The following is a 182,970-nucleotide window of genomic DNA, read 5'->3' as shown; positions in this document are numbered from 1 at the left end:
CGTCGGGAGCATGTCGTCGTTGAGCCACGTCCCTCACGTGCCTCATCGAGCCTTACGAGTCTGAGCTGCTGAAACACTTGACAACCCTAGATAACCGTCGTGCCCATGGCGTATTCAGAAGTGGACATGCCCGCGTCGTCCGCACGACCGGTCAGCGCCGACCGCAGACGAAACCAGATGATCCTCATGACAACCTCCTGTTTGATTCGGATTCTTGACGTGATCTCAGAGATGATCCGTGGGTTCTTTCGGCGCCTGGTTGTGAGCCGAGTTGCCGGAGTTTCCCCTGTGACTTCAGGTGGAGGAGAGAAGGCCGGAGGCCATTCCGATCACCACCGGGGCCACTCCGACCGCGAGAAACGCGGGGAGGAAACAAAGCCCCACCGGAGCGGTGACGAGGACCGCCGCCCGCTGCGCCCGGGCACCCGCCTGCCGGGCCCGGTCCTCGCGCAGGGCCGTCGCGAGCCGGGAGACCGGCTCCGCGGCCGGAGCCCCCGTCCGGGCGGCCCGCTCCAGGCATTCCGCGAGCGCCCGGGCGCCCGGTATCTGCGCCAACCTCCCCCACGCGGCGCCCGGTTCTCCACCGAGCCGCAGCTCCGCCCCGGCCAGCGCCAGCCGCTCGCCGACCGGACCTCCCAGCGATTCGCCGACCACCTCGGCCGCCTCCACGGGCGCCGCCCCCGCCGCCAGGCAGGCGGCCAACAGATCGGCCGCGAACGGCAGCTGGCGCTCCGCCTCCCGCGGATCCACCCCGGCCGGCGGCCGCGCCCGCCGCAGCCAGCGCCACACCCCGATCGCCGCCCCGCAGCCGGCCAGCACCCCCGGCCACCCGCCGACCAGTACCCAGGCCGCCAACAGCGCCCCCACCGGCCCGGCCCACGCCGTCGCCACCACCCGCATCCCGGACCCGAACACCGGCGCCCGACGCTCCGCCGGCGCCGACAGCAGCACCGCCATCCTGCGCCGGGCCGCCCGCGCCCGGACCCGGGCCGCCACCGCCGAAGCCGTGCACAGCGCCGCCACCGCGAGGCACAGCGCCATCCCCAGCCTGTGGATCACGAACTCGCCCATCACCGCTCCCCCGCCCGTACGATCCGCCTGCACCACAGCAGCCCCAGCGCCTCCAGCACCCCGCCCGCCAACAGGCAGCCCCACCCGACCGGGGTGTGCAGCAGCACGCGCAGCGGATCCGCCCCGAGTCCGGTACCGATCAGCAGGCCGACGAGCGGCAGCAGGGCCAGGACCACCGTCGTCGACCTGGCTCCCGCCAACTGGGCCCGCAGGGACTCCTGTCGGTCCCGCTCGGCCCGCAACGCCCCTTCCAGCCGGTCCAGTCCGGCGGCGAGCCCCGCACCCCCGTCCACCGAGATCGACCAGCAGGCGGCCATCCCGGCCAGCCCTTCCGCGCCGGGCTCCCGCGCTGCTTGCCGCAACGCCGCGGGGACGTCGCCGCCGAACGCGGCGGCGGCCAGTACCGCCGCCTCCGCCGGGCCCGGACCGCCCGGGCCCGCTGCCGTCCGCCGCATCGCCGCCGTCAGCGCCTGTCCGGGCTGGGCCCCCGCCCGCAGCTCGCCCACCGCCGCCCCGCACAGCGCGATCACTCCCTCGGTCCGGGCGCCCCGCTCGCGCTCCCGCCGACGGACCCGCAGCCACCTCCGCACCAGCGGCACCGCCCCCGCGCCCGCCACCAGCGGGATCACCGACCCACCGAGCAGCGCGACCACGAGCCCGATCCCGAGGCAGGACCACTCCCGCCACCGCTCGGCCCTCACCCGTACCGCGACCACCAGGCGCTCCCCGTGCAGCGGCCCGCGGGGCACCACGGACCCGCCCCCGGCCAGCACCACCCGGGCCCGCCGGGACACCCTGTCTCCCCCGGCCAGCGCCCAGGCGGCCGTCCCCGCGCAGAGCACCCCGGCGAACAGCGGCACCGGCACCGCGCCCACGCCGTTCACCGCGCACCCCGCAGCAGCGGACGCAGCCGCTCCCAGCCCCGCTCCCGAGCAAAACCCCGGGCGGACCAGCGCAGCGCCGGTACGGTGACCACCAGCCCGGCGGCGTCGCGCTCCAGCACGTGCACCTCGGCCACCCGGCGGCGCCCGGCCCGGTCCCGGACCAGGTGGACCACCAGGGTCAGGGCGGCCGCCAGCTGGCTGTGCAGAGCGGCCCGGTCCAGCCCGGCGGAGGTCCCGAGGGCCTCCAGCCGGGCCGGCACGTGCGCGGCGGCGTTCGCATGGACCGTCCCGCACCCGCCTTCGTGGCCCGTGTTCAAAGCCGCCAGGAGGTCGGCCACTTCGGCGCCCCGGACCTCGCCGACGACCAGCCGGTCCGGCCGCATCCGCAGCGCCTGGCGGACCAGGTCCGCCAGGGTGACCAGGCCCGCCCCCTCCTGGTTGGCCGGCCGGGTCTCCAGGCGCACCACGTGCGGATGGTCGGGGCGCAGCTCGGCCGAATCCTCGGCCAGGACGATCCGCTCGCCGGGGCCGACCAGCCCCAGCAGGGCGCTGAGCAGGGTGGTCTTGCCGGTGCCGGTCCCGCCGGAGACGAGGAACGACAGCCGGGCCTCGACCATGTCCCCGAGGAGGCGCTGCCCGCCGGGCGGGAGCGTGCCCGCCTCGACCAGCTCGTCCAGCGTGAACGCCCTCGGCCGCACCACCCGCAGCGACAGGCAGGCCGAGCCGACCGCCACCGGCGGCAGCACGGCGTGCAGGCGGGTGCCGTCGGGCATCCTGGCGTCCACCCAGGGCCGGGCGTCGTCCAGGCGCCGGCCCGCGACGGCGGCCAGCCGCTGGGCGAGCCTGCGCACGGCATCGACGTCGGCGAAGGTCACCCCGGTCAGCTCCAGCCCGCCGCCACGGTCCACCCACACCCGGTCCGGGGCGGCCACCAGGACATCGGTGACCTCCGGGTCGGCGAGCAGCGCCTCCAGCGGGCCGGCCCCGACCAGTTCCGACCGTAACTCCGCGGCCACCCCCAGCACTTCCGCATCACCCAGCAGCCGGCCCTGTTCCCGCAGGGCCGCCGCCACCCGGGCCGGGGTCGGCTCCGCCCCGCTCTCGGCGAGCCGCCGCCGCACCGCGTCCAGGAGCACGGCGCTCATACCGCCACCCCCTGGACGGGGCCGAGCGCCCGCCGCCAGAAGCCGTCGCAGAACCGGGCCAGCGCTCCCCGGCCCTGCCCGCCCGGCGGTTCGCCCTCGGCGACCCGCCCCGGGAGCCCCACCTCGACCGGCACCTCCCCGGCCAGCGGCACCCCCAGCAGCCCGGCCACGGCTTCGGCGTCGAGCCCGCCCGGACAGCGGCCCCGTACGACCACGCGGACATCCCGGGCCACCATCCGCACCCCGGCCGCGACCCGCCCCGCGGCGGCCACCGCCCGCAACTCGCCCGGCACCACCATCAGCACCAGGTCGAGCTGGGCCAGCGCCTCGGCCACGGCTTCGTCCACCCGCCGGGGCAGGTCGACCACCACCACCCCGCCCCGGCGGCGCGCGGCGGCCAGCACCGAGCGCATCGCGGCGGGCGGCACCGCCACCCGGTCCCCGCGGTCCCAGCTGAGCACCCGCAGTGCGTGCAGCTCCGGCAGGGACTCCTCCAGCGCTCCGGCGCCCACCCGGCCCCGCGAGCCCGCGAAGTCCGGCCAGCGCAGCCCCTCGGCGCTCTCGCCGCCGAGCAATACGTCCATTCCGCCGCCGAGCGGGTCACCGTCGATGAGGATGGTCCGCTCCCCGGCGCGGGCCGCCCGCAGGGCGAGGGCGCAGGCGAGGGTGGAGGCCCCGGCCCCGCCGCTGCCGCCGATCACCCCGACGGCGAGGGCGGGTTTTCCGGCGCCCTCCACCACATCGGCGATGCGGTCGACGAGCCGGCTCTCGGCATCGGGGAGCCGGAGCACCTCCTCGGCGCCGATCTCCACCGCCCGCTGCCACACGAGGGGGTCGTCGAGGTCCCGGCCGACGAGCAGCACGCCGGCCCGGCGCGGGGCTCCGCGCACCCGGCGGGCGGCATCGTCCCCGACGAGCACGAGCGGCGCGGACTCCCATCCGCTCCCCCCGCCCGTCTCCAGGGCGGCTCCGGAGCCGCTTTCGCCCCTCCCGGCACCACCGCCACCACCGCCTCCGCTTTGCTCGGGCACCGCATGGTGCACATGCGGTTCGGCGCCGGCCGCCGCGCACAGCCGCAGCAGATCGTCGAGCAGCAGCGGATCCTCGGTGATGATCAGCGGCCGCCCGCCACCAGGGGCTGCCCCACCAGGAGCGCCCAATGGCCTGATTCCGCCTGCTTCCGCGCGCTCGTGCACTTCACACGACTTCGATCCAGCCACGATCTCCGCCCCCTTCTCACTGCAAATCCCAGCACCGCGGACTTCGCGGCTGGAATCACCGTGGGGGCATCCCGAAAAAGACGTGGATCTTGCTCCAAAACTGTGGACAACTCACACCCTGTGAATAACTCCATCACCCCAACAGGTGAGTTCCAGAGCGCGGCGGAACCACTACGCAGCGTCACGAGTTTGGAGGGGAGAGGGCCTTCGCCGCGCAGGGCCCGCCGAGGAAGGAGGGCCGCGGGAATGGTCACTTGGGACCGAAGGCAGGGACGCAAACCGCGTCCGGACATGCGACGACCCCCGCCGGGGGGGAGAGCGGGGGTCGTCCCCACGGTCCGACTCGGGGGGGGAGGAGCCAGACCGGGTTAGCACGGTCGCGAACGATCCGTGACTTCCATGGTGTACCCGAGAGCCTTCTTAGGCAAACCCACGCGCCACACCTTACGCCGAATGGTGGGCGCATATGCTCGGGGCGTGGAAATCCAGCCCTTGCCGCACTCGTCGCCCCGCACCGCCGCCTTCTTCGACCTGGACAAGACGGTCATTGCGAAGTCGAGCACTCTGACGTTCAGCAAGTCCTTCTACCAGGGCGGCCTCATCAACCGCCGAGCCGTGCTGCGCACCGCCTACACGCAGTTCATCTACCTGGTCGGCGGAGCCGACCACGATCAGATGGAACGGATGCGTGAGTACCTCTCCTCCCTCTGCAAGGGGTGGAACGTCCAGCAGGTGCGGGAGATCGTCGCCGAGACCCTGCACGACCTGATCGACCCGCTGATCTACGACGAGGCCGCGTCCCTGATCGAGGCGCACCACACGGCCGGCCGCGACGTGGTGATCGTCTCGACCTCCGGCGCGGAAGTCGTCGAGCCGATCGGCGAGATGCTCGGCGCGGACCGGGTCGTCGCCACGCGCATGGTCATCGGCGAGGACGGCTGCTTCACGGGCGAGATCGGGTACTACGCGTACGGGCCGACCAAGGCCGAGGCGGTGCGCGAGCTCGCGGAGTCCGAGGGGTACGACCTGGCGCGGTGCTACGCGTACAGCGACTCGGTGACGGACATTCCGATGCTGGAGGCGGTCGGACACCCGCACGCCGTCAACCCCGACCGGGCGCTGCGGCGGGAGGCGGTGGCGCGGGAGTGGCCGGTGCTGGTGTTCAACCGGCCGGTGCGCTTGAAGCAGCGGCTGCCGGGACTGTCGATGCCGCCGCGGCCGGCGCTGGTGGCCGCGGCGGCGGTGGGTGCGGCCGCCGCCACCGCCGGGCTGGTCTGGTACGCCAGCCGGCGACGGGCGAGCGCATTGGCCGCCGCGGCTTCCGCCTGACCGGTCGGGGGGGGCTCCGCCCCCGGTCCCCCGTGCCTCGGAGACCCGGCGGACCGCCTCTCCGGACCGCCCCGACCTGCGAAATCAGGGGCTGTCCGGTTCGCCCCGCCGTGTCCTGGAAAGTAAAAAAAGTGGGCAGGGGTTCCACTTGTCAGCGAAGCGGAGTACAAAGGAGTCAACGGCCCGCGAGACCAAAGAACATCCGAGAGGATCATCTTTAAAACGCAGTAAGGCCCACGGACCGAAGCATGAACGCCGAGCACCCACGCGACGTCGACCCGTCGATTACGGGCCAGCCGCACCAGGTGACGGGCAAAGATCCCGGCCTGATGGGCAACCATCGAGGACGCTTGGTAACTGGGCGCGAGTGCCAGCGGCGACACCAAAGCAAGACGGTGTCGCCGCAACCACGTTTCGCCCCGACCCCGCCTCGCGTGAACCCCGCCTCGCGTGAACCCCGCCTCGCGTGAACGCCGCTTCGCCCCGACCCCGCGTCGCCGCGCCCCCGCGATCAGGGCCTTACGCCGCGCCCCGCTGCAGCGCCTCGCAGACCGCCGTCGACTCGCGGACACCGAGCTCGATCGCGCGGCCGCAATGCGCGATCCAGGCGGCCATCCCCTCCGCGGTCCCCGAGAGGTAGCCCTGGAACGCCGTCAGGTACGCGTCCCGGCCCTGCTCCGCGTGCCCGACCTCCGCCGGACAGATCGCCTTCGGGTCCAAACCGCTGTTGATCAGCACGATCCGCTCCGCCGTCCGCGCGACCAGCCCGTTGTACGAGCCGAACGGACGCAGCGCCAGCAGCTCGCCGTGCACCACCGCCGACGTGATCAGCGCCGGGGCCGAGCCGCCCGCGATGATCAGCCGGGACAGGCCGTCGAGCCGCCCCGCCACCTCCTGCGCACTCGGCAGCGGCGCGGTCACGAAGGGCTCGTCGACCGGCTCGCCCGCCAGCCGCGGGCGGCCCACCACATCGCCCTCCGCCGTCGACCCCGACGCCACCAGGTGCAGGCGCGCCAGCACCCGCAGCGGCGACTGCCGCCAGATGCTCAGCAGCTGCCCGGCCTCCGCCGTCAGGCGCAGCGCCGCGCCCACCGTGCGCGCCTCGGCCTCCGCCCCGAAGTCGGTGCGGCGGCGCACCTCCTCCAGCGCCCAGTCCGCCCCGGACAGCGCCGCGCTCCCGCGCGCACCGCGCAGCGCGGCCTCGGAGGTGATCTCCCCGCTGCGCCGGCGCATGACCCGGTGCCCGTAGACCCGGTCCACGGCCTTGCGTACGGAATCCACGGATTCGGCGACGCCCGGGAGGGAGCCCAGGGCGGCCATCGGGTCAGAAGCGCTACTCATAAGTAGGGAGCCTACGCACTGCGGGCGCCCGGCACCGACCCCTCCTTGGAGTGGTCTTCTTCACGTACCGGCACCACGGAAAGCGACAACACCACTACGCTTGGTGAACATGAAGATCGCTTTCGTGGGAAAGGGCGGCAGCGGCAAGACGACCCTGTCCTCCCTCTTCATCCGCCACCTCGCAGCCAATGAAGCCCCTGTCGTCGCGGTGGACGCCGACATCAACCAGCACCTCGGCGCCGCGCTCGGACTCGGCGAGGAAGAGGCCTCCGCGCTGCCCGCGCTGGGCGCGCACCTGCCCCTGATCAAGGAGTACCTGCGGGGCTCCAATCCGCGCATCGACTCCGCCGACACCATGATCAAGACCACCCCGCCCGGCGCCGGATCGCGCCTGCTGCGGGTCACCGAGGACAACCCGGTGTACGAGGCCTGCGCGCGCACGCTGCTGCTCGACGGGGAGCCCGTGCGGCTGATGGCCACCGGCCCGTTCACCGAGTCGGACCTGGGGGTCGCCTGCTACCACTCCAAGGTCGGCGCGGTGGAACTCTGCCTCAACCACCTGGTCGACGGCCCGGACGAGTACGTCGTCGTCGACATGACGGCCGGCTCCGACTCCTTCGCCTCGGGCATGTTCACCCGCTTCGACATGACCTTCCTGGTCGCGGAGCCCACCCGCAAGGGCATCTCCGTGTACCGCCAGTACAAGGAGTACGCGCGGGACTTCGGGATCGCGCTCAAGGTCATCGGCAACAAGGTGCAGGGCACGGACGACATCGAATTCCTCCAGGACGAGGTCGGCGAGGACCTGCTCGTCACCGTCGGCCACTCCGACTGGGTGCGGGCGATGGAGAAGGGCCGCCCGGCGGCGTTCGAACTGCTGGAGGCGACCAACCGGCTCGCCCTCCAAGCCCTCCAGGACGCGGCCGACGACTCCTACGCCGGCCGCGACTGGGAGCGGTACACCGCGCAGATGGTCCACTTCCACCTGCGGAACGCCGAGAGCTGGGGCAACGCCAAGACCGGGGCCGACCTGGCTGCCCAGATCGACCCCGATTTCGTCCTGCGGGAGAGCCCGGAGTTCCCTACTCCTCTCCCGACTCCTCTTCGGCCGGCTCCGCAGCCGGCTTGACCGCGGGGGCGGCCGGCTTGGCCGGCGGCCCCGCCGTCAGGAACTTCGTCCAGCCCTCCTTGGGCGCCTCGCCGACGTCGAGGCCGCGCATCCACTCCAGGGCCTTCGGGTCCTGGGCGTCCAGCCAGTCGACCAGCTCGCGGAACGGCACGCAGCGGACCTCCTTCTGCGTGCACATCGACTCGATGGAGTCCTCGACGGCCTTCATGTACGTGCCGCCGTTCCAGGACTCGAAGTGGTTGCCGATGATCAGCGGCGCGCGGTTGCCCGCGTAGACCCGGTCGAAGGCCTGCTGGAGGCCCTCGCGCATCTGCTCGCCCCAGTACGCGTGCTGCGAGGGGTCGCCCTGGGTGGTCGTACCGGACTGGTTGACCAGGTAGTTGTAGTCCATGCTCAGCGTGTCGAAGGCGCGGCCCGGCATGGGCACCAGCTGGAGCGGGACGTCCCACAGCCCGTCCGTCTTCTTCGGCCAGATCTGCTTGCTGATCCCGCTGGAGTCGTAGCGGAAGCCCATGTCCTTCGCGGCCAGCATGAAGTTCTTCTGGCCTTCGAGGCAGGGGGTGCGGGCGCCGATGAGCTCCTTGTCGTAGTCGAACGGGAGCGGGTCCATGCTCTTGAGGTCCGGCGTGTTGGTCTTCCAGCCCTTGACGAACGACTTGGCCTGGTTGATCTCGCTCTTCCACTCCGGCACGGACCAGGTCCCGACGCCGCCGTCGGGGCCGCAGAAGTGTCCGTTGAAGTGGGTGCCGATCTCGTTGCCTTCGAGCCAGGCCCCGCGGACCTGGGCGGCCGTGTCCTTGATGCCCTGGAGATCGCCGAAGCCGATGTCCGAGCGGCCGGACTCGTGCTGCGGGGCCGTATAGAGGGAACGTTTCTCCTCAGGAAGCATGTAGACGCCGCTGAGGAAGTACGTCATCCGGGCGTTGTACTTCTTGCCGACCTCGCGGAAGTGCGAGAAGAGCTTCTGGCTGTCCTCTCCCGCCCCGTCCCACGAGAACACCACGAACTGCGGCGGCTTCTCACCGGGCTTCAGCTTCTGCGGCTTCCGCACGTTCGGCTGCGCACCCGTGTACGCGGTCGAGCCGTCGCCGATGAGCCGGTTCACGCTGCCGGGGGCGGCCTCCGGGGGCGGGCCCTTCTTGGCGTTCGGCCCGCCGGCGGGTTTGGCGGGTCCCGAGGTGCTGCACCCGGCGACGCCCAGCACCAGCGCCGTGGCGACCAGGCCGCCGGCGATCTTCTTCGTGGCGGCGATCATCCGTCCACCTCTCCTCGCAGTTCCATCGCGGGTCTTCCGTGCCGCAACGTCCCATGCGGTCCGCCGTGAAGATGATGTGACAAGCCGTACAAAATGCTTAATCACCCCTGAGTGCTAATTCCTAGTCCATTTGCTCCCATTCCCTATCGCGATCCTTTACTCTCCATTACCTTTCATTTACTGAGTGTTGAGACTCCCGCCGCTTCACCCCTCCGCAGAGGAGACGGGACCTATGACAGCCACCTCCCCCCAGGTCGACCGCGCGCCCGGCAAGGGCAACCGAGCCGATCTCCATGCCGACCTGTCCGCATCCCTGACCGTGTTCCTGATCGCCCTGCCGCTCTCCCTCGGCATCGCGCTCGCCACCGGCGCCCCGCTCCAGGCGGGCCTGGTGGCCGCGGCCGTCGGCGGGATCGTGGCCGGGCGCCTGGGCGGCACCCCCCTCCTGGTGAGCGGACCCGCCACCGGACTGACCGTCGTCACCGCCGAGTTGATCCAGCACTACGGATGGCGCACCACCTGCGCCATCACCGTGCTCGCCGGCTGCTGTCAGCTCGGGCTCGCCGCGCTGCGCACCGCGCGCTCCGCGCTCATGGTCAGCCCGGCCATCGTCCACGGCATGCTCGCGGGCGTCGGCGTCACGATCGCGCTGGCCCAGCTGCACATCGTCCTCGGCGGCACCCCGCAGAGTTCCGCCGTCGCCAATGTCCTGGGCCTCCCCGGCCAGTTGGCGAACCTGCACCCGGCCGCGCTCGGCGTCAGCGTCCTGACCCTGGTCGTCCTGCTCGGCTGGCCGCGGCTGCCCGGGCGGGTCGGGCTCGCGCTGCGCAAGGTGCCGGCCGCGCTGGCCGCCGTCGCCACGGCCACGGCGTTCGCCTCGCTGACCGGGCTCACCCTGCCCCGGGTGGACCTGCCGTCCTGGCGCAGCCACGCCCTGCCCGAGCTGCCCGAGGGCCCCGTTCTCGGGATCATGGCGGCGGTCCTGACGGTCACCCTGGTCGGCAGTGTGGAATCCCTGCTGTCCGCGGTCGCCACGGACAAGCTGATCGCCTCCCAGCGGCGTACGGGCAAGCGTCCGCCGCGCGCCGACCTCGACCGCGAACTGCGCGGCCAGGGCGCGGCGAACGTGCTCTCCGGCCTGCTGGGCGGACTGCCGATCGCGGGCGGTGCCGTCCGCAGCGTGGCCAACGTCAAGTCCGGGGCCGTCAGCCGCCGGTCGGTCATGCTGCACGGGCTGTGGATCCTGCTCGCCGCCGCCCTCCTCGTCCCGGTCCTCGACCTGATCCCGCTCGCCGCGCTGGCCGCCCTGGTGATGGCGCTGGGCGTGCAGATGGTGAACGCGACGCATCTGCGGACGGTCACCCGGCACCGCGAGATCGCGGTCTACGTGACGACGATCGCGGCCGTGGTGCTCGGCGGGGTCCTGGAGGGGGTCGCCATCGGCATCGCGGTGGCCGTCGCGATCGCGCTGCACCGGCTGGCCCGGACCCGGATCACCGTGGAAGTCCAGGACGGGGTCCACCGGGTGTGGGCGCGCGGGCAGTTGACCTTCCTCGCGGTGCCGAGGCTGAGCCGGGTGCTGAACCAGATCCCGCCCGGCGGACGCGTGGTGGTGGAGCTGGACGGCTCGTTCATGGACCACGCGGCGTACGAGACCCTCCAGGACTGGCAGCACGCCCATCTGGTGCACGGGGGCTCGCTGGAGGTCACCGGCCGCTCCATCGCCCGGATGGCCGGGGCGGGCCGCACCGCCGACCGGACCCACGCGGCGCACGAGTCCCACCCCGCACACTCGGCCCATTCGGCGCACTCGGCCCACTCAGCACACACGGCCCATCGCGCCGATCAGCGCTCCCACCGCGGGACCCATCGCGGCGGGCACCAGTGCTGCCGCCCCTGGACCCCGTGGATGAACCACTGCGACCACCGCCCGGCGGCCGAGCCCACGATCCCCGCCGCGGCCGCGGCTCCCGACGCGATGGAGGCCATCGATGCGTCGGTCCCGGCCCCGCCCCCGGCCCCGCGCCGCCGCGGAGCCGGCCAACTGGCCAGCGGGATCAGCGCCTTCCAGCGGGACACCGCGCCGCACGTCCGCGAGGAACTGGCCCGGTTGGCCCGGGAGGGGCAGCGGCCCTCGCAGCTCTTCCTGACCTGCGCCGACTCCCGCCTGGTGACCAGCATGATCACGGCCAGCGGCCCCGGCGACCTGTTCACGGTCCGCAACGTCGGCAACCTGGTCCCCCTGCCGGGCGCCGAATCCACGGACGACTCGGTCGCGGCGGCCATCGAGTACGCGGTGGACGTGCTCAAGGTGGACAGCATCACGGTGTGCGGGCACTCGGGCTGCGGGGCCATGCAGGCACTGCTGAACTCCGCGCCCGGGGCCCCGATGACCCCGCTGCGCCGGTGGCTGCGGCACGGGCTGCCCAGCCTGGAGCGGATGGCCAGCCGCCACCACGCCTGGGCCCGGATCGCGGGCCGGCTCCCGGCCGACGCGGTGGAGCAGCTGTGCCTGACCAACGTGGTGCAGCAGCTGGAGCACCTGCGGGCGCACGAATCGGTGGCCCGCAGGCTCGCGGAGGGCACGCTGGAGCTGCACGGGATGTACTTCCACGTGGGCGAAGCCCAGGCGTACCTGCTGTCGGAGGGCGAGGACTTCTTCGACTGCCGGGTCTTCGACAGCGTCGGACACCAGGCCGCGGAGCACGCGGGGCAGCACGCCTGAAAGATGACCGGATGACCGGATGACCGGATGATGACCGAATCGCCGTCGTCGGCAGATCCGGATCATGGACGCGGACGAACCGGTAACCTCCGGTATCCGTGTCACACAGTGGCCCCTTCCCGCACCCTGCAGCGGGAGGGGGCCACTCTGCACGTCCGCCCGACCGTGATATAGGTCTAAACCAATTTTCGGCTACCCCTTGTCACCAGGGCCGCTGACTGATGAGCTATGCCCGGGGACACAACGGACACCCTGGGAAAGGGAGATGTCGTGAGCAACGAAAGCCTGGCCAACCTGTTGAAGGAGGAGCGCCGATTCGCTCCTCCCGCCGACCTGGCCGCCGCCGCCAACGTGACAGGGGCTGCGTACGCACAGGCCGACGCGGACCGGCTGGGTTTCTGGGCCGAGCAGGCCCGCCGCCTGACCTGGGACACCGAGCCGACCGAGACGCTCGACTGGACCAACCCGCCCTTCGCCAAGTGGTTCGCGGACGGCAAGCTGAACGTGGCGTACAACTGCGTGGACCGGCACGTCGAGGCCGGCAACGGCGACCGCGTCGCGATCCACTTCGAGGGCGAGCCCGGCGACAGCCGCGCGATCACCTACGCCGAGCTCAAGGACGAGGTCTCGAAGGCCGCCAACGCCCTGACCGAGCTGGGCGTCCAGGCCGGCGACCGCGTCGCGGTCTACCTGCCGATGATCCCCGAGGCCGTCGTCGCGATGCTCGCGTGCGCCCGCGTCGGCGCCGCCCACTCGGTGGTCTTCGGCGGCTTCTCCGCCGACGCCGTGGCCTCCCGCATCCAGGACGCCGACGCCAAGCTGGTCATCACCGCCGACGGCGGCTACCGCCGCGGCAAGCCCAGCGCCCTCAAGCCCGCCATCGACGAGGCCGTCGCCAAGTGCCCGCAGGTCGAGCACGTGCTCGTCGTACGGCGCACCGGCCAGGACACCGCGTTCACCGAGGGCCGTGACGTCTGGTGGGACGAGATCGTCGGACGCCAGTCCGCCGAGCACACCCCGCAGGCCTTCGACGCCGAACACCCGCTGTTCATCCTGTACACCTCGGGGACCACGGGTAAGCCCAAGGGCATCCTGCACACCTCCGGCGGCTACCTCACGCAGGCCGCGTACACCCACCACGCCGTCTTCGACCTCAAGCCGGAGACCGACGTCTACTGGTGCACCGCCGACATCGGCTGGGTGACCGGGCACTCGTACATCGTCTACGGGCCCCTCGCCAACGGCGCCACCCAGGTCATGTACGAGGGCACGCCGGACACCCCGCACCAGGGCCGGTTCTGGGAGGTCGTGCAGAAGTACGGCGTCACCATCCTGTACACCGCCCCCACGGCGATCCGCACGTTCATGAAGTGGGGCGACGACATCCCCGCGAAGTTCGACCTGTCGAGCCTGCGCGTGCTGGGCTCGGTCGGCGAGCCGATCAACCCCGAGGCCTGGATCTGGTACCGCAAGCACATCGGCGGCGACCGCTGCCCGATCGTGGACACGTGGTGGCAGACCGAGACCGGCGCGATGATGATCTCCCCGCTGCCCGGCGTCACCGAGACCAAGCCGGGCTCCGCCCAGCGCGCCCTGCCGGGCATCGGAGCCACCGTCGTCGACGACGAGGGCCACGAGGTCCCGAACGGCGGAGGCGGCTACCTGGTCCTCACCGAGCCGTGGCCGTCGATGCTGCGCACCATCTGGGGCGACGACCAGCGGTTCATCGACACCTACTGGTCCCGCTTCGAGGGCCGCTACTTCGCCGGCGACGGCGCCAAGAAGGACGACGACGGCGACATCTGGCTGCTGGGCCGCGTCGACGACGTGATGCTGGTGTCCGGCCACAACATCTCGACCACCGAGGTGGAGTCGGCGCTCGTCTCGCACCCGTCGGTCGCCGAGGCGGCCGTGGTCGGCGCCAAGGACGAGACCACCGGCCAGGCCATCGTGGCCTTCGTGATCCTGCGCGGCAGCGCCTCCGAGACCGACACCCTGGTCGGCGAGCTCCGCAACCACGTGGGCGCCACGCTGGGCCCGATCGCCAAGCCGAAGCGGATCGTTCCCGTCCAGGAGCTGCCGAAGACCCGTTCGGGCAAGATCATGCGGCGCCTGCTGCGCGATGTCGCCGAGGACCGTGCGGTCGGCGACGTCACGACCCTGGCCGACTCCTCGGTCATGGACCTGATCCAGAACAAGCTGCCGTCCGCCGCCAGCGAGGACTGATCACGGGCCGCACCGACCCGCGGACCGAGTGAGAAGGGGCATCCGGCGCGTCGCGCTGGATGCCCCTTTCGCGCATAAAGTGAAGATCGCCGGATACGTTCTCGCGCGACCCTGTAAAGTACGAGAAGCGTAAAGAATGCAAGTCCACAGGGTGCGCCGGGAAGTCTGGTCGGCAATGTGCTTCGCCATGCCGTCCAACCCACCCGGAGGTGTCCCCCGTGGCCGCGCCCAGCCCCACCGACCGCCACGGCCGCAAGTTCCTCGGCAGGCTCTCCCTGCCCGAGCGGCGCTTCGTGGCCGACGCCCTGCGCGCCGAGACCGTCGGCGGCGTGCTCCTGCTCGTGGCCGCCATCGCCGCCCTGATGTGGGCGAACATCCCCGCCCTCTCCGCCAGCTACGCGGACGTCAGTAACTTCCACATCGGCCCCGCCTCCCTCGGCCTGGACCTCTCGCTCCAGCACTGGGCGGCCGACGGACTGCTGGCGATCTTCTTCTTCGTCGCCGGCATCGAGCTCAAGCGCGAGCTGGTCGCGGGAGACCTGCGCGACCCGAAGGCGGCCGCCCTCCCGGTGATCGCCGCCGTCTGCGGCATGGCCGTGCCCGCGCTGGTCTACGTACTGGTCAACGCGGCCGGCGGCGGCTCGATGGACGGCTGGGCGGTCCCGACCGCCACCGACATCGCCTTCGCCCTCGCCGTCCTGGCCGTCATCGGCACCTCGCTGCCGTCCGCCCTGCGCGCCTTCCTGCTGACCCTCGCCGTCGTCGACGACCTCTTCGCCATCATGATCATCGCGGTGTTCTTCACCAGCGAGATCGACTTCCTGGCCCTCGGCGGCGCGGTCCTCGGCCTGGTCGTCTTCTGGCTCCTGCTCCGCAAGGGCGTCCGCGGCTGGTACGTGTACGTCCCGCTCGCCCTGGTCATCTGGGGCCTGATGTACAACAGCGGCGTCCACGCCACCATCGCCGGCGTCGCCATGGGCCTGATGCTCCGCTGCTCCCGCAAGGAGGGCGAGGACACCTCCCCCGGCGAGCACATCGAGCACCTCGTACGGCCCATTTCGGCGGGCCTCGCCGTCCCGCTCTTCGCACTGTTCTCGGCCGGGGTCTCCCTCTCCGACGACGCCATCGCCCAGGTCTTCACCCGGCCCGAGACCCTCGGTGTCGTCCTCGGCCTGGTCGTCGGCAAGGCCGTCGGCATCTTCGGCGGCACCTGGCTGGCAGCCCGCTTCACTCGCGCTTCGCTCAACGAGGACTTGGCCTGGCCGGACGTGTTCGCCGTGGCCTCCCTCGCCGGCATCGGCTTCACCGTCTCGCTCCTCATCGGCGAACTCGCCTTCACCGACGACCCGACGCTCACCGGCGAGGTGAAGGCCGCCGTCCTGTTCGGCTCCCTCATCGCCGCCGTCCTCGCGAGCGTCCTGCTCAAGCTGCGCAACCGCAAGTACCGGGCCCTCACCGAGGACGAGGAGCGCGACGAGGACCTCGACGGCATCCCGGACATCTACGAGCAGGACAAGCCGGAGTACCACCTGCGGATGGCGAAGATCTACGAGGCGAAGGCCGCGGAGCACCGCCGCAGGGCCGACGCGGCCACGACCGCCGCGCTCGAAGCGGCCACCGGGTCCAGCGCCGAGCGCGACCGTCCGGCATGATCTGAACTGACGCCGTGACGGGCGCGGTACGGGCGCAGGACAGGCGCCGCCGCGCGCGGCGTCGACAGCAGACGACGGCAGATGACAGAGGGAGAGAGCGATGAGCGCAGTGGACCAAGGGGCGCAAGGAGCCGAGCGCACACTCGGCCAGCTGGTCGCCTCGGCCACCGCCGAGATGTCCGCCCTGGTGCACGACGAGATCGCCCTCGCCAAGGCGGAGATCCGCCAGGACGTCAAGCGCGTGGGCATCGGTGGCAGCGCCATCGGCATCGCGGGGGTGTTCGCCCTGTTCTCCCTGCCCGTGCTGAGCTTCGCCGCGGCGTACGGGATCCACAACCTCGGGCTCGGGCTCGCCTGGTCGTTCCTCATCGTCGGCGTGGCGTTCCTGGTGCTCGCGGGGCTGCTGGCGCTGATCGCCGTCTCGAAGTTCAAGAAGGTCAAGCCGCCGGAGAAGACCATCGCCTCGGTCAAGCAGACCGCGGCGGTCGTCAGTACGGTCAAGCCGCATCCTCGGCCGGTGAGTGACCAGGCCGTGGGTGTGGCACGCTCGTCCTCATGACAGCGCCCTCACCGGACTCCAGCACTCCGCCCACCGCCGCGACGGCGGTCAGGATCGACGTGCCCGGCGGGCGAGCGGTGACCCACCGGGACGTCGCGGCCAACGGGGCCCGGTTCCACGTCGCCGAGATGGGCGACGGGCCGCTGGTGCTGCTGCTGCACGGCTTCCCGCAGTTCTGGTGGACGTGGCGGCACCAGCTGACCGCGCTCGCCGACGCCGGGTACCGGGCGGTCGCGATGGACCTGCGCGGGGTGGGCGGCAGTGACCGCACCCCGCGCGGCTACGACCCCGCGAACCTGGCGCTCGACATCACCGGGGTCGTACGGTCCCTCGGCGAGCCCGACGCCGCCCTCGTGGGGCACGACCTGGGCGGCTACCTCGCCTGGACCGCGGCCGTGATGCGGCCCAAGCTGGTGCGCCGGCTCGTGGTCTCCTCGATGCCGCATCCGCGGCGCTGGCGCTCGGCGATGCTGTCCGACTTCGGTCAGACCCGGGCGAGTTCGCACATCTGGGGCTTCCAGCGGCCGTTCGTCCCGGAGCGGCAGCTCGTGGCCGACGACGGGGCGCTCGTGGGCGAGCTGATCCGGGACTGGTCCGGTCCGCTGCCGCCCGCGCAGGAGGACCTCGACGTGTACCGGCGGGCGATGTGCATCCCCTCCACCGCGCACTGCTCGATCGAGCCGTACCGCTGGATGATGCGGTCGATGGCCCGGCCGGACGGGCTCCAGTTCAACCGCCGGATGAAGCGGCCCGTGCGCGTACCGACCCTCCACCTGCACGGCTCGCTCGACCCGGTGATGCGGACCCGCAGCGCGGCCGGATCCGGTGAGTACGTCGAAGCCCCGTACCGGTGGCGGCTGTTCGACGGCCTCGGGCACTTCCCCCACGAGGAGGACCCCGCGGCCTTCTCGACCGAGCTGGTGAACTGGCTGAAGGACCCCGAGCCGGACCGCTGACCCGACGGGATCCCAGCTGACCAACCATCAGTGCGATCGTCTTACGAACATTCAATTGCCCGGCGCATAGGCCAATTGGCCGCCCCGGGCGGGATTACCGACCTTGGGGCCCGGGCACAGCTCGTTGTATGGGCTGGACGCACGACTACGGTCACACCGCACGCGAACGCCGCCCGGCAGCGACGCCGGGCACGCACGGGGGGACGGGCCGCGACGGCCACGACCCCCGCCTCGGGATTCCGCGCATCCTGCGCCGCCGGGCCCGGTGGGTCTCGGCGCGCCTGCGGCATCCACGGACGTAGCCGGAGCCGCGCCCCGTTCCGTACGGATCAGAGGGCTCCGTACGGATCAGAGGGCGCAGCCCTGGCTGTCGACCCGCCGGTCGGAGGCCTTCCCGATCCGGATGTCGTCGCGGACCTCGTCCGCCGTCAGCGCGTACCCGGTGTTCGGGTCGTCGAGCGACTTCGCGAAGACGACCCCGTACACCTTGCCGTCGGGCGTCAGCAGCGGCCCGCCGGAGTTGCCCTGGCGGACGGTCGCGTAGAGCGAGTAGACGTCGCGGCGGACGGTGCCGCGGTGGTAGATGTCCGGGCCGTTGGCGTTGATCCGGCCGCGGACGCGCGCGGCGCGGACGTCGTACGCGCCGTTCTCCGGGAAGCCGGCGACGATCGCGTCGCTGCCGCTCGCCGCGTCCTTGTCGGTGAACTCCAGCGCGGGGGCCTTCAGCTTGGGCACGTCCAGGACGGCGATGTCGCGCTCCCAGTCGTAGAGCACGACCTTGCCGTCGTAGAGCTTGCCCTCGCCGCCGATCTGCACGGTCGGCTCGCCGACCCCGCCGACGACGTGCGCGTTGGTCATCACCTTGCCGGGCGCGAAGACGAAACCGGTGCCCTCCAGGACCTTGCTGCAGCTCGGCGCGGTACCGACGACCTTCACGATCGAGCGCTTGGCCGCCTCGGCGACGGGGCTGCGGGCCAGCGCCGGGTCGGGCGCCTTCACCTCGGTGATCGGCTCGTTCGAGAACGGGCTGAAGACCTGCGGGAAGCCGCTGCGCGCGAGGGTGGAGCTGAAGTCCGAGAACCAGGTGTTGGCCTGTGCGGGCAACACCCGCGAGACGCCCAGCAGCACCTTGGAGTTGCGCACTTCCTTGCCCAGGGTGGGAAGTGAGGTCCCGGCGAGGGCCGAGCCGATCAGCCACGCCACCAGCAGCATCGCGACGACGTTGACCAGGGCGCCGCCGGTCGCGTCGAGCGCGCGCGCGGGCGACCACGTGATGTGGCGGCGCAGGCGGTTGCCCAGATGGGTGGTGAAGGCCTGCCCGATCGAAGCGCAGACGATGATCACTACGACGGCGATGACCACGACCGTGGTCGAGACCTGGGTGCCGTTGTCGGTCACCCGGTCCCATATCAGCGGGAGCAGGGACACGGCGATGAGACCACCGCCGAGGAAGCCGATCACCGACAGGATGCCGACGACGAACCCCTGGCGGTAGCCGACGATCGCGAACCACACGGCGGCGACCAGCAACAGGATGTCCAGCACGTTCACGAGGGTCACCGTCTCATGCGCGCCAGTCGAGCGGGACCTGCCTCGATCGGTCCCAGGGGCGCTCCCATCCTGCGAAATGCAGGATCCGGTCGATCACTCCGGCGGTAAAACCCCAGACCAGAGCCGATTCGACGGTGAAAGCAGGGCCCAGGTGGCCCTTCGGGTGGACGGCCATGACCCGATGATCGGGATCCGTGAGATCGGCCACGGGAACCGTGAAGACGCGGGCGGTCTCGGCCGGGTCCACGGCGCCGACGGGGCTGGGGTCGCGCCACCAGCCGAGGACCGGGGTCACGACGAACTCGCTGACCGGGATGTACAGGCGCGGCAGGACGCCGAAGAGCTGGACGCCGGAGGGGTCGAGCCCGGTCTCCTCCTCGGCCTCGCGCAGGGCGGCGCGCAGCGGGCCGGTGGTGTGCGGATCGCCGTCCTCGGGGTCGAGGGCGCCGCCGGGGAAGGAGGGCTGGCCGGCGTGCGAACGCAGGGTCCCGGCGCGCTCCATGAGCAGCAGCTCGGGGCCGCGGGGGCCCTCGCCGAAGAGGACCAGCACGGCGGACTGACGGCCGCGGCCGTCCTCGGGCGGCAGGAACCGGCTGAGCTGGGTCGGCCGGACCGTCGCCGCTGCCTCGACGACGGGATCGAGCCACCGGGGCAGGCCCTGGCTGCTCACGCGCAGAGCGCCCGGGTCCTCGTACGGGGTCTCGAACCGGGCCCCGTACGGGGCCTCCTGCGGGGCCTCGTACGGGGCCTGCGGCTCGCCCTGCTGCGGCGGCGCGGCCGCCTGGGCCACCCCGCTCTCGTCCCGCGCTCCGCGCGTCATAGGCACCCCTGCTCCCTGCCGTCGCCGACACCGTCGCCGTCCCGATACGGGGACAACGCAGCCCCGGGCCGGATTCGTTCCGCCGCGGGCCGCCCTGTGGCGGCGCCCCGCGGCCGTACCGCGTCTTCTGTGCTGCGTGCTGCGTGTTCGCCCTGCGTACTGCACGTTCTGTGCTGCCTGTGCTGCCTGTGCTGCCTGTGCTGTGTGTGCTGTGCGTGCTGCCCTGTGCGCCGCCTGCCGGCCGCCGCGTGCCCCGCGGCCGGCACGCTCAGGCGCCGGCCGGGGCCGCTCCCGTCGCCCCCGGCGACGGGGCCGGGAGGCCCGGGTAGTCCGGCGGCGGGCTCAGCCGCTGGCCGGGCTGGCCGCCCTTCTCGTACTTGAGCAGTTTCTTCGCCTTCTCCGGGTCGGTCTCGCCCTCCCCGTACGCCGGGCACAGCGGGGCGATCGGGCAGGCGCCGCAGGCGGGCTTGCGGGAGTGGCAGATCCGGCGGCCGTGGAACACGACGCGGTGCGAGAGCATCGTCCACTCGCCCTTCGGGAAGATCGCGCAGATCTCCGCCTCGACCTTCTCCGGATCCTCCTGCTCGGTCCACTTCCAGCGGCGCACCAGCCGGCCGAAGTGGGTGTCCACGGTGATCCCCGGGACTCCGAACGCATTGCCGAGGACCACGTTGGCGGTTTTGCGGCCGACACCGGGCAGCGTCACCAGGTCCTCGATCCGGCCCGGAACGTTCCCCCCGAAGTTGTCCACCAGGGCCTGCGAGAGACCGAGGAGGGAGCGCGCCTTCGCCCGGAAGAACCCGGTCGGCCGGATGATCTCCTCCAGATCCTCGGGCACGGCCGCCGCCATGTCCTCGGGCGCCGGGTAGGCGGCGAAGAGGGCCGGGGTCGTCTGGTTCACGCGCAGATCGGTGGTCTGCGCGGAGAGGACCGTGGCGACCAGCAGCTCGAAAGGGTTCCGGAAGTCGAGCTCGGGGTGGGCGTACGGATAGATCTCGGCCAGCTCCCGGTTGATGCGGCGGGCCCGGCGCACCATCGCCAGATGCGATTCCGGTTTCTTGGCCGAACCTTTGCCCTGGGGGCCCGGCAGGGCCGTCCGGGGCTTCCCCGGCGCCTTCTCGGGGGCTTGTTCGCCCACAGCTGAATTGGGGCCGCCCGTCACTCCCGCGGACCCCTTGGCCTGTGCTCTCACCGGCTTGTTGGACACCCGGCCAGCCTAAGGCCGGGCGCTGACACCCGCCTGGACCTCAGGTAACACCACCCTGATTGGTCTCTCACCGCACAGCACACGCGTACGTCCGGCATCCTTGGTAGTGATTGATCGCACTGTTTGAGCCGTCCGGCAAAATAGGGGACCAGGTCCCCCTGAGCTGGTCGACATAGGAGAGAGACTCGTGGACGACGTTCTGCGGCGCGCCCCGCTCTTCGCGGCGCTCGATGATGAGCAGGCCGCGGAGCTCCGCGCCTCCATGGGCGAGGTGACCCTCGCACGCGGTGACGCCCTGTTCCACGAGGGCGACCCCGGTGACCGGCTGTATGTCGTGACCGAGGGCAAGGTGAAGCTCCACCGCACCTCCCCCGACGGCCGCGAGAACATGCTGGCCGTCCTCGGTCCCGGTGAGCTGATCGGCGAGCTGTCGCTGTTCGACCCGGGCCCGCGCACCGCCACCGCCACCGCCCTGACCGAGGTCAAGCTGCTCGGCCTCGGCCACGGCGACCTGCAGCCCTGGCTCAACGCCCGGCCCGAGGTCGCGACCGCGCTGCTGCGCGCGGTGGCCCGGCGCCTGCGCAAGACCAACGACCAGATGTCCGACCTGGTCTTCTCCGACGTGCCGGGCCGTGTGGCCCGCGCCCTCCTGGACCTGTCGCGCCGCTTCGGCGTGCAGTCCGAGGAAGGCATCCACGTCGTGCACGACCTCACGCAGGAAGAGCTGGCCCAGCTGGTCGGCGCCTCCCGCGAGACGGTCAACAAGGCCCTCGCGGACTTCGCGGGCCGCGGCTGGCTCCGCCTGGAGGCCCGCGCCGTGATCCTGCTGGACGTGGAGCGGCTGGCGAAGCGCTCGCGCTGACCGCCGCGCAGCGGATGTGCGTGGAGGGGTCCTGCCCGGTCGGGCGGGCCCCTTCGGCATATGCGGCGCCCGCCTCTGCCGTGGCCGTCCTCCGTGCGCCCGCCTCCCGGCGCGGCGCTCAGACGTCCGTCAGGGCCTCGACCGCCTGCTTCGCCTCCAGCAGGTCGGCCCCCGTGACGCGCCGGTAGACCCGGATGGCCTCGATCGTGCGGCCGTCGCGCACGAGCGCCCGTACCTCTTCCAGCCCGGCCGGCTCCGGCTCCTCGATGCCGAAGTGGTCCAGGAGCAGGCCCAGGCGCCGCTCCAGCCGCTCCGAGCGCCGTTCCAGGGCCTTCATGCGCAGGGACACCGTCGAGGTGATCCACGCGGCCGTGGCGATCAGCGCGAGCAGCAGGAACAGCGTGGTCATTCGGGGCCCCCCGGGATCAGTCCGTGATCTTGAAGGTACTCCAGCTGCGCCCGTACGGACCATTCCGCGGCCGGCCACAGCGAGCGGTCCACGTCCGCGTAGACGTGGGCGACGACCGCCTCGGGCGTCGTGTACCCGTCCTCGACGGCGGTCTCCACCTGGGCGAGCCGGTGCGCGCGGTGGGCCAGGTAGAACTCCACCGCGCCCTGGGCGTCGTCCAGGACCGGGCCGTGGCCCGGAAGCACCGTGTGCACGCCGTCGTCGACCGTCAGCGAGCGCAGCCGGCGCAGCGAGTCGAGGTAGTCGCCGAGGCGGCCGTCGGGGTGGGCCACGACGGTGGTGCCGCGGCCGAGGATCGTGTCGCCGGTCAGCACGGCGCGGTCGGCGGGCAGGTGGAAGCAGAGCGAGTCGGCGGTGTGGCCCGGTGTCGGGACCACCCGCAGCTCCAGGCCCCCGGTACGGATCACGTCCCCGGCGCCGAGCCCCTCGTCGCCGAGGCGCAGGGCGGGGTCCAGGGCGCGGACCTTGGTACGGGTGAGTTCGGCGAACCGGCCCGCGCCCTCGGCGTGGTCGGGGTGGCCGTGGGTGAGGAGGGTCAGCGCGATCCGCTTGCCGGCCCGCTCGGCGGTCTCGACGACCGCGCGCAGGTGCGCCTCGTCCAGCGGGCCGGGGTCGATGACGACGGCTTCCGCGGAGTCGGGCTCCGATACGAGCCAGGTGTTCGTGCCGTCCAGGGTCATCGCGGAGGCGTTGGGGGCCAGGATGTTGACCGCGCGGGCGGTGGCGGGCCCCGAGGCAACGACTCCCCGGGGCTGTCCGGGCAGGGCGCTCGCACTGGTCACGGGGTGCCTCCGGGGCGGACGTGCTTGGTGAACTCGTCGTGGCCGGGCCAGCTGAGCACCAGCTCGCCGTTCTCCAGCGTGGCCTGCGCCAGTACGGGCGTCAGGTCCTGGTCGGCCGCCGCGGCCAGGGCGCCCGCGGCGCTCCCGTACGGCTCCAGCGAGCGCAGCGTGGAAATGGTGGGCGGCATCATCAGCAGCTCGCCCCTGTCGTAGCCGGCGGCGGCGTCCGCGGGGCGGATCCAGACGGTCCGGTCGGCCTCGGTGGAGGCGTTGCGGGTGCGCTGGCCCTCCGGGAGGGCGGCGACGAAGAACCAGGTGTCGTACCGGCGGGGCTCGAACTCGGGGGTGATCCAGCGGGCCCAGGCGCCGAGCAGGTCGGAGCGCAGCAGCAGGCCGCGGCGGTCGAGGAACTCGGCGAAGGAGAGCTCGCGGGCCACGAGGGCTGCCCGGTCGGCCTCCCAGTCGTCGCCGGTGGTGTCGCCGACGACGGTGTCGGGTGACTCGCCGGCGAGCAGGACCCCGGCCTCCTCGAAGGTCTCGCGGACGGCGCCGCAGACGATCGCCTGGGCGGTACGGGGGTCGGTGGCGAGGCGTGCGGCCCATTCGTCCCGGTCCGGCCCGGCCCAGCCGACGAGGTGGTCCTCGTCGCGGGGGTCGACCCCGCCGCCGGGGTAGGCGTACGCGCCGCCCGCGAAGGCCATGGAGGTCTTGCGGCGCAGCATGTGCACGGCGGGTCCGGCGGGGGTGTCGCGGAGCAGCATGACGGTGGCGGCGCGGCGCGGTTCCACCGGGACGAGGGAGCCGTCCATGAGCGCGCGGATCCGGTCGGGCCACTCCGGCGGGTACCACTGGCCTCCGGCGGGGGGCTGCTGCTGACCGTGCTGACCATTCGGCATGTCGGGATGCTACGGGTATCCGGCCCGATGTTCGAGGGCCCACCGGGGGTGGGCCGGGTTCACCGGGCAGCCCGGAGGCCCGACGCGAACGGCCCCGGCGGCCCGACGCGAACGGCCCCGGCGGCCCGACGCGAACGGCGGCGGAGGCCCGACGCCAACGGCCCCGGCGGGCCGCCGGACGGAGTCCGGCGCAGCGGCGCGAGGCCGGTGGGGCCCGCCAGGGCCGGGAGGAGCGAGGGGCGCGTCAGGAAGACGAGACCTCGACCTGGAGCTCGACCTCGACCGGGGCGTCCAGCGGGAGGACCGCCACGCCGACCGCGCTGCGGGCGTGGACGCCCTTGTCGCCGAGCACCTCGCCCAGCAGCTCGCTCGCGCCGTTCAGCACGCCCGGCTGACCCGTGAAGTCCGGGGCCGAGGCCACGAAACCGACGACCTTCACGACGCGCTCGATCTTGTCGAGGTCGCCGATCACGGACTTGACCGCGGCCAGGGCGTTCAGCGCGCAGACCGCGGCCAGCTTCTTGGCCTCCTCCGCGGAGACCTCAGCCCCGACCTTGCCGGTGGTCGGCAGGCTGCCGCCGACCATCGGGAGCTGCCCCGCGGTGAACACGTACGCGCCCGACCGCACGGCCGGCTGATAGGCCGCCAGCGGCGGGACGACGTCCGGCAGGGTCAGGCCGAGCTCGGCGAGCTTGGCCTCGACGGCGCCGCTCATGCCTTCTCCCGCTTGAGGTAGGCCACGAGCTGCTCGGGGTTGTTGGGGCCGGGCACGACCTGGACGAGCTCCCAGCCGTCCTCGCCCCAGGTGTCCAGGATCTGCTTGGTGGCGTGGACCAGCAGCGGGACAGTCGCGTATTCGAACTTCTTGGTCATGGGGGCGAGCGTAACGCGTGAGACCGAGGGCTCATGCGCGGCCCGAGGGGCGAGTGGTTAGGCTCAGACGCTGTGAGCAGGCTCCAGGTGGTCAGCGGCAAGGGCGGAACCGGAAAGACCACGGTCGCCGCGGCACTCGCGCTCGCCCTCGCGCGCGAGGGCAGACGCACGCTGCTGGTCGAGGTCGAGGGCAGGCAGGGGATCGCGCAGCTCTTCGGTGCGGAGGCGCTCCCGTACGAGGAGCGCAAGATCGCCGTCGCCTCGGGCGGCGGGGAGGTCTTCGCGCTGGCCATCGACGCCGAGCGGGCGCTCCTGGACTACCTCCAGATGTTCTACAAGCTGGGCTCCGCCGGCCGTGCCCTGAAGAAGCTGGGCGCCATCGACTTCGCGACGACCATCGCGCCGGGGCTGCGGGACGTGCTGCTGACCGGCAAGGCGTGCGAGGCGGTCCGGCGCAAGGACAAGGCCGGGCGCTACGTCTACGACCACGTGATCATGGACGCCCCGCCGACCGGGCGGATCACCCGCTTCCTGAACGTCAACGACGAGGTGGCGGGGCTGGCCCGGTTCGGCCCGATCCACAACCAGGCGCAGGCCGTCATGAAGGTGCTCAAGTCCCCGGAGACCGCCGTCCACCTGGTCACGCTGCTGGAGGAGATGCCCGTCCAGGAGACCGCCGACGGGATCGCCGAGCTGAAGGAGGCCGGACTGCCCGTGGGGCGGGTCGTCGTCAACATGGTGCGGCCGCACCATCTGGACGAGGACACGCTGCGCGCCGCCGCCTCCGAGCGCCGGGCGGACGTGGCCAGGGCGCTGTCGCGGGCGGGCCTGGGCGGAGCGCGCCGCGGCGGGGTCGCGGAGCGGCTGGTGGACCCGCTGCTCGCGCAGGCCGCCGAGCACGCGAGCCGGGTGGAGCTGGAGCGCGCGCAGCGCACCGTACTGGAGCAGCTGGACGTGGCGACGTACGAACTCCCCCTGCTCGGCGCGGGAATGGATCTGGCCGGGCTCTACGAGCTGGCCGCGGAACTGCGGAAGCAGGCGGGCGAGGAATGACCGAGGCCACGACGGGAACGAAGACGGGCGCCCGCATGGACGCCGCCCCGCGACTGCCCGTGGACCGGCTGCTGGACGACCCCGGGACGCGGATCGTCGTCTGCTGCGGCGCGGGCGGGGTCGGCAAGACCACGACGGCCGCGGCCCTGGGCGTACGGGCGGCGGAGCGCGGGCGGAAGGTGGTCGTGCTGACCATCGACCCGGCGCGGCGGCTCGCGCAGTCGATGGGGATCGACTCGCTGGACAACACCCCGCGCCGGGTGAAGGGGGTCGACGGGGCGGACGGCGGCGAACTGCACGCCATGATGCTGGACATGAAGCGGACCTTCGACGAGATCGTCGAGGGGCACGCGGACGCCGAGCGGGCCGAGGCGATCCTCGCCAACCCCTTCTACCAGTCGCTGTCGGCCGGCTTCGCGGGCACGCAGGAGTACATGGCGATGGAGAAGCTGGGCCAGCTGCGGGCCCGCGACGACTGGGACCTGATCGTCGTGGACACCCCTCCGAGCCGGTCCGCGCTGGACTTCCTCGACGCGCCGAAGCGGCTCGGGTCCTTCCTGGACGGGAAGTTCATCCGGGTGCTGATGGCTCCGGCGAAGGTGGGCGGCCGGGCGGGGATGAAGTTCCTCAACGTCGGCATGTCGCTGATGACCGGCACGCTGAGCAAGCTGATGGGCGCCTCGCTGCTGAAGGACGTACAGACGTTCGTGGCGGCGATGGACACGATGTTCGGGGGCTTTCGCACCCGCGCGGACGCGACGTTCCGGCTGCTCCAGGCTCCGGGTACGGCCTTCCTGGTGGTCGCGGCGCCCGAGCCGGACGCGCTGCGGGAGGCGGCGTACTTCGTGGAGCGGCTGGCCGCGGAGAACATGCCGCTGGCCGGGCTCGTACTGAACCGGGTGCACGGCAGCGGGGCCGATCAGCTGTCCGCGGAGCGGGCGTTGGCCGCCGCAGAGAATCTTGAAGAAGGCGGCATTGTCGATCAGGAGTCCGGGAATGCTGGACTTCGTGACTCGGCCGCGCAGGCCGACGCGGCGGACACCGGGGCCCGGGACGGCGGCGCGGACACCGAGGTGAACGCCGACGTGAACGCCGACGTGAACGCCGGCGCGGACGCGGACGCCGAAGTGGACGAGATCACCGCTGGACTGCTGCGTCTGCACGCCGAGCGGATGCAGGTGATCGCGCGTGAACAGCGCACACGCGATCGTTTCACCTCACTGCACCCCGAGGTGGCGGTGGCCGAGGTGGCCGCCCTGCCCGGCGATGTGCACGACCTCGCCGGGCTACGGGCCATCGGAGAGCGACTCGCGGCCGGGGTGCCGGCCGGAGCGTAGGCGTTCGTACGGCGGATGCCTACGACGGATGCCTGCGTACGAGCGGTGCCTCCGGGTGCGGAAGCGGTCCTCCGGGTATGGAGGCTGTCGTACGCGGGACCGCGCGAGAAGCCTGCGGCCTACCCGGCTGCCGCGTACGTCTCGTACGCGACGTCGAGGTCCGCGATGTCCGCGTCGACATCCACGGTGAGGATGCCCGTACTGCGCTCGTACTCCGTGCGAGCGGTTTCGAGCAGCCGTCGCCACGAGGTGACGGTGGGACGCCGGCGCAACAGTGCGCGGCGCTCCCGCTCGGTCATTCCGCCCCATACTCCGAACTCGACACGATTGTCGAGCGCGTCGGCCAGGCACTCGGTCCGCACCGGACATCCGGTGCACACCGCCTTGGCCCTGTTCTGTGCCGCTCCTTGAACGAACAGTTCATCCGGATCGGTAGTGCGGCAGGCTGCCTGCGCACTCCAGTCGGTAACCCAGCCCATCCCGGCGCCGTCCTCTCCCGAATCGAGGCTCCCCCACGGCGGTAGCGGCATATTCACCGCTGCCAGTTGAGGACGTTACGGAAGGTGGGCACGGCGCAACACCCCCGACGGGCCCAATCTTGAATGGTCCGAACGGACTATGGGTAAGCGGCAGATCACCCGACGGAGTGATCCGGCGACATGCCCGACCATTCCGGCAATTCGGATGGAATCGGCGGACCACGGACGGGCGACCGTCAGGAGGACGGGCGAGATTCGGACATAAGTCCACCCCATTCGGGAAGGGTGAAAATCAAGCCGAGGGGTTGATGTCGCACCGCACTGCTGTGACAGTTGGGGCCAGCTTAGGCCAAGGCATTCGCGCGTGTCCGGCGAATGAGAACGTAGGCTGCCCTCTATGGGAAAGAAGCGCTCGGGCGCCGGGCTCACGGGGCCGCAGCAGGCCGCCAAGTTCCTCGGGGTGTCCGTTCTCTCCGGAGTTGTGCTGGCCGGCATCGCGATCCCGGGCGCAGGCGCCCTGGGGCTCGCCGCCAAGGGAACGGTCGAGGGATTCGACGAGATCCCGGCCAATCTCAAGACGCCGCCGCTGAGCCAGCGCACGACGATTCTGGACGCCGAGGGTGGCTTGATCGCCACGGTCTATTCACGGGACCGGCAGGTGGTGCCGCTGACGGCCATCTCCCCGTACATGCAGAAGGCGATCGTCGCGATCGAGGACTCGCGTTTCTACGAGCACGGCGCGATCGACGCGAAGGGCATCCTGCGCGCGGTCAACCGCAACGCGCAGGAGGGCGGAGCCTCACAGGGCGCCTCCACGCTCACGCAGCAGTACGTGAAGAACGTGTTCGTCGAAGAGGCCGGCGATGACGAGACCAAGGTGCGCGAGGCGCAGGAGAAGAGCCTCGGCCGCAAGGTCCGCGAGCTGAAGTACGCGATCCAGGTCGAGGAGGAACTCGGGAAGAAGAAGATCCTTGAGAACTACCTCAACATCACGTACTTCGGCCAGCAGGCATACGGAATCGAATCCGCCGCCCAGCGCTACTTCAGCAAGCCGGCCAAGGACCTGACCCTGGACGAGTCGGCGCTGCTGGCGGGCGTCGTGCAGTCGCCGAGCCGGTTCGACCCGGTGAACGACGCGCAGGAGGCGATGAAGCGCCGGAACGTCGTCCTCCAGCGGATGGCCGACATGAAGGACGTCTCGCAGGCCGAGGCGGACGAGGCGAAGAAGAAGCCGGTGACCCTGAAGGTGACCCGGCCGAAGAACGGCTGCATCACCGCGGTCAAGGGCGCGGGCTTCTTCTGTGACTACGTGCGCAACACGTTCCTGACCGACCCGGTGTTCGGCAAGACCCGCGAGGAGCGGGCCAAGCTCTGGAACCAGGGCGGCCTGACGGTGCGGACGACGCTGGACCCGCAGTCGCAGGAGTCCGTCAACGAGTCGATCAAGGACCACGTCAACCAGGACGACAAGGTCGCCACGGCCGTCACCCTGGTGCAGCCGGGCACGGGCCGGGTCCTCGGGATGGGGCAGTCCAAGCCGTACGGCTTCGGGAAGAACGAGACGCAGATCAACTTCTCGGTCGACAAGCGGATGGGCGGCTCGAACTTCGGCTTCCCGACCGGTTCGACCTTCAAGCCGTTCGTCGCGGCCGCGGCCCTGGAGAAGGGCGTTCCCGCGGGCAAGACGTACGCGTCCCCGCACGACATGGAGTACCCGAGCCCGGTGGAGACCTGCGGCGACAAGCCCTGGGTCAACACCTCGCACGACCGGGTGGAGAACGAGTCGGAGTCCGAGCGCGGCCCGTACGGCATGCAGGAGGCGATGGCGAAGTCGGTCAACACCTACTTCGTGGAGATGATCTCCGACAACGCGCTCGGGCTCTGCCCCGTGACCGAGATGACGACGAAGCTCGGCGTGATCCCGGCCGACGGGACGAAGCTGCCCGAGGTCCCGGCGATCGCGCTCGGCACCGAGGGCATGTCCCCGCTGACCATGGCGAACGCGTACGCGACCTTCGCCAACCGCGGCGTGTACTGCACCCCCGTCGCCCTGGAGTCCATCACGGACGCGCACGGCAAGGCGCTGGCCGTGCCGAAGTCGCAGTGCGACCGCGTGATGAGCGAGAAGACCGCCGACACCGTCAACACGCTGCTGCTCGGCGTGATCGACTCCGGTACGGGTACGGCAGCGGGTCTGACCGACCGGCAGAACGCGGGCAAGACCGGCACCACCGACAGCCGCTACAACGCCTGGTTCGTCGGGTACACGCCGAACATGGCGGGTGCGACCTGGGTCGGCTCGGGCGGCGCCAAGCAGGTGTCGATGGAGAACATCACCATCGGCGGCCAGTACTACGACAAGGTCTACGGCGGCGGGCTGCCCGGCCCGATCTGGAAGCAGGCGGTCTCGGGGGCGCTGGACGGCCGGGAGGCGCCGAGCTTCGTCACGGTCGGCCTCGGCCCGGACACCGGCGCCCCGACCGGCGGCGGCCGGCCCACCAACCCGACCCCGAACAAGCCGGGGAAGCCCGGCAAGCCGGGTGGCGACAACAAGCCCGGAGGCCGCCCCGGCGGCCAGACGGCGGGAGCCACGGGCGGTCAGACGGGCGGCGCCACGGGCGGCAACACCCCGACCGACCCGTTCCCGGGCGGCATCATCGGCGGCCTGGAGGACTAGCGGGCGGCACGTGACGAGAGAGGGCCCCGCCCGCGCGATGCGCGGACGGGGCCCTCTGCGTACCTCTGCGTACCCTCTGCGTGGTCCTCTTACGCGAGGTGCTTCTTGACGGCGGCGGCGACGCGGCCGCCCTCCGCCAGACCGGCCACCTTCGGGTTCACGATCTTCATGACGGCGCCCATGGCCCGCGGCCCCTCGGTACCCGCGGCCCTGGCCTCCTCGACGGCCTCCGCCACGAGTCCGTCGAGTTCGTCGTCGCTGAGCTGCTTGGGCAGGTAGGTGTCGAGGAACTCGCCCTCCGCCGTCTCGCGCGCGGACTGCTCGGGACGACCGCCCTGCGCGAAGGCCTCCGCGGCCTCGCGGCGCTTCTTCGCCTCCTTGGCGATCACCTTGAGGACCTCGTCGTCGGAGAGCACGCGCGCCTCCTTGCCCGCGACCTCCTCCTTGGTGATGGCGGAGAGGGTCAGGCGCAGCGTGGACGAGTGCAGCTCGTCGCGCGCCCTGATGGCGGTGGTGAGGTCTTCCTGGAGCTTGGCCTTGAGCGTGGTCATGACTTGAGTCTGCCAGGTGGACGGGCGGTGGCGCCCGCAGGTTTTCCGCGTCTGCGACGATGGGGCCATGCGTGCGCGTTACGGAGTACCCCTGAAGGTCACGGCGTCGATCGCGGCGGCGGGGGCCGCCGGTGTGGCCTATGCCGCCGGTTTCGAGGCGCGGTCGTTCCGGCTGCGCCGGATCACCGTGCCGGTGCTCCCCGCCGGGATGCGGCCGCTTCGGGTGCTCCAGGTCTCCGACATCCACATGGTCGGCGGGCAGCACAAGAAGCGCGCCTGGCTCCAGTCGCTGGCCGGCCTGCGGCCCGACTTCGTGGTGAACACGGGCGACAACCTCTCCGACACGGAGGGCGTCCCCGAGGTACTGGACGCCCTGGGCCCGCTGATGTCCTTCCCCGGGGTCTACGTCTTCGGGTCGAACGACTACTACGGGCCGCGGCTGCGCAATCCCGGGCGCTACCTGATCGAGAAGGTCCAGGGGCGGCACGGGCTGAACGGCAACAAGCCGGTGGTCGGCGCCGTGCACAACCCGTGGGAGGAGATGCGGGACGCCTTCGACGCGGCGGGCTGGGTCAACCTCACCAACACGCGCGGCCGCCTGAAACTGCCCGGCCTGGAGCTGGCCTTCACCGGGCTCGACGACCCGCACATCAAGCGGGACCGGTACGAGCGGGTCGCGGGCGGGCCGGAGGCGGACGCCGACTTCTCGATGGCCGTCGTGCACGCCCCGTACCTGCGGGTCCTGGAGTCCTTCACGGCCGACCGGTACCCGCTGATCCTGGCGGGGCACACGCACGGCGGACAGCTGTGCATCCCCTTCTACGGGGCGCTGGTCACCAACTGCGACCTGGACACGAAGCGGGTGAAGGGGCTCTCCACGCACGAGGCGGACGGGCACCGCGCGTACCTGCACGTCTCGGCGGGCTGCGGCACGAACCGCTACACCCCGGTCCGCTTCGCCTGCCCCCCGGAAGCCACCCTGCTGACGCTGACCCCGAAGGCGTAGGCCCCCGGGCGGCCCCCTCGCGAAAACCGGATTTCGTCTCCGGCCGAGGGTCCGCTAAAGTAATCGATGTCGCCAGGACAGCAGCTGCTGCAAGGCGGCGATCGGGGTGTAGCGCAGCTTGGCAGCGCGCTTCGTTCGGGACGAAGAGGTCGTGGGTTCAAATCCCGCCACCCCGACTTCGTAAGACCAGGTCAGGGGCCTGATCCACTCAGTGGATCAGGCCCCTGTTTGGCGTTTGTCCCTGTCTTGGGAGCCAACGGGGAGCCGACCTCCGAATCCGGCTCCCCGCATCCAGGCCTGCGTGTCGGTGCCTGCCGCTACCGTCGCTGAAGACAGTTCCCTCTCGACCGTGAGTGGTGAGCAAGACATGGCAGACCGAGTGGGCGAGGACGGCACAGATCCTCGCAAGGTGTTCGTGATCCACGGACGAAACGAGCTCGCTCGCAAGGGGCTCTTCGAGTTTCTGCGCGCCATCGGCCTCGATCCAATCGAGTGGTCCGAGGCCATTCAGATGACCGGCAAGGGGTCCCCGTACATCGGCGAGGTCCTCGACACGGCGTTCAGCAGTGCACAAGCAGTGGTCGTCCTGCAGACGCCCGATGACGTCACCTACCTCCACGAGAGTCTGACGTACGCCGGCGATCCCGAGTGCAACCCACAGATGCAGCCCCGGCCGAATGTCCTGTTCGAGGCAGGGATGGCCATGGGCCGCGACGAGAACCGCACCGTGATCGTGGAACTCGGGCAGGTGAAGGTCTTCAGTGACATTCACGGCAGACACGTGATCCGCCTCGACGGCTCCGTGCGCAAGCGGCAGGACCTCGCGACGCGCCTACAGACTGCCGGGTGTGCCGTGCGACTGACCGGTACAGATTGGCACGACGCGGGCGACCTCACCCCTCCTGTCACCCCGGGCGGCGGGCTCCCCCTGGGCCGGAAACTACCGTCGTCACAGGCAGCGGGTACGCCCCGGCTCAGCGCTCGGTACGTCGACAACGGCCCCAAGAAGATGGGGGCCGTACAGATCACCAATCACGGCCCCGGCGATGTCTACGACCTAGACGTGAGAGCTGACGAAGGGGAAGGGCTCATCACTCGCAGCCAGGGCGACTTCCCTGTCCCCAAGCTGCCAGCCGGGAAGTCTGTTCGGTTGCTCACCTCTCGCTCCCTGGGGTGGTCGGGAGCAAGTTCGTACTTCAACGTCGTCCTGTCGGGCAAGACCGTCGACGGTGTGGCGATCGAGGTCGAAGAGTTCGTGGATGGGGCGTGACGTGGAGATTCCAATGCGCCTGCCTCTCGACAACGACGGCTTCTTGCGCCGGGAATGCCCGCACTGCGTTGATCAGTTCAAGTGGCACCACGGTCCAGCGAATGAGGAGGCCGAGCAGCAGCCGTCGCCAACGACCTACTACTGCCCTCTGTGCGGGCAGCCGGCTGGACCGGACTCCTGGTGGACACGGGAACAGATCGACTACGCCAAGGGCGTGATGGCTCCACCCGCAGCACGGATGGTGGACCAGGAGCTGAAGGCCACCCTCAAGCAGATACGGAGCAAGTACGTGAAGGTCGATCTCCGGGGCAGTGTGGACACTCCAGAGACACCTTCGCCACTTGTCGAGCCCGATGACATGGTCATCGTGACCTCCCCTTGCCACTCGTACGAGCCGGTGAAGGTACCCGAGGACACGTCGGGCCCCTATCACTGCCTCGTATGCGGTCAAGCCTTCGCCGTCTGATCCCAGGCGGTACAAGCAGAAGTTGCGGTAGCCATCGGCGCCCGATCCTACGGTGATTTCGTACGTTGGGGCACCGGCATCGCCCAGGACCCGACTTCGGACTCGGCCCCACCCCATCCCTGATCTGCCGGAAGCAACTGCCCCGGGGCACAACCCGCACGTAGGCTCGGGGCGGTCGGCGCGGGAGCGCCTGGCTGACGGACTGGAGCAGGGGGACAGCGTGGATCATCTCTTCACCGTCGAAGGGGCCTCGGCCACGCCCGTCCCACCGACCACGCTCGCAGCGGAAGGACTCCTCGAACGACAGCACCTCCAGGAGTGGGTGATCGCGCACCCTCAGGTCCTCGGAGAATCGGTGCTCGTCATCACCGCCGAGTTCGACCGGTGGGCCGACACGGACGGGGTGCCGGCGCGAGACCGACTGGACGTCCTGGGCCTGGATGCCACCGGGCGCCTCGTGGTGGTCGAGCTGAAGCGAGGAACCGCCGACCGGGACGTACACCTCCAGGCGATCACCTACGCCGCCCTGGTGTCCCGCTTCGACCTCGACACCTTGGCCCAGGCACACCGCGACTTCCTGAAGGGCAGGGGCCAGAGCCTCGACCTCGACGAGTGCCGCCAGCGGCTCTTGGACCACGTGGACGGAGACTGGAGTCCGGAGCTGCTCCAGCGCCCTCGGCAGGTGATCATCGCGGCTAGCTTCCCCAAGCAGGTCACCCACACCGTCGTGTGGCTGTCCGAGATGAACCTCGACATCGACCTCATCGAGGTCGGCCTCTGGAAGGTCCAGGGGCAGCTCGTCGCCGGGTTCACCAAGGTCTATCCCACCCCGGAGGTCGAGGAGTTCACACTCGCTCCGGCCCGGATCGAAGCCAAGGCCGCAGCTCAGAAGCTGGAGGAACGCTCACGCGCCCGCAACGCGGTGCACATCCTCGTCGACGCCGGACTACTGCCGGACGGGGCACGACTGCGGCTGGTACCGAGACACGGCGCACCGGAATCCATCCGCAAGGACATCCAGGCCTGGGTGGATGAGGACAGCAGACGCGCGAGCGTCACATGGAGCAACAACACCACCGAGCCGCTGACCTGGGAAGCCGACGGCAAGCCGTACACACCGACCGGGCTCGCCAACCACATCTTCACCAGCGTGACGGACCGCAAGGCCGACGGCATACAGGGCACCACCTGGTGGGACGTCGATGCCAAACCCGTCCCGGACACCGTCGACCCCGACGAGTGGGCCGCGCTGGCGGGCAGCCACCTCGCGGACCTGGCCAAGCAGCTCAGCGGTACCCGCAGGGACTGGTCGAGTCTGCACGCTCTCCTGGAAGCCATCCCGTCCGGGCGATGGACGACCTACGGGGACGTGGCGACTGTGATCGAGAGCCATGCCGTCCCGGTCGGCACTCACCTGGCAACCTGCGGCAAGTGCCCCAACGCCTGGCGGGTGCTCACCACGTCGGGGGCCGTTAGCTCCGGCTTCCAGTGGCCCGACCCGGCGCGCACAGAAACTCCCGCAGATGTCCTCGGCACCGAGGGCATCCACTTCGAGGCGGGCGCCGCCTCTCGGGAAGCACGCCTGCCGCTGGACGACCTCCGGCGTCTCCTGCGCAACTGACGTGCTGCCGGGCGCGGCACGCGCCCCGTCCGGCTATCGTGCGGCCGATCGAGCTCGCAGAAGCGTGTCTAGCGCACGCACCGGGGACCTCGCGGTCATCGACAGGCGGGTATCGAGCACTGCCTCCCACTGCTGGGTGAGGCCCGCGAGCAGGCGCTGGCGCATGCCCGAGGTCACGTGGGCGTAGCGGGCGGAGACCGAGCCGTCGATGTGGCCCATGCGCTCGTCCATGAGGACCTTCTCCGTGCCGAGGTCCTCCATGTGGGTGCGGTGGGAGTGGCGTAGGCCGTGCGGGGTGAGGCCCCTGGCGATGTCCGTCCAGCAGGCGTCGGCGCGACCCTGGGCGTTGCGACCCCGGACCGGTATGCCCGGGAACGGGTCGCCGAGGAGCGGAACGGGACGGGGCTCCTGCGGCGCCTTCTTCGGGTACCAGCCCGTCGTCGCCGGGTGGAAGAGCCAGGTGGCGAAGCCGTTGCGGCGCCAGTGGGCGGCGTGTTCCGAGGGCGCACCGCCGCGTACGAAGCCCAGCTCGGCGATGGCGAGTTCGACGCGGGTACGGGTGGCCTCGCGCACGCGGTCGGGGTGGTTCAGGACGTTGGACACCGTGCCCGTGGAGACGCCGGCGCGGCGGGCTACGTCGACCAGCTTCGCGCCCTGGTGGCCTCCGGTGCGGGCGGTGCCCTGGCCTTGGAAGACGTACGTCCTGCCATGGCACGGGCACGGCTTGGGCTTGGTCCGGGCGACGTGGTCGGCCACGAGGGCCGCGAGCCAGTCGGGGGTGTCGATGGTGCGGTAGCTGTCGTCCTTGGGCGGGCAGCGGACCATCACACCCGAGTCGAGCTCGTACAGCTGCCACTCGACACGGACCGAGCCCCTACGGGCGAACTCGGTCTCCAGGCCGACAATTTCGCCCCAGCGCATGCCGGTGTACGCCTTGAGGATCACCGCGACGAACTCGTCGTCCCGGCCGGAGAGCAGGGCGGCCCGCTCGGCAATCAGGAGTGCGCCGAGCGCGTCCGTGACGACCTTTTCCGGACCGCGGTCGGCGGAGCGGCCGGCCCGCTTGCCCCTCCCCCGGCGCTTGGCGGCGGGGTTCGCGTCGATGAGCCCCTCGTCCACGGCGTCGGCGAGGATGAGGTGGAGCGTGGCCCGCCAGGTCTTCACGCTGGAGGCGGCGTAGGAGGCCCGTTCCTTCTTCTCCCACAGCGCGACGTCGGTGCGGAGGATGCCGGCGAGGGCCTTGTCCTCGAAGTCGGGGAGCAGGTGCTCCTCGATGTGGCGGCGGTAGTTCTGCATGGTGGACGCGGCCAGGTCTTGGGCGTCGTACCAGCGACTCGCGTACTCGCCGAACGTCTCCTGGCCCAGTGACGGGTCACGTACGTCGCCGCGCCGGAAGCCGATCTCCGCTTCTCGATCGTCGCGGTCGCGATCGAGGGAGGTGGCGGTCTTCGGGGGCGGCGCGGACGGGGCATTGACACCGTCGATCCACATCCACACCGGTGAACTCGGTCGCGTGCCGGGAGGTGAGCGAAGACTCGGCCCGGAACACCGGCCCGATCTCGAAGACCCGGTCGATGCCGCCATCTGTTTGTAGAACTGCGGCGACTGAGCCAGGTACGCCGACCGGTCGAAGTACCCGAGCTTGAATCAGCCCGTGGCAGGCTCAGCAGGCAAGGTCGACAGTAGAGGCAGCATAGCCGCCCTCAAGAAGTTGAGATTCGTCGTCCTCCACCTGCAGAACGCCAGCGTCGAAGAGATTGGAGGTCAGTGCCTCGGTCAGAGGCGGAGGTACGGCGTTTCCAATGATGATCTGAACCTCGGTGCGAGTCAGCTCGTAGCGGGGCTTAACCCTCTCATCGACGAACTTGAAATAGTCCGGAAAGCCCTGGATACGCGCGGCCTCGTGAGCGGTCAGACATCGAGGGACACCAGGATGGACAAACCGCCCGCGCCCCATCGTCGCGAAACCGCTGGTAATGGTCTGAGACGGCCGATCCCACCACAACCGGCCATACATTGACGTGTAATTGTGATCGCCCCGGTGACACTCGGGTCGCTCTTCGTTCGGCAGATTATACTCGTCGTTCTCAAAAAGATACTTCATACGCCGCTGGTTATCCGCGTTGGGTACCGCAGCTTCATCGAAGAATGACTTCGGGTGAACGTCGAGCAGGTCGCCGATAGCCCAATGCAGATCACGGGGCGCACCAATGTGGTTTTCGATCTGCAGCAGGTCAGCAGCCGAAAAGCCAAAAGGCAGCGCATCTTTGTGGACGGCCAGCAGTATATGGCGCTTGCGTGTCTGGGCGACCCCAAGCTTGAGTAGGTCGATACGACTGGTGGCGACATCGTATCCAAGCTTCTTAAGGTGAACTATGGTGCGGGAGACCACCTGCTGCTTGTCGTTGACAACAGCCAGCACGTTCTCGATGACAACTGCACGGGGCCGCAGAACCTCTGCTGCGCGGGCCATACGCAGGTACAGTCGATTCTTGGGATCATCCCGGCGAGTGTGATTGTTGAGATTGCTGTGCCCCTGACAGGGCGGCCCGCCGATCAGGAGCCCCACCTCACCCGCTAGGGAAAGAGTATCGGCCTCCTGAACGGTCAATGGCGCGCCAAGGTCGCCGTCGAAGTAGGACTCAACAGTTCCCTCTTGCACGTTAGCCTTGGGAAAATTGGCCTTGAAGACCTTGGTGGGAGCTGCCTCGAAGTCAACTGCAAGACGAACATCAAGCGAGACGTCATGCTTGTGGGCTGCCTGGGCAATACCGAGGGTGAGGCCACCGCAGCCAGCGAAGAGGTCCACGACTCGCAGGGAGCTGGCGCCCTCCTCAAACTTTGGCCGCCGCTTGGCCCGCAAGGGGTACCGCTCACCCACGTGTGACCCCCATCTGCGCTTGCTTGTAGAACCGGTGGAACGAGCGGTCATGGTACTCGATCAAGGGTGGGCACGTGTGGTAGACCGATACCTGCTCAGGTCGAACTCGTGATGCCGTGCTGCTGATCAGGGGGCTGTTGGCCAGGCCGGTTTCGGCGAGGTAGCCGTCTGTGAGGTCACCGCCATCCTGGATGTGGCGTAGGCCACTTCGAATGCGCCGGATGAGCAGTTCGGGCGTGGAGAAGGCGGGGTGGAGAGCCAGCTACGTCGAAGCATTGGCCAGATCCCTTCGACGGGGTTGAGGTCGGGTGTGTAGGCGGCACGCAGTAGACGGTCGGCCAGTCCCGAACCTCGGTCCATTCCCGCAGGCCAGCGGCTTTGTGAACGTTGAGGTTGTCCCAGACGAGGACGATCGGGCCACCGAGCAGCTGGTGGGCGGCGGTCAGCAGATCGCGACAGTCGCGCCAGGAGAAGCTCTTGCAGCCGTCGCGCCGGCCGTCGTCCCGGCGCGGCCGGTAGATCATCCGAGACAGGCGGCCAGGCTTGTAGCAGGTCAGCGCGGCGATGGATATTCGCCTGCGGGAACGGCCACCGACCCTCACCACCAGGTCCGGCCGCGCTCGAACCCCGCCTCCTCCTGCGACGGCGTCCTGGAGAATCCGGCCTCGCCCTTGAAGACGAGCCAAGCTCCGCTCACGGCCGGAAACCTTCCGTGTAGGGCCACACCTCCTTGACCCAGCTGGCCACCGCCTCGTCCTCGCGCTCCATCGTGCGTCGGACCGGGACCCGGCAGAACCAGCCATAGCTCAACAGAAGATTCCGAACGCCCTTGATCGTGCAGGCCAGGTGGAAGCGTCGGCCGATCACGGTCTTCACACGGCTCAGGGTCCAGCGCTGGCCCTCCCAACCATGCGCGGCCGACCCCTTACTCGCTCCGCCTCCAACTGAACGAAGCGTTTCTCGTCTCAGCCTCGGAAGCGACCCCAAGGCCCACGGACCGCACTCGTCCCACATCTGCTGCCGCCGCTGTGCCGACCGGACACTTGAGATCCCCGACACAGCCACACGCTAGCGAACCAGACAAACTTCAGCTCCCAGGATTCGTATTTGATCTACCGTCAGGGGAGCTGACAGCTAGAATTTCGCAGCGCTCCCGGTTCGGTCGACGAAGGACAGCAGGCATGCCGCTCGAGGTCAACAAACACGTCCAACGGATGCATCGTTACCAGCCGTTCGACGTCGATACCTCTGAGATGATCTACGAGCTGCAGGAAGACTGGACCCAGTCACTGTTCCCCGTCGTGACTCTGACCTACCTGCTTAAGGCCATCGAGCGACCGGCCACGAAGACGATCGTCCTCACGGGGGACGCCGGGCATGGCAAGACAAGCCTGTGCGCCAGTCTTCTGGCCAATCTGCAGGTCGACACCGAGCCAGTCACACCAGACGTGCGCAAGGCAGTTTTCCGCGAGCTGTCCGAGGCCGGCGACGCCAGCCGCCCTATCGGGCGGACCCGTGGCGGACGCCCGCTGTACATCCTCAGAGATCTCAGCGAGCTCAGCCTGCAGGCGGGCGCTCACAAGCTCGTGGAGCTGCTTGACCCTCCGGACGAGGGCGTCGCGATCCTCTGCGCGAACGAGGGCCAGCTACGCAAGTGCGTCGCCAAAGACGACAATCTCGACAAAGACGGCACCGGGCGCGCCAGAATTTTGGTGGAGACCCTCACGGCAGGCATTGCCCGCGGGCAGGTCAGCGACCCCACTGGCTCAGTCACTGTTATCAACCTCAACTATCAGTCCGTGGCCGCCGACAGTACTATCGGCGGGCTCGTACCGTGGGTGCTGAAGCAGTGGACGACGCAGTGGTCGCGGTGGAAGTCCTGTGAGACCTGTGATGCTCAGAATGTCTGCCCAATCCTGGCCAACCGCAAGGAGCTAAGCGATCCCGCCCAAGGGCCTCAGCGCCGGGCTGCGATCCGGGATGTATTTGCGGCGGCTGAACGCACCGGGGCTGTAATTACGACCCGTCAGGCACTGTCAGTGATCAGCTACATGCTCACCGGCGGGCTGTCTTGCGAGGACGTCCACGCCAAGTATCAGTGGTCACACTCGAACAGATCGTGGCAAGCCCCTCACTTGTACCATCAAGCGCTCTTCGGTGACCGGTTGACCCAGCAACAGCGTCATCTGGTTCCTGCCTTTTTCGCGCTACGAAAGCTGGACCCGGGCAAAGTCTCCCGCCGCCAGGTTGACGACCGACTGGACCCGGATGCAGCTGGCGTCTTCCCTCCCGCGGACACGAGCAGCTACCTGCAGAGGGTCCGTACGACTCGGGACGTCCAGAAGCAGGCCGAACAATTGCGAGGCCTGTACACGTTCCTACGGCGAGCTGACTTCTTCAACAGCGGCGACAATAAGGACCGGTTCGCCCGTATGGGCCTGCAGGCCGGCGACGACTTCGTCGGCGTCCAGGACAAGGACCGGGATCGGGCAGATACCAGGGTGCGAGACCGCTTCCTGAAGGGCTTGGAGGCAGTCCAGGGCATCTACCGGGCGGGGAGCAACCCTGACTTCTTCATACTCGACCCCGCCTTCTTCACCCACCGCGCCCGCGCGGCTGTGATCTCCCGGCGAGTGCCCAGCAAGGGCGTCGAGGTCGTCGACCAGGTCACCCAGTGGCAAGAAGCAGGCCGCACGGGCCTTGCCCCCGAGATGCAGAACGCCGTCGAGTGGCTCAACCGGTCCATCTACATCCGTATCCCAGCCATTACCCCTGACCAGGACGCAGTCTCGGTGGAAGCGAGCCTTCTGCGCTTCGAGCTGCTGAACCGGTGGGCTGCAGGGCTGCGTAGCGATGTCCAGCACGAGGCAGAAATCCGCGGCCTTAGCGGGTCCCTGGCAGAGCTGGCCGACTCGTTGAACAAGGACGACGAGATCCAGGTACTGGTGGGCAACGTCATGAGAAAGCTCATGATCGACGTCGGCGACAAGATCAAATCGGTGCGTGCGTGATGGCTGATCGTTCCAAGGCAGAGGTCGTCCTTCGTCTCTTCGGGGTGAATCTCGAACAGCAAGGCCGCGGTTTCTACGTCCCTCTTGAGATGCTCGCGATAGCCCGCGGCGTCTACCTGGCACATCAGGAGGACCCGGAGGAGTTCGCAGGACTCCTGGACAACGGCGCCAGCACGGCCTACAAGAGGACCTCGCACGACCTGGCCCGGCGGATCGCGACCAAAGCCCGCATCGTCGAGGGCGACGAGGCACTCAGCAAGGCCGTCGATCTGGACTCTCCCGAAACAATGGAAACGCTCCACGCGCTGTTCTCGTCCCTGCTGGTCGAGATCCCTGGGCGTCGCAACCAGCCCAGTTGGTTCGGCGCGCACATCTATCCGTTCGTCGGTGAACTCATCCATTACGACGCAGTCGAACGACGAATCAAGCAACTCGATGCCATCTCCAAGAAGAGCCCCAAAAAGCGCAAGCAGGCCGATATGGTCTCTGCTGGCATCAATGCTCCGAGTATCGAGCGTTACCTCTTCCGCGATGGTGGAGGATGGGCCTACAAAGTCCTACGCAGCGACCCTGACCCTGACCGCAAAGAAGCGACCCAACAGGGCCTTGCCGACCTCGTACAGGACAGCGGCACCCCGCTGGGAAATCTTGCCAAAGCCCTCAGCGCGCACGACTTCGACTACGACGAAGTGCCGGTGGAGGGCTCAGACGCAGGAATCAAGCTGTACGAAGATCTCAGCCCGTGGCCCGATCTGCTGAGGGATGGGACCCGCAACATCGTCACTCGAATTGCAACGGTACCCAGGGCCAAGCGCACCGAGAGCCTCATGCACTGGGTCCCCTACTGCTTGGCGCGCCACCAGCTGCACCTCGCACGCAGGAAGCTCGGCGCTACCGATGGCGAGTCGCTCCTGTTGGACTTCGGCAACGACGCAACTCCGCTGCGTAGAGAGTCGCAGAAGAACCTCACTAACTTCCGCAACGACATCGTCAACGCGATCAACGTCCAGGCTCGGGAGATGATCACCGAAGCCGAAGGCGAAGGCGACGAGGCCAGAAAGCGCCGCTACGAAAGATTCACCAAGGAGACGGGCAAGGCGGTCGACTCGCCCCGAGCATTCTTCAGTGGGACCCTCGCCGCTGTGGGAGCCCTGAACGCAACGGGCGGGCGCCGGCACTTCACCATGAAGCCCCCGATGCTTGAGGGTCTGGTATCTGCCACCGTCCCGCAGGGGACGGAGATGGAGTTCGACCAGTTCTGCTCGCTGCTGTACGAGAAGTACAGGCTCGTGGTGGAGAACAAAGTCGCGGCTGCGAGCCCGTTGGCCTACGAGGTCGATCCGTCGTTCCTTGATCACAACGGCAAGGCGTTCCGCGAAAAGCTGGCCGCCATCGGTCTGCTCACTCAGTATTCAGATGCGACCAGCATGGTTCGAGGGGAGCCCCGGTGACCGACATCAGCATCCGAGCGCTCGGTCGGTTCGTCGCCGACGAAGCGCTGCGCAAGGTCACCGAGATCAGTGGGGCCCGTGCCAGCCTGCGAGTCAGCGGTTTCGATCAGCCGACCGTGGCCGAGGCCCTCCGCCGCACGGCCCAGAGGCTGTCGGGGTCACCGGACCATCAGATTGTCGTCAAGGTTGGCACCTCGGAGCCAATCGAAGGCGTACCTGCTGATTACCTGCTGGAACCGCAGGATCAGCTGACCAAGTGGCGGAATTCGGGACAGGGTACGGCAGTGTTGCTCTTTGAGTGGGGGCAGTCTCCGGATGCCCAGGGGCTGGCGGCCATGAACGCTCTTGACGATGCCACGATCCTGGGCGACCACCACAACGCCTCCGGCGAGCGCGGATTCGATAGGTTCATGGCAGAAGCGTGGCGGGAGGTGGGTGGCATTGGCGACGTTCCAGCCCTGATGACCACTTCTCTGTCCGAGATCTGGCGTGCCATCACCGATGAGGAGCGCCGGTCCTTGCACCGCTGGGCGGCCTTCCTGGTCGAAACCGCGCAGAAGATTGCAGCAAGTCAGGTCCACACGTCAGACGTGGTCTATCCCGAGATCTCTGCTGCCCTGCCCACTCTTGACCTCTTTCCGGACCAAGGACTCTTCAGCAAGCCCGCAGCGCTGCCGGCCCGGATCAAGAAGAACGTCTCGGTCAGTGCCTTCAAGCAGCCGACCGGCAAGGAGATCACCGAGGAAGACCTGATAGACCGCATCGCCACGGCCGAGTTCAGCGAGCAGTCGCTGGGCCACATCGGTACAGACTCCGAGACTGCCAAAGCACGCATGCGTAGCCTCGTACTCAACCTCAATCGCACTGGTTCTACCCCGCAGGATCCTCGTCAGCTGCGCCGCGAGCAGGACCTGACCCTCTGGCTTGAGGTCTTCGAGCAGAAGTCCACAAAAGTCGGCTTGGGCCAGCAGGTCCGGCAGGAGATCGAGAGGACCGACGCAGAGCGGGTCGACGAGTTCGATGCCATGGTGATCGAAGGCGCGCTTGACCGCGGAGACCAGGAAGCCGCACAGCGTTTCCTTGACGAGGCACCCGTCGGTGGGGCCGAAGTTCTGGCCGATCTGCTGTCTAGGCGGTCACGCCGCAAAGTCGAGAAGCTTGCCTTCCCGGACTCTCAGTTCGTCCAGGACCCACTGCGTGCCTTGCTGCGCGAGCTGACCTACTTTTCCGACGAAGAGGAAGGCTCCGTCGTCGTCGGGCTTGAAGGCAATCAGGAAGCTGGGCGGTGGAGCCGCTGGCTATTCGCTTTCCTCTACGCACGCACCCTGTGTGACATCCGGGACTCCACTGGTCTTCGGCTGACCCTGGAGGTCAAGCCCTGCCTGCTGGACCGGGCCAAGCCGCCCCTGCCGAAGGAAGACGAGCCGTTTGACACGACCACCGAATGGGCCCCACTACGCATCCTGGTCGAGATGGACGGCGCCGCCCAGCGACGCTTCCGCTGGGACCCTCTGGGAATCCCCGGGCAGATCGCACTGGCGGCCCTCATCCACGGCTGGCGAACCCCCCCTGGCCATGCCAGCAATCTGACGTTCGACACTTTCCTCGACAAATTCAATGACCCCCGGCACTGGCAGGTCGATGAGCCTGTGCCTGTCCCCGCGTCATATTTTGCCGGTCAGCTGGAAAGCCTCAAGCTGGAGCACTTCGAGCGCTTTTCCGACGGGCTTGACGCCGGGAACATCAAGGATTACGTACGCGCTTGGGAAGGCATACTCCGCGAAGCTCGCACTGCCCTGGTTCCCGACAACGCTCCGAACGCAGACCTTGAGGCCGTCGTGCTGACCGATGTCATCGGGCTGGCCGATCACCGCATGATGATGCTGGCCACTCACCCCCTGAAGCTGCGCTGGCTGGCAAGGAACTACGCGGAGGCCGCCAGCAGCATCGAGACCGCCTTGAACAAAGAAGGAGGTCTGAGCCTCAACCAGGAGAACGAAGACCTCTTCTTCGACGCCATCGACCGTATCTCCCCACATGGGACACCGGCGGTCCTAGTCGGGCCCGGCAGCACGATCGCCATTCCGATGCGGGAATCGGCCGGGCACGAGGAGTACGCTCCGGTCCGCTACGGCGGCAACGAGTCTAAGGACTGGCTCTCCAGCGTCGACGAGACGGCGATCGACGAGATGGTCCGCGTCATCACCGACTACCTGACGACCTACCCCCACAAGCTCGACGGCCTACGTGTACTGCTTCTGGACCGCAACGGCGACCCTGTCCTGCCCATGCGCGTGGCAAAGCAGGTGCGGGCCAAGAACCCTCGCCTGAAGGTTGATCTGGTCGTGCTGGCTCCCCAAGCCACCCATCACGAGATCATCCAGGGCTTCGACCTGCAGTTCTCCGGCGCTGAGATGTCCGAGGACAGCTTCCTGCCCGACGTCCAACTCATCTTGCAAGCATGGGAGCCCGATCAGGAGGCAGACCTGTCAGGGCTGGAAGACACGATCGACCTCGCTCTGGCTCCGGCGCTGTTTGGCACCCAGACCAGTATCAAGGAGAGCACAAAGAAGGAATCCTTGTCGGGCTCCTTCAACTCCTGGAAGCACCCGGCCTCACACAACCTGGCTCAGACCAGCGAGAACGTTGTTAGAGCAATGTTGCCTGAGACCTCCGACGAGACTCTTGAGTCCTGGTCGACCTTGTGCGTGCGCTACGACCGCCGTTCCCCGGTCTCCCGGGAGAGTGTCGATGGCATCGACTACTTCGAGATGCAGGTGCAGTTCGACCAACACCAGGACTTGTTCGCCACCCTGCACCGCGTGGCCCACTGGGTCGTCACCCTTGACAGCTTCATCGGCCGTGAGCAGATCGATGCCCTGCGTAACCGCCCTGACGTCATCCTAGTCAAGCCCAGTGTCGGCAAGAACGAGTCCTACACCCTCATTGTCAGCTCGCAGACCGGCCAGCAGTTCGTCGTCCAGAGACTACGACGCCGGCTGGAGCAGATCGGGGTCGTCACCTCGCAGGACTCCGAAGGCACCGCTAGGCGGATCTACGAGGTCGGCCGCAATGTGGCCCCTGGCGCCGTGTTGCGCTCCCTCGGTATCGGCACCACAGTCAACGAAGTCGTCGGCCTGGTCGCCACCCGGTTTGTCATTGACCAGCAGTTCCCCGTCCCTCGACAGGGCACGAGCCTAGTCACCTGGATCAGCTTCGACGAGCACCACCGCTGGTTCGGCCGAGGACACAAAACCCGTGCCGATCTGGGCCGCTTCGTGCTGACCGTCCAGGACGACGGGACGGTTCGCCTGGATGTCCTGGTCGCCGAGTCCAAGTTCCGCCAGACCTTCGACGTCGGCTCGGCCGAGGAACAACTCAACCGCACTACCGACCTGTGCGAGGATGCCTTCCGCTCGGACGGCGAGTCTCGCCACGACCGTCCCTTCTGGCTGGACGAACTTGCAGCCGCGATCGCTCAGACGAGTGGAAACGCCCTGAAGGCCGCAGACCTTCCAGCTCGCACTGTGATCGGCAACGACGACCCCCGACAGGTCGAGGCGAAGGTCCTTGACGCCCTGCGCTCCGAGGATGTCCGGCTCGGCCAAGTCGCCGGCGTTGCCGTGGCCATCTCAGCTGAGGACGACCAGCCGGCCCCCGTGGTCGGAGGCCTCGGCAAGCACACTCTGGTGAGGCTGAACAAGCACGAGCTACTGGACCTCATCGGTGCTCTGTGCGCCAACGAGGACCCCACCGATGCGAACCCTCTTGTTGCCTCTGAGGGCCTCAGAGGGACCGTGAAGGTCCCCGACACTGCCGCCGAGACTCCCTCAGCCTACATTTCTATCAAACTACCTATTCCGGAAGAATCAACGGCGCCTGTCGAGGCTATCGGAGCGGCTGCTCCAATACACGCACAGGGAGCGGTAGTTGCCTGCCACCATGCCGCAGAGGCAGATCCTGTCCTTCCAAAGGCTCACCACAGTGGGCTCACCGAGGAGGAGCTGAGGCTTCGATACAATAAGGTCGCCGACGTCTTCGCCCGCCACAAAGTCGCGGTCACCGCCCCGGAGGTCGGCAAGTGGCATGAAGGACCCGGCTTCTACATCTTCCGGTTCATCCCCAACCCTGGGGTCAGCGTGGATAAGCTGACCAACCGACGCGACGAGATCTTCCTGGCTCTGGCACTGCCCTCCGGGTTCAGCATTCGCACCCGCAGCGACCGCGGCTCCGTGCTCTTCGAGATCCCCAAGATCGACGACGAGAAGTACGGGGTCGACGCCAAAGCGCTGTGGCAGCGATGCCCGGCCGATTCCGAGAGCCTCATCGCCCCGCTGGGCGCCGACATCGAAGGCAACCCGGTCACCATCGATCTGTCCTCCGCGGACTCACCGCACTTGCTGGTGGCCGGCACTACAGGATCAGGAAAGTCCGTTGCCCTGGACACGATCCTCAAGGGCTTGGTCCGGTACGACAAGAGCACCCTGCGACTCCGCCTCGTCGATCCCAAGGGCACCGAGCTCGTCGACTTCGAGGACGACCCTCACCTTGACGGCGTGATCGGCATGGACGCCACCGACGCCATAGAAATTCTTGGGGAAGCCGCCGAAGAGATGGATGTGCGCTACAAGGATATGAAGGCGATCCGCACGCGCAAGCTCGTCGAGTACAACGCTAAGGTCGACAAAGCAGACCGAAAGCCATGGATCGTCATCGTCCTGGACGAGTACGCCGACCTCACCAGCGATCCCGTCGAGAAGAAGCAAATCGAAGCGCTGCTGAAGCGCCTGACACAGAAGGCCCGCGCTGCGGGCATCCACGTCATCGCAGCCACTCAGCGCCCGAGCGCGGATGTTATCTCGACGACCATCCGCTCCAACTTCCCGGCCCAACTCGCCCTGCGGGTCAAGACCGCGACCGACAGCCGCATCATTCTGGACGAGACCGGGGCCGAAGCTCTGGCCGGACAGGGAGACGCCTTTCTGCACACGGCAAAGGGCACCATACGACTGCAGGTGGCCCACGACGCGAGCTGACCAGGCCCCGCCAGCTTGATCAGCACCATCTCGTAACGGGGCCAAGGAGGCCACCCGCGGCATGATTTCTGTCAGCGACTTGGCGGCCAGGAGGTCTTCCTCGGACGCTTCGGGGCTTCGGCCTCCCGCCGCCTGGCGGCCACTGCCTCAATGACAGTGGCGGCACACGCCTCTGGTTCGAGGTGCTCCCAGAAGCGGAGCACCAGCCAGCCGGCCTCCGCGAGACGGTTGTCCGTGTCCCGGTCTCGCTGGATGTTCCGGCCAATCTTGTCTTCCCAGTACGGCCGGTTCGTCTTGGGCATCACGAAGTGCTCCGGGCAGCCGTGCCAGAAGCAGCCGTCGATGAAGACAGCCACCTTCACAGGGCGGAAGACCATGTCGGCCGTGCGGCGCATCTTGGGGAGCGGCTTTGCAGCCACCCGGTAGCGCAGTCCAGCTGAGTGGACGAGCGAGCGGAGGAGCAGCTCGGGTGCGGTATCGCGATTCCGGTTGCCGAGCATGCTCCGCCGGGTCGCGGCCGACGACGCCCACGACCCCTCCGGCGGCATCCACTGATCGGCCGGTGCTTCTGGTTGTCCTTGCTCGCTCATATCCCCGGCAGCTTAGGGACGGCTTCCATCGGGTCGTCCGGCCTAGCGAGGACCCATCCCTGTCCGTCCAACTCTATTCTCGGCGCTCCCCGTGATGGCGACGGGCAGCCGCAAGCCCCGCAACGCACCGACTCACCTGAGCCTGTACGGGTGACCCCAGCGCTTCAGCGATCCGTCAAAGGATTAGTCCATCCTGGCGGCATCGGCCAAACCGGATTCCCGCTGGGAGCCAGCTGGGAGCCGATCTGCTCCCCGAGGCCCCTTGAGACTGCCCCAGACCATTCGAGCCCACCGCGCTGACCAGGGGAAACGTCGTTCGTGCTGGTGGGGATCTTGGGTGGACCTCATTCGGGACGAAGAGGTCGTGGGTTCAAATCCCGCCACCCCGACAGAGTAAGACCAGGTGAGAGCCGGTGCAGAGCAATCTGCGCCGGCTCTTTCTGCGTCTGGGTGAACAACTGAGTGACCACGGCTTTGGATCTTCCTCGGAGATGCCGTCCAGGACCGTCGCCCCCGTCTGGATCACCAGAGGGACCTGCTTCCGGTAGACCGCCTCCTCCTCCTGGCCATTCATGATCGCCTGCGGGAAGGCGCGCCGGTCGTTCGTGGAGTCCGGCTCGGTCCCGGCCGCGGACGAGAGGACGAGGGCCCCTTCAGACGGGTCGTCTGCCGTTTCCTCCACTCGGAGGACGGTGGGAACGCGGCGGGCGGGTGGGATGGAGGGGACCGTTTCCCTGGCGTCCAGCCTCAGGAGGTTTCCATGCCTGCCACTTCTCCCACCGGCCTGCGCGAGCCGGAACCCCACTTCCTGGAACTGCTCCGGCTTCCGGTGGCCTCCCGAAGAGGTGCCGAGGGGCAGGAGCTCTGTGTGGCCGCTTGCGGCGGCTTCTGCGTCAAGAGTGGGAGTGCGAAGCCGGCGCCGAAGGCAAGAGCGCGAGCCGATGTGCCGGCCCTTGGCTGACTGGCCGTCGGCCCTCAGCGCCTTGCAGGCGGGCGGCCTCGGGTGGCGGCAGCCGGCCCGGGGCCACTGGGGGGCCACCAGGGGGATACCGGGCGTCGGGATGCTGTTCGGCAGTAGATGACCGCTGACGCCGAGCGGAGGTGAATCAGATGAAGGTTTACGTCAAGCCGGAGGCCAAGAAGGTCGACCAGGGCACCATCGTCGCCGCTGTCCGCTAGTAGCGGCTCCCATGCCACGCCTCCCCTCCTGGAGGCGTGGCATGTCCGCTCCCGTCACCAGTCACAGGGGAATCGGAAGTCTTATGTGCGGAATTGCAGGATTCGCCCACACGGACGGAAGCGCCCTCGCGGGGTCCGCCGACGCGATCCTCCGGGACATGGCGCACGCGCTGCGGCCGCGCGGGCCGGACGACATGCAGTTCCACCACACCGGGCCCGCGTGCATGTCGTTCACGCGGCTCGCGCTGATCGACCCCGAGGGCGGGCGGCAGCCGTTCATCAGCGAGGACGGGAACGTCATCCTCGCGGCGAACGGGGAGATCTACAACTACCGGGAGTTGAAGAAGGGGTTCGAGGGGCGGGTTCGGTTCCGGAGCGAGTCCGACTGCGAGGTTCTTCTCCATCTGTACCTGGAGAAGGGGCTCGGGTTCCTCGACGACGTGCGGGGGATGTTCGGGATCGCCGTCATCGATCTGCGCGAGCAGCGGCTGCTGCTCGCGCGCGACCGGCTCGGCATCAAACCGCTGTTCATCCACCGCAACCGCGACACCGTGCTCTTCGGCTCCGAGGTCAAGGCGCTCTTCGCGCACCCCGACTGTCCGCGCGAGCTCGACTGGGCGCGGGCGCTCGCCGACCAGGGGCTCAGTTCCGCCCCCGTCATGAGCCACGACGAGGCCATGAGCTGGTTCTCCGGCATCGATCAGGTGCCCGTCGGGGGCATCGTCGACATCAGCCTGCGGGGCGGCGACACCCGTGTGCACCGGTACTGGGAGCTGCCCGCTCCCGCCGAAGCGGGCGGGCTGCCCGAGGGCTTCTTCGTGCAGAGCATGGGCGATCTGCTCGCCTCCTCCGTGCGCGAGTGCCTCGTGGCCGACGCCGAGATCGGCGTCTTCCTCAGCGGCGGCCTCGACTCCGCCGCCATCACCGCCCTCGCCGCGCACACCGGACTGCACACCTTCTCCGCGCTGACCGGCGCCACCGTCGTCAACAAGGACGCGCAGTACGCCCGCGAGAGCGCCGAACTGCTGGGACTGCCCCACCACCAGGTCGCCTTCGGGGCCGAGCGCATCCCCTCCCCCGACGAGTGGCGGCGGCTGCTCTGGCTGATGGAGACGCCGCTGTGCGGCCCCGAGCAGTTCTACAAGAGCGAGATGTACCGCTTCGCCCGCGCCGAGCGGCCCGAGCTGAAGGCGATCCTGCTCGGCTCCGGCGCCGACGAGTTCAGCGGGGGCTACAGCGTCGCCCTCTCCGGCGGCGGCGACTGGGAGGACTTCGAGGGCAACCTGCGGACGATGGCCCGCCGCAAGGCGCTCGGTTCGCAGTCCGCGCTCTCCGCCTGGTGGGAGGGGACCGACCTGCCGCTGCTCAGCGACGACGCCGTCGGCGCGTACGCGCCCGGCGCGGTGGACGACCCGTACGGCTCCTACCTGGCCTGGAAGTTCCGGGACATGCAGCAGTACAACTTCTGGGTCGAGGACCGCACCGCCTCCGGCAACGGCGTCGAGGCGCGCGTCCCCTTCCTCGACCACCGCATCATCGAACTGCTCGCGACCGTCCCCCGCGCCTACCGCAAGCGGCTCTTCTGGGACAAGCGGGTCATCCGCGAGGCCGTACGGGACATCCTGCCCGCCGAGGTGATCAGCCGGCCCAAGCTGGCCTTCTACGAGGGCGAGGGCGTGCGCCACACGCACCGCACCTTCACCCGCATGCTCGCGCAGAACGGCGACGAGCTCGTCGAGCAGGCGCTCTCCTCCCCGCGCGCCGCCCAGTACCTCGACGGCGCGAACATCCACCGCGCCCTGCGCCGGCTGGAGCGGGACCAGACGTCCGGCCACGTCGAACTGCTCCTGCGCGTGGTCAACCTGGGCATCCTCGACCTGATGGCCGTCGACGTCCCGGGCAGCCGGGCCCCGAACGGGCCGGCCCCGTACGCACTGCGCGTCACGGACTTCGAGGGCCCCGAGGTCCAGGAGCTCTTCCCGCGGCAACGGATCGAGGAGGCCTCGGTGTTCCGCCTCGCCGAGGGCGTCCTCGTGCTCGACGACGTACCGGGTGCGAACACCTCGTACGTCGTGGTCGACGGCGGCATCCGCTTCGTCATCGACCACCTCACCCACGCGGACTGGCTCCGGCTGCTGCGTGGGTTCGACGGGCGCCGGCCGCTGTCGGAGGCGCTCGCCGCCGCCGGCTGCGCACTCGACGCGATGCGGCCGCTGCTGGACGGATCGCTCGAAGCCGGCCTGCTGGAGCCCGTCGACGCCCCCTGAAAAGTAATCACGAGCGAGGTCTTCCGATGACAGCCCATCTCTACTGGGACGAGGTCTGGCGCACCGACAGCGGGCGCACAGGCGACTGGTCGCGGCCGCACCCGTGGGTCGTGGACGAAGCCGCGCGGCTGCGCAGGCTCGGCGCGCAGGACGTACTGGACCTCGGCTGCGGCGTGGGCCGGCACGCCCTCTGGTTCGCGGAGGCCGGGTTCACCAGCTTCGGCACCGACGCCAGCGAGGCGGCGGTGCGCGCGGCCGGCGAGGAGAGCGAGAGGCGCGGGTTGCGGGTCGCCCTCGACATCGGCGACTTCGCCGAACTCCCCTACCCGGACGACAGCTTCGACTACGTCCTCGCCTTCAACGTGGTCTACCACAACGACGAGGCCGGCCTCGGCCGCGTGATCGACGAGGTCCGGCGCGTCCTGCGCCCGGGCGGCATCTACCAGTCCACGATGCTCTCCCGGCGCAACCACGAGTACGGGCGGGGCACCGAGGTCAGCCCCAACACCTTCCGCCAGCCCGGGGCGGCCGACGACAAGGTGCACCCGCACCTGTACGTGGACGCCGCCGACCTGCTGCGCCTGCACCCCGGGTTCCGCCTGCTCAGCGCCACCGACGCCGAGCACGACCGGCCCGGCTCCTTCCACTGGCACTGCGTGTTCGAGTCGGCGGGGAAGGACGTGGACGGCACCCACCACGGCCTTTTCGCGCAGAGGGCCGGGGAATAGTGGCGAAGGCGACGCGACTGCGCGAATTACTGGAACGCAGGGAACTGGCCCGGATCGTCGGCTCCCGGGACGCGCTGACGGCCCTGCTCGTCGAGGAGGCCGGTTTCGACGGCCTGTGGGCGTCGAGCTTCGAGATATCCGCCTCCCGGGCCCTGCCCGACCTGGGCCTGCTGACCATGTCCGAGCTGCTCGAAGCCTGTTCGCACGTGAACCAGGCGACCGGGCTGCCGCTGCTGGCGGACTGCGACACCGGCTTCGGCGGCAACATCAACGTCGTCCGTACGGTCCGCCAGTTCGAGGCGGCCGACATCGGCGGGATCTGCCTGGAGGACAAGGTGTTCCCCAAGCGGAACAGCTTCCTCGGCGGCGGGCAGAACCTGGAGGACGCGGGTGAGTTCGCGGGCCGCATCCAGGCCGCCGTACGGGCCCGCACCACCGCCGACTTCACCGTCATCGCCCGCGTCGAGGCGCTCATCGCCGGGGCCGGGCTCACCGAGGCGCTGCGCCGCGCGCACCTGTACGCGGACGCCGGCGCCGACGCCATCCTCATCCACTCCAAGAAGTCCACGCCGATCGAGATCCTGGAGTTCCTCCAGGCCTGGCGGGCCCGCAGGCCCGTGGTCGTCGTGCCGACCACCTACCCGCACTGGGACCTCGCCGAGGCCGAGGCCGCCGGGGTCTCGATGGTGATCTACGCGAACCACGCGCTGCGCGCCTCGGTCTCCGCCATGCGCGACGTCCTCGGCGAGATCCGGCTCCGGGGCGGGACCGGCGGGGTCGAGGACGCCATCGCCCCGATGAAGGAGCTGTTCGGCCTCACGCAGGTGAACCGGTGGGAGGAGTGGAGCGCATGATCGGCGCCGAGTTCTTCTGCGCGGAGCTGGACCGCCGCGGGTACGGGTTCTTCAGCGGGGTGCCGTGTTCCTTCCTCAAGGGCCCGTTCGCGCTGCTGGAGCAGCGGGAGAGCTACGTGCCGGCGCCGAACGAGGGCATCGCGCTCTCCATGGCGGCCGGCGCCGAGCTGGCCGGGACCCGGGCGGCGGTCCTCGCGCAGAACTCCGGGCTCGGCAACCTCCTCGACCCGCTGACCTCGCTGACCATGGCGTACGAGATCCCCCTGCTGCTCTTCGTCAGCCTGCGCGGCTGGCCGGACGCCGGGGACGACGAACCGCACCACGCGGCGATGGGCGCGGGGACCATCGGCGTACTGGAGGCCCTCGGGGTCGCCCACGGCATCCTCGATCCCGCAGAGGAGAGCCTGGGCGCGCTCCTCGACCGGGCGGAGCGGGCCCGGGGCGAGCGGCGTTCCTTCGTGGTGCTCGTACCGGCGAAGACCGTGGGCGCCCATCCGGTGCCCGCGGCCCCCTCGGACGCGGGGATGGACCGCCGCGAGGCGGTGTCCCTCATCGCCGGGCACCTGGGCGACGCGCTGGTCTACAGCACCACCGGCATGATCAGCCGGGAGCTCTTCGGGATCGTCGACGACCGGCGCAACTTCTACATGCAGGGCTCCATGGGGCACGCCGTCGGGCTGGGCCTCGGCACCGCGATCAACCGTCCCGACCGGGACGTCGTGGTCATCGACGGCGACGGCGCGGCGGTCATGCACCTCGGCGGGCTCGCGCTCGTCGGCGAGCGTCGGCCGCCGAACCTGACGCACTTCGTGCTCGACAACGGGGCGTACGACTCCACCGGCGGCCAGCGCACCCGCGCCACGGCCATGCGCTGGGACGAGCTGGCGCTCGCGGCCGGATACCGCACGGGCAGGCTCTGCCGTACGGCCGAGGAGGTCACCGCCCGTCTGGGGGAGATCAAGGGGCGGCCCGGCCCGCATCTGGTGGCGCTGCACATCGGCAGGGGTGGGCCCACGCCCCCGCGGGTAACTTCGGCGCACACCAACGCCGAGGTCAGGGCCCGTTTCCAGGCCGCGGCGGCCGAAGCCCGGAAGGAAGACCCGTCGTGACGACCACCGTCATCGCCCATGTCAGCGATCTGCATCTGGACCTCTCGGAGCGCGCCACGCAGCGCGCGCTGACCGTCATGAACCACCTGCGCGACATGCCCGGACCCATCGACGCCGTCCTGGTCTCCGGTGACATCGCCGACCACGCGACGGCGGACGAGTACGCCCAGGCCCGCAAGCTGTTCGACCTGCCGTACCCGGTGCTGGTGCTGCCCGGCAACCACGACCGGCGGGGCCCGTTCCGTACGGGCCTGCTCGACGCGGCGCCGGAGGACGAGGAGCTGAACCGGGTCGTCCGCGTGCCCGGTGCCGTCTTCCTGCTGTGCGATTCGACGATCCCGGGCAGCGACGAGGGCCTGCTCAGCGACCTCACCCTGCGGTGGCTGGACCGGACGCTGACCGCCGAGGGCGGGGAGCTGCCCGTCTTCGTCTGCTTCCACCACCCGCCGGTCGACCTGCACACCCCGTACGTGGACCGGGTCCGGCAGTTCGGCGAGGAGCGCCTCGCCGCGGTGCTGGAACGGCACCCGCAGGTCGTGGCGCTGCTGTGCGGTCACGCGCACGTGGCCGCGGCCACGACGTTCGCGGGGCGGCCGCTGCTCGTGGCGCCCGGGGTGGCCTCGACCGTGCCGCTGCCCTTCGAGGGCCTGCCCGCCGTGGACCACGAGCTCGCCCCGGCGCTGGCCTTCCACGTACTGGACGAGCGGCGGCGGCTGGTCACGCACTACCGGGCGCTCGGTCAGCCGCGTCCGGGCAACTGAAACCACCCGCGAGCCACCGATCGCCACGAGAGGCGCTGGGAGAAGGCCATGAGAAGAGTCCTGATCGCCAACCGCGGTGCGATCGCGGCCCGGGCCGTCGCCACCTTCCGCACGCTGGGATGGTCGCCGATCGCCGTCGTCGCCGCGTCGGACCCCCAGCGCCTCCACGCGCTCGCCGCGGACGGCGTCGAGTACCTCGAAGGCACCGGGCTCGCGCAGACGTACGACCACGTGGGCCGGATCGTCGAGGCGGCCCGGCGCTGCGGCGCCGACGCCGTCTACCCGGGCTACGGGGCCCTGGCGGAGGATCCGGAGCTGCCCGAGCGGCTGGCCGCGGCGGGGATCGCCTTCGTCGGGCCGACGGCGCGGGTGCTCGCGGCGGCCCGCGACAAGGAGCACGCGGTCGCCACCGCCGACCGGCTGGGCCTGCCCGTGCTGCCGCACGCGACCGGGCACGAGGGGGTGGCCAAGCTGGTCGCGGACATCGGGCTGCCGGTCGTCCTCAAGCCGGTGACGGGGTGCGGGGGTCTGGGCGTGCGCATCGTGCGGACGGACGCCGAGGCGGAGCGGGCGCTCGCGCTCGTCGCGGACGACGAGGGCGGCGGGAGCGACAGGGGCGGCGGGAGCGAAGCGGGCGCCGGGAGCGAAGCGGGCGCCGGGAGCCGCGCCGGCGACGGCTGGTACGCCGAGCGGTACGTGGAGCGGGGCGCCGTGGTCGGGGTCACCGTGGCCGTCGACGACGCCGGGACCGTGCACCCGCTCGGCGAGCGGGAGAGCCTGCTGGTCGACGGCAGCATGAAGCTGCTGGAGGCCTCGCCCGTGCAGGGCGTGGCCCCGGAGCTGGTGGAGCGGATGCGGGCGGACACGGCCCGGCTCGTCACCGGGATGGGGTTACGGGGCGTGGCGACGGTCGAGTTCATCGTCGGCGCCCGGAGCCACTACTTCCTGGAGGTCAACGGGCGGCTGCCGCTGGCCTACCGGATGTGCGAGGCGCAGACCGGCCTGGACGTGGTGGCCCTCCAGATGGAGCTGGCGCAGGGCGCGCTGCCCGCCCCCGGCCGCATCCGCGTCGACCGGGACACGCACTGCCTGGAGGCCCGCCTGTTCATCGGGCCTGCGGCGGGCGCGGCGCCCGGCCGGATCAGCGCCCTGGAGCTGGCGCCCGAGCCGGGGGTGACGTACAACTGCGCGCTGGACGTGCGCGGGCCGGTCGTCCTCGACAACATCGTCACGCAGGTCCTGGCCCTCGGCGAGAGCCGCGGTGCGGCGGCCGGGGCGGTGCTGCGGGCCGTCGAGGGCAGCGGGATAGCGGGGGTCGCGCACTGCGCGGAAGAGATAGCCGTGTGGCTGCGGGGCTCGGGGCTGGTTCCCGAACGCCTCGGCAGCCAGGTCTTGGGAGTCTGATCTGAGATGAACAGCAGCGATCCGTTCTCCGCCGTCCGACACCCCGTCGACCGCGCGCTCGCGACGGCCGTCGCCCGCGGCGGGGAGGAGGACGTACGCACCGACCGGTCCCGGGAGTTCGGGGAGACCCTCGGGGAGTACGTACGGCGCCACCTCGACGCCCGGCCCGGCTACTTCGTGCTGAGCGGGCTGGACCACCTCGACGAGGAGCAGGCCCGCCGGTTCACGGTCGCGGTCTCCCGGCTGACCGGGGACCTGCTGCCGCAGGACGGGGCCGGGGCCCTGCTGCGGGACGTACGGGACCGGGGGGTGCGGCTGGGCGAGGGGGCGACCGGCCGCTACTCGGACAGCCGGCAGGGCGGCAGCCTGCACACGGACGCCGCGCACCGGCCGGGGCGGCTTCCGGACATTTTCACGCTGTTCTGCGTCCGGCAGGCGGCCAGCGGCGGGGCGCTGGTGACCGTGCACGTCAGCGATCTGCTGGAGATCCTCCGGGGGCACCCCGAAGAGCTCGCGGCGCTGCGGCTGGCCGTCCACTTCGACACCCGGGACGACACACCGGGGGTGCCGCTCACGACCGAGCGGCCGGTACTGGAGTCCAGGGACGGCCGGGAGCGGATGTACTACCTGCGGGACTACATCGAGATCGGACACCGGCACCCGCACGTGCCGCCGTTGACGCCCGAGCAGGTCAAGGCGCTGGACCTGCTGGACTCGCTGCTGGAGCGGCGCGATCTGCAGACGCACGGGCGACTGGCACCGGGCGAGATGATCTTCATCGACAACCGGTCGATCGTGCACGGCCGGACGGCCTTCGACGAGGACGGGCCGGTGGACGGCGGGCGGTTGATGCTCCGCACGTGGATCGGGCTCCCGGCGCACCGCACGGCCGGGGCCGTCCGGTGACGCGGATCGTCACCGAGCTCGAACGGCTCGGCCTCGCCGAATTCCTGGCCGACTTCCCCGGGGATTCGGTGGACCGCCGCCAATGGGCCGCCGGCGCCCGCGGCCTCGACGCGGAGCTGCGCGCCCTCGCCGGATTCCTGCTGCTCGGCGAGCCCGCGGCGGCCGACCGGCTGCCGCCCGCCCTCGCCGGGGCGCTGCCGGCCCTGGTCAAGAGCGGGGTGGCGCACCAGCGCGGGGCCGAGGTCCGGCTGCTCGACGTCAGCCTGTTCCGCTCGGCCGGAGTGTGGCTGTTCGCGGAGCCGCCGAGCCCGTTCCCCGTGCGCCACTACTTCGGCCGGGATTCCATCGCGCTGGCTCGGCGCACCGGGTTCCGTACGGGCGCGCGCGTCCTCGACCTGTGCTCCGGACCGGGGTTCCAGGGGCTGGTCGCCGCCCACCGCGGCGCCCGGGCCACGCTGGTGGAGCTGCTGGCGGAGACCGCCGAAGTGGCCCGGCTCAACGCGGAGATCAACGGGGTCGCCGACCGGATCGAGGTCCTCGTCGGAGACCTGTACGCACCGCTGCCGGCCGGGGTGGCACCGTACGACCACGTCATCGCGAACATCCCCTTCCTGCCGACCCTCGCCGCACCGGGCCGGGAAGCCGCCCACGAGGGCGGCGAGGACGGGTTCGGCGTGGGCCGCCGGGTGCTCGCCGGACTCCCCCGGCACCTGGCCGCGGGCGGCACGGCGCATCTGACCGCGCTCCTCCTCCAGGCGGGCGAGCGGCTCGTCACGGACGGCGAACTGCGCTCCTGGGCCGCGGCGCACGGCTACGGGCTGACGATCACGCTGACCGAGCGGATGGCGGTGGACGCCGACTCCGACCTCGTCCAGACGACCGTGTCGGACCACTTGGAGACCGATCCGCAGGCCGACCCCGAGGAGCTCACCGCCGCCGCCGTCGCCCCGTACGAGAGCCGGGGCGCGACGGCCGCCCGGCTGGCCTATCTGCGGATCGACGCCGGGATGGCCGACTTTCGTGTCCTCGACCGCGCGGGCGGGTGAAGGTGGCTACCGTGACCGGCGCACTCGATCGCGATCGGGAAGGACGCACAGCGTGACGACGACAGGGACGGACGGCGCGGCCGACGGCGCAACCCGCCGCGGAGACGGCTCGAAGGGCCCCGAGCTCGTCGAGCTCACCTCGATACGGGACGCGGAAGCCGACCGGTGGAACGCCCTCGCGGGCGACGCCGCCCTCTACTCGACCCACCGCTGGCTGCTCTACGGCGAGGAACTGGCCGACGCCGCCTCCCGCCACCTGGTCGCCGCCTGCGGCGGCTCGTACGTCGCCGGGCTGCCCACCCACCGCTTCACCGGGAAGGTCCCGCACTTCTACGATCCCGCCGTCCTCTTCCCCGGCGCCGCCGAGCCGGCCACGCCCGAGCGGCCGCTGCTCCTCGGGGGGACCCGCCTCGGCTACACCAGCGAGGTGATCGTCGCCCCCGGCACCTCCGGGCCGCTCGCCGCGGCGGGGGTGCGGACCGTACTGGACCGGTTCCGCACACTGGGCGCCGAAGGCGGCGGCCTCGCGGCCCTGCTCTACCTCACCGACGAGTCGGTGGAGCGGCTGCTGTCGCACCTGGGCCCCCGCGACCAGGTGGTGCTGATGGACGCGACCGCCGTCCTGCCCGTGGACCCCGACGGTCTGGAGGGCTACCGCAGGCGCTTCACCTCGCACCAGTTCACCTCCATCCGCCGGGAGATGCGCCGCTACACCGACGCCGGCTGCCGCACCGAGGTCAAGCGCCTCTCCGAGTGCCACCACCTGCTCGGCCCGCTCTCCGCGCAGGTGCTCATCCGGTACGGGCACCCGGTGACCGACGAGAGCGAGTCGGAGCGCTTCGCCCAGCAGGCCACGCTGTTCGACGACAACTGCCGGATCCTGGGCGCCTACCAGGGCGAGCGGATGGTGGGCTTCACCCAGTACTTCTTCTGGGGGAACACCATGTACGCCCGCTCGCACGGGCTGGACGACTCCATCGCCCGCGAGGCCAAGCTCTACTTCAACCTCACCTACTACGAGGCCGTGAAGTACGGCGCGGCCCACGGCTACGACTCCGTGGACCTGAGCTGCGACGCCTTCCAGGCCAAGGTGTCCCGGGCCGCCCGGCTCCAACCCCTGTGGGGCGTCGTGCTCGACGCCCCGTGGACCGGGCCGGTGCTGGAGCGCGTACGCGCCGAGGAGAAGGCCCGGCGCGAGGAGTACGCCTCTCACGACCCGGGGATCGAGTCGCGGGTGGCGCGGCTGGTGGACGCGCGCGGCCGGTAGGGGCCGCTTCCGCGAGAAGGGCCCCCACCCCCAAGACGGCCCAGGCCGGCCGCGACGCTCACCCGGCCGGTCTGGGCTCCCGCTCCCGCTCCCCCTCCTCCTCGCGCTCGCGCCGGCCCCGCCCGCGCTCGGCGATCGCCGCCACCGGCGGCACCGCCGCCCCGGCCGCGACCATGAGGGTGACGAGCACGGCCCACCCCACCGGGCCCGCGCCCAGGCACAGCGCGTTCAGCACGGTCGGCGCCACCGCGCCCCCGATGCCGACCCCGACCGAGAAGACGCCCTGGTACTCGCCCTGCGCGTGCTCCGGGGCCAGCCCGAACGACAGCGCGTACTCCCCCGCCGTGAACAGCATCTCCCCGAAGGTCAGCGCCGCCGTGCCGATCAGGATCAGCGCCATCGCCCCGTACATCGGGGCGTGCGCCGCGGCGAAGACCAGCCCCATCGCCACCGCGATGACGGGCCCGCTGCGCCGCATCGCCAGCGCCCCGTCGCGCGGGGTCTCGACCCCCTTGGCGACCCTGGTCTGGAGCAGCACCACGAGCGCGCAGCTCAAGGCGAAGACCAGCGAGACCGTCCAGCGCGGAGCCTTCGTGTACTCGGCGATCCACACCGGCATCAGCACCGTCATGAAGACGTCGAACATGACGAGGGTCCCGGCGAGCACGCTGACCGCGAGGAACGGGCGGTCGGCGAGCGCGTGGTGCCGGCCGCTGCCCGGGTCCTTGGGGATCGGCGGCAGGTGCGGCAGCCGGGCCACCAGCACCGCGGCGACGAGGTACGAGAGGACGTCGGCGCAGATCGCGATCACGTACGCGGTCCGGGTGTCGGCTTGCAGCGCCAGCCCGCCGAGCAGGGATCCGGAGACCATCGCGAGGTTCTGGAGGGAGTAGATCCGCGCCCGGTACGCGACCCGGTCCTCCCCGCCCACGTACGCGATCAGCGCCCCGCTGATCGCGGGGAAGGCGCCGCGCCCCAGGGCGATCAGGGTGATCACCACGAGGAACCCGGCCATGCCCTCCACCAGCAGCAGCGCGCCCGCGGCGGCCGCCTGGGCGACGAGCCCCGCGATGCCCACCTCGCGCGGGCCGAACCGGTCGGCGAGCCGGCCCACCAGCGGTCCGGCGACCAGGCCCGCGAGCCCGGCCGCCGTCAGCCCCATGACCACGTTGCCCGTGGACAGTCCCACGGACCGGACGAAGAAGAGGACTTGGAGGGGGGCCCAGCTGCCCGCCCCGAGGTAGCGGACGAACAGTGCGGCCGCCAGGCCGCGTCTCAGGCTCCGCCCGTCGCCCGGCATCAGTGGCCCGCCGGGGCGTCGGCGCCGGCGGGGCGGGCGCCGGCCTCGGACGGACGGGGGTTGACCACGACCCCCAGCTTCGGCGCGAGCAGTTTGCGCAGCTGCTGCGCCGCCGCCTCGGCGGTGTTCGCCCGTACGACGTCCCAGCCGCGCCGGTCCGCCCAGTCGAGCATGACGTCACGGGTGGCCGCCTGGTGGGCCAGGAAGCTCTCCGGGCGGCACTCGGGATCGCGGCCGCATTCGTACGGGGTGATGTCGCCCTTCTTGCGGCGCAGCGCCTCCTCGGGGGTGACGTCGAAGAAGACGACGGTGTCCACGGGCGCCATGGCGTGCACGATCGCGTCCACGAGCTCCTCTGGGCAGCCCGCCAGCAGTTCGGTGGCGGCGTGCTTGACCCAGTAGCCGTCGAGGACGACGAGGTCCGCCTCGGCGGCGCGGGCGCGCTCCGCCGCCAGGGTGTTGAGCCAGCCGAGGAAGAGCATCCGGGCCGGGTTGGGCATCTCGGCGATGCAGACCCGCAGTTCGTCGAGGGTGGTGCCGCGCAGGAACCGGGCCTGCGGGACCTCGGCCTCCGCGAACACCTGCCACTTGCCGACGACGCGGAACGACAGGCCCTGGCTCTCGGCCCAGCTCTGCAGCCGCTTGACCTGGGTGCTCTTGCCCGCGCCATCGGGTCCGTCCATCGCAACGATCACTGTTGAAGTCCCTTCGGAAGATCCGCCACGGGCCGTCGCCGTACGGAAGCCATGTGGTGGTCGCCGCGGTCGTCGTCGCGGGCTTCGCGGCGGGGGCCGTCGCGGGTGTCCTCGCGGGGGCTGTTGCGGGGGCCGTCGCCGGAGGCGTCAGTACGCGCCGAAGTACTCACGGTGCTCCCACGCGGTGATCTCGCCGGGGCCGGCGGGCCCCGCGACGGCCAGCCACTCCCCGAACCGGGCCACCTCGCTGCGCTTGAGCTGCGCCAGGCAGTCCTGGAGCGGCTTGCCCAGCAGCTCCCGGGCGAAGGCGCTGCCCTCCATCGCCGCCACCGCCTCCGCCAGGTCGCGCGGCAGCGCCGCCGCCGTGGGGGCGTGCGGGTCCTCGGCGAGCGCGCCCGGCCGCAGCCCGCGCTCGACGCCGTCCAGCCCGGCGGCGAGCTGCGCGGCGAGGTAGAGGTACGGGTTGGCGCAGGGCTCGCCGATCCGGTTCTCCACGTGCGTGGACTCCTCGCCGGGGCCGCCGAGGACCCGGACCAGGGCTCCGCGGTTCTCGGCGCTCCACACGATCCGGTCCGGGGAGAGCGAGTGCCGCTCGTCGAGCCTCCGGTAGCCGTTGACGGTCGGGATGCAGAACAGTGCGGTCTCCGCGGCGTGTTCGAGCAGTCCGGCGACGTAGCCGAGACCCTCCTCGGACAGCAGGGCGGTCCCCTCGCGCTCCATGAAGACGTTGCGGTCGGCGGCCGTGTCGAACAGCGACTGGTGCAGGTGCCAGCCGCTCGGGTCGAAACGCTCCAGCCGGGGCAGCGCCATGAAGGAGGCGTGGTGGCCGAGGCGGGCGCAGATCTGCTTGGTGACCGTGCGGAAGAGCAGCATGGCGTCGGCGGCGTCCTGGCCGTTCATCGGGCTGAAGGTGAACTCCAGCTGGCCCGGCCCCGATTCGTGCTCCACGGTGCGCAGCGGCAGGCCGAGCTCGCGCAGGGCGCGCGCGAGCGGGGTGACGAGGTACATCAGGCCGTCGGTGAGGGTGTCCAGGTTGAACTGGTAGCCCCCGTCGACCGGTTCCACCGCGGGCGGCTCGCCCTGGACGCCGAATCCGCCGACCGTCGCGGCGGCCCGCGCGGCGGCCCCCGGGCCGCGCTCCGCGCCGGTCAGCCGGGTCACGTACCACTCCACCTCCAGGCCGACCACGTACTTCAGGCCGCGCCCGGCGGCGCGGGCGCACTGGCGGCGCAGCACGGCCCGGCTGGAGAGCGGGTGGGCGGTGCCGTCGCGCAGGTACTCGTCGGCGATGACCCAGCCGGTGGCCGCCTCGGTGTACGGCAGCACCTTGAAGGTGAGCGGGTCGGGAACGATCAGGAAGTCTCCGGCGCCGGTCAGTTCGGGAACGCCGATGCCGCCGCCGGGCGCGAAGAAGTCCACGCCCACCGCGTGTCCGGTGTCGAAGACGAAGGGGCCCGGGCTCATGTCGATGCCGTTGCGCAGCGCCGTGCGGAAGGCCTCGACCGTCAGGGTCTTGGAGCGCATCAGCCCGTGCGGATCGCCGAAGCCCACCCGTACGAACTCCAGGCCCGCCAGGGTCTCCTCCAGGGCCTCGGCGGCGGCCCGCTGCTCCGCGCTCCACAGTCCGTGGCGCCCGACGAAGCCCACGCTGCCGGTGGCGAAGCGGGCGTAGCGCCGTTCGTCGGCCTCGCGGGCGGTGGCGGCCTCGGTCGTGGCCCGGGTCGTGGCCTGCGGGGTGGCCCGGGTGGTGGCCTCGGTCATGGCCTCGGTCATGGCCTGGGTCGTGGCCTCGGTCGTGGCCTCGGTCATGGCCTGGGTCGTGGCCTCGGTCGTGGCCTCGGTCATGTCGATTCCTTTGCTGGTTGCGGCGATCGCGCCGAGAGCGCCGCGTAGTGGTGGTGCCAGGGGCGGGCCTGCTCCAGCTGGTACGCGGCGGCCAGGACCCGCAGGTCCTCGCGCCGCCCGCCGACCAGTTGCAGGCCGACGGGCAGGCCCTCGGGCGAGAGCCCCGCCGGGACGGACACCGCGGGCTGGCCGGTCAGGTTGAAGGTGTAGGCCTCGGGTGCCCAGGCCAGCCAGTCCAGCGCGCCCTTGCGGACCGGGTCGGGCGGCTCGTGGAGACCGGCGGCGAACGGGGCGATGGCCACGGTCGGCATGGCCAGCAGGTCGTACCGCCGCATCAGGGCCTGGCTGCGGACCCGCAGCACCGCGCGCGCCTCGTACGCCCGGGCCAGGGCGGCGGCGCCGAGCGTGCGCCCGTACCGGATGACGCGGAGCCGGCCGGGGTCGAGGCGGCCCGCGACCTCTTCGAGGTCCCGGGGGTGCGCGGCCGCCTCCCAGCCGGCCAGGATCGTCTCCAGGGCCGCGTACGGGTCCTCGAACGGCGGCGGGATCTCCTCGACCTCGTGCCCCCGGGCCGCCAGCGCCTCCACCGCCCGCCGGGCGAGGGCCGCGACGGCGGGCCGGGGAGCGGGAGCGCCGAGCGAGGGGATCCAGCCGATGCGCAGGCGGGGCAGGAGCGCGGCCGCCCGCGCCGGATCGCCGACCGGCTCACCGGGTTCCCCGTAGGACAGCGGGTCGGCCGGGTGGGGGCCGGCCATGACCTGGGTGAGCAGGGCCGCGTCGGCGACGCTCCGGGTCAGCGGCCCCAGGTGGGAGAGCTCCTCCGGGCTCTGGGGCACGTACGGGATCCGGCCCAGCGAGGGTTTGAACCCGACGACCCCGCAGAAGGAGGCGGGGATCCGGATCGACCCGGCGCCGTCCGTACCGGTGGCGCCGACCCCGATGCCCACGGCCACCGAGGCGGCCGCCCCGGCGCTGGAGCCGCCGGGGCTGCGGGCGGGATCCCACGGGTTGCGGGTCGGGCCCTGGAGCCGGTTCACGCCGGCGGCGCTCCACCCGCCCTCGGAGGTGTTGGTCTTGCCGATGACGACGGCTCCGGCCGCCCGCAGCCGGGCCACGGCCGGGGCGTCCGCGCCGGGCACGGCGTCGGCGTGCAGCAGGGAGCCGCGCGTGGTCCGGATGCCCTCCGTCGGGGTCAGGTCCTTCACGGAGACGGGCATGCCGAGCAGCGGCCGGTCCCGCCAGACGGAGTTCCCGTACCGGTGCAGGAGCCGGTCCGCGGCTTCGGCCTCGGCGGTCGCGCGCTCGCGGGCGAGCGTGAGGAAGGCGCCGATCCGCGGCTCCCACCGGTCGATCAGCCCGAAGGTGGCGGCCAGGTGCTCCGAGGGCAGCAGGCTGCCGTCCCCGTAGGCGGCGCGCAGCGTGCGGATGCCGGCGTACGGCGATCCGGGCCGGTCGGGGTCGGCTGCGGGCGGGTTCCGGGCGCCGGGCAGGTCAGGCGCCATGGAAATCCCGGTACCAGCCGTTGTCGAAATCGCGGACCTCCAGGCCCCGGTCGGCGGCCGCCTGGTGCAGCAGTGCCTGGATCCGCCCGGCCACCATCGCCGCCCGCAGGTCGGCCCGCTCGAACTCGGCGCCGCAGGTGCGCAGCAGCCGCAGGTCGTAGAGGCCGGGGCGGTACGCGCCCTCCAGCTCGATCCCGAGCGGGATGCGCAGGGCGTGCCGGACGCCGAAGGTGACGTGCCCGGTGTGGTGCTGGTCGGACCAGTTGGTGATGTCGGCGGTCATCGGCGCGAAGAACCAGTCCTCGCGGCCCGGGGACTCCTCGGTCCAGGACATGCTGTGCGGCAGGTAGTGCCAGGTGTTGTAGCGCATGCGCGCGCTGTACGCGGACAGGGTCCGGGCGAGGGCGGCCCGGTCCTCGGCGAACCTCCGCACGAACGCGGCGCCGGGCGCGACGCAGCAGTAGAAATCGCGGGTGGCCAGGGCGATCCGGTCCTCGGCCGGGTGCCCGCTGTGCAGGACGGCCACGCTCTTGGGGCCCCGTCCCATCACCACGTCGCAGCCAAGGGCCCCGGCCAGCGTCTCGAAGAACCGGTGCAGGAAGCCCTCGTAGGCGCTGGTGAACCCTTCGGGCGGGGCGAGCCGTACGACGCGCTCCACGACCTCGTCGGCGTACGCCCGGACGGTCGCGGGCGGCGCCGCCACGGGGAAGGGCCGGCCCGCGGCGCCGGAGAGCAGCCCCGCCACGGGCGCCGGGAGCTCGTCCCAGCCGAGCGGCTCGGCCATGATCCGCTCGCGTTTGTGCAGGGAGGCACCGTTGATCTCGCGGTAGAACACGGCGCCGCCGCGTAACCGCTCCGTCCGCGCGGCGGCGCAGGCGGCGGCCAGGGCGTCGAGGGCGGCGCCCGTCGGCCGGCCGGCGAGGTCCGGGACCGGGGCCCCGTACGTCTCGATGCGTTCCCGCAGGAAGCCCGCGAGCAGGTCCGGGGTGAGCTGCACGCCGTTGAACTCCTCGGCGCGGACCGGGGAGCCCGAGCCGATGAGCGCGTTCAGGCAGACCACGAAGGTGGCGTCCTCGGGGGCCCAGCGCGCTGCCTGCGTCTCCCGGAGCGGGGTCAGTACGGAGGCCCCGGCCCCGGCGGCCAGCGAACGGCCGGGCAGATTGCTGAACTTGCCGAGGTTGCTGTAGCAGCGGTCGCCGACGTACAGCAGGACGGGCGCCATGTGGACCAGGGCGTGGCCGACGGCGTCGATGCGCCGGCGGACGGAGTCGGCGTCCTGCTGCGCGAGCCAGCGGTGGACCTCCTCGAACTGGATCCGCTGGACGTCCTGGGCCAGCGCCCACAGCCGGCCCAGGGAGGCGGGCCGGTTCTGCCATTTGAGGGTGCCGAGCGGCTCGGCCTCCTCGGGGCCGGCGGGCCGGGTGCCGGCCGGGACGACGCGCAGCCGCCCGGTCCCGGTCAGCACCAGCAGGTCCCCGGCGCCGTCGTCGGGCGCGGTCCCGGGGCCGCCGGTCGGGGCGAAGCCCGCGACCTGGGACTCGGCGATCTCCGTGTACACGCGCTCGCCGAGCCCCATGGCGGCCCGGCCGATCTGTTCGGGGACCATCCCGTCGAGGGTGGCCGCTATCCGTATCGCGTCGGCGGCCAGGCCGCAGGCGCGGGCCCGTTCGGCGGCCGCTTTGACCTGGGCATCGAATCCGGGCGTCTTCAGCTGCATGGTCGTCACCTACGGAAGGTCATTCGCGGCGGTTCGGGATCGGTGCGGGACCCGGGTTCAGCCGAGCGCATCGAGGGTCCATGCGGACTCGTGGCGGCTGAACCCCAGGTGCGGGTAGTAGGCGACGGCGGCCGGGGCCGAGAGCAGCACCAGCTTGGCCTGCGGCGCGGCCTCCCGGGTGGCCCGGATCAGGTCCCGGCCCACGCCGCGGCGCTGGAACTCGGCGTCCACGGCGATGTCGCTCAGGTACGTGACGTACGAGCCGTCGGTGATCGAGCGCGCGATGCCGACGAGCCGACCGTCGAGGCGGGCCGTGATCACGAGATTGGCGCCGGCCAGCATCCGCGTGAACCGCTCGACGTCCTCGACGGGGCGGCGCTCGCCGAGGGTGGACGCGCGGTACAGGGCGGTGACTTCGGCGACGTCGAGGCTGGCACCGACGACGGGCTCACACTTCCACATGCTGCTGCAGCTCCTTGCTCAGTTCGTTCAGTCGGGATTTGAGGTGGTCGCGGTTTCCGAGGAAGCGCCGCGGGTCCATGGGAGCAGCGGTGACGTCCACACCGCGGGACCCGAGCCCCTCGGCCAGGCTCGTGCCGCGCTCCCAGGCCTCGGTGGCCGCGGCCTGCACCAGCCGGTAGGCCTCCTCGCGGTCCCGGCCCCCGTCGACGAGGTCCAGGAACACCTCGGAGCTGTAGACGAGGCCCCGGGTGGCGTCGATGTTGCGGGCCATGCGCTCGGGGAACACCCGCAGCCCGCGCAGCAGCGCGGCGGCCGACACGAGCTGGTAGTGGGCCACGGTCAGGCTGTCGGGCAGGATGACCCGCTCCACGGAGGAGTGCGCGAGGTCCCGCTCGTGCCACAGGGCGACGTTCTCGTAGGCCGCACCGGCGTTGGAGCGCAGGATCCGGGCGAGCCCGCACAGCCGCTCGCTGGTCGTCGGGTTCCGCTTGTGCGGCATCGCGCTCGACCCCTGGTAGGCGCTGGTCCGCGGCTCGTCGACCTCCCCGACCTCGGTCCGCTGGAGCATCCGCATCTCCAGCGCGAACTGCTCGACGACGGCCCCCGTCACGGCGAGCGCCGAGAGCAGCTCGGCGTGCCGGTCGCGCGCCACGACCTGGGTGGGCATCGGCTCGACGCCGAGGCCCAGTTGGCCGCAGACCCACTCCTCCACGTACGGGGAGATGTGCGCGTACGTGCCCACCGGCCCGGAGAGCGTCCCGACGGCCACGGCGGCGCGGGCGGAGGCCAGCCGGGCGGCGCAGCGGTGGAGGGCGAAGGCGTGCACGGCCAGCTTCTGGCCGAAGGTGGTGGGCTCGGCGTGGATGCCGTGGGTGCGGGCGATGCACACCGTGTCCCAATGCTCCAGGGCGCGTTCCACGAGCAGTTCGGCGAACGTACGGGCGGCATTCAGCACGTGGTCGCACGAGCGCGCCAGGATGTGTCCGAGGGCGGTGTCGACGAGGTCGTAGCTCGTCATCCCGTGGTGCACCCACCGTGCGGAGGCGACGGGCATCGTCTCCGTGTAGGCCGCGAGGAACGCGAGGATCTCGTGGTCGCGGGTGAGCTCCAGCTCGCGGACCCGTGCGACGGCGGGGACGGGGGCGCGGCGGATGTCCTCCAGAGCGCCGCGGTCCACGACGCCCAGTTCGGCCTGGGCCGTCGTCGCCAGCACTTCGACGCGCGTCCAGGTGGCGTACTTGTGCTCCTCGGTCCAGAGCTCGGCCAGCTCCGGAGTGCAATAGCGTTCGATCAAGGTGGGCTCTCCTCGGCTCTCCCCGCCAGACGGCATCGCGGGGACGTGGGGGGGTGAAGCGCGGGGGGGGGCTCAGGCGGTGAAGCCGAGCTCCGGTGGCAGCGGGCTCGCCGCGGCGACGGCGTGGGCACGGGCCGCGCAGCCGCTCGCGGAGGGAGTGGCCCGCAGGGGTACCAGCGCTCCGGCCGGTCTCGCGTACCAGGCGGCCAGCGCGTTCTGCACCGCGCCGTGCCGGCTCGGCATCGAGTCCACGTCGAACGTGCGCTCCCGCGCGTACAGCCGCACCAGCGGGTGGTACGAGAAGCGCACCCCGCTGCCCTTGACGAAATCGGCCTCCAGCAGGTGCTGCGCGGTCAGCCGCTCCAGGGCCTCCTCCGTACGGTCCTCCGGCAGCCCCAGCGCGGCCGCGGCCACCCGTACGGAGAACGAGGCCATCTCCAGCAGGCTCAGCAGCCGAAACGCCCTGCGCTCCGGGGCGTCCAGCGCCGCGTAGCCGACCGCGAGGCTGTCGCGGACGCCGAGGTCGCCGACCGCCAGTTCGTCGAGTCGCCTGCGCTCCGGCTCCAGGCGCCGGGCGAGCGTCTCCAGCCGCCAGTGCGGGCGCTCCAGCAGGCGCGCCCCGACGATCCGGATGGCCAGGGGCAGCCGGCCGCAGTGGCGCACCAGGTCCCGCGCGGCCCCCTCTTCGGCCGCCACCCGCTCGCGGCCGATGATCCGGGCCAGGATCTCGCGGGACTCCTCCTCGGTCAGCAGCCCCAGGCGCACGTGCCGGGTACCGCCCAGGGTGGACAGCATCTCCAGGCTGGTCACCACGGCCGCGCAGGTCGGCGAGGCCGGCAGCAGCGGCCGTACCTGCGCCTCGTCGCGCGCCCCGTCCAGCACGATCAGCACGCGCCGGTGGGAGAGCAGCCCCCGGTACAGGGCCACCCGTTCGCCGGGCTCGGCGGGAACGGCGCCGGGGGCGACGCCGAGCGCGCGGACCAGCTCGCCGAGCACCTCGGCCGGTTCGCGGAAGGCGTCGCCGCGCTGGAGCTCGACGTACAGCTGGCCGTCGGGGAACGCGGCGCTGGCCGCATGGGCGACGCGCACCGCCATGGTGGTCTTGCCGACCCCGGCGGCCCCGTACAGGTTCAGGGTCTGCGCGGCGGTGCGCTCCGCGCCCTCCCGGGAGACCTCGCGCAGCCGCCGGATCAGGTCCGCCTCGATGCCGGGCCGGGCGAACTCGGCCAGGCGCGGCGGGAGGGTGTACGGGCGTCCCCGGCGGGCGGGCGCATCGGCGCCGCCCTGGCGCGCGGGCGCTTCGGCCCGGTCGGGCCGGCGACCGGCCGGGACGGGACGGGCCTGCGCCGGGTCCGCGGAGGAGCGGGTGGGCCCGGCGAGTATCCGCCGGTGGGCGGCGCGGAGTTCCTCGCCGGGTTCCACGCCGAGCTCGTCCGCCAGCAGCCGCCGCGCCTCCTGGTACGCGGCGAGGGCCTCGCCCTGGCGGCCCGCCCGGTACAGGGCCGTCATGAGACGGCTCCACGCGCTTTCCCTGAACGGGTGTTCCGATACGAGGGCCCTGAGCCGGGGCAGTACGTCGGCGTGACGGCCCACTGCCATTTCGGCGTCGGCCCAGCTTTCCGTGGCATTCAGCCAGCGTTCAAGCAGGGCCGCCCCGTCGCCCTGTTGGAGGTATTCCGAGGGTATGTCGACGAGCGGGGTGCCGTGGGTCTGCTCCATGGCCGTCCGGAACAGCCGGGCGCGCTCGGCGGGTTCGGTGGTGAGTTCCGCCTTCTGGAGGAAGGTATTGAACCGGTCGAGGTCGAGCCGCTCGGTGCCGATTGCGATCGCGTAGCCGGAGGCGCGGCTGACGACCGCGTCGGCGCCCAGCAGTTTGCGCAGGCGGGCGATGTAACCCTGAAGGGTCTTGCGGGCGGTCAGCGGGGGTTCCCCGCCCCACAACTGCTGGATGAGCTCCTCCGCGGTGAGCGTGCGGGGGGCGTGCAGCAGCAGGGCCGCCAGAACGACGCGGTGCTTGGCCCGCGGAATTTCCAATAATTCTCCGTTCCGCCGTACGGTCAGCGGACCGAATACATCGAACTGGAGATCGTCCAGCATGTGGTGGCCCCCGTAATGTCTCACCCACGGGAAAAACAGGCGGGGGCGGTGGCCCCCGAAAGAATTCAGCCCCGAGAATCGTCCTGGACGATGTTCACCACATCGTGCTGCGCGAGTTCCGTGAAGAGCTCCACGATGTCCTGCACCACGGATTCCCGATCGATGTCGTATTCCTCGGCGATCAGCCCGGCGATGTCGGTGACGGTGCGCTTCCCGTCGATCTGCCGCCAGATGTGGGCGGCGGATCCGGTCAGCTCGAAGAAGTGCTCGTACCCGCCGACCACCGTCGTACCGCGGTGGTTGCGGATCTTCACGTTCAGCGGGAGTGAGGCCACCGAACCGGGGCCCACCTGCGGGTTCGTCTCGTCGAGCGGCATCAGACCGACACCTCCATGGAGATCCTCTGGCAGACGGCGATGGTCTCCTCGACCCACTTGCGCGGGTGGTCCGGGTCGAAGGAGCGCATCGTCTCGATGGCCCAGTACGCCTCGAACGGCAGCAGGCCGGGGTCGAGGATCTCCATCCGCCGGGCCCGCCACTTCGGCCACAGGCTGCCGAACTGGCCCAGGCTGGCCTGGAGCGCGTCGACCGAGTGGTTGAAGGCGTTCTTCGTCGCGAGGACCGCGCTGTGCAGATCGCCCCGGGCGATCTGGCCGGCCGCGTCCTCGGTGTAGCTGTCGGCCTGCTTGAGCGAGTTCACGATCAGCACCGAGCGGTGGGCCGAGGCGGCGAGCCGCTCGCGGGTGGCCTCCAGCCAGGCGCCGCCGTCGGCGGCCGCGGCGTACGGCAGCCGCTCCAGCATGGCGATCTCGTGGTAGCTCAGGGAACGCCAGGTGCCCTGGCCGTCGGCGAACTGCTCCTGGGAGATTTTGGAGAGGACCTGCTCGATCTGGGACGCGGTCCAGTACTCGACGTCCCAGCGGCGGCCGTCGACGAACGTCCCCTCGTACTGGAGCGTGTTGGGTTCGAGCGCGACGTGGTTGGTCTCGTCGATCGTGCTGGTCCAGACGTCCCGGGTGACCACGTGGACGTCCAGGTCGCTGGTGGGGTTGCCCCAGCCTCTGATCAGGGAACCGCTCGCGAACACCGTCTCGTACGCGTCCGGGAGCAGATTACGGCTCTTGAGCTCGGCGACAACCCCGGAGGTGTCATACGTCATGAGGCACGGCCCTTCCCCGTTTCGGCCCGCCGCGACCGAGGTCATCGGATGGCGGCGCGCTCTGGTTCTCTTGGATCGCCGCCACGGCGTCGGTACGGGCGGCACGCCCCGGAAGGGTGATCTCCGACCCCGGGGCCAATTCCGGCTCAGCCGAAGAATCGACTGGCCATGCAGAAGTCCTGGACTTCGGCACGCACCAGCATATTGACAACACTTCAGTTGAGTCCAGAACAATCTGGTGGCGCGAATTGGACTTTACATTCGGGGGCTTACTGTCTGTAAACGGCGCATCAGGAAACGTGTACGGCCCAGTTGAGCCACGGAAATCCTCCTCGCGCGGAGGACCCGGCCACGCCCGCATGACGGCGCTCCCGCGCACGGGGGCGCCCGCACGGCGTGCCCGACGCGGGGGAAAACCATGGATTCTCGCCATAAGCGACCGCGGCGCAGGCCCGTCGCGGCGAAGAAATATTTGCCTTCCCGGGGTCGCGGCTGCAATCTCGGCGATCGCGAGGACGAGGTGGAGCCGGTTCTTCGCCGACGCAAGGGCGCGAACCGGCGTGTCGCGCTTACGTGTTGCTCAGGGAGCGGAGTTCGGCTCGGACCAGGGCGAGGAACTCGGCCGACGGCCGGACCTCCACCCCGCGCTCCCGCGCGAGCGCCCGGAGCCGGTCGAGGACCGCGCCGACCGCGGGGAGGGAGCCGGGCGGGCGCAGCAGCCACAGGCGGCCCGGCGGCCGGTGCGGGATCCCGAGGCCCGTCAGGACCTCCTCGGCCTCCCGGTCGAGGTCGTGCAGATCGGGGTCGGCGAGCGGGGCGGCCTCCACGCCGGTGATGTGCCCCTCGCCGTCCAGCAGGGTCTCCACCGCCCAGTGGGTGGACCGGTCGGGGATCCAGGTCCGGGCCGCCGGGGGCCACACGTACGGCAGGAACGCCCACAGCGTCTCCCCGGGCGCCGGCTCCCAGCCGAGCACCTCCAGCTCCCGGACCTCGGGCAGCCGGTCCGGCTCCTGCTCGCTGCGGCCGCTGCGGCGCAGCGCGAGCGGGTGCGGAGTTCCGTCCTCGTCCCAGGAGTCCCACGAATCCCACGAATCCCTCGCCATGCGCGCAGGCTACCGCCGCGGGAGGCGCCGTCCTACGACCGGCGGAAGTCCACCTCCGCGGGCGGTTCCCCCGGCCAGTTCAGCCGCGTCGGAGCGGGCGGCGTCTCGGCGAGCACGGTCCCCCGCGCGACCACGTACCGCGGCCGCACCTGGCGGCGCACCGCCTCCGCCGGGGTCTCGGCCGCCAGCAGCACGAAGGAGGCGGGGGCGCCTTCGGCGATCCCGTACTCCGCGTCCGTCAGGCCCAGCACCCGCGCCGCGCGCTCCGTCACCATCTCGAACGCCACGGGGATCTCGTCCGCCCCCGTGAGCTGGGCGGCGTAGAGCCCGACGAGGGCGGTCTGGAGCGGGTTCGCGGTGCCGAGCGCGTTCCACGGGTCCATCACGTCGTCGTGGCCGAAGGCCACGTTGACGCCCGCCGCCAGCATCTCCTTGACCTGGGTGAGCCCGCGCCGCTTGGGGTAGCCGTCGAAGCGGCCCTGGAGATTGAGGTTCGCGAAGGGGTTGGAGACCAGGTTGATCCCGGAACGGGACAGCAGCCGCTGGAGTTTGAAGCTGTACGCGCCGCCGTAGGAGCCCATCGCCGTCGTGTGCGAGGCCGTCGCCCGCTCCCGCAGCCCCGTGCGCAGCGCGAGCGCGGCCAGCACCTCCACGAAGCGGGACTGCTCGTCGTCGATCTCGTCGCAGTGGGCGTCGACGCGCAGCCCGTGCTCCTCGGCCACCGCGAAGGCGATGCCCAGCGAGGCGACCCCGTCCTCGCGGGTGTCCTCGAAGTGCGGGATCGCCCCGACCACGTCGGCTCCGCGCGCCACCGCCTCGCGCAGCAGCACCTCGCCGCCGGGGAAGGAGACGACGCCCTCCTGCGGGAAGGCGACGATCTGCAGGGTCATGAACTCCCGGACCCGGTCGCGGACCTCCAAGAGCGCGTCCAGCGCGGTGAGGCCGGGGTCGGTGACGTCGCAGTGCGTGCGTACGTGCAGCACGCCCTGGGCGGCCTGCCAGCGCAGCACCTGCGTGGCGCGCGCGACGACGTCCTCACGGGTCAGGGTCCGCTTGCGCTCGCTCCAGCAGGCGATGCCCTCCCACAGCGTCCCGGAGGCGTTCGGGCGCGGCTCCCCGGCGGTCAGGGCCGTGTCCAGGTGGATGTGCGGCTCGACGAAGGGGGCGGTGAGCAGCCCGCCGTGCGCCTCGATCAGCACACCGGTGGCCGGCGGCTCCTTCTGGTCGTCGTACGGGACCACCCGCGCGATGCGCCCGTCCTCGGCGACCTCCACGTCGGACAGTCCTTCGGTGTGGAGCAGCCGGGCACCCCGGACGATCATCCGCATGCGGCCACCCTACGACCGTGGCCCGCGGTTTCCGGGGAAACCGCGGGCCACGACGTCCTGTCGTCCTGCACCGCATGCCTGGCTCAGCCGCGCTTGGCCTGGGCCTTCTGCTGCATGCCCCGCGTCTTCGCGGAGACGGACTGCACGTCTTTGACCGCGGCCTTCGCGCGCGCCTCGGCCGCCGTGTTCTTCGCCCGCTCCCGCTCACGCTCCGCGGCCTGTGACGTGCCGGCACGAGCCTTCTTGGCCATGATCGCTCCTCCTCGGGACACATCGGGACGCACCGGAGGGCCTACGCCCTCCACTGTCCCTCCGTTCGCGGGAGGGGGCATCCGGAGCGAGGGTCAGCCGCGCCCGCCCTTGCGGCGCTGCTGCTCGCGCATCCGGTCCTCCTTCATGGCCATCGTCTGCGCCTCGCGCACGTCCTCTACCAGCATCGCCGGCTTGCTCGGCATCCCGGATTCGGACGACCGACGGTCCTCGTGAGTCTGTTCCTTGCGCTGCTTCGCCATGATCACTCCTCACTGGAACTGGAAAACGGCTGGGTGGGACCCCGCCCACGCTGCCCCCTCCCGCCCGCCACGACCATTCGGCAGCGCCAATCGGGTTACATGGGGGTATGACTGACAACACGGCCGTGCCCGATTGGGAGAAGCGCTTCCGGGCGCCGCGCGTCGGGCTGCCCGACTGGGCCGAGGACGCTCCGGACCGCTCGCTCTTCGTCTCGAACGCCACCGGGACGTACGAGCTCTACGCCTGGGACCGGGCCACCGGCGGCCAGCGGCAGGCCACCGACCGGCCCAACGGGACCACCGACGGGACCCTCTCCCCCGACGGGGAGTGGATCTGGTGGTTCTCCGACACCGACGGGGACGAGTTCGGCACCTGGGTGCGCCAGCCCTTCGCGGGCGGCCCCGACGAGCCGGCCACCCCCGGGCTGGAGCCCTCGTACCCCGCCGGGCTCGCCATCGGGCGGGACGGGACCTCCGTCGTCGGCCGGTCCACCGACGAGGACGGGACCACCGTCCACGTGGTGCGCCCGGACGGCACGGAGCCCGCCGTGATCTACCGGCACCGGGAGTCGGCCGGCGTCGGCGACCTCTCCCACGACGGGACCCTGATCGCGATCGAGCACACCGAGCACGGCGACGCCATGCACTCGGCGCTGCGCGTGGTCACCCTCGACGGGACCACCGTCGCCGAGCTCGACGACTCCCGGGACGGGACGGTGGAGCTCGGCCTGGAGGTGCTCGGCTTCGCGCCGGTCGCCGGGGACACCCGGCTGCTCGTCGGCCACCAGCGGCGCGGCCGCTGGGAGCCGATGGTCTGGGACGTGGCCACCGGGTCCGAGCAGGACCTGGCGATCGAGCTGCCGGGCGACGTCAGCGCCGAGTGGTACCCGGACGGCTCCGCGCTGCTGATCGCGCACGGCTTCGAGGCGCGCAGCGAGCTCTGGCGCTACGACCTGGCAGCGCGCGAGCTCGTCAAGGTCGACACCCCGCCCGGCACCGTCTCCGGCGCGAGCGCCCGGCCCGACGGCACGGTGGAGTACCAGTGGTCCTCGGCGGCCGAGCCCTCGGCCGTACGGTCCACCGCGGGCGGGACCGTCCTGGACCCTCCCGGCTTCCGGGCGCCCGGCTCGGTGCCGGTGGAGGACGTGTGGGTGGAGGGCCCCGGCGGCCGGATCCACGCGCTGGCGCAGCGGCCGCGGGGCCACGGCGACGGCCCCTTCCCGACGGTCTTCGAGGTGCACGGCGGGCCGACCTGGCACGACAGCGACACCTTCGCGGCGACCCCGGCGGCCTGGCTGGACCACGGTTTCGCGGTGGTCCGGGTCAACTACCGCGGCTCGACCGGCTACGGCCGCGAGTGGACCGACGCCCTCAAGCACCGCGTCGGCCTGATCGAGCTGGAGGACATCGCGGCGGTCCGGGAGTGGGCGGTGGCCTCCGGCCTGGCCGACCCGGCGCGCCTGGTGCTCTCCGGCGGTTCCTGGGGCGGCTACCTGGCCCTGCTGGGGCTCGGCACGCAGCCCGAGGCCTGGGCCGTGGGCCTGGCCGCCGTACCGGTCGCCGACTACGTGACGGCGTACCACGACGAGATGGAAGCCCTGAAGTCCCTGGACCGCACCCTCTTCGGCGGTACGCCGGAGGAGGTCCCGGACCGCTTCGAGGCCTCTTCGCCGCTCACGTACGTGGACGCGGTGAAGGCCCCCGTCCACATCGCGGCGGGCGTCAACGACCCGCGCTGCCCGATCCGGCAGATCGAGAACTACGTGGAGCGGCTGGCGGCGCGCGGGGCGGTGCACGAGGTGTACCGCTACGACGCCGGGCACGGCTCCCTCGTCGTGGAGGAGCGGATCAAGCAGGTCCGGATGGAGCTGGAGTTCGTGCAGAAGCACCTTCCGAAGTAGGGCGTGATGCGGCCGTGGCGGTGGCCCCGGCCCCGGTGATCCGGTGCACCCCCCGTACGGTGGTGGGGTGCACCGGTTTCTCCTGACCCCGCGCTGGTGGGGGATCAACGTCTTCGTCGCGCTCGCCGTCCCCGTCTGCCTGTTCATGGGGACCTGGCAGCTCGGCCGGTTCGAGGACCGTGTCGACAGCCACAAGGAGGCGGGCGCCAAACGGCCCGCCCTCGATGCCGCCGCGCCGCTGGAGTCGCTGCTCCCGGTGGACAAGAAGACCTCCGGACGCCTCGCCTCCGCCTCCGGCGAGTACGCCGAGCAGTTGCTCGTCCCCGAGCGGCGGCTCGACGGCAAGAGCGGGTTCTACGTCCTGAACCTGCTGCGGACCGACTCCGGCAAGGCCGTCCCCGTGGTCAGGGGCTGGCTGCCGGGCACCGCCGACGCCTCCAGGGCCCCGGCCGCGCCGACCGGGCGGGTCGAGGTGACCGGCGCGCTCCAGGCCTCCGAGAGCTCCACCAGCAAGGGCGTGTACGCCGAGGGCGGGCTGCCGGCCGGGCAGCTCGGGGTGATCGGGGCGGCCTCGCTGGTCAACCTCGTGCCCTACGAGCTGTACGACGCCTGGCTGACGGTGCAGACCCCGGCGGAGGGCCTGACCCCGGTGCCCGCGCAGGCGCCGAGCAACACCGGGCTGGACCTGAAGGCCTTCCAGAACCTCGGCTACACCGGCGAGTGGTTCGTCTTCGCCGCGTTCGTGCTGTTCATGTGGTTCCGGCTCTACCGCCGCGAGGTGGAGACCCTGCGCGATGCCGAGGCGGGGCTGGTGCCCGGGGACGCCGTCACGGCACCCGCCGCCACGGCCGCCGCCCCGGCCCCGGCCGCCGCTAAGGCTTCGGCGCGTCCAGCGGAATGACGCCGGTCCGGTAGACCGTCCCCCCGCAGGCAGCGGGAATCGTCGTCTGCGTGGCCGGCGCACCCGGCAGCGCCGTGTGCGTCACCTCCACCCCGGTCGGCTCCGGGGCCTTGCCGGTGGTGTCCGGATCCGAACGCGTGGTTCGGGCCCCCGAGTCCTGCCCGCCGTCCGGGGCGTCCACCGGGGGCTTGGGCTCCGGATCGGGCGTGGCCGCCGGACAGGACTGCGCCGAGGGCACCCAGGCGAAGCGGACCTCGTACGCCGTGTTCGGCTGGAGCAGCAGCAGCGGTGCCTCCGCCGCCGGGTCGGGCAGCCCGGCCGCCGGATCCCCCGCGGTGTGGCCGACCACGGTGACCCCCGAGGACCGGCCGGGCGCCGACACGGAGGCAGCCGTCACGGTGTCGGGGCCGGTGACCGTGCAGCCGCGCGCCGAGACGTTGGTGACCTTGAAACTGCCGTACACCTTCCCGTCGGCCTCCGGGGACTTGGCGCTGCCCTTCACCCCGAGCTGCTCCGCGCTGCATCCGGGCAGACCGGTCGCCGCCGTCACCGGGGGCTGCGGGCCGGTGCCGGCCGAGGCCCCCGCGGTCGCGCCCGCGCTGTCCGGGCCGGCCGTACCGCCGCCGGTCGGGGCGCCGCCCTCCTGCGCGTCCGGCTGCGCGCCGGTGCCGGCCGTCTGCGCGCCCGGGCCGGCGGCCTTGCCGGGCCGGGGGGCGCCCTCGCCGTCCTGGTGCGGATCGGAAGTGCCGCCGCCGGCCCCGGTTGCGGACTGCTCGCCGTGCCCGGCCATCGCCGAGTGGTCGGCGCCGCCGCCCTCGCCCCCGGTGATGTGCAGGTGCAGGGCCGCCGGGATGGCCGTACCGGCCAGCAGCGCGGCCACCGCCGCCCCGACGAGGGCCTGCCGCTTGCGGGTCCTGCGTACGGGAACGGCGTACCGCAGCCGCTCCAGCGCGTCCTGGGAGGGCTCCAGGCCCTCGACGGCTCCGCGCAGCAGGCTCCGCAGCGCCTGTTCCTCGCCCGCCCCGCCCGGCGGGGTGTGGTCGTCCATCATGACTGCGCAGCCTCCATCGCCACCCGCAGCGCGGCAATGCCCCGCGATCCGTACGCCTTGACCGAGCCGAGCGAGACGCCGAGCGTCTCGGCGACCTGGGCCTCCGTCATGTCCGCGAAGTACCGCAGCACCAGCACTTCGCGCTGACGCCGCTGGAGTCCGCGCATCGCCTTGATGAGATCGTCCCGTTCCAGCTGGTCGTACGCGCCCTCTTCGGCACTGGCCATGTCCGGCATCGGCTTGGAGAGCAGCTTGAGGCCGAGGATGCGGCGGCGCAGCGCGGAGCGCGAGAGGTTGACGACGGTCTGGCGCAGATACGCCAGTGTCTTGTCCCGATCGCGAACCCGGTTGCGGGCCGAGTGGACCCGGATGAACGCCTCCTGGACGACGTCCTCGCAGGAGGCGGTGTCGTCGAGGAGCAGCGCGGCCAGGCCGAGCAGGGAGCGGTAGTGGGCCTGGTAGGTCTCGGTGAGGTGGTCGACCGTGGTGCCGGCCACGACGACGGGCTCGGCGGCCGCCTCCTCCCCGTTCGCCACGGCCTCCGCGCTATCGCGGGGCGCGGGCACGCGGGCGCCCCGGGTCGGTGCGGCGGAGGGCACGGTGAGCGGCGCCGCGGCCGGCGGAACGGGAAGGATCACGGGGAACCCGCCGGGCGCGGGCGCGCGGGAAGGCCGGAGCGGCGCACCGAGTGCGCTGCGCGCCGGTACGACGGCGAAGTCGAGAAGTGCCTCTGCCACGCCAGTTGGACACGCGTCCCCCCGCCAGGGTTGTACGCGTGAGGCCGCCTCACCAGCAAAATTCCCATTGCCCTCATGCGTACTCGCTCTTCCTGATTGCCCCGCTCGTCCAGGCGGCAGTCAGGCCATCACCTTGATCAAGGGATCAGCACTGATCCTACAAAGTGAATTACGCGGATTCACCAGCGATCAGTTCCGCGATCTGAGTGGCATTCAGGGCGGCCCCGTTGCGCAGATTGTCCGCGCACACGAAGAACTCCAGGGAGCGCGGATCGTCCAGCGAGCCCCGCAGCCGTCCCACCCAGGCCGGATCCGTGCCCGCGGCGTCCACCGGAGTCGGGAACTCCCCGGCCGCCGGGTCGTCCACCACGACCACGCCCGGCGCGGCCTCCAGGATCTCCCGGGCGTGCGAGGCGTCCGCCCGGGCCTCGAACCGCGCCCGTACGCTCAGCGAATGCCCGGTCAGCACCGGCACCTGTACGCAGGTCACCGCGACCGGGAGGGCGTCCAGGTGCAGGACCCGGCGTACTTGCGCCCGTACGGCCAGCTCGTGCGAGGACCAGCCGCCGTCCCGCAGCTCACCGGACCACGGCACCACGTTCAGCGCGAGCGGGGCGGCGAAGGGACCGCAGTCCTCGCCGACGGCCCGGCGCACGTCCCCGGTCTGCTCGCCCAGGGAGGTTCCGGCGACCAGCGACAGCTGGCGGCGCAGCGCATCGGAGCCGGCCCGCCCGGCCGCGCTGGCGGCCTGGTACGAGGACACGGTCAGGTCGGCCAGCCCGTACTCGGCGTGCAGCGCGCCCAGGGCCGCGATCATCGCGGCCGTGACGCAGTCCGGGCCCGCGACGATGCCGCGCGGGCGCGCCCGTACGGCCCGGGGGTTGACCACGGGCACCACCAGCGGCACCTCGGGGTCCTCCCGGAAGGCCGCGGACTGGTCGACGGCGACGGCCCCGCGCATGACGACGGCCGGGGCCCAGCGGGCCGAGACCTCGGGCGGGGTCAGGAACAGCACCACGTCGCCCCGCCCGATGCCCTCGAAGGCGTCCTCGGTGAGGGCGAGCACCTCGCACTCCCGCCCGCGCACGGCCAGCATGCGGCCGGCCGAGCGCCCGGAGGCGATCAGGCGTATGTCACCCCAGACGTCCGCCCGCTGGGAGAGGATCCGGAGCACGACGGAGCCGACCGCTCCGGTCGCCCCGACCACGGCGAGCGCCGGAGCCGGGGTCGACCGGGTCTCGGTCATCGTCCGGTGCCTCCGTAGACGACGGCCTCGTCGCTGTCGGAGTCGAGGCCGAAGGCCGTGTGCACGGCGCGGACGGCCTCGTTGACGTCGTCCTGGCGGGTGACGACCGAGATGCGGATCTCGGAGGTCGAGATCAGCTCGATGTTCACGCCCGCGTCGGACAGCGCCTGGAAGAAGGAGGCGGTGACGCCCGGGTTCGTCTTCATGCCCGCGCCGACCAGGGAAATCTTGCCGATCTGGTCGTCGTAGCGCAGGGAGTCGAAGCCGATCTGGCCCTTCGCCTTCTCCAGGGCGTCGATGGCCTTGTGGCCCTCGGCCTTGGGGAGGGTGAAGGAGATGTCCGTCAGGCCGGTGGACGCGGCGGACACGTTCTGCACGATCATGTCGATGTTGATCTCGGCGTCCGCGATGGCGCGGAAGATCGCCGCGGCCTCGCCCGGCTTGTCCGGAACGCCGACGACCGTGATCTTGGCTTCGGAGACGTCGTGAGCGACTCCGGAGATGATGGCGTGCTCCACCTGCGCGTCCCCTTGCGGATTCTCGTTGCTGACCCAGGTGCCCGGCAGTCCGGAGAAGGACGAGCGGACGTGGATCGGGATGTTGTAGCGGCGCGCGTACTCGACGCAGCGGTGCAGGAGCACCTTGGAACCGGAGGCCGCGAGCTCCAGCATGTCCTCGGAGGAGATCCAGTCGATCTTCCGGGCCTTCTTCACGACGCGGGGGTCCGCGGTGAAGACGCCGTCGACATCGGTGTAGATCTCGCAGACCTCGGCGTCCAGCGCCGCGGCGAGCGCGACCGCGGTCGTGTCCGAGCCGCCCCGGCCCAGGGTGGTGATGTCCTTGGAGTCCGCCGACACGCCCTGGAAGCCGGCGACGATGGCGATGTTGCCCTCGTCCAGCGCGGTGCGGATACGGCCCGGCGTGACATCGATGATGCGCGCTTTGTTGTGGACCGAGTCGGTGATGACGCCTGCCTGGCTGCCGGTGAACGACTGGGCCTCGTGGCCCAGGTTTTTGATCGCCATGGCCAGCAGGGCCATGGAGATCCGCTCTCCGGCGGTCAGCAGCATGTCGAATTCGCGCCCGGCAGGCATCGGTGACACCTGCTCGGCGAGATCGATCAGCTCGTCCGTCGTGTCGCCCATCGCGGAAACCACGACGACCACCTGGTGGCCGTTCTTCTTGGCATCCACGATCCGCTTGGCGACGCGCTTGATGCCCTCGGCATCGGCTACGGAGGAGCCTCCGTACTTCTGCACGACAAGGCCCACGTGCGCTCCTCGCTCAGTCCGTCTCATTGCTGGTGCAGTGTAACGAGCGGTCGCGATCCGACCGCTTCGTACCACATCATGAGACGATCAGACCAGGAACCGGGTTCCCTACTTCCCCGGCAGACCCAGCTGGGCACCGATTTCCTCGGCCATCACCCGTCCGGCCTGCTCGGCGAGGTCGTCCTCGGCGAGGTCCTCGTCGGTGTCCAGGCCGTCCAGGGCCTCCAGGGGCTGGTCCAGCCGTACGTGGGCGATCAGCGACTGCAGGGCGCGCAGCGTCGCCGAGGCCGTCGGACCCCAGTTGGTGAAGTACGAGAACTGCCACCACCACAGCGCCTCGGTGGTCCGGCCCGCTTGGTGGTGGATGAGGCCGTGCCGCAGGTCCGCCACCACGTCGGCGAGGTCGTCCGAGATCCGGTGCGCGACGGGAGCCTTGCGCGGCTCGTACGGGTCGAAGACCTCGGAGTAGACGTCGACCGGCTCCAGCATGAGCGCGAAACGCTCGCGCAGGTCGTCCACGTCCGGCTCGGGGCCGAGGTCGGGCTCGTAGCGCTCGTCGGGCAGGACGTCCTGGTACGCGCCCAGCCGGCCGCCCGCCAGCAGCAGCTGGGACACCTCCAGGAGGAGGAAGGGCACCGCGCTGTCCGGGTCCTCGCCCTTGGCCACCTCGGTGACGGCGACGATGAAGGATTCGATCTGGTCCGCGATCGAGGCCGCGAAGTCGTCCGGATCCACTCCCAGGGCGTGCAGCATTGCGTCAGACATCGAGAAGTCGCCTTCCTTCAAAGGCCCGCCCCAGCGTGACCTCGTCCGCGTACTCCAGATCTCCCCCGACGGGGAGCCCGCTGGCCAGGCGGGTGACCTTCAGGCCCATGGGCTTGATCATGCGGGCGAGGTAGGTGGCGGTCGCCTCGCCCTCCAGGTTCGGGTCGGTGGCGAGGATCAGCTCGGTCACCTCTCCGTCCGCGAGGCGCGCCAGCAGCTCGCGGATGCGCAGGTCGTCCGGGCCGACGCCCTCGATCGGACTGATCGCACCGCCGAGGACGTGGTACCGGCCCCGGAACTCGCGGGTCCGCTCGATCGCGACGACGTCCTTCGGCTCTTCCACCACGCAGATGACCGTGGTGTCGCGGCGCGGGTCGCGGCAGATGTTGCACCGCTCCTCCTGCGCCACGTTCCCGCACACCGCGCAGAACCGGACCTTGTCCTTGACCTCCAGCAGCGCGTGCGCGAGGCGGCGGACGTCGGTGGGCTCGGCCTGCAGGATGTGGAAGGCGATCCGCTGCGCGCTCTTGGGCCCGACGCCGGGCAGCCTGCCCAGTTCGTCGATCAGGTCCTGGACCACGCCTTCGTACACGGACTGCCTTCTTTCGTTCTGCGGTGGGGCTGCGGGGTTCGGGTTGCGGGTTCGGTTGCGGGTTCGGTTGCGGGTTCGGGTGTCGGACTGCGGGCTAGAACGGGAGGCCGGGGATGCCGCTGCCGCCGCCCAGGCCCTGGGCCAGCGGGCCGAGCTTCTCCTGCTGGAGCGCCTGGGCGTTCTCGTTGGCCGCCTGGACCGCCGCGACGACCAGGTCGGCGAGGGTTTCGGTGTCCGCCGGGTCCACGGCCTTCGGGTCGATCACCAGCGCGCGCAGTTCACCGGAGCCGGTGACGGTCGCCTTCACCAGGCCGCCGCCGGCCTGGCCCTCGACCTCGGCCTGGGCGAGCGCCTCCTGGGCCGCGGCGAGGTCCTGCTGCATCTTCTGGGCCTGCTGGAGCAGCTGCTGCATGTTGGGCTGGCCACCACCGGGAATCACAGGTCACTCACTCCGTCGCGTCGGTCCAAGACTGGGCGGCTTGGTCAATCCGAGCCTACGTGCTCCCCGCGCGGCGCGCCCTACGCCGTGAGGACCAACTCTTTCGAGTGAGAGACGGGGCGTGCGCGTACCTGATGGAGACCTCCTTGCGGGCGGAAAACCGGGGATTCGTCGCCCACGGGCCGCCATTCGAAGGTAGGAAGAGCATGCGCATCATTGCGCACACGCGCACCACCACACGTCAGCGCAGGCAGAGGGAGTGCCGGGTGAGCCAGCCGGAGATGCAGCCCGAGGGGCCACCCCGGGATCCCCGGGAACCCCGGGACTCCCGGGAGGAGGGCAGCGGACCGATGGCGGCGGGCGATCTGACCGGCGGACCGTTCCCTCTCGGGGACTGGGGCGAGCCGGCCGAGCGGCTGGACGAGCTCTACCGGCGGGTCGAGGCCGATGCCCTGCGCACCGCGGAGTGGTATCTGTCCGACCGGGCGTGGAAGCGCCGCGGCGCGCGGGTGCTGCGGGTCGGGGCGGCCGCGGGGGCGGTGGCCGGGGCCGCGGTCCCGCTGCTGGAGCTGACGGGATCCGCGCCGGGCGTGGCCTCGTACGGCTACCTCGCGCTGCTCCTGGCCGCGGCCTGCCTGGCCTGCGACCGGTTCTTCGGCCTGACCTCGGGCTGGATGCGGGACGTGGCCACGGCGCAGGCGGTGCAGCGCCGCCTGCAGACGTTGCAGTTCGACTGGGCCTCGGAGAACGTGCGGGAGGTGCTGGGACCCACGGAGGGCACGGCGAGCGAGGCGGCCGAGCGGTGCCTGACCGTGCTCCGCCGCTTCTCGGAGGACGTGACGGAGCTGGTGCGCTCCGAGACCGCGGAGTGGATGGTGGAGTTCTCCTCGGGGCCGGCGCCGCTGGTGATGCAGTCGCTCGGCGCCCCGTCGTCGCGGGCGGAGGCGGGCCTCCCGCCGACCCGCTTCCCGCTGCCCCCGGGCACCCGCCCCAACATGCCGCGCCAGCGCCCGCCGGAGCAGCCCCGCTGAAGGCGGCCCCGCCGGGGGGGGGTGAGGAGGTCGGGGGCGAACCCCCGACCCGATGCCGGTCAGCTGAAGATGATCATCGAGCCCTGGCCGAGGCTCCGCGTCGCGGCCGCGTGCAGGCCCAGCCACACGTGCCGCTCCCGTGCGAAGGGACTCTCGTCGTACGGAATCGGCCCCGCCGGCTCCTCCAGCGAGGTGGGCCGCCCCGGCGCCGCCGGAGCCCCCGGCGGATTGCCCGGGTCGATCCCGATCGCCGGCGCCACCACCATCAGCTCGCGCAGCAGGCCCTGCGCCGAGCCCAGCGGGCCACCTCCGGCCAACAGCTCCTCGTTGGCCAGCGGCACCGCGAAGTCCACCGGCACGTACGCCCCGGCGTGGTCGTAGTGCCACACCAGGTGCGACTGCTGCGCCGTCGACTCGAACATCTCCAGCAGCTGCTCGTAGTCCCCGCCCAGCTCGTCCACCGGCGTCACCGGCAGTCCGCAGATCTGCAGCAGGTAGGCCCGCCGCAGGAAGTGCAGGGCGTCGTAGTCGAAGCCGGCGACGGGGGCCACGTCCCCGCTCAGGCCCGGCATGTACGCGAACACGGGCACCGACGGCAGACCCGCCTCGCCCAGCGCCTTGTCGTACGAGGCGATCTCTTCCGCGAACGGGTTGTCGGGGCTGTGGCACAGCACGTCGACAAGGGGGACCAGCCACAGGTCACAGGCCACGCGGGCTCCGATCAGTCGATGTCGCCGATCCCGCCAGCGTAGTGCGCCGAACACCCTCCGCGAAGGGCTGCGCAGAACCTGGGGCGGAACTCGCGCCGGAGCCGCCCGCTACACCCGGCCCGGACCCACCCTCCACACCCAGACGTCCTCGACCTTCTGCGGCTGCCGCCCCAGCAGCTCGCTGATCATGTCGCGCAGCTCGACCCCTCGGTCCTGGAAGGGCAGCACGACGGCGCCCGCCTTCCAGAACTCCAGGTCCTGGCGGGCCTGCTCCCGCCACTGCGGGGTGATCTCCGGCGGCTGCTGCCCGTACCGGACGTCCCGCAGGAGGTTCGAGAGGTGGCGCGGGGTGGCCCCGTAGATGCCGATCCGGTCGGGTCCCCACGGCCCGTTGAAGTAGCCGCCGGCCAGCCGGAAGCCGAAGCCGGCCTCGACCTGCCAGTGCAGCGCGTCCGCCTGGCCGGGGTCCGGCAGCGGTACCGGAACGAGTGCTTCGCCGTCCTTGACGTAGCCCTTCCAGGCGCCCGAGGTGATGAACGCCGGCACCGGCGCCCGCTCCCGTACGGCCAGCGGCAGCGGCAGCACCGGGATCAGCGCGGCCGCCGCCGCGAGCAGGCCGAGCGTGCGCAGCTCGCGGGTGCGCATCCGTACGATCCGGTCCAGCGCGAGCGCGAGCAGCACGCCCAGGACGGGGGCGCACACCATCGCCACGCGCCCCTCGATCACCGACTCGAACAGCGGCAGCTTCACCACCAGCCGCCAGGGCCCGGGCAGCACGACGTCGGTGCGCGGGATCGGCACCCAGGGCCCGAGGGACAGCGCGAGCGCGACGAAACCGGTGATCGCGAGCGCGCGGACCGGCTTGCTGCGCCACATCCACACGCAGACGGCCACGCCGAGCGCCAGCAGCGGCCAGCCGTAGAAGGCGTTCTGCTCGGTGGTGTTCAGCGAGAGCCGTCCGGCCGTCTCGGCGTCGCCGAAGAGCGAGCGGGCCGCGTACTCGACCAGGGCGCGCGGACTGTTGCCGGCGTTGTCCCCGTGCAGGACCGAGTGGTAGCTCTGCGGGCCGAAGAACTGCCAGTACAGCGGGTAGATCAGCAGCGGCACGCAGACGCCCGCGGCGATGACCAGGCCGAGGCCCAGCGGCTGCGCGGCCGCGAGCGCGCGCCGCCGGTCGACCAGGAGGTACGCCAGCGAGAAGACCAGCATGCCGAGCGCGGCGATGAGCAGCGGCTCCTCGCCGAGGAAGATCTGGTACGTCGCGAACAGGCCGAGCAGCACCCCGTCGCGGACGGTGTTCCTGCCGTCGCACAGGCGCAGGGCCCTGTCGATGATCAGCGGGAGCATGAACAGCACGACGAAGTTCGGGTGGCCGTTGGCGTGCGAGACCATCGGCGGCGCGAACGCGGCGAGCGCCCCGCCCGCGGCGGCGGCCCAGCGGCTCTGCACGAGGCGGCGGCGGATCAGCCAGTACCAGGTCCAGGCGCTGGCGGCCATGCCGAGCGTCAGGACCAGCGCGAAGGTGACCGTCTCCCCGAACAGGAGCGTGACCGGGATCAGCGGGACGGTCAGGCCGAGCATCGTGGCGTTGGCCATCAGGTTCACGCCGTCGGGCATGCCCTGGGCCGTGGTGAAGAGCGGATTGCGCAGGTGGGTGATGTTGTCGGTGGCGACGCCGACGAACCACTCCCACTGGTTCTGGTCCTGGAGCGCGTCCGCCAGGTAGCGGCCGTCGAGGTCCGCCCACAGGCCGTGGAAGACGTACGCGGAGAGGGCGAGGAAGACGGCGGCGACGGCGAGGCCGCCGGAGTTCAGGCGGAAGAGCTCCTTCAGCGCGCGGCGCCGGTCGCCTGCGGCTGCGGCTGCTGTCCGGGGGCGGGGGCGGGGGCGGGCGGCGGGCTTCGGGGTGCGGCGGACGGGTACCTCGGCCACGTTCCACCCCTGGCGGCGCATCCAGCGCAGCACCTCGGCGTCGATGGCCGGGCCGTCGAGGACGCAGGCGCCGAAGGCGGCCCGGGCCCGGTCGCCGTCGAAGAGGGCGAAGCCGCAGGTGTCGGCGCGGAAGCCCGGTATCCCGGGGACGCCCAGGGCGCGGACCAGGCGGTTTCCCGTCCGGCCGAGGACGGCGGTCGCGCTCTCGCTCCCGTTCCCGCTCCCGCTCCCGCTCCCGTTCCCGTTCCCGTTCTCGCTCCCGTTCTGCGGATCCTCCGGGCCGAGTGCCCGCTCCAGGTGGTCCAGCTCGGCCGGCGGCGTCCTGAGCCCGGCGTCGGCGAGCAGCACCCGGTCCCCGGCGCAGGCGAGCACTGCGGCGCGCAGCGCGGCGCCCTTGCCGCGGTGCTGCTCGGAGCGGATCAGCCGGATCCGGGGTTCGTCGGCGGCCGCGGCCTCGACGAGGGTGGCGGTGCCGTCCGTGGAGGCGTCGTCGGCGACGACGAGCTCCCAGTCGCCGGGGCCGGTGCCGATGTGGGCGTCGAGATGGGCGCGGAAGGCGTCGAGCGTCGGGCCGATCCGGTGCGCGTCGTCGTGGGTGGGGATGACGACGGAGAGCCCGACGGAGCCGAGCCAGGCGGGGGCGGCCGCTTCGCCGGTGCCGGTTGCAGCGCCGGTGCCCGTGCCCGTGCCGGTTCCCGTACCCGTGGCCGTCTCGCCGGTCGCGGTCGTGTCGGTCATGCGCCGACCGCCTTCAGGCCCGCGGCCCAGTCCAGCGCGCGCTGGTTGTACGCGTGCACGAGGCTCCGTACCTCGTCGGCGTCGGCCCGCGTCACGGCGTCCACCAGCTCGTTGTGGCCGGACCACAGCCCGGTGTGCGGATCGGGAGCCGCCTTCAGGTGCGGTACGGCGAAGACCCAGCACTGCACGCGGATGCGGTGCAGGAAATCCGAGATGTACGCGTTGCCGACCAGCCCGCTCAACTCCCTCCAGAAGCGCAGGTCGTAGCCGATCAGCACTTCGAGGGAACCGCTCTCCGCGGCCCTGCACGCCTCCTCGGCACGACGGCGCACCGACACCAGCATTTCGCCGGAGCCGGGCGCGGTGCCGCGCTCGACGAGCCGCCGGAAGATCCCGTCCACTATGAGCGTACGGGCCTCGATCATGCCCCGGTAGTCGTCCACGGAGAAGGCGCGCACCCGAAAGCCCCGGTGCTGCACCGATTCCAGCAGCCCCTGCGCCGAGAGGTCGACCAGCGCCTCGCGGACGGGGGTCGCGGAGACCTCGTACTGCTCGGCGATCTGCTTGACGGTGAATTCGGTGCCCGGTGGCAGGCGTCCCGCCAGCACCTCGTCACGCAGCGCGTCCGCGATCTGCTGGCGAAGTGTGTTGCGGGTGACAGCGCCGCTGCCTGGCATAGGGGTCCGTCTCCTCGGTAGAACTTTCGGACACCTTAGGCCAGGCAGCGAGGCCGAAACCGATCGAACGCGGGTGGTTTCCGTCTCGGACGGCCCCGGTCAGGCGGAGGTGGTGTGCCGGTCCGCGACCGTCAACGCCTCGTCCAGCAGGGCCAGGCCCTCCTTGGCCTCCGCCTCGGTGACGTTGCACGGCGGGACCACGTGGGTGCGGTTCATGTTCACGAAGGGCCACAGGCCGGAGGCCTTGCAGGCAGCCGCGAACTCGGCCATCGGCGCGTTGTCGGCCCCGGCCGCGTTGTAGGGGACGAGCGGCTCGCGCGTCCCCCTGTCCCGTACGAGCTCCAGCGCCCAGAAGGCGCCGAGGCCGCGGACCTCGCCGACCGACGGGTGCCGCTCGGCGATCTCGGCGAGCGCCGGACCGATCACGTTCGCGCCCAGGTGGGCGGCGTGCTCGACGACGCCCTCCTCCTCCATCGTGTTGATCGTCGCCACGGCGGCGGCGCAGGCCAGGGGGTGGCCGGAGTACGTCAGACCGCCGGGGTAGGGGCGGGTGGCGAAGGTCTCGGCGATGGCGGCCGAGATGGCGACGCCGCCGAGGGGCACGTACCCGCTGTTCACGCCCTTGGCGAAGGTGATCAGGTCGGGGGTGACGTCCCAGTGCTGGGCGGCGAACCACTTGCCGGTGCGGCCGAAGCCGGACATGACCTCGTCGAGGATGAAGACGATGCCGTGGCGGTCGCAGAGCTCGCGCACGCCCGCGAGGTAGCCGGCCGGCGGGGTCATGATCCCGGCGGTGCCGGGCACGCTCTCCAGGATGATCGCGGCGATGGTCGCCGGGCCCTCGAAGGCGATGGTGTCGGCGAGGTGCGCGAGGGCGCGCTCGCACTCCTCCGCCTCGGTGGTGGCGTGGAACGGCGAGCGGTAGAGGAACGGTCCCCAGAAGTGCACGACCCCGGCGGCCGCCGTGTCGGAGGGCCAGCGGCGCGGGTCGCCGGTCAGGTTGATCGCGGCGGCGGTGGCCCCGTGGTACGAGCGGTACGTCGACAGCACCTTCTGCCGGCCCGTGTGCAGACGGGCCATGCGGACGGCGTTCTCGACGGCCTCGGCGCCGCCGTTGGTGAAGAAGACCTTGTCGAGGTCGCCCGGGGTCCGCTCGGCGATGAGGCGTGCGGCCTCGGAGCGGACGTCGACGGCGAAGCCGGGCGCGAGGGTGCAGAGCCGGGCGGCCTGCTCCTGGATCGCGGCGACGACCTTGGGGTGCTGGTGGCCGATGTTGGTGTTCACCAGCTGGGAGGCGAAGTCGAGGTAGCGGTGGCCGTCGTGGTCCCAGAAGTACGACCCCTCGGCCCCGGCGACGGCGAGCGGGTCGATCAGGGCCTGGGCGGACCAGGAATGGAAGACGTGGGCGCGGTCGGCGGCCTTGACGGCCGCTCCGGTGGCCGCGAGGTCTGCGGGGTTGCCCGTGGTGACGTGAGGGGTCATGCGGCCACGCTAAGAGTGCCCAGGTGGGAGGGGATATCGGCGGACTGTCTGCGGGTGGGGGCCCGGTCTCGGCAGTCTGTCGGCAGGTAATGCGGGAACGGGGGCCGGTGGCGGCTGGTGGCAGCCGACTGGCCGACTATTGACAGCAAACTGTCGAAGTGACAGCCTTCTGTCATACGACAGGAAGACGGAAGCACGGAAGCACGGAAGCACGGAAGAGGCGATGACGATGACCGGCACGACCACTCCCACCACTCCCTCCGTTCCCACCACACCGGCCGGCGCCCGGCCGGTGCACCTCGCGGTGTACGACACGTACGCGGACTGGGAGACCGGCCACACCACCGCACACCTCACCCAGCGCGGCCACCGGGTCCGCACGGTCGGCTTCGCCGCCGGAGCGCCGGTCACCACCATGGGAGGCGTACGCGTCCAGCCCGACCTGGCCCTCGCGGACCTCTCGCCCGAGGACTCCTCCCTCCTCATCCTGACCGGTGCCTCCCTGTGGGACTCCGGCGACGGGCTGGCACCGTTCGCGGCGAAGGCGCGGGAGTTCCTGGCGGCCGGGGTCCCGGTCGCGGCGATCTGCGGAGCCACGGCCGGCCTGGCCCGGGAAGGCCTGCTCGACGCACACGCCCACACCAGCGCGGCAGCCGCCTACCTGGCGCACCAGCCGGGCTACGCGGGCGCCGGGCGGTACGTCGAGGCCGACGCGGTGACGGACGGCGACCTGATCACGGCGGGGCCGACGGAACCGGTCGCCTTCGCCCGGGAGGTCTTCGCCCGGCTGGACGTCTACGCGCCGGAGGTCCTGGACGCCTGGTACCGCCTGTTCCACGACTCGGACGCGAGCGCGTTCCCGGTGCTGATGGCCGCGGCGGAGCGCGGCGATGCCTGACGCCCCGTCCTCCCCGTCCTCCCCGCCCTCCCCTTCCTCGGTCTCGTCGGTTTCGTCGGTTTCGTCGGTCTCCTCGGTGCGGGCCCGGCAGGACCTGCTGAGCCGGACCGCGCTCGGGGTGTTCGGCCTGAACGGCCGGTTCCTCGCGATCTCCGAGGAGTTGGCGGGGCCGGCCGGACTGACCGCGGCATGGTGGCAGGTGCTGGGCGCGGTGCTCCCGGAGCCCCTGCCGGTGGCGGGGATCGCCCGGGTCATGGGCATCACGCGGCAGAGCGTGCAGCGCGTGGCGGACCTGCTGGCGGCCAAGGGCCTCGCGGAGTACGTCCCGAACCCGGCGCACCGGCGCGCGAAGCTGCTCCGCCCGACGCAGGAGGGGCGTGCCGCCGTCGCCCGCATCACCCCGGCCCACGCCGCGCTGGCCACCCGTCTCGCGGAGGAGCTGGGCGAGGCGGCCTTCGCCGAAACGGTCGAGGTCCTGGACCGCCTCACGAAGGCCCTGGACGCGCTGCTGGCCGAAGGGACGACCGGAGCCGACGGGGCGACGGCGCCGTAGGGGGTGTCCGGCGTCCGGCCGGTCGGGAGACCACGTCCTATCCCGCTGCGAGCCGGTCCAACTCCTCCCCGATGGCGGTGCGCAGGCCGTCGTGCCGGGGGCCCAGTTCGTGGCGGGCGCCCCGCCAGTACTCCTCCTGCTCGTACCGCCACACCGGCATCCGGACCAGTTCCGGGGGTTCCCAGTCGTAGCGGGGCCAGACGTGGGCGTGCAGGTACGGGTCGGTGTTGCCCAGGATCTCGATGTTCACCCGGCGGAAGGCCGGGTCGAGCCGCCGGCAGGCGCGCTCGACGGCCTCGGCGAGCCGCTCCATGTCGCCGAGGTACGCCGTCCGGCGCGCCCGCGGCAGGTCCGAGAGCCGGGTCACTGACGGGTCGTCCGTCAGCAGGACCGCGTACCCGGGGAGGAACTGCCGGTCCCCGATCACGGCGAAACCCTGGTCGAGGCGGCGCAGCACGGTCGGGTTCTCGCCCCGATGCGCGCTGCCTATCCGGTCGTTGCGCCAGTCTCCGTTGGTCATCCCGGGACCCTAGGCCATGCCTTTCGGATCGGGACAGAGCCCCGGGGATGCATCCCCGGGCATGGTCCGGGGGGTGACCGGCCTCTTCCGGCGTGGCTCTCAGGTCTGCCGTGTCATACCTCAGAGCCACGCGGAAAGGGGGCTCCGCAGCGGGACGCCGACGATGCCCCTCAATTCCTAACTTCGGAACCGGAGATGACGCGAACACAGCGCGTCCGGACCGAGCGAAGGAAAAGGGACCCGCCATGACCCGCGCCGCAGGACGCCCCGATGGACGCCTCGAACGACGCCCCGCCGAACGGCAGCAGCGCGGCCGGCTGCGGCGCACCCTGCTGGCCGGGCTCGTCGCCGCGGCCGTCGTGCTGCCGGTGTCCGCCGCGGCCTCCCCCGACGTCCCCGCCCCGGCGCCGGCCGCGCTCGCCGAAGCCACCGCGCTCCCCGACCGGTACGAGGCCAACCGCGCCAACCTCGCGGAGGCGGCCCGCATGGCGCGGGAGGCCGGACGCACCGGCCGCGCGGCGAAGCTGGAGGCCATGGGAGCGGACGGCACCGCCCGGTTCCTCGCCTTCGACGGCCGCGGCAAGGGCCGGGCCGTCGAGGTGCTCGGCGATCTGGAGGGCGCCGACCGGATAGCCGTCCTGGTGCCCGGCTCCGACACCACGCTGGACACCTACCAGAGGTTCCGCGCCGGGGCCGTCGCCCTGCAACAGCGCCTCCTGGCCGGGCATCCCCGCTCTGCCGTGGTCGCCTGGCTCGGGTACGACACCCCCGGCACGGTCAGCTCGACCGTGCTGAGCACCGACCGGGCAGATGCGGCCGCCGCCGAACTGGGCCCCTTCCTGGAGCGCTTGGGGCGCGGTACCGCCCCCGGTGCCCGGTTGTCCCTGCTCTGCCACTCGTACGGGAGCGTGGTCTGCGCCCGGACCTCCACCGGCCCCGCAGTCACGGACATGGCCCTGTTCGGCAGCCCGGGCACCGGCGCTGGCTCCGCCGCCGGACTGCCGACCGGGGCCCGGGTCTGGGCCGGGCGCGGCGGGGCCGACTGGATCGGCCATGTCCCCCATGTCCGCCTCGGCGGGCTCGGCTTCGGCACCGACCCCGTCGACCCGGCCTTCGGGGCCCGGCCCTTCGCGGCCGGCCCCGGCGGGCACAGCGACTACCTCAAGCCCGGCACCGCGTCCCTCGACAGCCTGGCCCGCATCGTCCTCGGCACCGCCCCCGTCGCCCCGACCGACCCGGAGGTCTCCCATGCGTAAGCTCCGCGCCCGCTGGTCCGTCCTCGCGGACCGCATCGACGCCGGGACGCCCGCCGAGCGGGACCGGACCGTGGACGCCCTGCGGGCCTTCGCCATCCTCGGCGTGGTGCTGGGCCACTGGCTGGTGACCGCCCTGACCACTGCCAACGGCGGCCTGAGCAACACCAGTCCGCTGGCCCACCTGCCCTGGCTGGCACCGGTGTCCTGGGTGTTCCAGACGCTGGCCGTGTTCTTCCTGGTCGGCGGCCATGTCGCCGCCCTCGGGTACGCCGCGGCGCGCGAGCGCGGGGTCCCGTACGGGGTGTGGGTCGGGCAGCGCCTGTCACGGCTGTTCCGGCCGGTCGCCGCGGTGCTCGCCCTGTGGACCGTGGCGGCGGCCGGGATGCTGCTCGGCGGGGCGGAGCCGGAGACCGTCCGGACGCTGGTCAAGCTGGTCCTCTCCCCGCTCTGGTTCCTCCTCGTCTTCGCCGTGCTCACCGCCGCGACACCGCTCGTGGCGCGGCTGAGCCCGCTGTGGCCGCTGGCCGTGGTGGCCGGTGTGGACCTGTGGCGGTTCGGCCTCGGCGGGCCGGAGTGGATCGGCTGGGTCAATGTGGCCGCCGGCTGGCTCGTCCCCTACACCCTGGGCGCCGCCTGGTCCCGCGGGGCGTTCGCCCGGCGCACCCCGGCCGCCCTGCTGCTGGGCGCGGGCGCCGCCGCGACCGCCGGGCTGGTCCTGTGGTGCGGGTATCCGGCCTCCATGGTCGGCGTCCCCGGGGCCCCGATATCGAACCTGAACCCGCCGACGCTGGCCGCCGTCGCGTTCGGCCTGGCCCAGTGCGGGCTGGCCCTGCTGCTCCGCGGGCCGCTGGAGCGGGCCATGCGGCGGCCCCGGGTCTGGGCGAAGGTCGCGCTGATGAACCTGTCCGCGATGACGATCTTCCTGTGGCACCAGACCGCGATGATGGCCGTCACCGCGCTGGGACTGCTGGCCCCCGCCGATCTGCCCGGACTGCACACCGTGCCCGACTCCCCGCAGTGGATGGCGGCCCGGCTGCTGTGGCTGCCGGTGTTCGCGGCCGCACTGGGCGTCTGCTGGGCCGCGTTCCGTACGTACGAGCAGGCCAGGCGGCCGAAGCGGGACCGCCGGTCCTCCGGGACGATTTCCCTGCGGGCGCCCGAAGAGGTGACGGCCCATGCCTAGGGTGGGCGACGTGAACGAGCAGAGCGGACCGCCCGCCGTGGAAGTGGAAGTGGACTCCGGCAGGGCCCGCGCGCCCCGGGGCCGGCTCCTGAGGACCCTGGCCCTCGACTTGCTCACCGTCGAGCGCGATCCGCTGCCCAGGATGTCCCGGCCGCGCTGGCTGGCCCGGCTGCCGCACGTCGCGGTCGTCTACGCCGCGCTCTTCTTCGGGTTCCTCACCACGGAGCAGATGAGCGACCACTACAACGACCAGGGGGGCGTCCCGCTGGTCGCCGCGATCCTGACCGGCGCCGCCATCGTCCTCGCGATGTTCCGGCCGATCGCCGGCTGGTGGCTCGGCCTGCTGGCGGCGGGCGTGGTCGCCTGGTCGATCCACGACAACGTCGGTGACGGCCAGAGCTGGCCCTGGTTGCCGGCCGGAATCATCGCGTTCGCCCCCGTCCTGCTGCTGGTGGCCCTGCGCGTGCCACCCCGGTTGACCGTCGTCGCCGTCACCGTCCCCATCGCACTGACCGGTCTGGCCGAGCTGCTGTTCAAACCGGAGCACAGCCAGAGCAGCGTCCTCGGCGCGCTTCTCCTGTTCGGCTTCGTCGGCCTCCTCGGGTACGCCCTGCGGGCCACCCGCCTGGCCCGCGGCAAGCTCGTCGAGCAGGAGACGATCACCGAGGAGGAGCGGGCCCGGCGCACCCTGCTGGAGGAGCGCAGCCGCATCGCCCGCGAGCTGCACGACGTGGTGGCCCACCACATGTCGGTGATCTCCATCCAGGCGCAGGTCGCCCCGCACCTGGTGGAGAACCCCTCCGAGGAGCTGAAGGAGAACCTGGCCGGCATCCGCGAGAACGCGCTGGAGGCCCTGACGGAACTGCGCCGCGTGCTGGGCGTGCTGCGCTCCGAGCAGCCTGACGATCCCGCGAACCCGCACCATCCGCAGCCGACCCTGGCCGAACTGGAGGGTCTCGTGGACAACGTGCGCGGGGCCGGACTGGCCGTCACCACCGAGATCGCGGGCATCAGGCGGCCCCTCACCCCGGGCGTCGAGCTCACCGCGTACCGGATCGTGCAGGAGGCACTGAGCAACTGCCTGCGCCACGCCCCCGGATCGCGGGTGGAGGTCGGCATCGCCTACGGGCCGCGCGAACTTCACCTGTGCATCGCCAACAGCGCGCCGACGCGGCCGGCCCCGCCCTCGCACGGCGCCGGACACGGTCTGCTCGGGATGCGGGAGCGGGCGGGCATGCTGGGGGGCGAGCTCGCCGCCGGCCCGCGCCCGGACGGCGGGTACGAGGTGAGCGCCGTGCTCCCGATGGATCCCGAGACGAAGAAGGGCTGACGAGGACGCATGAGCACTCCGGCCGAACCGATCAAGGTGATGATCGCCGACGACCAGATGATGGTCCGGCAGGGCTTCACCGTCCTCCTCAACGCCCAGCCCGACATCGAGGTCGTCGGCCAGGCCGTGGACGGGGCCGACGCGGTGGCGAAGGTCGCCGCACTCGGACCGGACGTGGTCCTGATGGACATCCGCATGCCCGGGATGGGCGGCATCGAGGCCACCTCGGTCATCACCGCCGCCCCCGGCTCCACCGTCAAGGTGCTCGTGCTGACCACCTTCGACCTCGACGAGTACGTGTACGAGGCGCTGCGCGCCGGAGCCTCGGGCTTCCTGCTGAAGGACGCGTCGGCCGACCAGCTCGCCGAGGCGGTGCGGGTGGTGGCGGCCGGTGAGGCGCTGCTCTCGCCGAACATCACCAAGCGGCTGATCACGGAGTTCTCCCGGATGGGTGCGCCGCGGGCGCCCTCGAAGGCACGGATCGACGAGCTGACCGAGCGGGAGACCGAGGTGCTGTCGCTGATCGCGCAGGGCCTGTCCAACGCGGAGATCGCCGCGCACCTGGTGGTGGCCGAGCAGACCGTGAAGACGCATGTGGGGCGGATCCTGGTGAAGCTCGGCCTGCGGGACCGCACCCAGGCCGCGGTGTTCGCGTACGAGACGGGGCTGGTCCGTCCGACGGGCTACTGAGTGCCCCGGGTAGTACCTGAGGGGGAGGCCGGGATATCCCCTTCAGCGGCGACGCGGACGAGGGGGCGGCCGACCTACGGTGTGGGTATGAGCGAGACGACCTCCCGGGTGAACCCCCGGACACCCGAGATCCGGATGGCCTCCGGCCTGTTCCGGAGCCTGCGCCAAGACCTGATCACGGACGCCTTCGCCTACCGGCCGCTGGCGCCGATGCGCACCGACGGGCCGGTGGTGCGCCGGCTCCCCGGGCGGATACGGCCGCACCTGGCGCATTTCCCGCATGCGGTCGTGGGGCTCACCGCGTTCTTCGTGGTGATGCTGACCGCCACCACCAGCGGGGAGTACTTGGTACCGAGCAGCACCCTCGTGATGGGGCTGATCGCGGCCACGCCGGTGCTGATGACCCTGGTGCGGCCCGTGGGCGCGTTCTGGGCGGCCCTGGTCGCCGCCGGGATGCTCATGGTGGTCGGCTCCGGCATGAACGACGTGTGGCCCGGCTCGCCGGGCGCCTTCGTCTCCTATCTCGTGACGGTGACCGTCGCCGCGATGCGGACCAGGCCCCGGGCGGCCGTCTGGATGTGGCTGATCACCCTGGGGGTCGGGATCGCGATACCGGTCGGGTTCGGCCGGGGGGAGCCGGTCGAGATCATGCCGATGGCCTTCCTCCTGGCGGTCGCCCTGCTGGTGGTGACGGTCCGCAACATACGCAGGGAGGCGGAGCAGGAGGTCAGCGCGCAGCAGGAGGTCACGGCCGTCGAGCGGGACCGGCGGACCCTGCTGGAGGAGCGGACGACGATCGCGCGCGAGCTGCACGACGTGGTGGCCCACCACATGTCGGTGGTGGCGATCCAGGCGGAGGCCGCGCCGTACCGGGTGAAGAACCCGCCGCCGGAGCTGGAGGCGGCGTTCGCCACCATCCGGGAGAACGCGGTGGCGGCGCTGACGGAGCTGCGCCGGGTGCTCGGTGTGGTGCGCTCCGCGGACTACGAGGCGCCGGACGCCCCGCAGCCGACGCTGGCCTCGCTGGACGGGCTGCTGGCCAATGTGCGGGAGGCCGGGCTGAGCGTGGAGAAGACGGTGACGGGTGCGGCGCGCGAGCTGCCGCCGGGCGTGGAACTGTCGGCGTACCGGATCATCCAGGAGGCGCTGAGCAACAGCCTGCGCCATGCCCCGGGGGCGGCCGCCTCGGTCGAGGTGTCGTACGTACTGGGCGGGTTGGGGATACGGGTGGTCAACGCGGCGGCGACCGGGGACGTGCGGCCCTCGCCGGGCGCCGGCCACGGCATCACCGGGATGCGGGAGCGGGTGGCCATGCTGGAGGGTGAGATGACGGCCGGGGAGACCGGGGCGGGCGGGTACGAGGTGGCGGTGTTCATACCGGTGCGCGGCCGCCAGGACACGGCTTCGGGGCAGGCGCAGGGCCCGGGGCAGTCGTCATGACGATCGGGGTGCTGATCGTCGACGACCAGATGATGGTCCGGGAGGGCTTCTCCGTCCTGCTGAACGCGATGGAGGGCATCGAGGTCGTCGGCGAGGCGGTGGACGGCCGCGAGGCCATCGCCAAGGTGGCGGCGCTGCGGCCGGACGTGGTGCTGATGGACATCCGGATGCCCGTGATGAACGGGCTGGAGGCGACGCGGGAGATCGTGGCCTCGGACACCGACGCCAAGGTGCTGATCCTGACGACCTTCGACCTCGACGAGTACGTGTACCAGGCCCTGCGCGCCGGGGCCTCGGGGTTCCTGCTCAAGGACGCCTCGGCCCGGCAGCTGGCCGAGGGGGTGCGGGTGGTGGCTTCCGGCGAGGCGCTGCTGGCGCCGACGGTCACCAAGCGGCTGATCCTGGAGTTCTCGAAGCTGTCGACCCCGCCGAAGCCGGCGGATCCGGCCGGGATCGGGGAGTTGACCGAGCGGGAGACGGAGGTACTGGTGCTGATCGCGCAGGGGCTGTCCAACGCGGAGATAGCGGACCGGCTCATCGTCGCGGAGTCCACGATCAAGACGCACGTGAGCCGGATCCTGGTGAAGCTGGGCCTGCGCGACCGCACCCAGGCCGCGGTGTTCGCGTACGAGACCCGCCTGGTGAGCCCGGCGTAGCGGGGCTCACCGCCAGTGAGGGCGGGGCCTTCGGCGCGCGGGGATCACCCGGCGAGTTCCGGCCGGGCGCGGGGCGGTCTTCTACAGTGACGGGATGGGCTTTGATCCGTGGGACGCCGCGTTCGTCGCCGATCCTTATCCCGCCTACCGCGAATTGCGGGAGCAGGGACGGGCACTGTGGTGGGAGGCCACCGGGCAGTGGCTCGTACCGCACTACGCCGACGTGAGCGCGCTGCTGCGCGACCGCAGGCTCGGGCGGACCTACCTGCACCGTTTCTCGCACGAGGAGTTCGGCCGCGAGGCACCGCCCCCGGGGCACGAACCCTTCCATGTCCTCAACGACAACGGCCTGTTGGACCTGGAGGATCCCGCCCACGCGCGCGTACGGCGGCTGGTGTCCAAGGCGTTCACCCCGCGCACCGTCGAGCAGCTCGCGCCCGCCGTGGACCGGATGGCCCGGGATCTGGTCGGGCGGCTCCTCGCCGACGGGGGCGGGGACCTGCTCACCGTCGTGGCCGAGCCGCTGCCCGTGGCGATGATCGCCGAGCTGCTCGGGGTGCCGGAATCGGACCGGGCCCTGCTGCGGCCCTGGTCGGCCGACATCTGCGGGATGTACGAGCTCCGCCCGGACGAGGAGACCGCGCGGCGGGCGGTCCGGGCGAGCGAGGAGTTCAGCGCCTACCTGCGCGGGCTGATCGCGGAGCGGCGCAAGGAGCCCGGCGAGGATCTGATCTCCGGTCTGATCGCCGCCCACGACGACGAGGGCCGGCTCAGCGAGCAGGAAATGATCTCCACCTGCGTCCTCCTGCTCAACGCCGGCCACGAGGCCACCGTGAACACCACCGTCAACGGCTGGTGGGCCCTCTTCCGCCACCCCGAACAGCTCGCCTCGCTCGATTCCGAAAAGTTGTCCACAGCTGTGGATGAACTGATGCGCTACGACACGCCCCTCCAGCTGTTCGAGCGCTGGGTGCTCGACGACCTCCGGGTCGGCGACACCGTCATCCCGCGCGGAGCCGAGGTCGCGCTGCTCTTCGGGTCCGCGAACCGGGACCCCGCCCGCTTCGAGCGGCCCGACGCCCTGGACCTCGTACGGGCCGACAATCCGCACCTCAGCTTCGGCGCCGGCATCCACTACTGCCTGGGCGCACCGCTCGCGCGCCGGGAACTGACCGCCTCGTTCGGGGCCCTGCTGGCAGACGGCGTCCCGCCCCTGAAGCTCGTACGGGAGCCTCGGTGGCGGGACGGGTACGTCATCCGCGGTCTGGACGAACTCCTCGTGGAGTTCTGACAGTTCGGGTCGATTGCTACGCGACCAGGTCGCGGCGGCGCAGTGCCGCCAGGCCGGCCGCCAACAGGGCCGCCGCCAGCGCGGTCAGCACCAGCAGCGGGGCCCGGTCCAGGGCGTCGGCACCCGGCAGCTTGGGCAGGTGGGCGAAGGGCGAGAGGTTCAAGGCGGCCTGCGGGAGGTTCAGCGCCGGGCCGATCCACCCCAGCGTGAGCGCGCCGCCGGCCACCGCCCAGGCGGCCACCGCGTACCGCGGGGCGGCTCCGTGCAGGAGTGCGGCGAGGGCTCCGATCACCCAGACCGCCGGGAGCTGGGCGAGCGTGGCGCCCACCGCCGCCCCCACCCCCTCGCCGTGCCCGATCCCCAGGCCCAGCCCCGCCAGCAGCAGGATCAGCGCCGAGCCGCCGAACGCCACCGCGAGATGGCCTCCGGCCCAGCGCACCCGGCCGACCGCGTGTCCGAGCAGCGGCTCGGCGCGCTGCCCCGACTCCTCGGCGCTCAGCCGCAGCACCGCCGAGACGATGTAGAGGGCGGCGATCATGCCGAGCATCCCGGCCATCGTCGCGAGGAAGGCGTCCGCGATCCCGCTCTGCCCGCCCATCCGCTCGATGATCTCGCGGGTCCGCTCGTTGTCGCCGACCAGCTGCGTGGCCCCGTCCGTCATCCCGCCGAAGACCACCCCGGCCGCGAGGAACGCCAGGCTCCACCCGATCAGGCTGCCCCGCTGGAGCCGCCAGGCCAGCGCCCCCGCCCCGGCGAGCCGGCCCTGCGCCGGGCCCGGCCGGGCCGGCAGGAAGCTCATGCCGACGTCACGGCGGCCGGCCAGCGCGTACGCCGCCGCCACCTGCACCGCCACGGCCGCCGCGAACAGGCCGAACACCCACCAGCGTTCGCCCGCGAAGGCCCGTACGTGCTCCAGCCAGCCCAGCGGCGACACCCAGGTCAGCGCGCTCGAACCCCCGGCGCTCCCGGCGTCCCCGGCGGCGCGCAGCACGAAGGCCGCGCCGATCAGGGCTCCCGTGAGCCCCTTCGCGAGCCGGGCGCTCTCGGTGAGCTGCGCCGCGATGGCGGCCAGGGCCGCGAAGAGCATTCCGGTGGCGGCGATGCCGAGCCCGAGGGCCGGCGCGCCTCCCGCCCCGCGCCCGGCGAGCCCGGCCGTCACCAGGAGCGCGGCCGCGCCGTTGGCCGTCAGGGCCGCGAGCAGGGCGGCCGTCAGTGGCGCCCGGCGGCCCACCATCGCGGCGCAGATCATCTCCTGACGGCCCGTCTCCTCCTCCTCGCGGGTGTGCCGGACCACGATGACCAGGCTCATGATCCCGGCGAGCACCCCGGCGAAAATCCCCCCGCGCCAGGCGGTCAGGGCGCCGATGGAATCGCCGAAGGCCGGCCCGTACAGGGCGCGCAGCGAGCCGTTGGTGTTCATCGTCGTGAGCAGCCGGGTTCGTTCGGCGGCCGTCCCGTACACCGACTCCAGCGAGGCGGGCAGGCTGAGCACCAGCATCGCCACGATCATGATCCAGACCGGAATCATCACGCGGTCGCGGCGCAGCGCGAGGCGCAGCAGCGTTCCGGTGCCGGCCAGTTGGTTCTTCATCGGGACGCGCCCGCCTTCACGCCGCCGTCGACGCCACCCCCGTGGACGTCTTCCGCGTAGTGCCTCAGGAAGAGCTCCTCCAGCGTCGGCGGTGTCGAGGTGAGCGAGCGCACCCCGGAGTCGGCGAGCGAGCGCAGTACGGCGTCCAGCTTGTCCGTGTCGGCCTGGAGACGGATCTTCAGCCCCCGCACCTCCACGTCGTGCACGCCCGGCAGGTGCGCGATGCCGTTCGGCGGTCCGGCGAGCTCGGCGCTGATCGAGGTGCGCGTGAGGTGGCGCAGGTCGGCCAGCGTGCCCGTCTCCACCGTGCGGCCCTTGCGGATGATGCTGACCCGGTCGCAGAGGGTCTCGACCTCGCTCAGGATGTGCGAGCTGAGCAGCACGGTCCGCCCGGCGGCGCGCGCCTCGGCGACGCAGCCCTGGAAGACCCCCTCCATCAGCGGGTCCAGCCCGGAGGTGGGCTCGTCGAGGATGAGCAGCTCGGCGTCGGAGGAGAAGGCGGCGACGAGCGCGACCTTCTGCCGGTTGCCCTTGGAGTACGTACGCCCCTTTTTGGTGGGGTCCAGCTCGAACCGCGCGATCAGCTCGGCGCGCCGGGCCCGGTCCAGTCCCCCGCGCAGCCGTCCGTAGAGGTCGATGACCTCGCCGCCGGAGAGGTTGCGCCACAGGGTGACGTCGCCGGGGACGTAGGCGACGCGGCGGTGCAGCTCCACGGCCTCGGCCCAGGGGTCGCCGCCGAGCAGCTCGGCGGTTCCGGAGTCGGCGCGCAGCAGGCCCAGCAGGACGCGGATGGTGGTCGACTTGCCGGAGCCGTTGGGGCCGAGGAAGCCGTGGACCTCGCCGGTGGCGACCGAGAGGTCGAGGCCGTCCAGTGCGTGGGTGCGGCCGAACGCCTTGTGGAGTCCGGCGACACTGATTGCCTTCGTCATGATTCTGAACGTACGCTACTTTCACAAACTTGTGAAGCTCGGGAAACGTATAAAGTCGGGAAGGTGGCGGACGACATGAACACCCAGGCACCTGACGTACGGAGCGACGAGGCCGCGGTCTCCCGCTTCGTGGAACGGTTCGCCGCTCAGCTGACCGAAGCGGGAATGCAGCGGATGGCCTCGCGGGTCTTCGCGCAGCTGCTCGCGAGCGACAGCGGGTCGATGACCTCGGCGGAGCTGAGCGAAGCGCTCCGGATCAGCCCGGCCGCCGTGTCGGGGGCGGTGGCGTACCTGACGCAGGTGACCATGGTCAGCCGGGAGCGGGAGCCGGGCTCCCGGCGGGACCGGTACGTCCTGCACAACGAGCTCTGGTACGAGACGTTCACCCGGCGGGACCAGGTGCTGGCCCTCTTCGAGAAGACCCTCCGCGACGGCGCGGCCGGAGTCGGCACGGACACCCCGGCGGGCACGCGCATGGCGGAGACGGCGGCGTTCTTCGAGTTCCTGCAGGGCGAGATGCACGCCATGATGGACCGCTGGCGGGCCCACCGGGCCACCCTGGACCTGCCGAACCCGTAGCCCGTGCAACCCGCAACCCGCGGCCTGCGGCCCGCGGCCCGTAACCCGCATCGCCGCACAGGCAGTACCGCCGCTACCCCCTCGGCACCGTCAGCGACCAGGCCCCCGGTCGGAGCGTCCACGTACGGCGCCGGACCGGGCCCGCCACCAGCGCGTCCGCCCGGTAGCGGAAGTCCGAACCGGACACCGTCACCGAGGCCGCGTTCACCCGCAGCGAGGAGCCGCCCGCCAGCCGGAGCGTCACCTCCGCCACCGCGCCGGAGGACGACACCGGCACCACCCGCAGGTCCTCCACCGCCCGGTCCACGTCCACCAGCAGCTGCCCGTCCGCCTCCACGCGCAGCCGGTGCCCCACCCGGGCCCCCGAGGGGACCAGCGTCCGCACCAGCGAGCGGTACGCGCTCCACACCGACGGCCCGGGCGGCCGCGCCGCCGCCCGGACGGGTGGGATCCGCAGGTCCCCGAGCACCACCCCGTCGCTGTCGTCCACCAGCAGGTCCCGCGTCCGTACGGCCCCGTCCAGCACCGACCGCGCCGCCGCCACCGCCGACAGCGGGACACCGAGGGAGCGCGCCAGTCCCAGCGACCCCACCTGCCCCACCGGAATCAGCGAAACGGCACCGTCCCCGAGCCCTCGCTCCCGGTACAGCAGTCCCACGGCCCGGACCAGCGCCCGGTCGTCGCCCACGATCACCGGCTGCCGATGGCCCCGGCGGGCGAGGGCCCGCGCAAATTCCTCCTGCGAGTCCGGGAGGCAAATTTTCGCCGCGGCTCCCGCCGACAGAACATCCTTCGCGATCCGCACGGACTCGCCGTCAAGACGGCGGGCGACCGGGTCGACGAGCACGAGCAGGCCGCCTACCGGCGCGCCCGCATGGCTCATGGTGGGCTCTGGAGCCGACACCTCGGTCCTTCCTCGGGTAGCATCTTTGTGCAAGAGGCCCTTGCGCTATTGCGCCAGGGCCTTCGTCTATTCCGGGGTACCGGTCCGACGGCTCAGCCTGCGGTGTACATCGTCGTACGCCCCCTGACCTTGGACATGCCCCATCCGGAAGAGGTGTACGCCTGTGCCCGCTCTTGTGCTGCTCGGAGCTCAGTGGGGTGACGAGGGTAAGGGAAAGGCCACCGACCTGCTCGGTGGATCAGTTGATTATGTGGTGCGCTACCAGGGCGGCAACAACGCCGGCCACACGGTCGTCGTAGGCGACCAGAAGTACGCGCTGCACCTTCTCCCTTCCGGCATCCTCTCCCCCGGATGCACCCCGGTCATCGGCAACGGCGTCGTCGTCGACCCGGCCGTCCTGCTCTCCGAGCTGCGCGGCCTGAACGAGCGCGGCATCGACACCTCCAAGCTGCTCATCAGCGGCAACGCGCACCTGATCACGCCGTACAACGTCACCCTCGACAAGGTCGGCGAGCGCTTCCTCGGCAAGCGCAAGATCGGTACGACCGGCCGCGGCATCGGTCCGACGTACGCGGACAAGATCAACCGCATCGGCATCCGCGTCCAGGACCTGTACGACGAGTCGATCCTCATCCAGAAGGTCGAAGCGGCGCTGGAGGGCAAGAACCAGCTCCTGGCCAAGCTCTACAACCGCCGCGCCATCGAGGCCGGCGCGATCGTGGAGGAGATGCTCCAGTACGCGGAGCAGATCAAGCCGTACGTCGCCGACACCACCCTGATCCTCAACAACGCGCTCGACGAGGACAAGGTCGTGCTCTTCGAGGGCGGCCAGGGCACCCTGCTCGACGTCGACCACGGCACGTACCCCTTCGTCACCTCCTCGAACCCGACCGCCGGCGGCGCCTGCACCGGCACCGGCGTGGGCCCGACGAAGATCAGCCGCGTCATCGGCATCCTGAAGGCGTACACGACCCGCGTCGGCGCCGGCCCGTTCCCGACCGAGCTGTTCGACCAGGACGGCGAGGACCTGCGCCGCATCGGCGGCGAGCGCGGCGTGACCACCGGCCGCGACCGCCGCTGCGGCTGGTTCGACGCGCCGATCGCCCGTTACGCCACCCGCGTGAACGGTCTGACGGACTTCTTCCTCACCAAGCTGGACGTGCTGACCGGCTGGGAGCAGATCCCGGTCTGCGTCGCGTACGAGATCGACGGCAAGCGCGTCGAGGAGCTGCCGTACTCGCAGACGGACTTCCACCACGCGAAGCCGATCTACGAAAACCTGCCCGGCTGGTCCGAGGACATCACCAAGGCCAAGACGTTCTCGGACCTCCCGAAGAACGCCCAGGCGTACGTGAAGGCCCTGGAGGAGATGTCGGGCGCCCCGATCTCCGCGATCGGCGTCGGCCCCGGCCGCACCGAGACGATCGAGATCAACTCGTTCCTCTAGGAGCCACCGAGTGAAAGGGGCGGCGCGCCGTGTGGCGCACCGCCCCTTTCCCGTACCGCCCTGCCGGTCGGTCACCTGGACCCTCAGTGCCCGCGGGCGCTACCAGGCGAGCTGCGAGATCTCCTCGGCCACCACCGCGCAGGCGTCGGCCGCCGGGTCGATGAGCGGGAAGTGACCGACCCCGTCCAGCAGGGTCAGGCCCACGGTCTCCCCGGCCTTGGCCGCCGCGGCCACGTACGACTCCGCCACCGACGCCGGGACCACGACGTCCTCCCGGCCGTGGACCACGGCCGTCGCGATCCCGGTCGGCAGCAGCACCGCCGGGTCCGCGAACGGCAGGCGCTCCGCCCACGGGTCGGCGCCGCCCAGCAGCTGCGCGGACGCGCCCCCGCACACGCCCAGCTCCTCCGCGGCCACGAAGTCCGCGATGGGGGCCAGCGCGACGACGCCGCGCAGCATCGGCGGGGCGGGCAGCCGCCAGGCTGCCGGAGAACCGGGCGGCAGGACGTGCCGGGCCGATGCCCACAGCGCGAGGTGGCCGCCCGCGGAATGGCCGGTGATGACCGTACGGCGCGGGTCGGCCTGCGGGAGGTGGGCCCGGGCGAGCAACGGGAGCGCGTCCATCGCGGCGGCGACGTCGTCGAACGTCTCGGGCCAGCGGCCGGCCACGTGGCCCCCGGCGTTCTGGCGCGGCAGGGAACTTCCGCGCCGGTACTCCACGTTGGCGACCGCGAAGCCCCGGCGGGCCAGGAAGTCCGCGAGGGGGGTGACGTGGTGGCGGTCGTAGGGGGCGCGCCAGGCGCCGCCGTGCAGGAGCACGACCAACGGGGCCGTGCCCGCCGCGGCCCCACCCCGCGGGGCGTAGAAGTCGATCACCTGGTCGGGATGGTCCCCGTACGACCCGGTCGCGTCCGGGGCGACCGGTGGATGGGCGAAGGCCGAGGCGGCCTCCGCGGCGTCCCGTTCGACTGCGGGGTCCGTCATCGGCTCAACCTCTCGGTAACGCGTGGGACTGGTGTTCCGGCAGAGCGGGACCGTATCAGGCCGGAACAGGGGCGTCGGCGGAGGGCGGGCGGCCGTGGCCGGGATGTACGGGGGCGGACGGAGCCGAAGCCCCGCCCGCCCGTTGCCGTGACGTTTCGCCCCTACATCACCCGAAAATGTGACCCAGTGTCCGGGCAGCACGCTCCGCGTCGGCGAATCCCACGTAGAGCGGGGTGAAACCGAAGCGCAGGACGTCGGGTGCGCGGAAGTCCCCGATCACGCCGCGGGAGATCAGGTCGTCCATGACCGCGCGGGCGTTCTCGGTGCGCAGCGAGACCTGGCTGCCGCGCCGCTCGTGCTCGGCCGGGGTGACCGACTCGACCTTGCCGGCCGGGACGTACGCGGCCACGCACTCCAGGAAGAAATCGGTCAGGGCGAGGGACTTGGCCCGTACGGCCTCCACCGAGACCCCGTCCCAGGCGTCGAGCGCCGCTTCCAGGGCCAGCATGGACAGGATGTCCGGGGTGCCGACCCGGCCGCGGAGCGCACCGGCCGCCGGGGTGTAGTCCGGGGTCATGGCGAAGGGCTCCGCGTGACCGTTCCAGCCGGGGAGCGGCGAGTCGAAGGCCCCCTGGTGGCGTGCGGCGACGTAGAGGTACGCCGGGGAACCGGGTCCGCCGTTGAGGTACTTGTACGTACAGCCGACCGCGAGGTCGACGCCGTGCTCGTCGAGGCCGACGGGCAGGGCGCCGGCCGAGTGGCACAGGTCCCAGACGGTGACGGCCCCGGCGGCGCGGGCCGCCGCCGTGAGGACCGGGAGGTCGTGGAGGCGGCCGCTGCGGTAGTCGACGTGGTTGAGGAGGACGACGGCGGTGTCCTCGTCCATCGCCCCGGCCGCGTCGGAGGGGTCGACCGGTATGACGGTCAGGCCGGTCATCCGGGCGGCCGACTCGGCGATGTAGCCGTCGGTGGGGAAGGTGGAGGCGTCGACCAGCATCCGCGTGCGGCCCGGGCGGGCCAGGCGGGCGGCGCCGACCAGGGCCTTGAACAGGTTGACGCTGGTGGAGTCGCCGACCACCGTCTGGCCCGGGGCGGCGCCGATGAGCGGGGAGAGCTTGTCGCCGATCCGCTCGGGGGCGGTCCACCAGGTGCCGGTGGACCAGGACTGGATGAGCTCCGTGCCCCACTCGTGCGTGATGACCTGGGCGAGGCGGGCGGCGACGCCGGTCGTCAGGGCGCCCAGGGAGTTGCCGTCCAGGTAGACGACCCCGTCGGGGAGCGTGAATCGGTCGCGGAGCTTGCCGAGCTCGTCCGCGGTGTCGAGGGCGGCGGCGCGGGCCGCGAGGTCCGCCGGGAACCTCCCGTTCGCGTCAGACATGGCTGCGGGCCGTCCAGAGCTCCGGGAACACGTTCTTCGTGGCGCGCTTCTCCAGCCACGTCACGCCGGCCGAGCCGCCCGTGCCGGTCTTGGCTCCCATCGCGCGGCGGGTGGCGACCAGGTGGTCGTTGCGCCAGCGCCAGACGAGCTCCGCGACGTCCGTGAGGATCTCGCCGAGGCGGTGCAGGTCGTGCTGGGCACCGGGGTCCGCGTACAGGGCGGTCCAGACGGCCTCGACCTCGGGTGAGGGCTCGTACCGCCGCGAGAGGTCGCGGTCCAGGACCGCCTCCGGGACGGCCAGGCCGCGGCGGGCCAGCAGGCGCAGGACCTCGTCGTACAGGCTGGGCTCCTGGAGGGCCTTCTCCAGCTCCGCGTGGACGCGGGGTGCGCCGCGGTGCGGGACGAGCATCGAGGCCGACTTGTCGCCGAGCAGGAACTCCATGCGGCGGTACATCGCCGACTGGAAGCCGGATCCCTCGCCGAGGGCGGCGCGGTAGGAGTTGAACTGGCCCGGGGTGAGCTGGGCGAGCGGGCGCCAGGAGGCGTTGAGCGCCTCCAGTTCGCGCAGGGACCGCTTCAGCGCGTCCATCGCGACGGGGATGTCGTCCTCGCGGAGGGCCTTCGCGGCCGTCTCCCATTCGTGGACGATGACCGTGAACCACAGCTCCATGACCTGGGTCGTCACCAGGAAGACCATCTCGCCCGGGTCGTCCGAGCGGGGGTGCTGGAGGTGGGTGAGGACGTCCGCCTGGACGTAGTCCTCGTACGGGGTCGTGCCGGCGAAGTCGAGGTTCGGGGTGTCCGAACCGGCTCCGGAGGCATCAAGGGTGTTCGACATCGCTGTCTCCTCGACACGTGCTTCCGGGTAGCGGTCCGCCCCTTCCGATGGGTGAGTGGAGCCCCGGTCCCCTGCTCGCATCATAGGACCGGTTGGCGAATTCCCTCTATTGGGGTGTGACCGGCGTCACAGGTGTTTTTCGGACACTACGGCACGCCGCGACCCCGCGCCCGGGGTCCCGGCGTGCCGTATGCGGCTCAGGCGCCGAGCACGTCCGCCGCCGTCTCGGAGGAATCGCGCAGGAAGGTCGAGCAGCGCTCGTACTCCTCCTTCTCGCCGATCGCCCCGGCCGCGCGGGAGAGGGCGTGCAGGGCGCGCAGGAAGCCGCGGTTGGGCTCGTGCTCCCACGGCACCGGGCCGTGTCCCTTCCAGCCGGCGCGGCGCAGCGCGTCGAGGCCGCGGTGGTAGCCCGTACGGGCGTAGGCGTACGACTCGACGGTGCGGCCGGCGGCGAACGCCTCGTCGGCGAGGACCGCCCAGGCGAGGGAGGAGGTCGGGTGCGCGGCGGCCACCTCGACGGCAGGGGTGCCCGCGGCGATGGCCTCGCGGCCCGGCTCGTCGGGGAGGTGGGTGGGGGCGGGGCCCCCGAGCAGGTTCTGGTGAATGGACATGCCCCAAGTCTGGGGTATCGGGGCCGTGCTGCGGCGAAGGGCCCGGTCCGCCGTCTCGCGACGGTGGACCGGGCCCTTCGGTCGTGCGGGTCCGGCGGGTGCTACTTCAGCTTCGTGCCCGTCGAGCGCAGGTTCGCGCACGCCTCGGTGACGCGCTTGGCCATGCCCGCCTCGGCGAGCTTGCCCCAGGTGCGCGGGTCGTAGGTGGACTTCTTGCCGACCTCGCCGTCGACCTTCAGGACACCGTCGTAGTTGCGGAACATGTGGTCCGCGACCGGGCGGGTGAAGGCGTACTGGGTGTCGGTGTCGAGGTTCATCTTCACGACGCCGTTCTCCAGCGCGGTGGCGATCTCCTGCTCGGAGGAGCCGGAGCCGCCGTGGAAGACGAAGTCGAACGGGCTGGTCTTGCCGTACTTCTCGCCGACACCCTGCTGGAGGTCCTTCAGCAGCTCGGGACGCAGGACGACGTTGCCCGGCTTGTAGACGCCGTGCACGTTGCCGAAGGAGGCGGCCAGCAGGTAGCGGCCCTTCTCGCCCAGACCCAGGGCCTCGGCGGTGCGGATCGCGTCGTCGACGGTGGTGTACAGCTCGTCGTTGATCTCGTGGGTGACGCCGTCCTCCTCGCCGCCGGTCGGGGTGATCTCGACCTCAAGGATGATCTTCGCGGCGGCGGCCTTGGCGAGCAGCTCCCGGCCGATGGCCAGGTTGTCGGCCAGGGTCTCGGCGGAACCGTCCCACATGTGCGACTGGAAGAGCGGGTTCAGGCCACGGGCCACGCGCTCGGCGGAGACCTCAAGGAGCGGGCGGACGTAGCCGTCCAGCTTGTCCTTGGGGCAGTGGTCCGTGTGCAGCGCGACGGTGACGTCGTACTTCGCGGCGACGATGTGCGCGAACTCGGCCAGGGCGACCGCGCCGGTGACCATGTCCTTGTTGTACTGGCCACCCAGGAACTCCGCACCACCGGTGGAGATCTGGATGATGCCGTCGCTCTCGGCCTCCGCGAAGCCGCGCAGTGCAGCGTGCAGGGTCTGGGTCGAGGTCACGTTGATCGCCGGGTAGGCAAACTTGCCTGCCTTCGCCCGGTCGAGCATCTCGTTGTAGACCTCGGGGGTTGCGATGGGCATCTGTCCGCTCCTTGGATGTGCGGGGAGTGTGCGATTGCTGGCCCTGACCTGGGGGCGACGTAACCGTCGGGCTCATCTTTCCAGACTCCGCGCGACACTCCACCCGTGCCGGGTGGACCGTTTCACGTGAAACACTCCGCCCGGCCGGGAAAGAGCAGGTCAGGACCTGTGCCCGGAGTGCCGGGGACCTAAGTCACCAGTTCTCCGGGGGTCAGCATGCGAGACCGGACAAGATCGAATGCGACCGGGCGGGACCGCCCCGGGCGCGTGATCGCCCGGTCCGGGCTCAGCCCAGGTCGAGATCGGCGAGCCGGTAGCCGGTGAGGTACGGCAGGCCCGCCTCGGCGATGGCGTCCGCGGCGCCGCGGTCCACGATCGTGGCGACGGCGACGACCTCGCCGCCGGCCTCACGGACGGCCTCGACGGCGGTGAGCGGGGAGCCGCCGGTGGTCGAGGTGTCCTCGACCACCAGGCAGCGCTTGCCCTTCACATCGGTGCCCTCGATACGGCGCTGCATGCCGTGGGCCTTCTGCGCCTTGCGGACGACGAACGCGTCGAGGCGCTCACCGCGCGCGGCGGACGCGTGGAGCATCGAGGTCGCGACCGGGTCGGCGCCCAGGGTCAGACCGCCGACGCAGTCGAACTCCAGGTCGGCGGTGAGGTCGAGCATGACCTGACCGACCATCGGGGCGGCCTCGCCGTCGAGGGTGATGCGGCGGAGGTCGATGTAGTAGTCGGCCTCCTTGCCGGAGGAGAGGATCACCTTGCCGTGCACGACGGCCTTGTCCTTGATCTGCTGCAGAAGCGCATCGCGTACGTCAGTCATGACCCCGAGCTTAAAGGCGCGCTAGCCGAGCCGGCGCCAGGTCCACGTCGTGGAGATCTCCAGCGGGTCGACCGGCGTGACCAGGCGCGGGAGGCTGTTCAGACCGTTCGGCGGACCCGACTGCGGCTCCACGCAGACGGCTTCGGGCTGCTCGTCGTAGATGACCACCCATTCCTCGCGGCTGCGGACCTTGAGCTCCAGCGTCCCGGGCCAGGTGAGGGTGACGTCCACGCCGTGCGGCATGCCGAAGCAGTCGTCCCAGGGGCCGGGCTTGGGGTCGAGGCGGTGCCCGGTGGGGATGTGGTCGGCGTCCCGCTCCTCCTGCCACGCGGCCTCGAAGTCGAGCCGCACGTCCTCGCCGGTGCCGAGGTCACGGCGGAACCACGGGTGCCAGCCGGCCTGGGCCGGGAAGGAGTCGCCGTACGTCTCGACACCCATGGAGAGCGTCAGGCTCTCGGCCGTCAGCTCGACGGTCTGCGTGACCCGGCCGGCCCAGGGCCACGGGTCGGCGAGGTCGTAGACGAAGGCCGCATCGGTGTCGCCGTGGCGGACCTTGCGCCACGGGTGGTCGCGGCCGATGCCGTGGATGGCGTGCGGCGGGTGGTTGAGCGGGAGCTGATGGAGGACGCCGCCGTCCCGGAACCGCCCTTCCGCGGTCCGCCCGCACCACGGCACCATGGGGAACGAGCCGAAGTGCGCCCCTTGGCGCAGCAGCTCCGTGCCGTCGATGCGCAGGCTGCTGATCCGGCAGCCGTCCTCCTGGTCGACGGTCACCTCGGCGCCGCCCGCGCTCAGTTGGGTACTCATGCACCCGACTCTAACCAGGGGTCAGCGGCGGCGGCGCAGGGCTCGGCCGACGACGACCGCCGAGGCCAGCGCGAGGGCGGCCGCCGGGGCGATCCAGCGCAGGTTCGCGCCGGCGCCGGAGGACGCGGGGGCCGGCACCGGGGCGTAGCGGCCGCGCGGGGGTGCGTGGTCCACCTCCTCGGCGCTGCGGCCGATCATGGTGCGGCGGGCGTGGGCGGCCTCGGCCGGGGGCTGCGCGGCGGCGGCGAACTCGTCGACGTCCCCGATGTCGCCGATCTCCCCGATCCGGTCGAGCTCCGGGAGGCCCTCGAAGTCCCCGTCCATGAAGGGCTCCAAGGACGGGGGCGGCACCTCGGTGTCGAAGACGGACGCGGTGACCTGATCGGTGACACCGCCGTCTTCCCCGTCCGGGTCGCCGTCCTCGGCGGCCTTGGCCTCTTCGGCTTCTTCCGCCTCGGCGATGACGTCGGTCACCGGCTCCCCCGCTCCTGCGGCGGCCAGCGCCACGAGCTGCTCGGCGGCCCGTTCCAGGAGCCGGCGGACGGCGGTGGCGGTGGCCTCCGGCGGAAAGGCGGCGGCGCGCCCGTCGGCGGTGCCCTCGGCGGTGAACTCCAGCCGCGTCCCGTCGTCGGCCGGTGCCAGCAGGAGCCCGAGGACCAGCTTGACGGCGCCGCTGCCGCGGATCTCCGTGCCCTCTCCGGCCACCGTGAAGCGGTCCGGATCCCGCTCGGTGACGGTCAGGGTGCCGCGGTAGGTGACGGTGTGCCCGCCGACCCGGAGTTTGAGGCGGCCCGACACGGGCCCGGACGCCGCGTCGGCGTCCTGCTGGAGCCCGGGTACGCAGCGGGCCACCCGGGCGGGGTCGCGCAGCACGGCGCGGAGGTCGTCTGCCGGTACCGGAACGAACACCTGATGCTCCATGTGGTCGAGCCTACCGAGGGGAGGCCCCCGCGTACCCGGTCCGGCGCTCACGAATGGCCGGTCGTTGCGAATCTCCGGTGCTTACGAATACCTCGGATGCGGCAGCGTCGACGGTGGCAGGCCCGCCACCCGGGTCCGCTCCGCGTCGCGCGCGGCGTCGTGCAGGGACTGCGTGGACAGCGAGCGCGGCCACGGCGCGTCCCGGTCGACGCGCAGCTCGGGGACCCGCTCCCGGCCGGCCAGGACGAAGCCCCAGTCCTGCGGCGGCGCGTCGGAGGTGCCGGGGGTGCGGTCGGGGCCGGCGGCGAAGCCGGAGAGCCGGCCGCCCGCGCTGTAGGGCGCGGTGCGCAGGCCTGCCGCGCGCAGGGTGGCTTCGACCGTCCAGTACGTACGCGGGCGCGTGGCCAGCGGTCCCGCGTGCACGGCCAGGCGCCCGCCGGGCCGCAGGGCCCGCGCGGCGAGCCCGTAGAACTCCTGCGAGTACAGCTTCGTGCTGGGGGTGATGCCCGGGTCGGGGAGGTCGGAGACGATGACGTCGTACTGCTCCCGGGCGGCGGGCCCGCGCAGCCAGTGGAACGCGTCCTGCGTGACGACCCCGAGGCGCGGATCCTCGTACGCCCTGCCGTTGAGCGCGGACAGCATCGGGTCGGTGCGGGCGAGGCGGACCACGCCGGGGTCGAGCTCGACGACGGTGACGGAGGTGACGTCCCGGTAGCGCAGCACCTCGCGGGCGGCGAGCCCGTCGCCGCCGCCGAGGACGAGGACCCGGGCGTGCGGGCCGGTCATGGCGGGGTGCACGAGGGCCTCGTGGTAGCGGTACTCGTCGTAGCCGCTGACCCGCAGCCGGCCGTCGAGGAACAGGTCGAGGGAGCGCGGGGAGCCGGTGGCGGGGCCGGTCAGGACGAGCTCCTGTACGCCGGTCTGCCGGGCGACGCGGACCTCGCCGCCGTAGACGGCACGGCGGGCCACCCGTTCGAAGTCGTCGGCGAGGACGGTCGCGCAGGCGAGGACGGCGAGCACGGTGAGGTGCGCGGTGATCAGCAGCCAGCGTGAGCGGCGGCTCAGGTCGCGGCGGAACAGCCACAGGACCAGACCCGCGCCGACGACCGCGTTGACGGTGCCGGTGAGCATGGCGCCGGTGAGCTGGCCGAGCAGCGGCAGCAGCAGGAAGGGAAAGGCCAGACCGCCGACGAGCGCGCCCACGTAGTCGGCGGCGAACAGGTCGGCGACCGCGCCGCCCGCGTCCTGTCTGCGGATGCGCTGGATGAGGACCATCAGCAGCGGGATCTCGGCGCCGATGAGCACGCCGATCGCGAAGGAGAAGGCCACGAGCGCGGGTCGCGATTCGCCGAGCCAGGCGAAGCTGGCGTACAGCGCCATCGCGGAGAGCCCGCCCAGCAGGGCGAGGCCCGCCTCGATGGCGGCGAATCCGAAGGCGGGCCGTCTGCGCAGCCGTTTGGCCAGCAGGGAGCCGACGCCCATCGCGAAGACCATGACGGACAGCACGACGGACGCCTGCGTGACGGAGTCGCCGATGAGGTAGGAGCCCAGGGCGAGCAGCTCCAGCTCGTACACGAGGCCGCAGGCGGCACAGATGAACACGGTGGCCAGGACGAGGAGTCGGCCGGTCCGGGGCCGTACGGGCAGGGCGGCCGGGTGGGTCGCCACGCCCCGCGGCTCCGGAGCCGGGAGCACCCGGCGCGGGACGGAACGGTCGATCATGCAGCGAACCGTACGTCACCGCCCACTCACATCCCGTCACCCACATGGGTGCAAGTGGCGTACGGTTCCAGCCGGTTGGCGTAACCGTGTGGGGTCGCCCGCGGCGCCCGCGCCCCCCGGATGGACCAGCCCGGTCCCGCACTACCGTGCGGCGGACTCCAGGGCTCCGGCCGGTGCGCCCGCGCGCACGCCGACCCTCGTACGAGTGGCCACCAACTGGCCTTCCTGCGGGTACGCGTGCCAGGTCCGCCAGCGCACCTGGCCCTCGTGGCGCTGCGCGAGCATCGCGGTGAAGGCGTACGGGCTGCCGGGAAAGGTTCCGGCCAATCCGTTCGGGTGATCCGCGACCAGCGCCAGCAGCTCCTGGGCCCGCCCCGCGAAGGAGCCCTGCGACAGGTTCTCCACCCGCGCGGCGAACTCGTAGTCCCAGTCACCCATCCGCTTGGCCACTCCGAGCGGCAGCGGCGTACGGCTGCCGGGCATGCAGGCGACCGTCTCCGAGCAGAGCACCCCACCCTCCTCCAGGAGCACCTGGTGAGAGGCGCCCAGGAGGCGCAACTCAACCTTCGCACCCGCCAGTTCGAGGTTCAGTACGGCCAGGGCGGGCAGCCGGTCCCGACCCAGGGCCCAGGCGAGATCGGCGGCACGCGTGTCGGTGTAGGTGGTCTGGAGGGTCGTGAGCATGAGTCGGCTCCGCAAACGCGCGAGGGAGATGGGCCGGGGCCCGCCAGCGGTAGTCAACGGGTGGGGGGACACCGGCACGGGTCCACAGGGAGTCCAGGGAGGTCCGAGGACTGGTCTACTCAACCGAGGGAATCATGAAAGGCACGGCACTCACAGCGTTTTTACCCAACTTGGTTGGGTTTACATCCCCCCGGGGGCTACACAGTTCACGTGTTCAACCCCATGCGTCACACGCGCCTGACGACAGCCGCCCCGGGTCAGCTAGAACCGCAGCCTCCGCCGCCGCAGGAGGAGGACGATCCGCCGCAGGACGAGGAGGAGCCGCAGGAAGAGCCGCTGCTCCCGCATCCCCCGCCGGAATCGCCCCCGCCGGCCCACCAGGAGGAGCCGGAACCCGAGCCGGAACCCGAGCCCGAGCCGGCATCGGCACCGGTCCACGCCCGGACCACCTTCCGGACCAGGGCCACGAACAACACGACGACCAGCGCGGCGAAAACCCAACCGATGACAGACATGAGCCGAACCCCCGTTCATCGCCCGGTTCCCCGGGTGTGAAGGGGAGATGCCCCCGGGCCACCCGCGCCAAAGCACACTTGAGCAAGTCCAGAGGTTCCCCCCAGGATGGCGCCCATGAGCGCACCCGTGGGCGGCAGCCGCCCCCTCCTGAACCGCCGCCTGGCCTCCTTCGGCACGACGATCTTCGCGGAGATGTCCGCCCTGGCCACCCGCACCGGGTCGATCAACCTCGGCCAGGGCTTCCCCGACACGGACGGCCCCGCCGAGATCGCCGAAGCCGCCTCCCGCGCCGTCCTGACGGGCCTGGGCAACCAGTACCCGCCGGGCCCCGGCATCCCGGAGCTGCGCACCGCGATCGCCGGGCACCAGCAGCGGTTCTACGGGCTCCCGTACGACCCGGACACGGAGGTCCTGGTCACCGCGGGCGCGACGGAGGCCATCGCCGCCTCCCTCCTCGCCCTGCTCGAACCGGGAGACGAGGTCATCGCCCTGGAGCCGTACTACGACTCGTACGCGGCCTGCATCGCGATGGCCGGCGCCACCCGCGTCCCGGTCACCCTGCGCCCGCACGCCGGTGCGTTCGCCCTCGACCTCGACGAGCTGCGCGCCGCGGTCACCCCGCGCACGCGCCTGCTCCTGCTGAACACCCCGCACAACCCGACGGGCACGGTCCTGACCCCGGCCGAGCTCGCGGCGGTCGCGGAGCTGGCGGTCGAGCGCGACCTGCTCGTCGTCACCGACGAGGTCTACGAGCACCTCGTCTTCGAGGGCACGCACCTCCCGCTGGCCTCCCTGCCCGGCATGCGCGAGCGCACGGTGACCATCTCCAGCAGCGGCAAGACGTTCTCGTTCACGGGCTGGAAGGTCGGCTGGATCACCGCCCCGCCCGAGCTCGTCTCGGCGGTCCGCTCCGCGAAGCAGTTCCTGACGTACGTCTCCTCGGGCCCCTTCCAGTACGCCATCGCCGAGGCCCTGCGGCTGCCCGACGCCTACTACGAGGGCTTCCGGGCCGACCTCGCCGCCAAGCGCGACATCCTCGCCGACGGCCTCGCGGCGGCCGGCTTCGAGGTCTTCCGCCCGCAGGGCACGTACTTCATCACCACGGACATCACCCCGCTCGGCGAGAAGGACGGGCTCGCCTTCTGCCGCGCCCTGCCCGAACGCTGCGGGGTCGTCGCCATCCCGAACCAGGTCTTCTACGACGACCGGGCCGCGGGCGCCACCCAGGTCCGCTGGGCCTTCTGCAAGAAGACCGAGGTCCTCGAAGAGGCCGCGGCCCGGCTGCGACGGCTCTGATCCCGGCGGCGGGTGCGAGTTCACCGGAGGTTCCAGGGGGATTCACACCCACCGGAACCCGGTGAGCTTTAGGGTGCCCGAGGCCCTCCTCGTGCGGACGGGCGTCGGACGTCCACACGCAGCGCGGAAAGACGGGGTTCATGGCGGCGACGGGCAGTGTGTCGGTTTCCGTGCGGCCGCAGGCGCTCCGGACCGGCGGGGTGAGCGCGGCCCTCGTCGCGCTCGGGGTGTTCACCGCCGTCCGGGCCGGCGGGGCGGTGGTGCTCGCCGTCGGGGCGTGGTGGGCCGGGCGGAGCCCCGTGCGGGTGCTCGGGTACTCCTGGGACTCCGTCTGGTACCTCGGCCTCGCCGTGCACGGCTACGGCCGCACCCAGATGTGGGCCTCGACCGGGCTCGTCCAGAGCGACTACGCCTTCTTCCCGCTGTACCCGCTGCTGGTGCGGATGGCCGGAGGCACCCCCTGGGCCGGGCTGCTGGTGGCCTGGACCGCCGCCGCGGTGGCCGCAGCCGGGGTGTACCGGGTCGGGGAGCTGGTGCTCGGGCGGCGCGCCGGGGTGCTGCTGGTGGCGCTGTGGGCGGCGACCCCGCACTCCGTGGTGCTGACCCTCGCCTACACCGAGCCGCTGCTGGCCGCGCTGGGGGCCTGGGCCCTGTACGCCGTACTGCGCCGGCGCTGGCTGTGGGCCGCGGGCCTGGCGGTGTTCGCCGGGCTGACCCGGCCGACCGGCATCGCCGTCGCCGCCGCCGTGTCCGCCGCCGCACTGCACGCGCTGCTCGTGCGCCGGTCCCGCGCGCCCGAGGTGTGGGCGGCCGCGCTGCTGGCCCCGGCGGGCTGGGCCGCGTACGTCCTCGCCGTCGGGATACGCACCGGAGAGCCGGCCGGCTACTTCACCGTGCAGCGGCGCTGGGGCTCCCGCTTCGACTTCGGCTCGTACACGACGGACAGCATCTGGCGGGTGCTGACGGGCGGGCACGTACCGCTCGCCACGGTCGTGACCGTGGTGGTCCTGACCGTCGCCGGGTTCCTGGCGGTGCTCCTGCTGCTGGACCGGATGCCGCCGGCGCTGCTCGTGTACACCGCCGTCCTGCTGCTGATCACCTATGGCGGGGCCGGCTACTTCGAGTCGAAGCCGCGCTTCCTGCTGCCCGCGTTCCCGCTGCTGCTGCCGGTCGCGGCCGCAATGGCGCGAGCCCGGCCGCGCTCCGCGGTCATGGTGACCGCGGGGCTGGCCGGGCTCTCGTACGGCTACGGGCTGTACCTGTTGCTGGTCGCCCGCGTACCGCTGTGACCGGGGGCGACTAGTTGTCGTCGCCGTCCTTGTCGCCGTTGTCGCCTTCGGTGGAGTCGATCTCCTTCTCCAGTCCGAGCTGCTCCACGAGCCACTTGTCGAACTCGATGGAGGCGCGGACCCAGCTGACCGTGGACGAGACGAAGTGCTCCAGGCTGACGCCGGTGCCGATCAGCATCTGCGCCTCGCCGATCAGGCGGACGGAGCCGTCGTCGTGCGTGTGACTGTAGACCTTCGGCCACAGCGTGCGGCGGTTCCAGTCGTCGATCGACTCAAGGAGCGCGGGCTTGTCCTCGATCGCGTGCGGGCGGTCGTAGAAGGTCCGCACCGAGAAGACCTGCTGCTCCTCCTCGCCGCGGAACATGAAGTACGTCCGGAACTCCTCCCACGGCGCCGCGAGGTCACCCTCGTCGTCGACGACGTACTTGAGCTCCATCTGCTCCAGCAGCTGCTTGACCAGATCCTGGTCGGGGACGACGGGGCCCGCCGGTCCTGTGGCCTGCGGATCGGGCTGCTGCCCTCCGAAGTTCGGAATCGAGGCCGGGTCGATGCTCACCGTGTTTTCCCTTCGTGCGGATGTTGTCATCCTCCCCCATGGCTCCCACCCCCTGTCCACCCCCGCACGTGCGATCCGCGCAGGGCGGACAGGAGTAGGGCGCCGATAAGGGGAACCTGTGCCGACGCGCCGGGGCTCGCGCCTCCCCCGGCTACAGGGCCTTGCCCACGATCAGGTCCTCGCCCGCCACGTCCACCCGGACGGTGTCCCCGTCGCGGACCTCGCCCGCGAGGATCTCCTTGGCCAGGCGGTCGCCGATCGCCGTCTGGATCAGGCGGCGCAGCGGCCGGGCGCCGTACGCCGGGTCGTTGCCCTTGTCCGCCAGCCAGGCCAAGGCCTCGGGGGTGACGTCCAGGGTCAGGCGGCGCTGCGCCAGGCGCCTGGCGAGGCCGGCGATCTGGAGCTCGGCGATCCGCGCCAGCTCCGGCGCGCTCAGCGCGGAGAAGACCACCAGGTCGTCCAGGCGGTTGAGGAACTCCGGCTTGAAGCTCGCCCGGACCAGCTCCAGGACGCGGTCGCGCGTCTCCTGCGGGGAGGGCGCCGGGTCCATCAGGCTGTGCTCGATCAAAAGCTGGCTGCCCAGGTTCGAGGTGAGGATCAGGATCGCGTTGCGGAAGTCCACGGTGCGGCCCTGGCCGTCCGTGAGGCGCCCGTCGTCCAGGACCTGGAGCAGGACGTCGAAGACCTCGGGATGGGCCTTCTCGACCTCGTCCAGGAGCACCACGGAGTACGGGCGGCGGCGGACGGCCTCGGTCAGCTGGCCGCCCTCCTCGTAGCCGACGTAGCCGGGAGGGGCGCCGACCAGGCGGGCCACGGAGTGCTTCTCCCCGTACTCCGACATGTCGATGCGGACCATGGCCCGCTCGTCGTCGAAGAGGAAGTCCGCGAGGGCCTTGGCCAGCTCCGTCTTGCCCACGCCCGTCGGGCCCAGGAAGAGGAAGGAGCCGGTCGGGCGGTCCGGGTCCGCGATACCGGCCCGGGTGCGGCGCACGGCGTCCGAGACGGCCCGTACGGCCTCGCTCTGGCCGATCAGGCGGCGGCCCAGCTCGTCCTCCATGCGGAGCAGCTTCTGGGTCTCCCCTTCGAGGAGGCGGCCGGCCGGGATGCCGGTCCACGCGCCCACCACGTCCGCGATGTCGTCGGGGCCGACCTCGTCCTTGACCATGGTGTTCTTGGAGCCACCCGTCTTGGAGGCCTCTTCCTCCTCCTCGGTGGCCTCCGCCAGCTCGCGCTCCAGGGTCGGGATCTCCCCGTAGAGCAGCTTCGAGGCGGTGTCGAAGTCACCGTCGCGCTGGGCGCGCTCCGCCTGCCCGCGCAGGTCGTCCAGGCGCTCCTTGAGCTCACCGACGCGGTTGAGGGACTGCTTCTCCTTCTCCCAGCGGGCGGTCAGGCCCCGCAGGTCCTCCTCCTTGTCGGCGAGGTCCTTGCGGATCTTCTCCAGGCGTTCGATCGAGGCCGGGTCGGACTCGTTCTTCAGCGCCAGCTCCTCCATGCGCAGGCGGTCGACCGAGCGCTGCAGCTCGTCGATCTCCAGCGGCGAGGAGTCGATCTCCATGCGCAGGCGGGACGCGGCCTCGTCGACCAGGTCGATGGCCTTGTCGGGCAGGAAGCGGGAGGTGATGTAGCGGTCGGAGAGGGTCGCCGCGGCCACCAGCGCACTGTCGTTGATGACCACCTTGTGGTGGGCCTCGTAGCGGCCCTTGAGGCCGCGCAGGATCGCGATGGTGTCCTCGACGGAGGGCTCGGCGACCAGCACCTGCTGGAAGCGCCGCTCCAGCGCCGGGTCCTTCTCGATGCGCTCGCGGTACTCGTCCAGGGTGGTCGCGCCGACCATGCGCAGCTCGCCGCGGGCCAGCATCGGCTTGAGCATGTTGCCCGCGTCCATCGAGGAGTCCCCGCCGGCGCCCGCGCCGACGACGGTGTGCAGCTCGTCGATGAAGGTGATGATCTGGCCGTCGCTGGCCTTGATCTCCGCGAGAACGGTCTTCAGGCGCTCCTCGAACTCGCCGCGGTACTTGGCTCCCGCGACCATCGCGCCCAGGTCCAGGGAGACCAGCCGCTTGTTCTTCAGGGACTCGGGGACGTCGCCCTTGACGATGCGCTGCGCGAGTCCCTCGACGACGGCCGTCTTGCCGACGCCGGGCTCGCCGATCAGCACCGGGTTGTTCTTCGTACGGCGCGACAGGACCTGGACGACGCGCCGGATCTCCTGGTCGCGGCCGATGACCGGGTCGAGCTTGCCCTCGCGGGCCGCCGCCGTGAAGTCCGTACCGAATTTTTCGAGGGCCTTGTACTGGCCCTCGGGGTCGGGGGTGGTCACCCGCCGTCCTCCTCGTGCGTTCTCGAAGGCCTCCAGCAGCTTCTTCGCCGTCGCGCCCTGGGTGGAAAGGACCTCACCGGCCGCGCCGCCCTTGGCGGCGATCGCGATGAGGAGGTGTTCGGTGGAGAGGTACTCGTCGCCCAGCTTGCCGGCCTCCTGGTCGGCCTCGGCGAGCACGGCGAGCAGCTCGCGGGTGGGCTGCGGGGGCGCGACCGTGGAGCCCGTGACGCTGGGCAGGGCGGCCAGCAGCCGCTCGGCGCCGCTGCGGACCGCCGCCTGGTCGGCCTCGGTGGCCGCGAGGAGGTCGGTGATGTTCTCGTTCTCCTCGCCGGCCAGCAGGGCCAGCAGCAGGTGCGCCGGGGTCAGATCCGCGTGGCCGTCCTTCACGGCGCGGCTGGTGGCCGCGTTCAGGGCGTCCCGGCTCTTGTTGGTCAGCTCGGCATCCACGTGCGACTTCTCCTCTCAGACGGGTCGGACACAGGGGTGGTTCCGCTCTATGAGTATGGCAGCGTCCGCAAAGTTGAGTCTATTCCACTCAAGGGCGAACCGGGTGCCCTCCCGTACCCTCGGGCCATGGCTCTTGACGTACTCAACCCGACGCCCGAGTACCTCGCCTTCTGGCGGGAGCGGCACGTCTGCACCCTGACCACCCCGCGCCCCGACGGGACCCCGCACGTGGTGCCGGTGGGCGTCACGTACGACCCGGAGGCCGGCCTGGCCCGGGTGATCAGCAGCAAGAACAGCAAGAAGATCCGCAACGTGCTGGCGGCGCAGGGGACGCAGGCGGGACCGGCGCGGGTCGCGGTGTGCCAGATGGCGGGGCGCCGCTGGGCCACCCTGGAGGGGCACGCGGTGGTCCGTACGGACGAGGCATCGGTCGCCGAGGCGGTGGCGCGCTACGCGCAGCGGTACGGGCGGACGCCCTCGCCCAATCCGGACCGGGTCGTCCTGGAGATCACGCTGGACCGGGCGATGGGCCGGGCCTGAACCGACGGGTCCGGGCCCGGGTCCGGGCCTGAACCGGCGGAACGGTTCAGCTTTCACCTTTGTCCGGTTCAAGCACTGGACGCGGACATCACAACGGCGCCATCGTGGTCAGGTCCACGATGGCGCCGTTGTGTGGGGGAAGCACCTGGAGCGATCTGCAACGACGGGGGAATCGCTTCAGGCACTGCGGGGGGTGGCGGTGGTGATGTCGGGTTCGAAGAGCTGGTGGTCGCGCTGATCAAGGTTGACGAAGACCATTCCGTAGCGCACCTCGCAGCGGACGGGCTGCGGCGCGCCGCGGGGGCGGCGCAGGCAGCGGTACGCCCGGACGTCCTCGTCCTCCTCGCGCGTGATGACGATGGGCTGTCCGAACAGGGTGACCATCAGCGAGTCGCCTATGTGGGGGATGGCGGTGGCGAGGTCGATGAACTGCCAGCCGGAGCGGTAGGCAGAGGCCATTTCGCGACGGAAACCGCGGTCGTCGGGGGTCATGCCGCGCTCTCCACGCCAAGGGCGCCGGCTTCGGCGTCCGCGGGGGTCGAGCGCCACCCACTGTCCAACGGTGCCGCGCGCCATCCGCTGTCCTCCAGCGGCGCCGCGTGGAGGCCTGCGGCACCCCCTTCAGCGCCCCCCAGGGTGACCCCGGCAAGTCCCAGACCGGCCACAGCCGAGAAGATGACGGTGGCAAGCGCCGAGCGAAGCATTCTCTTGTTCATGGTCGGCTTCGTCCTCACTTGATGAAATCCTCTCCCCCGCCTGTCAGACGATGGCTCATTCAGGCACGTCGCTGCCACAGGGACGATGCATCATGTTCTTGCATGTTCAGGACCCTGGGGGGTGGAGATTTGACCACAAACAGCACAAAAGCGACACATCCCCACTCGGTCACCGAGCTGTGCGGCGAGGGGGCACGGCTCTACACGAGCGCACTGCGCACGGGACGTATCGCACGTGGGGACGTCAAAACGGCGCCTTGCCTGCTCGATCTGGCGTTGTTGCAGCCAGATCCTGATGACGTAAATTCCCTCCGTCCGGTTCCACCGGCGGTGGCACTCGCACAGCGGCTGCATCCGATCGAACGCGAGATCCGTGACAGACGGCGCGATTCACTCGAATTGTCCGAGGCGTTCGAACCGTTTCTGGCCATCAGTGCGCAGAATCCGGCTAGCACCCATGCCATCACGGTCCTCGAAGGCTTCGACCCCATCAACGCCGCCCTCAACCTCGCCACGGCCGAGTGCCGCACCGAGATGCTGACCATCCAGCCCGGCGGCGCCCGCCCCAGCCTGGAACTCACCGAGGCCCTGGAGCGCGACCAGCCGCTGACCGACCGCGGTGTCCGGATCCGGACCCTCTACCAGCACACCGTCCGGCACAGCCGCGGCACGCTCGCGTACGTCGACCTCCTCAAGGCCGGCAAGGTGGAGGTGCGCACACTGGAGGAGCTCTTCGAGCGCCTCATCATCTTCGACCGGACCGTCGCCTTCATCCCGGCCAGCGACGACCGCCAGGTCGCCCTGGAGCTGCGCCACCCGGGGCTGGTGGACTACCTCATCAAGGTGTTCGAGCAGCTCTGGCACCGCGCCGTGCCGCTCCAGGAGGAAGTGACGTACCAGCACACCCGCGGCGGAATCTCGGGCGTGCAGCGCACCATCGCGCAGCTCCTCATCGAGGGGCACGTGGACGAGGCCATCGCCCGCCGGCTGGGCATGAACGTGCGGACCTGCCGCGCGCACATCGCGAAGCTGGCCAGCACCCTCGGCAGCGGCAGCAGGGCCCAGCTCGGCTTCCTCATCGCCCGCTCGGGGATCCTGGAGGACGAGGGCGACTGAAAAACGGGCGGGCCCCGCCCGGAATCCCGGACGGGGCCTGTGCGCGCGTGCCAGGGCGGCGTCAGCCGGCCTGGCGGGCGGCCTCAGTCTCCCTGGCGCTTCGGCGCGGGGCGCCAGACGACCAGGGCGTTGCCCGCCACGGGTGGCTGGTACTTGACCAGATCCCGCCGGTACGAAGCGTGCACCTGGGCCTCGCGCTGCTGGAGCACGGCCGCCGCGCCGTCCACCGCCGCCGAGAGCTCGGCCACGCGCTGCTGGAGCGCGGCGACCTGGTTCTCCAGCTCGATGATCCGCTTGATCCCGGCCAGGTTGATGCCCTCGTCCTGGGACAGCGCCTGCACCGTGCGGAGCAGTTCGATGTCGCGGGCCGAGTAGCGCCGGCCGCGGCCGGCCGTCCGGTCCGGGGAGACCAGGCCGAGCCGGTCGTACTGGCGCAGGGTCTGCGGATGCAGGCCCGAGAGCTGGGCGGCCACCGAGATGACGTAGACAGGAGTGTCGTCGTTGAGCTGGTAGTGGCTCCTGCGGCGGCCGTCCATGATCATGCTCCCTTCGCGGACTCGAACAGCGCGGCGCGCGGGTCCTCCGACTCCGTCGCGTCGCGGTACATCTCCAGCGCCTCGCGGGCCTTGTCCGACAGCTCGGCCGGCACCGCGACCTCCACCGTCACCAACAGGTCCCCGCGGGTGCCGTCCTTGCGGACCGCTCCCTTGCCGCGGGCCCGCATCGTGCGGCCGCTGGGGGTGCCCGGCGGCAGCTTCAGCGTCACCGAGGGGCCGTTCAGGGTCGGGACCTTGATGTCGGCGCCCAGGGCGGCCTCGGAGATCGTCACCGGGACGGTGACCGTCAGGTTGTCGTCCTTGCGGCCGAACACCGGGTGGCTGCCGACGTGGACGACCACGTACAGGTCGCCGGCGGGGCCGCCGCGCTCGCCCGGAGCGCCCTTGCCGCGCAGCCGGATCCGCTGGCCGTCGGAGACGCCCGGCGGGATGCGGACCTGCATGGTGCGGGAGGACTTGGCCCGCCCGCTGCCCTTGCAGACGTCACAGGGGGTCTCCGCGATCAGGCCGCGGCCCTTGCAGTCGGCGCAGGGGTCGGTCAGCGAGAAGCCGCCACCGCTGCCCCGGGAGACCTGGCCGGTGCCGACGCAGGTCGGGCACACGCGGGGCGTGCCGTTCTTGTCGCCGGTGCCCGAACAGGCCTTGCAGGGCGCCTGGGAGGACATCCGGAGCGGGACCGTGGCCCCGTCCACCGCCTCCGTGAAGGAGAGGGTGACCTCCGATTCGATGTCCTGGCCGCGGCGCGGCTGGACGCGCGCGCCGGGGCCGGCGCCGCCGCGGTTGAACAGTCCGCCGAACACGTCGCCCAGGCCGCCCCCGCCGCCGAAGCCGCCGGCGCCCGCGCCGCCACCCTGCTGGGTGCCGCCGAACAGGTCGCCCAGGTCGAAGTTGAACGAGCCGCCGCCCCCGCCGGGACCGGGGCGGAAGCCGCCGTTCCCGAACAGGGCGCGGGCCTCGTCGTACTCCTTGCGCTTCTTGGCGTCGCCGAGGATGTCGTTCGCCTCGGAAATCTCCTTGAAGCGCTCCTCGGCCGAGGCGTCGCCCTTGTTGGCGTCCGGGTGGAACTCGCGCGCGAGCTTCCGGTACGCCTTCTTGATCTCGGCCTCGGTGGCGTCCTTCGGGACACCGAGGACCTTGTAGTAGTCCTTCTCGACGAAGTCCTTCGTGCTCATCCCCGGTGTCCCTCCTCTCGTACCGCTACTGGTTCAACGTCAGCCCTTGTCGGGGGCATCCGTGTCCTTGTCCGAAGGCGCATCGGCCTCGGCCGACTCGGACTTGGGGGCCGCGCCCGGCTGGGGCTCGGCCACCGCGACCCGCGCGGGGCGGATCGTACGCTCGCCGATCCGGTACCCCGGCTGCAGGATCGCCACGCAGGTCGTCTCGGTGACGTCCGGCGCGTACGAGTGCATCAGGGCCTCGTGGATCGTCGGGTCGAAGGGCTCGCCCTCCTTGCCGAACTGCTGCAGGCCCATCTTGGCCGCGGCGGTCTCCAGCGATTCCGCCACCGACTTGAAGCCGCCGACCAGCTCGCCATGGTCCCGCGCCCGGCCGATGTCGTCCAGCGTCGGGAGCAGCTCCGTCAGGAGGGACGCGACCGCGATCTCCTTGACGGCGATGCGGTCCCGCTCGACCCGGCGGCGGTAGTTCTGGTACTCCGCCTGGAGCCGCTGGAGGTCCGCGGTGCGCTCGCCGAGCGCGGTGCGGGCCTGGTCCAGCTGCGCCAGCAGAGCCGTGTCCTGAGCGGACTTCGCTCCGGAGTCCCCGGCCGGGGCCGCGGCCTCCTCCTCGGAGGGGGCTGCGGCCTTCGGCTCGGCGGCGTCGTCAGCCGTGGCGCCGGTGGGGACTTCGGGCTTCTCCTCGAAACCCGGGGTCTCCTCCGACATCAGGCAGCGCCGCCCTTCGGCTTGTCCTCGTCCACGATCTCGGCGTCGACGACGTCGTCGGCGGCGTCCGCGGCTCCGGCCTGGCCCGCGTCGCCCGCGGCACCGGCCGCACCCTGGGCGCCCTGCGCGTCGGCGTAGATGGCCTGGCCGAGCTTCTGGCTGACCGCGGCGAGCTTCTCGGTCGCGGTGCGGATCTCGGCGGTGTCCTCGCCCTTGAGCTTGTCCTTCAGCTCGGTGACGGCGGCCTCGACCTCGGTCCTGACCTCGGCCGGGACCTTGTCCTCGTTGTCCTTGACGAACTTCTCCGTCTGGTAGACGAGCTGCTCGCCCTGGTTGCGGGACTCGGCCGCCTCCTTGCGGCGCAGGTCCTCGTCCGCGTACTGCTCCGCCTCCTGGCGCATGCGGTCGACCTCGTCCTTGCCGAGCGAGGAGCCGCCGGTGACGGTCATCTTCTGCTCCTTGCCCGTGCCGAGGTCCTTGGCCGTGACGTGCATGATGCCGTTCGCGTCGATGTCGAAGGAGACCTCGATCTGCGGGACGCCACGCGGGGCCGGCGGCAGGCCGGTCAGCTCGAACATGCCGAGCTTCTTGTTGTACGCCGCGATCTCGCGCTCGCCCTGGTAGACCTGGATCTGCACGGACGGCTGGTTGTCCTCGGCCGTCGTGAAGATCTCGGACCGCTTGGTCGGGATCGTGGTGTTGCGCTCGATGAGCTTGGTCATGATGCCGCCCTTGGTCTCGATGCCGAGGGACAGCGGGGTCACGTCGAGGAGCAGGACGTCCTTGACCTCACCCTTGAGGACACCGGCCTGGAGGGTGGCGCCGATGGCGACGACCTCGTCCGGGTTGACGCCCTTGTTCGCGTCCTGACCGCCGGTCAGCTCCTTGACGAGCTCGGCGACGGCCGGCATGCGGGTGGAGCCGCCGACCAGGACCACGTGGTCGATCTCGGACAGCTGGATGCCGGCGTCCTTGATGACGTTGTGGAACGGGGTCTTGCAGCGGTCCAGCAGGTCCGCGGTCAGCTGCTGGAACTGGGCGCGCGTGAGCTTCTCGTCCAGGTGCAGCGGGCCCTCGGCGGAAGCCGTGATGTAGGGCAGGTTGATCGTGGTCTCCGTGGAGGAGGACAGCTCGATCTTCGCCTTCTCGGCGGCCTCGCGCAGGCGCTGGAGCGCCATCTTGTCCTTGGAGAGGTCCACGCCGTGGCCGTTGGCGAACTGCTTCACCAGGTAGTCGACGACGCGCTGGTCCCAGTCGTCACCACCGAGGTGGTTGTCACCGTTGGTGGCCTTGACCTCGACGACGCCGTCGCCGATCTCCAGGAGCGACACGTCGAAGGTGCCGCCACCGAGGTCGAAGACGAGAATGGTCTGGTCGTCCTTGTCGAGGCCGTAGGCCAGGGCGGCGGCGGTCGGCTCGTTGACGATGCGCAGGACGTTCAGGCCCGCGATCTCGCCGGCCTCCTTCGTCGCCTGGCGCTCGGAGTCGTTGAAGTAGGCCGGGACGGTGATGACCGCGTCCGTGACCTTCTCACCCAGGTACGCCTCGGCGTCGCGCTTCAGCTTCTGCAGGATGAAGGCGCTCATCTGCTGCGGGTTGAAGTCCTTGCCATCCAGGTTGATCTTCCAGTCAGTGCCCATGTGGCGCTTGACGGAGCGGATGGTGCGGTCCACGTTCGTGACCGCCTGGCGCTTGGCGACCTCGCCGACGAGGACCTCGCCGTTCTTGGCGAAGGCGACGACGGACGGCGTGGTCCTGGCGCCCTCGGCGTTGGTGATGACGGTGGGCTCGCCGCCTTCCAGAACGCTGACGACGGAGTTAGTGGTGCCCAGGTCGATGCCGACCGCACGTGCCATTTTGATTTCCTCCAGCTGACTTGAGTGGAACAGACTCAACCATGCCCGATCACCGGGCGGACGTCAACAGAGGTGAGTGTGGGCGACTCAACTTTTATCCCGGCCTTACGCTCACAGGGAGCCCCGGAGGGCCGAGCGGGGGATGCTGGGCGCGGGCGCTGCGCGGCACCCCGCGACCGCCCGGGGTGCAGGGCAGGGTGCCCCCATGCCGCTGCCGCCGCTCACGCTCCCCCCGATCCGGCACCTCGTACGACGGCCCCCCGCGAACCCGCGCCCCCCGGCACGCCGGGCGGACCTTCCGAACCTGCCGGACCTGTCGGCCAAGCGGGTGGTCGACCTCCTCGGGGCCGCCCTGCTGGCCGGGCTGCTCGCACTGCCGCTGCTGGCCGTCGCGGCCCTGCTGTACGCGACCCAGGGCGGGCGGGTCCTCGTACGGGAGCCGGCGGCCGGGCTCGCCGGGCGGCCCTTCCTGACCCGGCGGCTGCGCACGGACGCGGCGGGGCGGCTGGGGACGGCCCTGGAGCGGTGCGCCCTGGACGGGGTGCCGCAGCTGCTGAACGTGCTGCGCGGTGAGATGTCGCTGGTCGGACCGCGCCCCGAGCCGCGCACGGACCGGGCCGACCGACTGCTCGTACGCCCCGGAATGACCGGTTTGTGGCAGGTCAGCGCGCGATCCGACCTCCCCTGGGAAGAGATGGCGCTGCTGGACCGGCACTATGTGGAGAGCCATTGGCTGGGGATGGATCTCGCGATCCTGGCTCAGACCCCTCGGGCGGCCTGTCGGCACAGGCGCTCCTGAGGCATGCCTGAGCGACACAGATCACCGCTCGCCCACCTACATTGCGGCGCGGGAAATGGGTAACCTCAACCCTTGACTTCATAAGTTACCGCTTAGTAAGTGCCGCCCGAGGAGCCCTTCCATGCAACTCGCCGCGATCATCGTGTCGCTGGTCATCACGGTGGTGGCCGTCGCGCTGTTCGGCCGTGCCACCGTGCAGATCTACCGCTTCGTGCGGCTCGGCCAGCCAGTGCCCGCGGGCACGCGCACCGGCGACCCGACGCAGCGCACCATCACCCTGGTCAAGGAGTTCCTCGGCCACACCCGCATGAACCGCTGGGGCATCGTCGGCTTCGCGCACTGGTTCGTGGCGGTGGGCTTCTTCTCGCTGCTGCTGACGATCGTCAACGCCTTCGGCCAGCTCTTCCAGGCCGACTGGCTGATCCCGATCATCGGGGACTGGCTGCCGTACGAGATCTTCACCGAGTTCCTCGGCCTGATGACCGTCCTCGGCATCGTGACCCTGATCGTGATCCGGCAGCTGAGCCGGCCGGGCGCGGCGGGCCGCAAGTCCCGCTTCGCGGGTTCCAAGACGGGCCAGGCGTACTTCGTCGAGGCCGTCATCCTGATCGTCGGCGTCTGCATCATGACGCTGCGCGCGCTGGAGGGCGTCCAGCACGGCGTCGACGGCTGGGAGCCGGGCTTCTTCGCCTCGTACCCGCTGATCGCCGCCTTCGACGGGCTGGACCTGAGCACGATCCAGTACCTGACGTACTTCTTCGCCGCACTCAAGATCGTCACCTCCTTCACCTGGATGATCACGGTCTCGCTCAACACCAACATGGGTGTGGCCTGGCACCGCTTCCTCGGCTTCCCGAACATCTGGTTCAAGCGGAACGCGGACGGCTCGACCGCGCTGGGCGCCCTCCAGCCGATGACGAGCGGCGGCAAGGAGATCGACTTCGAGGAGCCGGGCGAGGACGACGTCTTCGGCGTCTCCCAGGTCGAGCAGTTCTCCTGGAAGGGCATCCTCGACTTCTCCACGTGCACGGAGTGCGGCCGCTGCCAGTCGCAGTGCCCGGCGTGGAACACGGGCAAGCCGCTGTCCCCGAAGCTCCTGATCATGTCGCTGCGCGACCACGCCCACGCCAAGGCGCCGTACCTGCTCGCGGGCGGCGGCAAGACCATGGAGGGCGAGGAGAAGGCGACGCCGGAGCAGCTGGCGGACGTTCCCGCGGCGGCGCTGGCCGAGGCCGAGCGCCCGCTGATCGGCACGGCGGAGGAGAACGGGGTCATCGACCCCGACGTCCTGTGGTCCTGCACCACGTGCGGCGCGTGCGTCGAGCAGTGCCCGGTCGACATCGAGCACATCGACCACATCGTCGACATGCGCCGCTACCAGGTGATGATCGAGTCCGCGTTCCCGTCGGAGGCGGGCACGATGCTCAAGAACCTGGAGAAGAAGGGCAACCCCTGGGGTCTGGCCAAGAAGCAGCGCGTGGAGTGGACCAAGGAGGTCGACTTCGAGGTCCCGATCGTCGGCAAGGACGCCGAGGACCTCTCGGAGTACGACTACCTGTACTGGGTCGGCTGCGCGGGCGCGCTCGAAGACCGCGCGAAGAAGACGACGAAGGCCTTCGCCGAGCTGCTGAACATCGCGGGCGTCAAGTTCGCGATCATGGGCGGCGACGAGAAGTGCACCGGCGACTCCCCGCGCCGCCTGGGCAACGAGCCGCTGTTCCAGCAGCTCGCCCAGGAGAACGTGGCGATGCTGAACATGGCGTTCGGCGAGGACGACGACGACCCGGAGACGAAGAAGCCGAAGTCGGCGAAGCGCATCGTCTCGACGTGTCCGCACTGCTTCAACACGATCGCGAACGAGTACCCGCAGCTGGGCGGTGAGTACGAGGTCATCCACCACACGCAGCTGCTCCAGCACCTGATCGACGAGGGCCGGCTGGTGCCGGTGACGCCGGTGGACGGGCTGATCACGTACCACGACCCGTGCTACCTGGGCCGGCACAACAAGGTCTACACGCCGCCGCGCGAGATCATGTCGGCCGTGCCGGGGCTGCGCCAGCAGGAGATGCACCGCCACAAGGAGCGGGGCTTCTGCTGTGGCGCGGGCGGCGCGCGGATGTGGATGGAAGAGCGCATCGGCAAGCGCATCAACAACGAGCGCGTGGACGAGGCGCTGTCCCTGAACCCGGACATCGTCTCGACGGCCTGCCCGTTCTGCCTGGTCATGCTGACGGACTCGGTGAACGGCAAGAAGAACGACGGCCAGGCGAAGGAATCCGTCCAGGTCGTGGACGTGGCCCAGCTCCTCCTGGAGTCGGTGAAGGCCCCGGCCCCGACGGAAGCCGAACTGGCGGCGGAGGCCCTGGCTGCGGAGGCCCTGGCTGCGGAGCAGGCAGCGGCGGCCGAGGCGGAGGCTGCGGCGGCGAAGGCGGCGGCCGAGGCGGAAGCCAAGGCGAAGGCGGCGGCGGAAGCCAAGGCGAAGGCCGAGGCGGAGGCGAAGGCGGAAGCGGAGGCTGCGGCGAAGGCCGAGGCTGAAGCGGAGGCTGCGGCGGGAGCCGGCGCCGAGGCGGAAGCGGCAGCAGAGGCCGGCGCCGAGGCCCAGACCCCGGCCGAGACCACCGCCGAGACCACCGCCGAGGCGGAAGCGGACGCGGAGGCGGCCGCCGCGGCTGCGACCGAGGCCAAGACCACCGCCGAGACCGAGGCTGCGGCGAAGCCCGCCACCACGGCCGAGGCCGAGGACGAGGCTCCGGCCGAGGGGGAGACCGCGCAGGCGGCGAAGCCCGAGCCGGAGGGTGCGGCGGACGCCGAGTCCGAGGCGAAGCCGGAGGCCAAGGCCTAGCCGAAGCCGAAGGCGTCCGACGGGCGGGGCGGCAGCCCCGTCAGGCCGCCCGTCCGCGACGAAACGCCGGTACGGCCGGTCCCCTGCCCGGGGGACCGGCCGTACCGGCGTTTCGGGGTCCGGGGGCGGAGCCCCCGGTTTCGGGAAGGGGCGGGGCGGGGGAAAGCCCCGCGCAGCGGCCCGCCCACGGCCCGCCCCCGGCCCCGCCCACCCCGTCAGGACTGGTCGGCACCCCCGCGCGTCAGCAGGGCGAAGCCCAGCCCCGCCGCCCCCACGGCAGCCATCCCACCGCCGGCGGCAACCAGCACCGGGGAGTCACCCTTCGAAGCCGCGGAACCGGCATCGGCCCCCTCCGCCCCCGCCTTCACGCCACCCTTCGGCACCACCCGCTCCACGCGCTCCACCCGCTCCACGCCCCCCACGCGGTCCGGCCGCTCCACCCGGTCCGCCGCCGGCTTCCCGGCCTTCGAGGCCCCCACCGAGCGCTCGGCCACGTACTTCTCGATCAGCTTCCCGTCGAACCCGTACACCCAGCTGCTCCCGCCGCCCTTCCCGTCGATGGACGACGAACTTCACGCGCTTGCCGTCCTGGACGATCCGGTAGGTCCAGCCGTCGTTCCGCGCGCCGGGGCGCTTCAGGTCGACCGTCCCGAGGAGGTTCCCGTTCGGCATGGAGATCTCGACCCGCTTGGACCTCGGCCTCGAAGTGGCCGTCGCCGATCTTGTAGACCTCGGCGATCGAGCCGTCCGCGAGTTTGACCGTGGTCACGAAGGCCCGCTTGGCCGGCGGCGCGGTCGGATCCACCGCCGGCACCGCAACCGGCTCCTCCCCCACGGGCCGCTCGTTGACCGGCTGCTCGACCCCCGGCAGGACCTCCGGCTCCGGCCCCGCCGACGAGTCCGCGAACGCGGATCCGACCGGGAGGGCCGGTACGGCGGCCGCGCCCGCGAAGACGGCGGCGCTACGAAGGGTGGTACGACGGGTGCTGCGCATGTGGAGGACTCTTCTCGTACTCGTGGCTCTTGGCCCCGCAGACTCCCCACCAACCGCGCAAACCACCCAAACCAACCCATTAGGGATCCCCTAGGGGATGTCACAGCTCAGCCGCAAAGGGCCCCTATTCCGGCAGCTCGCCCACCACGACCTCCGGGACCAGGTACGTTCGATCACGTGGCTGGATTCAGGATCGGACGCGGCCGGGACAACAACCGCGCTCCCCAACAACCCCCGCGGCAGCAGCCGTACGGACAGCAGCAGCAACCGCCGCAGGCGCCGTACGGCCAACAGCCCTACCCTCCCCAGCAGCAGTGGCCTCAGCAGCCCGCCGCCGGAGGCCACGGCGAGCCCGAGTACTTCGACCCGCACGAGCAGCAGCCGTACGGACAGCAGCCCGGCCAGTCGTACGGCCAGCAGCAACCCCCGTACGGCCAAGGCGGCCAGGGCGGCCGCGGCGGCGGCTCGTACGCGAACGACAACCCGGGGCACACCCAGGTCTTCGCGTACGGCGAGGACCCGTACAGCCAGGGCGCGACGTACCACGCGGGCGCCTCTGCGGCCGCGCCGGCGGGCCCGCGGCTGCCGTGGAAGGAACTCCTGCGCGGCATCGTGATGCGGCCGGGGCCGACGTTCCTGCAGATGCGCGACTACGCCGTCTGGGGCCCGGCGCTGATCGTGACCTTCCTGTACGGCCTGCTCGCGGTCTTCGGCCTCGACGACGCCCGCGAGGACGTCATGAAGGCCACCCTCCCCAACGCCGTCCCGATCGTCCTCAGCGCCGGTGTGGCCTTCGTCATCTGCGGCCTGATCCTGGGCGCGGTCACGCACACCCTGGCCCGCCAGCTGGGCGGCGACGGCGCGTGGCAGCCGACCGTGGGCCTGTCGATGCTGGTCATGTCCATCACGGACGCCCCGCGCCTGCTCTTCGCCGTGTTCCTGGGCGGGGACAACATGTTCGTGCAGGTACTGGGCTGGGCGACGTGGGTGGCGGCCGGAGCCCTGTTCACCTCGCTCGTCAGCAAGTCGCACGACCTGCCCTGGCCGAAGGCGCTCGGCGCGTCCGCGATCCAGCTCGTCGCACTGCTGTCGATCATCAAGCTGGGCACGCTGTAGGGCCCGCCGCCCACGACGAACGACGAGTGAGGGCCCCGGCGCACAAGACGCCGGGGCCCTCAGCCGTCAGACAACCGCTCGGTCAGGCGTCGAGGACCTGGCCCTCGCGCTTCACGACGGGCGGCTCGACCGACCACGGGAAGTTGATCCACTCGTCGGTCTTCTTCCACACGTACTCGCACTTCACGAGCGAGTGCGACTTCTCGTAGATCACGGCGGACCGGACCTCGGCGACGTGGCCCAGGCAGAAGTCGTGGACGAGCTTCAGCGTCTTGCCGGTGTCGGCCACGTCATCGGCGATGAGGACCTTCTTGTCGGTGAAGTCGATCGCCTCGGGCACGGGGGCCAGCATGACCGGCATTTCCAACGTGGTCCCGACACCCGTATAGAACTCGACATTCACCAGGTGGATGTTCTTGCAGTCGAGCGCGTACGCCAGACCGCCGGCGACGAAGACGCCGCCCCGGGCGATGCTGAGGATGATGTCGGGCTCGTAGCCGTCATCGGCGATGGTCTGCGCGAGCTCGCGCACCGCCCGCCCGAATCCCTCGTAGTTCAGGTTCTCTCGTACGACGTCGCTCATGCCTCGTGCCTCACCTGGGTGCGGTGGAAGTTCTGGAAGGAGCGGGAGGCCGTGGGGCCGCGCTGGCCCTGGTACCGCGACCCGTACCGCTCGCTCCCGTACGGGAACTCGGCGGGCGAGCTGAGCCGGAACATGCACAGCTGCCCGATCTTCATCCCGGGCCACAGCTTGATGGGGAGGGTGGCGAGGTTCGACAGTTCGAGCGTCACGTGCCCCGAGAAACCGGGGTCGATGAACCCGGCGGTCGAATGCGTCACCAGCCCGAGGCGGCCCAGGCTGGACTTCCCCTCCAGTCTGGAGGCGATGTCGTCGGGCAGCGAGATGACCTCGTAGGTCGAGGCGAGCACGAACTCACCGGGGTGGAGGATGAAGGCCTCGTCACCCTCCGGCTCGACCATGCGGGTCAGGTCGGGCTGCTCGACGGCGGGGTCGATGTGGGCGTAGCGGTGGTTCTCGAACACCCGGAAGAAGCGGTCGAGACGTACATCGATGCTGGAGGGCTGCACCATCGATTCCTCGAACGGGTCGATGCGAACCCGTCCGCTGTCGATCTCGGCCCGGATGTCTTTGTCTGAGAGAAGCACGTCCCGAGGATACGCAGTGCGCACGGGCCACCCCCAATCGAGAGCGGCGCCGCGCGCCCCGCGGACCGCTATCGCTTGACGGCCGCCGCCCCGACGGGCACGGCGTGCCTCAGCCGCGCACACCGCGGGCACCGCAGCAGCCGTCCGGGCCCGATCCGGCCGGCACCGAGGTGCTGCAGCGGAAACGAAGCGGTACTGAAAACGTGCCCTTCGGCACAACGGACGACGGTGTTCTCCATCGAGTCCCTTTCCCCAACCTGCCGTACTGCGACGAATCGCCACATTAGGGGATGATCGCGAGCCGCTCCAGCCGCCACTCCAAGACCGCCCGAGCACCGCGACGCACGGGTACGTTACGCCCCAACTCCCGCCCCCACGACTGTCGGTGCACCCCACACACGACGACGACCCCGCGGCCGATTCACCGGGGGTCGATCATGGGGTAGAGTGTCCAAAGATACCGATCCAGGCAACTGGAACGTTATGCGGATGTAGTTTAATGGTAGAACATGAGCTTCCCAAGCTTATAGCGCGGGTTCGATTCCCGTCATCCGCTCCATAACGAAGCCCCAGGTCAACGACCTGGGGCTTTTGTGTTGCCTAGACCTCTCTACCCCTCACGTGCCAGATCCGTGCAGATGCCTCGGCTCGCATGCCTGCACCCGCGCATCGATCCCGGCGGCGACTTCGCGCCGGCGTTCAAGGTTGGAGTGCTGGTAGATCATCGCCGCCTTCTCCGAGGACTGGCCGGCCCGCACCATCGTGCCCTTGAGCGTCGCCCCGGACTGCGTCGAGAGCGTGTGCCCGGTGTGACGAAGGTCGTAGAGCGTGAACCCGTCGGGCAGTCCCACCTTCTTCCGGGCCTTCTTCCACTTCCGTCCAAAGGTCGTCCGCCGAAAGGGCCCGCCCCGCTCCCCCACGAAGAGCAGCCCGTCCGGCTCTTGCTCCGCGTACAGATACATGTGGAGCTTGAGATCACCCTTCATGAAGTCCGGCAGGACGATGAACCGCTTACCTGCTTCGGACTTGGTCTCGCCGGGTGCCCGCCTGCCGGTGTTCAGCTCGGGCTCGGCGGACCGCACCCAGACGCCGTTGTTGACGAGGTCGACGTCATGCCGCCGCAGAGGAGCTTGCGCCTCGGGCCGGGCGGGACCGTAGGCGGCGATGTAGACGAGCAGCCGCCAGCGCCCGGCCAGCGCCCGGCCAGCTCCCGGGCGAGCGCGTCGACCTGCTCCACGGTGGCGGTCTGCCGCTCGGCGGGCGACTCCTTGCCCGCGCCCTTGATCCGGCATGGGTTGCGGCGGATCAACTCGTCGTCGGCAGCGGTCTCCTTGAGCCGCTCGGCCCGCCAGGTCCGCACCCGGGGTGGGGTGATCTCGTCGAGGTCGTACTCCGGCTCGGCGGTCTTCGAGCACCGTGAAGTGCTCGGACAAGGCGGTGGCCTTGGCCAGGTCCCGTTGCGCTGACGGGGTTTGCGCAATGTCCGCCGCGTCCCGCACCAGAAGGACCTGAGTGCCTTCTCGCCCTTGAGGGTGGCCGAGGTGACCGGGTCACGGGCCGGCGCGATGTCGTCAGGCCTGCGAACGCGGTCGGCGACACCTGCGCGATGTCGCGTCGTGCGGAGGGGATGAAGAGCACCGCATCGCCGGCTGCTTGAGCCCCTTCACCTGGCCGGCGATGGCGAGGACGTCGTCGATACAGCACCCCGGGCAGCAGTGCGGGCACTGCGAAGGCGTCGGTGGCGGCATCGGATCGACGGCGACACTCGACACCTGCCGGGAGAACCGTTTCGTCGTATTCATCCCGCTCTAGGGTGGCCCCGACTCCCGCCATCCATGCACGCGACAAAGGACACCTCATGCGTTTGCGCAACACCGCCGCCATGTCCGCTTGCTCGTTCGTCCTCGGGCTGACCGTCATGCTGGCCACCGCCGCCCCGGCGGGTGCGGCCGCCCCGATCCCGGCCAAGGGGCACGCCACCTTCTGCCTCACCACCGCCGCCGTCACCAACCTCAACTCCATGGGCGTGCACATGACGGCCGTCGCTCCCGCGACCCTCAGCGAGAGCGGCCCGACGCCCTGCGTCACGACCCCGATCACCGAGGGATCCCTCACGGTCACCCCCCTGGAAGGCAGCTTCCCCCTCAACGGTGGCATCGACTTCACCCGCACCGACGACAACCAAAACCTGGGATTCAGCAACCTGGTTGACGATCTGACCGGCAGGAAGTTCACCGCCGAGACCGTCATCAACGGAGGGGCGCCGACCACCATCGACATCCTCACCTACCAGCTCACCAGCCAGAACGTCCACGTCGGCACCACCGGGATCGACATCACCGGTCCTGCCAACACGACGTCAGCCATGTCGGGCGCCTTCTACGAGGCGTACTCCAACTACGCGGTCAACACCGGACAGGCACTCTTCGACGTCACGGTGCACCTCGACCTCTGACCCGCCCAGAAGGCCCGCGACGCGATCCTCGATGCTCCCACCCGCCGGAAGCCGTGCCACAACGTGCCGGTAGGGGCGGTAACCAGCGGTCAACAAGGGGTCCTTGAGCATGGCCCCGGACCGCGTCGACAGGGTGTGCCCGGTGCGACGACGGTCGCAGAACCTGAATGCCTTCGGCATGCCGGCCAGGTCGCGGGCCTGCAGCCGAAGGTGGTGCCGCGTAGGCCAGCACACCCTCCCCCACGCACACCAGGCCCCCGGATCCGGGCTCGGCGTACCAGTCCCGGTCTCGGCTGGACGAAGCCGAGCAGCATGCTCCTCCCTTACCCACAGGGGATCCGGCCGAGTGTACGTACCTGATGGGCATGGTGGCTTCATCACAACGGCCGGGCCGGGGTGCGGGGTTCGGTCGGTGACGCGCCGGGACCGGCGCCGCCGTCGTGGGCGCCTTCGCCTGTGTGCCCGGACGGCGGGCAGCGGTCGGTCCGATGTCGGAGTCCATCGCGCGGGAACTGGCCCTGTTGTGGCGGGAGAACGGCCCTCCGGCGCCGCTGGTGGTGGGCCCCGACGAGACGGTCGAGCCGCTGGTGCGCGCCTGGCGGGAGCTGGGGGTGGCTGGAGGCCGGCACGGCGCGAGCGGCTGTTCGAGCTGGCCGCCCTGACCGCGGTGGCACCGCGGCCGCCTGGGCGGGCCCGGCTCGCCGGCGAGCCGGATGCGCCCCTGGTGGCCCGCTGGTTCGGCGAGTACACCCGCGAGGTTGGCGAACCGGCGGGCGGGGACTTGCTGGAGGTGGCCCGGCGGCGCATCGAGGAGAGGCAGATCACCTTCTGGGAGAGCCGTGACCTTCGCCGCCCGCGGTCCGGCTTCACGGCCGGCGACCTGGAGGGATGACCTCATCTCAGGACCGCACCGGGGCCGGGGCTCCGGCTTCCGTGGCGCTGAGGCTGTGGACGGCGAGGAAGCGGGGGCGCTTGTCGGCCGGGGCGAACTCGACCGAGAACCACCAACCCGCTGCGGTGAACCGGGCTTCGCCCACGGACAACAGGGTGACATCGACGACCAGGGCCGCGGAGGTCGCCCAGGCGGTGGTGAGGCCGCCGATCAGGAAGGCCGTGGCGCCGACGGCCAGGACGCAGCCCGACTGGACCAGGGCCCGGCCGGCGGTGGCCGCATCGGTGAGCCCGGGAGAGCCGGGGCTGCAGGACGACGGTCACGACCGTGTTGATCAGGAAGAACACGCCGACCACGCCGACCGCGACGTCGGCCCGCTCGGACACCCACAGGGGCAGGGCGACGGTCACCAGTGCGTCCGACAGCAGGAACTGCACCACTGCCGACGTGTGCATCCAGAAGCTGGCCTGGTGGCCTCGCTCAGCGACTGGACGGGGAATCACAGGAGCAACTGCTCCAACGGCAACGCCATCGACCACTCGGGGAAGGTTAGGACGACGAGCGTGGCCTTGTCGGTGGGGTACTGGACGGCTATCGACTCGTACCCGGGCAGGTCCCCGTTGTGGCCGCCAGCCGTAGGTGTCGAGGATGCCCAGACCGTAGGAGATGCGGGGAGTGCTCTTGGAGGTAGGCGCCGAGCCGCTGCCCGCTGACCTTCTCGACCAGCAGGCCGAGGAGGACGAGGTTGGTGTTGCTGTACTGCCATTTGGCGCCGGGGGCGAAGGTCGGCGGGTGGGAGAAGGCGATGTCCAGGAGCTGGCGGGGGGTGTAGCCGCGCTCGGGGTCGGCGCGCAGGTCCGCGAGCCACTGCGGGTCGTCGATGTAGTCGAAGAGACCGCTGCGCAGCTCGGCGAGCTGGCGGACTCGGCCTTCATGGGGGCGCCGGTCTTCGTGCCGGCGGTCCCGAAGGACTTCTCGTACGCGCCTCGGCCCGGGATCCACACACCGATGTTGAGACCGGGGATCCCGGTCTCCTTCATGACCTTCGTGATGGCCGCGTCGAGCCTGGCCACGGTGGCCGCGTCGAACGTGTCCTGCCGGACGGGAGCGGTGGGGATGGCGGCCCCGGCGGGAGCCGTGCCCGTGCACAGGGCGGCGAGGAGGAGGGCGGCCACCGCGGGCAGGCCCGCGCGCGCCGGTACCCGTGGCCTCGGAGCGGATGGGACGTGGCCATGGCCGGTCAGTCCCGGCCGGAGGTCAGCTCCTCCGCATCCGCTTGCGTCAACCCGTACGCCGCGGGACGAAGCGGAACTCGTCGCCACAGGAACGCGTCCCGCTCGGTGTCGTGGGCGAAAGCGTACTCACCGCCGGTGCCGGCCGAGCGCCTCGCGGACCCCCGCGCACACCTTCTCGTCACCCACTGCCAGCAGGTACTCGGCGAATCGCCGGGCCTGCGGCCCCCCGGCGCGGGCCACGACGGCTACGGCATGGTTCAGCGTGCGGGGCGAGGAGCTGACGTCCAGCACGCTCAGGGCCATGTCCACGCCCAGGGGGCCGTCGAGGACCGATACCGCACCGGTCAGGTCGACCAACTGCGTGGGCAGGTCGAACCGCCGCTTCTCACCAGCCGCCAGGGACCGCACGCCCCGGTCGACTACCTCCTGGATGTCGTCCAGCAGCGCCCGCAGCGTGGCGTTGTCGAACAACTCGCCCAGCCCGTCCTCGAAGTACTGGCGGTCCGCGAGACGCACCAAGGCGCGGGCCGCTTCCACGCGCAGTGGTCCGGTCCCCTTCTCCTGCGCCAAATCCCCATCGGCCACCGCGTTCGCCAGCTGCGCGAACGTGCTGTCGACCGAGAACTTGCGGTCGAGCGAGATGTCGTACCAAGGCGTGTTCCGGGGGTTCTCGGCAGCACGGATGACCGCCTCGTACCCCGCCGCCTCACCCCACGTCGCCAGCGCCACGCAGGCCAGGAAACGTTCGAGCTCCGGTTCGGCGGGATCGTTCATCAGCTCGACGAGTCCGGGCACGCGGTCCCGGTGTCCTGGCTCGTCGAAAGCCCCGAAGATCACATCGTCGACATCCGTCGTCGGCTCGCCGCCGAAGCCCGTGCAGAGCAATGCGGTGAAGCGGGTCATGCGTGGCACCCTTTCCCGTTCCGTCCGCCGGTCGGCCGGTCCGCCGGTCGGCCGGTCGGCCGCCTTCACGGTCGGCTGGACCCGCGTACGGAGGCAGGGCCCGGACCGCGCGTCGCGGTCCGGGCCCTGCCCTCGTGCCCTGCCGCCCTGCGGCGGGGCTGCGTCAGCTCTCGTCGGTGTCTTCGTCCGCCTGCGCGCCGCCCTCGGCCGCGCCCGCCTTCTCGCGCATCTTGCGCACCAGCTCCGCCTTCTGGTCGGCGGCACCCTGGCGATCGAGGTTGCGGTGCGGACCGTTGTTCTGCCGTTCGGCGCGGGACTGCCTCTTGCGCTGGCCGCCGCCCTGGCCCACGGGGTTGTTGATGTTCTTGCTCACGGTCATGGGTTCTCCCGGTAATGATGTGAAGTGATCTACGGATTCATCGGTGGGGGACGGGCGCGGCGACGTCTGAGGACGTCAGCGGGGGCCCATCACGCTCTCACTCGTGAATCGGCGTCTGGAAGAACATGACAATGACGGTACCCGGTTCCGTCGGCCCCCGCGCACCATGCTTTTCTCCACCTCGCCACCTCGCCACCTCGCCACCTCGCCACCCCGCCGCCTCGCCGCCTCGCCGCCCGCCGGACCACCGACCTGGGGCCCGTACGGGAAGCGGGCCGTGGCCCGACGCGGGAGAGCCGGTCCCGACGCGATCATTCACGACATGACGAGTGCGCCTGCGTCCGCCCCGGAGGCAGCTTGCGGCCGTAGGCGAGCAGGAGGAGGTCCTGGGCGGTGCCGAGGACGGGTGCGCCGGTACCGAAGGACCAGTCGAGGTCGGTGGCACGCAGTTCCACCCCGTCGAGGTCCGCCCGGAAGAACCTGAGGGTCCGGGTGTCGATGCCGGCGAGGAGGATGCGCAGGCGGTCCTCGGGCACCCGGCGGTCGAGGCCGAGCGCGACCGTGATGTCCAGACCGTGGACGACGTCGTGGCCCAGCGCCGCGGCGGCGCCGCCGACCGGCGGTGTCCAGGGGTGCCGCGCGTTGTCCCGGAGCAGTGCCGCCAGTTCCCGGGGCGAGTGCGCGGCCGCGTCCCGGCGCGCACACACGTCGGTCATCCGGTGGATGCGTCCGCGCGCCTTGACGAGTTCGAGCGCCATCTTCGGCAGCGAGTAACGGAATCCCATCGTCATGTGGGCCGCGACCTCACGTACCCGCCAGCCCCCGCACAGGGTGGGGGCGTCCCATTTCTCGGCGGGCAGCGAGTCCAAGAGGTCGGCCAGCTCGCGGCGTTCGGCCGCGATCGCCACCGTGAGGCCGTCAGCCCGCGCCGCGCCTCCGTGCGTGATGTGTCCCATGCCGTCCAGGGTGAACGCGCACCACTGCATAAGTCCAAGAGCCTGTTGTTCTCACTTCTAGAATCGCCGGTTATGGAGCTCCGGCAGTTGCAGTACTTCGTCGCGGTGTTGGAGGAAGGCAGCTTCACGCGCGCCGCCGCCCGCCTGCACATGGCCCAGCCGGGCATCAGCGCGCAGATCCGCCGGCTCGAACGGGAACTCGGGCAACCGCTGCTGGACCGCTCGGGCCGGTCGGTGACGCCCACGGAGGTGGGCGAGGCACTGCTGCCGTACGCGCGGGCGGCCCTCGCCGCCGTCGAGGGCGCCCGGCAGGTGGCGGACGAGTTCAGCGGGCTGCTCCGCGGGCGGGTCACCATCGGCGTGGTCTCCGGGGCCGCCGTCCACGAGTTCGATCTGGCCGCCGCCCTGGCCGCCTTCCACGAGCAACACCCGCACATCGAGGTCACCTTGACCGAGTTCTCGTCGGAACGCATGCTCGCCGCGCTGCAGGACGGCGCACTTGACATCGCCCTGGCCGGGCTCGCCGACGAGGAGCCTCCGCCGGGCGTCCGCCTTCAAGTCCTGATCGACGAACCGCTGGTGGCCGCCGTCGCTCCGGACGACCCCCTGGTCCGGCTCGCCGCCGAAGCCGCCGAAGCCGCCGAAGCCGGCGGAACGGGCGGAACGGGCCTGCGCCTGGAGGCGCTCCGCGACCGGCCGGTGATCAGCCTGCCGCACGGCACCGGCACCCGCGGGGTGCTGGAACGTGCCTGCGTACGAGCCGGGTTCCGCCCGCGCGTCGTGTTCGAAGCCGCCGATCCGCAGTTCCTCGCGCAGCTCGCCGCCCGCGGTCTCGGGGTGGCCGCCGTGCCACGGCTTCCGGAACACGTCGCTTCGGCGCTCGGCCTGCGGGTCCTGTCCTTCGCCGAGCCGCAGCCGCGCGCCCGGATCGCCCTCGCCTGGCGGGCCGCGGGCCCGGCCGGCCCCGCCGCCGGAGCGCTGCTGGACCGGCTGCGCACCGACCTCGTCGCCACCGGCGCCGCCCGTGACCGAAGGGGTGCAGGAAGCTGAACCGTTCGGACAGGAAGCTGAACTGATTTTCCCGCTCGGGGCCCTTGCAACGCGGCAGAATTTTTCCACGTCGAGAAGGAAACGACTCCACGAGGGGAAACGAAATGCCGAAGTCGGTCACCGCCAAGGAACGCTCGAAGAAGCGCTCGCTCTACGTATTCACCGCATTCGGGCTGGTCGCGGGAATGGCCGTCGCGACCCTGACCCATCTCGGTGACTCGGAAGACCGTTCCGCCGCACCGGCCGGTGTCCACGCCGTCACGGTGCCGCCGAGGAGACGCCGCAGGTCACGGTCACATACATCCCGGGCCGGCAGATCCCCGGCCGACAGGGCCCGCCCGCCGCCGGCATCGCATCGCATCGCAGCGCAGCGCATCGCAGCGCATCTGAGGCCGGCCGTCCGATGCCGACCACATTCGCTCCCGTCGACCTCGACGGAGTTCCGGCGGTGGAATCATTCCTCGACCGCATGGGGTTCGCCACTTCGACAGGAAATCGGTTTCCGCACCGGTAGGCCGCAACGAAAAACGGGCCGGCAACACGGAATGCGGCCGTAGCGTCTTCGTCAAAAGGCTCATCGGGACCGATGAAGACGTCCGCGCCCGGATGGTGCGCATGCTCGCCTTCGAGCGGCCGATGGTGGACGAGAGCTTCGGCGACGACCTGGCCGGCCAGGACGAGTCGGCCTCCAAATCGTGATGCGTGTGATTCCCCCGCATCGCTTTCACCTTTGCGGGTCGATCAGGGCGAGGCGCCGGGGGTCCGTGAGGATGTCCAGGGCGACGATCTTGCCGTTCCGGACCGTGAAGGCCATGAGCGACAGGGGCTTGCCCTCGGCCAGCGCGAGTGCGCCCGGGAAGCCGTTGACGAGGACCGGGACGGCGTCCGCCGCGAAGCGGGCGAAGGCGATCGCGTTCGAGGCGACGTCGGTGGCACCGCGCCGGACCGAACCGGGGCGCAGCGCGCCTGCGTCGGAGCGGGCCACGACATCGGGGTCGAGGAGGTCGACGAGCGCGTCGAGGTCCCCGCCGCGGGCGGCGGTGAGGAAGGCGTCCACCACCTCGCGGGTGCGGACGAGGTCGAGGTCGGGGGCGGGCGCGGCGCCCTCGACCTTGCGGCGCGCGCGGCTGGCGAGCTGTCGCGTGGAGGCGGCGGTCCTGCCGAGCTCCGGGGCGATCTCGTCGAAGGGGACGGCGAAGAGGTCGTGCAGGACGAAAGCGAGCCGCTCGGCGGGGGACAGCGTCTCCAGGACGACCAGCAGGGCGATGCCCACGGAGTCGGCCACGAGCACCTCGCGCTCCGGGTCGATGCCGGAGAGACCCGTGACGACCGGGTCGGGCAGCCGGACGGCCCCGTCCTGGTCGTACAGCGGGTCCTCGCGCCGCGAGGTGCGCGAGCGCAGCATGTCCAGGCACACCCGGCCGACCACGGTGGTCAGCCAGCCGCCCAGGTTCGCCACGGCGGAGACGTCGGCGCGGCTCAGCCTCAGCCACGCCTCCTGTACGGCGTCCTCGGCCTCGCTGAGCGAGCCCAGCATCCGGTAGGCCACGGCCCGCAGGTGGGGGCGGTGCTCCTCGAAACGCCGGGCCAGGGTGTCCTGCTCGCTCACCTGTCACGTCCTCGCGTCATGATCGTCACTGCTCATGAGGACGCTAGCCGGGATGCCGCGTCGCCGGAGCGCTGTTTCACGTGAAACGTCGCCCGCCCCTCCCCGGGGTCCACATCATGGACAACTACGCTCGGGACATGAACGCAGAAGCCGCCGACGCGCTCGCCGCCGTGAAAGACGCCGACCGGAAGCACGTTTTCCATTCCTGGTCTGCGCAGGAGCTCATCGACCCGCTCGCCGTGGCCGGGGCCGAGGGCTCGTACTTCTGGGACTACCAGGGCAACCGCTTCCTCGACTTCTCCAGCGCCCTCGTCTACACGAACATCGGCTACCAGCACCCCAAGGTGGCCGCGGCCATCCAGGAGCAGGCGGCCAAGCTCTGCACCGTCGCGCCCGGCTTCGCCGTCGACGTCCGTTCGGAGGCGGCCCGGCTGATCGCCGAGCGCACGCCCGGCGACCTCGACAAGATCTTCTTCACCAACGCGGGCGCCGAGGCCGTCGAGAACGCCGTACGGATGGCGCGCCTGCACACCGGCCGGCCGAAGGTGCTGTCCGCGTACCGCTCGTACCACGGGGCCACCTCCACCGCGATCAACCTGACCGGTGACGCGCGCCGCTTCGGCAACGACACCGCGACCGCCGGCGTCGTGCACTTCTGGGGGCCGTTCACCTACCGTTCGCCGTTCTACGCGGCCACCGAAGCCGAGGAGTGCGAGCGGGCCCTGCGCCACCTTGAGGACACGATCGTCTTCGAGGGCCCGCAGTCGATCGCCGCGATCATCCTGGAGACCGTCGGCGGCGCTCCCGGCGTGCTGGTGCACCCGGACGGCTACCTGGCCGGGGTTCGCGAACTCTGCGACCGCTTCGGCATCGTCTTCGTCCTCGACGAGATCATGGTCGGCTTCGGCCGCACCGGAAAGTGGTTCGCCTCCGAGCACTGGGACGTCACCCCTGACCTGATCTGCTTCGCCAAGGGCGTGACCAGCGGATACGTGCCGCTCGGCGGGGTCGCCATCTCCGCCGCCATCGCCGAGACCTTCGCCCGGCGGCCCTACCCGGGCGGGCTGACGTACTCCGGGCACGTGCTGGCCTGCGGGGCCGCCGTGGCGACGATCAACGTCATGGAGGAGGAGGGCATCGTCGAGCAGTCCGCCCGCACGGGCACGGAGCTGCTGGGGCCCGGCCTGCGCGCCCTCGCCGAGAAGCACCCGTCGGTCGGCGAGGTCCGGGGCCTGGGCACGTTCTGGGCCCTGGAGCTCGTGAGGGACCCGCGGACGCGCGAGCCGCTCGTCCCGTACAACGCCTCCGGGGCGGACAACGCGCCGATGGCCGAGTTCGGTGCCGCCTGCAAGAAGGGCGGGCTGTGGCCGCTGATCGCGGGCAACCGCATCCATGTCGCGCCCCCCTGCAACATCGGCCCGCAGGACGTGGCCAAGGGGCTGGCGATCCTGGACGAGGCCCTGTCGGTCGCGGACGCACACATGGCCTGAACTGCACGGATGTAGAGTCACCCAATCCGTGGGTGCCTGTCTTGGACGTTCCGCGCCGTTCCGAACACCACGTGAGCGTGCTGGAATCCGAACAGAGCACCTACGGACCGGGATGCACGTCAGTCCCGGGGCGGTCCTCCGTGACCGAACGGCGGGGAGCGGGCCGACCGCTGGACGCCGGGCGTACGGGATCCAGTCAGTCGGACTCCGTGTACCCGAAGGAATACAGCCATGAGCAAGCACGTCCTCGCGCAGAACCAGTACGGCAAGGCCGAGAACCGCATCGTCAAGGTCACCCGCAAGGGCTCCGACGGTTCGTGGCACGAGATCCGCGACCTCAACGTGTCGGTGGCGCTGCGCGGCGAGTTCCGCGACGTCCACCTGACCGGCGACAACGCCAACTGCCTGCCGACCGACACCACCAAGAACACGGTGTACGCCTTCGGCAAGGAACACGGCATCGCCTCCCCCGAGGCCTTCGGCATCCTGCTCGCCAAGCACTTCGTCTCCTCCCAGTCGCCGATCCGCGAGGCGCAGATCCGGATCGAGGAGTACGCGTGGGAGCGGATCCCGGTCCCGACGCGCAAGGAGCAGCACTCCTTCGTCCGCAAGGGCCAGGAGGTGCGCACCGCGCAGATCACGTACAGCGAGACCACCGGCCTCCAGGTCATCTCGGGTCTGAAGGACCTGACCGTGATGAACTCGACGAACTCCGAGTTCCACGGCTACATCAAGGACGAGTACACGACGCTCAAGGAGGCGTACGACCGCATCCTGGCGACCAAGGTGACCGCGCGCTGGGCGCACTCGGCGCTGGCCGCCGACGACGCCGGTTTCGACTGGGACCAGTCGTACAAGAAGGTCCGCAAGAACATGCTGGAGGCCTTCGCGGAGACCTACTCGTACTCGCTCCAGCAGACCCTGAACCAGATGGCCGAGCGGGTGCTCGACAACTGCCCGCGGGTCAACGAGGTGCGCCTCAACCTCCCCAACAAGCACCACTTCCTGGTGGACTTGGAGCCCTTCGGCCTCAAGAACGACAACGAGGTCTACTTCGCGGCGGACCGGATGTACGGCCTGATCGAGGGCACCATCCACCGCGACGGGGTGCAGCCGGTGATCGCGACGAGCGACTGGATCGTCGCCTAGCGGCCACGCGCCAAGCGGCCACGCGCCGAGCGGCTACGCGCCGAGCGGCTGCCCGAGCTGGAGGTTCCACCGGCCGAGCCGCCCGGTGAGGGTGGTCACCGTGTCCGGCCGTACGTCGAGGCGCCAGAACGCGGCGGCCGGCAGCTCCAGCGCGTGCACCACGCCCGCCCGTACGACGGCCTGGTCGACCTCGGCACGGTGCGTGCCGGGGGCCAGGCCGGCCAGTGCGGCGCCGACGCGGGCGATCAGCGCGGTGACGGACTCCCCGCCGGGGGGAGCGTAGTCGGGATCGGTCAACCATCGCCGTACGGCGGCCGGATCCTCGGCGGAGACCTCGTCCAGGGTCCGGCCCGCCCAGGCCCCGGTGTCCGGACCGCTCAGGCCCTCGTGGCCGGTGCAGGGGGCGCCGTGGCCGAAACGGATCTGCCGCGAGTCGGCGCCGAACGGACGTGTGACGAACTGAACTCGTACCACGGCACTCTTCATAAGGGGAGCGTAAACGCGGTACGGTCACGGACGACAACCCAAAAAGACGACGGTATGACGGAAGTACCGGTGAAAATCCGGCACGGTCGCGCCACTGTGAATCCTCCCGGAGGGGGAGGGAAAGTCAGACCCGCCATGTCGTCGTGAGCACCACTGACCGGGACGCGTGTTCCCTCTGGAGGTACTGCCATGGCTCACTCCGCCGTGCCCACGACGGCCCCTGCCGTCGCCCCGATCTCGCTTTCCGCGCTGGCCCCCTGGGCCGTGTTCGTCGGCGTCCTCATGCTGGTCCTGCTCTACCTCGTCGGTGCCGAGCAGGGCGCCACCGCGCTCTTCGAGGGCGACACCGTCCACGAGTGGATGCACGACGGCCGCCACCTCCTCGGCTTCCCCTGCCACTGATCTCCACCTCCGCAAGGGAACCGAACCATGAACCCCATTTCCCCCCGCGTCCTGCTGATCCGGGGCATGCTGGCCGGTCTGGTCGCAGGGCTGGCCGCCTTCCTCGTCGCCTACGTCCTCGGTGAGTCCAAGGTCGACGCCGCCATCGCCATCGAGGAAGCGGGCCACGCCGCCCACGACCACGGCGAGGAGGCGGCCCCGGTCAGCCGGGCCCTCCAGGCCACGGCCGGCCTCGGCACCGGCACGCTGCTGTACGGCATCGCGCTCGGCGGCATCGCCGCGCTCGTCTTCTGCTACGCGCTGGGCCGCATCGGCCGCTTCGGCCCCCGGGTCACGGCACTGCTGGTCTCGGGCGGCCTGTTCGTCGCCCTCAACCTGGTGCCGTTCCTCAAGTACCCCTCCAACCCGCCGGCCGTCGGGGACCCCGACACCGTCGTCCGCAGGACCACCCTCTACGTCCTGATGATCGCGCTGAGCGTGCTGCTGTCGGCGGCCGCGCTCATCCTGGGCCGGCGCCTGGCGCCCAAGCTGGGGAACTGGAACGCGTCGATCGTCGCCTCGGTCGCCTTCGTCGCGGCGGTGGCCATCGCCTACGCGTCGCTGCCCGGCATCAACGAGGTCCCGGCGGACTTCCCGGCCGCCCTGATCTGGCAGTTCCGCCTCGCCACCCTGGCCATCCAGGCGGCGATGTGGACGACCTTCGGCCTGGCCTTCGGTGTCCTCGCCGAACGCGCCCTCACCCCGGCCGCCGCTCCCCGGGCGACGGCGCAGCCCGTCGGCTGATCCCGTCACCGGCGCCCCGAGGCCCTGACCGCCCCCGGCGGCCGGGGCCTCGGTCGTTCGCAGGTCCACCCGTTCGGTCGTATCTTGCGCAATCCCCGCAACGGCGGTGTCTCACCCGTCGCCAGCTGGGAAGACGTCCGGGGCGAGGTGGCGACACGCCTGTGACGTGGCGTCAGTCTCCGGCGTTGTAAGCGGTACTGACGGGCATGGAGGGAGTCCACTGCTCTCAGGAGACCCGGCGGCCGGAGCCGGGGGATCGGACCAGGAGGATTCCATGCCCCGCGCCAAGTGGGTGGCCGGCGTGCTGACAGTGGCTCTGCTGGGCGCCGGGATGGGGATGCTGATGACCACGGAGGGCGCCCGGCCCACCGCGGCCACCGCCGCCGACGCCCTGCCGTCCCGGGCGCTCGGCCTGTCCGGCCACCGCCGGCTCGTCGAGCAGTTGGAGCACTCGGGGCAGCACGCGTCGGGCAAGGGGTCCCGGCCCTCGCGGGCCGTCGCGATCACACCGCTGCGGTTCTCGCGGCCGCTGCGGCTGCACATCCCGAGCCTGGGCGTCGACCTCCCCCTGGGCAGGGACGCGGAGGAGGCCTCCTGGGACCACGACGGCCCGGCCCCGGGGTCGGCCGGCACGGCCGTGGTCACCGCCGCCGATCTGCGCCTCGCCGAGCTGCGGCGCGGGCTGACGATCGAGATCGCGCGGGCGGACCGCCGTACCGCCGTCTTCACCGTCGACCGGGTATCGCCCGGCGGCATCACCGGTCGCGGGCAGCGGCCGGGGCGCGCCCAACTCCGGCTGGTCAGCGGCGAAACCACCGTCCTGGCCCGGCTGACCGGCCAGCGCCGCACCGGCTGAGCAGGCGGCCGCACCGGCTTCCTGTCAGCCGAGGGGGGTGTCTTCGTTCCCCCGGTCGGGGGCTTCTGGGGCCCGGTGGGGGAGTTGTCCGGCGTGTCGGGGCAGACCCCTCGCATGAGCGGGACGCGGTACGCACGCACGGCACTGGCCAGGGCCCTTTCGGCGGCCTGTGTCGTGCTGCTGTGCCTGTTCGCCTCCGGTCCCGCCGTCACGACGGCCGCGGCGGCCGCCACCGCGGCCGAACGCGCCGCCTCCGGTGTGCCGAGCGAGCCGGCCGCCCCCGCCGAGGGGGAGTCCGATCCGGCCGCGGATCCCGAAGTGCGGGTCGCCGTACGGCTCGCCGTGCGCGGACTGCCGGGGGTGCGGCAGCTGCCGCGGCCGGTGTTTCACGTGAAACCCGCCGATCGGGCCGTGCTCGCCCATGCCTTCGGGGCGGACGGGCCGATGCTGTCCGCGTGGACGGAGCGGAGTGTGGTCCTGCGCTGCTGAGCGGGCCGAGCAGCAGCGCACACCCCCACACACCCCCGAACACCGTGAGGTTCCGGCATGCCCATCGACCCGTACGCCGCCCTGAACGCCATGCTCCGCGCCGAGGTCACCCGCTACACCCCGGCGGCCCCGAAGCCCCCGAGCCGCGCGACCGACGGCGAGGGCTCCCCCACCGCGTCCGTGGCGGCCACCCCGGCCACCGACTCCGAGGCCTCGACCGAGGCCTGATCCCGGACCCGAGCGGGCGCCGGTCCTCGTACGGACCGGCGCCCGCCACGGATCCCGTCACGGCTCGCGCATGTGGTACCGGTAGAACGCCGCCAGTCCGACACCCATGCCGACGAGAAGGCCGACCAGGCACGAGCGGAGGATCGAGTGGTCGGCCAGGCTGTACAGGTAGCCCACGGCGACACCGCCGAACGCGCCGTACGCGGCGGCGTGCAGCTCCTGCATCAGCCGGGGACCCACCTGCGAGAGGGCGTACATGATCGCGGCGAAGACGACTCCGCACAGGATCCCGTAGAAGACGTTGCCCGCGTCGACGGGGCCCGTCTGGCGCTTCATGAAGGCCGCCCAGACGCCGTAGACCAGTCCGAGGAGCAGCGCCCGCGTCAGCGGGCCCTTGCTCACGTGCTCCGTGCCGGTCGCCTGAAAGTGCCGCCCCGGGGCGGTGGGTGCCGCATGTGCCATGACAGGGCTCCTCTCTTCCACCATCCAGGGCACACCCGCCACACCGCTCCGGCAAGTGGAGCAGCGCCGGGCACCCCCGCGCCACCCGCCCGCAGCAGCACCGCTCGCGTCCCCCGCCGCCGCGGCTTTCCCTGGTGACGTGCGCACCTTCCTCTCGGCGGTACTCATCGTGCTGGTGGCCCTCCTGGTGCCCGCCGGCGCCGTCGCGTACTGGGCGGACCACGAGCTGGGCGACGCCGACCGGTACACCGCGGCGATGTCCCCCCTGGCCGAGAACCCGGCCGTGCAGAGCGTCGTCGTCACCCAGGCGGGCCGAGCCCTCTCCGGGCAGATCGACGCCGGGCCCTTCCAGGGCGGCATCGACGCCCTGCTCGGGGAGGCCCTGCGCTCCTTCTCCGGCACCCCGGCCTACCGCACCGCCTGGGACGCGGCCAACCGCGCCGCGCACGCCGCCTTCCTCAAGGCACTCACCACCGGTGACGGCAACGCCGTCAGCATCGACCTCGCACCCGTGATCGAGCAGGTCAAGGGGGACCTCCTCGCCGACGGCGTGCCGTTCGCCGACCGGATCCCGGTGACGCACGTATCGGTGAAGGTCATGGAGTACGACAACCTCGGCGCGCTCCGGAAGGGCTTTCGCATGCTGCAGATCGCCGGCATCTGGCTTCCCGTCCTGACCGTGGTGCTCGCCGCGACGGCGATCGCCGTCGCCGTCCACCGGCGCCGCGCCGTGATCGCCACGGGGCTGGGGGTGGCCGCCGGCGCCGTACTGCTGTGGATCGCGGTGGTCGTCTGCCGCCGTCTCACCCTCGACGATCTGCCGGCCGACATCGACCGGGCGGCCGCCGCGGCGGTGTACGACGCGCTCACCGCGTTCCTGCGCACCACCGCCTGGGTGGTCCTGGCGATCGGGCTCGTCGCCGCACTCGCCGCCTGGCTGACGGGCCGACTGCGCCGCACCCCATAAGCTCGGAAGGTACCGGAGCGCGCAGAACGCCCCAGAAGAAGCCGAGAAGAACCCAAGAAGAACGCAAGACCCCGGAACAGCGCAGAAGAACCGATTCACGAGCGGCCGCACGGAAGCTGAATGAGCACCGAACGCACCGAACACATACCCTCCGGGCGACCCCGGCACCGTCCGCTGGCTCCGCCCGCCTGGCTGCTCAAGGGACTGCGGCCGAGCACCGCCCCGATCCCCTGGGCCGCCGCCGCGCGCGCCGGCATCGCGATGGCCGCCCCTCTCGCCGTCGGATTCGCCCTGAACGAGCCCGAGTACGGGGCCCTCGTATCGATGGGCGCCCTGTCCGGGGTCATCGGCGACACCGCCGACGCCTACCGGATGCGGGTCCTGAACATCGCCGTGCCCCAGCTGTTCGGCGCGGTCGGAGTCACCCTGGGCACCCTGGTCTACGGCCACGGCTGGCTCGCCGTCGGCGCCCTCACCCTGATCGCCCTCGTCTCCGGGATGATCTCCTCGATCGGTACCGTCGCGTCCGTCTCCGGACTGCTGCTGCTCCTCAACGCCGTGGTCGGCGCCGGACTGCCGCTCCCCCAGCCCTGGTGGACGGCCCCGCTGCTGCTCGGCGCGGGCGGGCTGTTCGTCCTCCTGCTGACCCTGCTGGGCTGGCCGCTGCGCGGCCGGCAACCGGAGCGCGTGGCCGTGGCGGCCACCTACCGGGCGCTCGCCGACGCCCTGGAAGCGGCGGGCGGACCGGACTACGACGACCGGCGCCGACAGGTCACGCACGCCCTGAACCAGGCCTACGACCTGGTCCTGGGCCGCCGCGCCCGGGTGCACGGCCGCAGTCCCGCGCTCGTACGGATGCTGGCCCAGCTGAACGTGGTGATCCCGCTGGTGGAGGCCGCACCCGCCATGCACCTGCGGGGCAGGGCGCTGCCGCCCGAGATCCCCGCGGCCGTACGGGAGCTGGCGCGGGCCGTGGAGGAGGGCCGCACCGGCAAGCCCGTACTGGACCTGCCCGCGCCGCACACCCCCGCGGAACGGGCACTCGACGCGGCCCTGCGGCACGCGGCGGCCATCGTGCACGTGCCCGATCCCGACCTGCACAACGTCGACGACCGGCTCGGCCGGCCCGCCGCGCTGACGGTCCGCAGCCGGCGGGCCGTGCGCGACATGATGCTGTCCAGCGCCTCCTGGCGGTACGGGCTGCGCCTGGCCCTGTGCATCGGGCTCGCCCAGACACTCGTCTCCGTGGTGCCCGTCGAGCGGTCCTACTGGATCGCGCTGACCGTCACCTTCGTCCTCAAACCCGACTTCGGCTCGGTGTTCTCCCGGGCCGTGCTGCGCGCCGTGGGCACGGCGGCCGGGCTGGTCATCGCCGCCGCCGTGCTCGCCGAGGTGCCGCGCGGCTGGTGGGACGTGCCGGTGATGGTGGTGCTCGGCGCCCTGATCCCCGCCTTCTCCGTCAAGGGGTACGCCTTCCAGACCGCCGCGATCACCCCGGTGATCCTGCTGCTCTCGGACCTCCTCAACCATCAGGGCTTCGACCTGATCCGGCCCCGGCTCCTGGACAGCCTGATCGGCTGCGCCATCACCCTCCTCGCCGGCTACCTGCTGTGGCCCGAGAGCTGGCACACCCGGATCGGCGACCGGCTCGCCGACACCGTGGACGACGCGGCCCGGTACGTGGAACGGGCCTTCGGCACCCACCCCGACACGGAAGCCGGCCGGCAGGCCGCGCGGACCGCCCGGCTCCAGGCCCGGCGGCGGATCTACCGCGAGATGTCGGGCGTGCGCAACGAGTTCCAGCGGGCGCTGACCGAGCCGCCGCCGACGGGGGCGCGGGCCGCCGCGTGGTGGCCGCTGGTCGTCGCCGTAGAACGGATCGTCGACGCGACCACCGCGGCGCGGGTCCGGGTCAACCACGGCGCCGAAGCCCCCGGCGCCGAGGAGGTGGCGATCGTCATCGCCGATCTGCGGGCCCTGGCCCAGGGCGTGCGCCGGGCCAGGACGCCGACCCAGCTGCGCCCGGCGGCGCTGCCGCCCGGGGACGAGGCATCCGTCCTGGCCCCGGTGCGCCACGAACTCGCCGCGGCCCGCGCGATCGCCGCCGACGACCACTGACCCGGGACCGCCGCCCCCGGGGCCCGGGTCGCGCGCGTCGCCCGAATGGCCCCGGGGCCGGGCCCGCACGGCCCGGCCGGGAGAGCATCGGTGCATGAGGCCCCTCTCCCGGCGCGGCCGCGCAGCGGTCCCGGTCCTCGCCGCCGTCCTCGCAGCGGCGGCCGGGTGCGCCGATGTGGACGGACTGCACGACGACGGCGACCTGGGCACGGTGCACGCCCCGCAGTCCCTGTGGCGCGACATCCACCCGGACCCGCCCGGCCCGGGCCAGAACCCCGGTACGGCCGCCGTGGTCCCGGGGCTGCCCAAGGTCGCCGGGCTCGGCATGCGGGGCGTGAACGCGGTGGAGGTCGTACGGGCCGACATCACCGCCGCCACCGCCCAGGACCAGGGGACCGGACGCCTCGTCGACCCCCGGGCGGTGCAGCGCCTCGCCCTGTGCACACGGGCTGTGGACGGAGGCCCGGACTGTCCGGTGCGGCCCCCGGTGCTGCACGACGTGACGGGCAACGGCCGCGACGAGCTGATCACCGCCCTGGACATCGACGGCCGGGTCAGCGAGCTGCGCGTCTACACCGTCCGCGACGACGGGGCCATCGCCCGGATCCTGTCCCGGCGCGGGGTGCTGGAGGGCGTGGAGGTGGCCGCGGAACACCTGGCGGTCCGCGAGCCGACCTCGAACCCGGAGAAGGTCTCCGTCTCCGACTACGTGTGGGACCCCAAGGCCGGGATCATGAACCTGTCCCAGCTCACCCTCGACGAGTGCCCGGGCGCGAAGAACGGCTCCGCCCCGTGCTCCTCCGCGAGCCGGGGCTGAGGGGCCGGGCCGCCGTGCGGGTGACGAGCAGTCTGCGCTGGAAGATCGCACTGACCACCACGGCCGTGTGCTGCGCCGTCGCGGCGGTGCTCGGGATCCTCGTGCACAACGTGGTCGCCCGGCAGATCGTCGGAGAGGTCCGCAAGGACGCGGACCGGGATCTGGACTACGCCCTCGCCCAGTACCAGTACGGCACCTCGCACGGTGAGGTGAACGTAGCCGTGAACCCGCCCGAGCTCCCGGAACCGCTGCGGACGCTCGTGTCCCACGGACGCACCGGCAGCATGGTCGGCGAGCGCGCCGGCCAACCCGTCATGTGGGCCGCCGGACCCGCCGACGGCAAGGCCCTCGCCATCTGGCTGCCGTACGAGAGCACCCGCCACCGGCTGCGGGACGTCGACACCGCGATCCTGGCCTCCGCCGCGCTCGCCGCCGGAGTCGTGGCGCTGGCCGGCCTGTTCCTCGCCAACCGGATCAGCCGCCGGCTGACCACCACGGCCGCCGTGGCCCGCCGGATCAGCGCCGGGGACCTGGACGCGCGCGTGGGGTTCCCCGTGGAACAGGACGACGACCGGCGCCGGCCTCGCTACCGCGACGAGGTGCGGGACGTCGCGGTGGCGCTCGATTCCATGGCCCGTTCCCTCCAGGAGCGGATCGAGGCGGAGAAGCGCTTCACCGCGGACGTCGCGCACGAGCTGCGCACCCCGCTCACCGGTTCCCTCGCCGCGGCCGCCCTGCTGCCGGAGGGGCGCCCCAAGGAGATGATCAACGACCGGCTCAAGGCCCTGCACCTGCTCACCGAGGACCTGCTGGAGATCTCCCGGCTGGAATCGGGCGTCGAGCAAGCCGAGCCGGCCCGGGTGGAACTCGGCGAGGCGGTCCGGCGGGCCGTCCGGGCGACCCGCCTGGAGGCCTCCGTACGGATCGTCCGTGACGTGGTGGTGCTCACCGACCGGCGGCGGCTGGACCGGATCCTGACCAACCTGCTGGTCAACGCCGACAAGCACGGGGAACCGCCGGTCGAGGTGAGCGTCGAAGGCCCGGTGGTGGTCGTGCGCGACCACGGGCCCGGCTACCCGCCCGAGCTGATCGAGCAGGGACCGCAGCGCTTCCGCACCGGGGACCCGGGCCGCGGCCGGGGCCACGGGCTGGGCCTGACCATCGTGGCCGGCCAGGCGGCGGTCCTGGAGATCGCCCTGAGCTTCGCCAACGCACCCGACGGCGGGGCGATGACCACGCTCAGGCTGCCCGTCGGACGCCTGACGGACGGGAGCGGCTAAGCCGAGCGTCCCTCCCCCGGCCAGCGCCGGGAAGCGCACCCGGTGAAACGCCCGTGGGCGGTGGGTGTTTCACGTGAAACACCCACCGCCCGGATGGATTCAACCGGTCAACTGACCGTGCGCACCGGCCCGATCAGACGCCGATGTTCTTGCCGTCCTTGCGCCAGACGGACACGACCGCCGGACGGACGATCTTGCCGGGGCCGTCGGGCCACACCGACTGGGGCTTCTCGACGGACGCGCCGTCGATCTCGCCCGGGTGCTGGACGGCGACCAGGACGCGCTTGTCCTGGACCAGCGGGCCGCAGGTTTCGGCGCCGCGGGGGACGGTCAGGAACTGCTTCAGCTCGCCGCGGCGGTCACCGGCGGTGGCCACACCGAACAGACCGTCGTGGGAGCCGAGCTGGTTGCCGTCCGTGGAGATCCACAGGTTGCCGTGCGGGTCGAAGGTCACGTTGTCCGGGCAGGAGATCGGGCTGACCTTCTCCTTCGGGAAGCCGGCGAAGAAGGTGGACGGGTCCTTCGGGTCACCGGCGACCAGGAAGAGGCGCCAGGCGAAGCCGTCGCCGGCCGGGTCGTCGAAGTTCTCGGCGAGCTCCAGGATCTGGCCGTGCTTGTTCGCGTTGCGCGGGTTGGCCTCGTCCGCACCGGCCTTGCCGGCCTTGCCCCGGTCGCTGTTGTTGGTGAGGACGACGTACACGCGGCCGGTGCGCGGCGAGGGCTCGATGTCCTCGGGGCGGTCCATCTTCGTGGCGCCCACCTTGTCGCCGGCCTCACGCGTGAAGACGGCCACCTCTTCGGCGGTCATGCCCTCGACGTGCGAGACGTTGCCGGAGGGGGAGGAGGTGAGGAGCTTGATCCACACGCCGGAGCCGTCGAACTGGCCGTCGGACGGCAGCTTGCCCGTGCCGTCGAACTCGGCGGCCGGGGAGTCACCGGTCAGCTTGGCCACGTAGAGGGTGCCCTCGTCGAGCAGCGTGAGGTTGTGCTCCTTCGCCGCTCGCGAGTCGCCCTTCTTCATCTTCTTCGAGGAGACGAACTTGTAGAAGTAGTCGAACTTCTCGTCGTCGCCCATGTAGACGACCGGGCGGCCGTCCTCGGTCAGGCGGGGCTGGGCGCCCTCGTGCTTGAAGCGGCCCAGCGCGGTGCGCTTGCGCGGGGTGGAGTGCGGGTCGTACGGGTCGAGCTCGACGACCCAGCCGAAGCGGTGCGACTCGTTGGGCTCCTGGAGCACGTCGAAGCGCTTGTCGAAGCGCTCCCACTTGCGCTCGGTGGCGCCGGCGGTCACGCCGTAGCGCTTCAGGCGGGCGGCCTCGGTGGCGTCGGTGACCTGGCCGGCGTTGGCGAAGTACTGGTTGAAGTTCTCCTCGCCGTGCAGCGTGGTGCCCCACGGCGTGGTGCCGCCGGAGCAGTTGTTGAGCGTGCCGAGGACCTTGGTGCCGGTCGTGTCGACGGAGGTCTTCACCAGGGCGCTGCCCGCGGCCGGGCCGGTGAGCTTGAACTCGCTGGTCGCGGTGAGGCGGCGGTTGAGCTGGTGACGGTTGACCGCGGTCAGCTTGCCGCTGCGGTGGTCCTCCTGGACGACGACGACACCGAGGCCGTGCGCGGCCCAGGCGATCTCGACCTGCTCGCGGGTCGGGTTCGCGGGGTCGTAGCCCTTGAACATGAGGATCTCGTCGGTGTACTCGTGGTTGGCCACGAGCAGCTGCTGGCGCTCGTAGTCCCCGCCGAGCGGCAGCAGCGAGAGGAAGTCGTTGTTGTAGCCGAACTGACCGGCCTGGGCGGCGGCGGTCTGCTTGTCGGCGTTGAAGCCCGGAGCGCCCTTGACGATGGGCTCGCCCCAGCGGATGACCACGTTCTGCTCGTAGCCCTCGGGGACGGTGACCCGGTCGTCGGTGTTCGGCGCGACGGCCTTGAAGCGCAGACCGCGGGCGCCCGCGGCGTCGGCGGCGGCGCCCTGGGCGTCGGCGGCGGGGGCGGCGGTGGCCGAGGAGCCGTTGCTGCCGAGGGTGATGGCGGTACCGGCGGCGGACGCGACCGTGACGACGGCGGCGGAGCGCAGCATCGAGCGGCGCGAGTAGGCGCGGGCGATGACGTCGCCGACGTACTCGTTGTCGCTCTTGTTCGGCACCTCGTGGAAGCAGGCGTCGCCACAGCGGTAGCGGCAGGTGAGGGCGGAACGGCCGCCCCCATGCGAGTTGCCTATGAGCGGCAGGAGCTTGCGCACGAGTGTCCTCCGTAGATGCACGGGTGCCGACAGCATGTCGGTCGAATCCAGCCGTGACGGTAGGCGCGGGTTGCGCCGAAGCGGCGGCGGCGGAATGAACGCCCGGTGAACCGGGCACGTCGGTGCGGGAGTTCGGCAAGATGGGGTGTGTGCTGGGCGGGCCGGGCGCCACGAAGGGCGCCCCTGCCGAAGTTCCAGCCAAGCGGCCGATAACCTTACGTGTCCACTCTGGGCAGGGATCAACCGCGCAGCACGGACAAATGACGCACGCACTCATGCGAAAGGCCTGGCCCATGGGTATTCGGAGCTTGTTGCGCAAGGTGTTCGGACGGTCTGCCGAGCCGGTTCCGGAGATGACGGACGCCACTTCGGCCTCCGTCCCAAACCAGGCGGAACGGACCCCCCTGGACGTGGCGGCCGAACTGGTCGCCGCCTCCTTCGACAATCCGACGGTTCCCCCGCAGTCCGCTCCGCGGGACCGCGAGCCGGGGACCCTTCTCACCGCCCCGGCCCCGGACCCCACGGTCCCGGAGGCCCGGCGCCCCCAGCCGTCGACCGCACCGGAGCCGGTCGCCGAGCCGGCGGCCGCCGAGGCCGAGGCCATGGCTCCCGAGACGGAGCCGGTCGCCGAGGTCGCCGCGTCCGAGCCGGAGCCGGAGGACAAGGCCGAGGCTGTCGTGGCCGAGCCGGAGCCGGAGGACAAGGCCGAGGCGGTCGTGGCCGAGGCGGTCGTGGCCGAGCCGGAGACGCCGACGGCCGCATCGGCCACCGAGGTCGTGGCCGAGGCCGAGCCCGAGGCGGTCGCCGAGGTCGAGGCCCCCGTCGTCGCCGAGGACCCGGTCGCGGCCGAGGACCCGGTCGTGGCCGAGCCCGCGGCGGAGACCGAACCCGAGGTCGTCGTCGCCGAGGACCCGGTCGTGGCCGAGCCCGCGGCGGAGACCGAACCCGAGCTCGTCGTCGCGCCCTTGGCAGCCGAGGTCGAGACCTCCGCGGCCGAGCCGGTGGCCGAGGTCGAGGTCGTCGTCGCCGCCGCCGAGGTTCCCGAGGTGAAGCCCGTGGTGGTGGCTGAGCCCGCGGCGGAGGCCGTCGTCGAGGCTCCCGTCGAGGCCGAGCCCGTGGCGGCCGTCGCCGAGACCGAGCCCGAGCCCGCGCCCGAGCCGGAGCCCGAACCGGTGGTCGGGGTCCTCGCCACCGAGACCGACGGGCCGGCTCGCGCCCTCGCCGAGGTGAAGCGGGCGGCTCCGGGGGTGGCCGGGGCCTACAAGGCCGCCGGGACGGTGCTCCGGGGCAAGGGCAAGGCCGGTGCGCGGGCCAAGGTGTACCTGGTCCTGGACCGGTCCGGGTCGATGCGCCCGTTCTACAAGGACGGCAGCGCCCAGCACCTCGCGGACCACGCCCTCGCCCTCGCCGCTCACCTCGACGCCGAGGCGACCGTGCACACCGTGTTCTTCTCCACGGACGTGGACGGCACCGCCGACCTGACCCTCGACGCCCACGACGGCACCTGGGTCGAGACCCGGCACGCCGAGCTCGGCCACATGGGCCGCACCAGCTACCACCGCGCCGTGGAGCAGGTCATCGAGCACTACGAGAAGGACGGCGGCGACCACCCCGCCCTGGTCGTGTTCCAGACCGACGGCGCCCCCGACGGCGTCCGGCCCGCCAAGCAGGCCCTGGCGGACGCCGCCGCCTCCGCACCCGGCGTGTACTGGCAGTTCGTCGCCTTCGGCGACCACGACGCCAAGGCCTTCGACTTCCTGCGCAAGCTGGACGCCGAGAACGCCGGTTTCTTCCACGCCGGTCCGGCCCCCGCCGGCCTGACCTCCGCCGCGCTGGCGAAGGGCCTGCTCCAGAGCTTCTGAGCCCTGAGGCCCGCCCCGCACGACGCGCGCACGACGCACGCACGACGAAGGGCCCCGGATCCATCGGATCCGGGGCCCTTCGTCTCGTCTACCGGCGATTACCGCGCGGCGTCCGGGTGGACGGCCTCCGCGATCGGCTTGGCGTCGGCGGCCTTCGTCTCCACCGGCTTGCGCAGCGCGATGTTCAGCTCGCGCAGGCGGGACTCCTCCAGAACGGTGGGCGCGCCCATCATCAGGTCCTGCGCGTTGCCGTTCAGCGGGAAGGCGATGGTCTCGCGGATGTTCGGCTCGTCGGCGAGCAGCATCACGATGCGGTCCACACCCGGGGCGATGCCACCGTGCGGCGGGGCGCCGAGGCGGAAGGCGCGCAGCATGCCGGCGAACTCGCGCTCGACGGTCTCGGCCTCGTAACCCGCGATCTCGAAGGCCTTCAGCATGACCTCGGGCTCGTGGTTTCGGATGGCGCCGGAGGACAGCTCGATGCCGTTGCAGACGATGTCGTACTGCCAGGCCAGGATGTCCAGCGGGTCCTTCTCCTCCAGGTCCTTCATGCCGCCCTGGGGCATGGAGAACGGGTTGTGGGAGAAGTCGATCTTGCCGGTCTCCTCGTCCTTCTCGTACATCGGGAAGTCGACGATCCAGCAGAAGCGGAAGACGTTCTCCTCGAACTGGCCCGCCCGCTTGGCCGCCTCGACGCGCACGCCCGACATGATCTTGGAGACCTCGTCGAACTCGCCGGCGCCGAAGAACACGGCGTGGCCGGGGACCAGGCCCAGGCGCTCGGTGAGGACCTTGACGTTCTCCTCGGTGAGGAACTTGGCGATCGGGCCGGTCAGGGCACCGTCCTCGCCGACGCGGACCCAGGCCAGGCCCTTGGCGCCGAGCGAGATCGCGTACTCGCCGAGGCCGTCGAAGAACTTGCGCGGCTGCGCGGCGGTGTCCGGGACGGCCAGCGCACGCACGTGCTTGCCGGCGAACGCCTTGAACTCCGAGCCCTCGAAGACGTCGGTGATGTCGACGAGCTCCAGCTTGGCGCGCAGGTCGGGCTTGTCGTTGCCGTACTTCAGCATCGACTCGCGGAACGGGATCCGCGGGAACGGCGAGGTGACCTCGCGGCCGCCCCCGAACTCGGTGAAGAGCTCGGTCATCAGGCGCTCGATCGGCTGGAAGACGTCCTCCTGCTCGACGAAGGACATCTCGACGTCGAGCTGGTAGAACTCGCCCGGCGAACGGTCGGCGCGGGCGTCCTCGTCGCGGAAGCACGGCGCGATCTGGAAGTACCGGTCGAAGCCCGAGATCATCAGCAGCTGCTTGAACTGCTGCGGGGCCTGCGGCAGGGCGTAGAACTTGCCCGGGTTCAGGCGGGACGGGACGACGAAGTCGCGCGCGCCCTCGGGGGAGGTCGCGGTGAGGATCGGGGTCGCCATCTCGTTGAAGCCGAGGGCCACCATCTTCGAGCGGATCGACGCGATGACGGCCGAGCGCAGCATGATGTTGCGGTGCATGCGCTCGCGGCGCAGGTCGAGGAAGCGGTACTCCAGGCGCCGCTCCTCGTTCACACCGTCGTCGGTGTTGATCGTGAAGGGCAGCGGGGCGGCCGCGCCGAGCACCTCGACCTCGGCGGCCTCGATCTCGATCTCGCCGGTGGGCAGCTCGCCGTTGACGTTATCGGCGCCGCGGGAGACGACCTTGCCGTCGACACGGACGACGGTCTCCTTGGACAGCTTGTCCAGGACGGCGGCCGCGGCCGTGCCGGGGCGGGCGACGAGCTGCGTGATGCCGTAGTGGTCGCGCAGATCGATGAAGAGGATGCCGCCCAGGTCTCGACGGTTGTGCAGCCAGCCGCTCAGCCGGACGTCGGCGTTGACGTCAGAGGCGCGGAGCTCGCCGCAGGTGTGGGACCTGTACCGATGCATCAGTCATCCAGTTCTTCGCGATACCAGGGTGGATTCAACCCTCACAAGGTTACCGTCCGGGCCGGGGACCGTGCGGGCGTGCCCGCCGACCCCCGTGAACAGGCACGCCCGGGGGATGACCTGTAAAGATGACCGGGTGCGCACAGAGGACGTCCTGGCCGCCATCGCGACGGGCCTGTGGCGATGGGACAACGCCTCCGGGACGGTCACCCTCGACGGCGAGGCCGCCCGGCTGCTCGGGCTGCCCGCCGAGCCCGTCGTGCTGCCGGAGGTCGTCGTACGTTCGCGGTTCCACCCGGTGGACTGGAACGAGATCAACGGGATCGTCAACCTCGCAGTGGCCGAGGACACCCTGGCCGAGGCCCGGCTGCGGATCATGGACGAGGACGGGCGGGTGCTGCGGACCGTGCGCAGCCGCTCCAAGCCCGTGGAGAACCGGTCCGCCGACGGCCGCGTCGACTACGAGCTGATCGGCACCATCCAGGAGATCGCCGAGCCGCAGCCCGGCACCACCGCCGTCCACACCCCGATCACCGGCGACTGGCGGCGCTCCCGCGAGGCCTTCCTGCTGGACGCGGGGCGGGCGCTCGCCGAGGCCCGGTCCACGGCGGAGGTGCTGCGCGTCGCCGCCTCGCTGTCGATGCCCGGCTTCAGCCCCGACGGGCTGGCGGTGTTCGAGGTGGCCGGGGACCGGCTGGCGATCATCGGGCACCACGGGCACGGCCCCGGGGACGAGGCCCCCTTCTCGGACATGCGGCTGGACACGGACTACCCGGCCGCCGAGGTGGTCCGTACGGGTCGGGCGATCTACCTCCCCTCCCCCGAGGACTACAAACGGCGGTTCCCGGCCACCTGGCCGCTCGCCCAGCGCTTCGGCCGGGCCTCGTGGGCCTTCCTCCCCCTGATCGTCGCCGGGCGCACCATGGGCGCCTGGATGGCCGCGTTCAAGCACCCGGTGTCCTTCTCCCCGGACGAGCGCTCCGTCCTGACCACGGTGGCCCGGATGCTGGCCCAGGCCCTCCAGCGGGCGGGCGTGGCCGAATCCGAGCGGGAACTCACCTCCGACCTGCAACGGTCGATGATGCCCATGCTGGGCCCCGACATCCCCGGCATGCGGATCGCCGCCCGGTACGTCCCGACCGGCGGCGGACTGGAGGTCGGCGGCGACTGGTACGACATGATCCCGCTGCCGGCGGGACGGTTCGCGCTGGTCATCGGGGACGTCCAGGGGCACGACGTACGGGCCGCCGGGCTGATGGGCCAGCTGCGGATCGCGGTGCGCGCGTACGCCTCCGAGGGCCACCGGCCCGACGCGGTGCTCTCGCGCGCCTCCCGCTTCCTGGCCGGCATCACCGATTCGTACGAGGACGACGACTTCCGCAGCCCGCGCTTCGCGACCTGCCTGTACGTGGAGTGCGACCCGGCGTCCGGGCTGCTGGAGGTGGCCCGCGCCGGCCATCCCGACCCGGTGATCCGGATGCCGGACGGCACGGTGCTGATGCGCCCGACCGCCGGCGGCCTGCCGCTCGGCATCGTCGCGGACACGGACTACCCGACGACGCGGTTCACGCTGGAGCCCGGCGAGACGATGGTGCTCTGCACCGACGGGCTGATCGAGACCGGCGGGCACGACCTGGACACGGGCTGGGCGCGGCTGCGGGCGATCCTGGAGTCCGAGACGCACGAGCCGGACGGGACGCACGGCCCCGACGGCCTGGAGAAGCTGGCCGATCTGCTGGTGCAGGCCGTGCACGGGCCCTCCTCGCACCACACCACCGGCCCGCTGGCCGACCGTCGCGAGGACGACATAGCCGTCGTGCTGCTGTGCCGGGAGGGCGCGGAATGCGACTGCGGGGCCCCCGCGGAGCACGTGGTGCGACCGGCGCGCCGCACGATGCTGACCGTGGCGCAGGCGGAGCCGGAGCGGATCGCGGGCGCCCGCCGGCAGATCCGGGAGCTGCTGCACGACTGGGCGGACGCGGAACAGGTGGACTCGGCGGTGCTCATGGTCTCCGAGATGGTCACGAACGTCCTCATGCACACGGACGGCGACGCGCTGCTCGTCGCGGAGGCGGTGGGCGAACGGGGGACGCGGCGGCTGCGCATCGAGGTAGCCGACGCCAGCGACGAGCTGCCGCACAAGCGGCACCCCGGCGAGATGGCGTCGAGCGGCCGGGGCGTCCTGCTGATGGAGATGCTGGCGGACACCTGGGGCGTGGACCCGCGCGGCGAGGGCAAGTCGATCTGGTTCGAAATGTACGAGCAGACCAAGGACGGTTCCTAGGCTCCGTACCGTGCGGGGACGGCCCGGCGCGGCCAACGCGGCTCCGCGGCGGCGTGGTTGGATGCACGGGTGCTGACTCTGCTTCCCCCGCCGGTCAGGCGGCTGGCCGCCTGGTGCGTGGTCGCCCTGCTCGTCACCGGCGTGGCCGCCGTCGGCGTGTGGCTGTGCATCACCTTCAAGACGGCCGTCACGCCCGTCCTGCTCGCGCTGCTCGGAGCGGCACTGCTCGGGCCGATGCACCGGCGTCTCGTACGGATGGGGATGCACCGCTCGCTGGCCGCCGCGCTCACCTGCCTCGGCGTGGTCGCGGTGTTCGGCGGGGCCGGGTACGTGGTCGTCCACGCCCTGATCGACACCGGTGACCAGATCCTCGACTCCCTCAAGCAGGCCGGGCAGGACCTCGCCGCCCGCTTCGGGCCCGCCGGCACCTCGCTGGAGGACCTGGCCTCGAACGCCAAGGAGCTGCTGGCGAAGTTCGGCGGTACGGCCGCCTCCGGCGTCATCACCGGCATCAGCGTCGTCGGCGAGATGCTCGCCACCGCCGTGCTCGCCCTCCTGCTGATGTTCTTCTTCCTGCGCGATTCCCACCGCGCCGCCGGGACCCTGCGCTCGCTCGCGCCCCGCGCCACCGGCGACACCGTCGAGGCGATGGCGCGCCGCGCCTTCGAGGCGGTCGAGGGCTTCATGCGCGGAACGACCTTCATCGCCCTGATCGACGCCCTGTGCATCACGATCGGGCTGCTCGTGCTCCGCGTTCCCGGCGCCGTCGGCCTCGGCGCCCTGGTGTTCGTGGGCGCGTACATCCCCTACCTGGGGGCCTTCATCTCCGGCGCGGTGGCCGTCCTCGTCGCCTTCGCCGAGCGGGGCTGGTTCATCGGTCTGTGGGCCGTGGGCGTGGTGCTCGCCGTACAGGTGCTGGAGGGGCACATCCTCCAGCCCGTGATCCAGAGCCGGACCGTGCAGATGCACCCCGCCGTGGTCATGCTCGCCATCACCGCCGGCGCCAGCGTCGCCGGGATCCTCGGCATGCTGCTGTCCGTGCCGCTGACCGCCGCCGCGTTCGGTGTGGTGTCGGAGATCCGGGCGCGCTACGCGGGGGCCGAGCCCCGGGAGTAGCGCGCCGCGCGGGGTCAGGAGTGCTGGTCCGCCGACTTGTTGCGCTCCCGGGCGGTGGTGGGGATGGTGCCCAGCCGGCCGGCCTGGAAGTCGTCGAAGGCCTGCTGGAGCTCCTGGCGGCTGTTCATGACGAACGGCCCGTAGTGCGCCATCGGCTCGCGGATGGGGCGCCCGCCGAGGATGACGACCTCCAGGTCCGGGGTGTTGGCGTCCTGGGACTCGTCCGCGCGCACCGTGATCGAGCCGCCCTCGCCGAAGACCGCCGTCTGCCCGGTGTGGACGGGCCGCCGGTCGGTGCCGACGCTGCCGCGCCCGGCCATGACGTACGCGAGGGCGTTGAAGTCCTCGCGCCACGGGAGGGTGATCTGCGCGCCCGGGGTGACGGTCGCGTGGATCATCGTGATCGGGGTGTGGGTGATGCCGGGGCCGGAGTGGCCGTCCAGTTCACCGGCGATCACGCGGAGCAGGGCGCCGCCGTCGGGGGTGGACAGCAGCTGGACCTGGCCGCCGCCGATGTCCTGGTAGCGCGGGGGCATCATCTTGTCGGAGGCGGGGAGGTTCACCCACAGCTGGAGGCCGTGGAAGAGGCCGCCGGACACGACGAGGGACTCCGGCGGCGCCTCGATGTGCAGGAGGCCGGAGCCGGCGGTCATCCACTGGGTGTCACCGCCGTTGATGATTCCGCCGCCGCCGTTGCTGTCCTGGTGGACGAAGGTTCCGTCGATCAGGTACGTGACGGTCTCGAAGCCGCGGTGGGGGTGCCAGGGGGTGCCCTTGGGCTCGCCCGGCGCGTACTCCACCTCGCCCATCTGATCCATCATGATGAACGGGTCGAGGTGCTGGTAGTTGATCCCGGCGAACGCGCGGCGCACCGGGAACCCCTCGCCCTCGAACCCACCCGGGGCGGTCGTGACGGCCAGCACCTTGCGGGCGGCGGTCTCCTGAGCGGGCTCGGCGACGCGGGGGAGCGTCAACGGGTTCTCCACAGTCACTGCAGGCATGGTCGGAACCTCCTTCTGCGTCGAGTTTAGTTGAAACTCGAACTTTCTGCCACACCCCACAGAACAGAAGGGGCCCCGGGGACATTCCCCCGGGGCCCTGAGCCTGTCACCTGCGCGTATGCGGTTACGGCGAAACGATGACCGAGTTGATGGGGGTGATGTCCCGCCACCGCCACTCGTCGATCGGCATGTACTCACAGCTGCCGGTTCCGTTGTAGCCCGTGCACAGCCGGAACTTCCAGTTTCCGGTCTGGTTGTTGAGGACCCAGCGCTCGTGGTTCATGTTGCTGAGGTTGTACGTGCCCGCGCGGTCCTTGGCCCAGGCGACCGTGTGCGAGCCCACGCCCTCGGTGTAGATGCAGGCGAACCCGGAAGGGCACCCGTCGACCGTGTGGTGGGAGGCCGCGGCCGGCGAAGCCGCCAGGACCCCCGTACCCAGCGCCAGCACCCCGGTGGCCGCCAGCGCGGCGAACTTCGTGCGGATCGATATGCGTGACATCGCGTCTCCCTGGTCCGATCGGTGGAGCGGGGCCCCGTGTCCTCCCCCCGCAGCACCGATGTTCGGGATTCCGGGCGCCGGCCGCGATCCTTTCGGGCGTGCCCGAAAGGATCGGCGGCCAGCCGTGGACGGCCCCCGGCTGCCGCCGTCAGCCGCCGCTGCGCAGCAGGTCCACGCCCAGCCCCGTGGCCGAGTGGAGGACCGCCTTGCCGTCCCGCTCCGTGATGATCAGCCCGGCCGCGCGCAGCGTCCGCGTGTGCTCCGAGACCGACGGCAGGCTGATGTCCAGGTCCCGGGCCAGCTCGCTCGTGGTCCGCCGCTCGACCAGCAGGTGCAGGACGGCGGCGCGGGTCCGGCCCAGCAGCGCGTCCAGCGCACCCTCCGCCCGGTCCGGCCCGACCAGCGGCAGCGGGGTCAGCGCCGGGTAGTGCAGGACGTGCGATCCGTCCGGCAGGCCGGCCAGCAGCGGACGCCCCGTCCAGAACGCCGAGGGCATCAGCACCAGGCCGCGGCCACCGAGGCGGATCTCGTAGTCCGGATCCAGGGCCACCTCGAAGGCCGTCTGCGACCAGGCCGCCGCCGGGTGGACGCTCGCCAGGCAGGCCTTGATGCCGTGGGCGGCCAGCAGCCGGGTGCGCCAGGCGACGTCCGCCCGGAAGGACTGCCGTATCCGCGGCCACTGCGGGGCCACGACCGCCTCGTACGCGCAGCGGATCGCGCCGTCCAGCAGGTCCCACGCCTCGCGGTCCTGCCCCCACAGCGCGCGCAGCCAGGACGCCCCGCCGGGGGCGCGGGCGGCGGTGCGGTGCAGCTGCTCGGCGGTCAGCAGGGGCCCCGCGTCCCGTACGGCGGCCAGCCCTTCCTCCAGGCTCCGCGCCACGGGTTCGACGAACTGCGGATTGTCGCCGTCCGGCCGCAGCAGGTCGAGCAGCGGGCGCGCCCGGTCCGGTAACTCCCGGCCGACCCGGCTGCGCCAGCGGCCGAAAACGGCCTGCTCGTCGACGCGCTGCCAGGCGATCAGCGCCATCGACAGCTCCACCAGCGGCAGCGGCTCGCTCGCGAAGGTGACGTTGAGCAGGTCCTCCGCCGTGAAATGCACTCGCAGCACGATCCGCCCCCCGGCCACCGCCTCGCTCAGCCGTACATGCGCCGCATCGCGTAGTCGACCATCTGCTCCACGGCCTTCGCGTCGAAGACCATGCGGTGGTCGCCCTCCATGTCGAGGACGAAGCCGTAGCCGGTCGGCAGCAGGTCGATCACCTCGGCGCCCGTGATCACGAAGTACTTGGACTCCTTGCCGGCGTACCGGCGGAGCTCCTTGAGCGTGGTGAACATGGGGATCACCGGCTGCTGCGTGTTGTGCAGCGCCAGGAAGCCCGGCGTCTCACCGCGCGGGCAGTAGACCTTCGACGTGGCGAAGATCTGCTGGAAGTCCTCGGCGGACAGCGACCCGGTCGTGAACGCCCGCACCGCGTCGGCGAGCGACGGCGGCGAGGGCTCGGGGTACAGCGGCTGCTCGCCGTACCCGCCGGCCATCTGCTGCGGGGCGGCGTACTGCTGCTGCCCTGCGCTCACGTTCTGGTCGTAGCCGTACATAGGGCGAAGCCTACCGAGCGCCCCCGGCCCCGTGGACGCGCATTCCCGCCAGGGTTGCGGACCTGCGGCCGGCCGGCGCGCGGCTTGACCCTGGTCACAGTCGCCACATCAGGGGTTGCGTCTTATTACCCGTGGGTAGCATCATGACGTTACCGATTGGTATGTACGAGGAATCTGTCTTCCCGAGCCTTAACGGAGCCGTCGCCATGGGGCACTACAAGTCGAATCTCCGCGACATCGAGTTCAACCTCTTCGAGGTGCTCGGCCGCGACAAGCTGTACGGCACCGGACCGTTCGGTGAGATGGACACCGAGACCGCCAAGAGCGTCCTGTCCGAGCTCACCCGCCTCGCCGAGAACGAGCTGGCCGACTCCTTCACGGACGCCGACCGCAACCCGCCGGTCTTCGACCCGGCCACCAACACCGCGCCCGTCCCGGCGTCCTTCAAGAAGAGCTACGAAGCCTTCATGGACTCGGAGTACTGGCGTCTCGGCCTGCCCGAGGAGATCGGCGGCACCACCTCGCCCCGCTCCCTCATCTGGGCCTACGCGGAGCTGCTGCTCGGCTCGAACCCGGCCATCTGGATGTACTCCTCCGGCCCGGCGTTCGCCGGCATCCTCTTCGAAGAGGGCAACGAGGCGCAGAAGAAGGTCGCGCAGATAGCCGTCGAGAAGCGCTGGGGCTCCACCATGGTCCTCACCGAGCCGGACGCCGGCTCGGACGTCGGCGCCGGCCGCACCAAGGCCGTCCAGCAGGACGACGGCTCCTGGCACATCGAGGGCGTGAAGCGCTTCATCACCTCCGGTGAGCACGACATGGAGGAGAACATCCTCCACTACGTCCTCGCGCGCCCCGAGGGCCACGGCCCGGGCACCAAGGGCCTGTCCCTCTTCCTCGTCCCGAAGTTCCACTTCGACTGGGAGACCGGCGAGCTGGGCGAGCGCAACGGCGTCTACGCGACGAACGTCGAGCACAAGATGGGCCTCAAGGCCTCCAACACGTGCGAGATGACCTTCGGCGACCAGCACCCCGCCAAGGGCTGGCTGATCGGCGACAAGCACGACGGCATCCGCCAGATGTTCATGATCATCGAGTTCGCCCGCATGATGGTCGGCACGAAGGCCATCGCGACGCTCTCCACCGGCTACCTGAACGCCCTGGAGTACGCCAAGGAGCGCGTGCAGGGTCCGGACCTGGCCAACTTCATGGACAAGACGGCCCCCAAGGTCACCATCACGCACCACCCCGACGTGCGCCGTTCGCTGATGACGCAGAAGGCGTACGCCGAGGGCATGCGCGCCCTGGTGCTGTACACCGCCTCCGTCCAGGACGCGATCCAGGTCAAGCAGGCCGCGGGCGAGGACGCCTCCGCCGAGATCGGCCTGAACGACCTGCTCCTGCCGATCGTGAAGGGCTACGGCTCGGAGCGCTCGTACGAGCAGCTCGCCCAGTCGCTGCAGACCTTCGGCGGTTCCGGCTACCTGCAGGAATACCCGATCGAGCAGTACATCCGCGACGCCAAGATCGACACCCTCTACGAGGGCACCACGGCGATCCAGGGCCAGGACTTCTTCTTCCGGAAGATCGTCCGCGACCAGGGCGCCTCGCTGAACGTCCTCTCCGAGACGATCAAGAAGTTCCTGGCGGAGGCCGTCGGCGGCGAGGAGCTGGCCGGCGCCCGCGACGCGCTCGCCAAGGCCGCCGTGGACCTGGAGGCCATCGTCGGCCAGATGATCGTCGACCTCACCGCCACCGGCGAGGACGTCAAGAACATCTACAAGGTCGGCCAGAACACCACCCGCCTGCTGATGGCCTCCGGTGACGTGGTCGTCGGCTACCTGCTGCTCAAGGGCGCGGCCGTGGCCGCCGAGAAGCTCGCCGCCGGCGCCCCCGCGAAGGACGTCGCCTTCTACACCGGCAAGATCGCGGCGGCGAAGTTCTTCGCCTCGCAGGTGCTGCCGAACGTCTCGGTCGCCCGCGCGCTGGCCGAGTCCGTCGACAACTCCCTGATGGAGCTCGACGAGGCCGCGTTCTAGCCTTCACGGCTCTCCACGGTCATCCGCCCGACGGCCGGGCCCCCGCTGCGGGGCCCGGCCGTCGGCATTCACAGGTTGTCGGTGGTTCGTGGGACGCTCGTAGACATGAGTCCGGCAGAGCAGCACGGCAACAGCAGGGGGTACTCCGTCCCGACCGGGCGGCCGTACGCCCTCAAGGAGCTGCAGGCCGCCCTGGGCAGCCTCGGCGACCATCTGCGGGAGCTGTACGACGGCGCCCACCCCGCCGAGTACGAGGCCGTCGCCGACGCCCTGTACACCGCCTTCCAGACCGCCGCCGGGCTGGCGCCCGCCAAGAGCTACACCGGCTGCTCCGAGCACCCCAACGGGGCCCTGGACCCCGAGGCACCCGACGGCTGGGGCCGCTGCCTGATCTGCAACGACCGGCGCCGCCTCGGGCTGCGCTCCCAGGGCGCCCGCGCGGCGGCCGCCGCCCCGCCCGCCGGGGAGCAGCGCCGGCTGGGCTATCCCGTGCCGGACCCGCCGTACACGCTGCAGGCCCTGCGCGACCACCTCCGCATCGTTGAAGACCGCCGCTTCCACCTGGGCTTTTCCTCCCCCGCCGAGGACTTCGTCCGGATAGCGGACGATCTCCACCGGGCATTCATCGTGGCGCGCGAACTGTCCAGGCCGCGCAACGCCTCCGGCTGCTCCGAACACCCCGGCGCGCCCATCGACCCGGACGCGCCACCCGGTGAGGCCTGTATCTTCTGCGCCGGACGCAAGAGACGCGCGCAGCGCTCCGCGACGACCCCGGAGATGCTCCCGCGCATCCGCCGGGGCGAGCGCAGGCAGCTACAGCGCCGATTCGAGCGCCCGCCGGGCTGAACAGCCCGCCGGGACGTGGACCACACAGCCCGCAGCCCGGCGTTTCGGCTATCCGCCGCAGCCCGACCATGGCGAACACGACCGTCGTTAAGGTGAACCACATGAGCTCTCCCGCCCGCTTCGACCGCGGCCACACCGACGATCTGATGACCTTTTTGACGGCCAGTCCGTCGCCGTACCACGCCGTGGCCAATGCGGCCGAGCGGCTGGAAAAGGCAGGCTTCAGGCAGTTGTCGGAAACGGACGCATGGGACTCGGGCAGCGGAGGCCGGTTCGTCCTGCGCGGCGGAGCGCTCATCGCCTGGTTCGTCCCGGAGGGCGCGACCGCGCACATGCCGTTCCGGATCGTCGGCGCGCACACCGACTCCCCCAACCTGCGCGTCAAGCCGCTGCCTGACACGGGCTCACAGGGCTGGCGGCAGATCGCGGTCGAGATCTACGGCGGCACCCTGCTCAACACCTGGCTGGACCGGGACCTGGGCCTGGCGGGCCGGCTGACCCTGCGCGACGGCAGCGAGCGGCTGGTCAACGTGGACCGTGCGCTGCTGCGCGTCCCGCAACTGGCCGTGCACCTGGACCGGTCGGTCAACAGCGACGGGCTCAAGCTCGACAAGCAGCGCCACATGCAGCCGATCTGGGGTCTGGGCGAGGTGCAGGAGGGAGACCTCATCGCCTTCCTGGAGGAGGAAGAGGGCCTGCCGCAGGGCTCGGTGGCCGGCTGGGACCTGATGGTCCACTCGATCGAGCCGCCCTCGTACCTGGGGCGCGACCGCGAGCTGGTGGCGGGCCCGCGCATGGACAACCTGGTCTCGGTGCACGCGGGCGTCGCGGCGCTGGCCGCCGCATCGACCGCCGACAAGCTGGACCACATCCCGGTGCTGGCCGCCTTCGACCACGAGGAGAACGGCTCGCAGTCGGACACGGGCGCGGACGGGCCGCTGCTGGGGAACGTGCTGGAACGTTCCGTCTTCGCACGCGGGGGCACCTTCGAAGACCGTGCGCGGGCCTTCGCGGGCACCATCTGCCTGTCCTCGGACACCGGCCACGCCGTGCACCCCAACTACGCCGAGCGGCACGACCCCTCGCACCACCCGCGCGCCAACGGCGGCCCGATCCTCAAGGTCAACGTCAACCAGCGGTACGCGACGGACGGCAGCGGCAGGGCGGTGTTCGCGGCGGCGTGCGAGCGGGCCGGGGTGCCGTGGCAGTCGTTCGTCTCCAACAACGCGATGCCGTGCGGGACGACGATCGGCCCGATCACGGCCGCGCGGCACGGGATCCAGACCGTGGACATCGGCATCGCGATCCTGTCGATGCACAGCGCCCGCGAGCTGTGCGGCGCGGATGACCCGTACCTGCTCGCGAACGCCCTGGTGGCGTTCCTGGAGGGCTGAGTCCGTACGGCCGCGCCGCCTCCCGGGTCCGGGAAGCGGCGCGCCCTTCGGCCGGGCGGGTCGATCTCGGCGCCGCCGCGGTGCGATGAACGTATGGTGACACTCCGTCATGTTGTGCTGGGATTCCGCCCTTCCCGGCCGACAAGGAGAGTCCCGTGCTCCGCCTGTTCCGCCTGCTCCGCCCCCACCCCGTGCCACGCGTCGCGGGCGCCCTCGCCATCGCCCTGGCCCTGCTCGTGGCCGCACCCGCCGCGGCCACGCCCAAGCCGCCGGAGTCCGCGGACGCGCAGTTGTCCCTCGCGGATCCGCGGATCATCGCGGACTTCGACTTCGAGGCCGGCGAAACGCCGGAGAACATCGCGCTGGAGCCCGACGGCTCCGCCGATCTGACCCTCGCGCTCGCCCGCCAGGTGGTCCGGGTCGACCGGCACGGCGGAAAGCGGGTGCTGGCGACCCTGCCCGACGTCGAGGACCCGCAGACGCCCCTGCTCGGCGTCGCCGTCGTGAGCGGGATCGTCCGCACCCACGACGGGACGCTCTACGTCGGCTACAACACCGGCACGGCCGAGAGCGGCATCTACCGGATCACCCCCGACCGCAAGGTCTCCAAGCTCGTCGACACGTCACCGAAGGGCTTCGTGAACGGCCTCGCCCTCGACGAGCACCTCGGGCTGATCTACGCCGCCGACTCCGTCCTCGGCACGGTCTGGCGCATCCCCTTGGACGGGGAGCCCGAGGTGACGGCCTGGGCCACCGGCGTCGCGCTGGAGCCGACCTCCTTCATCGGCGCGAACGGCATCAAGGTGCGCGACCACGCGGTCTGGGTGTCGAACTTCGACCGCGGCACGCTGCTGCGGATCCCGGTCGACGAGGACGGGTCCGCGGGGAGGACCATGACGCACGCCACCGGGCTGACGGGGATCGACGACTTCGCGTTCGCCGGACACGGCGAGACGGTCCTCGCCGCGCTGAACACCACCGCGAGCGAGCTCGCCCTGGTCCTGCCCGACGGCAGCCACACCATCGTGCTGACCAAGGAGGACGGGCTGTCCGGGCCCACCTCCGTGGCGGTCCGCCACCACAAGGTCTTCGTCACCAGCGGCGCCTTCCTCGACGGCGTCGACCCGAACCTGCTGGTCGCCGACGCGGTCGAGGGCGACGCGGAGCCCGGCGACCACGGGCGGCAGGGCGACCACGGCAAGCACGAAGGCTGAGCCGGACGAGAGGCAGGAACCGTACGGCCGGGGCCCGCGGCGGGCCCCGGCCGCGGGCCGCTTCTTCGTCGCCCTCGCGGTCGCCGCGGCCCTCTCCGTCGCCGTCGCCGTCTCCATCGCCGTCGCCGTCGCCCCCTAGGCGTCCATTCCCGCGAGGACGAGCGGAAGCCGGGTGGCGCCGCCGGCCGTGACGGTCACCGGCACGCCCCAGTCCTGCTGGTGCACGTGGCAGGCCGGGTACTCGTTCGCCGGATCGTCATCGCACGAGGCCGCCATCGCCGAGACGTGCAGCACGCCCTCGGTGACCTCCGGGTTCAGGGCCAGCTCCCGGAACAGGTCCGTCCCGGTCCCGTCACCGCCCACCAGCAGCTCCGGCGGGGTCGAGGACACCAGCAGCCGCGTCGACGGCCCGTAACGGGTGTCCAGCTTCTGGCCGGCCGGCGCCTGGAACACCACGTCGAGCCGGAGCGTGCCCGGGGCCACCTCGGTCGCGGCCCGCTGGGTGCGGTGCGCGACGGCGTCGACCCGTACCGCCTCCTCCGGCAGCCGCAGCCGGGTCAGCCGGTGGCGGGCGGACTCGACGACCACGATGTCCTCGCCGACCAGCACCGCGTCGCTGGGCTCCCGCAGGTCGGTGGCCAGTGTGGAGACCTGACCGGTCGCCGGGTCGAAGCGGCGCAGGGCGTGGTTGTACGTGTCGCACACCGCGACCGAGCCGTCCGGCAGGGCGGTCACCCCGAGCGGGTGCTGGAGCAGGGCCTGGGCGGCGTCGCCGTCCCGGTGGCCGAAGTCGAACAGGCCGGTTCCGACGGCGGTCCGCACGGCGTACCCGTCGGCCCCCTCGCCCGCGGGCTCCACGTACCGCAGGGCGCTGTTCTCGGAGTCGGCGATCCACAGGCGGTCCCCGGCGGCCGCGAGCCCGGAGGGCTGCGCGAGCCAGGCCTCCGGCGCCGGCCCGTCGTGCAGGCCCTCGCTGGTCGTCCCGGCGGCGACGGCGACGGCCGCGGTCTGCGGATCCCAGGTCCACAGCTGGTGCACGCCCGCCATGGCGATCCACACCTTGCCCTGCCACCAGGCGACGTCCCACGGCGAGGACAGGTCCACGTCCAGGGCCGGGCCGGAGGTCGGGGAGCCCTGCCACCACTGGCGGCCGGTCCCGGCTACGGTCTCGACGGCGCCGGTCGCGGGGTCGAAGCGGCGCAGCGCGTGGTTGACGGTGTCGGCGACGACGACGGAGCCGTCGGGAAGCAGGGCCAGGCCCTGGGGCTCGCTGAAGGAGTCCGGCCCGAAGCCGCGCTCGCCGCTGCCGATGCGCCGTACGACGCTCTCGCCGTCGGGGGCCAGCTCCACGAGCTGGTGCCGCGTCGAGTCCGACACGAGGAGGTTCCCGCTCGGCAGGACGAGCGCCTTGCCGGGGAAGCGGAGGTCGGTGGCCACCGGCTCGGGCGCCACGTACGGCCCGTCCCCGCGGCGCAGCGTGCCCTTGGCCTCGTGCTCGGCTTCGAGCTCCGCCACGAGCCGCGCGATGGCGTGCGCGTGCCCCTCGCCGGCGTGCTGCGCGACGATGTACCCCTCGGGGTCGATGACGACGAGCGTCGGCCAGGCCCGTACGGCGTACTGCTTCCAGGTGGCCAGCTCGGGGTCGTCGAGGACCGGGTGGTGCACCTCGTACCGCTCGACGGCGTCGACGACGGCCGCGTGCTCGGCCTCGTGCACGAACTTCGGCGAGTGGACGCCGATGATCACGACGGTGTCGCGGTGCTCCTCCTCCAGCTCGCGCAACTCGTCCAGGACGTGCAGGCAGTTGATGCAGCAGAAGGTCCAGAAATCCACAACAACGCACTTACCTCGCAGGTCCGCGAGGGTGATTTCCTTCCCGCCGGTGTTCAGCCAGCCCCCCTTGCCGATCAGCTCGGGGGCACGGACACGGGCACGCTTGCGGGGTGCGGGCGCGGGGGTGGGCGCCGGGGCAGCATCGTTCATCCTTCAAGCTTGCCATCTTGGTATGAACGTCGGATCACATGCGTACGGCAGGACCTACGACAGGGGAGCGAAGGTTGGCTACGGACGAGGGCGAGACGACTGCCGGCGAGACGGCGCGGACGGTGCAGGGGTTCATGGCGCTGCCGGGGCCGGTGGAGGGCCGTAGGGAGGTGTTCGCCGGATGCGTGGCGGAGGTCGTCCGGGTCCTCGGGCTCGATGTCGTTCACAAACCGCAGCCCGGCGATCCACGAACTTGGGTGAACCAAGCTCGGACAGCGCTGTACAAGGCCTGCCGCCGGGACCTGATCCTTTCCGAGGAGTCCTTCGAGACGCTGATCAAGGCAGCCGTCTACGACCCCGACCCGAGCTTCAACCGCCATTTCCTCGAACCGGCGCTGAACGCGTTCGGGCGCGGGCGGGTCCAAGCCTCGTTGCTCGGCTACCTGCGGGCGGGCACGGACGTCGAGCGGGCGGGCGCGGCGAATGCCTGGTACTGGTCGGCTCTACCCCTGCGTATGCCCACCGTACGGGCGGAGCACCCCGCAGGCACCGGTCCGACGGAGCCCGACGACGCCCCGACCGTGGTGGCCGAGTGGTACGAATCCGCGCTACGCGAGTTCGTGATCAACGAGCACCTGGATGTCCGGCGCTGCATCCTGCCGGGCCTGCCGCTCCGGAAGTCGGCCTATCCGCCGGAGCTGCACGACCTGGTGGACGCGGCCGTGGCGATAGCTCGGTCCCATCCGGACGAGTACATCCGCCACCGCGTGGAACACCAGGTCGGTGACTGACACCCTCACTGGGCGCGCTCGACCACAGCGACTTCCGAGAACTCGCGCAGGAAGGTCATGTGCCCGGTCCGGCCCGTGTGCTCGATGCACATGTCGGTGCACACGTCCGCGTTCCCGGTCGGCGCGGCAGTCCACTGGCAGTCCGGGTTCAGGCACCGCGCCGTGGCAGTCGTCTCCGCCGAGGGGTGGCGGTGCATGACGTAGCTGACGTACCGGAGCACGGCCCTCACGGTCATGCCGATTCCCCAGGGTGCGGGTGGTTCCGAAGCTCCACGTTGCAATCGCTGACCGTGGAGTGGTCGCCCTGGTGACGGGCTTCCCGACGCTGGACGGCCAGAGCAGCGCAGACTCCGCAGCCGGCCGCCGGTACGGGGTCCGGGTCTGTGCGCAACGGCAGCTCTACCGGGGGTTGCTCATACGCGATCGTCTTCACGGCCCCGCTCCTCGTGTCGTCCGTGTAGCGACCACGCTAGGAACGGTGGAGCTGCAACTCCCAGGAGATTGCATGAGGTTGCACGGTCATCACCCGAGGGTCTGAATGGCGCTGGTGATGAGTGCGCGGGCCTTCGCCCCATGGACGGCCATCTCGGCCAGTTCCGTGAATGTGTCCGCGTACGCGGCAACCTCGCTCGGCTGGGTCAGCGTGAGGTAGCCGGAGACCAGCTCGACGTTGACCTGTGCCGTGTCGAAGATCCAGAAGCCTTCCACCGGCATCCGGGACCGATCGGTCCGCGTGGGCACCACGCCCAGGCTGACGCTGGGCAGGGAGCCGACCGCAAGCAGGTGGCTGAGCTGTTCCTCCTGCACGTCCGGCCCGCCGAGACCGTTACGCAAGACCGACTCCTCAACCAGGAACGCGAACCGGCGGTCACCCTCGTAGAGGACGCGCTGACGCTCCATGCGCACGGCGACGGCATCGGCCACGTCATCGACCTCGACCCGTCTCCGCTGCACGGCACGCAAGACGGCTTCCGTGTAGCCGTAGGTCTGGATCAGGCCCGGAACGAACCACGAGGAGTAGGAGCGGAACCGGCGGGTTCGCTCGAAGAGCGGCAGCCGGGCTTCCTGTGCTTGCCTGAGCCCGGCGCGCTCCATGCGTCGCCAGCCGATCCACATGTCTTCGACGGTCCGCAACGAGGCGATCAGATCGTCCGTCTGCCCTTCGGCCCCGCACGCACGGCACCAAGCCCGGATGTCGTCGGCGGACGGAGGCGTACGGGCGTTCATGATCCGGGATGACTTGGACGGGTGCCATCCGCAGAGCCGGGCGAGATCACGCCCGTTCAGGCCGGAGTCCCGGCATAGCTCAGCGAGTCGGTTCGCCAGCGCCTGCCGGGCCTGCTGGGCATTCGAGGAGGGAGAGACAGCCATGGTGGTGACCGGTCAGCGCGGCTTGTACTCCTCGTGCGGGATAGCGCGTTGCCAGACGGCCTCGAACGCCGTGGTGCACAGGTGGACCCGCGCAGGATCGTCGGTGTACTCCCGCCCGTCTTCGTCCAACTGGCCCTCTCCGGTGAAGTGGTGGAAGAGGGCTTGGCTGCCGTCGAAGACCCAGAAGTCCGTACCTGGCAACGCCAAGTCCGTCGTCTGCCGGCGGGGCAGCCACCGGACCATTTCACCCGCAGCGAAATTGGTGAAGGTGCAGTCGTACTCGTAGCGCACGTAATCACTGATCGGCTCGGACACGACGCGGACCCGGCGGACCACCACCCCGCGCGCCGTGGCAGCGCTCACCGCGTCGTGCCAGCCGCCCCACCACGACGACCGATCCGCCGGATCCAGCCGCTTGCCATGCTGCCAGGCAAGGAACTCCGGGTCATCGAGCATGTAGCTGTCACGCAACTCAAGATGCACGGCCGACTGCTGTGCGCGGGCCAGTGCGTTACGCGCGGGTGGCTGCACTTCCGGCTTCTCCGTTCTCGTCCGGGCGCGGGATGTACTTCAGCATCACCGCGGGGAGCCTGATGATCGTTTCGTGGTCCGGCACGTCCGCGGAGTGCCCGGGGATCGAGCCGATCTCCTGGCAGGCCTTGACCTCTTCCGACGTCGCTTTGTACGACTGGATCAGCAGGTCACCGGTCTCCTCATCAAGCCAGATGGTCGGGGACTCGTCGGTCGGCGTGTTCGGGATGATGCCGAGGAACCTTAGGTTCACGATCACTCCAGGTGTCGAGTCGGTTGCACGAACGTGCACGAGCCTCACTCCTGTGGCTGACCGGCGCAAGAGGGCGTCAGGACAAGCTTGTTGGTTCACGGCGCGGGTACGACGAAGCCCCCGACAGCCACCCAGCACGGGCAGCCACCGGAGGCTCCAGCAACCCTTCGCACAACCTATGACCCCTTAACGGGGGCGTTCCCAGGGTCTCAAAGAGGCCCTTTCCCAGTGGCCGCAAGCGTCAGCAGTTCAAAAACGGAGCCGCACCCAGGGCGCGTTTTCCGAGCTGGGGCCGGGGTCGCAGTGAGGGCTGCGCCTGAACTTTGGACATCCCGGGTGACGAAGTGACGGAATGACGATTAGTTCTGATCCACTCATAGAAACAACAACACCTCTATAAGAGGTAACGGAGGGAGAGCGTCACTTCGTCACTTCGTCACGCGTGTCCGCTGCCGACAGCTGGAGGGGTTACGCCGGTGCTCAGGTGACGCTGTCGGTACCCAGCTTCGCCCAATGGATCTGGATGCGTTGCTCAGGGATGATCCGCTGTCCGCGCACTCCCTTGGTCACTTCAACCCTGTCTATCGCGAGTGACAACCGGCCGCGCCGGTCTTCGTTCGTGGCCTCAGCCCACGCCTCACGCAGGATGAGGCCGTCGAGCATCGGCGACACGTCCACGGACGGCATGGGGAGCTTTCGGAGATCGGTGCCGAGCCCTTCGATGCGCCCCCTCAGGCGCTCTGCGAGCCGGTTGTAGCGCTCCACGGCTGCAGAGCCACTGAACTCACCGCGCACGTATCGCGCGTCCTCCAGATCGGCGAGGCGGGCTTCCTCATCCTGGATCTCAGCAGTAAGCGCATCACGTTTCGCGAAGGTCTCCGGGTCCACGCGGTGGACCCAGCGGTCTGCGATCGCGACAAGCAACGGGTCGTCCGGTTCGAGCGCTGGGAGCTTCGTGAGGAACTGTTCCGTCACGTACTGGTCAACCGCTTCAGCCAGCGCTGACGCTCCGATGCACTGGTTGCCCGCCCGGCGAGCCATGCACTGGTAGCTGCCTCCCACCCGGTGCATCCGGCGACCACAGCCGGGTACCGCGCAGTAGACGAGTCCTGTGAGCAGCGCAGTCCCCTCGGGCTTCGGCCGCCGCTTTCCTGCGTGTACGAATGTCCTGGATTCCAGGGTGCGGATGATCCGTTCACGCTCTCCGACCGTGATGATCCCCTCGCCGATCTCGACGGTGTCCAGAGTCTCGGGATCGCGGTACGGGAAGACCCTGCCCGTGTACTTCCGCTCGCCGTCGTCCGTCTCGAAGGTCTCAGTCTCCGGCATCAGGCCGGCGAAGGCTGGGGAGCGCAGGAGCTGCATGATGCTCGCCGCGTTCCACTGCCCGCCTCTGGGCGAAAGAATCTCGTATTCGTTGAGAAGTCGGGCGATCTTGACCAGCGACGTTCCGGCAAGCGCTTCATCCGCGATGAGACGAGCGTAGACGGCGTGCTCCGGGTCATGGACGAGCTTCTTGGCCTGCTGGTCGATGAGCAGCCCGTACGGAGGCTGTCCGCCGATCCACTGGCCCTTGCTGCGCAGGTAGCGCTTGGCATGGCCGACGCGTGTGCCGAGATTCTTCGACTCGGACCGCGCGAGCTCGGCGAGCATCGCCACGACCATGCGCGCCGAGTCGTTCGAGGTGTCGAGACCGTCCACGACTGAGACGAGACGGCCGCCGGCCTTCTCGATGTCGTCCAGCACCTTGCCGACCTGGCCGATGCCCTTGCGGGACAGGCGGTCCAGTTTCCAGACGATCAGCGTGCCCACGACGCCCGCCGTGACGGCCGCCAGCGCGGCGTCGAAGCCCTTGCGCTCAACGGTCTTGTAGCCGGAGCGCCCTCTGTCTATGTGGACCTTGCGGACGGTCAGTCCGTTGCGTTCGGCCCAGGCACGGCAGTCGGCTTCCTGCCGTTCGATTGCGGTCTTGCCGTCCCGGTCAAGAGACAGGCGGAGGTACAGGTCACAGATTGTGTCTTGGTGCACACAGTCAGTGTGACGAAGAGTTCGGTGGTCTGTTGTCTATTTTCAAAAATCGAGGATCAATGTGCGACCTCGAAAGTCGGCGAGCTTCAGGTCCTTCCCGCCAGTGTTGATCCAACCGCCCTTGCCGATCAGCTCGGGGGCACGGACACGGGCACGGCGGGGCGCGGGCGCAGGGGTGGGCGCCGGGGCAGCATCGTTCATCCTTCAAGCTTGCCATCCGCCCGTGAACCTCCGGTCACGGCCGTGTGGCCGTCTGGCCGTCTGGCCCTGCGGCCGTGTGCGCCGGGCGGTCCCGCGGGGCGGCTAGTCGAAGAGGGCGCTCAGGCGGGGGAGGCGGGTGGCGGTTTCCCTCGTGTCGTCGAAGTCGAAGTCCCAGGACGGGTCCAGCTCGGGGTAGCGGATCGTGAAGGAGTCCGCCGGGAGCTCGCGGCCCGTGGCCGACTCGTAGGCCGTCCAGGCGATCGACAGGGCCTCCTCGTCCCACAGCTCCAGGCCCTCGGCCGCCGCCTCGCGGACCGCGGGGTGGTCCGCGAGGGAGTCGGGGTCGGCCAGGGCCCGGGCGAAGGCCTCCTCGCCCTGGGTCAGGAGCCAGCCGCGGAAGTAGTCGAAGCCGTCGTCCGAGCAGCCGCCGTTGATCACGTACGCCGCGGCCCACAGGGGGCTGCGGTAGGACTCCGCCAGCAGGTCCCACAGCACCTGCTGGGCGGCGGCTATCTCGTCCTCGGGGCAGCGCGCCAGCAACTCCGAGGCGCGCTGCGCCACCTGGTCCGGCTCGGCGTCCGTGCGGGCGGCGTCGATCAGCTTCCAGAACGTCTGCTTGTCCATGGGGGAATCGTGGCACCCCCCTCTGACATCGGACGCGTCGTCAGACCGTGAGGAAGGAGTGGAGGGATCGCGTCAGAGCGGTGACGAAGGCCTCCTGCGTCGCCGGCGGGACCAGGTCCAGTGAGAGGTACGGGTTCAGGTCCTCCAGCTCGACCAGGAGGAGTTCGCCGGACGGTGCGCGGCAGGCGTCCACCCGCTGGATGCCGTGCGAGAGCGTGTTCCACGCGATGAAGGAGCGGGCGAAGTCGAGGTCGGCCTCCGTGGCCCCGTACGGTTCCAGCTGCCAGCGGCGGGCCGGGTCCGGGGCGTACAGGGCGTACTGGAAGGCGTCGTCGACGAAGTAGAAGGAGACCTCGTACGCGAAGTCGATGCGCGGCTGGATCAGGTTCACCCCCGCCGGTCCGCCGGGGTGCGCGGTGAAGGTCAGGCCTATGGAATCGGCGCCCTGCTTGGGTTTCACCGCGTACGAGGGCACCGACGGCAGCAGCGCGAGGTCCGCGGGGTCGTCGATCGTGGGGATCACCGGGTGGCCGGCGGCCGTGAGGTCGAGGAGGTACTGCTTGCCGGCCATGTCGCCGCGGCCCGTGAGCGGGTTGTAGACGCGGGTGCCGGCGGCGAGCGCGGCCGCGC

The 182,970-nt window shown here is 71.2% G+C and carries 164 protein-coding genes, 2 tRNA genes and 4 pseudogenes (1 of these 170 running past the window's edge); 73 read left to right on the top strand and 97 right to left on the bottom strand.

The genetic code is table 11. The features are described from left to right. Positions 1 to 86: 86 nt before the first annotated feature. The 5 genes from AB0M92_RS09005 to ssd all read right to left on the bottom strand — a co-directional run bounded on the left by AB0M92_RS09005 (position 87) and on the right by ssd (position 4,260). Positions 87 to 188, bottom strand: coding sequence for a DUF4244 domain-containing protein (locus tag AB0M92_RS09005; protein WP_366101403.1), 102 nt, complete (start codon positions 186 to 188; stop codon positions 87 to 89). 106 nt (positions 189 to 294) lie between these two features. After that, positions 295 to 1,071 (bottom strand): type II secretion system F family protein, encoded by a 777-nt coding sequence (locus AB0M92_RS09000; RefSeq protein ID WP_366101402.1) that lies wholly within the window; start codon positions 1,069 to 1,071, stop codon positions 295 to 297. After that, on the bottom strand, positions 1,071 to 1,955 hold the full coding sequence (locus AB0M92_RS08995; RefSeq protein ID WP_366101401.1) for a type II secretion system F family protein: 885 nt from the start codon (positions 1,953 to 1,955) through the stop codon (positions 1,071 to 1,073). The genes AB0M92_RS09000 and AB0M92_RS08995 overlap by 1 nt, the downstream gene beginning before the upstream one ends. Then, on the bottom strand, positions 1,952 to 3,100 hold the full coding sequence (locus AB0M92_RS08990) for a TadA family conjugal transfer-associated ATPase (RefSeq protein ID WP_366101400.1): 1,149 nt from the start codon (positions 3,098 to 3,100) through the stop codon (positions 1,952 to 1,954). The genes AB0M92_RS08995 and AB0M92_RS08990 overlap by 4 nt, the downstream gene beginning before the upstream one ends. Next, the gene (gene ssd, locus AB0M92_RS08985) at positions 3,097 to 4,260 is read right to left on the bottom strand and encodes a septum site-determining protein Ssd (protein WP_366101399.1); all 1,164 of its coding nucleotides are present in this window, start codon (positions 4,258 to 4,260) and stop codon (positions 3,097 to 3,099) included. The genes AB0M92_RS08990 and ssd overlap by 4 nt, the downstream gene beginning before the upstream one ends. Before the next feature lie 552 nt (positions 4,261 to 4,812). Here ssd and AB0M92_RS08980 point away from each other — a divergent pair. Further along, positions 4,813 to 5,649, top strand: a complete 837-nt coding sequence (locus AB0M92_RS08980) for an HAD-IB family hydrolase (protein WP_366101429.1) — start codon at positions 4,813 to 4,815, stop codon at positions 5,647 to 5,649. A 519-nt stretch (positions 5,650 to 6,168) separates the two neighbouring features. Here AB0M92_RS08980 and AB0M92_RS08975 read toward each other — a convergent pair. Beyond that, positions 6,169 to 6,990, bottom strand: a complete 822-nt coding sequence (locus AB0M92_RS08975; protein ID WP_366101398.1) for an oxidoreductase — start codon at positions 6,988 to 6,990, stop codon at positions 6,169 to 6,171. 109 nt (positions 6,991 to 7,099) lie between these two features. Between AB0M92_RS08975 and AB0M92_RS08970 the strand changes: the two genes are divergently transcribed. Further along, entirely contained in the window at positions 7,100 to 8,119 is a 1,020-nt protein-coding gene (locus tag AB0M92_RS08970; protein WP_366101397.1) for an ATP-binding protein, read from the top strand. Here the strand turns inward: AB0M92_RS08970 and AB0M92_RS08965 are convergent. Next, the gene (locus tag AB0M92_RS08965) at positions 8,073 to 9,374 is read right to left on the bottom strand and encodes a hypothetical protein (RefSeq protein ID WP_366101396.1); all 1,302 of its coding nucleotides are present in this window, start codon (positions 9,372 to 9,374) and stop codon (positions 8,073 to 8,075) included. The genes AB0M92_RS08970 and AB0M92_RS08965 overlap by 47 nt on opposite strands. A gap of 232 nt (positions 9,375 to 9,606) precedes the next feature. On the opposite strand from AB0M92_RS08965, the gene AB0M92_RS08960 reads away from it, so the two are divergent. The 5 genes from AB0M92_RS08960 (at position 9,607) to AB0M92_RS08940 (ending at position 17,492) form a co-directional block, all read left to right on the top strand. Then, positions 9,607 to 12,099, top strand: a complete 2,493-nt coding sequence (locus AB0M92_RS08960) for a SulP family inorganic anion transporter (protein ID WP_366101395.1) — start codon at positions 9,607 to 9,609, stop codon at positions 12,097 to 12,099. A 228-nt stretch (positions 12,100 to 12,327) separates the two neighbouring features. After that, positions 12,328 to 14,325: an acetate--CoA ligase gene (gene acs, locus AB0M92_RS08955; RefSeq protein ID WP_366101394.1), complete on the top strand. Its 1,998-nt coding sequence runs from the start codon at positions 12,328 to 12,330 to the stop codon at positions 14,323 to 14,325. A 218-nt stretch (positions 14,326 to 14,543) separates the two neighbouring features. Beyond that, positions 14,544 to 15,977 carry a Na+/H+ antiporter NhaA gene (nhaA, locus tag AB0M92_RS08950; RefSeq protein ID WP_366101393.1) on the top strand — a complete coding sequence of 478 codons (1,434 nt, stop codon included), beginning with the start codon at positions 14,544 to 14,546 and terminating at the stop codon, positions 15,975 to 15,977. 100 nt (positions 15,978 to 16,077) lie between these two features. Next, positions 16,078 to 16,536: a phage holin family protein gene (locus AB0M92_RS08945; protein ID WP_366101392.1), complete on the top strand. Its 459-nt coding sequence runs from the start codon at positions 16,078 to 16,080 to the stop codon at positions 16,534 to 16,536. Continuing rightward, positions 16,533 to 17,492, top strand: coding sequence for an alpha/beta hydrolase (locus AB0M92_RS08940; protein WP_366101391.1), 960 nt, complete (start codon positions 16,533 to 16,535; stop codon positions 17,490 to 17,492). The genes AB0M92_RS08945 and AB0M92_RS08940 overlap by 4 nt, the downstream gene beginning before the upstream one ends. Before the next feature lie 348 nt (positions 17,493 to 17,840). On the opposite strand, the gene AB0M92_RS08935 is transcribed toward AB0M92_RS08940, so the two are convergent. The 3 genes from AB0M92_RS08935 to nth form a co-directional block, all read right to left on the bottom strand. Then, the gene (locus tag AB0M92_RS08935) at positions 17,841 to 19,043 is read right to left on the bottom strand and encodes a MarP family serine protease (RefSeq protein ID WP_366101428.1); all 1,203 of its coding nucleotides are present in this window, start codon (positions 19,041 to 19,043) and stop codon (positions 17,841 to 17,843) included. 13 nt (positions 19,044 to 19,056) lie between these two features. Continuing rightward, positions 19,057 to 19,863, bottom strand: coding sequence for a CoA pyrophosphatase (locus AB0M92_RS08930; RefSeq protein WP_366101389.1), 807 nt, complete (start codon positions 19,861 to 19,863; stop codon positions 19,057 to 19,059). Between the two features lie 268 nt (positions 19,864 to 20,131). Beyond that, positions 20,132 to 20,899 (bottom strand): endonuclease III, encoded by a 768-nt coding sequence (gene nth, locus AB0M92_RS08925; RefSeq protein ID WP_366101426.1) that lies wholly within the window; start codon positions 20,897 to 20,899, stop codon positions 20,132 to 20,134. Between the two features lie 358 nt (positions 20,900 to 21,257). Between nth and AB0M92_RS08920 the strand changes: the two genes are divergently transcribed. Beyond that, a complete protein-coding gene (locus tag AB0M92_RS08920) occupies positions 21,258 to 21,932 on the top strand; it encodes a Crp/Fnr family transcriptional regulator (RefSeq protein WP_003981529.1) in 675 nt (224 codons plus the stop codon). A 118-nt stretch (positions 21,933 to 22,050) separates the two neighbouring features. Here AB0M92_RS08920 and AB0M92_RS08915 read toward each other — a convergent pair whose 3' ends face one another. The 5 genes from AB0M92_RS08915 to AB0M92_RS08895 form a co-directional block, all read right to left on the bottom strand. Beyond that, positions 22,051 to 22,341 carry a hypothetical protein gene (locus tag AB0M92_RS08915; RefSeq protein ID WP_366101388.1) on the bottom strand — a complete coding sequence of 97 codons (291 nt, stop codon included), beginning with the start codon at positions 22,339 to 22,341 and terminating at the stop codon, positions 22,051 to 22,053. After that, entirely contained in the window at positions 22,338 to 23,183 is an 846-nt protein-coding gene (locus AB0M92_RS08910) for an MBL fold metallo-hydrolase (RefSeq protein ID WP_366101387.1), read from the bottom strand. Before AB0M92_RS08910 ends, AB0M92_RS08915 begins: the two co-directional genes overlap by 4 nt. Next, a complete protein-coding gene (locus tag AB0M92_RS08905) occupies positions 23,180 to 24,079 on the bottom strand; it encodes an NUDIX hydrolase (RefSeq protein ID WP_366101386.1) in 900 nt (299 codons plus the stop codon). The genes AB0M92_RS08910 and AB0M92_RS08905 overlap by 4 nt, the downstream gene beginning before the upstream one ends. A 244-nt stretch (positions 24,080 to 24,323) precedes the next feature. Next, the gene (locus AB0M92_RS08900) at positions 24,324 to 24,794 is read right to left on the bottom strand and encodes a RidA family protein (RefSeq protein ID WP_366101385.1); all 471 of its coding nucleotides are present in this window, start codon (positions 24,792 to 24,794) and stop codon (positions 24,324 to 24,326) included. Further along, positions 24,791 to 24,952 carry a DUF4177 domain-containing protein gene (locus tag AB0M92_RS08895; protein ID WP_007264966.1) on the bottom strand — a complete coding sequence of 54 codons (162 nt, stop codon included), beginning with the start codon at positions 24,950 to 24,952 and terminating at the stop codon, positions 24,791 to 24,793. The genes AB0M92_RS08900 and AB0M92_RS08895 overlap by 4 nt, the downstream gene beginning before the upstream one ends. Positions 24,953 to 25,024: 72 nt before the next feature. Between AB0M92_RS08895 and AB0M92_RS08890 the strand changes: the two genes are divergently transcribed. Further along, entirely contained in the window at positions 25,025 to 26,005 is a 981-nt protein-coding gene (locus AB0M92_RS08890; RefSeq protein WP_366101384.1) for an ArsA-related P-loop ATPase, read from the top strand. A gap of 35 nt (positions 26,006 to 26,040) precedes the next feature. Next, positions 26,041 to 27,342: an ArsA family ATPase gene (locus AB0M92_RS08885; RefSeq protein ID WP_366101425.1), complete on the top strand. Its 1,302-nt coding sequence runs from the start codon at positions 26,041 to 26,043 to the stop codon at positions 27,340 to 27,342. Positions 27,343 to 27,461: 119 nt separating this feature from the next. Here the strand turns inward: AB0M92_RS08885 and AB0M92_RS08880 are convergent, their stop codons facing one another. After that, positions 27,462 to 27,821 (bottom strand): WhiB family transcriptional regulator, encoded by a 360-nt coding sequence (locus AB0M92_RS08880; RefSeq protein WP_366101383.1) that lies wholly within the window; start codon positions 27,819 to 27,821, stop codon positions 27,462 to 27,464. Positions 27,822 to 28,218: 397 nt separating this feature from the next. Between AB0M92_RS08880 and AB0M92_RS08875 the strand changes: the two genes are divergently transcribed. Then, the gene (locus AB0M92_RS08875; RefSeq protein WP_366101382.1) at positions 28,219 to 30,498 is read left to right on the top strand and encodes a transglycosylase domain-containing protein; all 2,280 of its coding nucleotides are present in this window, start codon (positions 28,219 to 28,221) and stop codon (positions 30,496 to 30,498) included. 89 nt (positions 30,499 to 30,587) lie between these two features. Here the strand turns inward: AB0M92_RS08875 and AB0M92_RS08870 are convergent, their stop codons facing one another. Next, a complete protein-coding gene (locus tag AB0M92_RS08870; RefSeq protein ID WP_366101381.1) occupies positions 30,588 to 31,049 on the bottom strand; it encodes a GatB/YqeY domain-containing protein in 462 nt (153 codons plus the stop codon). A 67-nt stretch (positions 31,050 to 31,116) separates the two neighbouring features. On the opposite strand from AB0M92_RS08870, the gene AB0M92_RS08865 reads away from it, so the two are divergent. From AB0M92_RS08865 to AB0M92_RS08845, 5 genes are all read left to right on the top strand, one after another. Further along, positions 31,117 to 32,055, top strand: a complete 939-nt coding sequence (locus AB0M92_RS08865; RefSeq protein WP_099890268.1) for a metallophosphoesterase — start codon at positions 31,117 to 31,119, stop codon at positions 32,053 to 32,055. A gap of 102 nt (positions 32,056 to 32,157) precedes the next feature. Continuing rightward, positions 32,158 to 32,231, top strand: a tRNA-Pro gene (locus AB0M92_RS08860). Positions 32,232 to 32,422: 191 nt separating this feature from the next. Beyond that, positions 32,423 to 33,325: a nucleotide-binding protein gene (locus tag AB0M92_RS08855; protein WP_366101380.1), complete on the top strand. Its 903-nt coding sequence runs from the start codon at positions 32,423 to 32,425 to the stop codon at positions 33,323 to 33,325. A gap of 13 nt (positions 33,326 to 33,338) precedes the next feature. Then, on the top strand, positions 33,339 to 33,791 hold the full coding sequence (locus tag AB0M92_RS08850) for a hypothetical protein (RefSeq protein ID WP_366101379.1): 453 nt from the start codon (positions 33,339 to 33,341) through the stop codon (positions 33,789 to 33,791). Between the two features lie 220 nt (positions 33,792 to 34,011). Continuing rightward, positions 34,012 to 35,412, top strand: a complete 1,401-nt coding sequence (locus AB0M92_RS08845) for a DNA-binding protein (protein ID WP_366101378.1) — start codon at positions 34,012 to 34,014, stop codon at positions 35,410 to 35,412. A gap of 33 nt (positions 35,413 to 35,445) precedes the next feature. On the opposite strand, the gene AB0M92_RS08840 is transcribed toward AB0M92_RS08845, so the two are convergent. From AB0M92_RS08840 to AB0M92_RS08820, 5 genes and pseudogenes are all read right to left on the bottom strand, one after another. Further along, entirely contained in the window at positions 35,446 to 36,903 is a 1,458-nt protein-coding gene (locus AB0M92_RS08840; protein ID WP_366101377.1) for a LacI family DNA-binding transcriptional regulator, read from the bottom strand. Next, a pseudogene (locus tag AB0M92_RS08835) lies at positions 36,896 to 37,059 on the bottom strand (amino acid--tRNA ligase-related protein); the annotation flags it as partial. The pseudogene AB0M92_RS08835 and the gene AB0M92_RS08840, both read right to left, overlap by 8 nt. Before the next feature lie 16 nt (positions 37,060 to 37,075). Then, entirely contained in the window at positions 37,076 to 38,221 is a 1,146-nt protein-coding gene (locus tag AB0M92_RS08830) for a DNA cytosine methyltransferase (protein WP_366101376.1), read from the bottom strand. A 214-nt stretch (positions 38,222 to 38,435) separates the two neighbouring features. Next, positions 38,436 to 38,990 (bottom strand): annotated as a pseudogene (locus AB0M92_RS08825) (transposase); the annotation flags it as partial. Further along, the gene (locus tag AB0M92_RS08820; RefSeq protein WP_366101424.1) at positions 38,987 to 39,307 is read right to left on the bottom strand and encodes a winged helix-turn-helix domain-containing protein; all 321 of its coding nucleotides are present in this window, start codon (positions 39,305 to 39,307) and stop codon (positions 38,987 to 38,989) included. The gene AB0M92_RS08820 and the pseudogene AB0M92_RS08825, both read right to left, overlap by 4 nt. 167 nt (positions 39,308 to 39,474) lie before the next feature. Between AB0M92_RS08820 and AB0M92_RS08815 the strand changes: the two genes are divergently transcribed. Genes AB0M92_RS08815 through AB0M92_RS08805 form a run of 3 tightly spaced genes read left to right on the top strand, consistent with a single transcriptional unit; the run spans position 39,475 to position 47,791 of the window. Beyond that, entirely contained in the window at positions 39,475 to 41,304 is a 1,830-nt protein-coding gene (locus AB0M92_RS08815; protein WP_366101375.1) for a hypothetical protein, read from the top strand. Between the two features lie 44 nt (positions 41,305 to 41,348). Then, positions 41,349 to 42,755 (top strand): hypothetical protein, encoded by a 1,407-nt coding sequence (locus AB0M92_RS08810; RefSeq protein WP_366101374.1) that lies wholly within the window; start codon positions 41,349 to 41,351, stop codon positions 42,753 to 42,755. Beyond that, positions 42,752 to 47,791 carry an FtsK/SpoIIIE domain-containing protein gene (locus AB0M92_RS08805; protein WP_366101373.1) on the top strand — a complete coding sequence of 1,680 codons (5,040 nt, stop codon included), beginning with the start codon at positions 42,752 to 42,754 and terminating at the stop codon, positions 47,789 to 47,791. The genes AB0M92_RS08810 and AB0M92_RS08805 overlap by 4 nt, the downstream gene beginning before the upstream one ends. A 71-nt stretch (positions 47,792 to 47,862) precedes the next feature. Here the strand turns inward: AB0M92_RS08805 and AB0M92_RS08800 are convergent, their stop codons facing one another. Continuing rightward, positions 47,863 to 48,339, bottom strand: a complete 477-nt coding sequence (locus tag AB0M92_RS08800) for a very short patch repair endonuclease (RefSeq protein WP_366101423.1) — start codon at positions 48,337 to 48,339, stop codon at positions 47,863 to 47,865. A gap of 1,232 nt (positions 48,340 to 49,571) precedes the next feature. Between AB0M92_RS08800 and asnB the strand changes: the two genes are divergently transcribed. Genes asnB through AB0M92_RS08755 form a run of 9 tightly spaced genes read left to right on the top strand, consistent with a single transcriptional unit; the run spans position 49,572 to position 59,902 of the window. Beyond that, positions 49,572 to 51,827: an asparagine synthase (glutamine-hydrolyzing) gene (gene asnB / locus AB0M92_RS08795; protein WP_366101372.1), complete on the top strand. Its 2,256-nt coding sequence runs from the start codon at positions 49,572 to 49,574 to the stop codon at positions 51,825 to 51,827. A 26-nt stretch (positions 51,828 to 51,853) separates the two neighbouring features. After that, a complete protein-coding gene (locus AB0M92_RS08790; RefSeq protein WP_366101371.1) occupies positions 51,854 to 52,555 on the top strand; it encodes a class I SAM-dependent methyltransferase in 702 nt (233 codons plus the stop codon). Then, entirely contained in the window at positions 52,555 to 53,409 is an 855-nt protein-coding gene (locus tag AB0M92_RS08785; RefSeq protein WP_366101369.1) for an isocitrate lyase/phosphoenolpyruvate mutase family protein, read from the top strand. Before AB0M92_RS08790 ends, AB0M92_RS08785 begins: the two co-directional genes overlap by 1 nt. Then, positions 53,406 to 54,518: a phosphonopyruvate decarboxylase gene (gene aepY / locus AB0M92_RS08780; RefSeq protein WP_366101368.1), complete on the top strand. Its 1,113-nt coding sequence runs from the start codon at positions 53,406 to 53,408 to the stop codon at positions 54,516 to 54,518. The genes AB0M92_RS08785 and aepY overlap by 4 nt, the downstream gene beginning before the upstream one ends. Beyond that, entirely contained in the window at positions 54,515 to 55,279 is a 765-nt protein-coding gene (locus AB0M92_RS08775) for a metallophosphoesterase (RefSeq protein ID WP_366101367.1), read from the top strand. The genes aepY and AB0M92_RS08775 overlap by 4 nt, the downstream gene beginning before the upstream one ends. A 48-nt stretch (positions 55,280 to 55,327) precedes the next feature. Further along, complete coding sequence (locus AB0M92_RS08770) at positions 55,328 to 56,683, top strand: biotin carboxylase N-terminal domain-containing protein (protein WP_366101366.1); 1,356 nt, start codon at positions 55,328 to 55,330, stop codon at positions 56,681 to 56,683. Between the two features lie 6 nt (positions 56,684 to 56,689). After that, a complete protein-coding gene (locus tag AB0M92_RS08765; RefSeq protein WP_366101365.1) occupies positions 56,690 to 57,589 on the top strand; it encodes a TauD/TfdA family dioxygenase in 900 nt (299 codons plus the stop codon). Next, a complete protein-coding gene (locus tag AB0M92_RS08760) occupies positions 57,544 to 58,635 on the top strand; it encodes a methyltransferase (RefSeq protein ID WP_366101364.1) in 1,092 nt (363 codons plus the stop codon). The genes AB0M92_RS08765 and AB0M92_RS08760 overlap by 46 nt, the downstream gene beginning before the upstream one ends. Before the next feature lie 52 nt (positions 58,636 to 58,687). Continuing rightward, positions 58,688 to 59,902, top strand: coding sequence for a GNAT family N-acetyltransferase (locus AB0M92_RS08755; protein WP_366101363.1), 1,215 nt, complete (start codon positions 58,688 to 58,690; stop codon positions 59,900 to 59,902). A 58-nt stretch (positions 59,903 to 59,960) separates the two neighbouring features. On the opposite strand, the gene AB0M92_RS08750 is transcribed toward AB0M92_RS08755, so the two are convergent. From AB0M92_RS08750 to AB0M92_RS08685, 14 genes are all read right to left on the bottom strand, one after another. Then, entirely contained in the window at positions 59,961 to 61,202 is a 1,242-nt protein-coding gene (locus tag AB0M92_RS08750) for an MFS transporter (RefSeq protein ID WP_366101362.1), read from the bottom strand. Beyond that, positions 61,202 to 61,885: a thymidylate kinase gene (locus AB0M92_RS08745; protein WP_366101361.1), complete on the bottom strand. Its 684-nt coding sequence runs from the start codon at positions 61,883 to 61,885 to the stop codon at positions 61,202 to 61,204. Before AB0M92_RS08745 ends, AB0M92_RS08750 begins: the two co-directional genes overlap by 1 nt. A 159-nt stretch (positions 61,886 to 62,044) precedes the next feature. Then, on the bottom strand, positions 62,045 to 63,742 hold the full coding sequence (locus AB0M92_RS08740) for a glutamine synthetase family protein (protein ID WP_366101360.1): 1,698 nt from the start codon (positions 63,740 to 63,742) through the stop codon (positions 62,045 to 62,047). Then, positions 63,739 to 65,244: an amidase family protein gene (locus AB0M92_RS08735; protein WP_366101359.1), complete on the bottom strand. Its 1,506-nt coding sequence runs from the start codon at positions 65,242 to 65,244 to the stop codon at positions 63,739 to 63,741. Before AB0M92_RS08735 ends, AB0M92_RS08740 begins: the two co-directional genes overlap by 4 nt. Further along, the gene (locus AB0M92_RS08730) at positions 65,234 to 66,970 is read right to left on the bottom strand and encodes a hypothetical protein (protein WP_366101357.1); all 1,737 of its coding nucleotides are present in this window, start codon (positions 66,968 to 66,970) and stop codon (positions 65,234 to 65,236) included. The genes AB0M92_RS08735 and AB0M92_RS08730 overlap by 11 nt, the downstream gene beginning before the upstream one ends. 48 nt (positions 66,971 to 67,018) lie before the next feature. Further along, the gene (locus AB0M92_RS08725) at positions 67,019 to 67,423 is read right to left on the bottom strand and encodes a GNAT family N-acetyltransferase (RefSeq protein ID WP_366101356.1); all 405 of its coding nucleotides are present in this window, start codon (positions 67,421 to 67,423) and stop codon (positions 67,019 to 67,021) included. Continuing rightward, on the bottom strand, positions 67,410 to 68,717 hold the full coding sequence (gene purB / locus AB0M92_RS08720; protein ID WP_366101355.1) for an adenylosuccinate lyase: 1,308 nt from the start codon (positions 68,715 to 68,717) through the stop codon (positions 67,410 to 67,412). Before purB ends, AB0M92_RS08725 begins: the two co-directional genes overlap by 14 nt. A gap of 72 nt (positions 68,718 to 68,789) precedes the next feature. Further along, positions 68,790 to 70,814 carry a BTAD domain-containing putative transcriptional regulator gene (locus AB0M92_RS08715; RefSeq protein ID WP_366101353.1) on the bottom strand — a complete coding sequence of 675 codons (2,025 nt, stop codon included), beginning with the start codon at positions 70,812 to 70,814 and terminating at the stop codon, positions 68,790 to 68,792. A gap of 65 nt (positions 70,815 to 70,879) precedes the next feature. Continuing rightward, positions 70,880 to 71,191, bottom strand: coding sequence for a PqqD family protein (locus AB0M92_RS08710; protein WP_366101352.1), 312 nt, complete (start codon positions 71,189 to 71,191; stop codon positions 70,880 to 70,882). Next, the gene (locus AB0M92_RS08705) at positions 71,191 to 71,973 is read right to left on the bottom strand and encodes a hypothetical protein (protein ID WP_366101351.1); all 783 of its coding nucleotides are present in this window, start codon (positions 71,971 to 71,973) and stop codon (positions 71,191 to 71,193) included. Before AB0M92_RS08705 ends, AB0M92_RS08710 begins: the two co-directional genes overlap by 1 nt. Before the next feature lie 569 nt (positions 71,974 to 72,542). After that, a complete protein-coding gene (locus AB0M92_RS08700; RefSeq protein ID WP_366101350.1) occupies positions 72,543 to 73,076 on the bottom strand; it encodes a DUF5956 family protein in 534 nt (177 codons plus the stop codon). A gap of 32 nt (positions 73,077 to 73,108) precedes the next feature. Next, on the bottom strand, positions 73,109 to 74,404 hold the full coding sequence (codA, locus tag AB0M92_RS08695) for a cytosine deaminase (RefSeq protein ID WP_366101349.1): 1,296 nt from the start codon (positions 74,402 to 74,404) through the stop codon (positions 73,109 to 73,111). 83 nt (positions 74,405 to 74,487) lie between these two features. Further along, positions 74,488 to 74,655, bottom strand: a complete 168-nt coding sequence (locus AB0M92_RS08690) for a hypothetical protein (protein WP_366101348.1) — start codon at positions 74,653 to 74,655, stop codon at positions 74,488 to 74,490. Between the two features lie 93 nt (positions 74,656 to 74,748). Then, complete coding sequence (locus tag AB0M92_RS08685) at positions 74,749 to 74,916, bottom strand: hypothetical protein (RefSeq protein WP_158708421.1); 168 nt, start codon at positions 74,914 to 74,916, stop codon at positions 74,749 to 74,751. 107 nt (positions 74,917 to 75,023) lie between these two features. Between AB0M92_RS08685 and AB0M92_RS08680 the strand changes: the two genes are divergently transcribed. Together AB0M92_RS08680 and AB0M92_RS08675 are read left to right on the top strand one after the other, a co-directional pair. Continuing rightward, a complete protein-coding gene (locus AB0M92_RS08680) occupies positions 75,024 to 76,817 on the top strand; it encodes a prolyl oligopeptidase family serine peptidase (protein WP_366101347.1) in 1,794 nt (597 codons plus the stop codon). A 67-nt stretch (positions 76,818 to 76,884) separates the two neighbouring features. Continuing rightward, positions 76,885 to 77,718 carry an SURF1 family protein gene (locus tag AB0M92_RS08675; protein ID WP_366101346.1) on the top strand — a complete coding sequence of 278 codons (834 nt, stop codon included), beginning with the start codon at positions 76,885 to 76,887 and terminating at the stop codon, positions 77,716 to 77,718. Here AB0M92_RS08675 and AB0M92_RS08670 read toward each other — a convergent pair. From AB0M92_RS08670 to AB0M92_RS08640, 7 genes are all read right to left on the bottom strand, one after another. Then, positions 77,690 to 78,769 carry a hypothetical protein gene (locus AB0M92_RS08670; protein WP_366101345.1) on the bottom strand — a complete coding sequence of 360 codons (1,080 nt, stop codon included), beginning with the start codon at positions 78,767 to 78,769 and terminating at the stop codon, positions 77,690 to 77,692. The genes AB0M92_RS08675 and AB0M92_RS08670 overlap by 29 nt on opposite strands. Then, positions 78,766 to 79,506 (bottom strand): SigE family RNA polymerase sigma factor, encoded by a 741-nt coding sequence (locus AB0M92_RS08665; protein WP_366101344.1) that lies wholly within the window; start codon positions 79,504 to 79,506, stop codon positions 78,766 to 78,768. Before AB0M92_RS08665 ends, AB0M92_RS08670 begins: the two co-directional genes overlap by 4 nt. Positions 79,507 to 79,675: 169 nt before the next feature. Next, the gene (locus AB0M92_RS08660) at positions 79,676 to 80,752 is read right to left on the bottom strand and encodes an aspartate-semialdehyde dehydrogenase (protein WP_366101343.1); all 1,077 of its coding nucleotides are present in this window, start codon (positions 80,750 to 80,752) and stop codon (positions 79,676 to 79,678) included. Beyond that, positions 80,749 to 82,023: an aspartate kinase gene (locus tag AB0M92_RS08655; RefSeq protein WP_099890296.1), complete on the bottom strand. Its 1,275-nt coding sequence runs from the start codon at positions 82,021 to 82,023 to the stop codon at positions 80,749 to 80,751. Before AB0M92_RS08655 ends, AB0M92_RS08660 begins: the two co-directional genes overlap by 4 nt. Before the next feature lie 108 nt (positions 82,024 to 82,131). Beyond that, positions 82,132 to 82,788: a DUF5063 domain-containing protein gene (locus AB0M92_RS08650; RefSeq protein WP_366101341.1), complete on the bottom strand. Its 657-nt coding sequence runs from the start codon at positions 82,786 to 82,788 to the stop codon at positions 82,132 to 82,134. Further along, entirely contained in the window at positions 82,781 to 83,380 is a 600-nt protein-coding gene (gene recR / locus AB0M92_RS08645) for a recombination mediator RecR (RefSeq protein WP_030152816.1), read from the bottom strand. The genes AB0M92_RS08650 and recR overlap by 8 nt, the downstream gene beginning before the upstream one ends. 94 nt (positions 83,381 to 83,474) lie before the next feature. Next, positions 83,475 to 83,819 (bottom strand): YbaB/EbfC family nucleoid-associated protein, encoded by a 345-nt coding sequence (locus tag AB0M92_RS08640; protein WP_078621772.1) that lies wholly within the window; start codon positions 83,817 to 83,819, stop codon positions 83,475 to 83,477. A 266-nt stretch (positions 83,820 to 84,085) separates the two neighbouring features. On the opposite strand from AB0M92_RS08640, the gene AB0M92_RS08635 reads away from it, so the two are divergent. Continuing rightward, positions 84,086 to 84,850 (top strand): SLATT domain-containing protein, encoded by a 765-nt coding sequence (locus AB0M92_RS08635; protein ID WP_366101340.1) that lies wholly within the window; start codon positions 84,086 to 84,088, stop codon positions 84,848 to 84,850. Positions 84,851 to 84,909: 59 nt separating this feature from the next. Here AB0M92_RS08635 and AB0M92_RS08630 read toward each other — a convergent pair whose 3' ends face one another. The 4 genes from AB0M92_RS08630 to AB0M92_RS08615 form a co-directional block, all read right to left on the bottom strand. Further along, positions 84,910 to 85,560, bottom strand: coding sequence for a hypothetical protein (locus AB0M92_RS08630; protein WP_366101339.1), 651 nt, complete (start codon positions 85,558 to 85,560; stop codon positions 84,910 to 84,912). A gap of 108 nt (positions 85,561 to 85,668) precedes the next feature. Then, positions 85,669 to 88,230, bottom strand: a complete 2,562-nt coding sequence (locus AB0M92_RS08625; RefSeq protein WP_366101338.1) for a glycosyltransferase — start codon at positions 88,228 to 88,230, stop codon at positions 85,669 to 85,671. Then, entirely contained in the window at positions 88,227 to 88,907 is a 681-nt protein-coding gene (locus tag AB0M92_RS08620) for a GntR family transcriptional regulator (protein ID WP_366101337.1), read from the bottom strand. Before AB0M92_RS08620 ends, AB0M92_RS08625 begins: the two co-directional genes overlap by 4 nt. 99 nt (positions 88,908 to 89,006) lie before the next feature. Further along, positions 89,007 to 90,389 (bottom strand): aspartate aminotransferase family protein, encoded by a 1,383-nt coding sequence (locus tag AB0M92_RS08615; RefSeq protein WP_366101336.1) that lies wholly within the window; start codon positions 90,387 to 90,389, stop codon positions 89,007 to 89,009. A gap of 229 nt (positions 90,390 to 90,618) precedes the next feature. Here AB0M92_RS08615 and AB0M92_RS08610 point away from each other — a divergent pair, with 229 nt between their 5' ends. Both AB0M92_RS08610 and AB0M92_RS08605 read left to right on the top strand, forming a co-directional pair. After that, positions 90,619 to 91,287, top strand: coding sequence for a DJ-1/PfpI family protein (locus AB0M92_RS08610; RefSeq protein ID WP_366101422.1), 669 nt, complete (start codon positions 90,619 to 90,621; stop codon positions 91,285 to 91,287). Continuing rightward, positions 91,280 to 91,840 (top strand): MarR family transcriptional regulator, encoded by a 561-nt coding sequence (locus AB0M92_RS08605; RefSeq protein WP_366101335.1) that lies wholly within the window; start codon positions 91,280 to 91,282, stop codon positions 91,838 to 91,840. The genes AB0M92_RS08610 and AB0M92_RS08605 overlap by 8 nt, the downstream gene beginning before the upstream one ends. 37 nt (positions 91,841 to 91,877) lie before the next feature. On the opposite strand, the gene AB0M92_RS08600 is transcribed toward AB0M92_RS08605, so the two are convergent. After that, positions 91,878 to 92,360, bottom strand: a complete 483-nt coding sequence (locus tag AB0M92_RS08600; protein ID WP_366101334.1) for a diadenosine tetraphosphate hydrolase — start codon at positions 92,358 to 92,360, stop codon at positions 91,878 to 91,880. Between the two features lie 245 nt (positions 92,361 to 92,605). Between AB0M92_RS08600 and AB0M92_RS08595 the strand changes: the two genes are divergently transcribed. The 7 genes from AB0M92_RS08595 to AB0M92_RS08565 all read left to right on the top strand — a co-directional run bounded on the left by AB0M92_RS08595 (position 92,606) and on the right by AB0M92_RS08565 (position 100,206). After that, positions 92,606 to 93,616 carry an alpha/beta hydrolase gene (locus AB0M92_RS08595; RefSeq protein ID WP_366101333.1) on the top strand — a complete coding sequence of 337 codons (1,011 nt, stop codon included), beginning with the start codon at positions 92,606 to 92,608 and terminating at the stop codon, positions 93,614 to 93,616. Beyond that, positions 93,609 to 94,799, top strand: a complete 1,191-nt coding sequence (locus tag AB0M92_RS08590) for an acyltransferase (protein WP_366101332.1) — start codon at positions 93,609 to 93,611, stop codon at positions 94,797 to 94,799. Before AB0M92_RS08595 ends, AB0M92_RS08590 begins: the two co-directional genes overlap by 8 nt. 10 nt (positions 94,800 to 94,809) lie before the next feature. Next, on the top strand, positions 94,810 to 96,129 hold the full coding sequence (locus tag AB0M92_RS08585; protein ID WP_366101331.1) for a sensor histidine kinase: 1,320 nt from the start codon (positions 94,810 to 94,812) through the stop codon (positions 96,127 to 96,129). 9 nt (positions 96,130 to 96,138) lie between these two features. Continuing rightward, entirely contained in the window at positions 96,139 to 96,819 is a 681-nt protein-coding gene (locus AB0M92_RS08580; RefSeq protein WP_366101330.1) for a response regulator transcription factor, read from the top strand. 87 nt (positions 96,820 to 96,906) lie between these two features. Further along, on the top strand, positions 96,907 to 98,259 hold the full coding sequence (locus tag AB0M92_RS08575) for a histidine kinase (RefSeq protein ID WP_366101329.1): 1,353 nt from the start codon (positions 96,907 to 96,909) through the stop codon (positions 98,257 to 98,259). Further along, entirely contained in the window at positions 98,256 to 98,915 is a 660-nt protein-coding gene (locus AB0M92_RS08570; protein WP_366101328.1) for a response regulator transcription factor, read from the top strand. Before AB0M92_RS08575 ends, AB0M92_RS08570 begins: the two co-directional genes overlap by 4 nt. Positions 98,916 to 99,009: 94 nt before the next feature. Further along, positions 99,010 to 100,206, top strand: a complete 1,197-nt coding sequence (locus AB0M92_RS08565) for a cytochrome P450 (RefSeq protein WP_366101327.1) — start codon at positions 99,010 to 99,012, stop codon at positions 100,204 to 100,206. Between the two features lie 16 nt (positions 100,207 to 100,222). Here the strand turns inward: AB0M92_RS08565 and AB0M92_RS08560 are convergent, their stop codons facing one another. Further along, positions 100,223 to 101,797, bottom strand: coding sequence for an ABC transporter permease (locus AB0M92_RS08560; protein WP_366101326.1), 1,575 nt, complete (start codon positions 101,795 to 101,797; stop codon positions 100,223 to 100,225). Then, positions 101,794 to 102,726: an ABC transporter ATP-binding protein gene (locus AB0M92_RS08555; RefSeq protein ID WP_366101325.1), complete on the bottom strand. Its 933-nt coding sequence runs from the start codon at positions 102,724 to 102,726 to the stop codon at positions 101,794 to 101,796. Before AB0M92_RS08555 ends, AB0M92_RS08560 begins: the two co-directional genes overlap by 4 nt. 75 nt (positions 102,727 to 102,801) lie before the next feature. On the opposite strand from AB0M92_RS08555, the gene AB0M92_RS08550 reads away from it, so the two are divergent. Continuing rightward, positions 102,802 to 103,305, top strand: a complete 504-nt coding sequence (locus tag AB0M92_RS08550) for a MarR family transcriptional regulator (RefSeq protein WP_366101421.1) — start codon at positions 102,802 to 102,804, stop codon at positions 103,303 to 103,305. Between the two features lie 73 nt (positions 103,306 to 103,378). Here the strand turns inward: AB0M92_RS08550 and AB0M92_RS08545 are convergent, their stop codons facing one another. Then, positions 103,379 to 104,188, bottom strand: coding sequence for a diacylglycerol kinase (locus AB0M92_RS08545; protein WP_366101420.1), 810 nt, complete (start codon positions 104,186 to 104,188; stop codon positions 103,379 to 103,381). A 184-nt stretch (positions 104,189 to 104,372) separates the two neighbouring features. Between AB0M92_RS08545 and AB0M92_RS08540 the strand changes: the two genes are divergently transcribed. After that, the gene (locus AB0M92_RS08540) at positions 104,373 to 105,656 is read left to right on the top strand and encodes an adenylosuccinate synthase (RefSeq protein ID WP_366101324.1); all 1,284 of its coding nucleotides are present in this window, start codon (positions 104,373 to 104,375) and stop codon (positions 105,654 to 105,656) included. A 99-nt stretch (positions 105,657 to 105,755) separates the two neighbouring features. On the opposite strand, the gene AB0M92_RS08535 is transcribed toward AB0M92_RS08540, so the two are convergent. From AB0M92_RS08535 to AB0M92_RS08485, 11 genes are all read right to left on the bottom strand, one after another. After that, positions 105,756 to 106,640 carry an alpha/beta hydrolase gene (locus tag AB0M92_RS08535; protein WP_366101323.1) on the bottom strand — a complete coding sequence of 295 codons (885 nt, stop codon included), beginning with the start codon at positions 106,638 to 106,640 and terminating at the stop codon, positions 105,756 to 105,758. 166 nt (positions 106,641 to 106,806) lie between these two features. Then, entirely contained in the window at positions 106,807 to 108,018 is a 1,212-nt protein-coding gene (kynU, locus tag AB0M92_RS08530) for a kynureninase (RefSeq protein WP_366101322.1), read from the bottom strand. Next, the gene (locus AB0M92_RS08525; RefSeq protein WP_366101321.1) at positions 108,011 to 108,856 is read right to left on the bottom strand and encodes a tryptophan 2,3-dioxygenase family protein; all 846 of its coding nucleotides are present in this window, start codon (positions 108,854 to 108,856) and stop codon (positions 108,011 to 108,013) included. The genes kynU and AB0M92_RS08525 overlap by 8 nt, the downstream gene beginning before the upstream one ends. Positions 108,857 to 109,053: 197 nt before the next feature. Further along, a complete protein-coding gene (locus tag AB0M92_RS08520) occupies positions 109,054 to 109,467 on the bottom strand; it encodes a DUF3151 domain-containing protein (protein WP_229337660.1) in 414 nt (137 codons plus the stop codon). A 101-nt stretch (positions 109,468 to 109,568) separates the two neighbouring features. Continuing rightward, positions 109,569 to 110,591 (bottom strand): class II fructose-bisphosphate aldolase, encoded by a 1,023-nt coding sequence (gene fbaA, locus AB0M92_RS08515; protein ID WP_366101320.1) that lies wholly within the window; start codon positions 110,589 to 110,591, stop codon positions 109,569 to 109,571. Between the two features lie 286 nt (positions 110,592 to 110,877). Further along, complete coding sequence (gene pyrE, locus AB0M92_RS08510; protein WP_366101319.1) at positions 110,878 to 111,417, bottom strand: orotate phosphoribosyltransferase; 540 nt, start codon at positions 111,415 to 111,417, stop codon at positions 110,878 to 110,880. A 21-nt stretch (positions 111,418 to 111,438) separates the two neighbouring features. Beyond that, positions 111,439 to 112,224: an aldose 1-epimerase gene (locus tag AB0M92_RS08505; RefSeq protein WP_366101318.1), complete on the bottom strand. Its 786-nt coding sequence runs from the start codon at positions 112,222 to 112,224 to the stop codon at positions 111,439 to 111,441. A gap of 21 nt (positions 112,225 to 112,245) precedes the next feature. Further along, positions 112,246 to 113,145, bottom strand: coding sequence for an SRPBCC domain-containing protein (locus AB0M92_RS08500; RefSeq protein WP_366101317.1), 900 nt, complete (start codon positions 113,143 to 113,145; stop codon positions 112,246 to 112,248). An 81-nt stretch (positions 113,146 to 113,226) separates the two neighbouring features. After that, positions 113,227 to 114,867, bottom strand: a complete 1,641-nt coding sequence (locus AB0M92_RS08495) for a polyamine aminopropyltransferase (protein ID WP_366101316.1) — start codon at positions 114,865 to 114,867, stop codon at positions 113,227 to 113,229. A 141-nt stretch (positions 114,868 to 115,008) separates the two neighbouring features. Beyond that, positions 115,009 to 115,551, bottom strand: coding sequence for a DUF2617 family protein (locus AB0M92_RS08490; protein ID WP_366101315.1), 543 nt, complete (start codon positions 115,549 to 115,551; stop codon positions 115,009 to 115,011). 261 nt (positions 115,552 to 115,812) lie between these two features. Further along, positions 115,813 to 115,989, bottom strand: a complete 177-nt coding sequence (locus AB0M92_RS08485) for a hypothetical protein (protein ID WP_366101314.1) — start codon at positions 115,987 to 115,989, stop codon at positions 115,813 to 115,815. 183 nt (positions 115,990 to 116,172) lie between these two features. On the opposite strand from AB0M92_RS08485, the gene AB0M92_RS08480 reads away from it, so the two are divergent. Then, a complete protein-coding gene (locus AB0M92_RS08480; protein WP_366101313.1) occupies positions 116,173 to 117,363 on the top strand; it encodes a pyridoxal phosphate-dependent aminotransferase in 1,191 nt (396 codons plus the stop codon). Positions 117,364 to 117,503: 140 nt separating this feature from the next. After that, complete coding sequence (locus AB0M92_RS08475) at positions 117,504 to 118,652, top strand: hypothetical protein (RefSeq protein ID WP_366101312.1); 1,149 nt, start codon at positions 117,504 to 117,506, stop codon at positions 118,650 to 118,652. A 10-nt stretch (positions 118,653 to 118,662) separates the two neighbouring features. Here the strand turns inward: AB0M92_RS08475 and AB0M92_RS08470 are convergent, their stop codons facing one another. Together AB0M92_RS08470 and clpB are read right to left on the bottom strand one after the other, a co-directional pair. Next, the gene (locus tag AB0M92_RS08470) at positions 118,663 to 119,208 is read right to left on the bottom strand and encodes a YbjN domain-containing protein (protein WP_366101311.1); all 546 of its coding nucleotides are present in this window, start codon (positions 119,206 to 119,208) and stop codon (positions 118,663 to 118,665) included. A 151-nt stretch (positions 119,209 to 119,359) separates the two neighbouring features. Beyond that, entirely contained in the window at positions 119,360 to 121,975 is a 2,616-nt protein-coding gene (gene clpB, locus AB0M92_RS08465; protein ID WP_366101310.1) for an ATP-dependent chaperone ClpB, read from the bottom strand. 126 nt (positions 121,976 to 122,101) lie between these two features. Between clpB and AB0M92_RS08460 the strand changes: the two genes are divergently transcribed. Next, complete coding sequence (locus AB0M92_RS08460; protein ID WP_366101309.1) at positions 122,102 to 122,515, top strand: pyridoxamine 5'-phosphate oxidase family protein; 414 nt, start codon at positions 122,102 to 122,104, stop codon at positions 122,513 to 122,515. A 177-nt stretch (positions 122,516 to 122,692) separates the two neighbouring features. On the opposite strand, the gene AB0M92_RS08455 is transcribed toward AB0M92_RS08460, so the two are convergent. Then, positions 122,693 to 123,007 (bottom strand): (2Fe-2S)-binding protein, encoded by a 315-nt coding sequence (locus AB0M92_RS08455; protein WP_099890367.1) that lies wholly within the window; start codon positions 123,005 to 123,007, stop codon positions 122,693 to 122,695. Between the two features lie 326 nt (positions 123,008 to 123,333). Here AB0M92_RS08455 and AB0M92_RS08450 point away from each other — a divergent pair, with 326 nt between their 5' ends. Then, positions 123,334 to 124,347 carry a helix-turn-helix transcriptional regulator gene (locus AB0M92_RS08450; RefSeq protein ID WP_366101308.1) on the top strand — a complete coding sequence of 338 codons (1,014 nt, stop codon included), beginning with the start codon at positions 123,334 to 123,336 and terminating at the stop codon, positions 124,345 to 124,347. 83 nt (positions 124,348 to 124,430) lie between these two features. Here the strand turns inward: AB0M92_RS08450 and AB0M92_RS08445 are convergent, their stop codons facing one another. From AB0M92_RS08445 to dnaK, 4 genes are read right to left on the bottom strand one after another with little or no spacing between them, the layout of a single operon-like run. Continuing rightward, complete coding sequence (locus tag AB0M92_RS08445; protein ID WP_366101307.1) at positions 124,431 to 124,883, bottom strand: helix-turn-helix domain-containing protein; 453 nt, start codon at positions 124,881 to 124,883, stop codon at positions 124,431 to 124,433. 2 nt (positions 124,884 to 124,885) lie between these two features. Beyond that, positions 124,886 to 126,076, bottom strand: a complete 1,191-nt coding sequence (dnaJ, locus tag AB0M92_RS08440; protein ID WP_366101306.1) for a molecular chaperone DnaJ — start codon at positions 126,074 to 126,076, stop codon at positions 124,886 to 124,888. A gap of 39 nt (positions 126,077 to 126,115) precedes the next feature. Further along, complete coding sequence (gene grpE, locus AB0M92_RS08435) at positions 126,116 to 126,787, bottom strand: nucleotide exchange factor GrpE (protein WP_366101305.1); 672 nt, start codon at positions 126,785 to 126,787, stop codon at positions 126,116 to 126,118. Continuing rightward, positions 126,787 to 128,643, bottom strand: coding sequence for a molecular chaperone DnaK (gene dnaK, locus AB0M92_RS08430; RefSeq protein ID WP_366101304.1), 1,857 nt, complete (start codon positions 128,641 to 128,643; stop codon positions 126,787 to 126,789). The genes grpE and dnaK overlap by 1 nt, the downstream gene beginning before the upstream one ends. A 205-nt stretch (positions 128,644 to 128,848) precedes the next feature. Between dnaK and AB0M92_RS08425 the strand changes: the two genes are divergently transcribed. Together AB0M92_RS08425 and AB0M92_RS08420 are read left to right on the top strand one after the other, a co-directional pair. After that, complete coding sequence (locus AB0M92_RS08425) at positions 128,849 to 129,442, top strand: sugar transferase (protein ID WP_366101303.1); 594 nt, start codon at positions 128,849 to 128,851, stop codon at positions 129,440 to 129,442. A 121-nt stretch (positions 129,443 to 129,563) separates the two neighbouring features. After that, positions 129,564 to 131,765: pseudogene (locus AB0M92_RS08420) on the top strand ((Fe-S)-binding protein); the annotation flags it as partial. A 734-nt stretch (positions 131,766 to 132,499) separates the two neighbouring features. Here AB0M92_RS08420 and AB0M92_RS08415 read toward each other — a convergent pair. Further along, a complete protein-coding gene (locus tag AB0M92_RS08415; RefSeq protein WP_366101302.1) occupies positions 132,500 to 132,814 on the bottom strand; it encodes a hypothetical protein in 315 nt (104 codons plus the stop codon). 641 nt (positions 132,815 to 133,455) lie between these two features. Here AB0M92_RS08415 and AB0M92_RS08410 point away from each other — a divergent pair. Beyond that, positions 133,456 to 134,394 (top strand): Yip1 family protein, encoded by a 939-nt coding sequence (locus AB0M92_RS08410; RefSeq protein WP_366101301.1) that lies wholly within the window; start codon positions 133,456 to 133,458, stop codon positions 134,392 to 134,394. Between the two features lie 82 nt (positions 134,395 to 134,476). Here the strand turns inward: AB0M92_RS08410 and AB0M92_RS08405 are convergent, their stop codons facing one another. Beyond that, positions 134,477 to 134,977, bottom strand: a complete 501-nt coding sequence (locus tag AB0M92_RS08405; protein ID WP_030152914.1) for a phosphoribosyltransferase — start codon at positions 134,975 to 134,977, stop codon at positions 134,477 to 134,479. Continuing rightward, positions 134,974 to 135,561 carry a dCTP deaminase gene (gene dcd, locus AB0M92_RS08400; RefSeq protein WP_030870952.1) on the bottom strand — a complete coding sequence of 196 codons (588 nt, stop codon included), beginning with the start codon at positions 135,559 to 135,561 and terminating at the stop codon, positions 134,974 to 134,976. Before dcd ends, AB0M92_RS08405 begins: the two co-directional genes overlap by 4 nt. Before the next feature lie 485 nt (positions 135,562 to 136,046). On the opposite strand from dcd, the gene AB0M92_RS08395 reads away from it, so the two are divergent. Continuing rightward, a tRNA-Gly gene (locus tag AB0M92_RS08395) sits at positions 136,047 to 136,120 on the top strand. A 58-nt stretch (positions 136,121 to 136,178) separates the two neighbouring features. On the opposite strand, the pseudogene AB0M92_RS08390 reads toward AB0M92_RS08395, so the two are convergent. Further along, a pseudogene (locus tag AB0M92_RS08390) lies at positions 136,179 to 136,948 on the bottom strand (tyrosine-type recombinase/integrase); the annotation flags it as partial. Between the two features lie 471 nt (positions 136,949 to 137,419). Here AB0M92_RS08390 and AB0M92_RS08385 point away from each other — a divergent pair. The 3 genes from AB0M92_RS08385 to AB0M92_RS08375 all read left to right on the top strand — a co-directional run bounded on the left by AB0M92_RS08385 (position 137,420) and on the right by AB0M92_RS08375 (position 138,908). Next, entirely contained in the window at positions 137,420 to 138,016 is a 597-nt protein-coding gene (locus AB0M92_RS08385; protein ID WP_366101300.1) for a hypothetical protein, read from the top strand. 488 nt (positions 138,017 to 138,504) lie between these two features. Further along, positions 138,505 to 138,678 carry a hypothetical protein gene (locus AB0M92_RS08380; protein ID WP_366101299.1) on the top strand — a complete coding sequence of 58 codons (174 nt, stop codon included), beginning with the start codon at positions 138,505 to 138,507 and terminating at the stop codon, positions 138,676 to 138,678. A 5-nt stretch (positions 138,679 to 138,683) separates the two neighbouring features. Further along, the gene (locus AB0M92_RS08375; RefSeq protein WP_366101298.1) at positions 138,684 to 138,908 is read left to right on the top strand and encodes a hypothetical protein; all 225 of its coding nucleotides are present in this window, start codon (positions 138,684 to 138,686) and stop codon (positions 138,906 to 138,908) included. Between the two features lie 7 nt (positions 138,909 to 138,915). Here the strand turns inward: AB0M92_RS08375 and AB0M92_RS08370 are convergent, their stop codons facing one another. The 5 genes from AB0M92_RS08370 to AB0M92_RS08350 all read right to left on the bottom strand — a co-directional run bounded on the left by AB0M92_RS08370 (position 138,916) and on the right by AB0M92_RS08350 (position 142,381). After that, on the bottom strand, positions 138,916 to 139,053 hold the full coding sequence (locus AB0M92_RS08370) for a hypothetical protein (RefSeq protein WP_366101297.1): 138 nt from the start codon (positions 139,051 to 139,053) through the stop codon (positions 138,916 to 138,918). A 446-nt stretch (positions 139,054 to 139,499) separates the two neighbouring features. Continuing rightward, positions 139,500 to 139,910 carry a serine hydrolase domain-containing protein gene (locus tag AB0M92_RS08365; protein ID WP_366101296.1) on the bottom strand — a complete coding sequence of 137 codons (411 nt, stop codon included), beginning with the start codon at positions 139,908 to 139,910 and terminating at the stop codon, positions 139,500 to 139,502. Between the two features lie 359 nt (positions 139,911 to 140,269). Further along, positions 140,270 to 141,046: a hypothetical protein gene (locus AB0M92_RS08360; protein ID WP_366101295.1), complete on the bottom strand. Its 777-nt coding sequence runs from the start codon at positions 141,044 to 141,046 to the stop codon at positions 140,270 to 140,272. A 163-nt stretch (positions 141,047 to 141,209) separates the two neighbouring features. Further along, positions 141,210 to 141,425 carry a DUF6243 family protein gene (locus AB0M92_RS08355; RefSeq protein WP_366101294.1) on the bottom strand — a complete coding sequence of 72 codons (216 nt, stop codon included), beginning with the start codon at positions 141,423 to 141,425 and terminating at the stop codon, positions 141,210 to 141,212. Between the two features lie 311 nt (positions 141,426 to 141,736). After that, positions 141,737 to 142,381 (bottom strand): maleylpyruvate isomerase family mycothiol-dependent enzyme, encoded by a 645-nt coding sequence (locus AB0M92_RS08350; protein ID WP_366101293.1) that lies wholly within the window; start codon positions 142,379 to 142,381, stop codon positions 141,737 to 141,739. Between the two features lie 72 nt (positions 142,382 to 142,453). Here AB0M92_RS08350 and AB0M92_RS08345 point away from each other — a divergent pair, with 72 nt between their 5' ends. Continuing rightward, positions 142,454 to 143,431: a LysR substrate-binding domain-containing protein gene (locus AB0M92_RS08345; RefSeq protein WP_366101292.1), complete on the top strand. Its 978-nt coding sequence runs from the start codon at positions 142,454 to 142,456 to the stop codon at positions 143,429 to 143,431. A 724-nt stretch (positions 143,432 to 144,155) separates the two neighbouring features. On the opposite strand, the gene AB0M92_RS08340 is transcribed toward AB0M92_RS08345, so the two are convergent. After that, positions 144,156 to 145,040: a sigma-70 family RNA polymerase sigma factor gene (locus AB0M92_RS08340; protein WP_366101291.1), complete on the bottom strand. Its 885-nt coding sequence runs from the start codon at positions 145,038 to 145,040 to the stop codon at positions 144,156 to 144,158. 137 nt (positions 145,041 to 145,177) lie between these two features. Here AB0M92_RS08340 and AB0M92_RS08335 point away from each other — a divergent pair, with 137 nt between their 5' ends. Then, positions 145,178 to 146,530, top strand: a complete 1,353-nt coding sequence (locus tag AB0M92_RS08335; RefSeq protein ID WP_366101290.1) for an aspartate aminotransferase family protein — start codon at positions 145,178 to 145,180, stop codon at positions 146,528 to 146,530. Between the two features lie 231 nt (positions 146,531 to 146,761). Further along, positions 146,762 to 147,679 carry a factor-independent urate hydroxylase gene (pucL, locus tag AB0M92_RS08330; protein WP_366101289.1) on the top strand — a complete coding sequence of 306 codons (918 nt, stop codon included), beginning with the start codon at positions 146,762 to 146,764 and terminating at the stop codon, positions 147,677 to 147,679. Between the two features lie 33 nt (positions 147,680 to 147,712). On the opposite strand, the gene AB0M92_RS08325 is transcribed toward pucL, so the two are convergent. Continuing rightward, the gene (locus tag AB0M92_RS08325) at positions 147,713 to 148,165 is read right to left on the bottom strand and encodes a histidine phosphatase family protein (protein ID WP_366101288.1); all 453 of its coding nucleotides are present in this window, start codon (positions 148,163 to 148,165) and stop codon (positions 147,713 to 147,715) included. 189 nt (positions 148,166 to 148,354) lie between these two features. Between AB0M92_RS08325 and AB0M92_RS08320 the strand changes: the two genes are divergently transcribed. From AB0M92_RS08320 to AB0M92_RS08300, 5 genes are all read left to right on the top strand, one after another. Beyond that, the gene (locus AB0M92_RS08320; RefSeq protein ID WP_030857499.1) at positions 148,355 to 148,567 is read left to right on the top strand and encodes a CbtB-domain containing protein; all 213 of its coding nucleotides are present in this window, start codon (positions 148,355 to 148,357) and stop codon (positions 148,565 to 148,567) included. A 27-nt stretch (positions 148,568 to 148,594) separates the two neighbouring features. Further along, on the top strand, positions 148,595 to 149,350 hold the full coding sequence (locus AB0M92_RS08315) for a CbtA family protein (protein ID WP_366101287.1): 756 nt from the start codon (positions 148,595 to 148,597) through the stop codon (positions 149,348 to 149,350). A gap of 274 nt (positions 149,351 to 149,624) precedes the next feature. Continuing rightward, on the top strand, positions 149,625 to 150,206 hold the full coding sequence (locus AB0M92_RS08310) for a class F sortase (RefSeq protein ID WP_366101286.1): 582 nt from the start codon (positions 149,625 to 149,627) through the stop codon (positions 150,204 to 150,206). Between the two features lie 114 nt (positions 150,207 to 150,320). Next, positions 150,321 to 150,695, top strand: a complete 375-nt coding sequence (locus AB0M92_RS08305) for a hypothetical protein (protein WP_366101285.1) — start codon at positions 150,321 to 150,323, stop codon at positions 150,693 to 150,695. 57 nt (positions 150,696 to 150,752) lie between these two features. Continuing rightward, positions 150,753 to 150,923, top strand: a complete 171-nt coding sequence (locus tag AB0M92_RS08300; protein WP_366101284.1) for a hypothetical protein — start codon at positions 150,753 to 150,755, stop codon at positions 150,921 to 150,923. 57 nt (positions 150,924 to 150,980) lie between these two features. Here the strand turns inward: AB0M92_RS08300 and AB0M92_RS08295 are convergent, their stop codons facing one another. After that, positions 150,981 to 151,385 carry a hypothetical protein gene (locus AB0M92_RS08295; RefSeq protein WP_366101282.1) on the bottom strand — a complete coding sequence of 135 codons (405 nt, stop codon included), beginning with the start codon at positions 151,383 to 151,385 and terminating at the stop codon, positions 150,981 to 150,983. Positions 151,386 to 151,524: 139 nt separating this feature from the next. Here AB0M92_RS08295 and AB0M92_RS08290 point away from each other — a divergent pair, with 139 nt between their 5' ends. From AB0M92_RS08290 to AB0M92_RS08275, 4 genes are all read left to right on the top strand, one after another. Then, entirely contained in the window at positions 151,525 to 152,352 is an 828-nt protein-coding gene (locus AB0M92_RS08290) for a hypothetical protein (protein ID WP_366101281.1), read from the top strand. 120 nt (positions 152,353 to 152,472) lie between these two features. Beyond that, positions 152,473 to 154,470: an FUSC family protein gene (locus tag AB0M92_RS08285; protein ID WP_366101280.1), complete on the top strand. Its 1,998-nt coding sequence runs from the start codon at positions 152,473 to 152,475 to the stop codon at positions 154,468 to 154,470. Positions 154,471 to 154,564: 94 nt separating this feature from the next. Continuing rightward, positions 154,565 to 155,287 (top strand): hypothetical protein, encoded by a 723-nt coding sequence (locus AB0M92_RS08280; RefSeq protein ID WP_366101278.1) that lies wholly within the window; start codon positions 154,565 to 154,567, stop codon positions 155,285 to 155,287. Between the two features lie 32 nt (positions 155,288 to 155,319). Continuing rightward, a complete protein-coding gene (locus tag AB0M92_RS08275; protein ID WP_366101418.1) occupies positions 155,320 to 156,567 on the top strand; it encodes a HAMP domain-containing sensor histidine kinase in 1,248 nt (415 codons plus the stop codon). Positions 156,568 to 156,700: 133 nt separating this feature from the next. On the opposite strand, the gene AB0M92_RS08270 is transcribed toward AB0M92_RS08275, so the two are convergent. Beyond that, a complete protein-coding gene (locus tag AB0M92_RS08270) occupies positions 156,701 to 158,794 on the bottom strand; it encodes a PhoX family phosphatase (protein WP_366101276.1) in 2,094 nt (697 codons plus the stop codon). 353 nt (positions 158,795 to 159,147) lie between these two features. On the opposite strand from AB0M92_RS08270, the gene AB0M92_RS08265 reads away from it, so the two are divergent. Next, positions 159,148 to 160,656 carry a VWA domain-containing protein gene (locus AB0M92_RS08265; protein ID WP_366101275.1) on the top strand — a complete coding sequence of 503 codons (1,509 nt, stop codon included), beginning with the start codon at positions 159,148 to 159,150 and terminating at the stop codon, positions 160,654 to 160,656. 98 nt (positions 160,657 to 160,754) lie between these two features. Here the strand turns inward: AB0M92_RS08265 and aspS are convergent, their stop codons facing one another. Beyond that, positions 160,755 to 162,572 carry an aspartate--tRNA ligase gene (gene aspS / locus AB0M92_RS08260; RefSeq protein WP_366101274.1) on the bottom strand — a complete coding sequence of 606 codons (1,818 nt, stop codon included), beginning with the start codon at positions 162,570 to 162,572 and terminating at the stop codon, positions 160,755 to 160,757. Positions 162,573 to 162,708: 136 nt separating this feature from the next. On the opposite strand from aspS, the gene AB0M92_RS08255 reads away from it, so the two are divergent. Together AB0M92_RS08255 and AB0M92_RS08250 are read left to right on the top strand one after the other, a co-directional pair. Continuing rightward, positions 162,709 to 164,856 carry a SpoIIE family protein phosphatase gene (locus AB0M92_RS08255; RefSeq protein ID WP_366101273.1) on the top strand — a complete coding sequence of 716 codons (2,148 nt, stop codon included), beginning with the start codon at positions 162,709 to 162,711 and terminating at the stop codon, positions 164,854 to 164,856. Between the two features lie 72 nt (positions 164,857 to 164,928). Then, positions 164,929 to 165,972, top strand: a complete 1,044-nt coding sequence (locus AB0M92_RS08250) for an AI-2E family transporter (RefSeq protein WP_366101417.1) — start codon at positions 164,929 to 164,931, stop codon at positions 165,970 to 165,972. Positions 165,973 to 165,986: 14 nt separating this feature from the next. On the opposite strand, the gene AB0M92_RS08245 is transcribed toward AB0M92_RS08250, so the two are convergent. The 4 genes from AB0M92_RS08245 to AB0M92_RS08230 all read right to left on the bottom strand — a co-directional run bounded on the left by AB0M92_RS08245 (position 165,987) and on the right by AB0M92_RS08230 (position 169,068). Continuing rightward, positions 165,987 to 166,973, bottom strand: coding sequence for a pirin family protein (locus tag AB0M92_RS08245; RefSeq protein ID WP_366101272.1), 987 nt, complete (start codon positions 166,971 to 166,973; stop codon positions 165,987 to 165,989). Between the two features lie 124 nt (positions 166,974 to 167,097). Beyond that, positions 167,098 to 167,472 carry a hypothetical protein gene (locus AB0M92_RS08240; protein WP_366101271.1) on the bottom strand — a complete coding sequence of 125 codons (375 nt, stop codon included), beginning with the start codon at positions 167,470 to 167,472 and terminating at the stop codon, positions 167,098 to 167,100. A gap of 148 nt (positions 167,473 to 167,620) precedes the next feature. Then, positions 167,621 to 168,580, bottom strand: coding sequence for a DUF5937 family protein (locus AB0M92_RS08235; protein ID WP_366101270.1), 960 nt, complete (start codon positions 168,578 to 168,580; stop codon positions 167,621 to 167,623). Positions 168,581 to 168,606: 26 nt separating this feature from the next. Then, on the bottom strand, positions 168,607 to 169,068 hold the full coding sequence (locus tag AB0M92_RS08230) for an SseB family protein (RefSeq protein ID WP_099890461.1): 462 nt from the start codon (positions 169,066 to 169,068) through the stop codon (positions 168,607 to 168,609). Between the two features lie 206 nt (positions 169,069 to 169,274). Between AB0M92_RS08230 and AB0M92_RS08225 the strand changes: the two genes are divergently transcribed. The 4 genes from AB0M92_RS08225 to AB0M92_RS08210 all read left to right on the top strand — a co-directional run bounded on the left by AB0M92_RS08225 (position 169,275) and on the right by AB0M92_RS08210 (position 174,558). Then, on the top strand, positions 169,275 to 171,104 hold the full coding sequence (locus AB0M92_RS08225; RefSeq protein WP_366101416.1) for an acyl-CoA dehydrogenase: 1,830 nt from the start codon (positions 169,275 to 169,277) through the stop codon (positions 171,102 to 171,104). A 105-nt stretch (positions 171,105 to 171,209) separates the two neighbouring features. Continuing rightward, a complete protein-coding gene (locus AB0M92_RS08220) occupies positions 171,210 to 171,950 on the top strand; it encodes a hypothetical protein (protein ID WP_366101269.1) in 741 nt (246 codons plus the stop codon). Between the two features lie 101 nt (positions 171,951 to 172,051). After that, positions 172,052 to 173,344 (top strand): M18 family aminopeptidase, encoded by a 1,293-nt coding sequence (locus AB0M92_RS08215; protein WP_366101268.1) that lies wholly within the window; start codon positions 172,052 to 172,054, stop codon positions 173,342 to 173,344. Between the two features lie 155 nt (positions 173,345 to 173,499). Next, on the top strand, positions 173,500 to 174,558 hold the full coding sequence (locus AB0M92_RS08210) for a hypothetical protein (protein WP_366101267.1): 1,059 nt from the start codon (positions 173,500 to 173,502) through the stop codon (positions 174,556 to 174,558). 135 nt (positions 174,559 to 174,693) lie between these two features. Here the strand turns inward: AB0M92_RS08210 and AB0M92_RS08205 are convergent, their stop codons facing one another. Then, complete coding sequence (locus AB0M92_RS08205; protein ID WP_366101266.1) at positions 174,694 to 176,541, bottom strand: NHL domain-containing thioredoxin family protein; 1,848 nt, start codon at positions 176,539 to 176,541, stop codon at positions 174,694 to 174,696. Between the two features lie 74 nt (positions 176,542 to 176,615). Here AB0M92_RS08205 and AB0M92_RS08200 point away from each other — a divergent pair, with 74 nt between their 5' ends. After that, complete coding sequence (locus AB0M92_RS08200) at positions 176,616 to 177,332, top strand: hypothetical protein (protein ID WP_366101265.1); 717 nt, start codon at positions 176,616 to 176,618, stop codon at positions 177,330 to 177,332. A gap of 5 nt (positions 177,333 to 177,337) precedes the next feature. On the opposite strand, the gene AB0M92_RS08195 is transcribed toward AB0M92_RS08200, so the two are convergent. The 8 genes from AB0M92_RS08195 to AB0M92_RS08160 all read right to left on the bottom strand — a co-directional run. Continuing rightward, positions 177,338 to 177,568 carry a hypothetical protein gene (locus tag AB0M92_RS08195; protein ID WP_366101264.1) on the bottom strand — a complete coding sequence of 77 codons (231 nt, stop codon included), beginning with the start codon at positions 177,566 to 177,568 and terminating at the stop codon, positions 177,338 to 177,340. Beyond that, positions 177,565 to 177,756: a hypothetical protein gene (locus tag AB0M92_RS08190; protein WP_366101415.1), complete on the bottom strand. Its 192-nt coding sequence runs from the start codon at positions 177,754 to 177,756 to the stop codon at positions 177,565 to 177,567. The genes AB0M92_RS08195 and AB0M92_RS08190 overlap by 4 nt, the downstream gene beginning before the upstream one ends. A 98-nt stretch (positions 177,757 to 177,854) precedes the next feature. Beyond that, positions 177,855 to 178,703, bottom strand: a complete 849-nt coding sequence (locus tag AB0M92_RS08185; RefSeq protein ID WP_366101263.1) for a helix-turn-helix transcriptional regulator — start codon at positions 178,701 to 178,703, stop codon at positions 177,855 to 177,857. A 12-nt stretch (positions 178,704 to 178,715) separates the two neighbouring features. Next, positions 178,716 to 179,234 (bottom strand): DUF6879 family protein, encoded by a 519-nt coding sequence (locus AB0M92_RS08180; protein WP_366101262.1) that lies wholly within the window; start codon positions 179,232 to 179,234, stop codon positions 178,716 to 178,718. After that, complete coding sequence (locus AB0M92_RS08175; protein WP_366101413.1) at positions 179,215 to 179,487, bottom strand: hypothetical protein; 273 nt, start codon at positions 179,485 to 179,487, stop codon at positions 179,215 to 179,217. The genes AB0M92_RS08180 and AB0M92_RS08175 overlap by 20 nt, the downstream gene beginning before the upstream one ends. A gap of 480 nt (positions 179,488 to 179,967) precedes the next feature. After that, positions 179,968 to 181,515 carry a recombinase family protein gene (locus AB0M92_RS08170; RefSeq protein WP_366101261.1) on the bottom strand — a complete coding sequence of 516 codons (1,548 nt, stop codon included), beginning with the start codon at positions 181,513 to 181,515 and terminating at the stop codon, positions 179,968 to 179,970. A gap of 303 nt (positions 181,516 to 181,818) precedes the next feature. Continuing rightward, positions 181,819 to 182,340, bottom strand: a complete 522-nt coding sequence (locus AB0M92_RS08165) for a DUF4240 domain-containing protein (protein WP_366101260.1) — start codon at positions 182,338 to 182,340, stop codon at positions 181,819 to 181,821. Positions 182,341 to 182,380: 40 nt separating this feature from the next. After that, positions 182,381 to 182,970, bottom strand: the 3' portion of a protein-coding gene (locus AB0M92_RS08160; RefSeq protein ID WP_366101259.1) for a hypothetical protein. 214 nt of this gene lie beyond the right edge of the window; only the last 590 of its 804 coding nucleotides appear in the window; the start codon falls outside the window, past its right edge; its stop codon occupies positions 182,381 to 182,383.

Source organism: Streptomyces sp. NPDC051582 (assembly GCF_040681715.1).
Classification (GTDB): Bacteria; Actinomycetota; Actinomycetes; order Streptomycetales; family Streptomycetaceae; genus Streptomyces.
This window is presented reverse-complemented; position numbering and strand designations above follow the sequence as displayed.

Bases quoted from the DNA above. Each gene is read 5' to 3' on its own strand.
- AB0M92_RS08970 (WP_366101397.1), top strand. From the start codon at position 7,100: ATGAAGATCGCTTTCGTGGGAAAGGGCGGCAGCGGCAAGACGACCCTG.
- AB0M92_RS08345 (WP_366101292.1), top strand. From the start codon at position 142,454: ATGGAGCTCCGGCAGTTGCAGTACTTCGTCGCGGTGTTGGAGGAAGGC.
- codA (WP_366101349.1), bottom strand. From the start codon at position 74,404: ATGCGGATGATCGTCCGGGGTGCCCGGCTGCTCCACACCGAAGGACTG.
- AB0M92_RS08220 (WP_366101269.1), top strand. From the start codon at position 171,210: ATGAGTCCGGCAGAGCAGCACGGCAACAGCAGGGGGTACTCCGTCCCG.
- AB0M92_RS08600 (WP_366101334.1), bottom strand. From the start codon at position 92,360: ATGACCAACGGAGACTGGCGCAACGACCGGATAGGCAGCGCGCATCGG.
- AB0M92_RS08185 (WP_366101263.1), bottom strand. From the start codon at position 178,703: ATGGCTGTCTCTCCCTCCTCGAATGCCCAGCAGGCCCGGCAGGCGCTG.
- AB0M92_RS08445 (WP_366101307.1), bottom strand. From the start codon at position 124,883: ATGGACGGCCGCCGCAGGAGCCACTACCAGCTCAACGACGACACTCCT.
- acs (WP_366101394.1), top strand. From the start codon at position 12,328: ATGCCCGGGGACACAACGGACACCCTGGGAAAGGGAGATGTCGTGAGC.
- AB0M92_RS08915 (WP_366101388.1), bottom strand. From the start codon at position 22,341: ATGACCACGCTGTTCCTGCTGCTCGCGCTGATCGCCACGGCCGCGTGG.
- AB0M92_RS08670 (WP_366101345.1), bottom strand. From the start codon at position 78,769: ATGATGGACGACCACACCCCGCCGGGCGGGGCGGGCGAGGAACAGGCG.
- AB0M92_RS08870 (WP_366101381.1), bottom strand. From the start codon at position 31,049: ATGACCACGCTCAAGGCCAAGCTCCAGGAAGACCTCACCACCGCCATC.
- AB0M92_RS08885 (WP_366101425.1), top strand. From the start codon at position 26,041: ATGGACGCCGCCCCGCGACTGCCCGTGGACCGGCTGCTGGACGACCCC.
- AB0M92_RS08610 (WP_366101422.1), top strand. From the start codon at position 90,619: ATGACCGGCACGACCACTCCCACCACTCCCTCCGTTCCCACCACACCG.
- AB0M92_RS08165 (WP_366101260.1), bottom strand. From the start codon at position 182,340: ATGGACAAGCAGACGTTCTGGAAGCTGATCGACGCCGCCCGCACGGAC.
- AB0M92_RS08715 (WP_366101353.1), bottom strand. From the start codon at position 70,814: ATGCTGGACGATCTCCAGTTCGATGTATTCGGTCCGCTGACCGTACGG.
- AB0M92_RS08960 (WP_366101395.1), top strand. From the start codon at position 9,607: ATGACAGCCACCTCCCCCCAGGTCGACCGCGCGCCCGGCAAGGGCAAC.
- AB0M92_RS08880 (WP_366101383.1), bottom strand. From the start codon at position 27,821: ATGGGCTGGGTTACCGACTGGAGTGCGCAGGCAGCCTGCCGCACTACC.
- AB0M92_RS08360 (WP_366101295.1), bottom strand. From the start codon at position 141,046: ATGACCCGCTTCACCGCATTGCTCTGCACGGGCTTCGGCGGCGAGCCG.
- AB0M92_RS08560 (WP_366101326.1), bottom strand. From the start codon at position 101,797: ATGAAGAACCAACTGGCCGGCACCGGAACGCTGCTGCGCCTCGCGCTG.
- AB0M92_RS08595 (WP_366101333.1), top strand. From the start codon at position 92,606: ATGACCCGCGCCGCAGGACGCCCCGATGGACGCCTCGAACGACGCCCC.
- AB0M92_RS08490 (WP_366101315.1), bottom strand. From the start codon at position 115,551: ATGCTCACGACCCTCCAGACCACCTACACCGACACGCGTGCCGCCGAT.
- AB0M92_RS08990 (WP_366101400.1), bottom strand. From the start codon at position 3,100: ATGAGCGCCGTGCTCCTGGACGCGGTGCGGCGGCGGCTCGCCGAGAGC.
- pucL (WP_366101289.1), top strand. From the start codon at position 146,762: ATGAGCAAGCACGTCCTCGCGCAGAACCAGTACGGCAAGGCCGAGAAC.
- grpE (WP_366101305.1), bottom strand. From the start codon at position 126,787: ATGTCGGAGGAGACCCCGGGTTTCGAGGAGAAGCCCGAAGTCCCCACC.
- AB0M92_RS08495 (WP_366101316.1), bottom strand. From the start codon at position 114,867: ATGATCGACCGTTCCGTCCCGCGCCGGGTGCTCCCGGCTCCGGAGCCG.
- AB0M92_RS08975 (WP_366101398.1), bottom strand. From the start codon at position 6,990: ATGAGTAGCGCTTCTGACCCGATGGCCGCCCTGGGCTCCCTCCCGGGC.
- dnaK (WP_366101304.1), bottom strand. From the start codon at position 128,643: ATGGCACGTGCGGTCGGCATCGACCTGGGCACCACTAACTCCGTCGTC.
- AB0M92_RS08545 (WP_366101420.1), bottom strand. From the start codon at position 104,188: ATGAGCCATGCGGGCGCGCCGGTAGGCGGCCTGCTCGTGCTCGTCGAC.
- AB0M92_RS08195 (WP_366101264.1), bottom strand. From the start codon at position 177,568: ATGACCGTGAGGGCCGTGCTCCGGTACGTCAGCTACGTCATGCACCGC.
- AB0M92_RS08405 (WP_030152914.1), bottom strand. From the start codon at position 134,977: ATGAGCGACGTCGTACGAGAGAACCTGAACTACGAGGGATTCGGGCGG.
- AB0M92_RS08590 (WP_366101332.1), top strand. From the start codon at position 93,609: ATGCGTAAGCTCCGCGCCCGCTGGTCCGTCCTCGCGGACCGCATCGAC.
- AB0M92_RS08820 (WP_366101424.1), bottom strand. From the start codon at position 39,307: ATGTGGGACGAGTGCGGTCCGTGGGCCTTGGGGTCGCTTCCGAGGCTG.
- AB0M92_RS08965 (WP_366101396.1), bottom strand. From the start codon at position 9,374: ATGATCGCCGCCACGAAGAAGATCGCCGGCGGCCTGGTCGCCACGGCG.
- AB0M92_RS08900 (WP_366101385.1), bottom strand. From the start codon at position 24,794: ATGAGCGGCGCCGTCGAGGCCAAGCTCGCCGAGCTCGGCCTGACCCTG.
- AB0M92_RS08650 (WP_366101341.1), bottom strand. From the start codon at position 82,788: ATGTCTGACGCAATGCTGCACGCCCTGGGAGTGGATCCGGACGACTTC.
- AB0M92_RS08320 (WP_030857499.1), top strand. From the start codon at position 148,355: ATGGCTCACTCCGCCGTGCCCACGACGGCCCCTGCCGTCGCCCCGATC.
- AB0M92_RS08705 (WP_366101351.1), bottom strand. From the start codon at position 71,973: ATGACGTATGACACCTCCGGGGTTGTCGCCGAGCTCAAGAGCCGTAAT.
- asnB (WP_366101372.1), top strand. From the start codon at position 49,572: ATGCCACGCCTCCCCTCCTGGAGGCGTGGCATGTCCGCTCCCGTCACC.
- AB0M92_RS08325 (WP_366101288.1), bottom strand. From the start codon at position 148,165: ATGAAGAGTGCCGTGGTACGAGTTCAGTTCGTCACACGTCCGTTCGGC.
- AB0M92_RS08620 (WP_366101337.1), bottom strand. From the start codon at position 88,907: ATGCCAGGCAGCGGCGCTGTCACCCGCAACACACTTCGCCAGCAGATC.
- dnaJ (WP_366101306.1), bottom strand. From the start codon at position 126,076: ATGAGCACGAAGGACTTCGTCGAGAAGGACTACTACAAGGTCCTCGGT.
- AB0M92_RS08945 (WP_366101392.1), top strand. From the start codon at position 16,078: ATGAGCGCAGTGGACCAAGGGGCGCAAGGAGCCGAGCGCACACTCGGC.
- AB0M92_RS08535 (WP_366101323.1), bottom strand. From the start codon at position 106,640: ATGACGGACCCCGCAGTCGAACGGGACGCCGCGGAGGCCGCCTCGGCC.
- AB0M92_RS08750 (WP_366101362.1), bottom strand. From the start codon at position 61,202: ATGCCGGGCGACGGGCGGAGCCTGAGACGCGGCCTGGCGGCCGCACTG.
- AB0M92_RS08800 (WP_366101423.1), bottom strand. From the start codon at position 48,339: ATGCCGCCGGAGGGGTCGTGGGCGTCGTCGGCCGCGACCCGGCGGAGC.
- AB0M92_RS08725 (WP_366101356.1), bottom strand. From the start codon at position 67,423: ATGTGGAAGTGTGAGCCCGTCGTCGGTGCCAGCCTCGACGTCGCCGAA.
- AB0M92_RS08425 (WP_366101303.1), top strand. From the start codon at position 128,849: ATGCCGCTGCCGCCGCTCACGCTCCCCCCGATCCGGCACCTCGTACGA.
- AB0M92_RS08315 (WP_366101287.1), top strand. From the start codon at position 148,595: ATGAACCCCATTTCCCCCCGCGTCCTGCTGATCCGGGGCATGCTGGCC.
- aepY (WP_366101368.1), top strand. From the start codon at position 53,406: ATGATCGGCGCCGAGTTCTTCTGCGCGGAGCTGGACCGCCGCGGGTAC.
- AB0M92_RS08475 (WP_366101312.1), top strand. From the start codon at position 117,504: ATGGCGGCGACGGGCAGTGTGTCGGTTTCCGTGCGGCCGCAGGCGCTC.
- AB0M92_RS08735 (WP_366101359.1), bottom strand. From the start codon at position 65,244: ATGGCGCCTGACCTGCCCGGCGCCCGGAACCCGCCCGCAGCCGACCCC.
- AB0M92_RS08265 (WP_366101275.1), top strand. From the start codon at position 159,148: ATGACGGACGCCACTTCGGCCTCCGTCCCAAACCAGGCGGAACGGACC.
- AB0M92_RS08685 (WP_158708421.1), bottom strand. From the start codon at position 74,916: ATGGCGAAGCAGCGCAAGGAACAGACTCACGAGGACCGTCGGTCGTCC.
- AB0M92_RS08680 (WP_366101347.1), top strand. From the start codon at position 75,024: ATGACTGACAACACGGCCGTGCCCGATTGGGAGAAGCGCTTCCGGGCG.
- AB0M92_RS08460 (WP_366101309.1), top strand. From the start codon at position 122,102: ATGGCTCTTGACGTACTCAACCCGACGCCCGAGTACCTCGCCTTCTGG.
- AB0M92_RS08520 (WP_229337660.1), bottom strand. From the start codon at position 109,467: ATGTCCATTCACCAGAACCTGCTCGGGGGCCCCGCCCCCACCCACCTC.
- AB0M92_RS08380 (WP_366101299.1), top strand. From the start codon at position 138,505: ATGTCGGAGTCCATCGCGCGGGAACTGGCCCTGTTGTGGCGGGAGAAC.
- AB0M92_RS08300 (WP_366101284.1), top strand. From the start codon at position 150,753: ATGCCCATCGACCCGTACGCCGCCCTGAACGCCATGCTCCGCGCCGAG.
- AB0M92_RS08615 (WP_366101336.1), bottom strand. From the start codon at position 90,389: ATGACCCCTCACGTCACCACGGGCAACCCCGCAGACCTCGCGGCCACC.
- aspS (WP_366101274.1), bottom strand. From the start codon at position 162,572: ATGCATCGGTACAGGTCCCACACCTGCGGCGAGCTCCGCGCCTCTGAC.
- AB0M92_RS08700 (WP_366101350.1), bottom strand. From the start codon at position 73,076: ATGGCGAGGGATTCGTGGGATTCGTGGGACTCCTGGGACGAGGACGGA.
- AB0M92_RS08305 (WP_366101285.1), top strand. From the start codon at position 150,321: ATGAGCGGGACGCGGTACGCACGCACGGCACTGGCCAGGGCCCTTTCG.
- AB0M92_RS08280 (WP_366101278.1), top strand. From the start codon at position 154,565: ATGAGGCCCCTCTCCCGGCGCGGCCGCGCAGCGGTCCCGGTCCTCGCC.
- AB0M92_RS08895 (WP_007264966.1), bottom strand. From the start codon at position 24,952: ATGACCAAGAAGTTCGAATACGCGACTGTCCCGCTGCTGGTCCACGCC.
- AB0M92_RS08855 (WP_366101380.1), top strand. From the start codon at position 32,423: ATGGCAGACCGAGTGGGCGAGGACGGCACAGATCCTCGCAAGGTGTTC.
- AB0M92_RS08660 (WP_366101343.1), bottom strand. From the start codon at position 80,752: ATGACCGAGACCCGGTCGACCCCGGCTCCGGCGCTCGCCGTGGTCGGG.
- AB0M92_RS08815 (WP_366101375.1), top strand. From the start codon at position 39,475: ATGCCGCTCGAGGTCAACAAACACGTCCAACGGATGCATCGTTACCAG.
- AB0M92_RS08940 (WP_366101391.1), top strand. From the start codon at position 16,533: ATGACAGCGCCCTCACCGGACTCCAGCACTCCGCCCACCGCCGCGACG.
- AB0M92_RS08205 (WP_366101266.1), bottom strand. From the start codon at position 176,541: ATGAACGATGCTGCCCCGGCGCCCACCCCCGCGCCCGCACCCCGCAAG.
- AB0M92_RS08355 (WP_366101294.1), bottom strand. From the start codon at position 141,425: ATGACCGTGAGCAAGAACATCAACAACCCCGTGGGCCAGGGCGGCGGC.
- AB0M92_RS08335 (WP_366101290.1), top strand. From the start codon at position 145,178: ATGAACGCAGAAGCCGCCGACGCGCTCGCCGCCGTGAAAGACGCCGAC.
- AB0M92_RS08770 (WP_366101366.1), top strand. From the start codon at position 55,328: ATGAGAAGAGTCCTGATCGCCAACCGCGGTGCGATCGCGGCCCGGGCC.
- pyrE (WP_366101319.1), bottom strand. From the start codon at position 111,417: ATGACTGACGTACGCGATGCGCTTCTGCAGCAGATCAAGGACAAGGCC.
- AB0M92_RS08500 (WP_366101317.1), bottom strand. From the start codon at position 113,145: ATGGAGCATCAGGTGTTCGTTCCGGTACCGGCAGACGACCTCCGCGCC.
- AB0M92_RS09005 (WP_366101403.1), bottom strand. From the start codon at position 188: ATGAGGATCATCTGGTTTCGTCTGCGGTCGGCGCTGACCGGTCGTGCG.
- AB0M92_RS08565 (WP_366101327.1), top strand. From the start codon at position 99,010: ATGGGCTTTGATCCGTGGGACGCCGCGTTCGTCGCCGATCCTTATCCC.
- AB0M92_RS08740 (WP_366101360.1), bottom strand. From the start codon at position 63,742: ATGACCGAGGCCACGACCGAGGCCACGACCCAGGCCATGACCGAGGCC.
- AB0M92_RS08790 (WP_366101371.1), top strand. From the start codon at position 51,854: ATGACAGCCCATCTCTACTGGGACGAGGTCTGGCGCACCGACAGCGGG.
- AB0M92_RS08505 (WP_366101318.1), bottom strand. From the start codon at position 112,224: ATGAGTACCCAACTGAGCGCGGGCGGCGCCGAGGTGACCGTCGACCAG.
- AB0M92_RS08310 (WP_366101286.1), top strand. From the start codon at position 149,625: ATGCCCCGCGCCAAGTGGGTGGCCGGCGTGCTGACAGTGGCTCTGCTG.
- AB0M92_RS08295 (WP_366101282.1), bottom strand. From the start codon at position 151,385: ATGGCACATGCGGCACCCACCGCCCCGGGGCGGCACTTTCAGGCGACC.
- AB0M92_RS08930 (WP_366101389.1), bottom strand. From the start codon at position 19,863: ATGACGCGCGGAGCGCGGGACGAGAGCGGGGTGGCCCAGGCGGCCGCG.
- AB0M92_RS08550 (WP_366101421.1), top strand. From the start codon at position 102,802: ATGAACACCCAGGCACCTGACGTACGGAGCGACGAGGCCGCGGTCTCC.
- AB0M92_RS08350 (WP_366101293.1), bottom strand. From the start codon at position 142,381: ATGGGACACATCACGCACGGAGGCGCGGCGCGGGCTGACGGCCTCACG.
- AB0M92_RS08865 (WP_099890268.1), top strand. From the start codon at position 31,117: ATGCGTGCGCGTTACGGAGTACCCCTGAAGGTCACGGCGTCGATCGCG.
- AB0M92_RS09000 (WP_366101402.1), bottom strand. From the start codon at position 1,071: ATGGGCGAGTTCGTGATCCACAGGCTGGGGATGGCGCTGTGCCTCGCG.
- AB0M92_RS08575 (WP_366101329.1), top strand. From the start codon at position 96,907: ATGAGCGAGACGACCTCCCGGGTGAACCCCCGGACACCCGAGATCCGG.
- AB0M92_RS08905 (WP_366101386.1), bottom strand. From the start codon at position 24,079: ATGCCGAATGGTCAGCACGGTCAGCAGCAGCCCCCCGCCGGAGGCCAG.
- AB0M92_RS08765 (WP_366101365.1), top strand. From the start codon at position 56,690: ATGAACAGCAGCGATCCGTTCTCCGCCGTCCGACACCCCGTCGACCGC.
- AB0M92_RS08840 (WP_366101377.1), bottom strand. From the start codon at position 36,903: ATGTGGATCGACGGTGTCAATGCCCCGTCCGCGCCGCCCCCGAAGACC.
- AB0M92_RS08245 (WP_366101272.1), bottom strand. From the start codon at position 166,973: ATGCCTGCAGTGACTGTGGAGAACCCGTTGACGCTCCCCCGCGTCGCC.
- AB0M92_RS08385 (WP_366101300.1), top strand. From the start codon at position 137,420: ATGCGTTTGCGCAACACCGCCGCCATGTCCGCTTGCTCGTTCGTCCTC.
- fbaA (WP_366101320.1), bottom strand. From the start codon at position 110,591: ATGCCCATCGCAACCCCCGAGGTCTACAACGAGATGCTCGACCGGGCG.
- AB0M92_RS08480 (WP_366101313.1), top strand. From the start codon at position 116,173: ATGGCGCCCATGAGCGCACCCGTGGGCGGCAGCCGCCCCCTCCTGAAC.
- AB0M92_RS08625 (WP_366101338.1), bottom strand. From the start codon at position 88,230: ATGACCGACACGACCGCGACCGGCGAGACGGCCACGGGTACGGGAACC.
- AB0M92_RS08525 (WP_366101321.1), bottom strand. From the start codon at position 108,856: ATGTCGAACACCCTTGATGCCTCCGGAGCCGGTTCGGACACCCCGAAC.
- AB0M92_RS08580 (WP_366101330.1), top strand. From the start codon at position 96,139: ATGAGCACTCCGGCCGAACCGATCAAGGTGATGATCGCCGACGACCAG.
- AB0M92_RS08605 (WP_366101335.1), top strand. From the start codon at position 91,280: ATGCCTGACGCCCCGTCCTCCCCGTCCTCCCCGCCCTCCCCTTCCTCG.
- AB0M92_RS08455 (WP_099890367.1), bottom strand. From the start codon at position 123,007: ATGACCCCCGACGACCGCGGTTTCCGTCGCGAAATGGCCTCTGCCTAC.
- AB0M92_RS08850 (WP_366101379.1), top strand. From the start codon at position 33,339: ATGCGCCTGCCTCTCGACAACGACGGCTTCTTGCGCCGGGAATGCCCG.
- AB0M92_RS08570 (WP_366101328.1), top strand. From the start codon at position 98,256: ATGACGATCGGGGTGCTGATCGTCGACGACCAGATGATGGTCCGGGAG.
- AB0M92_RS08215 (WP_366101268.1), top strand. From the start codon at position 172,052: ATGAGCTCTCCCGCCCGCTTCGACCGCGGCCACACCGACGATCTGATG.
- AB0M92_RS08230 (WP_099890461.1), bottom strand. From the start codon at position 169,068: ATGTACGGCTACGACCAGAACGTGAGCGCAGGGCAGCAGCAGTACGCC.
- AB0M92_RS08745 (WP_366101361.1), bottom strand. From the start codon at position 61,885: ATGGACGGACCCGATGGCGCGGGCAAGAGCACCCAGGTCAAGCGGCTG.
- AB0M92_RS08875 (WP_366101382.1), top strand. From the start codon at position 28,219: ATGGGAAAGAAGCGCTCGGGCGCCGGGCTCACGGGGCCGCAGCAGGCC.
- AB0M92_RS08450 (WP_366101308.1), top strand. From the start codon at position 123,334: ATGTTCAGGACCCTGGGGGGTGGAGATTTGACCACAAACAGCACAAAA.
- AB0M92_RS08285 (WP_366101280.1), top strand. From the start codon at position 152,473: ATGAGCACCGAACGCACCGAACACATACCCTCCGGGCGACCCCGGCAC.
- AB0M92_RS08240 (WP_366101271.1), bottom strand. From the start codon at position 167,472: ATGTCACGCATATCGATCCGCACGAAGTTCGCCGCGCTGGCGGCCACC.
- kynU (WP_366101322.1), bottom strand. From the start codon at position 108,018: ATGTCTGACGCGAACGGGAGGTTCCCGGCGGACCTCGCGGCCCGCGCC.
- AB0M92_RS08690 (WP_366101348.1), bottom strand. From the start codon at position 74,655: ATGGCCAAGAAGGCTCGTGCCGGCACGTCACAGGCCGCGGAGCGTGAG.
- AB0M92_RS08555 (WP_366101325.1), bottom strand. From the start codon at position 102,726: ATGACGAAGGCAATCAGTGTCGCCGGACTCCACAAGGCGTTCGGCCGC.
- AB0M92_RS08710 (WP_366101352.1), bottom strand. From the start codon at position 71,191: ATGCCGCTCGACGAGACGAACCCGCAGGTGGGCCCCGGTTCGGTGGCC.
- nth (WP_366101426.1), bottom strand. From the start codon at position 20,899: ATGGTGCGCCGGGCCCGCCGCATCAACCGGGAGCTGGCCGAGATCTAT.
- AB0M92_RS08225 (WP_366101416.1), top strand. From the start codon at position 169,275: ATGGGGCACTACAAGTCGAATCTCCGCGACATCGAGTTCAACCTCTTC.